Genomic DNA, 230686 nt, shown 5'->3' with positions numbered 1-230686 from the left:
GAGGATGCTATTGTAATCTCAGAAAAAGTGGTTAAGGATGACTGGTTTACTTCGCTTCATGTGTTTGAATTTGAAGTAGAAGTGAGAGATACCAAAAGAGGCGAGGAAGAGTTGACCAACGATATTCCTAATGTGAGCGAAGAAGCCACCAAAAACCTTGATGAAAATGGTTTAATCAGAATTGGTGCAGAAGTGAAAGAGGGAGATATTTTGATTGGTAAAATCACACCCAAAGGAGAGTCAGAACCTAGCCCAGAAGAAAAATTGCTCAGAGCTATCTTTGGAGACAAAGCTGGTGATGTAAAAGATGCTTCATTGAAAGCACCACCTTCAACCAATGGTTATGTAATTAACAAACAGCTTTTTGTACGCTCTAAAAAAGCAAAAGGTATCAAAACTGAAGAGAAAACCAGAATTACGAAATTGGAAACTGATTATGAAAGAAATGTATCAAAAATCAGAGAACAATTAATTCAAAAACTCTTTAAAATAGTGAATGGTAAAACCTCACAAGGAATTAAGAGTTCATTGAATGAATATGTGATTCCTAAAGGAACTAAGTTTTCTCAAAAAGCCTTAGCTTCTATTGACTATGATACCGTTAACTTTGATGGTTGGACTACTGATGCTGAAAAGAATGACCTTGTCAGAAAAATATTAGTTAACTACAAAAACGCCAAGAATGAATTCTATGCAGAATACAGAAGAGAATATTTTGCAATTACTGTTGGAGATGAACTCCCAACCGGAATTCTGAAGATGGCTAAGGTTTATGTCGCTACCAAAAGAAAACTCAAAGTAGGGGATAAAATGGCAGGTCGTCACGGAAATAAAGGTATTGTTGCGAAAATTGTTCCTGAAGAAGATATGCCTTTCTTGGAAGACGGGACACCGGTTGATATAGTTCTTAATCCATTAGGTGTGCCTTCAAGGATGAATCTCGGACAAATTTATGAAACCATCTTAGGATGGGCAGGTATTGAATTAGGCGTAAAATTTGCTACCCCGATTTTTGACGGTGCCTCAGAAGAAGAAGTACAAGAGTATATCCAAAAAGCAGGACTGCCGGAATATGGTTCGGTTAACTTATACAACGGTTTGACCGGAGAATTGTTTGACCAAAAAACGACTGTAGGCGTAATATATATGCTCAAATTGGGTCACATGATTGACGATAAAATGCACGCGCGTTCTATTGGACCATACTCACTTATTACACAACAACCTCTGGGCGGTAAAGCACAGTTTGGAGGTCAGCGATTTGGTGAGATGGAAGTTTGGGCACTTGAAGCTTTCGGGGCGTCTAACATCTTGCGTGAAATTCTTACCATCAAATCTGATGACATTGTGGGAAGAGCCAAAGCTTACGAATCTATTGTCAAAGGAGATCCTATTGTGATGAATGGAATTCCTGAATCATTCAATGTGTTGTTACATGAGTTAAGAGGCTTAGGACTTGAGATGTCATTTGAGTAATTATCCAAATTTAATTAGAAAAGAAATCAATGCAAACAAATAAAAAAACACCAAAACTAAATGCTAACTTTAGTAAAATAAGAATCAGTTTGGCTTCTCCCGAAATGATACTACAAAGATCATTTGGTGAAGTAACTAAGCCGGAAACCATAAACTATCGCTCATTTAAGCCTGAGATGGGTGGTTTATTTTGTGAGAAAATTTTCGGACCCGTTAAAGACTATGAATGTCATTGCGGTAAATACAAGCGTATTCGCTACAAAGGAATTGTGTGTGACAGATGTGGTGTTGAAGTTACCGAAAAGAAAGTAAGACGTGAAAGAATGGGACATATCGAATTGATTGTTCCCGTTGCTCATATTTGGTATTTCAAATCACTACCGAACAAAATAGGTTATTTATTAGGGTTATCTTCTAAAAAATTAGATATGCTGGTTTACTATGAAAGATATGTAGTAATCCAACCCGGTATCAAAGAAGATATCAATAAGTTAGATTTCCTTACTGAAGAGGAATACAATGATATCATTGAAGCTCTTCCTAAAGAAAACCAGTATCTTGACGATTCAGACCCTAATAAGTTTATTGCAAAAATGGGAGCTGAAGCACTTGAGGAATTATTGAAAGGACTTAAGTTAGATGAACTTTCTTATGAATTAAGACATCAGGCTGCCAATGAAACCAGTCAGCAAAGAAAAACCGAAGCACTTAAAAGATTGAAAGTAATCGAATCGTTCAGAGCATCTCAAAAAACAGGTGAGAATGAACCTGAATGGATGATTTTACGCAATCTTCCTGTTATTCCTCCAGAGCTGAGACCTTTGGTTCCTTTGGAAGGTGGAAGATTTGCTACTTCTGACTTGAATGACCTTTACAGAAGAGTAATTATTAGAAATAATAGGTTAAAACGTCTTGTAGATATCAAAGCTCCTGATGTAATCTTACGAAATGAAAAGAGGATGTTGCAAGAAGCAGTTGACTCTTTGCTTGATAATACAAGAAGAGCTAATGCTGTGAAAACTGCCGGAAACAGACCACTTAAGTCCTTGAGTGATATGCTTAAAGGAAAACAAGGTCGTTTCAGACAAAATCTTTTGGGTAAGAGGGTTGACTATTCAGGTCGTTCTGTTATTGTGGTTGGACCTAAACTCAAACTCAATGAATGTGGTATTCCTAAAGGTATGGCTGCGGAGTTGTTTAAGCCTTTTATTATTCGCAAACTCATTGAAAGAGGTATTGTTAAAACAGTTAAATCTGCAAAGAAGATTGTGGATAGAAAAGAATCGGTTATATGGGAGATTCTTGAAAACATATTGAAAGGTCATCCTGTATTGCTTAACCGTGCTCCTACACTGCATAGATTGGGAATTCAGGCTTTCCAACCTAAACTTGTGGAAGGAAAGGCAATTCAACTTCACCCGTTAACGTGTACAGGATATAACGCTGACTTTGACGGTGACCAAATGGCTGTCCATGTCCCACTAGGTAATGCTGCTATTTTAGAAGCACAAATGCTAATGTTAGCTCCTAATAATATCTTAAATCCGGCCAATGGTGCGCCAATCGCTGTACCTTCTCAAGATATGATTCTGGGACTTTATTATATTTCTAAAGGTAAAAAATCAATTGCCGGTTCACCCGTTAAAGGTGAAGGATTGACTTTTTATTCACCTGAAGAAGTAATCATCGCTTTTAATGAAAAACGTGCAGACCTAAACGCTTGGATTAAAATCAAAGCAAATGTGAAGGAAAACGATGTTTTTGAAAATAAGTATATTGAAACTACCATTGGACGTGTACTTTTCAACCAAGTTGTACCAAAGGAGATGGGTTTCATTAACCAAACACTGACCAAGAAATCCTTAAGAAATATTATTGGAGAAATGGTGCAAACATGCGGTATCAAAGTTACTGCTGATTTTCTAGATAATATCAAAGATATGGGATTCTATTATGCATTTAGAGGTGGTCTATCTTTTAGTATTTCAGATGTTAAAATTCCGGATTTGAAAAAGACTCTTGTTGAGGAAGCGCGTCAACAAGTAGAGGAAGTAACCATGAACTACGCAAATGGATTTATTACTAATAATGAGCGTTATAATCAGGTTATCGATATTTGGACTAAAGTAAATTCAAAGGTGTCTGATATCTTATTGAAACAATTAAGTGAGGACAGACAAGGATTTAACCCTATTTATATGATGCTTGACTCAGGTGCCAGAGGTTCAAAAGAACAAATTAGACAGCTGGGTGGAATGAGAGGATTGATGGCAAAGCCTCGCAAACACGTTGGTGGTGGCGGAGGAGAGATTATCGAAAACCCAATTCTTGCAAATTTTAAAGAAGGACTTTCCGTATTGGAATACTTCATCTCAACGCACGGAGCACGTAAAGGTTTGGCAGATACCGCACTTAAAACAGCTGATGCAGGTTATTTGACAAGACGTTTGCATGATGTTGCACAAGATGTTATTATCACAGAAAGTGATTGTGGAACTCTACGTGGAATAACCATGGTTGCGCTTAAAGATAATGATGAAGTTATTGAATCTTTATCAGAAAGAATTTTAGGTAGAACAGGATTACACGATATTTATAATCCGAAAACTAATAAACTTATTATTGCTGCCGGTGAAGAAATTGATGAAAATGCTGCCAAGAAAATTACAGAAGCCAATATTGAAGAGGTTGAGATAAGGTCAGTAATGACATGCGAATCTCATTCCGGAGTTTGTGCAAAATGTTATGGGCGTAATTTGGCAACCAATAGAATGGTTCAAAAAGGAGAAGCTGTCGGTGTAATTGCCGCTCAATCTATCGGAGAACCGGGTACTCAGCTTACATTGAGAACTTTCCACGTGGGAGGTACTGCATCCAATATTGCAGCAGAATCCGAAATCAAAACTAAATATGAAGGGATTGCTTTATTTGATGAAATTAAAACAATTAAAACTGAAAGGGTTGAAGATGAAACAGGTAAGTCCGAAACCGTTGAAATTGTGATTAGTCGTTCGGGTGACATCAGAATCCATGACCCTAAATCAAATGCTTTGATTACAACATATCATATCCCCTATAGTTCAACTTTGTTTATTAAAAACAATCAAAAAGTCTCTAAAAACGATTTGATATGCTCTTGGGACCCATACAATGCCATCATTTTGTCTGACTTGGATGGACTTGTTGAGTTCTTTGGTCTTGAGTCCGGGGTTTCTTTCAAAGAAGAAGTGGACGATCAAACAGGATTTAAAGAAAAGGTAATTGTTGACAGTAAGGACAAAACAATTATTCCAATTATTCGTATCAACGATAAGAAAGGCAATCTATTAAAGGAAATTAACGTTCCGGTTGGTGCGAGGTTGTCTGTTGAGGATGGTCAGAAGATTAAAGCAGGAGATATTATTGCTAAAATCCCAAGAAGTGGCAGCAAAACAAGCGATATTACCGGAGGTTTGCCTCGTATCACTGAGTTGTTTGAAGCAAGAAACCCTTCTAATCCCGCTGTTGTGTCAGAAATTGATGGTGTTGTTACCTATGGTGGTATCAAACGAAGCAATAGAGAGATTGTAGTCGAGTCCAGAGAAGGTGATGTAAAACGCTACTTAGTACCTTTGTCTAAACATATTTATGTACAAGATGGTGATTTTATAAAAGCAGGTAATCCTCTTTCAGATGGCGCAATTACACCTCAAGATATTCTGAGAGTTCAGGGTCCTACTGCGGTTCAGGAATATATTCTCAATGGAATCCAAGAAGTGTATAGATTACAAGGTGTAAAAATCAATAATAAACACATTGAAATTATTATTCGCCAAATGATGCAAAAGGTTGAAATTGTTGAGTCCGGAGACACTATCTTATTGGAAGGTGAATCGGTTGAAAAGTGGGAGTTTAATCAAGAAAACGATGCAATTTTTGATAAGAAAGTTGTATTAGATGCAGGTGATTCAACTACTATGAAACCAGGTCAGGTCGTTTCATTGAGAGAATTACGTGAAGAAAACTCGAAATTGAAGAGACAGGATATGAAGCAAATAGAGGTAAGAGATGCTGTAGCAGCAACCATGACACCTTTACTTCAAGGTATTACTAAAGCATCGTTGGGAACTCAAAGCTTCTTGTCTGCTGCATCGTTCCAAGAAACAACGAAAGTGTTAAATGAAGCTTCTATTTCTGGTAAAGTTGATGACTTACGAGGATTGAAAGAGAACGTAATAGTAGGGCATCTCATACCTGCCGGAACAGGATTAAGAGAATATGATGATATTGTGGTTGGTTCAAAAGAAGAATATGAAATGTTGTTAGCTTCTAAAAATGACTCATATAGTACAGATAGTCATGATAGGGAAGAAACAGTGTCATCTGCTTCACACTAATATCTCAATAATAAATTGATTTTTTGAAACCCACCTCAAAGGTGGGTTTCTTTGTCTAAATAAAATTACTCATAAATATGGAAAAAAAGGAAAATAACAACGCTCAAAATCAACTTGATATTGAGCTTTCAGAAGAAGTAGCAGAGGGCATTTATTCAAATCTGGCTATTATTACACATTCAAATTCGGAATTCGTTATTGATTTTGTGAAAATTCTGCCCGGGATTCCTAAAGGCAAAGTGAAGTCCAGAATTATTCTAACACCACAACATGCAAAAAGGTTGTTGGGAGCTTTGACAGACAATATGAAACGATTTGAAGATAACTTTGGTGAAGTAGAAAGTAACAACAATCCTCCAGGATTTCCTATAAATTTTGGTGGTATGACAGGGCAGGCATAAAATATATTTTATTGTTTGTTCGTTCTTAATATCTTGTAAAATATAGGCATGTTTATTAGGTGTTCATATAATGTGAATAATGGAAATGCTTGTGTAATAGACATGCTCGTCAGTTTTTTAAGTAAAATGGTATTATTATTTTTGTTTTATAATTTTACAAACTACTTTTGCAACTGGCTAATTGTAATTTAGTTGATTGTCAATAATGACAAAACAAAATAGAATGAGAAATAGATTTCGTAGTTTTATATTTTTTAGCACTACCCTTTTGTGTACCCTATTCTGTACACAAAATTCCTTTGCTCAATTTGAAATTGTTGCGGCTGCAGGCACAAGTCACTTTTTGGGTGATTTGGGTGGGAAACCCTTAAGAGGTACGAATGACATATCGGATTTAAACTTAATTACTACAAGATATTCTTTACTTGGAGGGTTTAGAGTTTTTTTGGGAGATAAAGTTGCGTTTAGAACCAATATTGCATACGCTAGAGTGGCAGGAGATGACAAGTACACTGACAATATCGAAAGACAAGGCAGAAACGCTAATTTTTTTAGCCCCATTGTAGAAGGAAGTGCAGTCTTTGAGTTGCATTTTGGTCATAATGGAAGAAGCCGCTATGACAAATCCGGTAGTTTTTACATATATGGAGGAATTGGATATTTTTACTTTGAACCCAAAGGAAGATTGAATGGTGAAGTGCTCAAACTTCGCCCCCTCGGTACTGAGGGACAAAATTATAGAGATGACCTCAAACCCTATAAAAACACATCTGTGAATGTGCCATTTGGCTTAGGTTATAGATTTAGAGTGGGAGACGGATATCTGGGTTTTGAAATTAACTCAAGAGCTAACTTTACTGATTTTATTGATGATGTTAGCACGGTTTTCCCGGATAGAAATAAATTATTTAACTCTAGTGGAGCACAAGCTGTTGAATGGGTTAATAACACAAAGAGCACTATACCTGGATTCGAAGCTCCGGGCGCAATTAGAGGCGACCCTAAGGATATGGATAATTTCTTTTTTATCCTTGTTAAATTTGATTACCCTCTTAGAAGCGTAATGGATTTAGGGTTTGGTTCCGGCTCTAAGGGACGTGGTGGCTTTAGATTTAAGAAAGGACACTGTTGGGAGTTCTAAAAATATCTTGCAGTATCATAACTGTAGATAGTTAATTGTTGTAGTAATATTAGTATGTGAGCGTTCTAACAAGTCATTAACTTGTATTACTTAATTTCTCCTTTAGGAATATAACTACACTCTGACTTTCTCATCTCTTCGCAGTAAATCAAGAATTTTTTCTGCACTAGCTGCATTACTGAACTTGTTTTCCAAGAGTAGTTTTCTCTCCTTTTTCTCTCCTTCACTAAACGGTTTCTCCCAAAGATTAAAAATTATCTCAGCTAATTCAAAAGGATTATTGGCAATATGACATAAAGATTCTGTGCCGGTGTTTTCAACCATTGGATTATTTACCACAACATGTCGCCCTATGAAAAGTGAATTCAAGAGCTTAAGCTTGATTCCTGTGGCTTGAAACGTAACCAAAACATTTATTTGTGCATCTTTGATATGCTCCATTATTTCTTCATTACTTAGATTATCTTTCAATGTTACATGAGATAATCTACGGATAGATTTCCTTAATTCAGATGAAGGATTGCTTCCGGCAATGATTACAGGCAGATTAATGAGTTTGAAAACTTCTTTGACTAAATATAATGCAGCATGATTATTCTCCGGAACACCCAAATTGCCGTGATAAAAAATGAAAGCACCTATTCCGGATTTAATATCAACAAAATCATTAGGATGAAATGCAGATACCCACCGGGCATTTATTCCTTTACTTTTCAGATAGCTTGTGTCCTGTTGCGAGATTGCTAATACATAATTTGCATTGATGAGATTGACTTCGTAATTTTTTAGACGTACGGCCTCTTTCCTAAAGAATTTCTTTTTGAAGTAATTTTTTTCCACCTCAGCAAGATTTGAATAATATTCGTGTTCAATATTGTGATTGCGAATAATTTTTAATCTGTCTTTTAAATCAGGATGATTGAGATAGAACGTGGTATGGATTCCTTCAAAAATAATGGGGTAATTATCTTTACATAGATTGTCTAATAGTTCTGTGTTTTCTCTGGAGGTTACAATATAGGGTAATGTGCCTCTCATAGGATTGAATATACGTTTGCGAGGGTAATAATATACTTTTTCGCAATATTTATTTAGTTCGCTTTGTTGTGCACGCCCGTATTGGAAGCAATGAAGTATTATCTTCATATTGCAATCTGATAGGGTTCGAATCTTGTGAAATACATCCATTACTCCGCCATAATCTGCGGGATAGGGTACGTCAAAACTCACAATATGAACATAGTGGTCTTCAAAGGTTATCATATAATTGGATTAGTTTTTTTTTTTCGTTTTCCCAATTCCAAAGCATTGCAGCTTTTTGGCAATTGGATTTTAGTGTTAAATAAAATTGATTATTGTCAAGAATAGAGCGTATGTTAGCAACCAAGTTGTCAACGCTTGATTCAGTATATATTCCAACTTCACATTCTGAATTAAGCTGTTCATATTCGGGGAATTTGTTGAGTAGAGACGGTAGAAGGGCATGCACGTAGTCAAAGAATTTATTATTGAGCGAATAGAAATAGCTAAGTCCCTTATTTTCGGATACATTCAGCCCCAAATAGGCTTTGCGAGAATATTCTCTTAAATCTGACGGAGGCATATATCCAAAGAATAACACTTTGTCTTCCAAATGATTATCTATTACAAGTTTTCTTAAAGTATCACTCAAATCACCTTCGCCAACAATGTGAAATGCAATGTCTAATTGTTGCATGGCTAAAATCATGTTTTCGATACCCCGTGATTGGTTTAGTGCACCTTGATATAGGATAAATTTCTTCTCCGGAATCGATAATTCAGCTTGTAATGTTTCCGGGGCTAATTCAGGGACATTTTTGATTACATGAAATTTACAATGCAGGCGTGACGAAAAATTCTCTGCAAGTTTCTCGCCTACTGTATAGCATAGGTCAGACATAGGGACAAATGTTTTCTCTATCCATGCCCATATCTTTTGAACCCTTTTTCTTGCAATTACTTCCGGAACTTGTGTAAAATACTCATGTGCATCAAAAACAAGTTTTTTCCTTTTTATTTTCGCTATGATAGCACATGAAGAAATTGTGTCTAAATCAACGGATGATACTATGTCAAAGGGGTGGAATAACAAAAAGAAACTCAAACGGATATTGTATTCTAAATAAAATAGAAAACCTTTATTGAATATACATTTAAGCCTTTGGTGTTCAAATGGGAGTGAGGGTAAAGGCTTTGAATGGGATAGTTTTCTGCCTACCAATAATACGCTATATCCTGCGTCTGTCAAGGAAGTGCATATTTTATGCATTCTTTGATCATAGCTTAGATCATTGGTAACAGTGAATATTATCTTCTTCTGTTTTTCCATTCCAATAATCCTTTCTTGTTTATGTCAATCCAATTATTGCTCAACATCCAGTTATATGCAGTCATAAATTCACGTAACTCGGAGTCTTTTATCCCTTGTCTAAGACTCTGAAAGTTTTGTTTTTCCAGTGTGAGTTTTTCCTTGATATACACTCGATAGTGTTCAAATTGTTGTTCGCTCAGGGGTTGTCTTGTATTCTCTATGCAGACATCGCATTTGCCACATTTGTATTTAATATTTTCTCCAAAGTATTTGGCAATAAAGAGATTGCGACAGATTTTTTCGTTATGAATATAGGAATTCATACTTTCAAATCTATCTATAGCCTTTGTCTGAAGTTTATTGATAAACTTGCGATCAGGATTTATCTTATCAAATCTTGGCGCAAGCAAGCTAAGTTGTGGTGTGGCTGTCTTAGCTTGATAATCAATATATTCCTCTTGATGCAGAGCGAGCAGTAGTTCAGATACCTTATGGGGCGTAATGTTGAGCAACAGTGCAATTTTCAGTTCATTAACCGGAGTGTGAAAGTCGAAGTATCCACCGTCTGTGCGTAATAGAGCCAAAAATAGACGGTTGTACTCTTCGTTTGCTACTTGTAGTTTATAGAGTTCCTGAGGGGAAAGTAATATCTTAAGTGTACTAGTAATGATGCCATTTTCTTTGATTTCCAGATATTCCAATTTTTGCAATAAACTAATCGCAAAGTGCGTACTGCGTATGGGGATACGGTATTCATGACACAGTGCATTGATGTCAAAATCATAGCGGATTCCTTGCCCGCTGCCTACCATGATTTTTAGATAATTACATACATTCTGATAGGTTTTATTGAGTGTTTTATCATCAGGGAATTGTTCGGTTATTTTCTTTTTTTCATCTTCTGTATCCGAATCAAAATAACATAGGATACAATAGGCTTTAAGCCCATCCCTGCCTGCTCTGCCGGCTTCTTGATAGTACGATTCAATGCAGTCCGGTGGTTCGTAGTGTATAACAAATCGTACATCCGGTTTGTCTATGCCCATACCAAATGCGTTTGTACAAACAATGATGCGTGTTTTATTCTTAATCCAGTCTTCTTGTCTTTGGCTGCGTTCTTCGGTGCTGAGACCGGCATGATAAAAATCGCAACTGATTTGGTTCTGTTTGAGATATAGAGCAAGTTCTTCTGTCCTGCGCCTATTGCGTGTATATATGATTCCCGTGCCTGCTATTTTGTTACATATTTCAAGAATTTTGTAATTCTTGTTTTCAATTTTTCTAACCAAATAAACCAGATTTTCTCTGATAAAACTTCTTCTATAAACAACTTCACCCTGTCTGAATTTTAGTGATTTGATGATATCCTTTATCGCTGCCGGAGTGGCGGAAGCAGTAAGCGCCAAAACAGGCACTTCCGGAAATTGTTCTCTAATCTCGCCAATTTGTAAATATTCGGGTCTGAAATCGTAGCCCCATTGGTTGATACAATGGGCTTCGTCCACCACAAGTAGGCTCAAATCCATATTGCGAAGCCAGCCTCTAAAATCTTCTGAGGATAGGCGTTCGGGTGAGATATAAAGAAAGGTTAATTGTTGGTTGACAGCTTGTTCTAAAATTGCATTTTGCTCCTTGAGTGATTGGCCTGAAAAGAGTGTCTGCGCCTTGATACCTCTGGATTGCAAGTTTTCTACTTGGTCTTTCATCAGGGCTATCAAGGGGGAGATTACAAGACAAAGTTTGTCTTGCAACAATGCCGGCACCTGAAAACAGATAGATTTTCCACCACCGGTAGGGAGCAAAGCCAGTGTGTCTATCCCTGTTAGGACAGAACGGATAATTTCTTCTTGTTGAGGTCTGAAACTGTCGTAACCCCAATATTGGTAGAGTATATCTTTTGGATTCAAACTCAGCGTATCTTATATTTATGTTCAGTCAAAAATAGAAGATACACGTAGTGGCTTTGTTAAGAGTAATCCTCATTTTGGGCGCAAGTGTCCTCAGAATCAGAATTTTATTGATTTATGGACAAATAAGGAAGTAGCCCCTCGTGCATCAGACATATTGAATCATTACTAATAGCCCCTTTTATGAAGTATATTTCTGATACAGTATTATGATGATACCAAGGAAAGTACATACAACTATCACCCATTTAATTTTGTAGAGCCATTTTGTAATCGTCTCAGTAACCCCAAAGCTTGTGTTTAATCTTTTTGCGTGTGATGTCCCAATATAAAAAGCAGCAAGTCCAACAACCATAAGTGCCAATAAATAATAGGAAATATGAATTTGAATTAATTTGATTTTGATCTGCATGGGAATGAATAAGTACACTATTTGATATGCTGTGAAGAGGAGAAGAGAAAGCCAAGATAATACTCTTGTAATTCTTAATACCATCTTTGTTTCTTTCATAACAGCAAAAATAAGATTAGTGATGTTGAATAATATGAAAGTGAATAATATTCAAGGTAAATAGGTTGTTGCTAATAAGCAATTTGCAAGTATATGAGGGACAAAATAGAGGTCATCTCGTTTTGTTCTGAAATATACTAAATAGCCAATATTTGCAATGCCAAGTATTAATGCAACTATTGTTGCAGTATTGTTTCTGCCTACAAGATGAAGTACATAAGAAAGTGTAAGGGTAAAGCAGAGAACTATTGATGGCAATAATATCTCTAATGTTATCTTGTTTTTGAAGATAAGGAATTTGGCAGGAAAGAAATACAATGAAGCTAATAAAACATAAATCAGATAAAATAGGAAACTTAGATTAAAGGCAGCTATCGTTATATAAAAAACAATAGCAAATACAAAAAGCAATGATTCTATTTTGAGTGCTTTTGTCATAAAAGCATTATTCTGCTTGCAAATATACGTTATATATCTATGCCGGTTTAAGCCCAGGGATAGCTGAATACTACCAAGATTTGTGCTAACAGGTGTAGCACAAAATGCTTGTCATCTCTTTTGATTCTGAAATATACCACAAAGACAATGTTCAGCAGCATGTATATACCAGCTGTTATTTTCATGGATTCTCTTGCATTGCCACTCACCAGATAAAACAAATACGAAAGTTACCGTATGACAGAGCAACAAGAATGATAGCACCATGTCGATTTTCATTTTTTCTTTGGTTAGGAGTAGTTTGCCCGGAAAGAAGAAAAGTCCGGCAAGTAGCACATAAGCAATATACAACAATGAACTCATGTGAAATACAGACATGGAAACATAAAGTACGATGGCGAGAGCCAAAATACCTGCTTCTGTTTTAATTGATTGTGTCATGGTGCTTAGTATTTATTCAAGAGATGCAAATATCCCTCAGTAACGGATTGCACAAATTTAACTAATTATCGTCATCTTCATCCTCATCATCGCCCACATCTTCTGAGTTGTCATAGTCATCTTCCTCCTCATCGTCTTCCAATTCTTCATCGGGTATGACCCCTTTTGGTATGTTGTTTTTGGCTAATGTTGTACTTACGTCTTTTTCATCATTGTCATAGTCTTCTTCGTCATACTCTTCCATCATCTCTTGGATTTGTTTGTTTACTTTGACCAAATAAATAGTAGTGTCGGTTTCTACTCTGACAGCATACACAAACTCTCCTTTTGCATTTGGAAATCGAATAACATCGTTCTCAAATCCATCGGGATAGAGTTCTTCCATTTTTGCTAAGATGTCCTTAGGTAACACACTATAGTCAATGATAACGCGCTTTTTCTCCATTTCTCTAATTCCTGTTTGCTAACAGAGTTCAAATAACTATTCAAAATTATTACGAAGATTCGCTGTTTTTTTCTTATGGATTAACTATCGATATTTTCCGACAAACGACTTTCTACCAGCCAACTATTGCCCTCATTTCGGATGAATTTTACTTCTGCCCCTTTGGATATAAATCCGTATATAGAATGTGCAGGCACAATTTTGTCTTGCATGATCGCTTTACCTTGCGGTTTGATATCTGTAAAAGCAATGCCGATATCGCCTGCCTTAATACTATCCTCTTCAATTATGCTCTCTTGTTTGGATTGAGCCAAATCTGATTCCAAACTTACCATCTTTAATATGGGAGAGTTGTGCAATGACACACCGGAATATATCAATATGCTGATTAAAATAGCAATAGCTACACTGACTGTTAAGAAAGCATTTCCTATCTGAGAGGGGCTTTGAATAGTAAAATCAAAGCCATCATTGGGAACAAGGCTTAACACCAAACTTGAAAGTATTGCCACAATACCCAATATCCCAATAATCCCAAAACCCGGAATGGCAAATAGCTCTATGAGTAAAAGAATAACACCTGCTATAAATAATAGAATCTCCCAATTTTCTGCCAACCCGTCTATATAGTTAGGTGCAAAATACAATAAAGCCGAAATAGCAGATACGACAATGGGGAATCCAATACCCGGAGTGCGCAATTCATAATATATGCCTCCGATGATTAGCAGCACCAATACCCCGCTTACGGCAGGATTTTTTAAGAATCCAAAAATGATGTCAATCGTGCTTTTTTCTACTTTTATAATAGAATAGTGACTGATTCCTTCGGCTTGGATAACCTCATCTATGCTTCCTTTTATCCCTTCGCAAAATCCATATTGCATAGCTTCCTCCGGTGTAAAAGTTATGACTTTGCCTTTGGCTGAGACACCCGGCACTTCAATATCCTGATCTACCATAGCTTCTGCTATGGTTGGGTTACGTTTCCATATAGTATCCCCTACAGAATTTACTGTTTTCCCATGTGCTTCAGCGGTTGAACGCATAATACTTCTCATATAACTCTGGTATTTGTCAGGTGCTGCAGCGCCCTCTTGGGTTACGACCGTTGCGGCTCCAATACTGGCTCCTTTGGACATATAGATGTGTTTGCAAGCAATGGATATCAGTGCTCCCGCAGAGGCAGCGTTAGGGTTAATATAAACTACAACCGGAATTTTTGAATTTAGAATTGCATAGCGAATGGAATCAGCATCATCTACTAAGCCGCCATAAGTATCCATATTGATTACAATCAAATCGGCATGGGTTTTTCGTGCCATCTGAAGTGCTTTGCTTACAAGTCGGGTTGCGGATGGTGCTATTTCTTCTTTGATATCAAATACAACTACTTTGGCTTTGGATGTGTCTGTGGCATTAACAGCAGGAACGTATAATAGGTTTATGGCAACTATGAGTTGTAATAAGATTTTGCGATACATAGTTACAAAGATAAAAGGTTTGACGCTACAAACAGGTCATTTCTTCATTGAGGCTGTCATTTTTTGAACTATTTTTAATTCAGGAAAAAACTCGCGCACAATTACTCTGATGATTGTATAAACAGGAATCGCAACAATCATTCCCACAATTCCGAACAAAGTGCCTGCAATCATTACTAAGAGAAAAATTTCGAGTGGATGTGCTTTCACGCTCTTTGAAAAAATAATAGGTTGGGTGATAATATTGTCAATAGTAAGTGTTACAAGGTAAACTGCCAATATTTTTAAGGTAAATATTCCGAAATTTACATCCGAATGAAGTGCCAAAGCTGAGGTTAAACCTAACAAAACTCCCAAGATAATACTCAGCAAAGGACCAATATAGGGAATCAGGTTGAGAAGTCCGGTGATGATTCCTAAAACTAATGCATTGTCAACTCCAATCATGGCAAGCCCAGCCCAAACCATCAATGAAATAACGCTCATCTGTATGAGTAAACCTATAAAATACCTCGACAACAATTCTTTGATATTGATGATTGCATTTTTCATTTTGTCAATATGTTTGTCGGGAGTCAAAGCATAAATGACCTCACTCATGAGTGTGGCATCTTTTAATAAAAAGAAAGCAATAAAAAACATCGCAAATAAGGTAATAAAGATACTGGATGAAATATTGATAGCAGAACCAAAATACCCTCCGATTTCCTTGGCAGAAAATAACCCTACCACTTGATTAATCATGCTGCTCCAATCTTGCGAGTCGGGCCAGAGATTAACTGCATGCAGTTTGGCTATCAAACCGGTAGTTTGGGACTGCAAACTTGCCAGCAAAGCCGTATAATCAAGAGTAGAGAAAAAAGCAATTTGTTTTGAAACTAAGGGAATAAAAAGTAATGCAAGCGCAATGATCAATATGCCAAAAACTGCAAGACATAGGAAGGAAGCAAGTGTACGAGGGATTTTGATACCGGCAATACCTTTCTCTGAAAGAAAAAAAACTAAAGGTCTGCCAATAAAAGCAAGGATGCATCCCATTGATACATACATTATAACATCGGACAGATAGGCAAAACTGAAGTATATGAGAATTATGGCAACTACCCAAAGAATCCATTTGTTGTTTTTTAACATATCAGAGATTGTGTTTAGATGCTTCAAACTTAAATAATTGTTTTTTGTGTTAGGCATAAACTTTGGCTTTTCTATAAACCGATTAACTATTTTTGCACCTCATGCAGACAAAAGAAAAAAACTACTTTGCCCATGAAACCTCTGTTGTGGATGAAGGTTGTGAGATTGGTGAAGGAACTAAAATATGGCATTTTACCCATATCATGTCAAACTGTAAAATTGGCAAAAACTGTAATTTTGGACAAAATGTGGTGGTTTCGCCAGAAGTTGTACTTGGCAATAATGTAAAAGTGCAAAACAATGTTTCTATCTATACAGGAGTTGTCTGCGATGATGATGTTTTTCTTGGACCTTCTATGGTTTTTACCAATGTTATCAACCCTCGAAGTGCGGTCAATAGGAGAAGTCAATATGCAAAGACCCATGTAGGGCAAGGAGCGAGCATTGGAGCCAATGCCACGATTGTATGTGGACATGATATTGGAAAATTTGCATTTATAGGAGCGGGTGCTGTAGTAACCAAACATGTCCCGGACTTTGCACTTGTTGTAGGCAATCCGGCACGACAAACAGGATGGATGAGTGAATATGGACACAAACTTAAATTTGACAACAACGGTTTGGCTTCGTGTCCTGAAAGCGGTCAGCAATATGAATTAAAAAACGGAAAAGTTCACAGAATCAAATGAGTAAAGAGATTTTAGTTACGGGAGGGTTGGGTTTTATTGGTTCGCATACGGTGGTGGAATTGTGTGCCAAAGGTTATGTGCCTGTGATTGTTGACAATTTGAGCAATACGTCCGTGGATGTGTTGAAAGGAATCGAAAAAATAACAAATCAAAAAGTCATTTATTATCAGCTTGATGTGAATGATAAACAGGCTTTAGAAACTGTTTTTGCAAAACATCAGATACAGTCCGTTATTCATTTTGCAGCATTTAAAGCTGTGGGAGAAAGTGTACAAAAGCCTTTACTCTATTACAGAAATAATGTGGGTGGCTTAATTTCACTAATGGAAGTGATGCACAAATTTAATTGTAATCAAATTGTTTTTTCATCTTCTTGTACTGTGTATGGTCAACCAAAACAACTACCTGTAGCAGAAGATTCACCCGTAGCAATTCCAACTTCGCCTTATGGAAATACAAAAAAAATTTGTGAGGAAATCCTCAAGGATGATAAGTCATTCCAAGTAGTATCTCTGCGGTATTTTAACCCTATTGGTGCACATCCAAGTGCTGAAATTGGCGAGTTGCCTTTGGGAGTTCCCAATAATTTAGTGCCTTATATTACTCAAACTGCTGCCGGACTCAGACAAGAACTTACCATTCACGGCAAAGACTATGACACACCGGACGGAACTTGTGTCAGAGATTATTTGCATGTGTGCGACTTGGCAGATGCACATATTTTAGCTATTGAACGCTTGAGCAAGCCTGATTTTGGGGCAACAGATGGACATTTTGAAGTGTATAATCTGGGAACCGGAATAGGTAATTCGGTTACAGAAGTAGTCGAAACATTTGAAAAATCAACCGGGCAGAAACTGAATTATATCTATGGACCTCGAAGAGAAGGAGACGTGGAGCAAGTTTGGGCTAATCCCGCAAAGGCAAATAAAATACTGGGTTGGAAAACCAAACGAAACTTAGCTGAAATGTTGATATCCGCATGGAGATGGCAACAAAAATTAGGGAAAGGATTTGAACTCTAAACCCATAGAGCAACTAAATACCTATATTCTCTTATCTTTTCAATATTAATGCTCACGCCAGCCGGCTAAAAATTCTTCGGATTTCATCCTTCTTTTGCCTTCTTGCTGTATTTCTTTGACAATTACATTATGGTCCTGCGTACCAATATAAAGTTGATTTTTCTCTACTTTCCATTCACCCGGTTGTAGTTTGTTCATAGATGAATCCGTTGCAACTTGGATATCAAAAATTTTATAAAGTTTGTTGTTGTAACTAGTCTTTGCGGTTGGATAAGGTGATAGTCCACGCACGAAGTTTCTAAGTTCAGAAGCGGGTTTGTTCCAATCTATCATACAATCCTGCGAAAAAATCTTGGGTGCCGGTTTGAGCGATGTGATTTCAGTGCTTTGAGTGTGTGTGATGACTTGTCCTTTTTGGAGTGCATACAAGGTCTGAATAACCAAGTCGGCTCCCGCCCGCATGAGTTTGTCATGCAGTGTGCCGGCATTATCCTCCGGAGAGATAGCAACTTTGGTTTGCAAAATAATTTTACCGGTATCTATCTCCTTTTCGATAAAGAAAGTAGTAACTCCGGTTTCAGTTTCTCCATTGATGATAGCATGGTTGATAGGAGCAGCACCTCGGTACTGAGGCAACAGCGAGGCGTGCAGATTAAAAGTGCCGTGAGGTGCAAACGCCCACACTGATTCAGGTAACATACGAAATGCAATCACTACCTGTACATCCGGCTTGAGTCTGGAAAGCTCTTGTTGAAATTCATCAGATTTGAGATTAGTGGGTTGCAAGACTTCAATTCCAAGTGATTCTGCGGTTTTCTTTACTTCCGAACTATGCATTGCCAAACCTCGTCCTGATTGTTTGTCGGGTGCGGTAACTACACCCACAAGGTTGAATCCTGCTGCATGAATTTGGCGGAGTGAATGAGCAGCAAATTCAGGAGTGCCATAAAAGATTATACGTAAAGGAGATTCCATTGTAGTTTATAAACAACTTTCGGGCTGCGAATTTCATCTAAAATGTATTAGCCAAACATCAAATCACCTATTTTTGTTCTTTCATGCAGAATGTAGTACGCATATTTACCCTTTTTCTTATCATTCTTGCAAACTTGTATTGCAATACTGCAAGGGCTCAAGAAGGTTTTGTGCGAAATGAAGGGCAATGGGACGGTGATTTTGAAATGAAAGCTGTCATCAAAAGCGGTTTTCTCTTTCTTGAAAAACAAGGCATGACTTGGATTTTGTATAACTCAGATTCGCTACACAAGGTTCAACACGACAGACATGCAAGGACTATTTTGCCCGTGCAAGTCATCAAGTCCAAGTTGTTGAACTCCAATCCAAACCCTGTGATAGAAACCACAGAAGCGAGTGAAGCCTATTTTAATTACTACCTAAGCAACAATCGCAACCAATGGCGGAGTGGCTTAAGGGCATATAAACAAGTGCTTTACAAAGAAGTATATCCTCATATTGACTTGCAGATTTTGCACAATGACTTTGGGATTAAATATAATTTTATTGTTAAAACCGGAGGCAATCCGGAACAAATTAGAATACAATACGAAGGTGCGGATAAACTCGAACTAACCGAAAATGGATTTGAAATCAAAACCGGTCTGGGTAATATGACCGAGTTTCCACCGTATGTTTATCAGGAAATTAATGCCGAGAAAGTGAGTGTTCCTGCTGAGTTTACGTTGGATGGCAATGTGTTGGGATTTAAGTTTGGCAAGCGTTTCAACCGCAGACACAAGCTGATTATTGACCCTATTCTTGTGTTTTCAACCTATTCGGGTTCTGATGCAGACAATTTTGGGTTTACTGCCACTTATGACTTAGCCGGTAATGGTTATGCCGGAGGTACAGTTTATAACTTTAATTTTACAAATGATAAAGGTTTCCCTGTGAGTGCAGGTGCTTATCAACTTGTCTATAATGGCGGAGTAGATGAAAATCCGGGAGGAAATGGTAGCTTTGCTTATCCGGCAAGGGATTGCGGTATTCATAAATATTCAAAGGATGGTTCGCAACTGTTATTTGGAACTTTTTTAGGTGGAAGTAGCAATGAACAACCCCACAGTATGATTGTGAACAGCATGGATCAGTTAATTGTCTTAGGTTCAACACGCTCTCGTGATTTTCCGATGACGCAAAATTTGCTTTCCTACGACCCGCTTGTTAATCCCGTTACTACCTATAACATTTTTGTTACCATTTTTAACCCTAATGGTACCGCATTGATAGCTTCAGCCTTGGTGGGCGGTATTGGAGATGATGGCATCAATGGGGATTTGACACATAATGCAGTCGGTGATTTGCCTTTGTTGGCAAACTATGCAGACGATTTTAGGGGAGAAGTTATTGTGGATGAAACTGACAATGTCTATATAGCATCTTCTACGACCTCTATTGATTTTCCTCTGGTAAAACCTTTTATATCCAGTTATTACAACCCGCAAAGCGGAGTTGCCATCAAACTTAATCCTACTCTTTCTACAATCTTGTGGAGCAGTTATGTTGGTACGGGAAAAATAGGTCAATTCAACAATTTTGATGCTGCCTTTGGAATAGCATTGGGAACAGATAATGATGTCTTTATTACGGGCGGAACTAACAATGGTGCTTTTCTGAATGGGCTTGGTGGATATCGCTCTTCTATGCCGAACGACAAACCGGATGGCTATCTTATTCGTGTTAATCGGACCTCGGGCGCATTAATTGCGGGGACACTGATCGGTACTGACGAGTATGACCAAAGTTATATGGTGAAAACCGACAAAGAGGGCTATCCTTATGTATTTGGTCAAACTATGGGCAAGTTTCCCGTTACGGGCAATGTGTTCCGGAATGATGGTGCAAGTCAGTTTGTAGTAAAATTTGAAAAAGACCTCAAAAGTATCATCTTCTCTACTACCATTGGTTCAGGTAGAAGCAATAGGGACATTGCACCAACTGCATTTCTAATTGATGATTGCGGAAAAATATATGTTTCCGGCTGGGGAGGAAAGGTTAACTCCCTCTATGGTTTTGGAACAGGAAACACAAGCCTGATGCCGGTTAGCAATGATGCATTTCAGAAAGCAACTGACGGTTCGGATTTTTGGCTTGCAGTTTTTTCTAAGGATATGAAAGAATTGATTTACGGGACTTATATAGGTGGAAAATCATCACCGATGGTAAATGCTTATGAACACGTGGATGGCGGAACAAGTCGTTTTGATGCACGTGGAGTGATTTATCATTCGGTGTGTGCAGGTTGCGGTGGTAATAGTATGTTTCCAACAACTACAGGAGCTTTTAGCGAGGTAAATAAGAGTTCAAATTGTAACAACGCTCTTTTTAAGTTTGACATGGATGCACGCAATAAAAAACCGCTTGTGAAAGATACTTTCTTTACGGTTATGGTTGCTCAAACTCTTACATTCTCTTACTTTGGCACAGACCCGGATAATGAAGATATATTGAATCTTAGTTTTGAATCGGATTTTATCAATGGCAGTGCGCCTTTCCCGCATATTCAGGTATCAAGCAAACCCTCTACTGATACAGTTTGGGCTGATTTTACATGGCAACCCGATTGTGCGCATTTGACCGGAGATACCATTTATATTAAGGTTAAAATCGAAGATGGTGGCTGTCCGCATAGTGATTCTGCGTTTGCTATTATTAAAATTCTGGTAACAGCTCCGCCTTTGGCTCCCGGACCGGAAGTGCTTTGTTTAGATTTCTTGGTGAAAAATGAAACCAAAGTTGAATGGCAGAGCTTTGAAACAGGAACATACTTCTCTAAAGCATATTTGATTTGCAGATATCCAGATGGAACACTCCATTTAATAAAAACAATTACGGACGGCAAAGGTGGCTTTGTGATGGACAACAGTAATCTCGATTTGAAAAGTCAGAACTACTGCTATTTTATAGTTACTGAAAATATTTGCGGAATGACAGATACCCTTGATTTTAGGATTTGTTCCAAAGATGAGTTTGAATCGCCCATTGTTGGAAGTCAGTTAATTACCGTTACAGTTTCTGATGACAATAAAAGCGTTCAGGTGGTTTGGTCAAAAAGTGTAGAGGATGATTTCCGCAGCTACAAACTATACAGAGGACACAATGTGCAAGGTGCAATTGCATGGAAAGAAATTGCAGAAGTTGCCAATGTCAATGATACAATTTATACAGATAACCGGCTGGATGTCAGTAAGGAATCTTATTGTTATTGTTTACAGATAACGGATAAGTGCGGGCATATCAGTGACACATCAAACATGGGTTGTAATATTGTGTTGCAAGGTGTTTCCGAACGATGGTATTTTGATTTGAATTGGAATCCTTATCGCAAATGGAATTCAGGTGTGAAAGAATATGTGTTGAATCGCAGTGTAGATACCGGGACTCTTAGACCTATTGTGAGTTTAAATCAGAACAAGCTGAATTATCGAGATTTGGACTTGGATTATTGGTGGGGTGGATATTATTTCCGTGTGGATGCATATCAACAACGCGATACTAATGAGAGATTCAATGCTGTCAGTGCGTCCAATACTATTTATTTGGTTCAACCTCCTTTGCTGCACGTGCCCAATGCTTTCAGTCCCAATCATGATGGTATTAATGAACTCTGGGGATTTGTGCCGGTTTTTGTCAAAGAGTTTAACATCAGAGTATATAACCGTTGGGGCGAAAAGGTTTTCGATACCCATGATAAAGGCAAACAGTGGGATGGTAATTATCTGGGAGATGAACCTTTTGATAACGTATTTATTTGGATTGCTACATATACAGGTTGGGATGACAGCTATCACATGCAGAAAGGCACGGTTACGGTGCTTAAATAAAAATGACAATCCTTGTTTTTCAAACCTTCTAAAATTTCTACATTCGCAGAGGGTTTATCATGAAGAATCTGTTTACAATATCCAAATCTGATTTGCTGAAAATAACTTCTGTCAGAGAAGGTGAAACTAAGTTGGGAGAGTGTTTTGATATCATTCCTGAACACCTTGCTGTTGAAGATTATCTTAAAACTTCTTCTGCGAGGTTTGTACTTTTAGGGGTGCCGGAGGATGTGGGAGTGAAAGCTAACTTTGGAAGAATCGGGGCAGCTTCTGCTTGGGATAATGCTTTGAGAAACCTTGTCAATACTCAATCCAATCATCTGATTAAAGGTTCTGAAATTTTAGTGTTAGGAAGTCTTGATGTGGAAGAACAAATGCAAAAAGCACAATCCTTAAACCCACAAAATCCAGATGAACTCATGCAATTGCGCAATTTGGTGGCAGAAATTGACCGAAAACTCACGCCCATTATTCAAGCTGTTGTATCAGCAGGCAAAATCCCGATTGTGATTGGTGGCGGACACAATAATTCTTATGGCAATATAAAAGGTACTTCGTTAGGGAAGGGAGTACCGTTGAATGTTGTCAATTTTGACGCTCACACCGATTTTAGAGCTTTGGAGGGAAGGCATTCAGGCAACGGCTTTTCTTATGCTTATGAGGAAGGTTTTTTGCACCGATACTTCATTTTTGGATTACATGAAAATTATACCTCATCAAATATTTTTCAGACACTTTTTGATAAAAAGGAGCGCATACAATTTTCCTCTTATGAACAGATGACTGTGAGATGCGAAAAAACATTTGAGTCCGCCATGATAGATGCTTCTGCTTTTATAGATTCGAAGCCATTTGGAATAGAGTTAGATTTAGATTCACTGGCTTTTGTTCCCAGTAGTGCTATGACAGCCAGCGGGTTTGATATTGAAATTATCAGGCGTTTTGTGCATTTTTTTGCTTCTAAGCCCAATGTTTCTTATGTTCATATGTGCGAATCTGCTCCTTTGCTCGGGGATGATAAAAATCCAAATTTGGTGGGAAAGTTGATTAGTTATCTGATTACAGATTTTGTAAAAGCAGCAATGAGTTCCAAAAGTTGATTGGACTATTGTAAGAGGTTCGATAATAATTTAGTATATAAAAAAAAAGCTGCCCGCAGGGGACAGCTCTGTATATCTTTTCAATTTATTGATTAAGCCATTTCTTCGTTTTGCATCTGTTGACGGTAACGGGCTTTAATCATTTGCTTTCTCTTTTTGATTGAAGGCTTAATGAAAGCTTGTCTTTCTCTAAGTTCTTTTACAACTCCGGTTCTTTCAAATTTCTTTTTGAATTTCTTTAAAGCTCTGTCTAATGACTCGTTTTCTTTGATGTTAACTATTAGCATTTATCCACTTCCTTTTTTTGGGATTGCAAATATAATGTTAATTCTTATTCTGCCAAAAAATGATTTTAATTTTCATTATTTCAATACAGCCCTTGCTATTACGAGCTTTTGAATCTCCGAAGTGCCTTCGCCTATGGTGCAAAGTTTAGAATCTCTGTAATATTTTTCTGCCGGAAAGTCCTTGGTGTATCCGTAACCGCCAAAAATTTGTATTCCTTCGGTGGCGCATTTAACCGCCACTTCAGATGCATAGTATTTTGCAAATGCAGATTCTTTGTTTACGCTCAACCCTTTGTTTTTCAGGTCAGCAGCTTGTTGAGTAAGTAATGTTGCGGCTTCGATTTGAGTCTTCATATCAGCCAGTTTAAAAGAAATGGCTTGAAAGTCGGAAATAGGTTTCCCGAATTGATGTCTTTCTTTTGAGTATTTCAGTGCTGCCTCATACGCACCAATTGCAATGCCTAAGGAGAGAGAAGCAATAGAAATGCGTCCTCCATCCAGAATTTTCATTGCCTGAATAAACCCTTTGCCTACTTCACCTAAGATATTTTCTTTTGGGATTCTGCAATTTTCAAAAATCATTTCGGCAGTTTCGGAAGCTCGCATCCCGAGCTTATTTTCTTTTTTCCCGGCTTTGAAACCCGGAGTGCCTCTCTCTACCACAAAAGCAGTAATCCCATGCGAGTCTAATAATTCACCTGTCCTTGCCAACACTACAGCCACATTGCCTGTTTTGCCATGTGTTATCCAGTTTTTAGAGCCGTTGATAACCCAGTCATTGCCGTCTTGTTTGGCAACACATTGCATGCGCATGGCATCAGAGCCGGTATTGGCTTCTGTCAACCCCCACGCACCGATCCATTCTCCTGTGGCAAGTTTGGGCAACCATTGGGCTTTTTGCTCTTCATTGCCAAACTGCAAAATATGCCCTGTGCAAAGGGAATTATGGGCTGCCATTGACAATCCGATGGAACCGCAAACTTTGGAAATTTCTATGATGGCATCCATGTATTCGAAGTACCCAAGTCCAGAACCGTTGTATTTCTCCGGAACTATTACGCCCATTAATCCGTATTCTCCCATTTTGTGAAATAATTCTAACGGAAACTCTTGAGATTCATCCCATTTCATAAAATCAGGACGAATATATTTTTCAGCAAAATCTCGGCAAGTTGCGCGAATCATTTGTTGGCTTTCAGAAATTTCGAAGTTCATTTTTTCGTAGGTTTATTTTTAAATAAGTGTGCGAAAATAAGGGTTTAAATTTCTGTGTGCAAATTTGAATCAAATGGAGGGCATAAGTGACAATAAAGAATTGCGCACAAAATCAGAATAATTGGTAGAAGTGCAAGATGTTGGCAAATAAACTTAACCTCTATCTGTTACTCAAATATCAAATAGGGTTCAATTTTGTCAATGAATTCTTTCGACAATGCTTTAATTTTCTTTACATCATTAATAGATTGGTAATTGCCGTGTTGTAATCGGTAATTTATAATCAGAGAAGCTTCTCTGCCTTGAATATAAGGATGTTTGTTTAATGTTTTCCAATCGGCAGTATTGATGGAAATATGTTGTATGTGTGAAGTGTCAATGGTAAACAATTCTTCATTTTGTATAATGATAGATGAGTCAATACCCCATACTTCAAGCAGTTGCCATTGGTTGAGAAAGCCGCCCAGATTTTCACGATAGGTAACAATGCGTTTACTCAGCTTTACTCCAATACCTTTCATCAACATGAACTCTTCGGCTTGTGCTGTGTTCAATTCAATCTTGATGCTCTCTTTTTTTATAGTGGAAGCAGGGATTTTTGTAGTGATTATAGGGGTTTCGATAGCTTTTTCAAAAATCATAAAAGATGCCAGTTCATCCACAAAATCATCGTTGATTCCATAAAGTTTTTTGAGATCATCGGGTTTTTTGAACGGTGCTTTTGTTCTGTATTTGATAAGTCTGGCAGCAAGTTTAGGATAGAATCCAAGTGATACTAATGTGGAACTATCTGCTGTGTTAGGATTGAAATAAAAAGGCTGGGCAGTTTCGGTTTGTTTTTTCTCATTTCGGTTGCTAATCAATTTTTGCAAAGAGTCAGTAAGTGCTTTGTTGTTAGTAAGAGGAGTGTGTGAATCAAAGTGTTTGCGATTGACATAGAACATGGTTCCTGACAATACAATCAAAAGGGTAATAAAAATCCAGACTATTATTTTCTCGTAATGATTAAAAGAAAAATAGGCTTTAAGTTTTAGTTTCCAAATCGGTTTCATCAGGCACGCAATTTATAGACTTTGCCTGGCAGTGAAACTATAATACCTTTAAATTCAAGGTCTAACAGCAACATAGATAAATTACTAAGCCCCATACCTGCTTCTGCAGATAAGTTGTCAATATGCTTTTCGCCTGAACGCATCAAGTTGAATATTTTTCTTTCAAGTTCACTCAGGTTTTGTTCTATATTGACCGGTAATTTTTTTGCTTGTCCTTGTTGATTCCACCCTAAGTATTCAACCAGTTTTTCGGCATTTTCAATGCTCATGGCTTTGTTAGTGCTTATGAGCCTATTGCATCCCAATGAATGCACATCATTGATTCTACCCGGCAGTGCGTAGATTTCACGGTCATATCCCCATGCAAGTTCGGCTGTAATCATAGAACCGCCTCTGATTCCGCTCTCTACAATGATTAGCCCGTCACACATGCCTGCTACTATGCGGTTTCGTTGCGGAAAATTTTCAGGATTGGGTGGTTCTTCAGATAAGAATTCTGTTATAAGTGCCCCCTCTGAGTCTAATATTTCTTTAGCAAGGTTGCGATTGCGCGGAGGTGAAATAGTCTTGAGTCCGTGTCCCAATACAGCAACCGTAGGTAAATGAGCTTTCAGTGCTTCTTTGTGTGCATGGGTGTCGATTCCAAATGCAAGTCCGCTCACAATCAAACAACCTGTGCCATTCAGCGCTTGTCCTAAGGAATAACAGAAATCCTTACCGTATTGAGTGGCGTTTCTGGTGCCTACAACTGCCAAAACTTTTTGAGCATTGAGATTGGTGTTTCCTTTGACAAAAATAAAAAGGGGCGAATCGTTGCAGTCTTTGAGCCTTTGAGGATATTCTTTGTCAAAATAGAAATAGATGTTGATGTCCTTGCTTTGCGCAAATTCAATTTCTTGTGTGATTTTGTCAAATTCGCGATATCCGGCAATGGATTCCGCTGATTTGATACCGATATCCGGTATTTTGAGCAGGGTACTTTTTTTTGATTTGAAAACTGCTTCGGCAGAACCACAATAGGCAATTAAATTTTTTGCAGACTTATCGCCAATGTTGGGAACATTTTTGAGTGCCATCCCATACATGAGTTCTTCCTGTGTCATTGGCTTGCTTGCTGTTCTTTAAATATTTGTTTTATGCGTTCTATTACAAGACCAAGTTCTTCTGCAGTATTGTACTTGCCAAACGAAAAGCGAATATAGTTTCTTTTCGGATTAGCACCAATCGCTTCTAATACATGCGAGCCTTTGTTTGCGCCCGATGCGCATGCGCTGCCTGCAGACACCGAAATGCCGTGCAAATCCAATTGGAATAAAAATAAATCTGCAGTCAAAATAGGCGGAAATGACGTGTTTAGGACGGTGTATAGAGAATTGTGGTTGTCACCTACAAAGCTAATTTCAGAAAAATTTTGAACCAGCATTTTTTTGAAAGTATTTTTCAAACCTTCGATTCTGACTCGGTCAGAATAGAGTTCAGCCAATGCTACTTCCAGTGCCTTAGCCATTCCTGCGATACCGGCTATGTTTTCGGTGCCTGCTCTATATCCTCGTTCTTGGTTGCCACCGGTAATGAAGGGAGAGATTTTGTGCTTTTTTGCAACATACAAAAATCCTACGCCCTTGGGTCCGTTAAATTTATGTGCAGAACCTGCTGCAAAATCTATGTTGAGTGCGCCTAAGTCAATAGGGTAATGACCTATCGTTTGAACAGTGTCTGAATGGAAAAGGGCGTTATTTTGCTTGCAAATATTGCCGATTTCTACAAGGTCATTCATGGTTCCGATTTCGTTGTTCCCATGCATCAAACTGACCAAGCAGTGGGTGTTTTGTGACAATTTTTGTTGCAGCTCTATTGTGTCTATTTTGCCTTGACTATCTACTTTGAGCCAATGAATTTTAATTTTCGCATCTTGTTCAAGTTCTTCAAGTGTATGCAAGACAGCATGATGTTCAATTGGGGAGGTGATAATATTTTTTACTCCTAATGACTTTACTGCCATGCGGAGTGCGGTGTTGTCTGCCTCAGTTCCACCGGATGTGAAAATAATTTCGGAAGTAGATACATTCAGCAATTTAGCCATGCATTTGCGTGCTTGTTCAAGTACGGTCTTGGCTTTTCTGCCTTCTGCATGAATGGATGAAGGATTTCCAAAATTATGAGCCAAAAGAGCCTGCATGGTCTCGATAACCCTACTGTCCATCGGTGTGGTGGCAGCATTGTCAAAGTAAACCCTATTGTCTGCCGGTTTCATAGCAGATTAGATTTTGTTGTAAAAAGACAAATAGGAAATGAATTTATAAAGCAATTTGGCACAGTTGAACTGAGTGAGGATTTCACCTTCTTTAGGTGCAATTTCAACAATGTCAAAACCTACTACATTACATTTTTCGGCTACTTTTTTTAATAACTGAGTTCCCTGATGCCAGCTCAATCCGTTTGGTTCAGCTGTGCCAACTGCAGGCATTACAGCCGGGTCGAACCCGTCTGCATCAATGGTTATATAAACAGGCGCACCTTGGAGTGTATCCACAACTCTATCTATCCAATTAGGAGTGCTGTGTACCATGTGTGCATACCATGTATGGATTTTGTCGGGATTATTCTTTATGAGTTGAGATTCTTCAATGCACTGAGCCCTGATACCCACTTGTGTGAGCGGAACTCCCAAATCAAAGACTCTTGCCAGCGCACTTGCATGCGAGTATGGGTTGTCTTGATATGCTTGTCTTAAATCGGAGTGTGCATCAATCTGTAAACATTTAAGATTCGGATATTTATCTTGGTAAGCCTTTACCATAGAAACAGCTATAGAATGTTCTGCCCCAAGGGTTACTACAAATTTACCGTTTCCAATATGAACTTTGGTTTGTTGATACAAAAAATCAATGGCTTCTTTATTTACTCTGCCTCCGATTTCATAAGGGACTAAGGTACAGATACCTGTTTTTCGGAATGCTTCGTGGTCAGTCTCTTCATCATAAAATTCAACATAGTGCGAAGCCTTCAAGATCTCTTCAGGTCCAATGTTTGAGCCTTGCAAATAGGATGAAGTATGCTCATAAGGGAAAGACTGAATGAGTACCTTGCTGGAGTCATATTGATACAAACTCGGGTCTTCTATCCCAAGAAAATTATCTTCTGTGCCTAATACTTTCATTGTGAAAATGAATTACTTAACCCTTTCAACGTATTGACCTGTGCGGGTATCTATTTTTACTTTTTGACCTTCATCGCAGAAAAGTGGAACCATTACTTGTGCACCGGTTTCGAGTGTTGCCGGTTTTAAAGTGTTGGTAGCAGTGTCGCCTTTAATGCCCGGTTCGGTATAAGTAATAACCAATTCCACGTGGTTCGGTCCGGTTGCGGAGATAACTCTATCACCTTCAAAAGAAGCAAGTACTTTCATCTCTTCTTTCATGAATGAAGCAGTGTCGCCAAACATGGTTTCAGGAATGTAGATTTGCTCGAAAGTTTCGTTGTCCATGCACACAAGACTGTTGCCATCTTTGTATAAGTATTGCAATTCACGCACTTCTACTCTCACCATTTCAACAGCTTCATCTGTGCCAAAACGATATTCTGCTGATTTGCCTGAAAGCAGGTTTTTCATTTTTGCTTGATAGAATGCACGCAGGTTGCCGGGCGTTCTGTGAATAAATTCAGTAATCTGGTACAGTTCGCCATTGAAACGGATGATGGCTCCGTTAGATAAGTCTGATGCTTTTGCCATAATAGGTTCTGGTTAAAAATTGGAGTGCAAAAATATGAAAAAATTAATCAAATACTCTGTGCCAAGTTGCAATTTCCAAGCAATTATTTGGAATCTGTCGAAGCTATTTTTGTACTTTTTTATATAATATCCAGGCAATACCTAAATATAATATGTTGGGAATGGAGACTGCAAGCGGGGCACTAAGCAAGCCTGTTGCGCCATAACTGTTAAAAAATTGCACGATAAACAAAAAACTGAAACTCAAACCTATTCCAATCCCAAGGCTGACACCGATTCCTCCACGTGTTTTTTTGGATGAAACACAAACTCCGATGATGGTCAGAATAAAAGTAGAAAAGGGAGATGCCATGCGTCTGTACTTTTCTGTTGTATATAAATATACATTCTCTGAGCCTCTTTCTTGTTCAGCGTGAATAATCTTGGTGAGTTCGTTGTTGTCAAAAGTTTGTAAATCTTCTACCCTTAAGAAAAAGTCTGAGGGATCAAATTGAATAGCAGTATCTAAGGTGTTGTAGCTGTGAATGGTCTGACTGCCGTCTTTGTTATATTCACGTGAAAAAACATCTTGTAATTGCCATTTCTCCGCACCATAATTAAAACTCATTCTGCGTGCATACGTTTTGGAAATCAGTTGCCCGTTTTTATATTGTTCTAAGGTAACATTTGTGCCGGAGCTGTCGTATTGGCTGAACCAGTCAATGGACAAAAAAACATCAGGCTTGATTTGGCGGTGAATGCCGGAACGAGAATGGAATTTATTGCGAGTGTATGTGTTTTCAAATGCTGCTCGCTTTTTGTCTGCATGAGGAATAATCCAGCCGTTGAGAAAGTATGAGAGTACACCCAATATCAAGGCAGTGTATATATAAGGTCTTAAAAATCTTTTGTATGAAACACCGGATGCAAGAATGGCAACAATTTCAGTGCGTTGTGCCATTTTGGAAGTGAAAAAGATGACCGAAACAAACACAAATATGGGACTAAACATATTCATGATTTGCGGAATAAAGTTGAAATAATAATTAACAATAATCTCTTTTACAGGTGCTTTATTGGTAATAAAATCATCCAGTTTTTCTCCTATATCAAATACAATAATAATGATGCTGAATAGCCCCAAGGTTACCAAGAATGTGGTAAGAAAAGTTTTGATGATGTACTTGTCAATCCTTTTAAGCATTTGGCTATAATTTTCTTGTCAGTTTGGGTAAAATTTGTCTTTTCCAACTCTCAAAAGTACCATCTTTTATTTTTTCTCTGGCATTTTCCATAAGCCACATATAGAGTCTGAGGTTTTGCATACTTGCCACCATCGCAAAGAGCATTTCTTGCGCCATGCAAAGATGTTTGATATAAGCTTTGCTGTATTCCGGTGTTAATATGGGGTCTAACGCAGAAAAATCATCTTTCCATTTTGTGTTTTTTAGGTTGATAATCCCTTCGCTTGTAAAAACAGTACCGTTTCTGCCGTTGCGTGTAGGCATTACACAGTCAAACATATCAACACCCATAGAGATACCTTCCAAAATATTTTCGGGTTTGCCAACTCCCATCAAATAACGAGGTTTGTCTTTAGGCAGAATAGCACAAACAGTTTCGGTAATTTCATACATTAATTCTGTTGGCTCGCCAACTGATACACCCCCAATTGCATTGCCGGGTCTGTCGCACGAAGCAATGAATTCGGCTGAACGTTTTCTCAAATCAGGATAGGTGCTGCCTTGTACTATGGGGAAAAGCGTTTGATTATATCCGTAAAGAGGTTCAGTGTTATCAAAACGCGTAATGCACCTTTTGAGCCAACGATGGGTGAGTTCCATGCTCTTTTCTGCATAGTCATAGTCGCAAGGATAGGGTGCACATTCGTCAAAAGCCATTATAATATCAGCTCCTATGGCTCTCTGAATATCCATCACATTTTCAGGAGTGAAAAAGTGTTTTGAGCCGTCAATATGTGACTTGAAATCAGCTCCTTCTTCTTTGAGTTTTCTATTTGCTGAAAGTGAATACACCTGAAATCCTCCACTGTCTGTGAGCATTGCATTCTCCCATCCGATAAACCGATGAAGTCCACCTGCTTGTTTGATGATTTCTATTCCGGGTCTGAGATAAATATGGTAGGTGTTTCCAAGTATAATTTTGGCTTTTAAATCATCGCTTAGCTGTTCTCTGTAAATACCTTTGACAGTAGCTTGTGTACCCACCGGCATAAAAACAGGAGTGTTGATAATTCCATGTGCCGTTTCGATAGTGCCGGCTCTGGCATGGCTGTCAGACAAGGAATGGGTAAGCGTAAATTTCATTTATTCAAAGTGAAAGGAAATCTGAAATAATCGGGTTTGAAGAAAATTGATAGAGCCATTATAGATATACGAATCTTTGGAAATCACATTGGTAATAGAATTACTCATTTTGATTTCGGGAGAAAATTTGAAATATGTGGTGTAAATATCAAAACCAAACCCGAATTCATAGGAAATGGATTGTTTTCTGAGTGCAACCTGCTTGATAAGCGGTCCGCGCTGTTTGTCTTGTTTTGCAGAAAAATCATGCGAAGGACGCACGCCTCCAATCACATACATATTGTAGTTATTGTGTCGAGTTCCTTGGTATTTGATTAACACAGGAATGTCAAATGTAATACTCTCAACTTCAATCATGTCAGTTCTGTCTCTAAATTCAAAAAAAACATTGCGTTGATTGAAATTCAGTTGAGGCAGTGCACGTATATGCCAATGTTTGCTCAAACGCAAGTTCATAATTCCACCAAATCCAATACCCGGGAAGCCTTGGGTACGAATGCTAAGCAAAGAATCTTGACTGAGCAAACTTTCTACCGGTACAATCTTGAATTTGCCATAATCTCCGACAATGGAAAAGCCCATGTGAAAAGGAGCTCTTTCATAACGCAAAGGGTCAATTTCTCCTCCTAAGGTACGTTTAAACCATTGTGCATGTGCATTGTATACCGGCAACAGCAGCAGGCAACAGAAGATTATTTTATAGCGGTGTATAGACTGCAAATCCCAAAAGTTAATTTTTTCTGTTTAGATTGTTTAAATCCTAAGTTTGTAAGAATATCCAAAAACCTTTGTCCGTCTGGAAAAGCCAAAACCGATGCAGGTAAATATGAATATGCTCTATTGTTCCCTGAAACTAAACGTCCCCAAGTTGGTAAAATTGTTTTAAAATAAAAGTTATAACATTGTTTGACAATGATTGTGGTGGGTTGTGAGAACTCCAAAACCGCCACCATGCCACCGGGTTTAATCACCCTGAATATTTCCGCAAGTCCTGCTTGCATATTTTCGAAATTGCGTACTCCAAATCCAACCGTTACAGCATCAAAAGCATTGTCGGCAAATGATAATTTAGTTGAGTCTTCTATTTGAAGAGAAATAATATCCGTAAGCCCGGCTTTTGTAATTTTTTCTTTACCAATATTCAACATTTCGGGAGAAATGTCCACTCCGGTAATGGATTCAGGCTTTGCATATTTGGTGGCAGCTATGGCAAGATCGGCTGTGCCGGTAGCAACATCTAATATTTTTTTGGGATTAATAGGCAAAATGCTTTGGATAGCTTTTCTCCTCCATGATTGGTCAATACCCAAAGAAAGAAAACGATTTAGGAAATCATATCTCTTAGATATCGAATCAAACATTTCTACAACTTGGTCTTTCTTGCCAAGCTCTGAAGACATGTCCGGCTTTACTGTATTTTGTGCTTCTTGCATTAATTAAATTATATTTGCACGAATAATTTTGGAGGGGCAAATATAGTCTTTATATCGCCCTTTTTACGAACGAATATGAGTGATAAATTAGTGCAAACCGCTTTGTTTAAGGCATCTTATCCTAACTATGAGATTATGCCGGATTTTCATAAACCCGAATTTGCTTTTATCGGCAGATCAAATGTGGGCAAATCTTCACTCATCAATATGTTGACCGGCAGAAAAGAACTTGCGCTAACATCCTCAAAACCCGGTAAAACAAAACAAATTGTGTGTTTTGAGATAGATACAAACTGGATGTTGGTGGACCTGCCCGGATTTGGATACGCCAAAACTTCAATGGTTAATAGGATGGAAATGAGCGGTCTGGTTAAAAATTATTTGAAAAAAAGACAGCAATTGTTTGGGGTCTTTTTGTTGATTGATATTAGACACAAACCTCAAGCAATTGACTTGGATTTTATGGAATGGTGTGCATACAACAAGGTGCCGTTTATGATGGCTTTTACTAAATCAGATAAATTAAAACCCAAAGAAATCGAAGTTACGGTGAGACTATATAATGAAGCTCTGCAAGAAGATTGGGAGGAATTGCCACAGCAATTCATTTGTTCATCGCTTACGGGCGAAGGCAGGGAAGATATTCTTAAGTTTATTAAAAGTTTTACGAGATAAATTCCCTGTTCTGATTCATGCTTAATTGTTAGTTTTTGTTATTTTTTTGTGCTTACGTCTATAGCGTTTGTAAATGAATATTGTTCCACCAATTAAAATCATAAATGGCCACAAATTGATTAATCCAATCAAAAACCACAACAGATTTGACCAGCCGTTGACTATGCCGCTAACAACCTTGGAACCAAAGCCGAACTCCGGAATTTTTTTCTCATAAAAAGTTACATTAAGGGTACTATATGCAACTCTGTCTGTGAGATATTTCAATCTGCCTTCCATTGCGTCTATGTCACTTCTTAATGTGTTGATTTCCTTTTCTATGGATAGTATCTCATCAACACCCCTTGCTTGCTTTATTAATTCTTTATATCGATTTTCTAATTCCTTTTTGTTTCTCAGACGTGCCTCTATATCAATAAACTCTTCGGTTGCATCAAGTGTATTTATGTTTTTGCTGTCAATTTTTTTTGCATTTTGAGAAATCCTGTCTAATAAGGAGTCAAACATATTGGCGGGAATGCGAATGGTTACAGCATATTCTGTCTTGTCTTCATAATCGTAAATATTATCATCGGCATAATAACCGTGTAACTCAGAGAGAGTTTTGGAAATCAATGACTTGGTAGCTTTTACATCAGAAGATTCGAAACTGATACTGCCTTCTTTGATGATTTTTCGTTCTATGCTTTTGTTGGGGTTGTCTTCCGATGGGTTTATATTATTTTCTGTAAAAGATTTCTCTAAAGCAGCATCAGATGACTGAGGGTTTTCTTGATGGGTATTGCAGCCCAAGAATATGGTAATAGCTACCAATGCAAAGATTTTAAGTGTACTGTTCATAATGATGTTTAATTGCATTAAACGCAAAAAAGGTAAATTTATGTTTTTGTGATATCTATACTAAAAAATCAATCCATCATTTTTTTCTATGGTTCGAAATGTAGAACAGGACAAGAAAGTTAATTGACTTATGTTTTAACTACACTAAGCGCATAGGATATAGTAGAGGGGCAAGGCAGAACACTATGTATGATTCGAGTAATAAAACCTTATTTTTGCGCCAATTCAAACAAAGAGTCTATGATAATGAGGAGAAAAATTGTTGCCGGAAATTGGAAAATGAACAAAGACCTTAATGAATCTTTAGGGTTAGTAACTGAAATCAAAGGGATTGTCAAAGATGAAATCCGCAATGATGCTGAAATTATCTTGTTTCCACCCTATATTAGCCTTGCATCCATTGCAAAGAATATAGAAAAACACAATATCCAAATAGGCGCACAAAATGTGCATCAAGAAAATTCGGGAGCATATACCGGAGAAATTTCTGTTGAGATGCTCAAAAGTGTGGGCTGTACACATGTGATTATTGGTCACTCAGAACGCAGACACTATTTTTCAGAGGAAAATGAATTGTTGAATCAAAAAATCAGAAAAGTAATAGGCGCTGGTTTGACACCTATTTATTGCATAGGTGAGACACTTGACGAAAGAGAAAATGGTGATTTGTGGGATGTGATAAAAACACAGTTGTGGGAAGGGATGGAAGGTGTTGATAATGATATTCAGCCGTCCAAGCTCATCATTGCTTATGAGCCCGTGTGGGCAATCGGCACGGGCAAGACTGCCACAACCGAGCAAGCACAGGATGTTCATTCCTATATCAGAGAAGAATTAGCCGAAATATTTTCTCCTGAAATTGCTGCCGGTATCCGCATCATTTACGGAGGTAGTGTAAAACCGGATAATGCAAAGGAGTTGTTTTCAGCGCCAGATATTGATGGAGGTTTGGTTGGCGGGGCTTCTCTTAAATCCAGAGATTTTTGTGAAATTATTAAAGCAGCAGGTTGAAATTCTGTGGAATGATTTTTGAAATCGGAACAAATATACCGGTACTCTTGTCGTTAGTAAAAAGTTCATCGAACGGTATATGAATAAAATTAAAATCCTACTATCTATTATCTTACTTTTTTCTTGCACATTGCTCAATGCGCAACAGAAAAGTTTTTCGTCCGAGCCTGAGGTTTTTATCAATGAGTTGGTAAAACACATGATGGATAATGGGCAAGAACACGTAGCCAAAGAGGCACAAAAGTTTAAAGCAGCCTGGGATGCAGGAAAGTTTGATGAAAAAGAAAAAATGGCAATTAGAGATATCTGCGAAGATATGTTGTTTAGGAAGCTCACTGTGCAGCCATATTTCGAACTTTTTGTCAGTACCATCAACTATTATTTTGCGAATAATATTGACAAAAAAGTACTCACGCAATGGCAGAATATCAGTGGTAAACTGTTGGCAAAGAATGCAAAGGAATACCTAGCGTTCCTACAAACAGCCAATAAACTTTTTGCAGAAAACATACTCTATAGTACCGATCAGTTAAAATGGTATGCGGATAATAATAAGTTTGAACTTATTTATGATGGTAGAGTAGCAATCAAGTTTAAATACCTCAACCTGACCGGAGAAGCATTTTTGGATAAGATGCAAATCTATGATACAGAAGGTGTTTTTTATCCTGACAAAGTAACATGGGTGGGCAAAAATGGAAAGATAAACTGGTCAAGGGTAGGTATGGCAGAAGAAGAAGCATCATGCCGATTGACAACATACAAAATTGACCTTGCCGGCAGTACCTACACTGCTGATAGTGCCTATTTGCGCTATCCTAAATATTTCAAAGGAGATGTTTTAGGCAGAGTTACCGATCAGGTTTCATTTTCTACCAGCCAAGATCAGCTTGCAAACGGAAATTACCCAAAGTTTTCAAGCTATAAAGGTAATGTAAAAATTGACGGCTTGGTGGGCGATATGGCAACATACAGTGGAGGTTTTTCGCTTATTGGCAAAGTCATTACCGGAGATAATGTGAACTCCGACCCGGTAACTATCACATTATTACAAGATAAGAAACCGCGCGTGATTCTTCAATCTCAGTCCTTTAAGATTGACGAAGGTGTAGTATTGAGTTTGAATTCCTCTTTTACGGTTTTATTAGATTCCAACAAAACCATTTACCATCCGGCAGTAGAAATACGGTATGATTTCAATAAAAAAGAACTTATCATCAACAAAGGAGATAAAGGATTGATGCAAATGACTTTTCAGGATAATTTTCATGGGGTGGATATTGATGCGGAACGAATTGTTTGGAAACAAAATACACCTTATGTGGAATTTAGGAATATGTCGCCCGAAAAGCCCGTTGCAATTGAGTCTAACGACTTTTTCAAGGAATTCAGATATGAAAAGGTTCAAGGTATTTTGGCATATAATCCTCTTTACCGAATGCGGGATTACTCGCTAAAAACTCGTCAAAGAAAATTCCATTTGGATGATTATTGCGCATTTTATAACAGCAAAAAGGAAAATATCCAAGAGCAAATCATCAACCTTGCCGATGATGGCTATATTTTTTATGACATGAAAACGGACTCAATCGAAGTGAGAGACAGGCTCTTTAACTATGTAAATAATTATATGAAAGTTCGTGATTATGATGTCGTACGAATGCTTTCAGTTATTTCCGCCAGACCAAATGTTACACTGAGTTTGAACAACATGAATCTGCAAGTGGAAGGGGTTCGTAAGTTTACCTTTAGCGATAGCCAAAACTGTATTGCAGTGCCTAATGAGCAGCAGGTACTCATCAAAAAAGACCGCAATATGACTTTTGGCGGGATTGTTAGGGCAGGGAAAGTCGATTTTTACTCTAAAGCTTTTAATTTTGATTATAATGCTTTCATGATTCGAGATACTTACTACGATTCCATGGTGTTGTATTATCCGGACGAAACAACACAGGCTTTGCGCAAAGTGCAATCTGTATTGTCTGATTTATATGGAACCATTGAATTTGACTATCCCAAGAATAAGTCCGGACTCAAAAAGAAGGATTATCCCGATTACCCCATTTTTACTTCTGAAAAAGGTTCAAAAGTGCATTATGAATATGAGCAGACACATAACTTTAGTTATAAAAAAGAAAGCTTCTATTTTGGAGTAGATCCTTTTCGCATTACTAATCTCAATGATTTTACTGCTGCTAATTTGAAACTACCGGGTACTTTTATTTCGGCAGATATTTTTCCTGATTTCAGATATGAACTCACCATCCAACCCGATTATTCTTTGGGTTTTGTAAAAGATATAGATTTGCCTATGTACAAAAGCAAGGGTAATGGGAAAATGAATATTTCTTTAAGTAACAAAGGATTATATGGCAATGGAGAGATTACATACCAGACCTCATCTACCAAAAGTGATGACTTTTTGATTTTACCCAAGGAAACCCAAGCTAATAGCAAAACATTTGATTTGCCGGAATCTTCCAAATATCCGCTGGTTTCAGGTGTGGATGTAACAACCCGTTGGTTGCCCTACGAAGACAAGATGTTGGTTACACACAACGAAACCAAATTTAATGTGTTTCAAACTCATTATAAATTTGGAGGTACTTTAGCCCTTTCACCAACTGCATTAGCCGGAAACGGACAATTAGAATGGAACGAAGCAGAGTTCTACTCAAAGAACATGATCTATGGTAAAAACAAAGTAGATGCGGATACTTCCGGTATTCGAATCTTCTCCATTGATCCGCAGGTATTTGCCTTCCAAACATCTAATGTTGAGTCTCATATAGATTTTGATAAACGTAAAGGTAATTTTATTGCCAATTCTCCCGACAATATGACCTATTTGCCGGCCAATCAATATGGTACAATCCTTAGTGATTATACTTGGAAAATGGATGACAAAAGAATGGAAATGCGTCCCAATACTAAGTTCCCTGCGGTTAAACCTTTCTTTGTCTCCACAAAGCCGGACCAAGATTCACTCAAGTTTGAATGCTCTTATGCGGATTTTGATATGAAGGAAAATGTGGTATATATGGAGAAAATCCCTTTCATAGATGTTGCAGATTCGAGAGTCTATCCTTTTGCAAACAAAGCAATTGTACGAAAAGATGCGGACATCGACAGGCTTGACAGCTCTCTGATTGAAGCCAATAGAGTAGATAAATACCACAAAATATATAATGCACATACAAAAATTTACGGGAAGAATAATATTCGTGCAAGTGGATTATATGACTTCAAAACCAAGCTTGGAGAACAGCATGTGATCAATATGGACTCCATTAAAATTGATGAGCAAAAACACTTAGTGGGAGTTGGTAATATCACGGATTCACAGAGCTTTTATCTGGATGTTGAGATTGGGTATAAAGGTTGGGCAAAAATTATCAGCACAGACAAACCAATTACTTATACAGGTTTTGTAAAACCTATTCATTCCATGGATTATGTGAGCGGACAATGGTTGCGTTTTAAGGGAGAAATGGATGCTTTGGATGTAGTGATTGATGTGAACAATGCACGCAATGTGGACAACCGACCTTTGCTGACGGGACTCTTTGTGGCTGGGGATAGCGTAAGGGTATATCCAATGTTGTTTGGGATGAAACAAGCTTACTCCAATCCCGAAGTAACCTTAGATTCGGGAGTTCTATATTATGACCATAACACCGGTGATATTGTTGTGGGAGATAAAAGAAAGTTGTTCGAAAAAGAGGAGAAAGGTAATGTTATCAGGGTAAATGATAAAAATCGTACCATCAAAACTGAAGGAAGTTATGGTATGAGTCTGAATGTGAAATCCGGTATAAAAAGTGGATTTGCGGGCACTTCTGAATGGAAAGAAAGTGATACTACTTTTAATTTTGATTGGTCTTTCTATTTTGATTTTCCATTACCCAAAGAAGCTGTTACAAGAATGGTTGAACTTGTTAAAAATGAGAATTATGGTTCTTCGGTGAGTGTAAAAACTAGCACATTTGCCGCTAATCTGCCTGAGTTTTATGCTACATCTGCTGCCTCTAAATCGGTTGTCAGCCGTGTGAAAAACAGTGGTAATTTGAACTCGGAAAATGTTGTTGCAACAAGCCAATTCTTTAAATCTGTAGGCAAAGCAACAGATAAAGTAAAAGAGATATTCGACACGGATTTGTATATAAAAGAAGTGAATGAGAGAGCGCCTGAAAAAGCAATGTTCTTTGTGGCTGCATCCAATTGGTATTTTAATAACAGAACAAACTCCTTTATTTGCAATGGTTCCATTGATTTGGCATCTATTAATGGGGTGAATATTAACAAACGTTTTGGGGCCATCATCGTGGTGGATAAAAAAAGAAGCGGAGATGACATTCATATTTATATCGAATTAAATCCCAATGAGTTTATCTATTTGAATTATGTCAGAGGAGTGATGTATGCCTATTCTACCGATGAAAAATTCAACCAAATTATTCTTGACAAAGGAGAAAAAATTTCCAATGATGACTATAGTCTCCGTAGGGGAACACCGCGTTCTATAGATAAGCTGTTGAGACGATTTGAATAATGATGAAAATTAATATATCTTTGCGCCCTTAAACTTTTGAAACTTTAACTAAAATTGACAGAGAATCTAATTATACTCGGGTTGACGGTTTTAGCTTACTTGCTTGGTTCCATTCCAAGTAGTGTATGGGTTGGAGAAGCTCTCTACGAAAAAGACATCAGAGAATATGGTAGTGGTAACGCTGGTGCCACAAACACGTTCCGTGTATTAGGCACCAAAGCCGGAATATTTGTGCTGATGATGGATATTTCTAAAGGCTTAATTGCTGCTTCTTTACCTTGGTTATTGGGATTTGTAGATATTTATTCGGCTCGATTCGTAAATCTTCAACTTCTTTGTGGCTTGATGGCTGTGGTAGGACATGTGCTACCGGTATTTGCAAATTTTAAAGGCGGAAAAGGAATTGCTACGCTTTTGGGAATGGTTATAGGAATACACTATGTTCCTGCCTTGATATGCATGGCTTTGTTTCTTGTTGTGTTGTTTTCAACCAAATATGTTTCATTGAGTTCTATACTTGCTACAATTTCTTTCCCTTTGTTATTGCTCTTTATTTTTAAACCGGATGAACCTTTTTTTATGGCATTCGGTATCTCGGCTGCAATTATGGTTGTACTAACACACCAAAAAAACATTAAACGCCTTGTGGCAGGTAACGAGAGTAAAGCCAATATTAAAATTCGTAAACGAAATAGGGGAGAAGCGTAATGCTTCGTCCTTGTTATTTAATTACACCTAAAAGTTTCCCCACTTTTGTAAACGCAGCAATCGCTTTGTCTAAGTGTTCTCTTGTGTGAGCAGCGGATAACTGTACACGAATTCTGGCTTGCCCTTTGGCTACAACAGGATAGAAAAATCCAATTACATAAATACCCTCTTTGAGCAGTTCGTTCGCCATATCTTGACTGAGTTTTGCGTCATAGAGCATGATGGGAACAATAGCCGCATCACCATCTTTAAAATCAAAACCAGATTGTTTGATGCCTGCTTTAAAGTATTTTACATTTTCTTCAAGTCTATCCCTGAGTTCTGTAGTATGAGAAAGTAAATCAAATACTGCAATACTTGCATTTACAATGCTTGGGGCTAATGAATTGGAGAATAAATAAGGGCGTGAACGTTGTCTCAACATTTCAATAATTTCTTTTCGACCGGTTGTATATCCGCCCATTGCGCCTCCTAATGCTTTGCCTAATGTTCCGGTAATAATATCTACCCTTCCCATGACTCCGCACAGTTCAGGCACGCCACGACCTGTTTTGCCAATGAAACCGGCACTATGACATTCGTCTGTCATTACCAATGCATCATATTTGTCAGCCAAGTCACATACTTTGTCAAGTTGAGCTACGTAACCGTCCATACTGAACACCCCGTCAGTAACAATGAGTTTGAAGCGCATGCCTGCTTCGTTGGCTTTTTGTAATTGCAACTCCAAATCTGCCATATCATTATTTTTATAGCGATATCTTTGGGCTTTGCAAAGTCGCACTCCGTCAATAATTGAAGCATGATTTAATTCGTCTGAAATTATACAATCAAGTTCGTTGAATAAAGGTTCAAATACGCCACCGTTTGCATCAAAAGCCGCTGCATAAAGTATGGTGTCTTCGGTATGATAGAACTCGGCTATCTTGCTTTCTAATTCTTTGTGAATATCCTGAGTCCCACAAATGAACCGTACAGATGACATCCCGTAGCCATGGGTATCAAGACCCTTTTTTGCAGCTTCAATAACCTTTGGATGTGATGACAATCCTAAGTAATTGTTTGCACAAAAGTTAAGTACAGTTTGACCATTTGAGAGTTTTATCTCTGCCCCTTGTGCCGATGTAATAATTCTCTCGTTTTTGAAAAGTCCTGCTTCTTTGATTTTATTTAGTTCTTCGCTGAGATATTGTTGAATTTGTCCGTACATAATGTTTAATTTTTTTTGACTATCTGAATGACCTTGCAATTATAGTATAAATGTCTTGTTTGCCCGAAAATAAAAAGCCATGACAATTAAATTCTTACAAAGTTATACCTTTGCACACTTATTCGCGCAAATACGAATGGAACTAAATAAGAAAGATAACCCTAATAACGATTTTAAAGGGAATAAACCGGGAGAATCGGGTCAGAAGAAGCCGGGACAACCGAAATTTAATGCATATTGGATATATGCTCTTTTACTGATTGGGGTGTTGATTATGCAAATAATACCTCGCGATAGCGGAGTGCAGTCTTCATGGGAGGAACTCAAAAAAATGGTTGAAGCTAAAGATGTTAAAAAGGTTCAGATTGTCAATAACTCCCTTGTCAAAGTATATCTTACCAAAGAAGCATTGGAAAATGATAAATACAGCAAACTCAAAAAGACACGTAATTTTATAGATACCGAAACACCTCAATATTATTTTGAAACTAATGTTGATTACTTTCAGACCCAATGGGAAAATCTCAGAAAAGAACATCCTGATGAGGTAAATGCAGTTACAGTTGATTTCAAAACCGAACATGATTTTCTGGGTCCTATACTTCAATGGGTCATCATGATAGCCCTTTTCATAGGATTGTGGATGTTTATTATGCGCAGAATGTCGGGCGGAGGAGCCGGTGGTCCCGGACAGATTTTCTCTATCGGCAAATCGCGTGCACAATTGTTTGATAAGAATACCAAAGTAAATATCACTTTTAAAGATGTTGCAGGGTTAGATGAAGCCAAAGTGGAGGTTATGGAAATTGTTGATTTCCTTAAAAACCCCAAGAAATATACTAACCTTGGAGGGAAAATCCCCAAAGGAGCGTTGTTGGTAGGTCCTCCCGGAACCGGTAAAACGCTTATGGCAAAAGCTGTTGCAGGAGAAGCAGGAGTGCCATTTTTCTCATTGTCAGGTTCTGATTTTGTAGAAATGTTTGTTGGAGTGGGTGCAAGCCGTGTCCGAGATTTGTTTAAGCAAGCAAAAGAAAAAGCCCCTTGTATTATCTTTATTGATGAGATTGATGCTATTGGCAGAGCCAGAGGCAAAAACCTTATGAGCGGAGGCAATGACGAAAGAGAGAATACGCTGAACCAACTTTTGACAGAAATGGATGGTTTTGGTACCGACAGCGGTGTCATTATACTTGCGGCTACCAATAGACCCGATATCTTGGACTCTGCTTTATTAAGACCGGGACGTTTTGACAGACAAATTTCTATTGACAAACCTGATTTAATAGGAAGAGAACAGATTTTTAGAGTTCATCTGAAACCGGTAAAGCAAGCAAGCGATGTTGACCCCAAAAAACTTGCAGCCCAAACGCCCGGTTTTGCTGGAGCCGAAATTGCAAACGTATGTAATGAAGCTGCTTTGATTGCCGCCAGAAAGAACAAACCCGCAGTAGATATGCAAGATTTTCAGGATGCAATTGACAGGGTTATAGGTGGATTAGAAAAGAAAAACAAATTGATTAGTCCCGAAGAAAAGAAAATTGTGGCTTATCATGAAGCAGGGCATGCCGTGGCAGGGTGGTTCTTAGAACACGCAGACCCACTTGTAAAAGTATCAATTGTACCTCGTGGTATTGCTGCTTTGGGTTATGCTCAATATCTGCCCAAAGAACAATTCTTATACAGAACCAATCAATTGCTCGATTCTATGTGTATGGCATTGGGTGGACGTGCTTCTGAGGATATTAATTTTGGTGAAATATCTACCGGTGCTCAAAATGACCTTGAACGTGTTACTAAAATGGCTTACAACATGGTAACAATTTATGGCATGAGCGAAAAAGTAGGACAAGTGTCTTTCTATGACCCAACAGGTGAGTTTGCATACCAAAAACCTTATTCAGAGACTACGGCAGAGATAATTGACGAAGAAGTTCGTAGGATAATAGACCATGCTTATATGAAAGTGAAAAAGCTTTTGACCGAGAAAAAGCATGAAATTGAAATACTGGCTGAGGAGTTACTTCGCAAAGAGATTCTATTCCAATCCGACTTGGAAACATTGATTGGCAAAAGACCTTTTGATACAAAAACAACTTATGAAAGTTATATGGAGAGTGAGTCCGATGCTAATAATAGTAACGAAACTAATAATTTGAACCCTCCTCAAAATAATCAGCAAAATCCTGAAGAAACACAAACGGTAGAAAATCCATTAACTACCGAAGAAGACCAGCCATGAAATTGAAGCCGAATCCTACGGTACTCAGAAGCCTGCTTGTTGCTTGTGCTTTATTTGGACTGGCAGGTTTGGGTTTTGGACATAATTTAGGAGATAGCCTAAAAACCGTTGTGAAAACGCGCTATGGCGGCAAGGTGAAAATTATTAAGTCATATAATACGACCACCAACAAGTTAGTATCTAAAGAGAAGTTCAAAAATGGCAAAAGGATTTACTTCATTGAGTTTAACGAAAAGGGTAAAATCCTCCGACACATCAATAAAAAGGGTGAGGAGAAAGTACATACACCGGGTTGTAAATGTTAATTTTGTAAATATCTGGCTTTATTGAGAATCTACATATTAATAGGCGTTGTTTGGATAGGTATAACCCATGTACAGGCTCAAAAAGTCCAAATTATCAATGCGGATGAACTTCGCTATGATGCATCAACCCAGTCGAAATACTGTAAAGGGAATATTAAAGTACTGCACGAAGGTGTTTTTATTGAGTGTGATTCGGCAATTATCAATGATAAATACAATACAATTGACGGGGTAGGACAAGTTAGAATTTATCAGCCCGATACTTTTAATATGAGCGGAAAAAGAGTTTTTTATGACGGGAAAACTAAGATGGCAAGGGTTTCCGGTGATGTTATTTTAACCGACCGCAAAATGATATTGACTACTCCCTACATAGATTATGACACCCGCATCAAAAGCGGTTCGTATGGTGCCGGGGGTAAGATTATCAATGAAAATGATGTGCTGACAAGTGATAAAGGATATTATAATTCGAGAAACAGTACAGCGTCTTTCAAAGGAAATGTAGTTTTGGTTAATCCTGACTATACCATGAAAGGCGACACCTTGCAATATATTACTACTGCAAGAACTGCTTATTTCTATGGACCTACTGTGATTAACAGTGAACAAAACAGGATTGAATGTACATGGGGATACTATAACACTGCCTCTAATCTGGCTTCATTCAGCAAAAGAGCCACCATTTTTGGCGAGTCATCAGACATCACTGCTGACAGTTTTTTCTACAACAGAAACACAGGTGATGGTCAAGCTTTTGGCAATATTGTTTTGAATGACACTTCCGAAGGGGTTAAAGTCTATGGTCAAAAGGGATTGTATATGGAGAAAAGAAAGGAAACCGTTATCAATGGACTGCCCATGAGCGAGCGTTTGCTGAATGAAGATACCATGCTGTTGATGGCAGATACTTTCTATTATTTCTCTGACACTGCAATCAAAAAACTAATTGCTTTCAAAAATGCTCAAATATTTTCGCCCGATATAGCTGGCATCTGCGATACTTTGATATATTTTATGAAAGATTCTGTTATACTCATGTTGCATAAACCCATCTTGTGGAATGAGAATAATCAGATTACAGGAGATTCTATCAGTGTTTACATGAAAGACGACAAACTGGATTATATGTTTGTTCGCAATGAGGGGTTTGTAGCCTCTTGGCTGGAGGAGGATAGGTTTAATCAGATGGCAGGCAATGAAATTTATAACTATTTTGATGACGGCAAACTCCGCAGAGTGAATCTCATTGGACAAGGACAGTCTGTGTATTATGTACGCGATGATGAATCAGATACAAGTCCCTACAGTGGGGTAAATAAGATTGTAAGTGGTCAGATAACTATCTATATGGATAGTACAGGTATTAATAATATCCGTTTTTATCCAAATCCGGAACCCTCCGGAACACTCTATCCTCCGGCTGACATACCCGAAAAAGAAAAAACCTTAGAAGGTTTAAATTGGCAAATTCAACTTAAGCCACAAGAGCAAGAATTCTATAAACGCAAAAAAATTAACTTGAAGGTTTAATAACTTAATAAATGGTATAGCCTTCAGAACTTATTACTATATTTTGATTTTGCTTAATCTCCCTTACATACATATACATGATGTTCTTCTTTTTCTTGTCCTCCACAACGGTCTCTAAGGGCATGCCATTTTTGCCTATTTCCATTCCCCGTATATTTGAATTGGGTATTGAAGTGTAACCGTTTTTGATATAGGCATCCCATATCTTAGTGTCTTTCTCTGACACCCACTGAGTCATTTTAGTTTCCTCATTCTCAGCTATGTATTCATAGCACAGGTGTCCTAGTATAGTCTTGGTTTTGCCGGTTTTTGTAAATTTAAGATCCGAATATTCTTTGTCTTTCTTTTGGTATTGTTGGATATTTTTAAAGGACATGCTCATGCCCATTTTATTGCCATCATTAATCATGAATGTAACATAGCAACTATCTTTAAGATTCATGACTGTTTTCATTTCGTCCATATCTGTCTGATTGCTCATTTTGTGCATGATAGTGCCAATATATTGAGCGTTTTTTTCAAATAACATTGAATAGTTCAGGCTAAAACTATCGTTACTTTTCTTTTTGCCTGAAGCATCGAAGGAGTACACATCCATGACAACCTCTGTCTGAAATGTATAGGTAGGCTCGACTTTGCATTTGCTTTTTCCGCCCATACCCGGAAAATTGAACGTGGGTATGCTCGAATCAGCATCATTCTGATTGGTGGTGTTGTTTTGTGTATGATTATTTTGAGTGCCGGATTCGTTGGAATTAATGTTAATATTCACATTGATTTTATTGTTAATTCTGTCAAGAATTCCTTGAGAATAAAGCACTTGGCTCCCCGCAAACAACATCATAAGGGTAAAAGTTATTTTTTTCATAATCTTCATGAATTAAGAAACAAATGTAAATAAAAATTCAAACCACCAAGTATTTAGATGTTCTCTTATGATGTTTTGTTATGAATTATTTCAATTGTTCAAGTATGCTACTTGGTACCAAGTCCTTAACACTCATGCCCTTATTGAGCCTTTGGCGAATCTCGGTAGCTGAAATATCAATGAATGGAGTATGGTGCAGATGAATATTCGGATGAAAAGTTTCTGTTTTGTCTGTTCCACTGCGTTGAAAAATCTCAAAATCAGTAGTTTCTAAAATCAAATCAATATTTTTCCAATCTTTCAGCCTTGCAAGATTATCAGAACCCATGATGATAGAAAAATGTGTGTCAGGATAGAGTGTATTAAGTTTTTGCAGAGTGTTGTATGTATAAGAAGGCTTGGGTAATGAAAATTCAATATCTGAAGCCTCAAAACGAGGGTTATATTGAGTGGCATTTTGAACCCATTTTAGACGTTTTTCCTCAGAATACAAATCAGCGGAAGATTTGAAAGGATTTTGGGGTGAGACAATAAACAAGATTTTATCAAATTTTAGCTTTTCAAGCATAAACTCCGCTATAGCCAAATGCCCCAGATGAATCGGATTGAAAGAACCAAAGAAAAGTCCAAGTCTTTTCATATTTAATTTGCCTTGAATGCTTCTGTTTTCAAAAGATTACAGATTTTGTAGCGCTCGTCCATAGTGTCGTCAAAAACTGCCTTGAGCAAATGGTAAACATTTTGAGATCCAATTTTATCAGCCCATTCGAAAGGTCCCATAGGATAAGCAGTTCCTAATTTCATTCCTAAATCAATATCACTTTTGTTGGCAGTTCCTTCTTGTAGGGTGTAATATGCTTCGTTAATAATCATGCAAATTACACGTGGAGTAACCATCCCCACCCGATCGTCAACTTTTATTGCTTCAAAATAATTTAATGCTTTGACAATGTTTTGTGGTAGTTCCAAGCCGATGGGCGAACTGTATTCCAGAGTGTTTCTTCCGAGTAATGTTGGCATGTTGCAAATACCAAAAACTTTTTCTTTTTGGTTCGCAAAATTTACAAAGCCAAGTTGTGTGAGACAAGCACCCAGCAAAAAATATTGAGTTTTTATTTTAGAAATTGCGTTCCAATGAGAGTCCGGAGCCTTGTCAAAATCAAGGTCTATCAATACGTCAAAACTTTCATCATTCGGGATTTTATCAATTTCAAATATTCTACTATTATTGCCTTGTGAAATAACTGGCAGCAATTCTTTGCAAAGTGTTTCATTTCCTACGATTGCAATATTCATACGGGTTGACATGAAAAATATGAGGGCAAAAGTAGGGCTAAAAACCAAGAAAACTAAATACCAAATAGAATATGACACACAAAGTAATTACCTCACCCCAAGCACCGGCACCTATTGGACCATACAGCCACGCAAGAGAATTCAACGGACTTGTTTTTATTTCAGGTCAAATTCCCATCAATCCTGCAACAGGCAAAATGATTCAAGACAGTATCGCTGCTGAAACACACCAAGTGCTTGACAATATGAAAGCAATTCTGACCGAAGCCGGACTTACATTTTCAGATATTATCAAAACCACCATTTTTATTACTAATATGGGTGATTTTCAAGAGGTAAATAATGTATATGCAAGCTATTTTACCGATGTATTTCCTGCAAGAGAAACGGTACAAGTTACAGCTTTGCCGGCTGGTGCAAGAGTTGAAATAAGCTGTATTGCAGGAAAATAAGTGTGAGAATATCCCAATTTATTAAGGGACATTTTGTGTTAATTCAACACCCAAGGAGTGTTGAGCGCAAAAGAAGGAATTTCGACTTCAAACTCTTCATATTCAGAAAAATTAAAGAAAGTATAAAATCCCGACATCTCTCCGTTGGTTGAACTGAGTCTGCAGAATGAAGTGTAGGAATATGATTCGTCCGGTTCCAGCACAGGTAGTTCGCCCACTACGCCTTCGCCTTCAACAACTCTTTCAATTGGTATAACGGATGTATAATCAAGAATAAACCACTTTCGTCTAAGCAGTTGCACTCGATAAGGAGATTTATTTTCGATTTTAATCAAATAGGAAAAAATATATTCCGGTTGATCAGGCGCAGACATGTGGGGTTCATATTGTGCGATGACCTTTACACGTATATCATGGGTTGTTTTTTCTGTCATTTCCATTTAAAAGTTGTGATTATATGGTAAATATCATCCTGAATGAATTGATATACCGGGGCAATCGAATCAGGTTCGGTCTTGGAATTAAAGTATAAAGCACCTCTGAAATAGCGGTGACTATTATCCGTAAGGAAAAAATTGAGATTAGTGGCAGTATTGCCGCGCAACTGAAAAATAAGCCCGCTAAGGCTGTCACTTTTAGAACCAATCTCAATTTCTTCTATGTCATCTGCTCTGATAATATGTTTGTACACTAATTTATGCGTATCTTCATATAAAGAGTCATATTCTTCCGGAGTTTGATATTCATGATAACTGATATGTAAGGTAGCATCAAAGGGTATAAAATTTAGGTTATACCAACAAGGCTGATTCTCGGTATAGGCGGGGTCTGTTTGCATTTTAGCATATACCGGTTTGGAAAACGTATAACCGCATTGCGCTGAATCAAAGACATCATATACTTTTTCAGGAAAATATATCCTGGGATATCCTTTTGGACGTGGACTAAGGGCTGTTTCACATGAAGTTAAAAAAAACATCCCAGATAAAACAAATAAAGCTATGAAACTCGGTTTTATATAATCTTTCATCTTAGTTTCTCTTGCCTACTCCTCATTGTCAAAGTCCTCTGTGCCCATTATATTGTCAATCGGTTCAATGTCTTCATTCATTTCATCACATTTGGCTTCACCTTCTAACTGTGATTTGGTGTTGTTTCCATTAAAATTCAGCACTTGAAACAAACTTGCCCTGATTTTAGTTCGGTACTGTTTATTGCCATCTGAATCTGTTGATACGTCACACTTTATCCTGCCTTCAATATATACAACTCTACCTTTTTTGAGGATTTTGGCAGCATTTTCCGCATTCTTGTCCCACATCTCTATATTATGCCATTCCACTTGTTCAAGCCGCTCGCCCGTCTTTCTGTTTACTGAGAATTCATGAGTTGCAAATGGGAAATTAACCACAAACCTAATCTGGGTTCCTCTGTTGAGTGTGCGCAGCTCAAGATCTTTGCCAACCCTTCCGACTAAGATAACTTTGTTAATCATGGTGAACTGTTTTTTAAAGTGAATTTATATATTTTTTCATTAGTTGATGAATGGGGTAATTCTCAATCTCATCCAAATGAATTTCAAAAGTATGAAAATTTCCATTCAAAGGTAATTTCTGCACCTTTATTTCCCAAAAAATCGCAAAAATTGTTTTATGCGTGAGTTGGTGTTTTAGAGAAAGTCTCTTTTCTATACTTTTAATTTCAAGTCCTTTTAGTTGCATCTGCGCATCGGCTTTGTTGAAGTGTTTGTTACTTTCTACCGAAGGGAATTCATATAGATTTTGCCAAATGCCTTTGTTGCGTTTATATATAAGTGTTTTGCCATGTACATCGTTGAAATGAAAGTAAGAGAGGTATAGTGACTGAGGTTTCTTCTTCTCGATTTTAATAGGAAAAAGGTTTTGTTGCTTGTTTTGATATGCAAAGCAGTAGATTTGAAGAGGGCATAGCTCACATTTAGGGTTTTGTGGTAAGCAAACCAATGCCCCCAACTCCATGAGTGCTTGGTTAAAGATAGAAGGTTTGAAGTGTTCAACGGAAGTTTGTAACAGAGATGTAATCATTTTACGTGCCCTTTCACTGGGAATTGGGTCTGTAATTCCCCAAAGGCGCGTTGTAACTCTATATACGTTTCCGTCCACCACCGGGATGGGATAATCATAAGTCAAGGATGCAATGGCATTGGCTGTATAGTGTCCAATTCCACGCACTTTCATTAATATTTCAGGAGCGTGATTAAAGTCTGAATTAAGATTTTCTACGATTTGTTTGGCACCTTGGTGTAAATTTCTTGCCCTTGAATAGTAACCTAAACCCTGCCAAAGCAATAGAACCTCTTGTTCATCTGCGTTTGCCAAATCTTTTACGGTAGGAAATCTCTCAATAAACCTTAAAAAATACGGAATTCCTTGTGCAACACGGGTTTGTTGCAAAATAACTTCGGATATCCATGTGAGATATCCATTCGCTTCTTTTCGCCACGGAAGTTCCCTGTGATTTACTTTATACCAATTCATTAGCTCATTTTCCCATCCCATAGAGTGTCCGTTCAATGATAAAAACAAAGATACTTCGTTGTTTGTTTAATTCGAATAACTAATTTTGCCTCACTAATCTTAAATACACACAGTTATGACTAAAGCAGAAGTAGTAGCAAAAATTGCTGAAAAGACCGGTGCCGAAAAGGCAGTGGTGCTTGAAACAGTGGACACCTTCTTTGATGTAGTAAAAGACTCCATGCACAAAGGTGAAAACATTTTTTTTAGAGGTTTTGGAAGTTTTACATTGAAGAAAAGAGCTAAGAAAATTGCGAGAAACATTACCAAAAACACCGCAATGGTCGTTGAAGCTCATTATATCCCAAAATTCAAACCTGCAAAAACATTTGCTGACAAAATTAAAAAAATTAAAGTTAAGTAATGTTTTCTAAGTCTTTGTTTTCATACGCTATCGTTACTTTAACTATAGCGATTGGGATTTTACTTATTACTTTAAATTGGAAAAAATCTACGGCAACTATTGCCAAAAGTGAAGGTATTCACAATTCGCTTCCTGAGTTTTCAGAAAGTGCTTATCATCTTGCTGTATCGGAAGAAATTACAGAAATGGGTTTTACTATAGATAAAGACTTCCCCATAAACTCCGAATTAAAACAAGATTCACTCACAACACTCGTAGAACACTCTATTAACGCGGGCTTAGCTTCTGCTGCTGCTTTATACAATGAAAAATTGGCTGACTTAAAACAAGTTGACAGCCTCTACCTTCAATCCGCACGTTATTTAGTTGTTGCCGGCATGTCTGCTAAGGTTGAATCCAGAGGAATGGTTTTCCTTCAGAAAGCTCAATTATTGCTTGACAAAATTTTGACACATAACCCCAAAAATTTGGATGCCAAAACACTTAAAGGATATGTGTTGGTGCGAACCCAACCTGCTCCAATGCAAGGTATTGCCGTACTTCAAGAAGTGTTACAAGAAGACCCTAATAATCTGGATGCACTATACATTTTGGGTGATTTTTCGATAGAGTCAGGTCAATTTGAAAAAGCATTAGAACGTTTCAAAAAATTACTATCTTTGCAGCCCTTTAATTCTGACTACAACTTTAAAGTCAGTGAAGTTTTCAGCCGTCTCAATATGAAAGACAGTGCTGATTTCTACCTGAAACGAGGAACTGAGTTTAGAACAAAGGAAACGATAACAAGACAGTAAAATTTAATTTTTAAGATATATGCCAAGCGGTAAAAAGAGAAAAAGACATAAAATTTCCACTCACAAAAGGAAGAAGCGTTTAAGAAAAAATCGTCATAAGAAGAAATAATCTTCTTTAACTTAAATTCTTACAAAGTTTGGTCAACGAATTATTCATAGAAAGAGTTGCCGGACAAACAAAAATTGCCTTACTATCTGATAAGAAGCTCGTTGAATACCACAACGAAAGCGGAAATGAATCCTTTAAAATAGGAGATATCTATCTTGGCAAGGTAAAACGTGTTGTACCGGGAATAAATGCTGCATTTATTGATATTGGAGATAGCAGAGATGCATTCTTGCATCTGCATGACCTTGGTGTGCATTTTCTTACCTATAATAAATATACCCAAGCGGCACATGAAGGCGGTGTGAAAAGCACCAAGCTTGATAAAATTGAATTTCAACCCGAAACCATCAAGAATGCCCCCATTGGTAATTATGTCAAAAAAGGGCAGATACTCATGGTGCAAGTCCTCAAAGAACCTATACACAACAAAGGAGCAAGGGTAGGTTGCGATATCTCTTTTGCAGGCAGATATTTAGTGCTTATGCCTTTTTCTCAGCAACTTTCTGTTTCACGCAAAATCGGCAACCCGGACAAGAAAAGAGAAATCAAAAATTTGTTTAGAGATTTCAGACCGCAAAACTTCGGAATCATTGTTCGAACAGTAGCGGAAGACGCAACCATTGATGAAATTAAAAATGACCTAAATGAGCAGCTAGGAAAATGGAAAGATATCATCAAAGGCATTGCAAAAGCAAGTCCTCGTACGCGATTATTGAGCGAAGGTGCAAAAATTGAAGTAATTCTACGCGACCTGCTTAATGACAGTTTTGAGAATATATGGGTAAACGAAATGCCATTAATGGATGAAATCCGGCAGATTGTGAACCGTATTTCGCATGGAAAATCAAATTTAGTTAAGTTATATAAAGGAAAAGCAAGCCTTTTTGAGAATTTTGATATAGACCGACAAATCAAAACTTCTTTTGGCAAGCAAGTGCCTTTTTCTGCAGGCTCCTATCTCATTATTGAACACACTGAAGCACTACACGTAGTCGATGTTAACAGTGGTAGGCAACTCAATGCAGGAGAAAGTCAACAAGAAATTTCGCTGAGAGTAAATCTGGAAGCAGCCCAAGAAATAGCCCGTCAATTACGACTACGGGATATGGGAGGCATCATTGTAATTGACTTTATTGACCTGAAATCTCCGGTACATAAAAAACAGCTCAACGACAAATTAGCGGAGTGTATGAAAGCGGATAAGGCGCGTCACAGTATCCTTCCTATGAGCAAGTTTGGGTTGATACAAATCACCAGAGAAAGACTCAGACCGGAAACCGTTATTGTTACTGCAGAAGTTTGCCCGGCTTGCAATGGTTCTGGGAAAGTTGAATCTGCCAATTTGCTGGAAGATAGAATTGAAGAGGCATTGGCGTATTTATATATGAACCAAAATATGCAAAAGCTTACGTTGGTTTGCAACCCCATCTTAAAAGCCTATTTTACGAATGGATTTCTTTCCATCAGGACAAAATGGTTTTTGAAATACGGTAAATGGCTTAAAATTAAAGAAGATAAACAAATTTCTTTGGGCGTTTTTATGTTTGAAAATCAAGCAGGAGAGGAAATCGTGCTCTAATAATGATTAGCAGTTTGCTGCTATTGTCTTTTTATAAATCTCGCAATATCTTTCTATTGTCTTATCTATCGAAAACTGTTTTGCATGCTCGCGTGCATTCTGACTGAATTGTTTCAATCTTTCATCTGAAGAAAGGATGAATACAGCTTTATCTGCCATACCTTGAATGTCTCCAACAGGGAGCAAAAAGCCGGAAAATCCGTCCTTGTTCACTTCGGGAATACCGCCTGCATTAGTAGAAATTACGGGTGTTCCGCAAGCCATTGATTCCAATGCTGCAAGTCCAAAGCTCTCTGTCTCGGACGTCAATAAAAATAAATCACAGTTAGCCAATATCTCGTAAACTGCCTCTTGTCTGCCAAGGAAAATAACGTTGTTGCCAAGTTGTAACTTTTGACATAATGCTTCTATAGAATCCCGCTCCGGACCATCGCCTATGATAATGAGTTTAGATGGGAGTTGTTTTTTTACTTCATTGAACACTTTGATTACATCCTCAATTCTTTTTACTTTTCTGAAATTTGAACTATGTACCAAAATTCGCTCCCCATTAGGGGCAATAGAGTTTCTAAAATCGTGATCAATGAGATTGGTGGAAGCCTCAACATGTACAAAATTGTAAATAACCTCAATCCGGTTTTGAATGTTAAAAATGGATAAAGTATCCGATTTTAAACTTTCAGAAACTGCTGTAACCGCTTCGGAGTTGTTGATAGAATATTCCACAACAGGCTTGTATGTTGGGTTGCGTCCTACCAATGTGATATCTGTACCATGTAACGTTGTAACCAGCGGAATATTAATTCCCTTTTCTTTGAGTATCAGCTTTGCCATAATAGCGGCAGATGCATGTGGAATAGCATAGTGGGCGTGTAATATGTCAAGGTTCTGACGCAAAACAATATCTACAATTTTGCTTGCTAATATGGTTTCGTATGGTACATAATCAAATAAAGGATATGATTTCACGGAAACTTCATGGAAAAAGATGTTACCGTGAAAATGGGTTAGACGTGCGGGTATGTTATACGAAATGAAATGAACCTCAAACCCTCTTTGAGCAAGAGCTTTTCCAAGTTCTGTAGCCATGACACCACTCCCGCCAAAGGTGGGATAGAGTAAAATCCCGATTTTCATCAGAAGTGCAAATAAAAACAATATTTAATAGGGGAGAAGGATTAGTAAATTGTTTATATAGAAATAAAAGCTAATTTTGACATTAAACTCAACCTAATGAAATTATGAAAATACGCATTTTTTACCCACTATTATTCATTGGAATTCTTGTTCTCGGTTGTGATGACAATCAGAAGGATATTCACAAAGGTTATATCCCTATATATACAGATGAGTTGCAAGGAAATTTTGACATTGTAGCTGCCCCAACTGCACTCAAGCATCCCGGTAAAATATATATCTATAACAATATTTTGCTCATCAACGAAGTAGCAGAAGGCATACATGTGTATGACAATACCAATAAGAAGTCACCTATTAATTTAGCATTTTATAAAATTCCGGGTTGTATTGATATGGCTGTTAGAAATTCAATCTTGTATGCCAATTTTGGAAATGGTTTAGTAAGTTTTAATATCTCCGACCCACAAAACCCTGTATTTAAAGATTACATAAAATCTGAATTTAACAATTTGCAAACACCGGATCCGGGTAGTTCTGTCAGAAACAAAGACGGATATATTATTTTTAAATGCCCCGACCCGAAAAGAGGGGAAGTGTTTGGGTGGAAAATGGGAGAAATCGAAGGTCAATATTGTTCAATTAGATAATAATTTATAAGCCATGAAAAAACTATCATATATATTCATTCTGCTTCTTTCTGCATTTGTAATATTGGTGTATTCTTGTAGTTCTGACTCTAAAGCTCCTGGTAACATGGGTGGTTCCGGTTCTTCAGGCGGTTCTACCGGGAAAGGTGGTTCTTATGCACGGTTTGCTATTGTTGCGAATTATCTCTATGTTTTGACTAATAATTCTGTTGTTGTTTATGATATTTCGAATCCTGATTCAATGATTATTAAGAGTACGACAGCAATAGCAGGTACGAATTCAAGTCTTAATGCAGAAACAATATTTGTGTATGAAGACTATCTATTATTTGGAACCCAATTTGGCATGATTGTATATTCGCTTCAAAATCCCGAGTCTCCTTCCTATGAAGGTCGATATAATCATATTATAGGTTGTGATCCGGTAGTTGCAGAAGATGGTTTTGCTTATCTCACTCTGAATGGTGCAACAGGTTGCAGAGGTACAATGAACAGTCTTGATATCCTCAGTTTATATATTCCAACTAATCCCAAACTTATCAAGTCAGTTAGTATGGTTTCACCGAGAGGATTGGGAATTGATAATAGAATTCTCTTCGTATGTGATGCAAACAAAGTCAAGGTAATTAATGTTAAAACTCCATCAGCCCCTTTTGAAATAAGCGATATTAATGTGCAGGGTCCTTATGATGTAATTCCTTATAACAAAAACCTGATTATTAGTGCTACTGAGGGGATATTTCAATATGACTATTCTGACTCTGCGGACTTAAAACTCAATAGTAAAATACCGGTAGTCAAATAACTATAACCCACCGTTATACCGGTATTTAAGTATCAGTTCCTGTTATCCAGTTGAGCAGTTCTATTCTTTTTTCTTTGCTCACTGAAATTTCATCTGCAAATGGGATGTTTAAAAAAACTATGGTTTTACGTGACAGTGTTTGTCCCACTTCCTTGATTGCATTTCGGTTAATGATGCATTGCCTGTTTGCACGAAAGAAATCCTTACCGCTTAATTGTTGTATCTCATCCAATGGTTTATCAATATGAAAGGTTTTTTGCTCGAAGGTGATGAGATATGTGATTTCATTCTTTATGTAAAATAATGCAACATCCTTAAATCGAATTGGGATTGCCCTGTCTTGCTTATATACCAAGAGGGAATTATCGTTCCGGATTTTCAACGTTTCTATAACTTTGGCAAAGTTTTCTTCTTTAGTATTGAAGGATGATTTTAACTCTTTAAACTTCAGCAATGATTCAGCAATTTTTCGTTCGTCAAATGGTTTTAAAATATAATGTATTCCATTAGTTTCAAACGCTTTAAGGGCGTATTCATCATAGGCAGTACAGAAAATAATAGGAGCATGAAACTTAACTTGTTTAAATATCTCAAAACTGAGTCCATCGCCTAATTGTATATCGCTGAAGATTAAATCAATTTGTTTATTCTCTTTTAGAAAATTTACTGACTCTTCCACTGAATTCAGTATGCGTATTGTATTCGTATCAGGAGATATGTCTAAAATTATATCTCTCAAATCCTCTGCGGTTAATTGTTCGTCTTCAATTATTAGGATATTCAATGTCCAGAATTTTTAATGAAACAGAGAATGAATTTTCATCTTTCCTAATGACAGGACTGGATTCGTTCAGAATGTGATATCGTTCCTGCAACATACTCAGACCTTTTCCTGAAGAGTTTTCAATTTCTGTTTTCTCCTGCAAGTTATTACTTATTGTAATGAAGTCTGAATCTGTTGTAATCGTGATGAATAGGGGATTGGTTTCTGTTAATTTGTTATGCTTAATAGCGTTTTCTAAGATGGGTTGCAAAGAGAAAAACGGTAATTTTTTATTTCTAAAGTTTTGGTCGTCAGGCAGGTGTACACTGTACTGCAAAGCATCTCCGAATCGAATTCGTTGCATTTCCATATAGTCATTGCATATTTTAAGTTCATCTGCTACAGTTGAAATACCGGTGGAATTTTGAGAAATTGAAATCCTCAAGAAGTCCGACAGATGTAGCAAATAGTTCTCTGCCATTTTAGGTTCTCTTTTGATGAGAGATTTGAGAATATTCAATGCATTAAACAGAAAATGCGGTTGTATCTGTTGGCGCAACAGTTGGTTCATTGTATCTGCATTTGAAGATTTTAATTGTAATAGTTCCATTTGAATTCTGTTCGATTCATATTGTGTGAGCACTGAGCTTTGAATTAAGAAAATAAAGGAATAAATAAAAGTTGAAGCACCGATAACAAAAGCATAATACCTAATGCCAACAACTGAATTCATGTCAACGTTGTGCGGATGTTGATACAATCCTTTCTTTTCTAACCAAAGAATGATGGAAAGATGCAGTATAAAATAGAGGAGGCTCACAACATATCCTATGACATAAGTTTTTCTCCAAATACGCTCCAGATTATTTTTTCTCCTCTTATCAAAATAATGGAATAAGAATGAGTTCAAAGCAAAAATAACCATAAATAAGGAGCCTAAAGAAAGTGTTCTTTGAATAAAACCTTTAAAACTTAAGTCCTGTAATGATGTGATTAACAGAGCTCCCAGCAAAAACAATAAAAATAGTTTTCCGCTGTATAATGTCAAGACTTTAAGGGGGACTCTATATGACTGTTTCTCACTCATATTACTTATTCAATCAAACTCTTTGTTGCAATAAAATGCGCTATTTCAATGCAATCAATGTTGCTTCTACACTTGAATCCAAAGATACTGATATTAATTGGGATTGGATTTCTTTTCTTGTTCGGCTTCTTCTATGCTATGTTGGAGAATCTTTGCATAGTTGGTCTTCTCGTTGCCGTCTCTCATACGCAAACCAATACTGTCAAAAATAGAATATACCACCGGTACTACCACAAGTGTCAAAAACAATGAAGATAAAAGCCCTCCTATAATCACCATTGCCAGTCCGCGATTGATATCAGCTCCATCTCCTTGCGCAATTGCAATCGGTAACATTCCTATAGCCATTGCAATAGTGGTCATAATAATGGGTCTAAAACGCGTATGATTGGCAGCCATAAGCGCATCATGTGTAGAGGCTCCATTTGCTTTGGAATGGTTGGCAAAATCTACCAACAAAATGGCATTTTTTGCTACCAAGCCAATCAACATGATAATACCTAAAATAGTGAAAATGTTGAGGGATTGATTGAAAATGGCAAGGAATAATAGCGCACCAATGAAAGAAAGCGGAATTGAGAATAGTACAACCAGAGGTGTGACAAAATTGTCATACAAAGCCACCATCACCAAATATACCAATATAATGGAAGCAATTAATGCAATTCCTAATGAACCGAAACCTTCTTTTTGATTTTCCATATTTCCACCCCACATATAATCAATGCCGGGCTTTTTCTCAAGTTTTGAAAATTGGTTTTCCCATTCGGTCGCCACAGTGCCCGAAGGCGCACCTACTACTTGTGCTTCAACCGACACTGCCGGAGATTTGTCTCTGCGCTCCAACAAAGTAGGTCCGGTTCCGTAGCTTACATTCGCAAATTGTTCCAGCTTGATAGCTTGTCCATATACATTGATGAATTCCAGATTTTTGACATTATTGATATCTGCACGTCCTGTTTCATCATAGCGAATATTAATATCATATTCTCTGTCTCCGGCTCTAAATTTCGTTTTTGTATTACCGGCAAAAGCTGTTTGCATAGCCATACCCACGGTTGCGACATTCAAACCGAGGGAGGACATTTTGTCCCTATCTACTTTAACATCAATTTCGGGATTTCCGCCTTCAGAGGTGAGTTTTACTCCTGTTGCACCCGGTACTTTCTTTAAAAGCTCGGCTGCCTGAGAGGCAAATTCTTCTGCATCTTCCATTGTAGGACCTACAACTGTCAGCTTGATTGGGGCTTGTTCTGCACCCATCAACCCCAGATTAACACTCTTGAGTTTTACACCAATAAGTTCATCTTCCATGCTGTTAATCAACTTGGTTGCAAACATTTTGGTAGATTCTTTCTTGTAATGGTCTTTTTCCAAAAAAATCTGAATCTCGGCTTTGTTTTTGGTTCCGGTTGTAGAAATCATCCCGTCCGAAGATTGACCTACTGTTGTGATTATTTTGGTTATTTCAGGTATTTGTAGCAAATGAGCTTCAGCGAGTTGTGTAGCTTGATTGGTTTGTTCTATAGTAGCATCTTTCTTTAATTCTAATTGTAACAAGAACTCACCCTTGTCGTTAGCGGGGAAAAAGTCTGTGCCTATATAGCCCTTGCCTACTAACACAAATGAACTGATAAATAGCGCAAAAGCGGTTAATAGTGTAATGACTTTGTGACTTCTCTTGGCTAATGACCATTCCAATAAATTACCTATTCCATTGCTCATTCTTTTGAGTGTTGCTTCAAATCTGGCAATTAATTTTCCCACAAATGTTTCGGGTCTAATCACATCCAGTTTCCCAAATCGGGAATATAGCCATGGAACAAGCGTGAAAGAAACTAATAATGAAAAGAGCGTAGAGGTCATAACCGTTACAGTAAACTGACGTAGAATGTTGGATACCATTCCTGTGGAGACAGAAATTGGGAAGAATACAACCACAATTACCAATGTAATGGATGAGACGGTAAATCCTATTTCTTTTACACCTTCGTAAGCTGCACGTACTTTGTTTTTGCCCATCTCCATGTGTCTGTGAATGTTTTCAATTACTACAATCGCATCATCAACCAATATCCCAACCACCAGCGACAGCCCTAACAGAGTCATCAAATTCAGTGTATATCCCAATAAACTCAATACAATAAAAGTTGAAACCAAAGAGAAAGGAATAGCAATCATGGTAATCACGGCATTGCGAATACTGTGCAGGAAAAATAACATGATAGCGCCCACTAAAAGCACAGCTAACAGTAAGTCATGGGTTACATTGCTAGCCGCACGCAAAGTATAATCTGTGGAGTTGCTGGCGATGTCCACTACTATATTGTTGACTTTGTAATCCTTTTGTACTTCTGCAATCTCCTTGATTACCTCTGCCGAAACCGTAACTGCGTTGGCATCCGACTGTTTGTAAACTTGTAACAGAATAGTATTGTTACCATTGATACGTGCTATTTTTTCTATATCTTTTATTCCATCTTGGACATCTGCCACATCACTCAATCGAATATTGACACCGGAAGGCGTTGGTAGCAACATGTTTCGCATTTCTTCTATTGAAAGAAATTTACCTGCCAAACGGATAGTCATTTGATTCTCACGCGATTTTATACTTCCGGTAGGGAAGTCCATGTTAGAAGCTGCAATAAGTTGTTGAATTTGGGTGATAGTCAGCCCATATCCTTTGGCTTTTTCGGGGTTCACACTTACTTGAATCTCTCTCACTTCTCCGCCTATCATGCCTACCTTGGCAACACCATCCAATCTGGCAAATGCCGGTTGGATTTTTTTGTCTAAAAGGTCATACAATTCTTTTTCTGAAAGGCTTGAAGAAGTTACCGAAAGATTCATGATTGGAATGTCGTCAAATGAGAATTTTGCCAGTGTGGGTACTTTGGCATCTTCGGGCAAGTCGTTTACGATTGCATTGATTTTGCGTTGCGCATCATTGAGTAGAAAAGTTACATCTGCACCACTGTTCAGCCTAATGATTACAACGGAAACACTTTCCAAAGATTTAGACTCTATGCTTTTTACATTCTCTAAGGTAGAAACAGCATCCTCAATCTTTTTGGTAACTGAATTCTCAACCTCAGAGGGCGAAGCACCCGGATATATAGTCTGAATGGAAATAACATTTACCTCAAATTTAGGGACTAATTCATAGCCCATTTGCATATAAGAAAGTAATCCGCCCAGCGTAAGCGCAATGAACAGTACGATAATAATACTGGGACGTTTTATGGATATTTCGGCAATTTTCATCTTGTTGTCAGTCTGAAAGTTATTGGATGATTCGGACAGGTGTTTGGTCTATTAAATTGATTTGGCCCGAAGTGATGACTTTGTCGCCTCTCTGAATCCCTGATAATATTTCTACAAAAGTGCCAAAGTCTCTACCCGTTGTTACGGTCTTTAAAACGGCTTTGCCGTCTTGCACAATGAAAATCCTATTTGAACTGATATTTCCAACAAAAGCGGTTTGCGGAACTACCAATGTCTTGACACTTTGATCTTTTCCAAAGACTGCTGTTCCATACATTCCCGCTCTCAGATTGCCTGCTTCATTATCTTGGATTTCTAATTCAACCGGAAAATTCAAACCGGCATCTGCCTTTGGGGCAATAAATGTTACTTTTCCTTTCCATTGGTTGGTAGGGATAGCAGAACATTGAATGAAAACATTTTCACCCGTAAGAATACTGCCCACAGTTTTCTCATCTACATTGACCCTGAGTTTGAGTGAGGATATATTTACTATCTCAAACAATTGTTGTCCGGGGCTTACAAAAGCACCGGGTTCTATGTTTCTTTTGTTGACAATACCTGCAAATGAGGCTGTGATATTCACATCTCCAGCATTTATCTTGGCACTTTGAAGATTGTTCTTGGCATTTTCTAATTGTAGTTTTACTTGGTCTAACTGTTGTTTTGTTACGCCACCGCTTGAATATGCGTTTTCAAAACGAACTGACTCACTTAAAGCATTGTTATATACGGCTTGAGCATTGGCAAGGGCTACTTCCTGTTTGTCGCTCTTGATGACCGCCAGCACTTGTCCTGCTGATACCTTAGTGCCCTCTTGTACAAGAACATCCACCACTTTGCCGGGGACTTCAGTTGAGATATATACTGCTTGTTTGGGTGCAAATATTCCGTTGGCAATGTATTCCATATTCAGAACTTGTGAATCCGCGTCTGTTGCACGCACCGCAACACCATTGCTTTTTTCAATTGCAATATCTGTCTGGGCTTTGTTTTTTGCTTTGTTTTTATTTAAGACATAAATCAAGCCTACCAGTAACAAGACAATGATTCCAATGGTTATAATCGTTTTTTTCATTTTTGCTATTATTCTTTTTTATCAGTTTTTAATTTCTAAATATGTTTTTAGTTCTCCTTTTGCTTTTTTGAGTTGTACTTCGGCTATTTTGTAGTCGAAGAATGCAGCGGTATAGTTGTTCTGGGCGTTTGCGTATGCATTTTGTGCGTCAATGACATCGGTTAATGAAGCCAATCCATTGCGATAGTTGTTTTCTATATCGTGTAATACTTGTTCTGCTAATTTCATATTGGCTTCTTGTTCATTAAGGGTAATGAGTGCATTTTTGATTTGGGTGTATGCGTTTTCTGCTGCAATGCTCAAAGCCAATTTGGTATCTAATAAATCTGCTTCGAATTTTTGAATGGCTATTTCTGCTTGCATGGTTTTGGAGTGTAGATTAAACCCGGTGAAAATCGGGATTCTAAGGTTTAGGCTGACAGATGCAAAGTCGGAACGGTTGATTCCATTTGAATTTGTGAAATAAGGAAATTCGTCACCCATGCTCAGATAGCCGTAATTGGCACCCAAACCCAAGGTGGGATAGCGTCCTGCATTGATAGAACTTTTATTGAGTCTGAGTAAGTCGCCCTGCTTTTGCATGAGTTGGATTTCAGTGCGATTGTTAATATTGATTTCTTCTTTGGGCAATAGTTTGGGTTGTTCATTGAAGAGGTCGTCCGGCAACGTGATGGGGGTTGACAAATCCATACCTATCAGATATTTCAATCCGTTTTCTTGTAAAGTAAGTGCATTCTCTAATTGTGTTTTTGAGCTTTTGAGATTGTTTAAGCTAACATTGATGCGGTCTAAATCAATTTTCTTGGCAATGCCGTTATTGACTAATCCCATAATTACGCCCTGCACCTTTGTAGTATTTTCTATAGTTTTTTCAATAGTTTTGATTTGAGATTTTGTCTTAAAAATTTCAAAATATGCGTTGGCTACTTTTTCAATGATTTGTTCTTCAGTCAGGGAAGCATTTACTTGGTAAAACTCCTTAGTAGTTCTAGCGGCCTTCAAGCCCTGAAATACCGATAAATTAAATAATTGTTGGTCTAATTGCACAACCGCATTTGACTGCCAAGGAACTCCCATACGAATGATTTGGGTTTGCCCGCCAAAATCCAATGCCATTTGCTGCAGTTTTAAATTGTTGGTTATTCCAACAGAACCGTTAATCTGAGGGTAAACATTGGCGCGTACTTCCTGAATTTTGTAATTCGCATTGGTAATATCCAAGTGCGCTTTGACAGCATCTGATTTGTTTTTCAATGCATAGCTTACTGCTTCTTGCAATGTGAGTACAGTTTGAGCCTTAACTCCATAACTCATTGACAGGATAAAGGCTGCAAGAAAAAAGTTTTTTACTTTTTGGGTTAGTTTCATTTTGTATGACTTAGCAATATGAACCTATATTTTATTTGCAAATGCTTGCAATAAAATCCGGTTCAAATTCGGGGCGCAAAAGTATTAAACCGGAAGCTATGTAAATGTGTAATTTAGCCGAAACGGACAAAATAGGCAGTGAAAAAATTGATGTTTAGAAAATGTCTTTAAAGCATTTATGTGAAAGATAGCTAAATCATTGAACAACACCGGTGAAAAACTGCATATATTTATTGAATGCAATTTATCTTTTCTCACTAAGTTTTTCGATGATGTCTCTCATCACCTTTAGTTGTTCAGTAAGTATATCAAGACTTTTTTGTTGTGCGGCAATCAGGTCTTCGTTGTGTTGGTTGTAGATTGTATGCACCACTTGACTGCTGTCGTAGGTATTAAAGTTGGAGATGCCAAAATTTTCGCCTGTTTTCAGAAGTTCATTTATATCTGTTTGGAGTTCGTGGCATATCAAAAGTACTTTTTCTATACTGATACTTACCTCTTCTCTTTCAATACGTCCAAACCCGCTTACGCTCAATCCTAACGCATGTGCTAAGGCTTTGCGGGGAATGTTTTTTTGTTCTCTGACAATTTTGATTTTTCTCCCGATTTTGAGTTCTATATTTTGTTGATTTTCACTCATAGTGTTTTTCAGACTCCAAAAGTAGTAAAAAAACATCCTTATGCACAATTTGCAACAGTTGGTTGTTTTTTTTTAGTGCCTAAGAACCTTACTTTGAGATGCTAAATCAAATATTGTTATGAAAAAGACATTACTAACCTTATCGATTTCGTTTGTTTTTATTTGGAACGCAAACGCACAAAAAACCAATTGGCTGATGCCTCAAACGGACAATAATGGGAACGTTATTTCAAGGCATGTTGATTTTAATTCGGGAGTGCCTGTCTTAAGAAATGCTCATGAGATTCCTTATACATTAGATGCTTGGGATAACTCTCAGCCTATAACATCTTATAATAGTATGAATGCAGCTTATGATGAAAATGGGAATATGTTGTTCTATGTTGTCAATACAGACAAATATACTTACATTTTTGATGAGAGTAATAATAATCTGTATTATAGTTCGGGTTATGATTATGAATCAGGACCTTCCGACAAAATTACAATAATAGATTTGGGTTGTGGCAAATATCATATTATCAGTGGGGCAAAAATCTACAAATTTGACTACTACTCTAATAGTAAATATATTACCACGCTCAAAACAGACTTGGAGAGTTATAGAATTACTTCCGGAGGCACTCAAGCCGTTGAAGTGTATAACCATATCACAAGATTGGTGTTTGACAATAATCAGAAGCTATTGGGATACAGAGTATATACAATAGGAGGTAATCCGATTGGATATACTCGCAGAGTGATGACTTATTATCAATATAATGTTTCTGACCAGACTTATGAATCTTATGATTATACATACGACAATGATTTATTAGTTAAGATTCAAGAAGATAGTAATGCCTACGGTTGGTTATATAATTTCAGGGGTGGAATTATGCATTTAACTGAAATGGCTTTTAATCACAATGGTACTCAATTAGCCATCGTAGGTTTAGATTCGATTTTTATTTTCAATATTGCTGCTGACGGGAAATTTGCCAAGACAAAAGCATTTAATTATTTAGATACAATCAATTATAGGAGAGCAGTGGGGTTGGAGTTTATAAATGATACCTTGTTAGCATACTCAGTAAGCTCTTATCACGAAGATAATACATATCCTTATTCTCCCGACTATGTTGCCATTTTGAACCTGAACCAGATGACATCTGCCCAAGTGGCAAGTTCGGCAAATTATGCGCGTTCCCATATTGAAACCGGTACAGATAGCAAAATTTACGTGTGTGCGTCTGACGGACTGTATGAATTTCAATGGAATCACACGCCATCTCCGTCTTTTAATAAGATTGTTACATATAGTCCGTTGATGAATCAAAATCAGTTAGTCTGGCAAGGCAGTAATGCGGTTTCATCCTTATTTACATTGCCCGGTCAGTTTTTGGGACAACCCAATGAAAACTACACGGAGTATCACCCGGCAAATATTCTGACAAGCCTTACACTTACGGCTTCGCACAATTATGATGATGCTACACACGGATTGACCGGCAAGGGCAATGGTCCTATTCTTATCACGGAGAAGTTGTTGATTAAACCCGGGGCGGGCAACAGCCAGACCACCATCAATTTTACAGATATGACTTTTGCCTTTGCCGAAAATGCGGTAGTAGAAGTGTATAGAGGCGCTCAGGTTAATTTTACGGGTACCATATTGAAAGCAGGAGCCTGTGGCGAAAAAATGTGGACAGGCGTGAGACTTATGCCCGATCAAGGGAGTACAAACCCGTCACATGTGGCAGAAGCTAATTTTAAAGCTTCGCAGACTAAGAGTGCTGTGGTGCGCGATGCTTTTGTGGGGCTTAAAATAAACGGACATGAAACCAAAGCAGAAATTGACGGGGCAACTTTTGCAGCCAACGGAAAAAGCATTTATCTGGACGGGATTAATGCACTGGGACTTAATATTAAACGCGCCTGGTTTGACGGCACCATTCCGTTGCTGGATAAAGATGCAGCTTGTAATTATTTTGGGGCGCAATATCCGCAATTCAAAGTTAATAATGACTGTGGCAATGTGCCGGACAAAACATGGGTGCATATTCAGGCAAACGGATGTTGGAATTTCTATGTTGGTAGCAATAGTGCCATGAATGGAAGCGCGTATCCAATTGTCTTGGAGGGAGCGGAAATAGGTATTTATCTCAGACGAGGCTCTATGGATATAAGAAATACGGAGATAACCAAAACCAAAAGGTTTGCGGTGGATGCGGCTGCACAGGACTGGGGGAGAGTGAGCAACAGTGATTTCAGAATGAATAACTGCTATATTCATAACAATCTGTACGGAGATTTGCCCGACTCGCGCGGAGTCAATATCAAAGACTACTACCAAACTATTTCCATTCAGAACTCACAATTTAAAGATTTGCTCTATTTTGGCGTGAATGTACAAAACAACAAGGGCGCTGATATTCTGGTCAGAAATAACGTGTTTGATAATGTGAACAGCGTAGGATTAAACCTACAGGAGAACATGAGTTTCCAATACTTAAATACTAATCTTCTTGATTCGACTAAGATAATAGTGGATTCTAATACTTTTAAAAATAGAACTTATGGCATAGGAGTCAATGTGTATGAGCCGTCCAAACCGATGAGATCTTCTTACAGTCTGTTTATGATTTACAAAAACACTTTTACCAACATACCGAGAGGGGTGAATATAGAGAATGTGATCGGGGGTAATGCACCAAAACCATTGGCAACCTTGTTCACAAATGAGAATACAACAGTGAACGGAGTTACTGTATTTGATTTTTACAATAAGAACTTTATCGTATCCAATAATAATCTTTCAATTAGAGAAGATGTCATCAATCAGTCACCTTCACATTACGGAATAAGGTCTAGGAACAGCAGCGGACTCAATTATATTTACAATAAGATTATGTCGCATGACGGAAAGGTTTATTCTGCCATGTATGGAATTACAATGTATAATTCCCCAAACTCATTGGTCAACAAAGATACAGTTGCTTATATGGATATTGGAATGTATCAACTCAATGACATGACACATAGTAATTATACATGCAACTCGTTTGACCATACAAAATACGGTTATTTCCTACGTGAGCATAAATTAAGAAATGCATACCCGGGTAGTACATTAGCCTACAGAATAAGACGCACACATGGAATACCGAATTTTGTGAATTCAAATAGCGAAGGGAATCGCATGGATTCTTATAATTCAGTCAATACTCAAATACATCTACACAAAAGTAACGTAGATAATAACTACTGGAGTTTTAATAATATAATATTTAATAATCATAATCAAATACGCATCGGCTATTATCAGACCACAGGTGGGAATACTATTATACAGGAATACAGTTATGACAGGTGCCATGTGGACGATCAGATTGCTATTGTGCTGAACGATTCTACATCTGAAGACTATGACAGCATAAACTACGTCAATTATACTCCGCTCGAATTGTGGACATTTATGGATTATATAAACAGAGAATATTACGCAGGCAGAACTTCTACGTTTTTCAATGATTACGATATCAATACAGTCCATTTAGCGGAAAGGTTGATATCAGAAGAAAAATACGACAGCGCATCCGTTGTTTTGAGCGGATTTACTCCCGTTACCTCCATTGCACATGATTATAAACAGATATACAGCGCATGGGTAAATACGAGGTTGAACGATGTTTATGAAATCACCGATACTGCCGTTTACCTGACCGACAGAAGTCGAATGGACAGTTCATATATCACTATATTAACTCAGATAGCCCAAAAAAATATTTTAACCGAGTCGCCCTATGCCACAACAGCTCGCATGATGCTATGGATGGAATTCGGTATTGAGTTGGAAGAACCCGAAGATCAGCCTGTTACTCTGCCTGCCATTGCGGGTGTGGTAGCCGATTATTGCAATTTGCAGGCTAATACATGGAATCTATGGCTTGAAAAAGAAAATATAGGACCTGTGGGTATTCAGGTGCAGAGTGATTCTTCCGGTAATTTTTGGATAGGAGGTTATGATGTATTTACGCAATTAGACACAAACGTAAACGTCAAGTACAGGCTTGTGGCAACGAATACTGTGGATTCTCTGACACAGGTGTTTACGGACTACATGTCATTGTGGGAATTGGCAAGTACCGGCTTGCAGTTACAGCCTGTTTGTGCAGGAAATAACCACCCAGACCTGATAGGGTGGATAAACATAGGTTGTGCGGAAATGAACGGTGCTTGGAATGTGCAAATAGAAAACAACCAAACAGGTTTGACAAGTATTGCTACTTACACTGACCAAGCAGGAAATTTTTATTTCAACGGGGATTATATTTTTGCGGTGTTGGACTCATCAAACAATTATTTATATCGCATAGTGGCTACGGCACCTGATCTAAGCACCAATTTGACTTCGGGTTATTACACACCGGGTCAACTGATTGTGCACACGCATATACTTGATTGTATGCAATCTGTGACAGGAGTTGGCAACATCAAAAGCTCCGCCTCCCGACCGATTATGACCTCTATGAGCCAAGGAGAATTACATATAGTCAAGGGCGAGTATCCTTGCCGGCTTAGGATTACCGACCTTTCCGGTCGTGTGTTGGTAACTGAAAAATTGTCTTTGGGGAGTCAACATTTTATATTACCTTTGAATATGCTTTCCAACGGAGTGTATCTGTTGCAAATAGAAAACTTACATACCCATGAAATATACATGCAGAAGTTGGTTAAAACTGACTAAGATTGCGTTGCTGAGTTTTTTGGCTTTCAGTTCCCTCAATAGTGTTGCACAGCAAGCAACACAGACACTCTCGTTTGAATCGGAAAAAATATACTCCTATACTATGTTAGGTGATGGAGACCTGATGGATGTAACCGAATCCTCGGATGGAGGCTTTTATCTGCAACATTTTTGGTATTTGTATAAAATAAATAGGTATGGCAAATTGGAATGGAGCTTTTCTATTGGTGATATAGAGGCAGTAACAGCCGTTGACAGCATATATGACAATGTTAATGTTGGAGCTTTTACACAATTTTTACGGATAGTAGAAGATAAAGATGGAGTGTATCTGTTTGGCTTTTTTTATCCATCTGGGGGTGCGCAACCCTATTACGCCCACTTGAGTCTTGATGGGAAGTTGCTCTTTGATACCTGCTATTGTTCCTATCATCAGCTTATGGATACTGTAGCCCCTATATGGGGGGCGATGTCCAATGTGGTTGTTGACAGGGAGTTTATTTATTATGCTAATAATGTGCTAGTACATCCACGTTGGTCAAGTGATTCTGGTTTATTGTCGGAGAACAGTCGTTACAGTTTTCATATTTTTAATAAATTTACGGGTGAGGCAATCCATAGGTATTATGATGGTTTTTCAGACTCTTCAATACAGATTTATGGTTTATTTAAGATTGATTCAGTAGAAAAACGTTTTATAGCCCCCGGTATTATACGCAAGCATAATACATCCCTTAGTATCAAAAATTATTATTTTTTTTTATTGGATTCATTAGGCAGAATAAATGAAATCAAGCCAATGTTTTCTGAAGACAAGTTTCAATCCTCGGGTGTCGGCATAGGGCAACCCACAGTCAGCGCAATCCCCAAAGGTAAAAGTCCTGCACCTTGGTTGTCTAAGGCTGACGCAGAAAGATTGCTTGTAATAGTGCCGTCTGGCTATAAAAGACCATTCTATGCTGTATATGATAAAAATGGTAATGTGGGACTAGTAGATACGCTAGGTTTCTTTGACGCATATCACAAAAGATATATTTCAGACTTAAGTCTTTTACTACCAATAGGTATTGGACAGCAAGGTGTTAATTTTATTAATAACATTGATAAACCTTCATCTGTACAGCCTGTATGTTTTTTACTTAATATACACAATGATACTGTATGGAAGCAAAATATAATTGATGTAACTAATGGTATTAATGTCTTTGCCTTGCCGGGTTGGCTAACACTTGCACGTTTTGGTGATGGCTCGTTTCGGTATTTCAAGACAGACAAGGGTGGCTTGGTATTTATTACCAAAACACCTATGGAACCTGATTCGATAACGGGTTATGATGCTTACTACCAAATTTACCACATCAACCACTTGGGTTGGGCATTCGGTTATAATCCTTATGCCTATGATTCGTCTGCTCCACCAGCAACAGCTTGGTTTAACGGGGTGGGTGATTTGGTAGTGCAGGAAGAAATGCAGCAGTGGCATATCCGTCTCACAGACATGACCGGCAGAGAACTATATTACGGCAGCCCTTCGCGCAACGGCTTCATTCACTTTGACATCCCTTTGTCAGGCGGGGTCTATGTAGTTTCGTTCTTTGAGCCGGAATCAGGCAAGGTTTGGCACGAAAAAATAATCAAAGAAGGCTATCATTAACATGAATATCCGTTTACATACAAGTTGGATATTGGGAATGTTGGGGCTGATTGTGCTTGTTCAGTCATGCAAAAAAATGCAATACGGTTGTACCGCCCCAGATTCCGCCAACTATTGTGCTGATTGCGATGAAGATGACGGAACGTGTACATATAAAGGCAAAGTGGACTTTTGGTTTAACCAAGCTACGATGGATTCCATGTATAAGAACTGGGGCGGTTTAGAAATGGTGTTCTTTTATATAGGGAAAAAACGCATACCTTATTTCTTTGATTTGGCATATCCTCCCGATCCTATGGAATCAGCCCCTGATTGCAAATCGGTTGGTATTGTGAGTGTCTCAGTTGATTTAGGGAAAGAAAAGAGTCTGCCTGTTACATTCATTTTACGCACGGGTTGGGGAATCCTTGTATGGGAATATCCCATTGAAGTCAAAGCCAATGCGTGTATTCAACAACAATTAGTTTGGCGCGGAGAAGGCTTTAAGTTCAAGGCGTTTAAGTGAGGGGCGATAGAACTTTTTATCTGATTGAAAGAAGCCGTATGGACAGTTCATATATTGTTCCTCGTATTGGCGTTTCGTTCTTTTGCTCTTAGAGTTGTAGGGTCAGTTTTAAATGTGAGATAGATATTTCGGCTCGGGGCTTAGCGTTCGGGCAGGAAATCTCCGCAGGAGATTTCCTGCCCGAACGCTAAGCCCGTCTGACGCCAAACCGTGTTGTGCGTTCGTTCCGTTATGTAGACATCGGATGTATTCGTATTTGCCCACCGATTGCTTTTAAAACTTTCATAATAGTTGAAAATTGTGGTTTTGAACCGTCCGATAATGCTTTGTACAAACTTGGTCTGCTCATTCCTGTTTCTTCGGCTATTTTAGTCATACCAATTGCTTTAGCAATGTGTCCGATTGCGGTTACAATTTGTGTGTCATTTCCTTCTTCCAAAACGGTATTTAGATATTCAGTAATCATTTCATTACTGTCTAAATAGTCTGCTATGTCAAATTTTGATGTTTCCATTTTTTATTTTTTTGTTTTTTTATGGTGTTCGTGATACGCTTTGCTTAATTCTTTTGCTTTTTCAATGTCTTTCTGTTGGTTTGATTTGTCGCCACCAATTAGGAGAATGATAATTTTCCCGTCAGTTTCTTTGAAATAAATTCTGTAACCTTTTGCATAATTTATTTTCAATTCACTAATTCCGTTTCCGACAGGTTTGCAGTCTCCAAAATGTTCTTCATTTTCTAATTTTTGAAGTCGTAACAAAATCTTCGCTTTGGCTCGCAAGTCATTCAACTTTCTGAACCACTTGTCAAATTCTATCGTTTTTTCAATAAAGTACATTTTTCGTTACTGTATCTACTCGGATACAAAATTATGAAAAACATTTTAATTTTGCAAATCCAATTGTGGAAGTATCGTGTCAGTAAAATTACGCACAATAGGACGTTTGTTGTATCAAACCACCGTTTCCGAAAAAAATGCTATAGAAATGCACCGATATTCACAAGGAATATATATCTTGCGCTTTGAAAACCTACATACCCATGAAATATACATGCAAAAATTGGTTAAAACTGACTAAGATTGCGGTTTTGAGTTTTTTGGTTTTCAGCTCACTCGTGAGTGTTGCGCAACAGGCGACACAGACACTCTCGTTTGAGTCGGACAGTATGGATAATTTCTTGGGTGCCACTTGCATGGACTTGATTGAATCACAGGATGGGGGTTTTTATTTTCTAACGAATTATTACCTATATAAAATTGACCGTTTTGGAAAATTGCAATGGCAATATAGCATATTTGAAATAGAAGCGATTACGCATATAGACAGCATATATGACAATGTGAATGTTGCCATTTACACTAGATTTATTCAAGTGTTTGAAGACAAAGATGGGGTGTATCTGTTTGGTTTTTATTATCCTAATGGAGAACAACCCTATTATGCACATTTGAGTCTTGACGGAACGTTGTTATTTGACACATGTTATTGTGCTTCAGAACAATTATATAACACAGATGCGCCAATATGGGGTACAATGAACCGTGTAGTTATTGATAACGCAAATATCTATTATGCGACACACGTTCCCCTGCATCCTCGATATTCTATGGATTCGGGAGCGTTGGCAGATAATTACTATTACAGTTTTCAGGTATTTAATAAGTTTACAGGCAAGCGCGTTTATAGTTACTACGACCGCGACTATACCGATTCGGCTATTATCATACGCGGTGTGTTTCAAACAGATTCTGTGAATCATAAGTTCTTGGCTTATGGATTGGTTTACAAGCCAAATACACAAGTAACATCAGCCAATTATTATTTTTTCTTGTTGGATTCTCTGGGCAAGATAGTGGAACGCAAACCTCTGTTGCCCTCACTGAATGAATTTACAAACAAGGGTTTTTACCCTCAAGAATTTGAATTTCCTGATTTTACTGCTATCCCCAAGGGCAAAACCCCTGCCCCTTGGCTTTCCAAAGGTGCTGCCGACAGATTGTTAGCTACCGTAGAAACAAACAGCCCGAAAAGGTTTTATTACATGATTTATGATAAAGCCGGTAATTTTGAGAGCTTAGACAGTTTGTCGTTCTCAGAATATGGCTATTATTATGATGATTTGTTTATGATAATACCAAATAGTCTTGGTCAAACAGGTATAGTGAACGAGGGTTATGAGAAACCTTATGATAAAAATAAGGACAAGTATGTTTACTTAGATAGCGTAGGAAATAGAATATGGGAAAAATCATTTCACTTTTTTTTTAAAGATTTAACAGCAACAGTGCCAGCTGTGTCTATCTACCGTTTTTGTCGCGATATTTTTTACTACAAAAACAAGTTTAGATATTTTAAGACCCGCGAGGGCGGTTTAGTTTATTTGGTGAGGCTATATGTTGCTAATGACACCCAAAGCTATTACTATTATCGTTTATACCACATCAACCACTTGGGTTGGGCATTTGGTTATAATCCTTATGCATACACTGCATCTGATCCGCCCGCAAGCGCATGGTTTGACGGTGAGGGTGATTTGGTGGTGCAGGAAGAGATGCAGCAATGGCATATCCGTCTCACAGATATGACCGGCAGAGAACTGTACTACGGCAGCCCTTCGCGTAGTGGCTTCATCCACTTTGACATACCCTTGTCAGGCGGGGTCTATGTGGTTTCGTTCTATGAGCCGGAGACGGGCGAAGTTTGGCACCAAAAAATCATCAAAGAAGGCTATAACTAAAATGAATATCGGTATGCACGCAAGTTAGATGTCGGGAGTGTATCAAGCAACCGTTTTCGAAAAAAATGCTATAGACATGCACACATATTCACAAGGAATATATATCTTGCGCTTTGAAAACCTGCATACCCATGATGTACAGATACGGAAGATTATTAAGTCTGAATAACCTTGCCTGCAATCTTACTGCAATAATGTTGATTATATGTAAGAATATGAAAGTGTGTGTGTGCTTGCTCATGATTCTTCCGGTATGGTTACAGGCACAAGCACCCAAGCAGACACTCTCTTTCATTACCGACAAACTCTATGATGAAGGGGGAGGGATATTTTTAGATATGATTGAAACTGAAGATGGAGGTTTTTTATTACTGACAAGTTATCATCTGTTTAAAATAGACAACGAAGGACACATGGAATGGAAGTTGAACGCTGGTGAGACTGACATAACCATTGATGGTAGCGCGGTAATCACAGTCTTCGCGCAAGTATTTGAAGATAACGATGGGATATATATATATGGACAAGGACCTTATTTTACTCCTTATTATGCCCGCTTAAACCAAAAGGGCGAAATGTTGTTTGATACCTTGTATTGGGATAGTTACTTTGATACATTAGAGCCTCTCAATTATATAAACAGCATTCTTTTGGAAGGGAATACATTCATTGCGTCAGGTCCTAATTTACGAAACCCCCATCGCGATTCAACCGGTCAATGGAAATGGGACGGAGGTTATTATGGCTTCTATAAGTTTGACAAACAGACGGGCAAGCGACTTTGGAGTCATTATGATTTTTTTACTGAATCAAACTTAACTGTTCGGAAATTAGTAAAACTAAGAGGTGAAGAAAAGGGTTATCTATTATATCTTATTCAGTTTGAGGCAGGAGCTATGTCAGATAGCAAATCAAATCATGTCTTAGTGCGTTTAGACTCTTTGGGTAGAATCCTTTCCCTGAATGATATGTTTCCCAAGGAGCAGTTTGAAGACAAAGGCTATGTGATGTCGAAGTGGTTCATAGCTAATGACAATAATCCTTTTGTGGGCATACCCTCCGGAGAGCCTCCGCGCATGGCGATAGGTATTAAAGAAGCCGACAAGGTTTGGACTAAAGCAGCATTTGTAAGTAAAAAAGACAGTACTTCTCAAATGACGACAGACTTTTATATCACTTATGACAACGAGGGCAAATTTTCAGAGATTATTCCTGCTCCCTTTGGATATGGTGTAGGTATGCGAACCTACTATATAGGGGGCAGGGAAAAATCAGAGATATTCTATATAGACAAAAAGGGCGATACCTTATGGAAATACCCTGAGGAACAGTTTCCCGCACTTCCTTATGTTACTCGCTCGCCAGAAGAAATTCTGCCGGGAGATTTTACTTATTTTCACACATCCGCAGGGGGGCTTCTTCAAGTGGGAGCTGGGGTTGATTCTGCCCTTACCTCTTTTAAAGTAGTGCGCCACATCAACCATTTGGGTTGGGCATTCGGTTATAATCCTTATGCTTATGCTGAATCAGATCCGCCCGCAAGCGCATGGTTTGATGGGTCGGGTGATTTGGTGGTGCAGGCAGAAATGCAGCAGTGGCATATCCGTCTCACGGACATGACCGGCAGAGAACTATACTACGGCAGCCCTTCGCGCAACGGCTTCATCCACTTTGACATACCCTTGTCAGGCGGGGTCTATGTGGTTTCATTCTATGAGCCGGAGACAGGCAAGGTTTGGCATCAAAAAATCATTAAAGAAGGCTATAACTAATATGAATATCGGTATGCACACAAGATGGATGTTGGGAATGTTGGGATTGTTCTTTATAGTTCAATCCTGCAAAAAACCACAATATGGTTGTACCGACCCTGATTCCGCCAACTATTGCGCTGATTGCGATGAAGATGACGGAACGTGTATATACAAAGGCAAAGTGGACTTTTGGTTTAACCAAGCTACGATGGATTCCATTAACAAACACATGGAGCCAATGGATCTACTGAGTTTTTATGTCAATAAAAAAATCGTTACACAAAACATTGATTTAGAAATGCCTATATCTACAATGGAACAAGCCCCTGATTGCAAAGGTGATGGTATAGTCAGTATCACGATTGATTTAGGCACAACTAAAAGTAAGATGGTTACTTTTAGCATCCGTCAGTTTATAGGACAATTAGTATGGGAATATCCCATCGAAGTCAAAGCCAATGCTTGTATTCAACAACAATTAGTTTGGCGCGGAGAAGGCTTTAAGTTCAAGGCGTTTAAGTGAGGGGCGATAGAACTTTTTATCTGATTGAAAGCAGCCGTATGGACAGTTCATATCGTTCCGTGTATTGGCAGTTAGTTTTTTTTCTTTTAGAGTTTCAAGGTCAATTTTAAATGTCCGCCAAAACCTGTCCTGATGATTTTCATAAGGGTTGATAACCTTATATCACTCGCATTGTTTTCAATGCGTGAAATGTAGGATTTGTTTGTTCCGCACTTTGCAGCAAGTTCTTCTTGGGTCATGCCAAGTTTAACTCTTGCTTCTTCAAGTAAAACGCCAAGTTGGAACGCCTCAAACTCTTGTTCCCATTGCTCTCTTTTTGTTGCGCCTCTTTTGCCGTATTTGCTGTCAAGGATTTCGTCAAGAGTTGTTATGTTACTTTCTTTCTTTTTCATATTCTGCTTTTATTTTTAATGCTTTTTCAATTTCGTTTTTTGGTGTTTTTTGAGTTTTCTTCTGAAAGCCGTTTCCCAAAACAATCAAATTTCCTTTGTCGAAAAAGGCAAAAATTCTATAAATATTACTGCCCAATTCTACACGAATTTCGAAAAGTCCGTCCGTTCCTGTTATGTGCTCAAAAAACTTTTTAGGAACTCTGTCAATTATTCTCAAAAGGTTCAAAGTCCATTCTATTTTTCGTTGCACTTCGTCCGTTTGGTCTTCATAAAAGTCCAAAAAGTAACTCTTATATGCGATAACTTGTCTAATAAGTTTCACGCAACAAAGTTAACTATTTAGACAACAAATTCCAAATGATATTTCTTCTTTCATTTGCTTTTAAAAGTTAGATTATTATTTCAGGACGTTTGTATAATTTCAGCCGTGCTTGGTGTTGTCGCCAACCACTCCAAATATCTTCCAACAAATATCTATTTGAGTACTTTGAAAATTACTTAATAACTCTGGTTTTGTAATCGGAATATTAAACTTGACTTTCTGTGCGGTGTATTAAAGAAAATCCCTCTTTGCCATTAATTTGTGTGGTTGGTGACAACACCAACCACGGCTATAAAGTTTGCTCATCCCTTAATTTATTCAATGGAACAAGGATAATAACAGTTTCGTTATGCTGAAACTGTTGACTGTTTTTATTTCTCAAATCTTTTTTGAAATATGACACATAACGTTTTTGCAGCTTGGCAAGGGAGCGGACTATTGTCACATATTTCCTTGCGAGGACTGCACTTCAAATATTCTAAAATATTTCAAACGGAGAAACTCCTCCGCTCTCTTGCCAAACTGCCCGTTAGCAGAAGGCAGAATTATGTGATTATTAGATTACAGATTAATTTTATCATTAATTCTTTTTCATTCGGGTTACTTTGAGCAACTAAAAGAGCTAGTGCAATAAGAGCATTGTCATTAATTTTATTTTCTCCATTGTTGTTCAGATGGTGTTTGTTTTTTTCAAGAAACCACACGAAAATAAATGCACCAATTCTTTTATTACCATCTGAAAATGGGTGATCTTTAATGATGAAATAGAGTAAGTTTGCCGCTTGTTCTTCAATCGTTGGGTAGAGATAATTGCCATCAAAGGTTTGGGTGACAGATTTTAGAATTCCTTCAAAACTTTGATCTTTTTGATTCCCAAATAGTTCTGTTGCTTCCTTTTGTTGAATTAATTGTTTTTTCAGTTCGTTAATTGAAATGACGGCTTCGTTATAATCAATCTCGTATGTTATATTTTCTTCAAGATTTCTCAACTCGATTGCATTGCTGTCGAATTGATTGAGTAAGATAAAACTTTTTGCATATTTTGTCAGGATATTGAAAAGCCCTTTTGTTTCCGAGATTTGATTCGTATTATTTTCGGATTGAGCAATAATTTGAACAATTTGATTGAGTTCTTGCAACCTTTTTTGGTTGACTGAATATCCTTTAATTAAGTATTCCTTTAATCGATTTGTTGCCCAAATTCTGAATTGAGTTCCTTGTTTTGAGTTTACGCGATAGCCAACAGAGATGATTGCATCTAAATTATAATAATCTATTTCTCTGGTTATATTTCTTTTTCCTTCGGTCTGAACTGTTGCATTTTTTGCAACAGTTGAACTATAATCAAGCTCAGATTCCTTGTAAATATTTTTTAAGTGTCTAGAAATTACTGATTTATCACGACCAAAAAGTTCAGCGATTTGGTTTAACGATAACCAAACAGTTTCATTTTCAAACCGAACTTCGATTTGAGTTTCACCATTAGAAGATTTATAGAGTTCAATTGCATTCACTTTTCAAATATAGTGAAATTAAAATGTAGTGTGGAGAACTGCTCTCTGCCAACGGCAGTCCGTCTTATAACTTTATTTTCTCATTGATTCTTTCGCAAGACTACGCAAATAACTCTAATTACAGACACTTAAAAAAAGATTTATTTTAGAAGATGAATTCCATTTTTGGGAAAAGAAAGTGTTGTAAAACGCTTTAAAATAGCTTTTCGAAACCCAAAAATAAAGGACAAGTTCTTTGAGGAACTTGTTGAGCAGGATATTGAAGCTTTCAGCCGCGGTTGGTGTTGTTACCAACCACTCCAATAATCTTCCAACAAATATCTATTTGAGTGCTTTGAAAATTTCTTAATAACTCTTGTTTTGTAATCGGAATATTAAACTTGACTTTCTGTGCGGTGTATTTAAGAAAAATCCCTCTTTGCCATTAATTTGTGTGGTTGGTAACAACACCAACCACGGCTATAAAAAGGCGAATATCCTTGCCGACTTAGGATTACCGACCTTTCCGGTCGTGTGTTGGCAAGCGAAAAATTGCCTTTGGGGAGTCAACATATTACGCTACCTTTGAACATGCTTGCCAACGGAGTATATCTGTTGCAAATAGAAAACTTACATACCCATGAAATATACATGCAGAAGTTGGTTAAAACTGACTAAGATTGCGGTGCTGAGTTTTTTGACTTTCAGTTCCCTCGATAGTGTTGCGCAGCAGGCGACACAGACACTCTCGTTTGAGTCGGACAGTATGGATGATTTCTTGGGTGCCACTTGCATGGACTTGATTGAATCTCAGGATGGGGGTTTTTATTTTCTAACGAATTATTACCTATATAAAATTGACCGTTTTGGAAAATTGCAATGGCAATATAGCATATTTGAAATAGAAGCGATTACGCACATAGACAGCATATATGACAATGTGAATGTTGCCATTTACACCAGATTTATTCAAGTGTTTGAAGACAAAGATGGAGTGTATCTGTTTGGCTTTTATTATCCTAATGGAGAACAACCCTATTATGCACATTTGAGTCTTGACGGAACGTTGTTATTTGACACATGTTATTGTGCTTCAGAACAATTATATAACACAGATGCGCCCATATGGGGTACTATGAACCGTGTAATTATAGATAACGCAAATATCTATTATGCGACACACGTTCCCCTGAATCCCCGATATTCTATGGATTCTGGAGCGTTGGCAGATAACTACTATTACAGTTTTCAGGTCTTTAATAAGTTTACAGGCGAGCGCGTTTATAGTTACTATGACAGAGCCTATACCGATTCTACTATTCTCATCCGCGGTTTGTTTCAAACGAATTCTGTACATCATAAGTTCTTGGCTTATGGATTGGTTTACAAGCCAAATACACAAGTAACATCAGCCAATTATTATTTTTTCTTGTTGGATTCTCTGGGCAGGATAGTGGAACGCAAACCTCTGTTGCCCTCACTGAATGAATTTGCCAACAAGGGTTTTTACCCTCAAGAATTTGAATTTCCTGATTTTACTGCTATCCCCAAGGGCAAAACCCCTGCCCCTTGGCTGTCCAAAGGTGCTGCCGACAGATTGTTAGCTACGGTAGAAACAAACAGCCCGAAAAGATTTTATTACATAATTTATGATAAATCCGGTAATTTTGAGAAGTTAGACAGTTTGTCGTTCTTAGAATATGGCTATTATTATGATGATTTGTTTATGATAATACCAAATAATCTTGGTCAAACAGGTGTAGTTTTCGAAGGTTATGAGAAACCTTATGATAAAAATAAGGTCAAGTATGTTTACTTAGATAGCGTAGGAAATAAAGTATGGGAAAAATCATTTCATTTTTTTTTTTAAGATGTAACAGCAACAGTGCCAGCTGTGTCAATCTACCGTTTTTGTCGCGATATTTTTTACTACAAAAACAAGTTTAGATATTTTAAGACCCGAGAGGGCGGTTTGGTTTATTTGATAAGGCTAGAGGTTTTTAACGATTCACAATTTTATTACTATTATCGTTTATACCACATCAACCACTGGGGTTGGGCATTCGGTTATAATCCTTATGCATACACTGCATCTGATCCGCCCGCAAGCGCATGGTTTGACGGGTCGGGTGATTTGGTGGTGCAGGAAGAGATGCAGCAATGGCATATCCGTCTCACAGATATGACCGGCAGAGAACTGTACTACGGCAGCCCTTCGCGTAGTGGCTTCATCCACTTTGACATACCCTTGTCAGGCGGGGTCTATGTAGTTTCATTCTATGAGCCGGAGACGGGCGAAGTTTGGCACCAAAAAATCATCAAAGAAGGCTATAACTAACATGAATATCAGTATGTACACAAGATGGATGTTGGGAATGTTGGGATTGTTCTTTATAGTTCAATCCTGCAAAAAACCACAATATGGTTGTGCCGACCCTGATTCCGCGAACTATTGCGCTGATTGCGATGAAGATGACGGAACGTGTATATACAAAGGCAAAGTGGACTTTTGGTTTAATCAAGCTACGATGGATTCTATGTATAAGAACTGGGGTGGTTTAGAAATGGTGTTCTTTTATATAGGGAAAAAACGCATACCTTATTTCTTTGATTTGGCATTTCCACCCAGTCCTATGGAGTCTGCCCCTGATTGCAAATCTGCCGGTATTGTGAGTGTTTCAGTTGATTTAGGGAAAGAAAAAAGCCAAACCATGACATTTGTTTTACGCACGGGTTTGGGAATCCTTGTATGGGAATATCCCATCGAAGTCAAAGCCAATGCGTGTATTCAACAACAATTAGTTTGGCGCGGAGAAGGCTTTAAATTCAAGGCGTTTAAGTGAGGGGCGATAGAACAGTAATGCTTGTTTTGCCGGTTATCTTCGGACAGAAGTCTGTGTACCCTTTGTTGTACTTAGTGTCGGATGTATTTGTGTCAAAATTACCTTCTGCTTATTTAAAATCATAATAAATAATGTACATTTGCACCGATGGCAACAGCGTTGTGCAATTTAAGAAAAGGTGAAAAAGCAATCTTGAAATGTGTGAATAATCCCGCGCTTGAGCTTAAAATGCTTGAGTATGGTTTTGTTGAGGGCACCACTCTTACAGTATGTGGCTGTGCGCCATTTGGTGGTCCTGCGATTATTGAGTGCAGTTGCACTAAGCTGATACTCCGCAAGAGTGAAACTTCGCAAATTATGGTTGAACCTCAAATTTAGTTTGCTTGACTTTGGAAGTGGATATCCCAAGCATATTACTGGCAGGCAACCCCAACTGTGGTAAGACGTCCATATTTAATATTCTTGCTGGACTCAACCAAAAAGTAACTAATATTCCCGGAACTACGGTAGAAAAGGTTTCGGGTAAAATCAAGGTTCATAACAAAGAATATACGCTGGTGGATTTGCCAGGCTCATATAGCCTCATTCCCAAATCAGAGGATGAGCTTGTGGCAGCAACTGAAATTCTTAACGCAAAAAATTCCATGATTGTGTTTGTAGCAGATGCTACAAGGCTTGAAAGCAATCTCTTTTATTTTTCACAAATTGCCGACCTTGGACTGCCTACTATGCTGGCGCTCAATATGGAGGATCTTGCCAAAAGCAAAGGCATTGAAATAGATATAAATGCATTGTCTGAAAAATTGGGAGTGCTTGTTGTGCCCATTAGTGCATTGAGGTCAGAAGGGATTGATACACTCAAAAACACTTTTCACAAAGTTGTATATCCAAATCAAAATCTGTTTTACCCTCACTATGACAAGTCCGGGATGGCGTATAAAGACTTTGTTCAGCACCAGATTCAGCTCAGCAATTCGGGAGAAACTGTGGACACGAATCGTATGTTAGATGCGAGTGCGAGACAAAAGATGATAGCGGAGATTGTCAAAGAAACGCTAACCCGTATGCCTTACCCAAAGCAGTTGGTTGAAAAACTGGATCATTTGCTCGTACATCCGGTATGGGGTATTGTCTTCATGCTTGCTATTATGACTGTGATTTTTCAGTCAGTATTCATGCTGGCAGAAGTGCCCATGCAGGGCATAGAATGGATTTTTGTTAAAGTTGGTGGTTTTGTTAAGGATGCTTTGCCTTCAGGGTTCTTCAATGATTTAGTCGTTGAAGGATTGATTGCCGGGCTGGCAGGTGTTGTTGTGTTTGTGCCACAGATTGTGATACTTTTCTTTTTTATAGGATTGTTAGAAGAAACAGGCTACATCACCAGAATCAGCTTCATTTCTGATCGATTTATGCGAAAATTCGGGTTGAGCGGCAAATCAGTGATTCCATTGACAGGTGGTCTTGCTTGTGCTATTCCATCCATCATGGCTGCCCGAACAATTGAAAATAAAGCGGAAAGGCTTGCTACTATTTTTATCATACCACTAATGACTTGTTCTGCACGCCTGCCGGTTTATACTTTGTTGATTTCTATGCTTGTGCCGGAGAATAGTTATGTGGGATTGTTTAATACACGAGGATTAGTGCTGATGGGGATGTATTTGTTGGGTTTTGTGTCTGCATTGTTGTTTGCCTTGATTTTCAGATTGTTTATTAAAGCCAAAACAAAAAATCTTTTTGTGTTAGAAATGCCCGAATTGCGCCCTCCTCGTTGGAAACCCTTGTTGTATATGCTCTACAAAAAATGTATGATGTTTCTTATTGGAGCCGGTAAGGTGATTTTGATTGTTTCCTTGATTCTTTTCTTTCTAAAGAGCTTTGGTCCGGGAGATGATATGCAACAAATTAAAGACCGCTATGCTGCGGAGTATGGTTCCATTCTCAGCACATCTGTTGAACAGCAACAGAATGCAGAGTTGTTGGAGGCATCGTGGATAGGAAGAATTGGTAGAGTTATTGAACCTGCTATTAAACCATTAGGTTATGATTGGAAAATAGGAATTGCCCTCACTACATCTTTTGCTGCACGTGAAGTATTTGTTGGCACTATGTCAGCTATCTATGGACTTGGTGATGATGAAGGAGAAGGTGGCTTGCGCGATATGCTCCAAAAGCAGAAAGACCCATTAACAGGGTTGCCTATCTACACATTTCCTGTATTAATTTCACTATTGCTTTTTTATGCCATCGCACTACAATGTGCAAGTACGGTTGCAGTTGTTTATAAGGAAACCAAAAGTCTGAAATATACGGCTATGCAATTAGTCAGTATGTATGGAGCAGCGTATATTATATGTGCGCTTGTATTTAATATTTTGAGTTGAAATGTTGCCTACATGGTATGATTTGTATGAAAAGGCTTGCCGGCAATTAAGAGGGCTTGAAGATGCACAACCTATTGCCAAACGCTTGATTGAAGAATTAGCTTGCGAAACGCTGGTTAAACTTCGTTTTGCCAATATTCAGCCTGACATGCAGCAGAGTCAGCATTTTGAAAAGTGTCTGGAAAGACTATCCAATTCCGAACCTTTGCAATACGTGTTGGGATATACATATTTCATGAATATGAAACTCAGTGTTAATGCTTCAGTATTAATTCCACGACCGGAAACAGAGGAGTTAGTTTTGTTAGCACAAAGTCTTTTTGTTAATGAGCAAGCTATCAAAGTCATTGATTTTTGTACAGGTAGTGCATGCATCGCTTTGGGGGTTAAGAAATTATTTCCTAATGCAGAAATTTGGGCAACAGATATCAGCATGGATGCCTTGCATACCGCTGAAAGCAATGCTGTTGATATTTTTGGCAAATCGCATGGAATTCATTTTCTTCAACATGACTTGTTGCAAACCGCAACACTGCAGGACAATCCTCAGTTTGATTTGATTCTATCTAATCCGCCCTATATAACCCGACAAGAAGCCGGAGAGATGTCGCCATCCGTGTTAGACTTTGAACCCCATATCGCTCTTTTTGCCGAAGGTGAAGACGCATTGATTTTTTATAAAGCACTTTTGACTATGGCAAAACAGTATCTAAAGCCACAGGGTGTTATGCTTTGTGAAATTAACCCTCTCTATGCACAACAAAACAAAGTAATGGGGATACAAGCCGGTTTTGTGTCTGAGATTATCAAAGACATGAGTGCTAAGGAAAGGTTTTGGAAGATTGCTAAGCAATAATCAAAGAACACAAAAAAATCCTGTCCGAAATTCACGAACAGGATTTGAAAAAATTAATTATGGTATGCATTAGTCAACTAAGACTCCGACAACTTCTGTTTCTCCTTTTGTGTTTTTACCCTCTATCAATATTCCGCCTTTTTTGTTTTGTAATAATGCAATTGCATTGTTCACGGAGTAAACTTTGGCTTTGTCAATAGATGTGATAATAAAGCCTTTTTGTAATTTGCCTGCAAAAGCACCTTTTTTTACGTCAACAACCCTTACACCGTTGGTCAGGTTGAGTTTTTCCAGGTCTTTTTTATTAATATTTTCAAGCACTAAACCAAAGGCTTCATTTTGATTTTGAGCTTCATATACTTGGGGTTTGCTGTTTCCGTCTTTGTTGAGTAGTGTTGCTGTAACAGTTTTAGTTTCGCCATTTCTGTTGATAAGCAATTCGATTTTATCACCCGGGCGGTATTTGCCAACCTCTTCCTGCAAAGCAGAACTTGAATTTACGTCCTTATTGTTGATTTTAAGTATAATGTCACCCACTTTAATGCCGGCTTTTTTGGCAGCACTTTGATCCATTACATCATGTACATAAACTCCTTTGAGTCCTCTGATATGTTCTTTTTCGGCAAGTTCGCTTGTAATATCCTGAATCGAAACACCAAGCAAACCTCTTTGCACTCCGCCAAACTCCTTAATGTCATCCAATACTTTTTTTGCCAAATTGATGGGAATGGCGAATCCATATCCAATAAAACTACCTGTCTGAGAAGCAATAGCCGTATTGATTCCGATGAGTTCACCCTTTGTGTTTACTAAGGCTCCACCGCTATTTCCGGGGTTAATGGCTGCATCGGTTTGGATGAAGTTTTCGATGGCGTATTGATTGTTGTTTGTACGAAGTAGATTCAAACTTCTTCCTTTTGCGGAAATAATTCCGGCAGTAACGGTTGAGCTCAGGTTCATAGGATTTCCAACGGCAATTACCCATTCGCCTACTTTCATAGAATCAGAATTGCCGGTAGGCATGAAAGGCAACTCTTTTTCATTGATTTTTAAAAGGGCTAAATCTGTTGTAGGGTCTGTGCCGACAAGGTCTGCTACATAAGTTCTTTTGTCGTTCAAAGTTACTTCTATTTTGTCGGCATCTTGAACTACGTGATTGTTTGTGGCTATATAGCCATCTGCGGTGATGATGACGCCCGACCCGCTTGCACCCTGAGGTCCTTGTGGAACATCAAATTTGAACCCGTGTTCACCAAAGAAATCAAAAAAGTCAGGGAATGGAGCATTGCCATCCTGATTGTTTCGGCTATTGGCTTGGCGAGGTTCTATGGTTGTTTTGATGTAAACCACACTGGGGGTGGACAGTTCGGCAGCCTGAACAAAGTCAAATCCCGATCCTGTTTGGGTATTTTGAAGTGCCGCAAACGCCAATGCACGTTGTTCATTGTCTAATACGGAAGAATTAATTTGGGAAGGTTTTTCAAAAAAATTGTAAACCCCTAAGGCTACTAAACCTCCGATGATTCCTGCTGCAAGAAAGCTAAGTATCTTTTTCATTGTATAATTGATTGTTGTTTTCTAACGGACTAAATTAGTCAAAAATTATTCCTTTCTTAAAGCGTTCATGGATAAAATTTGTACTTTCAAAATAATTAATCCTATTGTTGCCATGAAAGTTTCCTTGTTTACCTTTGTCGGTCAATACGAATTAAAAGCAAGTCACAATGCCTCTTGAGAAAAGATTAAGTGAACAAAACCTGTTTGAAGAACTCAGAATGGGGAATGACAAGGCATTGGTGCAATTATATAAAGACAACTATTCAATGGTACGCAACTATATCATGCGAAATAATGGTAAGGCAGAAGATGCCGAAGATGTTTTGCAAGAAGCAGTTGTTGTGGTGTGGGAAAAGGTCAGAGAAACGAATTTTGAGCTTACATCCCGCTTGTCAACCTATTTGATGGCTATTGTCAAAAATATGTGGTTGAAAAAATTGAATAAAAATAACCGTATTGACTTTGATAATGAAAAGGTAACGGCTCTAAGAATAGGCTATCATCAGGATTTTGGAAACGAAAAACTTAAAATAGTAGGACAAATGATGGATAGATTGGATGACGGATGCAAACAGATTCTTACCCTATTTTATTTTAAAGATTTAGAAACCAAAAAAATTGCTGAAATCATGCAGTTTGCAAATGCAGATGTGGTCAAAAGTAAGAAATACCAATGTTTTAAGAAGTTGCAATCTTTGTTTGAAGAAAATTATAACAGTTCGGATTTTTTTGAATAAGAAATGAATTTTACCGAAAAAGACATATCGTTATTTGATGAATATCTGAAGGGCAATTTATCCGAACAAGAAAAAACTGCCTTTGAACAAAAGCTTGCTACAGATGAAGAATTCAAAAGAGATTTTGAGATGTATTCAACTTTGGTGGATGGCATTAGGACGCATGCAAGAGAGGAGTTGAAAAGAAAGATTGCAAAGGAAGGCGAGGTCAAATATATTCAAAATATTTGGGGCAAGAAAGGCACCATGGCTGCTGCTGCAGTGCTTATTTTCTTTTTGGGTTTGTATTTTGTGTTTGAAAGTAATCTGGGTAAGAAACTACTTCCTTCCCAAGACTCACAGCCCGCGATTGCGATGGAGGATAGCCCTCGCGCGGAGCCTCAAGCCAAGCAAAAGAAGTCAACTCCCAAAAGCTCAAATACAGAAGTAACGGACGATTCGCTCAATCAACTTATGGCTGCCAATGAAGATGATAGCTTGCGAGAAGATAGTCTCACTGAAGAGCAAATCGAAGAAAATACGATTGCGGCAACGCAGGACTTGAATGATTCAATTTCTGCTGATATTGCAAGTGGAGGCACTCTTTCTAAAAGTGCAGGATTTGCAGCGCCTGTTCCGGCAAAAGCCGACCAAGGGGAAGAAAATGTAGTAACCGGTCAGTTGTTACTTGATTCTGTTTATAATGCTTTGAAAATTACAAACGAATCACTCGAAGACAATGATAAAAAAGGTGAAGAAGAATATATACACGTTAATATGCAAATTTGGAAATCACCGCTTAACTCTAAAGTTGGAAAGTTTGTTATTACAGGTAATTCAGCTACAGCAGAGATTTATGGGTTAATACCAAGCGAAATCAGAGCGGTGTTTGTGAATGAACAAAGAGAGTTGATTGTTTTGGGGAATAAACAAGCCTATATTATTAAACCTGCCAGAGATTATCAACCATACAAAACATCCAGAGAGACAAGTTTTATTAACGAGCTGATTCATCTAAATGAAAATTGATTTTTATAAATATCAGGGGACGGGAAATGATTTTGTGATTATAGACAACCGTTTTAAGCAAATAAACAAACTCCCTGTTAAACAAATATGTGACAGACGCTTTGGAATCGGAGCAGATGGGCTTATGCTGCTTGAACAACTCACAGGGTATGACTTCAAAATGGTCTATTACAACTCAGACGGAAATGAAAGCACAATGTGTGGTAACGGTGGACGTTGTCTGGCTGCTTTTGCTCATAAAATGGGTTTGGGTAAAAATGAAGTATTGAATTTCCTTGCTATTGATGGAGAACATCAAGCGTTGATTATGCCTCAGGGCATTGTTTCACTACAAATGAATGATGTCAATAATGTTTTAACTCATGAATCAGATTTGGTTTTAGACACGGGTTCTCCGCATTATGTCCGCTTTGTTGAAGATGTTCATTCTGTCAATCTTGTTACAGAAGCTCACAAAGTGCGATATGCGCCTGAGTATAAAGACAAAGGTATAAATGTGAATTTTGTTCATATTTTGAATGATAATGAAATTGCAGTACGCACTTATGAACGAGGGGTAGAAGATGAGACATTGAGTTGTGGAACCGGTGTAACTGCTTGTGCTCTGGCACAATCTGAGAATGCAAAATTTGGCTTAGGACAACACGAGGTTTCTATTCATACGCCAGGTGGCAAACTCAGTGTGTCTTTCAATAAAACAAGTAAAGGTTACGACAATATTCGATTGATAGGACCGGCAGTAGAAGTGTTTTCAGGAGTGTATCACTACTAATAAGGAAATTGCGGGTCTTTGGACTTCGATATTACCTGCAATTATAAATTATATCTCATCTTGATTCCAAACTCTGTCAAAGCAGTAGGGAAGGCTTGGGATGTCTTAGGTTTATTTCTGCTATGAGTAAGATACAAGCTTAAGTTAATATGGTCGTTCACCATATAATCCAGTGTAGGTCTGATTGACAAAGTGTTGCTTCCTTGTGTAGGTTCAGAAAGTGGTGTAGTCAGGTCTCTTCTAATCATAACATTATCCATCAAAGAAATATCCAGCATGAAATTTAGGTCATTCTTGAGAAACATTCTCCGTCCACGCCAACGTATGGGTAATACCACTTCTTTAGCTCTAAAACCTGCACCAAAACTCAGCTCAGTTCTTCTGTTTTCAGTTAATTGTTGGTTTGCAACCAATAAAGAAACGGCTCTGGTTTTTCGGTATTCAAATCTGAAATTCCAGTTGTTTTTCATGGCAATATTGATACCCGCCAAAGGCGCAAAATTTTCAGTAATAGTAACACTTCCAATCTGATATTGTGAAACAAAATCTTTGCCTATTTCAGGTTGAGCCTCTTTGCTGTATCTAAGTTCACTGGTGTAATTTGAAAAAGAATAAGTTCCGTTGTATGCGTGTGTGATACTGATACTTGAGAAATATTTCTTAAATAGTTCAATTTTGCTTAGCCCGTTGTAGCTCAAACGCCAATTTGGGAGAGGCATCTTCTTGAAAATGTCCAGACCTACTTTACTATTGTTTTTGCCGGTATAAGCTGAATAGAACGAGTTAATTAAAACATCAGGGCTGATTTGGGAATAACCCACAGGGTATTTGGTTGTGCTGTCCATCCAGCCGTGTTGAACACGGTTGTCTTGGTTCTGTAATCTTTGGGCTATCACATATCGGTCATTTTTGAATTGAGTGAAGACTTTCGATTCTTTATTATCATCTAATTGATCAAACGCTGTTCTCCAGAATATGCCACTTCTCGTAAATTGACCTACTTCTCTGAGTCCGATATCTCTGAATGTGCCGGTGGAGTCAGCGTCAAATCTGAAATTGGATTGAATATTACGAGATTCGGTCAGGTTGAAATCAAAATCGATTCTCATATCCTTGATAGGTTCTACGGTTATCTTACTCTGTATAGTGTTTGAGGTCAGTTGTGTATAGAAATTAGCCTGTAGCGGATCATTTGACAAGAATCCTTGTTGAGCCAAGCGGTAGCGAATAGAGGGGTCTTGTCCTCCCAAAATAAAATCCCAACCGGGTGTGTTGGTTTTAAAGTCATTGCCGAAATAATCGGGAGCCTGGTTGAATCCGGGAAGTGCTATACCGTTATTAGAAGTATAGTTAAAAGTGATTTGTTTGAACATTGTCACAAATCGTAGAATATTCTTAGTGGCACCGGACATCTCCTTGGGCTGATCTTTGTCATTTTTATCTTCAGTTTTTGAATTTGCTGGAGGATTTTGACGGGTGTTTCTTGCCGGAGGCGCATTGAGTTTCTTGAAAATTTTGAATTTATTATAAAATGTACTAAGGTTTAATGTGGCGTTACCATTGATTGTACGAGAGTTTTGGATGGTGCTTCCCAATCCGGGCGCTGCAGGCGGAGGTTGCAACCATTCAAAGTTAGCGCTGTATCGGGTATTAACTTGAATCCAATCTAAAAATTTGATTTTATTGATAGGAACAGTATAGGTAATATTAGCGGTTTGATTAAATCCCGAAAGTGTTCCCATATTAAAGAATTCTTGTCTTACCGAATCGCGCTTAGCTTCAGTGTCTAATCTACCAATAGGCTCGCCAATTCTGCCGTTTGCGGTTGATTGGTAATCAAACTTTAGGTTTCTGCTGATTTGCCAACCAAGTGTGTAGAATCGGTTGATTGTGAAATTTTTGTCGAATAGTCGGGGAGTAGGGTTTTTATACAAATCATTGCTTCTGTTTTGTAATTCAGAATAATATCGGTCTATATCCAAGCGAATATTAGCAGACTGAGGGTACAAATACAGATTAAAATCTTTGATAAAGGGCAAATGTTTAGTCTTTATTTTTTTAAATGGTTCCCAAGGTTTGGGCTGTAATGACACTATATACCCGATGCTTCCTTTGTAGGAATTTTGGATTTGTTCTTCTATCTGTTGATTCCTCCTATATAGTTTTTGGACAGAGTATGAGACATTGAAATTCTCAAGATCCCAAGGTTTTTGTTTTGCGTTTCCTACGCGGTTCTTCCGAACATTGATAAAATTAAGGCTATATCGGGAGGTGAAATCTTCTGCCGCTTGTTTTACTCTGTCTTTCTCGGCTGCATCGTGTATGGTGCTAAGCGTTGTGCTCAGCTCAATATCAGGATTGAGAGGGTTGAATTTGGGGCGTATGATATTTTCATTATAGCCAATAAACATTGGAATGGTGATTCCCAGTTTTTGAGGAAAGAATTTGCCGAGTTCAACATTAGAATTCACATCATACTGATATTGATTAGTTAGGCTTCTTTGGTTCAACCTTTGGTCAATAGCACCAAAACCAATAGTTTTAATGTTGCCTGAAAGATTTACAGTCGAAAAATCGGATAATTGTGCCACGATTCTTCCTGTTGCTGCCCAGCCTCCACTATTTGCAATGTCGGTTACACGGAGTTCATTAAACCAAACTTCTCCGCATTGTTCTCTGTTGGAGCGGTTGCGAATACCAATCATAATAACCCTGACATTGCTCAAATCCGGAAGTCCAATTAATGTAATTCTGGCACCGCCATCTATGTTTCTCACAAAAGGTTTTGACATCGGTGAACCTGAGTTTGCACGTTCTTGCTTGGTTCGGTATAGTTCGTCAAGAGCAAAATCTAAATTATTGGCAAGTGGCCAAATATTATTTGAAGCAAAGTTGAAAGGTTCGCTCACTTTCAAAGGAATTTCATATTCATAATAATTGCCGACTACATCAGTACCCAAACGAATAAAAGCAGTCATCTCATTGTCTTTCAAGTCCGTTCCTTCTGCATGGACAAACATTTTTAAATTTTTGTAATTTCTGATGTCAAGATTCATGGTCTTGAAAGCACCGCGTGCATCGTCAGGTGCCAAATTGCAGTAGTTAAGTGCAATAGATTGTTCGTTTCTCTTGACTGCACCGGGTGTGATTGGGTCAATCTCGCGAGGAGTGTTAGGGGGAGTAGTATAAGGGAATGGTCGTTTGTTTCCGTTTGCTTCTATATTGACCGTTGAAACAGAAAATATGGTTCTGTCATTTGGGTCAGCCGGCAGAGATACTCCCGGATTTTTGAGTGAGGTAAGGTTACGCCTCCAATCAGAGCGTATTAATTGAAGTTGTGCAATACGCAAAATAACAGAATCTTCAAACCCTTTCATAAACATTCTCATGAAACGAATGGATTTAAAATCTGAAATATTCCCTACTACTTTGTTATACTCTTTAATTGGAATTTTGAATTGATACCATGTAATGTCGTCTTTTTGACCGTTTTTGAGCACAACTTCAGTAACAATAGAATCTGTAATAAAGTTTTTTCCGATTCTCATGGATGAGGGTGAGAGGTCAATACTGTATTGGAAATAATCCTCGTTTTGATTCATGGTGAAGTCATTGTTGATGTCCTCACAGTCGGGCGTAGTTGTGGATGATTTAGGGCTTCCGTCAGGTAATAACTCTAATGTTGAATTGCCTTGATGGTTATTGTATTTTTTGTATCGGTCTATGATATTTGTTTTATTGTCATCGTAAAGCGGGTCGCGGTTGTGCATGTAATTATCGCCCGAAGGATCCGCTGATGCAATTTTATAGATGATAGAATTTGTTCCGAAATGACTTGCAAGAGAGTCTAAGAATTTGTCTTTATAAAACTTTCTCTCTTCTTCATCAGTTAGCCCGTCTAATCCTATGTCCTGAAAGGGTCTTGATTCTGTATTGTTGTCAAAAGCAAAGTTAATTTGAGGCAAAAGAGGCACATAACCAAAAGTGGATGGGTCTATGGTACCTCTGTCTGTTCCGTTCTTTGGGAAACCATTCTCATAGGTCTTTCTTCTGTCGGGCAGAATATCTTCGGAAATATTGCCTAAATTTATGTAGAGTTTGCCGTGGTTAGATGTGTTTGGGTCATATTTGAAAGGATCCATCATCCAGATTTCAATATAATCAATATTGGCAGCTTCAAAATCATTGGTTTCAATCTTGCGCATTATGCCTCCCCAGGTTTGTGAAGGATTATTGAATGTACCATTAGGGTTTAAATCAAATGTTTTGGAATTGTAGTTGTAAGGTCCTCTTGTATTGGGGAAGAATGCAATATCAAGCGTAGGCAATATATTAGGTACTCCTTGTTGAAGTTCTTTGTTTTGAAAAACTTCTTTTACAGTTATCTCACGCATATAATGGTTGGATTGCATCTCTATATCATCTTTGATATGCTGAGGTGTATTCTTGTCGTTTCTATAAAAAGTGGGATCCACGGAATACCATGCAATCAAGCCGCGATAATTAAGCCAAGAGGATTTGTCTGTCAATGAATTATCCCATTCAGGAAACAAATCAGGTTGTTTTTGGGGAATACTTGCCAGCTTCCAATTCATAGGCTGTCGTAATTCAAAGGGGACTTCGGCTGCTTCAAAATCATCTATGTAGGAAATTCCACGCTCTCCTTTCTTCTCAATGGAGCGGGGCTTGCCCGGAATGAGTCTTGCATATTCTGCCTGAATGAGTATGCTTGACTCTTCTTTGGTTTCTATAAAAGGAATTTTATCTACTAATTTGGTAAGAAAGCGTGATTTTGAGTTGTAAATCCCGTCAAATCCAAAAATAGTATTCATAAGAGGATCTTCGCCAATAGATGTTTTAGGCGTAAGTGGTCTTTCATACATGTGCATGATTGTTCCGCCCAAGTTTAATTTTTTATTTACGGCATAATCAAACCTTGACCCAATGAGGGTTTTTTGTTGTGTGTTAAACATGGTTTGGTTTTCCGATGACACAGTAATGTTGGCACCGCTCGACAAAATACCTTGATTAATGATGGTTACTTTGCCGACATTGTAATCCACAATATAATCCGAACCTTCTTTGAGTTTGTTTCCGTTTGCAAACACCTGAACCGATCCGGGTGGAACGTTCATTGCATTCAGCATTATTTCTGCGCTCGAGCTTCCTTTATATTTTCCTTTTAGGAAGAATTTATTCTTTAAAACATCTTGGGTAGCGAGCGAACGGGTTGAGTCATAGAGTGCATCAAAAGTGTATTTTTCAGCCAAAAGACTGTCTTTTCCAAATTTGCTTTTGAGGAAACTGCCAAAAGGTTCAGCTACGGGGAAAATTACCTGCCCTCTTTGTCTATTGATAGTAATTCCATCTATTGCATCAAAAACACCATCAGGTTTGGCTTCTTGTTGACGATTAATTCTGTCCAAATTGAATAATCTCAATAGAGGTACACCACCGCTAATGCCGGGGATATTCTCTACCGGAAGATAGTTGAGATCAGCACCGGAAGGGTCGTCTGCATAAACTACATCAAAGTAAAATTCTTCAAGATTGAGATTGTTTGTATTCAACGAATAGATGTTTTTCATCATCAGATGCCACATAGGAATCTTAGTTCTTACAGTAGTGCTTTTCAGCATCTTAAGAAATAATACTCTACTGTCCACATCTTGTGCTACTTCGGATGAAAATTCACCCACTTTGTACACTTGCCCGTTGTATGTATATTCAAATGCCACACCCAATACTTCATCATTGTTTAAGGATTGGTTTAACGAAATATATCCCAATCGTGTGTTTAGTGTGTATTCATTTTCATTGAGTTTGCGTGCACCATTCACAAATTCATAATCAAAACCGGGTTCAAAACTTGGAATTGCAGCAGTAATCCCGTCTATTGAGGTACTTGCCCTACGTGCCTGATTGGATGAAGCCAGCGTTGGATAAACTGAGTTGAATTCATTGGATGGATAAGGAATCGAATTATTTGTACTTACATTGTTGTTGTATGGTTTACTCTCTGCCAAGTCCATGAAAGCAACCACGTCTCTTGTGTTTTCAAACATGCCGCCTTTGTTGGTAACCCACACTTCCACTCTGTTGATTACAACACCGGAGTTAATAATGGGTAAATTAGCAAGTGCATTGTCATAGTTATCAAAAAAATACTGACTCAAAAAGAAGTGACGGTTTTGTTCATACATATCTGCCTGAATGTTGAACGTTGTAGTCTGAGCGCCATTAGAAACTGACTGCTCTGTTCTTTGACCTTTGTTTTGAGAGAATAAGGCAGACCAAGTAAGTCGCCCAAATTGCATTTCTGTTCTAATACCAAACAAGCTGCTTCCTCCTTGGATTAAGCTGCTGTTTAATGGCATGCTGATATTTCCGAGTTCTATTTTTTTGAGTATGTCATCCTCTTTTCCTACCCAATTTAAGTTGGTTTGATTTTCGAAGTCAAAAGTTGCTTTGGTATCGTATTTAATTCCGATTTTAATTCTGTCGCCAATATTACCTGTAACCCCCAATTGTAAGTTTTGGTCAAAAATTAATTGTGGTGGAGGTTTTTGCATTCGCACAGAAAAGTTAGGGTTTTTAACCCTATTGATATTCATCCCTAACGTGAGTTCAGCAGTTCCGGTAGGTTGAATTTCAATTAAGCCATTCCCCATAAACTTGGTTAAGTTAGGCAAAATTCCTAATCCGGGGCTTTTACTACTACCCCCTCTTGCAAAGTTTTGTGCACGTCCTTGACTTTGAAAATAGTCGCGATTAATCTTTTTGGAATACTCTTCCATGTATTCTTGCCTCGTGAGTTCGCGCACACCCGGCAAATAACGGTCGCCTACTTTTCTGCGTATCTCATATTTGCCCGTGGCTGAGTTAAAATTGACCTCTTCTTTTATATTCTCAGGATTGGGCAAGTCAATACCGCTCCCTTTTCCGTTTTTACTGATAGGGAAACGCAGGTTGTTTGAGTCGTTGGACGTACTATCTCCGGCAAATCCGAAAGATTTAGTAATAAATAAAAAAAAGAAACAAATAAAGAAAGTACAAAGTCTGATATAAGAAGAAAGCGCTTTTGAATTTCCCTTGGAAGCAATTTGTGGGAGTAGTACTTTCAATAATTGTCTTTTCACCTTCAGTCCTTGTCTTGATTATTCCGGTAGATTGGTTTTTATAAAACGCGTAATGCATTTTTGATAAGATTTTCGACTGAAATGTTGGGATTGTCACTAAGGATTTTTCCGATAGCTTTGGCTGCCAAGTTCTTGTTAAAACCCAAGGATTCAAGTGCCAGTAGCGCCTCTTGGTTAAGAGAAATAGCCATATCTGCTGATGGGTGTAAGGTATCGGTATTGTTCATTTTTCCTAATTTGTCCTGTAATTCAACTACAATTCTCTGGGCTGTTTTGGGACCTATGCCCTTAATAGAATTTAATAACGAAATATTACCTTTAACTATTGCATTAATTATCTCATTTGTCGATTGAGATGATAAAATCATGCGAGCCGTTGATGGACCAACTCCGCTAACACTGATGAGTGATCTGAAAAGTACTCTTTCATCTTCTTTGGCAAATCCATATAAAGTTTGTGCATTTTCATTAACGGCAAAATGCACATATACCTTTCCTTCCTTCTTATCTTTCAGCGCCTCAAAGGTCGTTAAAGAGATGTTTACATAATATCCAACTCCCGCACAATCAACAACGAGATATGTGGGTGTAATCATTGCAAAATTTCCGCGCAAGTATTCATACATAGGTGCGCGAAAATAGTAAATAAAACACAAGAAACCACATGCGTTTGCGTACCTGATTTTTATATGGTTTCTAACTTTTCAGTGATTCTTTTTATCCATACATTTAGTTGAATAAAGTTGGAAGCTCAAAATTTATTTTAGTAGAAATAATTACATTTGCGCTATAAATCAAGATTATGAAAAAGAATATTGGAAGTATTGTCATTGGTCTGTCTGTAATCATTGCAGCTTTTGCTTTTGCAAATGCTTACCAAAACCGAAATAAAGGGAATAATACAATCTCGGTCACGGGATTGGGTAGCAAGGATTTTGTTTCTGATTTGATTGTATGGGACGGTTCTTTTTCATCTAAAAATATGAATCTTAAAGATGCTTATGCGGATCTTGATACTAAACGAGAAACAATTAAATCGTATTTAGCTGCGCAGGGGATTCAACCGTCAGAAATTATTTTTTCGGCTATTTCTGTTAATGAGGAATTTGATAATGAATATGATAAAGATGGGTGGAAAGTAATTAAGGCCACCTTTACAGGTTATAGATTACAACAAGATGTACAAATTGAGTCGAATAATGTTGACAAGGTAGAAAAAGTTTCAAGAGAAATTTCTGAGTTAATCAAAATGGGAGTTTCACTTAATTCAGAGTTGCCGCGATATTATTATACCAAACTTGCTGAATTGAAAATACAGATGATTGAAGAAGCTACCAAAGATGCCAATATGAGAGCAAGAAAAATTGCCGAAAGTGCAGGGAGTGGAGTGGGCAGATTGAAGAGTGCGGGTTTGGGGGTATTTCAGATAATTGCTCAAAATTCTGCCGATGATTATTCTTGGGGCGGTTCATTTAATACTTCTTCTAAAAGAAAGACCGCTACAATTACCGTCAGACTCGAATACGAGGTAAGGTAAATCTTTAGTACCTTAAGTCAAGCTTTTTTACCCATTCCGCAAAGTCGGGATAGGTCTTAAGTATATCTTGCAATTTGTCTTCTTTGGTATAAGGAATATCCGATTTGAATTGTGTGTCAAACTCGGTAAATTCGATGTCGAACTCTATCTCAGAAAGTTTAAGTGAAAGGAATTGTTTGATAGATAGTTTTTCTTCATTTAATGCATCATTATTCATTCCCTTAGGGATGAATATTGTCAGTGTCCTACCTAACAATTCTGCTTTACAGTTTGAAAGGATGGTAGCAAGATAATTTTTATTTTCAGTTGTGTATTTGCTGCTCATCTCGTTCATTAAATTTCCCAAATAAATAGCATCATATTCCTGTTTGGCAGGTTCATTTGTTGATTCCTGTGCATTATCGCCCAATACTGATGTTTCAGTCATTTCTGTATCGAGCATAGAAACTTTAGTAGTTGTGTCGGTCTCTATACTGTGAGATTCTTTATCAGTTTGATTTTCAAACGACTCTGTTTCAGATTCAGTTACTATGAGATTGTTTGGAGTGATGGTGTTGTTTTTATTATCAACGTTATCCTCCTTTGGTATGGGATTGAGTCCCGAAGATGTTTTTTGAATTTTAATTGCAGGAAGTTCAATATCAGGAGCTTCCTTAATGTTAATAGTATTTGCAAGTTGGCTGCTAATATGCAGTTCGGTTGGGTTGGAAGTCCCCGATTCGCTAATTATCTCATCACTTTTTTTTTTATTTCATCTAAAGTGGCTCCCACTTCAATCATACTTTGAAGATGACATAGTTTCAGAAATGCTAACTCGGTGTAAAAGGCTGGATTATAGCTGGATTTAATATTAGTTTCAAAGTTGTAACAGATGTTTAATCCATTAAGCAGGAATCCGGCAGATATTTTCTTAGCTTGCTCTTCGTACATCTTAATGTGCTTTTCACTCAACTCCATCAATTTAAGTGTGGATGGTTCCTTTGCTACAAGCAGATTTCTGAAATGCGCAGCCAGTCCACTGAGAATTGACTGTGTGTCAAATCCTTTGTCTAATATTTCATTGAGAAGTAATAATGTGGAAGATATATCCCCGTTGAAAAAGTAATCAGTCAGTTTAAAGAAGAAATCTTTGTCTAGAATATTAAGATTTTCTGCAGCCTCTTTGTATGTTATATTTCCAATACAAAAGCTGGACATCATATCAAAAAGCGATAAGGCATCACGCATGCCGCCATCTGCTTTCTCTGCAATCAAATGTAGTGCTTCCGGTTCATATTTGACCTGTTCGTTGTCCGCAACCTTGATAAGTTGGTTTACAATGTCAAATAGTGAGATTCTTTTGAAATTGAAAACCTGACAGCGGGATAAAATCGTGGGGAGTATTTTATGTTTTTCGGTAGTTGCCAGAATAAAAATGGCATATTTGGGAGGTTCCTCAAGTGTCTTCAAAAAGGCATTAAATGCAGCTTGTGACAACATGTGAACCTCATCAATAATATATACTTTGTATCTTCCTGTCTGGGGTGGAATTCTGACCTGCTCAATTAATGCTCTAATATCATCTACGGAGTTATTAGAAGCGGCATCAAGCTCAAAAATGTTAAATGAATAATCTTTATTTGGGTCGTCTTTGCCTGAAGAATTAATTACCTTGGCAAGGATGCGCGCACAGGTGGTCTTGCCGACACCTCTTGGACCGGTAAACAAGAATGCTTGGGCTAATTTGTCAAGGCGAATTTCATTCTCAAGCGTATCAGTAATATGCTTTTGTCCAACCACTTCATCAAAGTTCATTGGGCGGTACTTGCGTGCTGAAACTATATAGTTTTCCATTACTGAATTAGGGATGGCAAATTAAACAACTTCTATATTGAAATAAAAGGATATGTGGAAAGAAATGAGAATATTTTATAAGTCCTCGCAAGTAAAATAATTTGTATCTCAAAGGTATTCAAATAGAAAATGCTATATATTTGCACCCCATTATTATAACAAATAAAAAAATGAAAAAAGTATTTAACCTATCATTTATGATTGCTGCCTTAGCTGCAACAACATTATTTACATCTTGCTCTAAAGAGGAAGAAAACCCTGACAAGCCCATGCCCACTCTTTCTGTTGAGGTACTCAATATTGCAGGTTCCGAAATAACAGTTGGAAAGGCAGAACAACTTCATTTCAGATGGAATGCAATCAAAGCAGGTGGTGGATCTGATCTTAAAACATTGACCATTTCTCAACAAGGAATTAATGTAACTGACTTACTACCTTCTACTGCTAAAGGAAATGCATTTACCAATAATGTGCTTTCTCTTTCAGGTTCTGACAAGACTCAGTATGTTGATACTATAACTCTTGAGTCAGGTGATAACGAAGGCACAACTTCATACACCTTTAAAATTGAAGATAAAGATGGAAATATAGTAACTAAAGTAATCAAAGTAACTGTAAAAGCAAATGCAAATGAAACCCCTCTTGCAACTATTAAAGATGGAGCTTTTTGGCATATTCAAGGTACAAAAGAAGGAGCCTATAATTTAGTAGATGACGCAGCTGTAGCTGCAGGATCTCCTGTTGCAAACAAAGATATGTTGAATACTGATAAAAGCGGAGATGCGTTTACCGGTAGCTTCAAAGCTGGAAATGATACAAGGTTTGTAAAAGCTAATTCTTATGATTATGCTAATGCAACTGTTGAGTCAGCTACTACTGCTTATACTGCAGGTACTGCAACTGATGCAATTACAAATCCCGCTGCCAATGACATTTACATTGCTAAATTAAGAAGCGGTGATGATTACGTTGTGATTAAGATTACTGCTGTTGATGCTGCTAATAATGATTGCGGATGCGGAAACACAGGTAAAATCACCTTCGAATACAAAAAGAAATAATTGATTCTCAAATAAACATAAAAAAGCCTTCCCTGTCGGAAGGTTTTTTTTATGTTTAAATTTTAGGAGTAATATTCAATTCAAATATTGTGGTAGTGAATTTTAATTCCTAACATTGCAGTATTGCTATATGGAGAGTAATAACGTAATATCAATACATGGCGCAGATTTTTTTAACGAAAACAATCTGGTTATGAATCAGGTTGATTTAGAATTAAAAAAAGGAGAGTTTGCCTATTTGATTGGAAAGACCGGAGGCGGAAAATCTACTTTCTTGAAAACACTTTATGGTGAAATTAAACTTCAAGAAGGAAGTGGAGAAGTTGCCGGATTTGATCTCAGAAAATTAACCAGAAGACAAATACCTAAATTAAGAAGAAAGTTGGGTATTGTTTTTCAGGATTTTCAGTTGCTTACAGACAGAAATGTTATGGATAACCTTTTGTTTGTCTTGCAAGCAACCGGCTGGAAAGATTCTTTGAAAATGAAAAATAGAGCTAGAGAAGTACTTGACTTAGTCGGATTGTCAACCAAAGACTACAAAATGCCTCATCAACTTTCGGGAGGTGAACAGCAGAGATTAGTTATTGCGAGAGCAATACTTAATTCACCGGAGCTAATCCTTGCGGACGAACCAACCGGTAACCTCGATCCGGATTTGAGTGAAGACATTGTTAAACTTTTAATGGATATATCAACTGAGGAGAATGCATCTGTTCTAATGGCAACTCATGATTTTGTGTTGTTGGAGAAATTTCCATCAAAGGTGTTTAAGATTAATGCAGGTAAGATTGAAACTTTAGAAGATTCGCGTGGTGCCAGACTGTAAGTATTTATATTATGAACATAAAGCTGCTTTTTCTACTCGGAACGGTGTTCTGTGTATCAAAGCTCAACGCTTGGGAAGGTGGCTATATGCTCGGTGCACGATCGGTTGCGCTTGGTAATTGTGGATTATCAACAAAAGATTTATGGGCAGTAAGCAATAATCCGGCTTTGCTGCCATTCCAGAATAAAAATAGTGTTGGAATCACAGTCCAAAATAGATTTGGAGTGTCCAATCTTAATGCCGGAGCCATAGCTGCTAATTTTGTTAATGACTATGGAGCTATGGGATTTTATACTTATTCATTCGGTAACTCGGCTTATTATGAATACAGTAGTGGACTTTCATTTGCCAAATTGCTTACACGTGATTTCGCTGCTGGTATCACGCTTTATTATACAGGACTTGTTGTGAGAGAATATGGTAACTTTGGTGCACCTGCTTTTAATCTCGGATTTAGTTTCCCTTTTAATGAGAAGTTCTCGGGTGCATTTAAAATAAATAACCCCACGCGCAGCAAAATTGCTGGGATAGAAAATGAAAGAACGCAATCAAGTGCGGCTTTGGGCATCAATCATCAAGTGGCAACCCATACTACTTTATATGTGGAAGGCGAGGTTTATCAAAAATATCCAATGGATTTTAGATGTGGATTTGAATATAGTCCTCAAAAAGATGTAGCTGTCAGAGCCGGATTCTCAACTCATAGACGTTCGGTATCTTTTGGATTCAGTTATGAAAAGAGTTTTAAGTTCGTTGTGGGGTTGAGTTATCACAGCAGATTGGGGTTTTCATCAACTTTTGATTCACAATTTTATTTTGGAAAAACTACGGAGAAATAATCATGCATTGTTATTTTGTCTTATCATACTGCCTGTAGTTTCATTTGCACAGACAGAAGATGATTTTGAACGTGATGTAGAGACTTGGGTAAACAAGGAGGAAAATGCAATTGATTTTCAGGATTTGTATGAACAGACTACACAATTCCAAAACAAAAAATTAAACTTAAACAAAGCCACTTATGAAGATTTGAGTCGTTTTTCGTTTCTATCGTCTTCACAAATCTTTGCTATTCTTAATCACCGTATGAGATTTGGAGATTTGTTATCAATTTATGAACTGCAAGTGATTGAAGAATTGGATGAACCCACAATTATCAAAATGATTCCTTATGTGATGGTTAACGATAACCCTTATGTTTTTTTCAATAGCAAACCTAGATTAGAACGCTCATTTCGTCATGAACTTGTTTTACTTTATGCTGAGCGATTGGAAAGGGCAGGAGGTTATTTTGCATCTAATGATTCGTCCAATACACCTTTTGCGGGGAGCCCACAGAGGATAGTTATGCGATATAAAGGTGAATATAATCAGAAGATACGATTTGGATTTGTAAGTGAAAAGGATGCAGGCGAAGATTTTTTTACCGGAAGTAACCCTCAAGGCTTTGACTTTAACTCTGTTTATATTACTTATAAGAATGATAGGGGAATTGTAAGAAATATTGTGTTAGGTGACTTCCAAGCTACTTTTGGACAGGGGCTGACTTTTGGTTCTGGTTTGTTTTTTGGCAAGTCTTCTCAGATAACCAATATCAAATGCAATCAGAATGGATTTAGACCTAATCGTTCACTCAATGAGAATGATTTTCTGAGAGGTGGCGGGATAACAATAGGTTATGGTACGGTTGAACTGTCAAGTTTTATTGCGCGCAACAGAATGGATGGTACGTTGTCTGATTCAGATACATCTGAGAGTTTTATTTTTTCCTCGTTTGCCTCTACCGGATTGCACAGAACACAAACAGAAATCACTAAAAAAAATTCTGTCGGCAGAACTATGTTGGGAGGTAATTTGAATTGGAAATTGCAAAGGCTATCTGTCGGCTATACCTCAGTCTTTGTGGCTTATGACTATCCTTTTGTCCCTCAAAACGTATTATATAACCAATTCCGATTTAGTGGCGGAAGCAATTTTAACCAAGGTGTGAACTATTCTTATTTGGCAAGCAATTGGGTGCTTTTTGGTGAAGTTTCATCTTCTGCATTCTTACAAGGAATATCCTATTTGCAGGGGGGATTACTCAGTTTGGGCAAAAAGCTTGACTTTGCATTTTTACATAGAGATATTGCAAAAGATTACACCTTTGTTTATTCTAGCGCGTTTACGGAATCCTCTACTATCTCTAATGAAAAAGGTACTTATATGGGTTTTGTTTGGCGACCCTCCTATAAATGGACGGTCAATTTGTATCATGATATTTTTGCTCATGAATGGTTGAAATACAGAGTGGATGCTCCCTCTGATGGTTCGGATTTTATGTCTGAAATACAATTTTCAGAGAGGAAGAAATTCATTGTTTATGCCCGATTTCAACTTAGACATAAGTCAATAAATACCAGTGTTTTTGGTTCTAATTTGAATGTTTTAGCACATACCCGAAAATGTCAGGTACGATTCAATGCTCAATATTTTCTTTCTCCTGAATTAACACTAAAAGCAAGAGCAGAATGGGTACAGTTTGAAAAGCAATTGAATATTGGTGCACCGGAGCATGGAAGTCTTGCATATATTGATATCACAAAACAATTTTCAAAAATCAAAACGCGTATAAGTTGTAGATACTCAATGTTCAATACGGATAGTTACGATTCCAGAATTTATACTTTTGAAAGCGATGTAATGTATTCTTACTCCATTCCTGCATATCAACATTCAGGGTCAATGGTATATTTATTAATTAAGTCACGGCTCTATAAAGGCATTGACCTTTGGATTAGATACTCAAGAACCATATACTCTAATATTAATACGATTGGAAGTGGAGTAGATAAGATAGAGGGTAATAAATTGACTGATTTAAAGATTCAACTGAGTGTGAAGTTCTAATAAAAAAAAGAGCCACTCGTTTAAGTGGCTCTTTTTGAAATGCTTGTGAAATTATCTCAACAGTGTAACTGTTCCTTTGTATTCATAGTCTTTACCGTCAAAACCTGTTACTTTGACCAAGTAAGTATAGACATCCTGTTTGCAATCCACGCCATTGAACTTACCATCCCAACCTTCGTTCAGGTCGTTAGATTCATAGAGTTTTTCACCCCATCTGTTAAAGAGTTTCACGTCAAAGGCGATAATACCCTGTGCAATAACGAAGAATCTGTTGTTGAGGTGTGGTCCTGAACCATTGGGACTGAACGCGTTGGGGATATATACAGTAACGTCCGGTCCAATTTTCACCCATTGCTCGGTAGAATCCTTACAGCCTTTGTCGGAAGTAACCCATAGTTTGATTAGATAGCTTGCAGTATCTTGTGGATAGAAGAATTCCGGATTTGTTTTGGTAGAAGTATCCTCGTTATTGCCCACTCCGAAGTCCCAGACATAATTCATAGAGCCAAACTCAATAGCACTAAGGTTTTTCATTCTGAAACGAGGGATAGCGACCGTAGTAAAATAAGAAGGAGTGGTTTTGAAAGCAGCCTTTGGATTAGGATATACATTTACATAATCCAATCTGATAGAATCAGATTCACAGCCTGCTTTATTATTTTTCACTACTAATTTTACATTATAATCACCGGCATCCTTATAGACAATTCCGCTAGGGTTGGGGTCTGTAGAAGTTCTGATTTGCGAATCCAGTTCCCAGAAATAAGTAACATCGCCATCTTTAGGTTTGAGCAGTGTAGATTGAAAATCCACGGTCAGCGGTTGACAACCTTGCAGAGGCGTACCGGAGAAATCGAACTGCGGGTAAGGTCTAATCAGGAGCAATATGCTGTCTCTGACCTGTGGACACACCCCAACCGCATCGGTTTCGACCCTTACAAATACTTGCCCGGTTGTTGTGTCTGTAGTTCCGTGCGTATAAATAGGTTCAAGCGCTTTGTTATCATTGAAAGATCCATCCCCGTCATGTGTCCAAGTGATAGAGTTGGCAAATTTCATGACACTCTTCAACTCAAACGGGATGAATTCGCACTGTTCGAATGGTTTAGGATTTGAGATATTGAGTTCCGGTTGCGATTGCACTCTAACCTTAAAGGTATCAGCATTAGCACATCCGGTAATAGGGTGTGTATATTTGAAAGAGAGTTCATAAGGACCTTCATACTGCTTTGTAGCAGGTGATTCAGCCGGGTCAAAATAATAGTCATTTCCGGAATTTTTCACGCCAAACCCAAACCACTTGCCATCAGCACCGGGGTTAGCCGGGATGATGCTCTTGAGCGGTCTATTACCGGCAGTATTACAAATTAAACTGAATGTATCCAATCTTACCACAGGCAATGAGCTTACGTTGATGGTAGTGCTGTCAGCCACATAACAACCGCTTGCAGTGTGAACGAATTTGAGGTCAAAGAAGCCGGGACCTTTAAAAGGCAAGAACTTAGAGGAGTCAGCGACCCATTGCTGATAGTTAGGCGGTCCTGATTTTGTAAACCATCGTCCGTTTTTCAGGTTTACATAGTTGTTCAGGTTAAGTGTGTCAAAGTTAACGCACTGATTAGGAATAGTAGTAAACTCGATATGAGGTAATTCCACGATTTCGATAAAAGTGGTGTCACAAGATTGGCAGTTTGTGAGCATGTTTGTAGCACATAACTCTACTTTATACCATCCGAGTTTGTTTTTATTTCCAACAGGACCTGCATCCAAAGCTCTGTTGTCCGGATTTGACCCGAAAGGCACGAGCAGGTTGTCATAATTTGCAGGGGAAATCAGAGGGGGAGCATCCAGTATTCTCCAAACGGGCTTAGCTCCTGAGGATAATTGTTTAATGACCCCGTTTTCTCTCATCAAAGGAATAATAGAAACCAAACTTCCTTTGGGCGCAGAGGGTACCCAATCACCAAAGTCAGCATTCTGACAGAACATTCCGCTGTCGAGAGCAATCTTAGGGTTGGGGTTAATTACCACCTTGAATGAGTCGATATTATAGCAGCCGAAGACATCTTGTCCGTCCGCTCTTACCCATTCAAAAGGTTTTGTACCGTCAGGGAAGCTGTCTGTTTCAAAGAAGAGACCACTGTTTACAATTCCCGGTTTTTTATGTGAGAATTTCACCCAATCCGGTTTGGCATCAGGACCTGCAGGGCTTTTTAGATTAATTCTGCCATAATCAAAACATTTGGGGTCCATAGGTTTAAAGGTAATGATAGGCAGTGGCAATATTCTGATATTAATTGTATCAGCATTGACACAAGTTACATCGGATTGAGTAACAGTAACATACAGTTCGTAGAAGATACTATCCACACTTGGATAAGATTGCGAAAAGACGCTGTCGGATGATATGGTAGCATTTCCTAAATCGGAGAGTTTGCTCCAGCGGAAACTACCGGGATATTTAGTAGGTGTTCTTCCGGCAACAAACTTGAGTGTGTCGTTGTTGATAGGATAATTGCTTCTGATACAGATAAACTTATCGCCACCGGCATCAGCAATGACTTTTTCATTGACAAAAAGCTCCATAGTGTCAGTGCCCCAACATCCCAAGGTGTCAATCACATTATGCACGATTTTTCCGGGCGTATTCAGCCAAATATCATGCAGCGAATCCCCATTAATCTGCGACCTGCTCCAATAGAATTTATAGTTTCCGTCATCTTTATAGTTAGAGCTTAAAAACAATGTATCGTAACTGCATATCCGTTGGTCAGGACCCAAGTCAGGTCGTGGGTTAGGTACGGCAAGAATAAAAGTAGTATCAGAAGATAAGCAACCCTTTGCATCCGTAACATTGGCAGAAACATTTCTGTCCGTATTCGTGCCCACCCGCAAGAACATCAGACTGTCTTTAGGGTTTTTAGTTTTGAGCGGATTGTCCCATTGCACTTTAAAGGGACCTGTTCCATACATTATTTTCAAAGGAATCTGAACTGTATCGCCTTCACAAACAAAGGTGTCAGCGGGTACAATAGCCCGTAATAGTTCAGGTACGATAATCGTGTCTGAATATTCGGATGGGCAATTCAAAGGCGGGTTATTAATGGTGTATGTAATAATGTATTTTCCGCCTTGTACAAATTGTAAACTGTCTTTCTGTTTGAGCGAACGGAAAATAGGCACACCGGAGTTAGTAGAGTCTCTAATTTCCCATTGGTGTTGATAAACGCCTTTGTACCAGAATGTGTCTTCGGGAACACTTTCTAATTGCCATTTTCCGCAATCACCTTCCGTTAATTTTCTCTCAGCATAAGCACGCCTTTTGACCTTGACCGAGTAACCTCGGGAACTCAGTGCATTTCGTGGGCACGCCTTGTCACGTGCTGTAACAGTAAATAAGTACGGTGCCTCCCTTCCATCCCCGACTTTTGTTTGCCAACAAATTTCAACATCGCGAACAGCTGTGGTAACACCATTTTGGAATGTAAAATAAGGAACTCCAACTTTAAAAGTAGCACCGGGCAAGCCATTGTTCCACGACAAATCAATGGTATCCTTCCATGGCTGAGAACCACTACTTCCGGAGAATTCTTCATCCTCGGCTGTTATGGTCATACAGATTTTATCTCCTTCACAAACTGTGGGGTTTGTAATATCTTTGAGCATAGGCGGATTATTGTTTCCACAAGTTACAACACGAAGTTGTAAATCTCTCTTTGTGTAACCGATATAGAGCCACTTGTCAGCGTTTGCATCCATTCTAAATTGATCAATTTTAATACAGAGAATTCCGCATTCGTCACAATCTACAGGGTTAAAAGAAAGGTCGCCTGTCTCAGGGTCGAAACAAATACCTTCTGTTGTTCTGGTTTTGCTTCCGGGTCTGCAACTACAAGGAGTAGTTTTTCTGCAATAACCGGTCATAGGCCAAGTAGGAGTAAAGGGGCTTTTGTATGATACACTAGTCCCAGAACTTGCTTGAGACATAACTAATGAAAAAGACAAAGAATCCCCGTCAACGTCAACAACACCATTGTTGAAATAGAATTCTTGATTGCAACACAAATATCCAATAGGAGGGTTCCTTAAATCCGGGCTATCATCGCAATCTTTTTTCCAAGAGTTTTTAATATTGCAAATATCAATTTCAGCGTCAGTTGTATAGTCTCCGGGAATAATTGTAGTAATATATCCATTGCGGCAACATTCACCAAAGGACATTTTAAATCTGCAACAACCTTCACTAATCATTTTTGCCAAATTGCCGGTGCTAAAATCAATAACACCGGTGTACAAGTGTTCTTCAGTACCATCGCCACTTGTTGTGTTGGGCGGGTTACAAGGATTCTTTACATCTGCACAACTTGGCGTAATGTCCCTCATTGATACATTAGGCAGTGTAATGCTATAAGAAGTGCTTGCACTCCCTCTTGTACAACTGAATTGTATTGTTTTACTGCCCGCAAAAGGAATACCCCGGCAATCTCTGTAGAAAGCAAGAGTAACTTCAAATTTTAATGGACCTATACATTTCCATGTTATATCCGATCCCATAACGTGTGAAGCTTTTGCATCCTTAGTTGGGAATGCAATAATAACGAGTATCGCAATGATGATACTCAATGATTGGAATAATCTAAGTGGGTTGTAATTAGTAAAGATTTTGCTCATAGCGATTGAATTGAATGTTTAATAGACACAGTTTTTATATGAAATGTTGCCTCGCATTGTATTTTTTTTTACGTGAATAATTTTCGATTATTGTTTTATGCAATTACCATTTGTTTTTCCACATCATACTTTCAACGGGGCGGATGCTCTTTTCATTGTATTTAGCTCCTTTTTTGCTGTGATAAGGATTGATAATGTCTCCTTGAACTGCGAAATAGATTAATTGTCCAATAGGCATGCCTGCGTAAACCCTGACAGGAATAGCAGTAGTGATTTCTAATGTCCATTTGTTACAGAATCCAACATCTCCTTTGCCGGCAGTCGCATGTATATTAATGCCTAATCTTCCGGTACTTGATTTCCCTTCTAAGAAGGGGACGTGTTTGTGTGTTTCGGTATATTCATCAATTACTCCGAGATATAATGTATTGGGTTGTAACACAAATCCTTCTTCTGGAATATCGAAGTGTTGGATTTCGTTGTGCATACGGGCATCAATGATTGTGTCTTTGTAGGTTGCGAGATGCTTTCCTAAATGAACATCATAGCTGTTGCTTCCTAAACACTCACTTTTAAATGGCTCAATAAGTATGTTCCCTCTTTCAATTTCGGCTAAAATTTCCCCGTCACTTAGTATCATGTTGTATTCGTTCTATACACGGACAAATTAAGTGATTTTGTAACAAATAAAAAAATAGATTTTTATGTGAATCTATTTTATGACGATATCAAGCAGTTTTTTATCTGAAATATATCCTGTCAGGCGGTCGCCTTTTTTGATTTTATCTACGCCTGCAGGAGTTCCCGTATATATAATATCGCCTATCTTAAGTGTGTAGAATTGAGAAATATATGCAATGATTTCATCTACACAAAAAATCATGTCTGCGGTATTTCCTGTTTGAACTCTTGTGTCATTTATGTTTAGACTAAAATCGACATTTCGAATATTGAAATCGGTTAAGTCTATCCAATCACCAAGCCCGGCAGAATTGTCAAAGCCCTTTGATATCTCCCATGGCAGCCCCTTTTCTTTTAGTTTTTGTTGAATATCACGTGCAGTAAAGTCAATTCCTATGGTTATTTGCTTATAATACCTTTGAGCAAATTTTACATTTATCCCCTTGCCTAATCTACATATCCTCACGACTATCTCTGCTTCGTAATGAATGTCATTGGAGAATGCTGGAATATAAAATGGCTGTCCTTTGCGCAACAAGGCGGTCTCCGGTTTCAAAAAAATAACAGGAGATTCAGGGATTGTGTTTCCTAATTCATTTGCATGTAATGCATAGTTACGTCCTACACAAAATATTTTCAATGCAATGGATTGTGTTATACTTAAAAGAACTTATATCTTTGGTCTTGGATGTTCGCCAGTGCCTTTAAGGAATTTACTATTTTGGATTCAAGTACTTGAGTTGTTGAAGAATAAACCATTCCTTTTCTATTGGCTAAATCTTCAGGAATTTCAGGGTTAGACTCTTCTGTTATTGATACCAAAAAACAACCATTTTCACCTCTGATAGGTTTGCTGATTGTGTTGAGTTTTAGTCCCAAGGCAACTCCTTGTACCTTGAATTCGTCTCTGCCTGCATCAAAAGAGTTGGTCTTAAAGGTTAGATTAGAAAAATCATGTGCAACAGTGGCTACTTCGATAGCAGTTTGAACCATGTTGGATTTGCCTTCTTTTGCTTTTGCAAGTTTGGCTTCTAAGAATTCATATTTCTTTTCTTTGATAACATCTTCAATCACTTTTTCTTTCACTTCATCAAAGGAACCAATGCCTTTCTTTGTTATTTTAGCAATATTTACAACTATCTGACGATTGTCAATCGAAAATATTTCGGAAACATCATTGACTTTTCTGTCATCGTCAAAAGCCCATTTTATAATATCTTTAGGATTGTCAATACCAGGTATGGTTCCACCCGAAGGCAGGACATCTTTGGCAATACGTTTAGCATAGCCGGATTCTTCGATTGCATTGTTAAATGCATCTTTCCCTCCGTCACCTACTTTTGAACGAAATGTGTTAGCTTTGGCATAAACGTCATTAATAGTATTCATTGAGGGTTCAAATTCTTTGAAAATTTCATATACCAGAAGGTTGTCACTATTTGGATTGTCATCGATTTTGACAAGTAGAATACCATTCACACTGCCTCTGATGAAATAATCACCTTTCTTCCCTTTTTTTATATCCTCAATGATGGCGGGATCTATTGTTTCGGCATAATTCCAAGGAATATATCCGTCTTTGTCTCCTTGCACTAAAAAGCCTTTTTCTTTGGCAGCTTTTATAACTTCAGGGTAGGGTGTTACTTTCATGAATTCCAAAAATGCTTTGGCTTCGGCAACAGTTTTTAAAGAATCTTCTCTTGTAGCCCAATTGCGAGAAATAGTAATAGAGCTATATAGATATTTTGTTCTTGTTCCCTCTTTTCTATCACTCACTTTAGCAATCAAATAGGCATTGTCGGTAACAAAAGGTCCTAAAACATCGCCCACTTTTGCATTAACAATTTCTTTATCCAATGCATTAATAAAATGGCCTAATTCTTTGTAGTTTCCGTTCACTTCTTTGTCGGAGTTGGCAGCGGCAAATGCGGAGTCGTCATCACTTTCTGCAAAACCAGTCTTAAGATTTGTAATTTCATCTTTAACATCGGCTGAATCAAATGAAGAAGGCGCAATAGACCATGAAACATATTCTAAGTCTCGGCTCTCTGTCTGTTTATACTTATCTTTATTTTTATTGTAATAAGAACGCAGGTCGTCCTCGTTGTAGGAAATCTGATCGTCTGTAACGCTTGTTAATTGTAAACCTAAGACACTTCCTGAAGTGGTTTTAGATTGTTGCATAAAATCTTGCAGCGCATCAAAGTTGGTTACATTAATTCCTTTCATGATCATATCGCTGTATTTATCACCTTGAATGGCAGATACAACCGCATCTTTCAAACTATTAAAGAATAATTGTGCCTCAGGATTTGTTTTATAGACCTGATTATACCAATTTCTAACATTGGCAGATGAAAATTCACCCTTCTCATTGGTGAAATATTGTCTAATGTATTGGTTGGGATTATCTCCAAACAGTTGTTCTTTCAATTCTTCAATGCTTGCTTCTATTCCAAGCTTTTCGTATTCTGTATTAACAACATATTTTCTGAACATATCGTCCCATGCACTGGTGGCAGCCTGATCTCTGTCCTCGTCTGTGAGCCCTTGTCCTTGCTTGTTTTGCGACAAGTTTTGCTCTCTGAGTTTGAGGTCCTGTTCATATTCTGAATAATGTATTTCAACACCATTTATTTCACCTACAACAGGGTCTTGAACTCCGCCACTTCCGCGTTGAAAGGAACTAATAAAATCACTCAATACGAATAATGCCAAAGCTGCTAATATTACTACGAACACCCAGCCCGATTTTCTCAACTTATTAATGATAGCCATACGTTATTTTTAAGGAGTCGCAAAATAATTCTTTTTGTACTGAAAAAACAAAACAAAATTTATTGTTCATATTTCTTTAGACTCTTTAAATGAAATACAATTTAGATTTAATTTTGCGGTAGTGTTTGCAACCCTATGCACGATTTAGAACCTTTTTACAACTGGCATCATTTGTACCAAGCTCAGGAGGACGAAAATTCACCTTTTTTCAAAAAGGAGTATAGTGAGTTGTATTTTACGCATGCGGTTTATGATCATTTTATACATCCTCAATGGGATGATTTTGGATCCACTACACTTTATCTTAAAATCCTTTATGCTGACTACGATACAGGTTTTTGTATTATAGAAATGATAGGAGAGTGGAATGATTGCCTTTACAATGATGTTATGACTTTGAAACGCGAAATCATTGACGTGTTCTGTGATTGTGGGGTTGACAAGTTTATTGTAATTGGCGAAAATGTATTGAATTTTCATTCTTCGGATGATTCCTATTATGAAGAATGGTATCAGGATGCAGAAGATGGGTGGATTGTTTTTTTAAATTTTCGTGAACATGTATTGAATGAACTTAAATCTGTCCGAATTGACTATTTTGTGAATTTTGGTGGAGACTTGGATGCATTAGATTGGCGTAAGTACACTCCAACAACTTTATATCACAAAATTAGTGAGATAATCTCTCACAGATTAGGATAATTTAGTCTTACTTTCGCAGTCCTCATGAAACTTGATTATGATGAAAGTTCGCAAGTGTTTTATGCAGAAGTTATCGTGCCTTTGCCTATCGCAGGAACTTTTACTTATCGATTAAGTCATGAAATGGTATCGGATGCAAAGGCTGGTGCAAGAGTGATTGTACCTTTTGGCAGAGGCAAACTTTATACAGGCATTATATTCTCAATTCATAACAAGCCTCCAAGTGCTGCTTTCAATATACAATACATACAGGAAATCATTGACAAAGATGAAATTTTGATTACTCCTGCTCAAATCCTGAGTTGGCAATGGATTGCCGATTACTATATGTCGCCTCTGGGCGAAGTAATGAATGTAGCTATGCCGGCAGGCTTGAATTTTCATAGCTTAACTTTTGTTGAAATTAACCCCGAAATTTATTGGCAAGATGAAGAGTTAAGCAAAGAAGAAGAGCAGTTAATGACTTTTTTGGAGACTCGTAAGAAAATTACAGTCAAGGAGTTAGAAAAGGCTGTTCGTTCTAAAGGCTCTTTAATTAAGCGAGTGCGCAGTCTTTATATGCGGGATTTGATTCTGCTTTCGGATGAAATCAGACAGAAATACAAACCCAAAACCGAAACCATTGTGAAAGCTGCCGAAAGTCTGAAGAATGAAGATTTTGCTCGCACTCAAATTGATATTCTATACAAAAAAGCAAAAAAACAGTATGAATTATTACTTACGTTGATTGGTCAGCCCAAACGCGAAGCAAACAAAGTTTTTTTGGAAAATGAAAAAGGTTTTACTTCTTCTCTCATCAAAAGTTTGGAAGCTAAAAATTTAGTGGTAATTGAAAAGAGAAAGGTCAGCAGAATTGATATTGGGCAAATGCCCCATTCTTCATTACCTGCTTTGACTGATTTTCAACAAAATGCACTTAAAGAGATTGAAGATTCTTGGAAAGCAAAATCGGTTGTTCTTCTAAAAGCACCTACTTCCGGGGGAAAGACGCTTATTTATTCACATCTGATTAAAAAAGAATTGGATAAAGGCAAACAAGTTCTGCTACTCATACCGGAGATTGCTTTAACACAACAATTGGTACAAAGACTCAAAGATTTCTTTGTGAACAAATTACACGTAACCCATTCAAAATACGACACAAATGCACGAACCGAAGTTTGGATGAAAGTGCGTTCAGGCGAGCCTATGTTGGTACTTGGTCCTCGTTCTGCAAGTTTATTGCCCTTCCAAAATTTGGGACTTGTGATTGTGGATGAAGAACACGAAAATACATTCAAACAATTTGATAAAATGCCTCGTTTTCATGGACGGGATTTGGCAATAAAATTGGCGATTGATGCCAAAGCCAGGGTGTTGCTTGGTTCGGCTACACCTACGGTTGAATCTGCATATATGGCTAAACAAGGTAAGTGGGGCTGGGTGAGCTATGAACAGAAATTTGACAATGTGGAACCGGTCAAAATTGAACTTGCGAACTTGTCTTCAAGCGTTAAACAACAAGGTAAGAAAAATTTTATCACAACACAACTTGACAAAAAAATCAGAGAAACCATTGAGACTCATAAACAGGTGTTATTGTTTCAAAACCGCAAAGGATACGTGCCTTTGATAGAGTGCGGAAACTGTGGGTGGACACCGCGATGCGTGTCTTGCGATATTTCTTTAACATATCATAAATATAGCGATGAGTTGCGTTGTCATTATTGCGGATATACCCAAAAACCTGTTGTCAAATGCGAAGCCTGTGGCAGTAGTGATATGAGAATCTGGGGATATGGCACAGAGAGAATTGAAGAAGAAACTGCTTTGCATTTTCCGGGTTTGAAGGTGAAACGATTTGATCAAGATTCGGCAAAAGGAAAAGACGCACATGAAAAAATACTGAGCCAATTCGAAAAAGGCGAAATCGATGTTTTGGTAGGAACTCAGTTGATAGTAAAGGGAATTGATTTTGCAAATGTTGGATTGAGTGCAGTAGTGAGCGCAGATCAACTACTAAATTTTCCTGATTTTAGAGCCGGAGAAAGAACCTTTCAGATGTTAGTTCAATTAGCAGGAAGAGTGGGAAGGAGAGATGGTCAAGGCACTATGTTGATTCAGACCGGGCAACCTCTCAATCCCATTCTGAAATTCATTCAACAGTATGATTTTGAAGAATTGTATCAGTATGAAATTGAAATGCGCAAAAACCTTTACTATCCACCCTTTGCCCGTCTTATTCGTATTACAATTCAACACAAAGAAGCGGATGTGGTAAGCCATGCTGCGGGTTATTTTACTCAAATGCTCAAAACCCATTTGGGCAAAAGAGTGTTAGGTCCGGAGCAGCCCATTGTTTCAAAGATTAGGAATCTTTATTTGCGCAATATTCTGATTAAATTAGACCCGCAAAATGACCCCATAGCTAATATCAAAAAATGGATGACCGAACTGTCTCATCAACTCTCTGATATTGACGTTTATAAAGCTGTAAGAGTGATTTTTGATGTTGATCCGCAATAGGATTATCTCAAAGCTTGCTGCAAATCTGCAATCAAATCATCCACATTTTCAATTCCGATGCTAAGTCGTATAAGTGAATCTCTCAATCCTGCTTTTTCTCGTTCTTCTTTAGGAATAGAAGCATGAGTCATTGTTGCAGGGTGGCCGGCTAAGGATTCTACACCACCAAGTGATTCCGCCAAAGCAAATATTTTAAGTGAACTCAAGAACTTATGTGCCGCTGGAATGGAATCATCTTTTAATTCAAAGGAAAGCATGCCGCCAAAACCACGCATCTGTTTTTTTGCAATTTCGTGTCCCGCATGGCTGTTTAATCCCGGATAATATACTTTGGCAATTTTAGGATGATGAAGCAGAAACTCGGTTACTACAGCTGCATTTTGGCAATGTCTATCCATTCTTACATGCAGGGTCTTGATGCCTCGGATAGCCAGAAAGCAGTCCATCGGACCGGGTACTGCACCGCAGGCATTTTGAATAAAACTCAATTTTTCAAATAATTCAGGACTATTGCCGCAAATCGCTCCCATAACCACATCACTATGTCCGCCAATGTATTTTGTGGCTGAATGTACAACAAGGTCTGCACTCAAATTTAAGGGTGTCTGTAAATAAGGCGAAGCAAATGTATTGTCCACAGCCAGTAAAACTTTGTTTGATTTTGCAATTTCTGCGACCGCTTTTAAATCTACAATTTTCAGTAAAGGATTTGTGGGTGTTTCTGCCCAAATGAGTTTTGTATTTGGGTTAATCTTGGCTTGGATATTGGCAATGTCGGACATATCTACAAAGTGAAATTTGATACCATAATCTTGAAAAACTTTTGTGAAAATCCTATATGTACCTCCATATAAATCATTTGAAGCAATAACTTCATCATTGGGTTTGAGCAGTTTAGTTACTGTGTCTGTAGCCGCCATGCCCGATGCAAATACTAATCCCCATTGTGCGCTTTCCAATGCAGCCAAATTTTCTTGCAATGCGGTTCGGGTAGGATTATGGGTTCGGGAATATTCATACCCTTTATGTACACCGGGTGCGGATTGAGCATAAGTTGAAGTCTGATAAATAGGTGTCATTATTGCCCCGGTTGTGGGGTCTGCATGCATCCCTGCATGGATGGTTTTAGTCTCAAATTTCATGGGCGCAAAGATATATTGACAATCGATACCTTGACAAATCTCTTTCTATACAAAGAGTTGATAATAAGTTGTGCTCTCTTTTGTCAAATATTTTGAACAACCGGAAAGACAGCCAATAAGTGATTACTTTTTTAACTTTACTTTGCAAAAAAAAATAATAACCCATGGACTACGGAAAAGAATTTAAAAAATATGCTACCAAGCATTTAGGGATGAGCACTCTTAAAGTTGAAAGTGCAATTGAAAACATGACACCCTATATTATTGAAGAACGCCAATTAAATATGAGCCAGATGGATATTTTCTCTCGTTTGATGATGGATAGAATTATCTTTCTTGGTACAGGGATCAACGATGAAGTAGCCAATATCATTATTGGACAACTGTTGTTTTTGGACTCTACTAATCCGGGGAGAGATATTCAGATATACATTAACAGTCCCGGTGGTGGTGTTTATGCCGGACTTGCTATTTATGACACCATGCAATATGTAAGCTCTGATGTGGCAACAATTTGTACCGGTATGGCAGCTTCTATGGGTGCAGTTTTAATGTGTGCCGGAGTAAAAGGCAAAAGAACTGCTTTGAAACATTCAAGGGTGATGATACACCAACCTTTGGGTGGTGCGCAAGGGCAGGCTAGCGATATGGAAATTACATTGAAAGAAATCCTGAAACTCAAAAAAGAGCTTTATGAAATTATTGCTCACCATTCAGGGCAACCTTTCAAAACTGTAGAAAAGGACAGCGACCGCGACCATTGGATGACTGCTGAAGAAGCTAAGGCTTATGGTATGGTGGATGAAGTACTCATTAAAAAGAAAGACTAAGACTCTTTAAATCATGAAAGAGAAAGACCTTAGATGTTCCTTTTGTGGAAAAGACAAGAACCACACAGCTATGCTTGTTAGTGGTGCTGAAGGGCATATTTGTGAGTCTTGTGTTGTACAAGCTTTTGACATAGTGGATGAAGCCATTGGTATTGATAATATTCAATCCAAGACCAAAACTCAGAAGAAAAAATCTTTTGCGCTTGAACTCAACACTCCGGCTAAACTCAAAGCCCATCTCGATCAATATGTCATAGGACAAGAAAAAGCCAAAAAAGTATTATCAGTAGCGGTGTATAATCATTACAAACGCCTGATGTCTTTGACAACAAATAATGATGTTGAGATTGAAAAATCCAATGTTTTATTACTGGGCAGAACAGGCACGGGCAAAACGCTCCTTGCACGGACTCTGGCAAAAACGCTCAATGTCCCTTTCTGTATTGCAGATGCTACTGTTCTGACAGAAGCCGGTTATGTAGGCGAAGATGTAGAGAGCATTATTTCACGTCTGCTCCAAGCAGCAAACTATGATGTAGAAGCAGCACAAAGAGGTATTGTATATGTGGATGAAATTGACAAGATTTCACGTAAATCTGCTAATCCGTCCATTACACGTGATGTTTCCGGTGAAGGTGTGCAGCAGGGACTGTTAAAATTATTGGAAGGAACGGTTGCTAATATTGCTCCTAAGGGTGGGCGCAAACATCCGGACCAAGACTATGTAAAAGTAGATACTTCGAATATCCTTTTCATCTGTGGCGGGGCATTTGAGGGGATAGAAACTATTATAAAACGCAGGGTGAACGCACAATCACTTGGATTCAAAATGTCCAAAAAGAAACAAATATTAGAAAGCAATATCTTACATTATGTTTCACCTGAGGATTTGCGAAACTTTGGATTGATTCCTGAGATTCTTGGCAGGCTGCCGGTAGTTGCCACTTTGGACGATTTAGACGAAGATGCTCTATATCAGATTTTGACAGAACCAAAGAATGCAATTGTGAAGCAATACAAAAAACTTTTTGAAATGGAAGGAGTAGCACTTGATATTCAGGATGATGTGCTTAGGTATGTTGTCAAAAAAGCGATTGAACACAAACTGGGCGCAAGAGGATTGCGTGCTATTTGCGAACAAATCATGTTGGATTATATGTATGAAATGCCCGATAAACCTTCAAAAGGCAAGAAACTCACCATTAAATTAGCTGACATTCGAGAGAAAATTATCGGTTATTTGAATGAAGCAGCTTAATAATATTAGTTGCCCGTCTCTAAGATAGTAAATTCCACTCGTCTATTGAGGGCGTTATTTTCCGGACTGTTATTTTCAACCACAGGTTTGGATTCTCCATAGCCCTTGGCAACAATGCGGTCTGCATTAATTCCTTTTGAAATTAAATAATCTTTGACCGCATTTGCCCTGCGCTCGGAAAGTTTTTGGTTATAACTGTCAGAACCTATATTGTCGGTGTGTCCTCCAATTTCGATTTTGATTTTGATGTTTTGATTTAACATTACAATCAACTTGTCTAACTCTGTAAAAGAGGCGGGCAATAATTCGGATTTGTCTGTTTCAAAGAAAATATTGTTCAATCGTACGGTAGCATTCTTCTCAATAGGTGTGAGTGCAAAATCTTGTCTTATTTTACCGAAATCTTTAAGTTCTGTTGTGTTGAGACTATGGCTTTCCCCTATGAAATTAGGAGCATTTGCATCAAAAGCATAATAGATTCCTTTGCGCAGAATGATAGAGTATTCACCGGTTGCCGCGTTAGAAATAGCATTTCCAATCACTTGACCGTTATAGATATCGTAATATTTAATTTCAGCTTGAATGACTTCGTTGGTTTTTTTATTGGTAGTAACACCGTTGACTATAATTACAGGTTCTGGCATTATTTGCTCTTCTAATACCGGCTCTGGTACCGGAGGTGGTACAACTTGAGTGAGGGTTACAGTGTCTTGTTGAGGAATGGAGTCGGTGCTCGGAATTTCTAAAGGAGGTAACTCCACCGGTTTGGGAGGCTCAATATAAAGTTCTGATGTGTATATATTGGTATGTTCATCGTCTTCCCATCTAATAAAGTACATACGCCCTGATTGTCCGTCCAAAACAAAACTGTTTTCATGCTCACCGGAATTAATGGAATTGCCCAAATTCAATGGCTCGCTCCAATTAGTCCAAGTGTCGTCAAGTCTTTTTGTTACATATATATCACCTTGTCCAAAGCCTATTCTGCCGGATGATGAAAAGTAAAGAGTTTTGTTGTCGGGAGCCAGATAACAAGGAGTCTCAGTACCTAAGGAGTTAATGTCGAATCCCATGTGTTTGAATGGAGTCCAATTGCCGCGTTCATCTTTTATTGAAACATATAAATCTTCTTTGTATCTGTCGCCTAAATCGCTTTTTTCTTTATAACCCAAAATCACTACGTTGCCGTCATAGCTCATTACATAATCAAGAAAAATTCCTCCGTTATTGTATTTTTTAATCTTTTCTTTTTCATATTTCCATTTTGGATTGCCAAAGATTGATTTCCCTACATAGGTTTTATAAAATTCAAATCGGGAGAGCTTCATGTCGGACACATACCCAATATTGTTGTCCTGACTAATACCAATGAGTCCGCAGGTTTTGGATTTGCTTCGGGGTAAATTAAAATCACTCGGGATAACTTTTACAATTTGATTTTCATCATTTAGCTCTGCACGATAGATTTGCTCTCGATTTTTCTCCATGTGAGAAAAATACAAGTACTTATTGTCAGCGGACAATATTAATCCTGATGGGTTTTTCTCCCCATTGATGTCATCATTCAATTTTTTGACATTTTCTGCAAATATTTTGCTCTTTGGAACATTGACCTTCGGATAATAATTTTTAGAAGAGTTGGATAAACACACTCCTCCATATTGGTTTACCCCTTCTATAGCTGCATAATCTACATATACCCAAACATCTGTGACATTGGGGGTCATGTCAAAGTGAAAGTATTTAACGGTATATTTTTGTGGAGTGGCTTGTGCCGCACCTTCCCAAACTGTTTTTTTGACGGTTTTCCCTTTGCCTTTTGGTTTGTATCCAATTATGACTTTAGTAATCGCACCTGGGTTATATGTCTCTGTTACAACTACTTGACAGGCTTCAAATTTTTCATATTGAAAATGCAAGACTGTGGGTTTTTTGCCCGGCTTTATTGTCTTGCCTTCTTTTCTGTCTTTATACGGGGTAATGGCATTGCTGTTATAGCCATAGCTCCAAACCTTGGGTACGCCTCTGCCGTTGTCACTACCTTCGACCATGTAGGGCCAGCGGGTTTTTTGAGCAAATAAGCCATCACTGTACATCAATATGAAGCATAAGAGGGTAATGAAATGTAAAAATTTGATTCGCATAATTATTATATGATATGTTGTCACGGTGTAAAAATAGATTATTTGTTATCGTTCGGATATATTTTTTGTGACAAATTTTAAACAAATTGAACGCAAGATATGTTTTTGGTCTTTATGAGATTGTCGTCAGCTCTGCCGGATGTTATGTATTTGTCGGGGCTTAGCGCTTGTAATTCAATAGGAGTGAACCGGAAAATTGTTTTGCTAAAATAAAAAGCATTAAACCATGCTATAATTTTCTATCCCACTGTATTTAGTGACAATTTGTTCGAGTATTTCCTTGATTTCATTGACATTGTGGGAAGATACAAGTAAGGTTCGAAAAGGTTTAAAATCCGGTAATCCTTTAAAATATCCGGCATAATGTCTTCGCATTTCAAAAATACCAATATGCTCACCCTTCCATTCAATATTTTTTTCAAAATGAATTTTGCAGGTTGTTACACGTTCTTCTAAAGTAGGCGGGGGAAGTGTTTCTCCCGTTTTTAAATAATGTTTGATTTCTCTGAAAATCCACGGATAGCCAATGGCCGCTCTGCCAATCATGATTCCGTCAACGCCAAACACTTGTTTCATTTCAAGTGCTTTTTGAGGGGAGTCGATATCTCCATTGCCAAATATGGGTATGTGTATGCGAGGATTTTCTTTGATTTTTCCGATAAGAGTCCAGTCAGCACTGCCTTTATATAATTGCACCCGTGTTCTTCCGTGAATTGTGAGTGCTTTGATACCCACATCTTGCAACTGTTCGGCTACGGATTCAATATTTTTTGTACAGTCGTCCCAGCCCAGTCTGGTTTTTACTGTAACAGGTAGGTGAGTAGCCTTTACCATAGCATCCGTAATTGCTTTCATTTTGGGAATATTGGTCAAAATGCCGGCTCCTGCGCCTTTGCACACTACTTTCTTTACCGGACAGCCGTAGTTAATATCTATTAAATCAGGGTGGGCTTGGGTGGCAATTTCGCACGCTTCTTTCATGCTGTCAATTTCGCCTCCAAAGAGTTGTATTCCAATAGGACGCTCGTATTCAAACACATCTAATTTTTGTGTGCTTTTGGCAGCATCGCGAATCAAACCTTCGGAGGATATAAATTCTGTGTACATCAGGTCTGCTCCGTTGATTTTGCACACATAGCGAAAAGGAGGGTCGCTCACATCTTCCATAGGTGCCAACAGCAAAGGAAAATCAGGTAGTTGTATATCGGCTATTTTTACCAAATTTGCACAGAGTTTTTTACCTCCGCAAAAGTAAGTATTTATGCAATCTTTGTCCGACACTACCCACAGAGTTCAGTATTCTTCTCGCTTTCTTGTGTTGGTGGGAATTTTCATTCTTTGTAACTTAATGATTTTCCCACTTCTGGGATTTGTGTTAGTTACCAGAATGTATGATGTTACGTTTGAAGATATACCTCTGATTCTCAGTGCTCCTTCTCAATATGATAATGGCATACAAATTATGCTTTGGTTGCAAATTATCACCTCTTTTGGTGGTTTTTTTGTTACTGCGTTCGTCTTTCTAAAGTCTTATAGATACAAGGCTTTTGACTATTTGAAGCTAAATTATTTACCTGCTCCTAAGGCTTTATTACTTTGCCTCATTGTTATTTTGTCAAATATTGCTGTTGTCAATATGTTGGGAGCATTAAATCATCGTATTCCTGTTCCTGAACTTGGCGGTTTTAAGGAAATGACGGAGGCGATGAATGAAAAAATGTCTGCATTGACTGACTCACTTTTGGTGATGAATAATATGTGGGATTTGATTGTAAGACTTTTTGTGATGGCTCTTTTACCTGCGTTTGTAGAAGAAGTCTTTTTCAGAGGTTTGTTGCAACGCTTTGTGTCGGAGTGGTTTGGTTCTGTGCTTGTGGGTGTAGTGGTGAGCGCATTGGTTTTTTCTTTGTTTCATTTCAGATTTCAGCAAATTATTCCTATTTTTTATGTGGGATTATTGTTTGGATATATCTATTACAGAACGGGGAGCCTCTTTTATACAATCTTGATGCATTTTGTCCATAATGGATTTATTGTGGCGCTTACGTACTTTATGGAAGACGTTGATACAAAAGAGTTTATGCAAGACGACTATATGCCGGGAGTAACTTGGTTTATTCCTTCTTTAATTGGCTTATGTGCCGGGCTGTATTTTTTATTTAAAATGTTTCCTAAGAAACCGGCTATCAGTGAAGAACAGCTTAAAACAGGAGGTGAGGATGAGTAATTTTATGCAAAGAGCCTTAACGGGTATTGTATTTGTGGTTGTTGTTTTGGGAGCAGTATTGTGGCGAGTGGAAAGCATTCGAGTGCTCATCACACTTATAAGTGCCATGAGTTTGTTTGAGTTTTTACGGCTATACCAAAAGAAAGAATATAGTGTCAATCCATATTTTGGGGCAATAACCGCTGCGTTGATTTTGCTTGTTTATGCTGTTTTTATTTGGGAATATGATATTCCGGTAACAGGCAGTTTAATAGCTGTTTCATTAGGCTTATTAGTCTATAATTTGTTTTCAATCAAGAATGATGTTTTCATGCCCCCTGGCTTATTATTAATAGGTTTCGTTTATTTTGTACTTCCTTTTGCTTTTTTGATACCTCTGATAGATACACAAGATGGCAGCTATAATTATCAACTCTTTATTTACCTTTTAGTCATAGTTTGGAGCAACGACACTTTTGCTTATTTAGGAGGGAAAACCTTTGGTAAACATAAACTAATGCCCAAAATTTCTCCTAATAAGACCATCGAAGGATTTGTTTCGGGAATGTTGTTTGCCGGCTTAGCTTCGTTTTTGATGTTCAGATTTGGTCTTTTTTCAACCCAAATCTCATGGTATGCTCATGTAGTTGCGGGCGTTCTCTTTGGGACAGCGGCTACAGTAGGAGACCTCATTCAGTCTGCGGTAAAGCGTATGGCAGGTGCAAAAGATAGCGGCAACCTATTGCCGGGGCATGGTGGAGTTTGGGACAGATTCGATGGATTGATTGCTGTTGTCTGGATTTATGTTTTGTTCAGCAACTTGTTCAATTGAGCCGATTTTATTTGCTACTCAGATTGGAATTAGAACTTTTTATCTTATTCTTTATTAAAGATATTCTATTCGGAAGTTTACAGGAGCTGACTTACCCAACATGGCACTTACGCCACAGTATTTAGACATAGACAGATTTACTGCTTTCTCCATTTTATCCCTATCCGCGTTATCAATTCTAATTTTGTAAACAAGGTCATATTTGAGATAGGTTTTGGGGTGTTCTTCACCTAAAGGTGCTTCAATAACAATCGAAAAATCGGTATAATGAACCCGCATTTTTTCCAAAAGACTTGTGATATCCATTGCGGTACAACCCGTAATGGCTGCCAGCAACAATTTTTTGGGCGATATTCCTGCAGGCTTGTCATTGGTGAGAGTTGCGCCATTGAGTATAAGCGGGAACCCGTTGATTTCGGTTGAGAATTCCATGCCTGTATGGTGGTTAAGTGTGAGATTGTGGATAGTCATAAGATTTATAATAAGTTTTGTTGCGAAGTTACAAAAATTCCTCAATCTTTGCGTTCTTAACGATAGTAGCAAATGCTGTTGATGCCATTTTTTAAAGGATTGATTGAGGGAATACTAATCTCTCTTCTACTCTTTGGGCCTGCTTTCTTTAAGCTGCTGAATGTGAGTATGCAGTCCGGAAAATTCAAAGGGATGTGGTTGGCTACCGGTGTGGTGTTGAGTGATTTAGTCGTGGTGTTATTGTTGATTTACGGGCTGTCAGGTCTGTTTGAGAATGTACATTTCAAACAGTTTTATAGTCTGGCGGCAGGAGCTGCCATGATAGTTTTAGGGTTAAAATATGTTAAAAGTTCCTACAGGCTTTTTCTCCAATCATACCGAGAAAGAACCAAAGGAGGCAAGAGTTTGCTGAGTGGTTTTGGATTAAACTTAATCAACCCGTTTACTTTTGTGTTATGGTTTAATGTTTTGGGCGCAATCAGTCTGAAATATAGTTCGGGCGAACATTACAGAATGAACCTGGTACTAAATCTTTTGGGTATCCTTGCTACCCTTTATATGATGGATGTTCTAAAGGTTGTTATGGCTGATTTTATTGGTCGTAAAATAGGTCATAGAACTTTTTATCACCTCAACCGATATTTCGGAGGTGTTTTTATTATTATAGGATTGGTCTTTATCTTTTCTTTTTTTAGATTAATATTTGCCTAATTTGTAAAGTAAAATATGTTTACAAGCACAGTCAATATTGATACTCTGGTAAATGTTACTTTGGCACTGATTACGTTCAGTCTGGGTTTAACTCTGACTAAACAAAATTTTGCAAACCTGTTGACAAACCCCAAATCTCTCACGATTGGTCTATTCTCACAAATTATATTGCTTCCTATGGCGGCTGTTCTCATCATGTATTTTACTGATATTAGTCCGGTTCTAAAAGTGGGATTTTTTATTATTACTATTTGTCCTTCCGGTATTAGTTCAAATTTATTAAGTTTTTTGATGAATGGGAACACTGCATTGTCTATTTCAATGACTGTTTTTAATGCTATCATTACGCTGATAACTGTACCTGTTTTTACCAATTTGGCATTGGACTTTTTTCTGCACGAACACGCGGTTGCATTTATACTTCAATTTTGGGATACTTTTTTAATTATCTTTTTTGTAACCGTTTTGCCAACAATTATTGGTGTTATGGTGAGAGCTAAATTTAAAACCATTGCCAAACGAGCCAAACCTATTTTGAGGTATATTCTTCCTATCTTATTGCTATTTATTTTTTCTGTCAAGATATTAGCAGACAAAGAATCAGGGGGAACTAAAATCAGTAGCGAAGAATTTCTATTAATGTTGTTGCCTGGTCTTTTGATAAATTTTGTCGGTATGCTTTTTGGGTTTATTGTCGGTACTTTAGTCAATGTTAATTTTCGCAATCGCTTGACTATACTGATAGAAGTCGGATTGCAAAACACCGCAATGGCTTTGTTGATAGCAGGCACTTTAATTAATAATACAGATATGGAAAAGCCGGCTTTAGTCTATGCCTCTTTTAGTTTTTTCTCCACTTTTGTCTTTGCATGGTTGTTTAAGTATATGTATTACAGTTGGAAAAAGTGGATGAAACGAATTAGACATCAAGCATGATAATGCGTGCCGATTGGGGCGCTCTCACATTTCATGATAATTCTGAATGTGGTCTTTTCATTCGGAATAGATTCTTTAACAAAAATACTTCCTCTGTGATATTCGGTTATAATACGCCTCACAAGAGATAGCCCTAGGCCCCAGCCACGCTTCTTGGTTGTATATCCCGGTTTGAAAATGGTTTTGAACTTATTTGATGGGATTCCTTTGCCATTATCAGAAATATCAATATAAACCTTTTGTTTGAGTAAGAAAATACTAATCGTGATTTTGCCGCTGCCACTCATGGCATCAATAGCATTTTTACAGAGGTTTTCTATTACCCATTCCAACAACGATTTATTTAATCTGACCAATAAATCTTTGTGCCTTTCAACAAATACATACTCAATCTTGTCTGAAGTTCGTGTTTTCATATAAACGATTGATTCTGCCAACACATTGTTAATGTTTTGTACCAGTAATTCGGGTTCAGAACCAATCTTTGAGAATCGTTCGGTAATAACAATCAGACGTTGTATGTCCCGTTTCATTTCCTGCATGGATTGAGGAGTGGCTTGTTCAGGATCAATTTCAAGCAAATCTGCCCAAGCCAGAAGTGACGAAATGGGAGTCCCGAGTTGATGAGCTGTTTCTTTTGCCAGCCCCACCCAGACCTTGTTTTGCTCGGATTTACGAGCAACAGAGAAAGCAAAGTAGGAGACAAAAATAAACAACGAAACTATGCCTAATTGATAAATGGGATAATTGCGCAACTGTTTCAAAATATAAGAGTCGCTGTAATACAAATGCCCTACCTCGTCATCCATTATTTTAATCGTAATGGGCGGGTAGCCATTTTTCATTTCTTCTAATTTTGCTCGTACATATTCCGGATTTTTGGCTTTGCTTGTATCTAAATTTCTATAAATTAATTGACCCTCCGGTGTTTCGAGAATAACAGGGATGGTTTTATTTTCTTCTACAATACTGTAAAAAAAGCTTAGCTCTGCTCCATCTTCGGCTTGTGCAAGTCGTTCTTGTGCCTTTGCCCAGATTTCAATTTTTTTCTGTTCTTCTATACGTAATTTCTTGACCAAGTTGTTGGTGTATATAAGAGAAAAGGTGCCAATGAATAGAGCGCCAATAAATAAGGCTATCTTGATTATGCGTTTTGTGTAAAAAATATTCACCACGCCAAAATTATCCCAAAATCAGCATTATTTTCGCAACGACATGCCGACTTTTTCTATAAATACCCAAAATCAGAAGTTGGTTGCTCCTCTTGTTCATATTACCAAGCGATTCTGACCTATGCGACTATTACACAATTTGCCGGAAAAAATACTTTTTGCTTCCAATGCGCTGCTCTCTGCATGTGTCAATATGTTGGGTGAAAGACCTGTTAATCCTAATGAAATTCTGGTAGTTAAGATTGATGAAATTGGAGATATGGTGTCCGCAACCCCGGTTTTTAAGCTATTAAAAAACAAATTTCCTAATGCAAAAATCAGTTTGTTATGCAAGCCAATATGCAAAACCTTCATGCAATATAATCCGCATGTTGATGAAATTTTAACTTCGGAGAAGGAATGGCAGAGACGATTTGACCTTGTTGTAGAATTGCGAGGAACAAAAAAAACTTTGTTAAAGTCAATCAGATGGTGGCCGTCATTTCGCTTGGATAGAGGAACTGTGCGTTTCAGGCATAGACCTGAATCCGGCACTCAGAGCGACAGAGAAACAAATTTTTTGATAGTTAAATCCATTTTAGGTGAAGTCGAAATGCCCCTGCCGGAATTCTTTACGGCACCCGAGGACAAGGGTTTTATTGAAAATTTTATTCAGGAAAAGAATCTGCAAAAATTTGCCATTATTCATGCAACATCAAACCTACCAATCAAAGAGTGGGCGAAGGAACGATTTGCTCATCTGGCTGATATAATCATTGAAAGATATGGTTTTAACATTGTGTTTATTGGTGCACAGTCAGAATCGGAACGGATACAAGCATTGATTAACATGATGCAAAATAAGGCAGAGAATTTTGTAGGTTTGTTTACGCTTACTCAACTTTTTGAATTTTGTAAAAAAGCTTCTCTTTATGTGGGCAATGATAGTGGACCTTTGCACATTGCTAATGTAGCCGGTACACCATTGGTTGGGTTATATGGACCTGTGCCGCGTGGGGTGTTTTATCCATTTGGCAACAAAGCAAAAGTGATTCATCCGGATTACCTCTATAAATCTGGCGAAATCCCTATGAGCACTATTAGTGTAGATGATGTTTTGGCTGAAATTAAAAACCTTATTGGCTAATGGAAAGACAGTTTAGTCGTCAGAAATTTGAAGCCGGATGCGATGAAGCCGGTCGCGGTTGTTTGGCAGGACCCGTCTTTGCTGCTGCTGTGATTATACCAAAGGGGGTTAGCATTTTGGGGCTAAACGATTCCAAGCAGTTGTCGGAGAAACAACGAGATTTATTGAGAACTGAAATTGAAGAAAAAGCCATTTGGTCTGTGGCGCAATGTTCGCCTGAGGAAATTGACACACTCAACATACTCTGGGCATCGGTTGCCGCTATGCATAAAGCATTGGATGGCTTGTCAATAGTGCCGGGGTTTGTATCTGTGGATGGAAATAGATTTAAACCTTGGAGAGATATTGCTTTTGCTACACATATTAAAGGAGACGGACGTTTTATGAATATTGCAGCAGCGTCTATTCTTGCCAAAACTCATAGAGATGAATTTATGCAGCAAGTTCATCAACAATTTCCGCATTACGGTTGGGACAGCAACAAAGGCTATCCTACAGCCCAACACCGACAAGCAATTGCAGTACATGGAGCTTGTGGTGAACACAGAAAGTCTTTTACATTATTGCCATCTCAGACTAAACTCAATTTTTGACGCAGACATAGGTTTGAAATGAAAAGCCTATAACAAAAAAAAGACAGATTTTTTTCTGTCTTTTTCCTAATGAGATGAGTTGCAAATTAGTATTGTGCATTGGCACTTATAGTCATGCCCCAGTGATGGATATCAGCATAGGCAAAATCCAACTTGTATTTATCGGGAATATTGCCTTCAGCCATTGAGCCAACTTTGATTGAAGGGAAAATCTCTTCATAGGTCAGCATTTCGTTGAGAGAAATACGTCTGTATATATGAGAGCGTGTAATATTTTTTGCCTCATCCAGTCCGGACGCTCCTAATATTTCTACAAAAGCTTTGATTACTTCCTCATGGTAATTCGCCATACGAATTTTTTTGTCTGCTACATCCAATCCTGCTGTTAATTGTGGATCATGAGTTGTAATTCCGGTAGGACATGTATTTGTGTTGCAAAGAAGTGATTGGATACATCCTATGGCAATCATCATTCCTCTGGCTGAGTTACACATGTCTGCACCCAATGCCATTGCTCTCGCAATATGAAATCCAGTGGTAATTTTACCTGATGCAACCAACTTAATGTGCTTGCGAATTCCTAATCCTGTAAGGATGTTGTGTACAAAATCGAGCCCGTCAATGAGTGGTGCTCCTATATAATTTGAAAATTCCTGTGGAGCAGCACCGGTGCCACCTTCTCCTCCATCTACTGTAATAAAATCAGGGTAGATATCAAGTTCAATCATGGCTTTGCAGATAGCAATAAACTCGTTTTTGTGTCCTATACAAATCTTGAATCCAATCGGTTTGCCTTCTGCTAATTCTCTTAATTTTCCAATAAATTGAACCATTTCGTAAGGGGTGTTAAATGCGGAATGGAAAGGTGGAGAAGCAATTTTGGTATGAGGTTTTACATGGCGAATTGCCGCTATTTCTTCTGTGTTTTTGATTGCGGGCAGAATGCCGCCATGACCCGGTTTTGCACCCTGAGAGAGTTTAAGCTCAATCATTTTAACCTGAGGAAGTTTTGCTTTCTCTGCAAAAAGTTCAGGGTTGAAATTGCCTTGTTGATCTCTGCAACCGAAATACCCTGTCCCTACTTGCCAAATCAAATCTCCTCCTTGTTTAAGATGATAAGGACTTATGCCTCCTTCACCGGTGTTTTGTGCAAACCTTCCTAATTTAGCACCTCCATTCATGGCTTCAACTGCTTTGGCACTTAATGCTCCATAACTCATGGCGGAAACGTTTAAAATACTCGCGGAGTAAGGCTGTTTGCAGTCTTTGTTGCCTATCATTACGCGGGGGTCATGATTCAATGTTTCAAAAGCTTTGGGTGCTATGGAATGACACATCCATTCATATCCCTCCGCATACACATCTAATTGAGTCCCAAAAGGAATGGTTTGAAGCGTTTTTTTAGAACGTTGGTAAATTGTTGACCTGTCCACTCTGTGAAATGGATGACCGTTAATGTCTGACTCTATAAAGTATTGGTAGAGTTTTGGACGCAAGTCTTCCATCAAATAACGCAATCTCCCTAACAACGGAAAATTCCTGCGGATGGCGTGTTTGGTTTGAATCATATCCTGATAGCCCATGATGGTGAAAATCAATAAAATAGCAAATAATACATACCAATTATGGCTTAAATACCATGATAATCCAAAGGTGATGATTAATGTGGCTGTGGAAATATATACAAATTTTTTTCGCATTACTTTAAGATGATTTTAATTTTTGTTGATTTAAGAAGTGAATAGAGAGGTTGTGGTTTCTTTGATGTGTTTCAATACCAAGTGTATATCTGTTTGATTTTGATTTACGATTAAAAACATGATGTCTAATTCAGGTTTTTCCTTCTATACGGTGGCAAATGTACAAGGATTTTAGATAATTCAAACAGCAATAATCCACCGTTTGTATTGTATTTGTGGGTATTTGAAAAATTAATTTCTTATGAGCAATCTATAGAGTTTGTTTTTTGTGTTAAACAAAAGGAGAATTGATGGTTGAAAAAGGCTCTTTCCTCAATTATATATTGTGTAGTAGGATTAAAATCACTTTTTTATTGTTGTTTCGCATCTTCATTTTATGATAGGTAAATTTATACTCAAGCACCTTGTTCTTTTCTCATTTGTTTTTATTGCACACGCGGTATTCGGACAAGAAAAAGGTGAAGTCAAAGGAGTAGTACGGGACGGGGCTAAAGGTGATGCCATTATTTCGGCAAATATTTATTTGGTTGAGGAGGGCAGAGGCGCTGCATCTGATTTTGATGGCTTTTATACTATTAATGATTTGAAAGCCGGAACCTATACGATGGTTTGTACTTATGTTGGTTATGATTCTGCAATATACACCGTGCAGATTAAACCCGGTCAGACCACCATGCATAATATATTTCTTACTTCAAAATCTGAAACACTTAATACGGCAGAGGTCAAAGGAAAGAAGAATGATCGAAGTATAGACCCGACAGTATCCAAAGTTACCATTGATGCCAAAGATATTAAGCGTTTGCCATCCATGGGAGGAGCACCTGACATTGCACAATATCTTCAAATCCTGCCGGGAGTTATTTTTACGGGAGATCAAGGTGGACAACTCTATATTAGGGGAGGTTCTCCGGTGATGAACAAAGTTTTGCTGGACGGAATGACAATATACAATCCTTTTCATTCTATCGGACTTTTTTCTGTGTTTGATGCAGATATGATTCAGACAGCAGATGTTTATTCTGCTGGTTTTGGAGCGGAATACGGGGATAGAATCTCTGCTATCGTTGATATAAAAACCAGAGATGGAAGCAAAACACGCCATGGAGGCAGTGTGAACTTGGGACCTTTTCTTTCTAAACTTTCTTTTGAAGGTCCGCTCAAACCTTTTGAACAAGGTTCCGGAAGCAGTTCTTATATGATATCTATCAAGAAATCATATTTGGAACAGAGTGCTCCGATTTTCTATTCCTATGCCAATCCGGATAAATTACCTTACAACTTCACAGATATATACGCCAAAACATCTTTCCACTCGCCCAATGGCAGTAGTCTCAAATTGTTTGGGTTTCGCTTTGATGACAAGGTAAATTTTCCCCAAAGTACCAATTATCACTGGGTCTCAAACGGGTTTGGAAGCAGGTTCGTATTTATACCCGAATCAAGCAAAACTAAGATTGATGGTTTTGTGGCATATTCCGACTATATGATGAAACAAGAAGAGTTTGATGGTAAACCACGTCAGAGCGGAATAAGCGGATTTAATCTGGGAGTCAATTTTACGTCTTATATTAAACGTGATGAGTTTAGATATGGATTAGAGGTAAACGGTTTTAATACAGACTTTGAACTTTATAACACGAATGGTAGGAAAATTACACAAGAGAATATCAATACCGAAATTGCAGGTTTTGTACTTTATAAGTATATAAGATATAGGTTTTTGTTGGATGCCGGCTTGCGTTTTCAGGAGTATGCTTCTTTGGGTAATCGTACTATCGAACCTCGGGTGTCTGCTAAGTATAATATTTCACGCAAAGTCAGATTCAAGGGGGCTGCAGGCATGTATTCGCAAAATCTTATGAGTGCAATTTCAGATAGGGATGTAGTCAATCTGTTCTATGGTTTTTTGTCCGGTCCTAACAATCTGCCGTCTGAGTTCAATGGTCAACCTGTAACATCTCGCTTGCAAAAATCATGGCATGTCGTGTCAGGATTTGAGTTTGAATTGTCTGATAAGGTTGAATTAAACATAGAGGGTTTTTATAAAGGATTTCCGCAATTAACCAATATTAACAGAGATAAACTTTTTGATGATATACCTTCTTATGCGGATAAGCCGGATCGTGAGAAAAAAGATTTTATCATCGAATCAGGCAACGCTTATGGTGGTGATTTTACGTTCAAATACGAAGATAAAAAAGTTTATGTCTGGGCGGTGTATTCGCTTACTTGGGTGAACAGATTTGACGGCATTATCTCTTATCCAACACACTGGGACAGAAGGCACAATGTAAATACTTTAGTAGCCTATACTCCCGATAAGAAAAAAACTTGGAATATTAACTTGCGATGGAGCTTAGGCTCAGGCTTTCCTTTTACACAATCAACAGGTTATTATGAAAAACTGGATTTTCAGTCTCAAGGAATCGGCTCAGATTATTTGACCGACAATGGTTCTTTAGGTATTCTATACGGTCCTTTGAATGGCGGAAGACTCCCGTATTATCACAGATTAGACTTTTCTGCCGAGAAGATTTTGCTTAAAACTAAAAATGCAAAAGTATGGACTGTATTTTCACTTACTAATGTTTACAATAGAAGTAATGTATTCTATTTTGACAGAACCAATTTTACCAGGGTGGATCAACTCCCCATTCTGCCTTCTCTCAGCATCAATGCTCAGTTTTAGCTAAATAGACTTGAGGCAATTACAAAGTCAATAGAGATGTTGAATCGCTTATAACTCGTGTTATTTCATCAAATACAAGGCAGCACTTTCAGTTAGATTTCGGAATTCAGTTTTGAACTTGTACGAATAAGAAACCTGCACTATATACATCCCGATTTCACAAGGGGTGCCCATATAGGTTCCATCCCAACCTTTGTCATTCTGATTGCCGTCATACACCATTTGCCCCCAACGATTAAAAATCTGAATATGATATTGTTCGACATCGTAGGTGATTGGGTTATAGTAGTCGTTTAGCCCGTCTCTGTTCGGACTGAAAGCAGTGGGCAGGTACATTCGACAGTTGTATTCTCCGTATTCTATATAGATTGAGTCTGTGGCAGAACCACAGAAATTGCTGACTGTAACTTTATACAATCCGGGACGTTTGACTTGATATTTAGCTTCTTTATTCCTGTCTTGCCATTCATAAGTGCTGTTCCAGAAACTTACATCAAATTCCAAAGATTCATATTTGCAAAGCATGGTGTCTGAACCAAGAAAAACACTTGGTGCAGGGTAAACCTGTGTGATTTGTAAACTTGAATCAAGGCAGCCATCTACTGTAACTTTGTATTCTACTGTGTCTCGCCATAGGATTTGCGGATAATAAAGATTGGTTTCTATGTTTTTGCCGTAAAATGTGCCGCCAGGTGTGGTGGGTGTGAATGAAAACGGACCTTGGTTGTTGCAATAATAAATATTGAGTTTCTCAAAACTTGGATCAGGCATGGGTTTAACAAATACCTCTCTGATGGCGGTATCTGCACATCCCAATTCAGAAATCACCCTGTATTCAATTGGGTGAAATCCTATTTTATTGAACTTAAATGAGGTATTGAGCGAATTAGCATATCCGACCCTATCAATTAGCCAGCGGTAATCAATGAGATTGAGTGTGTCCGTTGACTTGCCGGTAAATTCAAAGTGATTGCTGTACAAACATTGTGAAGTGTCATTGATGTCAAAGGCGGCTTTGGGTTTGGGATACACATCAACAAAATGAATAACGGAGTCCAAACAACCGCTGTCAGAGTATGAAATAAGACTTATTCTGAACCTGCCGCTGCTTTCAAAATATTGTGAAGGATTCTGTAGAATACTGAAATTGTTATTGCCGAAATTCCAAGTTTGAGATGTTATTGTGCCTTGATTGATTTGGGATTGGTTGATAAATGCAAAGTTTTGAGTGTTGATACACTGTGCAGCATTGTTGGCTGCAAAAGCACTTTTTGGATTAGCCCAAACCCTGATTTCTTTTGTGCTCGAGTCAATGCAACCAAAATTGGAAGTAGAAATCATTTTGACGGTGAAGGGTCCAAAGTTGCTGTATTTGTGATAAGTCGTGTCACCATTGTCAATAGCCCCATCGCCAAAGAGCCACTGATAACTGAGCGAACCGTAAGCAATATTTGACAAGGTTGAGAATTTGTATTGATTCTCATTAAGGCATTGCTTGTCCTGATTGACGGCAAAGTCAGGTGTAGGCTTGGGATACACTTTGACTAAACGCGATAGGGTATCAATACATCCGAAATTGGAAGTCGATTTGAGCAGTATTTTATAGCTGCCATAAGCAGGATAGCTGATTTGAGTGTCTTTCTGAGTAGAAGTTTCTCCATTGCCCAAATCCCAAAAATAGGTGAGAGAGCCGTATGAAATAGAACTCAAATTGCTCAACTCATATAAATTCCCTGTCAGACATTGCCCTGAATCATTGATGCTGAAATCTACGAACGGTTTTGGATATACAATCACGGGAGTTCCTGTGGTATCTTTACATCCGTTACCCGATGTTGCAATCAGCTTGACAAAAAATGTGTCGGGGCTGCTGTAATTATGAGTCGGGTGAATTGCGGTTGAGCCTTTGCCATCTCCAAATGTCCATTGATAGCTCAGCGCGCCATAAGGGATGGAGGACGCATTATTGAATGCAAATAACTGATTGTTTACACATTGGGTAGAATCATTGATAGAAAATAATGCTTCTGGTTTTGGATATACCTCCACCTGCGTTTGCACTGAATCTGCACAACCGAAATTAGTGGTTGCATAAAGATTTATGTTAAATATGCCATGAGTTGGGAATGAAAACGAAAACGTATCATTTGCTTGCAAACTGTTTACAGATTGTGCCGGAATATTCCACTCATAGGAAACAAAACTGCCTTCGTTGCTTTTGCTCTTACTGTTGAACACAAATAGGTTCGGGTTGACACATTGTTGTGCTTTGTTAACTGCAATGGCAGCAGAAGGTTTTGCCCGCAGTGTAACCGAATGAGAAACAGAATCCACACAGCCAAGGGTTGACGTTGTAATAAGCTTAATGTTGGGTTTACCGGCAATTGTATAGATATGTTTGGGATTTGTCAGGATGCTGCTATTTCCGTCTCCAAAACTCCACTTATAGTTCAGAGAGCCTTTGGCAACCGCACTTTGATTGGTAAATACAAAAAGGTTGTTCAACTGACATTGTTCATCATCATTGATTGTGAATTCAGGATTAGGCTTTGGGTAAACCTCCACCTTGTAGGTGCTTGTGTCCGCGCAACCCTTGCTTGACATCACTTTTAACGTTACCAGGTAAAATCCTGCTGTATCATAGCTTGTGGTGGGGTTGGAAAGAACATCGGTCTTGCCGTTCCCAAAATCCCATACTGTTGTCCAAGTTGGGTATTTTGCAAGTGTTGTAAGGTCAGTAAAAGAGAAATTTTGATTGTTTACACACTGAGCAGGAATGTTCACGCCAATTTTAGCAATGGGCATAGGCAGGACTTCTACTGTGCGATATGTGGTGTCGGTGCACGTGTTGGCAGAAAATGCAACCATGCGGATTGTATGTAAGCCCGTATCTGTATAGCTATATTGAAAAGTACTGTCTGTGTATGTAGTTCCTTTGATGAGCCATGCACGGGCAAGTGTACCCGTTGTGATATCCGAAAAGGTAAATTTGTTACCAAGCAAACATTGTTGTATATTGTCTATGCTGAAACTTGCCAGAGGATTCGCTTGAACCGTAACACTTTTGGAAATCGTATCTGCACAGCCAAATCCGGATGTTGTGATTAACTTTACATTAAAAATTCCTGTATCTGCATAAGTATGCGAGGGCGAGGTGGTACTACCGGTTTTGCCGTCACCAAATGCCCAAAAAGAAGAAAATGAACCGGTGGGAATGGATGTTGTGTTGCTATAAATAAATTGTTGTTCTGCAAAACATTGGGTTGCCTTGTTAATATTAAAATTTGCTACCGGAGTGGGGTTAATCGTAATATTTTTGGAAATTGAGTCTGTACAACCAAATCCGCTCACAGCTTTCAGTTTGATATTATATGTTCCGTTCGATGGATAGGTTTTGAGAGGATTAATATTGGTGGCAAAAGAGCCATCGGCAAAACTCCATTGATATGTCAGGTTTGTGTCGGGTACACTGCTGAGGTTGCTGATAACCAAGTCCTGACGTGAGCACGTATGAGCAACAGTATAATTGACTGTGGGTTTGTAGTGTACAGTTAGCATTTTTGATATCGAGTCAGAGCAGCCTGCCATATTGGTAACTACTAACTTGACATTGTATGTGCCGCCTGTTTTATAACTTTTGCTGATAATATCTGCACTGCCAAAAGTGCTGTCTCCAAAACTCCATTTCCATTTGACCACAACATCATTAAAGGCTTTGGTGGTATCCTTAAATTTGATGGCAACCCCTGCACATTCATTTGTGAAAATAAAGTCAGGAATAGGGGTGGGCGAAATAACAATCATCCGTTGAAGTGTGTCTGAACAGCCATTGGCTGAAAATGCAATCAGCGTAACATTAAATCTGCCCGTATCGTTGTACTGATGAATTGGGTCATTGTCTTTCGAACTGTTTCCATCGCCAAAATCCCATTTGACAGAAGACAAAGTAGAGGTTCCTATATATGTCTTATTGGTAAATTGAGTCGTTTTAGTAAAGCAATTTGTAACATTTTGGAAATCTGGTTTGGGAATTTCTAATACTGTTATCTCTCGGAACGGGATGGGCATGGAATCAGGGAAGACACTCGAGCAAGTGATAGTTGCGCCATTCTTGACATAAGTCCCTTGGGCTGTCAGGTATGGATAATATTTTCCAAATTGTGGGTATGTAAAGTTGATGTCCGCTAATGAGCCGGTATTAAGAACATTTCCACTACTGTCCCTATATCGCCATATATAGTTACTTGCACCGGTACTTTTATTTTTGAAAGTCATCACCAAAGGTTGACAGCCAATGGAGTCGGACATGAATTCATATTCGGCTTTAGGTCCAATCACAACAATATCTTTGCTTACACTGTCTTTACACCCAATGTCATTGGTGGCGCTAAGCTTTATTTTGTACATGCCTTCTTTCAACATCACAAGCGGATTGGGAAGCGCATTGTTGGAGATGCCGTTCCCAAATTCCCATTTATATACAATATTGCCGAGAGTGTCTTGCGGAAATGGGCTTGTACTGTCATATTTTGAAATAAGAGAATTAAATTGAATGGCTTGAGCACATACAAAACTGTCTAAATTGGTTTCTATCTTAGTTTGAATATGTTTGATTGTAACAGCATTAACCTTTGTAATTGTGTCTAAGCACCCGGCACTGTCTTCTACAGCAATTGAAACGTTGTAGATGCCGCCTTTGGAATAGGAATATGAAAAAGGTGGCAACCCTAAATCCTGATATCCCTGTCCATCACCCATATTCCATCGAATTTTTTCTTTGCCGGATTTTATCCTGCTTGAGTCATTCCACGGGTAATTGAAACCATTGATGTATTGGATTTCGGGTATAAGCTGAATGGGGTCGTTTTTGCAAAATGCACCACCATTGTTTGGGTCAATCAAAGAGAAATCGGTGTAATAGCCCACTTTGATACGCTTGGTGTGTGTGGCTACACAGCCTGAATCTGTCCATACCGTAACGGTGATATTATACCATTTTGACGATTTGAACTTGTGCTTAATAGGTGCTGTCAAGTTCCCCGAAGTCAATAAGTCCACAGTGCCATCATCCCAATCCCACCTAACTTGCGAAAGCGAATTTTGAATGGTGTCTTTAAGTCGAAAAGTAAACTCTGTTCCTTTGCAATACTGAACCGTTGAGTCATAATCGGAATCAAAGTCAGGGTCGAACATTTCAAATTGCAAGAAATCATGATACCAAGCAGTATCCCTACACACATTATTGTTTGAATCTCTCCCGTTTTCAATAATTAAACCAATGGTTACAAATCCATTTGGATCTGCTGGTTTGTTTGCAAAGGTGTAGTAGTGCGAGTCTGCGTAAGACTCCCAATGTGAATCAAAACTTCCGGATTGTCTTGCACCCAGAGAATCCCACATTACCCACCACCTTTGCCGTGTACAAGCGGGTTGAGTTTGATTTAAGTTTAACACCAATACATTGATTTTGTCGTCATCTTCACTCAAGCATGAGCGACTATGGTTGAGTGACATACCTGCTCTTGGTGGCAAAATACTCAGATCAATATCCGCTTTCGGTGGCATCAGAGGAAGAGCAATATAGGTCGAATCTGCGCAACCCAACACTGTATCGCTCACCACAAGTTTAGTATAGTAGCATTGTTCTTTGCCGGGCGTATAAAAATGTTTTGTCAGTACGCTGTCTGTACTGTATCGACAATTCAGTCCGACATTGATGCCTTGAGCCAAGTTGCTTGTACATGCAGGAGCATAAGAATCGCCAAAGTCCCAAAATGTTGAACGGCTTTTGTTAAAATCATATAAGCTGGAGTTAGTAAAGTAGATGGTGTCTTTGATTTGGCACTGATATCGGTTGATAATATTGCTTGCCAATGCTCTGGGACCGACAATCGTAATCGTGTCAAAAACGGTGTCTTTGACACAGCCATAAACAGAAATATGCACTCTTGGATAATAGGTGCCCGGATTGTAATAGTGTTTACTTACACTCCAAGTGTATGAGGTGTCGGCATCCGTCCAAAACCAGTTGATACTACCACCTGTAATTGGAGTTTGTTTGTAAAACAGTTTGTTGTCACTTCTGCAAAAACTTACTACGCTATCCAAATACGCGTCCACATTGTAATTTACATTTTGGATAATGTTGTTATAGGTTGTAGAAACTTGGCAACCTTTGTCGTCTTCTACTTGCAGCGAAACCGAGAATATGCCATTATCGGTATAGGTATGCCCGGGAGACCAAGCTGTTGAATCATAAGTACTATCTCCAAAATCCCATTTGAATTTTGTGATACGCGGTGGAGTTGTGTTGCTGGTATTAGTAAATGAAACCGCAGTGCTAAAACAACCAAATGTGTTGTTATGGTAAAACCCAAGTCGTATTTTTGGGTGCAACTCAATCATACTGTCAATGGTGGTGGTGTTGGAGCATCCATTTGAATCTATGGCTTCATAAGTTACGGAATATATTCCTCCGGTTGTGTCGTTGTATGAGTAACATAGAGTTGTGTCTGTCAATGAGAAGACATTGTTTTGATTGCCATCACCAAAAATGACAGAACGATAGCTCAAATTTTTTTCTCTGCCCACAAACTCAAAACAGAACTGATTACCTTGAAAACATTGGATACTATCCGTCAATAGTTTAAAGTTAGTATTAGGTTTGTTTGAGATTGTCAGACTGTCTCCACCGGTCAAGCAAGTGCTACTATCAGCGTATGTCATCAAAAGTGTAACAGAATAAATTCCACCTTTTGTGTATTGATATTTGGGGGCAGCTTGGCTGCTGATGGAGCCATCCCCAAAATTCCATTTGTATTTGACAGAAGGAACAAGCCCTGCTTTGAGACTGAAATTGAGGTCTTGTTCTATACAAGACGAACTTTTATCTGACTGTATTTCGGGAGTAGGATAAACAGTAATTGTTTTTTCAAAACTATCCGAACATCCCTCAACTGTAACAATGTGAGCGCTTATCTTGACTTGACCCGTGTCTGTAAATGAATGAGAAATAAAAGCGCCCGAATCCATTAAAGAGTTATTGGCAAACCAATAGATTTGTTTGGCGGAATCTGCTGTGTCTATAGACGTATAAGCATTGAAGTCGGTGATGAGGTTTTTGCAATTATTGAGAAATGAAAATGAAACCATCGGTTTTTCTAATACTCTAACCTGCTTGATAAGAGTGTCAGAACACGCAGAGTCGGACACGATTAACCTCACATTATATACTCCGAAGCTTGTAAATAGATGTTTAGGGTTTTTTAGCGTGTCGGTGTTCCTAATACCTGAAGCGGGGTTGTCAAAATCCCAATCGAAATGCTTGCCACTACCTGTAAAACCAAAACTTACGGTGTCTTTGTCGCATACTTTGGGAGTTACACTAAAAGCCGCTATACATTGCCCAAAAGAACTTTGCGCAAACATCATCAAGATTGTTGATACACAAAGAGAAAGTATGGATTTGGTAGGGCGCATTTATAAAGGATTGCAAAATTAAGCCAAATTGGGGTTGTGAATAGTGAAAATTGTTAATATTTCATGCACAATTAGATGGGTGTACAACTTGATGCAACTGCTGTTTTAGAAAAACAATTTGGCAGATATTACGTTGTAAATTAAGGATGTTATTTTTTACCAACCTGTATTTATTGTACACCAATCATTATTGTAAATTCATCCTTTCTTATTGCCTTTACATTAATTTCGCCACGTTAAATTGTTATAAATGAAAAAAATACTTGTTCTGTTCTCTGTAACAGTACTCTGTTTAAGTTTTAGTGAAAACATTCTTGTTGCTCAAACACCCACAAAAAAATATCAGTCTTTGTTGTGGGAAGTAACTTCTCCTCAAAATCCGGACAAGAAGTCCTATTTGTATGGCACTATGCATGTGAGTAGCAAACTTGCCTTCAATCTCAGTGATACTTTTTTTCTTGGACTTAAAAACGCTGATATCATAGCATTGGAATCCAACCCTACAGATTGGTTAGATGAAATTCTGAATTTGAAATATGCACCTGAATACTTTGGGAGTTATCCCGCCAACACATATACTGACAAAGGTTTTTATCAAAGAATTTTCCCGATTGACCCACCTACCAATAGCTTCATAGGTTCTAATATCGCCAGTAGGGATATGATGCTGAATTCTTTGCAATTCAGGAGCGATCCTTATATGTCGGATTTTGAGGAAGATACTTATTTGGATATGTTTATTTATATGGCAGGTGCCAAAACCGGAAGAAAGGTAGTAGGACTTGAAAACATTAAACATACCAATGACTTGCTTAGAATTGCCCAAACCGAAAGAAAAAACAGAAAAGACGAGAAGCCTATTCCGCTTTGGCTTGAAGAACGGATGAAAACGCAGGATATAAGCGAAATTTTTGAAGATGCTTATCGTCAACAAGACTTGGATTTGGTGCTGGAACTGCAAGATTTATTTTCTACTCCACATTATATTCAATGGTTTTTGAACGAACGCAACCGATTGATGGCAGACAGCATGTTTGTGTTAATGAAAAATCATTCTGTTTTTACTGGCGTGGGAGCTGCACATTTGGGCGGAGATTATGGCGTAATTGAATATTTACGAAAAAAAGGATGTGTTGTAAGACCGGTTTCATTTATCAAAACGGATTTTGCGACTGATACAAAGAAATACTATGACTCTCTGAAAACCGATTTGATTTTGACTCCGCAGGTTTCCCCCGACAAGCAATTTACTATTAATCTCCCTGCAAAATTGTATGAGCTACCTTATAGTGGAACTAATTTTCTTTGTTCTGAGATGACCAATGGTTCATTCTTTTCCGTCAATAAAATTGCTACGTTTGGGATAGTTTCCGAAATTTCTGCAGATAATTACTTGGACAAAATTGACAGTCTGCTGTTTGAAAATATACCGGGTAAAATATTATCTAAACGAAGGATTAAGAATGGGGACTACACAGGGATAGAAGTAAAAAATAGAACCAAGACCGGTAATTTGCAACATTATCAAATTTATGTAACCCCTTTTGAAATTATTATCTTCAAAATGGGTGGAAACGGTGATTTTATTTCTCAATGGTCAGATTCGGTTTTTGCGAGTTTGAAGTTTGTTGAGGATAACAGGAAAGCCAAATGGGGGCGAATCAAGTTTATATATGGCGGTTTTTCGGTAGAAATGCCAGCAATGCATGTTTTGGATTCGGATTTGCCCATTTCAGCTGTTTATACTAATCCTGTATTTCAAGGTTATGATAGCAAGACAAAAAGCCTGTTTTTCTTGACACGTAACTCGTTGATGGACTTTAACTATATTGAAGAAGATCAATTTGAGTTAGAACGAACTGCTCAAAAATTAGCCAAGAAGCATGAAAAAGAACTGGGTGAAAAATCTTTAAGCCGTTGGCAAGGCTTGCCTTGTCTTGATTTTGCGCTTATACCTAAAAAAGGAGAAAAAGGCGAAACAACTTATTTTAGAATGGTTATTTCCGGAGGTTATTATTATCTGCTTGCGGCTAAGACACATAAAAACAAAAAGTTAGCAAAAAGATTTTTTGACTCTTTTACAATCGAACCACTTTCCAACCTCAAACCATTTGAAAAGTTTACGGATACTTTGTTATATTTTTCTACCCTAACTTCCAAAGACATCAACGAAAGCAGTAAACGAAATCTCGGTTATTATGATTACAGAAAGGATTATGAAGAATATTCCAATGTTAATATTTATCTATCTGAAGCAGGGGAGAGGGTGCGCGTGTTTTTTGAGAAATTTCACGAATACACCTTTTATCCTGATGCAGACTCTTTATTCAATGAAACTGTTAGAAACATAAACTCTGAAGATGCTTTTACTGTCTTTTCGCAAAAACGCTATGAAAAAGACGGGCAACATATCATGGACTTGTATTTGTCCGACACGGGAAGTTGCAGGCTTATTAAAATGAGAGCTATTATAAAAAAAGGCGGAGACGCTATCTATATACTACGCACATTGGTGGATTCTGTAAACCAAGGCTCACCCTTTATCAATGCATTTTATGACAATTTTACACCCATTGATTCTTCTTTTGGTTTCTCGGTCTTTGAGGAAAAAGGTAACTTATTTTTGGATGACTTACTTTCCACAGACAGTACACGATTCAAAAAAGCCATTTCATCTTTGGACTATGTTACACTGAGCAAAAGTAATATTGACAGAGTGATTGAGGTTGTTAATACTTATCCATTTAAAGCTAAGGAGCAGGAGTTTGTTCAACAAATCTTGTTGAACAAACTCTCTGAACTCGAAGATGATAAGCTGATAGATTTTGCAAAAAAGCTCTATTTAGAACATCCAAATAATTATCCTATTCAAATCAGTGCGCTACAAGTGTTGTGTGCCCAAAAATCAATGAAAACTATTGAGGCACTCAAAGAAATTATGAAAGAAGACCTGCCTTATGTGATGGATGCTGACAGGGTGGTTCTCGCGCCTCTTCGCATTGACAGCATGAGCTTGTGGAGCCATTTGTATCCATTATTGTTTGACTATGAGCATATTCAAGAGTATAAGACTATGATTTTTGGTGATCTTTCCAATATGCTCGATAGCGGAATAGTGGATGGCAAATTTTATCAATCATTTTTACCCAAACTTATTGCTGAATCTGAATTTGTATTAAAAAAATATCTGGCTGCAGAGCAGAAGAACAACATAGCTAAAGCTAAAAATGAAGCAATGGATGAGAGTACAAACAATACTTCTACAACTTCTTATAATTTTAGCCTGATTCAAAAATATAAATTACTGCTTCCACAAATACAACATAAAGAAGTCGCGGAATTATTAAAAAGTTATGATACCAGTATTACATCAGAAGTGAATCAAATCATGATGATTCGTTACAGATTAGCTAATAAGTTGGAAGTGAATCAGGGGTTGATTGATAAAATAGCTGCTAAGCCTACATTTTTATTGAGATTATATACGAATTTGGAGGATATAAATAGACTGGATTTAATTCCCGCAAAATATATGGATGAGGAATTATTGGCAAGAATAACATTAGGTGGGTCGTCTTATGTAATATCTAAGTTTGATTTGGAGAAAGATACTTTTAAATTATTGTCTTCTGAAAATGCAACAATCAGAGGGAAACAATACCGAATTTTCTATTATGAAATTAACCGTTATATCAGTGCTAAGCAAACAGAATCTCGCAATTTTGACCCCAAAGATTTCAAGAATCTGGCTTTGGTAGCAGTTGAACTCAAGAATGGGAAGATATGTCCGACAGGCAGCACATTTAATACGAGTGTAGTTATTGATAACCCTGAAAGACGTGCTAAGTATCTTGAAGAACTAAGCGAAGAATTTCAGGTTAAAGATAGGCAGCGGGCTTCGGCAACAGACGATAACAGTTTTTCTTACTATTGGTAAAAATTGTTGCTTTGGAACTGATTAATCTTCAAGCTCTTTGAGGATTTTGTTGACATCTTCCTCTGTTGTTGTCAGTTTGGTTTTGCAGATTTTGATGAGTTGCGAAGCTCTTTTTACTTTTGTCGAAAGTTCATCTACTGAAATTTCGCCTCGTTCAATCTCTGTTACGATATTTTGAAGTTCTTCAAATGCTTTTGTATAGGTTATTTCTGTGCTCATAATTTTGATTTTTTTGATGTAGATTGAATAATACTTGTAGCAGTACCCTCGTACAAAACAATATCAACCGAATCTCCAACATTGACTTGTTTGTACGTTTGAATAGGTTTGCCATTATGGAGTGCAATGCTGTAACCACGTTTGAGAACATTGACAGGACTCATGTTTTCAATGTTTTTAGTAATATTTCTAATTTCCGTTTGTTGGTTATTTATCATGGATATGCTTTCCAACTTGATTCTTTGGGCGAGTTGTGCAAGGGTGTTGTTGCTGCTCCCCAACTTAAAAACAATATCTTTTTGAATGCCGAAAGATGTTTGAGCAAGAAATTGTTTCTCAGTATTCAATAATCCTGCTGCTTTTTGTGTTATGCTCCGGCTCATATTTGATAATATGCCTTTGCCACGCAATAAGGAGCCTTGCGTAACAGACCTGAATAGCTTGCCTGTATTGAATAGCTCTAATTTGTTTGTATCTAACAACAATCTTGACTTTTGCACGATTGTTTTTTCTGCTTCTTGCACAGGGTCAGAAAAATTATGAAACTGTTGAATCAACATTTCAGCAAGTTTAGTAGGAGTAATTGCATCCCTTAATGCAACCATTTCTGCAACAGTTTCGTTGGTGGAATGACCGATTCCTGTAATAACCGGAAGAGGGAAAGTGGCTATGGCTTGGGCAAGTTCGTAATGGTTGTAACAAGATAATCCAACATCCCCGCCACCACCGCGCACAATGACCACCACGTCAAAGTGATGAATTACTTTGCGAATGAGTGACAGTTGTTCGATGATTGTGCGAACCGCTCCATCTCCTTGCAGTAACGAAGGGAAGAGCATTCGGAAAAAGTGGTATCCCCAAGTGTGCTTGGCTTCTTCCAAAACTCTCACAAAATCTGCATATCCCTTACTCGTTTCAACCGAAATGACTGCAATTCTTTGGGGGAGCAAAGGTATCTTCAAAGACTTGTTTTGATTGAAAATGCCTTCTGCTTTGAGTTTATTGATAGTCTCTTGTTTTTCCTTTTCTAAATCACCGAGCGTGAAACTCGCATCTATATCCTGAATGTTAAGCGAAATTCCATGTTCACTTGAAAAAGAAATACGTGCCAGAATAAGCACTTTGATACCTTCTTTGAGTGGTTCTTTTAATATCCTCTCAAACTCATTGTTAATGCGTAAAAAATCGTGTCTCCACATTGTGGAGCGCATTTGTGCAACAACCTTTCCGTCCTGTTTGTCCACCAAATCCGGGTAGCAGTGTCCGCTGTGTTTATAAAAATTGAGTTTGATTATTTCGGCTTTTATCCAATAAGAATTTCCATATCGTTCTGAAATAGTTTTTTGAATACTTTTTGTAACTTCAAAAAGGGTGAAAATCTGTCTGCCGTTTATGGTTTCGGACATGGTGAAAGATGGATTGACGGAAGCAAATATATCTCTTTAATTGAATGAAAACGGGTATTCTTCTTTGCCGTTTCACAAGGGTGGGCTATAATAGGGATGAAGTTATTTTGCTTGTGATATATAAATCAAACTAATAGCAAACCTCTAAAGCCTCTCGCGGCATAGTATGATTCAGCTCCATTATGATAGGTGAAAACTCTGCCAAAACGGTAATCGCAAAATATAGCACCTCCTAATTTTCTGATATCATCCGGGGTGAGAACCCAACTGGAAGTCTTGTTATCAAATTGCACAATCTTATGGAAGTGTTTGTACTGTTCTTCTGTCAGCATGGTTACTCCTATTTCAGTTGCCAAGTCAAATGCACTATTGATTGGTTTATTGGCTTTTCTTGAGTCTAATGCTGCTCGGTCATAACATAGGCTTCTGCGCCCAATTGGACTTTCTTGCGAACAGTCTATAAAGGTGTATTCGTCTTTTTTTACGTCATAGCTAACCACATCGGGTTCGCCTCCTGACAGTTCCATCCGGTTCAAAACCATTAATTTTTCGGGGTTAGCTTCCAATTTTTTTGATATCGCTGACCAGTCCATGCCGGTATGTCGGGACATATTTTTATTAAACCTTTCTTTGAGTGTTTTGAGAATCTCTGTTTGGGTTTGCATAGTGAGTGGGTGTTTTATTTCTTAAAATTTGTTAGTTTAGAGCTGAAACAAATATAGCTTGTCAACTATCTACTTGCGTATTTTCTCTTTCTCACAAAAGCATTAATCAGTCCGAATAGTATCATCAAGATAACAGGTAAACCCAAGTTGAAAAACTGCCAATAAGTGCGTTGTTCTTTTACTTTTTCTTTGTCCAAAAGACGCAGTATGATTTCTTTGGAACGAATTTCAATCAAACCAGAGTCGTCTAACAAGTAGTCAAAGCAATTAAGCAGGAATTTTTTATTTCCGAAAAATCTACCCGTAATATGGTCTTTGCCAAGTTCTAAATACCCGCCCTGACTGCTGACATGGTTTCGGGCAATGTCTCCATCTGCAATCACAATAATGCTTCCTTTGCCACTCTCTTTGAAAGGTAAATCAGAGCGCACATTTCTGCGTGCAAAAGCGGATTTGAACGTGCCCTCAAGTAGCACGCCCGCAACTTGAGGACCTGCATTAAAAGTTGATATGAAGTTCTTGTCATTAGAGCGAATTTTGTCAATAATACTAAACTCAACCAAAGCGGGGGCATTGGAAATCTTGCTTCTTTCAGAACTTATCAATAAAGGGGTGGACTTAACTCCTTCCTTACTTAATATTTTGAGAGTGCCTCCAAAGCGCGACCATACCCCTTCTATATTGCGGTTAATGGGATGTTTGGATAGAGTAGGGTGCGCTGTAAAAACCGGGAAGTAAACCCATGGGAAATTGCGATAACTGTTGGCAGAGTATGGGTCTCTGAGCGCTATGTCATTACAGCGAAAATCTTGCAATAAATCTACATTTACCCTCACTCCATAATGAAAAAGCAGCTCGCGGAGATTTTCCAAAGGATAATCCACTGAAACCATCCTGCCTGTGTTGCTCAAAGAGTCCATTTCTGCCTGAAGCGCATCAATAAACCAAAGGGTTTTGCCGCCTTGCATCATATATTGGTCTATCAAAAAAGATTCTTCACGTGTCAAATCTGTACGAGGTTTGGCGATTACAACTGCGCTGTATTGATTGATACGGCTTTGTAAACCACTTAGGATAATTTTGGCATTTTCTTCATCATTATTGGTAAATTTGTCTGCATAGAGAGCGATTGCGGCAGAATCGCGCAAATCAATATTCAGATTGTCAAGACGATAGAAGCTCCCAAGCTCTTTTTTGAGGTCATATAACTGCAATTCGTTCAATTCTCCGTGCCCTGTCAGAAAACCTATGCGTTTGCTCTGGTCTGCTTTGCATTTTCGAATGGCATGGGCAATTTCATATTCAAGGTTTTCAATAGATTGATTGATGTTCTCTTCATTGGCTTGACCTAATTCTGTTTTGAGCAAGTTTATTACAAAACTTTTCCCTGTACCATAAAAAACCTCTGCTCCCGGAATAATTAAATTGCGTTTTTGAGATTCTATTTCTTCATCTTCTACATCATCATAAGGAGGAAGTCCTTTTTGTTCGAAATCTTGCAGTAATTGCTGTTTCTCTTTATTGTCTTTGCCGGCAAAAGGGTCAACAAATTCATACTCAATTTGATTGCCGGAGGCTTCACGAAAGTTGGACAGCATGTCCAAAGTAGCGTTTTTAAGCTGTTTAAACTTGGAACTTAGCTCTCCATTCAGATATACCTTGATATAGATGTAATCATTTACACTCTTGGCAAGATTGCGCGAAGTCTCACTTAAGGTATAGCGTTTTTCTTTGGTCAGGTCAAATTTTGTGTAGTATTGTGTGGAAAGCAGATTGGCGATTACTACAAAGGCAATAACAACTGATAAATCAACAAAACCCTTCAATTTATTTGTTCTTTTCTTACTCATAAACTCTACCACTTACGGCTTCCGAAAATAAATTTAGTTAAACCTAAAAATAACAAGGTCAGCGAAATGAAGTACACCAAATCTCTGGTGTCGGCAACACCCTTGCTGATTGATTTGTAATGATAATTAATACCTATCCACTCTGTGGTGAATTCGGAGTCTTTGAGAAATGAGATGTCAGAGAGGAAGTCAAAGGCAATGAAAAAGAAGAAGCAGACAAACATAGACAACAAAAAGGCTATAATTTGATTGTCGCTAATCGCTGATGCAAAAGTCCCTATGGCAACATATACGGCTCCTAATAATAAAAGTCCTATGTAAGAACCCAGCGTGGCACCTGTGTCAATGCCGGTTTGCGCGGGGTTGATGGATAGTTTATTTACAGAATAATAATACAATAGCGTGGGCAATATTGAAAACACTACAAGGGTCAGTCCTGCAAAGTATTTGCCCATGATTATGGCAAAGTCCGAAACCGGTCGGGTGGTAAGGGTCTCTATTGTGCCACTCTTGCGCTCTTCTGAAAAACTGCGCATGGTAATAGCCGAAACCAAAAAAATGAAAATTATGGGTGCTATTGAAAATAAAGGGTCAAGATTTGCATAACCGCTGTCGAGTACGCTCGTGTCTTTGAACAACCATGTAAACATGCCTGTTACTATCAAAAAGACTGCTATCACTACATACGCAATGAGAGAGCTTAAAAAGCTCCGGATTTCTTTTTTATAAATCGTCCACATTTTGAGTTAGTTTTTGGAAAATATCCTCTAAAGTCTGTTTCTCTTCTTTTTGTTCTAAAATATAACCTTCCGCATTGGCAATAATTCGGTTGAGTGCTATTTTGCAAGCTTGTGGTTCGACAGTGCTAATATGCCAAGAATGAGGCTGTGTCCCTTTGGACACTTTTTTGATTTCTTTGATGGAGCGCAATTCTGAATCTGCAATGTCTTTGGAAAACTCTACATAAATAACCGTATCACTTTCGAGTTTTTTGCCTAATTCTGATGTGGGTGCATCTGCTACAATTTTTCCTCTGTTGATGATGATTGTGCGTTGACAAAGTGCCTCAACCTCTTGCATGATATGTGTGGATAGTAATATGGTTTTCTCGGAACCTATGTCCAAAATCAATTTTCTGATTTCGCCAATCTGATTTGGGTCTAACCCTGAAGTAGGCTCATCCAGAATCAATACGTCCGGGTTGTGAATCAACGCTTGGGCTAAACCAACCCGCTGACGATATCCTTTGGAAAGTTGCCCAATTTTTTTCTTGCGCTCAATGGTAAGCCCTGTCAGTTCAATGAGTTCTTCGGTTCGTTTGGACGGATTTTTTACACCATTAATTTCCGCCATAAATCGCAGATATTCGCGGATGTACATGTCTAAATACAATGGATTGTGTTCGGGTAAATATCCAATTTTGGAGCGTGTGAGCAGCGGTTTTTCTTCTATATCAATGTTGTCAATATAAGCTTTGCCGGAAGTAGAAGGAATAAAACCCGTAAGGATTTTCATGGTAGTACTTTTTCCTGCACCGTTAGGACCCAAAAAGCCCACTATCTGCCCTCTGGGAATATCAAAAGAGATGGAGTCCACCGCCTTTTGTACCCCATATATTTTGGTGATATTTTCTACTCTAATTGCCATTTAACAGTTTGCGAATATAGAGCTTTGTACAAAGCATGGTGATTTTTTCCTCCTACACTTGATAGAGAAATTTAGACACTCGATTGGAGTGTAAATTTGAAGAAGAAACTTGCCTCTATTACCCATCTTCTCATGTAGTAATACCGCCATTTTGCCCAAAGACATATTTGTTATTTATCGCTTATTAAGCGTGAAAATAAAAATTCAAAAAAATAGATTTTGCCTCATTAATATTATTGGTAAATAACCTTAAACTATTACTGCGGCAAGGATTACAGAGTCTCTCACATTTTTGAAATATTTAACATTCTGTTTAGAGCAGCAATACTGTTCAGGTTTGAATTCGGGGCAGACCACAACTTACCACCAATACAACTCACGACCGCGAGTATGAGATTTCTCCTTAGCACTCATTGAATTGAGGTTATAGACAAAAGAAAGCATAAAATAGCGTACAACGGTATTGCTTTGCGATTCTCCAATATAATTTGCTGAAACCACTCGAGAGATATTTGTATTCTGTTTTAACAAGTCAAATACAGACAATTTAATGATTCCTCTATCCTCTTTCAGCACACGTTTATTGATGGAAATGCTAAGCAGGTTATAGGCATTTTCTATTCCACTACTGATAAAAGGTTGATAATTCATTTTGTAATCATACTCCATACTAAATCCTTTGGGCAATTGCCACCAAAGAGTGGAGCTCACTGTGTGAAAAACGTTTGTGCTTGTTCTTTGGGTCAATTTTGCTTCATTTTTACTCCAGCTTTTACCATAGCTCACGCTTAGTTCAAAGACATCTTTTTTGCTAAGTCGGACTGTTGGACTTCCACTTAAGCTTTGATTAAATATAGAATTTAGTTCTCCGTACAATAATTGATAATTGCGTCCTACACCACCATAGACGCTAAAAGATACAGGTAATTCCCATTTTTCTGAAAGTTTGATTTTTTTAGAAATTGAAAAATTGTTATATCCACTCAACCCGTTACTGCCTTTGAGGTTTTGGAAAGTATTGATTTCTCGTCCGATTTCATCATAGAAAGTATTTCTCATTATGGGATTCTGTGTGAGGCTACTATTAGCATAATAATAAAAAAACAACTTAATTTTCTCTAGCGACCACATACAATATATTGATAAACCTGTAGTGTAAACCGGTTCTAATTGATAATTCCCTGTGCTTACTTTCATTGGGTCAAGATTGCTCAAAATAGGAAGTAATTCAGAAAAAGAAGGAAGACGCAGGTTTTGGTCTAAACTAATTGAAAGATTATTTCTTCTCGCATTTCCGCTTCGTCTATATTCAATGCTTCCCGTAGGACGATGATATAAGCTGTTTCTATAAAAACTTCTGTCGTCCTCTTTTGCCATTAAATCATAGAGTTCGTATCCAAGTTCAAACGATAGTGAGGACTTCAAATCTTTACCAAATTTATATCTAAGGTTTTTTTTAACCTGATGACTTTGATAGTTATATTTAAACAAACCGGATAAGGGCGCATTTTTCATATATTCGCTGCTTGACGCTCCTTTTTGCTCTGATTCAACCTTCGTACTGTTATTATGAATATTAAAATTATACACAAGCTGTGAAGCAAGTTTAGGGTTCCAATCATAATAAAAATTGGTGCTAATTTGATGGTCAAAAAGAGAACTCCCTTCTAATGATATTTGATTAAAACTTTGGTCTTCAAAGAGAATGTTGTCAATTAAACTGAGTTGGTCATAATTGTCATTTGAGTTCCCGTTTGATATGTCATGTTCATAGTAAACACTCAAAGAAAACTTATCTGAGAACATTTTATCATAATACAACTCTCCATTAAGTTTGAGGTTGTTAGCTCTCCCAAGCAGTTTGTTCTTGATATTGGAAGAGTCAAAATAGTTTCGCGTATTAAGAATTTCTTGTATGCTATTCTCTCTTTGCCAACTAAATGCTCCCGATTCGGAAACATAAATACTCGAAGTTGAATCAATAATATAATCTAAACCAAGATTGAATGAATGGCTATTTCCTCGCGAAAACTTACTATTTGTTGTATGACTCTGAAAAATAGAATCCGTAAAAAGAAAGTCTTTCACATTTGTATTCAAATAGGTTGTGTTGAAGGCTCCATAAAAATAAGAGGCATTCACTTTCAATTTTTTAAAAAGAATATGATTAAGATTTACTCCTCCACCATAGCTTTCTGTCAGACCATTTCCACCACCAAAAGAAGTATTACCAATGCTTAGCGCATTATCAGAATAAGTAATAGAATTATAACCGGTTCTGTTAAACCCTCCAAGTTGATAAAGGTCCGAAAAAGAAAAACCTGATTTGCTCAAATTATTTCCATATCCGATGAAACTTACCTGAAGCGTGTCCCTAAACACGTTCCACATAGTTCCCACTTCGTATTTATTAGTTGTTCCATAACCTGCAAAAGCTTTTCCAAAACTTCCTTTTTTAGCCTCCGGTTTTAACGTAACATTGATAGTAACCGCACCGGAGTTTGTAGCTCTTCCAAATTTGTCTTTTTCCTCTGTTACCTGCACTTTATCCACCATCATAGAAGGGATATTTTTGAGCAGCATCGTAGGGTCAGAGCCAAAAAACTCTTTGCCATCCAACAAGATTTTGTTCACACTTTGTCCATTCATGGTAATACCATTGTCATTAAACTCAATGCCGGGTATGCGTTTTAGCAAGTCTTCTACTACCGTTCCCGGTCGGTTGAGAAATGCATCTGCCTGAAAAGAAATCGTATCTCCTTGAATCAATATTGGTGGCTTTTCCCAATTTATTTCCACTGCTTCTATCTCAAAAATTTTAAACGCAAAAAGCAAAGAGTCAAAATCCTTTTCATAAGGATCTTCTGGCAACATAAAATCAATGCGTTTTGCAGTGTAATTTATATGAGAAATCAATAAGCGCAAAGGGATATTGACCGGCAAATCCTTTATTACAAAACTTCCATTATTTTCTGAGAAAGTAAAGTTCATAATACTTGAGTCAGAAAGTTTAAACACCGTTACTGTGGCAGCGCTAATCGGTTGATAGGTTAATGTATCCCAAAGTATTCCCGTTACTTTTCCTTTTTGAGCAGATACCGTAAATGAAGTGAGTAAGGCAAATAGCAGGAAGAATAGTTTTTTATCCATAGTGTCCTTAATTTTTATAAGGAGGAATAGTTAAAAAGCTCTAAATACCTATGAAGTTGCGCAAAAAAACAATTCCTCAGATGGCAAATGTAACCTTGTTTTCTAAAATTGCACACAATCTGAGCGTTAACATTCCTAAAAAGCAGTGAAAGAGCGAAATACAGACAAGTATCAAAAAGGCTATGACAGATGGATGTATATAGTGGAGATGCTTTTTTTGTTAGTTTGAAAAATCCAATCTTTAACTTACATTATCAATGGTCATCGTTCTGTCACAGATAATCGAATCATCTTGATATACAAAGAGTCCCCGCCCGTAGAGTATCAGCAATCTGAACAAACAAAGAAATTGAGAATTCTTTTGGGATTTCTATTATTTTTTGTTTCAAAGATTGAGGACAGGATTGGCGAGTTATCAATGAAAAAATGTAACTTTACCTGTATGGACATCATACATGCCTCCAATGATTGCAATTTCGCCTTTTTGACATAAGTCGTTAAGAATTTCACTTTGCGATAATACCGCTTCAACAGATAATTCTACATTTACTTTTGCCACCTCATCAACTTGAGAAGGTAATATTTTATCTCCTTTGGTCATGGTCAAAGTTTTGTCAATAGCAGGCTGCAACTTGTCGAGTAATTCCGTAAGATTTCCCATCTTTACTTCATCACAAGCCCCTTTGACAGCACCACACTTAGTATGTCCAATTATTACAATTACTTTAGATTTTGCTATTTTACAAGCAAACTCCATACTCCCTAACACATCTTTATTAATAACATTTCCCGCAATTCTTACACTGAATAAATCTCCAATATTTGTATCAAACATTCTCTCTGCGGTAGTTCGTGAATCAATACAACTAACCACAATTGCCATAGGATGTTGACCTTTTGAGGTTGCTTTTACTTGATTGGGGAAGAATTTTCGTGATAGTGTTCCATTTACAAATCTCTCATTCCCATCTTTTAATAATTCAATAACTTCTTTTGGAGTTAAGTATTCTTGTTGTTTTTGATCGATTACATTTTCAAATTGCAGATAATCAGCCACATTGGTGTCCTCATTACCGCCAATAATATTTAATTGGATTTGTCTTTCTTTGGCAACGGTTGTCTTAAAATCATCCAGTAACTCTCTTATATCATGGTCTATAAACACCGCACGTGACGCATCTATTATTACCTTTGATTTTTCAGGTATCTGCCACAAAGCATTCTTCATTGTTGCTTTACTAAGGAAGGTTGTTTGGGAGGGTAGTTCTATGCGAACTGTTTCGCCATAGGATACTTTCTCTCTTTGTAATAAAAAAGGATTCAAATAGTTATATTTTAACAAATAGAATGCACTTGTAGAAAGACCAATAATTACACCAATTAATAAATCAGTAAATATAATAGCAATTACGGTTGCCATAAATGGGATAAATTGGTTTAATCCTTTTTTATACATCTGTTTGAATAATGATACCTTGGCAAGTTTATATCCCGTAACAATAAGTATGGCCGCTAAACTTGATAATGGAATTAAATTGAGAAGTGGGCTAAGAACAAAAACACTTCCCATTAATAAAATCCCATGCAAAATCGTTGAAGTCTTGGACTGTGCATTTGCATTGATATTGACTGAACTGCGAACGATAACAGAAGTTATAGGCAACCCTCCCAAAAAGCCTGAAAATATATTGCCAATACCTTGGGCTACCAATTCTCTATTGGGAGGAGAATGCCGTCTGTGTGGGTCTAAATTATCGACAGCTTCAATATTAAGTAATGTTTCTAGTGATGCAACAATAGCTATTGTAATCGCAATAATCCAAAAATCGCTATTCACCAATACTGACAACTGGGGAATTTTAAAAGATGAAAACAATGCTAATCCATCAACTTTTGGAATATTTACAAGATGAGCATCTGATAATGCCAGTTGAGGAAAGTTGGTAATAAACAATTTATTGATTGCAACTGCCAATAGAACTACGAAGAGAGAAGCAGGGAAAAAACGAATTTTTTTCATTGGAGTTTTATCCCATACAACTAAGACAAGAATTGTTATTCCCGCAACTAAAACTGCCCCAAGATGCAAATGATTGAAGATTTCACTCAGAAAAGAAAAGGTTCCTTTCCCATCTTCATCTAGAAACAAAATATCGCCTTTCTCTGACACATCAAATCCAACAGCATGAGGGATTTGTTTTAAGATTAATAATATGCCGATGGCCCCAAGTAAGCCTTTAATAACATTAGAAGGAAAAGCATCGGAAATGTATCCTGCTTTTAATAACCCGGCTATTAACTGTATAATCCCTGCAATGACAACCGCGGCCAGAAATAATTCAAAACTGCCTAATTGTTCAATTGAAGAAAGTACAATCGCAGCCAGCCCTGCGGCAGGTCCACTAACACTTGTGCTTGAACCACTTATCATACCTACTACTATCCCTCCAATAATTCCAGACACTAAACCCGATATGAGAGGCGCACCTGATGCGAGCGCTACGCCAAGACACAATGGGAGTGCAACCAAGAATGTCACCATACCTGACGGTAAATCATATTTCAGATTTGCAATAATTTTACTTTTCATGATGTCTTTATGAATGATTTTCCCACTTATATCCAAACTTTGTATTCTAAGTCCCTAAGTTCTTTAGAGCTTCCTAAGTAAATTTGGAAAACGTCAACTTGATAAGTTGTCCATTGATATGTGTATTCAACAGTTGATTTTGTATATCTATTCATGTTGCAAACTTATTGATTTTTTTGAATCTTTTCAAGATAAGTATTGTATCGCCTACACAAAATAAATATCAATAACAAGGAAGTGTTATAGTTTTCCGGAAGGTTTAATTTTTTGAAAAGCGCCCATTTGTAACAGCCTTTAATTCAACTTTTGCTGTTAAGCATAAGATGGTGTATTTACATCAACCTTGTAAATCAACACAAGGTGTAGTTTTTATTACCTGCCTTTTAATATTATTGTAGTTCTCATTTCTACATAAATTTTAGGAGTAATGAATTTTGAATGTCTTTATGAATATAGATTTTGATGTCAATAATTTGAGTGGTTGGTAACAACACCAGTCACTGCTGGAAAATACTTTTCGTTAACTTGGAATTTCCTATATCAGTATTGTTGATTTAGTCGGACAACTTTGGCATGGTTTTTTTGCATCTTTGCAGCGGTTTGGAATGTTATTATGAAAAATAAAATCAACCCTATCTCTTTATTTTTTAAATTGTCGTTGATACTGTTGGTAGTAATCAATTGCCATATAAGTTTTGCGCAACAAGATACTTCCATACACTATACTTTTAAGCCTTCATGGCAAAATGGAATGGAAATGGTGTACTTGCACAAAACTACCCATTTGAATACCAATGAGCGAGATGCCCCTATTTATATGACGATAGATTCACTCTATTCCGTTATGAACATTACCCATACAGATTCTAATACTTGGATAGTTCAAATTACGCATTATACGAAATATGATAAAGTCAGCAAAACAGCTTTTCTGGAAACCGTTGAATCAATGAAAAATGCTCCCCTCTTGCTGGAATTCGACAATGCTTTTAATTATTTAGGGTTGCAAAACTGGGAACAATGGAGAGATACACTCTATAAAAACCTCAGAAAGGAATTTGAAAATAAGAAGATAAGTTTGAAGACGTACGGAGATTATAGAAAAATATATGAGCAACAAGAAGAAGTAGAAGCCGTAGTGGTCAATTACTACCTGAATATGTTCTCCATCATGGGGCGCAACGTTAATCTATGGTATAAGGCTCCCGTTGTTTGCGATATCATCAACCCATTTAAAGACCGTGAACCCATCAGCAAAGCAGGAGATGAATTATTCTACATCACAACGGATAAGCCCAATGAAATTAAACATGTTTTTAATGCTAAAACGGATGAAGGCGATTTTCAGACTCTTGCCGAAGACTATTTGAACTATCTTCGTTCCACTTCCAACAGTGACGTAACCATACCCCCGCCTCGCATCATTATCGCACAGGACGAATATCAGGCGTTTGACAAGGTCAAAAATAATTTGACTGAGTTTAGATTAGAAACGTCTGTGAAAATCAATGGTGCAGGAACATTTTTAGAATATCACCTGAAACTCTTGAATATCAGAGAGCCCAAATAACCCCGGCTAATTCTGATTCTTTGTTGCCTATTGTGATTTCAATAGAGCCGATTCAGTCATAATTCTAAAAAAAAATACAAACTAACTATTATACGTTTGTTATTTTAGTAGATTTGAAATCTAATTTTAATTCGCATAATATCAATTTGTTACAGCCATTATTTAGAGTGTTTTTAAATTACTGTTGAATTGTTAAAAACATTATTGACATATTGAAACTGCTCTATATTTGCCCCGAATTTCTGAAGCAATATAGCTTCGGATTTGATCTTATAAAATATTACCACTACTAATGATAAGACTATCAGACATAATCAGAAATGCGGTGAGGGTGTTTAGCTTGACTGCCCTATTATTTACTTATGGTGCATTTTCAGCCAAGGCACAGAACGAGCCCTCTGCTGCAAAAGGAAAAGAGTTATTTGAACAGCAAGCTTGTATGGCTTGTCACGCTATCGACCGTGTTGTAATCGGACCTGCGCTCAAAGACATCACCAAACAAAAGAGCGAAGAATGGTTGATCAAGTGGATTAGAAATAACGTGAAGTTGCGTGAATCCGGGGATAAAGATGCTAAAGCCATTTATGATGAATACAATGGCATGGCAATGAATGTTTATGAAAACCTAACGGATAATGACATCAAGTCCATTTTGATGTGGATAGACGAAGAGAGCGCTCCCAAGGCTGCTCCCGTTGCCGGTGGTGCACCAAGCCCGCTTGTTCAAAAAGGTAAAGAATTGTTTGAGCAACAAGCATGTATGGCTTGTCACGCGATTGATAGAGTGTTGGTAGGTCCTGCATTGAAGGATGTTAGCAAACGCAGAAGCAAAGATTGGTTGCATAGTTGGATTCACAACAACGTGAAGTTGAGAGAGTCCGGAGATGCAGATGCTATTGCAATTTACAAAGAGTACAATAGTGCTGCCATGAATGTGTACGAAAATCTATCTACAGAGGATATAGATGCAATCTTGGCATGGATTGATTTTGAAAGTGCACCTAAGGTTGCAGACAATACCGGAGCAGCCGATAAAGGACAGAGCGGAAAGCCTGAAACTGAAGGCAGTTTCTATAATAAAACCACACTTTATGTAGTGATGGTGATTGCTATTGTGCTGCTAATCGTAGCTATTATCTTGTATAGAATCAGAAGAAAACTAAACAATGTAATCCATGAATTTGAATCAGGTGATAAGAAAGAAAAAACTGTAACAGAGTTCTTAAAGAACAGATACAATACTTCGCGTAGAACGATTAATACCATTTTAATTATTGTAAGTGTGGGTCTGGTACTTGGTATTTATGGTTTCTACTTTGGTGTGACCGAAGTAGGTGTTCAAAAAGGATATGCACCTACACAGCCAATAGCATATTCCCATGCGTTACATGCCGGAGAGTTAAATATTGATTGTCGTTATTGTCACAGCACGGCTGATTATAGCAAAGCTGCCAGCATCCCTTCTCTTAATACATGTATGAACTGTCACGTGGGAGTTCAGTTAAGAGATAAATACAATGGAGAAGTTTCTCCGGAAATTCAAAAAATTTATACTGCATTAGATTACAATCCTGATGCAAAGCCGGGAGAAAGATTTGGAAACAATCCCAAAAACATTAAATGGGTGCGAGTTCATAATTTACCTGATTTGTCATATTTCAACCACTCTCAACACGCAAATGTTGCTGGATTAGAATGTCAAAAATGTCACGGTCCGGTTCAAGAAATGGAAGTGATTCAGCAATATTCAACCCTGCAAATGGGATGGTGTATTGACTGTCACAGAAACACAGGAGTCGATGTAGAAAATAATGATTACTACGAAAAATTACATGCTCTTGCTAAGAAGGACATTGACAAAAACGGAAATAAAAGCAAATATCTGAAAGATGGTAAAATCAACATTACCATTGCTAATATAGGTGGTTTAGAATGTTCTAAATGTCATTATTAATTAATTTCAACTAATCAATTTCAAAAAATCTAAATGTCTAATAAAACGCAATATTGGAAAGGTGAGGAAGAGTTACTCAACACACCCGAATTTCAGGCAGATCTGAAAAAGGAATTTAGTGAAGACCTCCCTCTTGACGAAGTACTTTCGGAGAACAATTTTGAACTGTCTTCCAACAGAAGAGATTTCTTAAAATTCTTCGGTTTTAGTATTACTGCGGTTGCTTTGGCAGCTTGTAACAAAGCTCCAATCAGAAAGGCAATTCCGTATTTAGTGAAACCGGAAGATGTTACACCCGGTGTGGCAAATTATTATAACTCCACACTTGGAGCAACCTCAGAAGGATATGGTGTTCAAGTTAAAGTCCGCGAAGGGCGCCCTATTAAAGTTGATGGTAATCCAAACTCTTTTTCAGGAAGTGGTCTTTCTGCTTTGGGACAAGCAAGCATTTTGTCGCTCTATGATACTGCCAGACTGACAAGTCCGATGAAAGGTGGAAAAGCAACTGATTGGGCAACTGTTGATGGAGAAATCGGAAAAGCATTGTCAGCAAGCAAAAAGATTGCTATTGTTTCAGGTACTATTCATAGCCCATCTTCCCTTTCTGTTATTAAAAAATTTAGTGAAAAATATGGTACAGACCATATTACATACGATGCGATTTCATACAGTGGAATATTGAAAGCTAACGCTGATGGATTTGGAAAAGCTGTAATACCATCTTATGATTTTGCTAAATCTAAAATCATTGTAAGTTTTGCGGCTGACTTTCTTGGAACATGGATTTCTCCGGTTGAATTCACAGGTTCATATACTCGTGGTAGAAAACCAGGGTCTATGTCAAGACATTATCAATTTGAATCTAATTTGTCTTTGTCAGGTACCAATGCAGATATCAGATTCCCGATGAAACAATCCAGTGAAGCTCTTTATATTGCTACACTTTACAATAAAATTGCTGACAAAAAAGGAACTGCAAAAATTCCGATTACAAGAAACTTAAACCTTGCAGGTAATGTTTTGGATAATGTTGCTAAGGACTTGTTAGAAAATCAAGGTGCTTCTATCATCATATCAGGCTCTAATGACCCTTATGTTCAACAGATGATAAACGGATTGAATTTCTTACTTGGAAACTATGGAAACACAATTGATTTAAACAATTATTCAAATCAATATAAAGGACTTGACAACGATTTCGATCAGTTCTTATCAAATGCATCTAATGGCGCTTATGATGCAGTTATCTTCTGGGATGCAAATCCTGCTTATAACTATCATAAAGCGGACAATGTAAAAAATGCTCTTGCTAAAATTAAAACCAAGATTTCTTTCTCAAGTTATATGGATGAGACTTCCGAAATGGTTGATTATGTGTGCCCTGACAACCACTACTTAGAGTCATGGGGAGATGCAGAACCAAAGAAGGGCAAGTTGCAAATGATTCAACCTACCATTTCACCGGTTTTCAATACTCGTCAAGCCGAAATTTCATTGTTAACTTGGAGTGGTTTGGGTGAAAAACCCGCCAAGGATCCTTTTGCAGGAAAAGAGGTCATGGCACAGAAGTTTGATACTTCAATCTATTACACATACCTTAAAAATTATTGGATAGCAAATGTTGCCGGAGTTTCCAACGAGGAAGCATTTAATAAAGTTCTTCATGATGGAGTCTATAATCTTCCTGCAGTTGAGAATACACCGGTAAGCTATGCTGCCGAGTTCAGTTCTTATGGACCGATTATAACAAAATTAGCTCCTGAAGACAACAATGCGGTTGATTTGATTTTGTATCAAAAAGTAGGAATCAGAGATGGGAAGTTCTGTGGTAACCCATGGGTTCAAGAATTGCCGGACCCGGTTTCAAAAGTAACTTGGGATAATTATGTTTGTTTACCAAAAGCATTGGCGGAGAAGAAAAAAATAGCAGACGGTGATTTGGTAAAAGTTACTTTTAATGGTGTTACTATTGACAAATTCCCTGTTTACATTCAGCCAGGACAGGCTAATAACACAATTTCTATTGCGCTTGGTTATGGAAGAAAAGGAAAAGCTGCCGAAAAAGGTTCTTATGAAATTATAGGTAAGAATGCCTATCCATTTGCAGCATTCTTAAACGGCACAAGACAATGGACAGTTTCCGGTGTACAGATAGAAAAAGTTTCCGGACATTATGTATTGGCACAAACACAAACTCATAATACAATTGAAGGACGTGATTTGTTGAGAGAAGCAACACAAACCGAATTCAATAAAAATCCTTATGCAGGCAATGATATGCAAAGACCTCATCTCTATGAGCTTTGGTCTAGACAAGAGTATAAGAGAGATGATAATCCGGGACATTACTGGGCTATGGCTATTGACTTGAATGCTTGTACCGGTTGCGGTGCTTGTGTGGTTGCTTGTAGCATCGAAAATAATGTACCTGTAGTTGGTCGTGACGAGGTTAGAAGAAGACGTGAAATGCATTGGATCAGAATTGACAGATATTTTGCGTTTAAGAATGTTGATCATACTGATTATTCAAATGATTTATTCCTAAAAAGAGACTATCAACCGGATGTTGTTACCAAAGAGAAAGGAATTGAAGCGCTTGACAGAGCTGAAGCTAAAAAGAAAGACGGTGAATACAATTACTACGAAAATGTATCTGTAATGCACCAACCTATTATGTGTCAGCATTGTGATAACGCACCTTGCGAAACCGTTTGTCCTGTATTGGCTACTACTCACAGTACTGAAGGTTTGAACCAAATGACATATAACCGTTGTATTGGAACTAAATATTGCGCCAATAACTGTCCGTTCAAAGTTAGAAGGTTCAATTGGTTTAGATACAATGACAATGATAAGTTCGACTTCTTCTTTAATAATGATTTGGGCAAAATGGTTATCAACCCGGATGTTACGGTTAGAACGAGAGGGGTTATGGAAAAATGCTCAATGTGTGTGCAAAGAATCCAAGACGGCAAACTCAAAGCTAAACGCGAAAGAAGAGAGCTTATGGATCAAGAGATTCAAACTGCTTGTCAAAGATCATGTCCGGCCAATGCTATTGTATTTGGAGATTTGAATGATACAAACAGTGAGGTTTCAAAAGTTTACAGAAATGAACGTTCATATCACTTGCTTGAAGAACTGAATCTACAGCAAGGGGTTAAATACTTAACCAAAATCAGAAATATTTAATTTTATAGATAAATCCATTTAAGAAACAATGAGTCATAATTTAACAACAATACGCCCGCGATTATTAGCAAAGGATAAGTCACTTGCTGAAGTGAGCAATGAAATTTGCCGACCAATTGAGAATAAACCTTCTACAACGTGGAAAGTAGGATTTACACTTGCTGTTATTTTCTTCGGGTTATTAGCATTTACACTTGCGCTCACTACCATGGTCGGAATAGGTACATGGGGATTGAATAAATCTGTGCAATGGGGATGGGATATCACCAATTTCGTTTGGTGGATTGGTATCGGACATGCCGGAACATTAATTTCTGCGATTCTGCTTCTGTTCAGACAGAAGTGGAGGATGTCTATCAATCGCTCTGCTGAAGCGATGACCATCTTTGCCGTTTTATGTGCAGCTTTATTCCCGCTTTTTCACATGGGACGTATTTGGGTAGGTATGTATTGGGTATTTCCTTTGCCTAATGCTTTTGGTTCTTTGTGGGTAAACTTTAACTCACCTCTTTTGTGGGACGTGTTTGCGGTTAGTACATATTTCTCTGTGTCACTTATTTTCTGGTATTTGGGACTTATTCCGGATATTGCTACAATTAGAGACAGAGCTACAACAAAAGGTCGCAAATTCTGGTACAATTTCTTCTCAATGGGTTGGACTGGTTCTACCAGAACATGGAATAGATATGAAGTTGTTTCTTTGATTTTAGCAGGAATTTCTACACCTCTTGTGTTGTCAGTGCATACCATTGTATCCTTTGACTTTGCTACATCGGTCGTTCCGGGTTGGCATACAACGATCTTCCCTCCTTATTTTGTTGCCGGTGCTATTTTCTCCGGGTTCGGTATGGTGGCAACCTTGTTGATTATAGCAAGAAAAGTTTTAAATTATGAAGACTATATCACAATCGGACACCTCGAGGCTATGGCTAAAATCATTATGCTGACAGGTAGTTTAGTGGGTATAGCATATATTACCGAGTTTTTTGTTGCTGCATATTCAGGTGTTGAATATGAACAATACGCTTTTATTAACAGAGCAACTGGTCCATATTGGTGGGCATATTGGAGTATGATGACTTGTAATGTGATTTCTCCACAGTTCTTTTGGTTTAAATGGGCAAGAACAACACCATGGTTTATATTCTTCCTTTCTATTATTGTAAACGTAGGAATGTGGTTTGAAAGATTTGTGATTATTGTAACATCACTTCACAGAGAATATTTACCATCCGGTTGGGCTTTATATTCACCCAGTTGGGTAGAAATAGGAATTTATCTTGGAACCTTTGGAATGTTCTTTACATTCTTCTTCTTGTTTGCCAAGTTTCTTCCTGTAATTAATATAGCTGAGATTAAAACAATTTTGAAAGATAGCGAATAATTCACAAACTAAAATTGATTAGAAATAAATGATTGACAAGAAATTAAGTTTACGAAACAGCAAAAATCTTCTATTCGGAATTTTCGAAGATGGTGATGCTGCTTTAGATGCAACTCGAACTGTATATGGCAAAGGCGTGAATATCATTGACTGTTATTCACCCTATCCAATACATGGAATGGAAAAAGCCATGGGGCTTAAACGTTCCAGATTGCCTATTGGAGCCTTTATTGCCGCTATGACCGGATTGTCACTTGCTATTATCTTGCAAGCCGGAATTATGTTTTTTGACTGGCCTATGATTATTGGTGGTAAACCTTATGCAGGGATTCCTTCTTGGGTGCCTGTGATGTTTGAACTTTCAATCTTGTGTACTGCATTTGGTATTGTAATTCTATTCTTTATCAGAAGTGCCATGATTCATGGTAAAATTCCCAACGAAGTCATTGACCCCAGACAAACTAATGACAGAATCATACTTGCTCTGTCATTGGACGAAGAAGGAATTAACAAAGATGAATTAGTTAAGCTCCTATACGAACGTGGTGCAGTAACTATCAAAGAAAGGATGAATTTGGACAATAATGAGTTTGAGGATAAAGTGATTAATAACGGATAACAACAGAGAACATGAACAAGTATTTTTTTATATTAATTTCATTCATTGGATTTTCTTTTCTTTTGACTTCTTGTGCAAAAAGCAGAGGGAATAATCCCGGAGTTGAATATGCCCCTGATATGTATTATGACAAAGGATATGAACCCTTTAAGGAAAAGGATTCCAATACATTGAACAAATATGGTTCAAATATGAGAGAACCCGTAAAAGGTAGTATTGCAGTGGGTAAGTTGGATTATGCCTACCCCTTGGATAATAATGGTGAAGGATATGAAGCATCCGCTACACAAATTCACTATCCTGATAACTTTGTCTTTGATAAAGCCCGAGGAGAGAGACTTTATAATATCTATTGCGCACCTTGTCACGGTATTGAAGGTCATAATGATGGCAATGTATTTAAAAGAGTTGCCTCTATTAAACCCCCTTGGAAGGGTTATGATGATGATTATATCAAAAATCTTCCTGCCGGCAAGATGTACCATGTAATTACTTATGGTAAAAATAATATGGGTAGTCATGCCTCTGTTCTCACACCGGAAGAAAGATGGCAAGTAGTGGCTCATGTGCAAGAATTAAGTGGAGTAGGTTATCAAAAAACTCCCGTTGTTGTGCAAGAACAAACTAATAATGAAGATAAAACTAAGAAATAATTTTAAACCAAATAACTGTTATTCAAATGGCGCACGGACATAAAATAGAAATAAAACCAGAGTTCTTCGCAGGTAATAAGAAAGCTACTAAATTCAGTTTGATTCTTATTGTACTTGGACTTTTGCTCACAATAATTGGAGTTGTTACAACACCCAAAACACAGCCTGCAAAAGAAGAAGCGGCTACACATCAACATGATGCAAACCATGATGTTGCTGATGCTGCACCACATCTTAACTATTATGGCGACCATCAGGTGAATCACCCATTGCCTCCTCCCACTCCGGAAGATGCGGGTGCACACAAACCATGGTATGCAAGAGTGTATGCTAATATTTTTGCAAATTCTTATTTCTTCTTGTTAATCAGTTCATTATCATTATTTTTCTTGGCACTGCAATACGTTGCAAATGCAGGTTGGACAACTGTTTTTAAAAGAGTGATTGAAGCTGCTACTAAATTCTTGCCTATTGCTGCCGGTGTGTTTATTTTGATTTTGATAATCGGCAAAACGGATCTTTTCCATTGGGCGCATTATGAGCATGAAGGTTTAAAACCCGGTGATGCAGGATATGACAAAATTTTGGATGGTAAATCTTGGTTCTTAAACTCTTCTTTCTTCATTGGTGGCATTGTACTTATCCCGCTTATCTGGTATTTAATGGGTAATAAATTAAATTCTTTGTCCAAAAAAGAAGATGCAGAAGGAGGACTTACACCATTTAAAAAATCTATCAGATGGTCTGCCGGTTTTACTGTTTTCTTCGCATTTTCTATTAGCGTATTGAGTTGGTTGGCTATCATGAGTATCGATGCACATTGGTATTCGACTATTTTCTCTGTATATAATTTTGCTACCGGATTTGTAGCAGCATTGTGTGTGATAACTTTGTTTGTACTCTATCTGAAGTCTATCGGTCACCTACAGTTGGTTACAGATGAACATATACACGATTTAGGTAAATTCATTTTTGCATTCTCTATTTTCTGGGGATACATTTGGATTGCACAGCTTCTCTTGATTTGGTATGCACATATTCCAGAAGAGGTTTATTATTACCAAGTTAGATTGATGGATCAATGGAAACCCTATTTCTATATTAATCTTGCCTTAAATTTTGTTCTGCCTTTCTTCGCTTTGATGACAAGAGATGCAAAAAGAAATCCTCGAATTTTAGCCACTGTTGCATTACTGGTATTATTAGGTCATTGGATTGATGTGTATTTAATGGTAATGCCCGGTTCTATTGGCTCTTTAGCTAATTTAGGATTTTTAGAAGTAGGAATGTTATTGCTTTTCTCAGGCGCATTTATTTATTTGACATTGATTGCACTCACCAAACGTGCTCTTGTTGCCATGAATCACCCTTACCTTGAAGAATCAGCTCACCACGATGTAGGTGTATAATCATTGAATATTGATATGTCATAGGGCTGTAGCAATACAGCCCTTTTTTATGAATATTGATTTTAAATCTTTTAATCACTTTTAGCTGATGTTTAAAATAATTCTAAATAGGCTTTAATTTTAGTAACTTTGCCGCGCCAAACACAAGTGAGATGACGATAGTAGAAAAGGAGCTTAATTCGGTAGTAATAAAATTTGTTGGAGATTCCGGTGACGGGATGCAAGTTTCAGGTAATTTATTTACTTCCACCTCTGCATTAGCCGGTAATGACATTGCTACTTTCCCTGATTTTCCTGCTGAAATTCGCGCCCCCATTGGCACTGTGGCAGGGGTTTCAGGATTCCAAATACAGTTTGGGAATGAACGTGTTTATTCACCGGGAGATAGTTGTGATGTATTGGTGGCAATGAATGCTGCAGCACTCAAAAGCAACCTGAATACACTGAAGTCGGACGGAATTGTGATTGCAAATTCGCTCGGTTTTGATGCAAAAAATCTTAAACTTGCCGGATATCCTGCAGATGCAGATCCGCTCGGAGAGGTTCAAACCAAAGGGTATAAGCTTATCAATGTGGACTTGACTAAGGTTGCCAAAGAAACACTCTCTGACAAAGGTCTCGGAAATAAAGAAATTGAAAGAGGTAAGAACATGGTGGCTCTGGGTCTTGTGTGTTGGATGTATCAAAGACCACTAGATAAGGTTTTTGCGTTGACAGAAAGACGTTTTGGCAAGAAGGGTGAGTGGGCAGAGTGGAACAAAATGTTGATTCAGTCCGGATGGAATTTTGGAGAAACTATCGAGGTTTTCAATGAACGATATGTAGTGAAGCCGGCACCCTTGCAACCCGGAAAATACAGAGGAATTGCCGGCAATGAAGCGTTGGCACTCGGCTTTGTGGCTGCTGCACATAAGGCTAAATTAAGGTTGTTTTTAGGTGCTTATCCTATTACCCCTGCCTCTGATGTCCTACATGAACTAGCTAAACATAAGAAACGAGGTGTTGATTCTTTTATGGCAGAAGATGAGATTGCCGCAATTTGTGCCGCCATTGGAGCTTCTTATGGAGGAAGTCTTGGACTAACGGTAAGTTCAGGTCCCGGAATGGCTTTGAAAGCCGAGGCAATTGGACTTGCTGTTTCTTTGGAAATACCTTTGGTGATTTGTAATGTGCAAAGAGGTGGTCCTTCTACAGGTTTGCCTACAAAGACAGAGCAAGCAGATTTGTTTCAGGCATTGTTTGGACGAAATGGAGAGTGTCCTATGATTGTACTGGCTGCAGGCAGCCCTAAAGAGTGTTTTGAAATGGCTTTTCAAGCTGCCAAATTATCTTTGGAACATGTAACCCCCGTCATTTTACTTAGTGACGGATATATCGCAAATGGAGCAGAGCCATGGCGCTTCCCTTCTCTTAAAGATTTGCCTGAAATTAAAACAAAATTTGCTCATGCTGAAACAGATTACCAGCCTTATGCACGTGATGAAAATTATGTGCGTCAGTGGGCTGTACCGGGCATGAAAGGAATTCAGCACAGAATCGGTGGATTAGAAAAGGAAGATATTACGGGAAATGTCTCTTATGACCCGGATAATCATCAGAAAATGACTGAGTTGAGGCAGAAAAAGGTGGATAAAGTAGTGGACTTTATTCCGGAACTTAGCATTATGAATGGACCTGATACCGGAAAATTATTGGTATTGGGTTGGGGCTCAACTCTTGGAGCAATTACTACCGCTGTGTTAGATGCACATAAATCAGGAATTAATGTTAGTCAAGCACATTTGAGATATTTAAACCCATTTCCCAAAAACCTTGAAAAAGTACTGGCTAATTTTGATAAGATTTTGGTTCCGGAACTTAATATGGGACAACTGTCTTTTATCTTGAAAAGTAAGTTTAACGCTGAAATTATTCAATTAAATAAAGTGAAAGGAAAACCATTCCTTGCACGTGAGATTTTAGAAAAAATAATAGAGATTAATCATGGAAGTTGATTCATCAATGACACAGGTTGAGCAACCTGTAGTATATACAGCTAAGGATTTTGAAAGTGACCAAGATATTCGCTGGTGTCCTGGTTGTGGAGATTATGCGGTGTTGAATGCTGTCAAAAAGGTATTACCACAACTTAGCAAAAGAAAAGAAGATACTGTTTTTATTTCCGGTATTGGTTGCTCTTCGCGTTTTCCTTATTACGTGGATACATACGGAATGCATTCCATTCATGGACGTGCCTTCGCGATTGCTACAGGGTTGAAAATAACCCGCCCTGAGTTGGATGTATGGATTATTACAGGAGATGGAGACAGTTTGTCTATTGGTGGAAATCATCTGATTCATTTGTGCAGGCGAAATCCCAACGTAAATGTACTCTTGTTTAATAATGAAATTTATGGATTAACTAAAGGACAACATTCACCCACTTCACATTCCGGGCTTGTTACTAAATCATCACCATACGGGGTAATAGACACACCATTCAACCCACCTGCATTAACTTTGGGTGCCGGTGCTTCGTTTGTGGCTAGAACTATTGACAGGTTTTCGGCTCATTTGCAGGCTACTATCTTGGAAGCTGCTCAGTTTCAGGGGACTTCTTTTGTGGAAATTTATCAAAACTGTAACATATTCAATGACGGTACCTTTGAGAGTTTTACAGATAAAGAATTAAAAGATGACAACACAATCATCTTAGAGAGAGGAAAACAACTCACTTTTGGTAAAGAAAGAAATAAAGCCATTGTATTAAATGGTCATCAACCTGAAATAGTGGGGTTAAGTGATGTAAATTCAAAGAATGAATGGATACACGACCCCGAGGATTATTTTAAAGCTACTATGCTGGCACAGTTCACAGTTATGCCTGATTTCCCAAGACCATTTGGAGTTTTCTACGCAAAAAATAGATTGACTTATGATGAACAGTTCTGTGTTAAATCTGAGCAGGTAAGTGATAACGATATAGATAAAATTATTGCTGGAAAATTTACTTGGAATGTAGATTGAAACTTTAATTAAAACACAATGTCAAGAATTAGTATCAACGTAAAAGAAGGCACGCTCAAGAAGCCTGAGTATATAGTGGGAATTGACCTTGGGACTACCAATAGTCTTGTATCTGTATGTAATACCGAAAACGGAGCGCCTAAAGCATTGTCTGACAATCAGCATACTATTGTTCCTTCGGTGGTTTATTTTGACGAAAATAATCATGCTGTGGTGGGCGATAAGGCAAAAGAAATGCTGGAGCTATTTCCGGAACGCACTATATATTCTGTCAAAAGATTGCTGGGACGCTCATACAAAGATGTTGAATCCAAATCTGACTTTTTTCATTACAGAATTATTGATGAAGAAAACGATGAATTGGTCAAAATTAATATTGGAGATAAATTTTACAATCCGATTGAATTGTCTGCCTTGATTTTGAAGGAATTGAAAGACAGAGCATCACAAGTATTGAAAGGAGAAGTAAACAAAGCTGTTATCACGGTTCCGGCTTATTTTAATGATGCACAAAGACAAGCAACTCGCGATGCCGGCAAAATGGCCGGATTGGATGTATTGCGCATCATCAATGAACCTACGGCAGCCAGTCTTGCTTATGGGATTGGTTTGGACAAAGAACACAATAAAACCATAGCAGTATATGATTTGGGAGGAGGAACTTTTGATATATCAATACTGAGAATTGAAAATGGAGTTTTTGAAGTACTTGCCACCAATGGTAACACTTTTCTTGGTGGAGATGATTTTGATCATGCTATCGTAAATCATTGGATTGCACAAACTGGACTTAGTCTTGATTTACTTAAAACAGACAAAAAGAGTGCACAGAAGTTCAGGATAACTGCTGAACAAGCAAAAGTTGCGCTATCAACTCAAGACAGTTGGACAACTGAAATTGCTTGTAAAGTTTTTTCCGGTGTTTTGTCTTTGACCAAAACCGAATTGAATCAGCTTATTCAACCATTTATTGACCATACCATAGAATCATGCAAACAAGCTTTATCAGATGCCTCGATAACAAAAGCAGGTATTGATGAAGTGGTTATGGTGGGAGGCTCTACGAGAGTGCCGGCTGTTTGCGAAGCTGTTAAAATATTTTTTGAAAAAGAAACACTCAATGATAAGCTCAATCCTGATGAAGTGGTATCGTTGGGGGCTGCTGTGGAAGCAGATGTGCTTGCCGGAAATAGGAAAGATGTCTTATTGTTGGATGTTACTCCCTTGTCATTGGGAATAGAAACATTGGGCGGGTTAATGGATTTTTTAATCAGTAGAAATTCTAAAATCCCTTGCAAAGCCGGTCGCCAATACACCACCTCCAGAGACGGACAGACCGGTATCATCATCAATGTGTATCAAGGAGAAAGGGAGTTGGTGGAAGACAATAGAAAACTTGGACAATTTGAACTCAAAGGGATTCCACCCATGCAGGCAGGGTTGCCCAAAGTCGAGATTACTTTTTTGTTGGATGCTGACGGTATTCTCACAGTGGATGCCGCTGAATTGCGATCAGGAGTAAAACAAGAAATAAAAATTAAACCTGCATACGGACTGACAGATGAACAAGTAGAGACGATGTTATTGGACTCTATCAAACATGCAAAGAGCGACATGGAAGCGCGAATGGTGCAAGAGGCTATCACCGATTCACAACAATTAATTGTAACCACAGAGCGTTTTATAGACAAAAATAAAGATTGGTTGACGGTGCAAGAGGTCGAAGGAACACGAATGCGTATTGAACAATTAAGGAAAGCCTTGCAGGAGAAAAATAAAGATACTATACTTGCATATAAAGACGCCCTTAATGAGTTTTCTAAACCTTATGCAGAAAGACTTATGGACAAAGCTGTACAGAAATCTTTGAGAGGAAATAAAATTGTTTAAAAGAGTTTACATATTATTTGTTCTGATGCTTGGCTCAAACTTCATGTTTGCGCAAGAAGAAGATTATTTTTATGTCAATCCTGATGAGAAAGAATCCCTAGACCTTGGTATTCGGATGGGGTATGCCATCAATGGTTTTTATGGAGATATGTACCGAAAACCCTTGCCACTATTTGCTTTTACAGGAGGTGTTTATAATAGACTGCCTCTTAACAAATCAAAGAGTCTTACCTTATATAGCGAAGTAAGCTTTAGTTTTAAAGGAGCTAAGTTTAATGAGAGTGCCGACAGTGCAATCGAACGTATTGCCCTGATTTACTTTGATTTTCCGATAGGTTTGGAGTATAAGTTTAAGGAAGTCAAAATTTCAGAAAAGGAAAGTGTCAAATATCGTGTGTTCTTGGGAGTACAACCCTCCATATTAGCGCGTTCGTCCATGTTCAGAAATATGGATAAAGAAAGTATTGCTATGATATATGGGCTGCCCCTGCATGTTATGGATTATGCTGCGGTTGCAGGAATGCCGGTGGAGTTTCCCGTAGGATATGGCAAAATGGGTTTTTCATTGTATGTGAAATATGGATTGCGAAACATTAACCGAGACATGGAAAAATACGGAAATCTTGGTAACTTTGCGTCAGGACATAAATTTAGTAATTGGCAAGTTGCACTAAATATCACCTTTTAATAGCAATCGGATTATGAAACTCCAAAAAAACAATGTACCTTTATTGGTTACGCTGGCTGTCTTTAACAATAGCACCGAAGCCTATTTGGTTAAATCAACACTCGAAACTCAAGGTATTCGCTGTTTCTTGGAGAATGAATCCATAAACATGCTTTATGCTAATGCATTGGGCGGTGTGGTGTTAAAGGTTGCTAATACTGATTTTGATGATGCTTATGTACTCCTGCAGGAATTGAATAGGAGCAAAAGCCAACGTACAGACTTAGGTCTTCATGAAATTAATTCCATGTTTGTTTGTCCTGCTTGTGGTCAGCTCAACGAGAATAATAAGAGCATTATACAAAAGAAATCATTTTGGCAAAAAATGCTTATAGGACTGGGACTCAAATCGCATAAAATCATTTGCGACTACTGCCTTGCAAGTTTTGACAAATCAGAACTCATTAAAAAGTAGAAAATAAATTTTGCATTGCAGGGTTAAGCCGCAACCTAACCCTTGCCCAAGGTCAATCACTATTTTACAATAGTCATTTCAGATACAATATGAGGGGCGCCACCCAAGATGTCAATACACCACAACACATAGCGAATATCAACCGCAATGGTGCGCTTGTAGGTGGCATCAAAATAGATGTCCCCGCTCATCGCTTCCCAATTTCCGTCAAAAGCAAGTCCTATCAATTCTCCATTTGCGTTCATCATAGGAGAGCCTGAATTTCCTCCGGTAATGTCATTGTCGGTAAGGAAGTTTATTTTCAGTTTACCGTTTTTGTCGGCATATTGTCCATAGTTTTTCTCTCTTGCGAGCTTTAAGAAGGTAGGGCTTAAATCGAATTCAATATCACCCGGAACGTATTTTTCTAATACACCTTCCATATTGGTAGTATAATCATAATAAACAGCATCTTTTGGCACGTAACCTTTGACTGTTCCATAAGTGAGTCTGATAGATGAGTTTGCGTCAGGATATAATTCTTTTTTGGTGAATGTCTCCATTGCTTTCATAGACTCATAGGTGTCTCCGGTAATAAGGGTTGCTTTGCCGTTTTCGTTCGTAATTACAGGTTGCATGGTTTGCATCTCCATCAGACCTTTGATATAAGTTCTGCCATTTTCATTCAAAGAGCCCAAGTATATTCTGTACTTAGGTAAAATAGTATTATTAAATAGCTCTGCAAACGTATTAAAGAACTCAAATGAGTTATCCTTAGCTAATTGCTTCTGGCTTAATTTAGCTGCAAATTTCTCTGCTTTTTCTTTTGTGCTTAGATGACTTTTCTTGTAAAAATCTTGCGCAAACTTATAGGCTCCTGCTTCTCCATCCTTGTCAAATTTGTATTTCTTGGCAATTTTGGACATCAACTCCGGTTGCTGGTCTTTGGCGATGTCAGTATAATATTTGTAAACGATTCTGGCGAATATCCGTTGATCTGCCTCCCACAACAAAGGGTTCCAATCCCTATTTTGAATGGCAGTTTTGAACGCATTGATATTTTTATCAAGACTTGTCTGGTCTTGTTCTTTATAGCTATTGTTGATGGCATAAATATAACGCGCCATTGCCATAATTTCCGGTGTGAAGACGCCTTCGGCAATGTAGTACAAATGCTTGGCGTAAGGGCGATACGCATCCACAGAGCTTTGTATATGGCTCAAAATGTCTTTGTACTCAGTTTTGTTATTAGCCCAACTTTGGAAGAGATTTTCTTCTGATTTCTTTTCGTCATACACTTTCAGCTTTTTCAATTGTTCTGTCTGCCCGATATAGTATTTCCAATAATTGGCAACACTTGCATAACGGGAAGAAAGTTTCAGGCGGGTAGCTACATCCTTGTCCATTACTTTTCGCCATTCTGTTAAACGGATATTTCTCATATCCACAATGCTCATATTAGATTGGTCAAGTGATAGTTTTACGGCTTCTGCAAACTCATATCTGTTGGTCCTGCCCGGGAAACCTATAATCATAGCAAAATCTCCTTCAGAAACACCTTTAAGAGAAACCGGCAAATAATGCTTGGGTTTATACGGCACATTGTCGGGGCTATAATTGGCAGGTTTGTTTTCTTTGTTGGCATAAATCCTAAAAATAGAAAAATCACCGGTGTGTCTGGGCCACATCCAATTGTCAGAATCGCCTCCGTATTTGCCTACGTTCTGAGGAGGAGTACCTACAAATCTTACATCGGTAAATTTTTCATATACAAAAACAAAATACTGATTGCCTTTGAACATTTCATACAATCTTACATCCAAAAATGGGTCGTCTTTTCCGTATTCTAGTTTGTATTTTTTGCTTAACTCATCAATTTTGGCTGCACGAGCACTCTCGTCTTTGATATCTTTTAGTTCTGCCAATACAGCAGCAGTTACATCTTCAATCTTTTGAAGGATAGAAACCGAAAGAGCAGATTTTGGTTTTTTCTCATCAGCTTTGGTTTTGGCATAATAGCCGTTGTCAAGAATATTGTCTTCGGGTGTACTAAGTCCAGCAATCACATCATAACCACAATGGTGATTAGTAAGAAGAAGCCCTTCATTTGAAACAATTTCACCGGTACAACCGCCATTGAACCAAACAATAGCATCTTTCACAGAAGATTTGTTTACATTGTAAATGTCATCGACACTCAACTTCAATCCTTTGGCTTTCATGGCTGCCTCTTGCTTGTTCAGCAAAGACAAAATCCACATTCCTTCGTCTGCAGATACAGTGAAAAACTGCAAAACAATTGTCAATAAAAAAATTAACTTCCTCATTATCTATATTTTATGTTTCTTGATTATAGTGTTGCAATTACTTGGTTTTTCTTCATTTTATTGCAACCCAATAGGATTACTTTATACTTTGTTCGATGAGTGCCCGTGTTCGTTCTTTTAAGGCAATAAAATGGATTTCTGTGTCGGATTCGATACGCATTATTTTAATTCAAATGTCGCTCTTTCTTTTCAGGATAAATATCAGCGATGGTAACAATGATACCGGTTTCTTCCACACCTCCGAAGTCAGGGTTGAGCGCAGTGCCAAAAGATTTCATGGTTGGAGACAAATGCATGTAAACATTCATTAATGGAGGAATGTTTTCACCCTTTTCACGAACAAAAGTATTGAGAACTTTATAGCCTTCATTAAAATCCAAGCCATCCAATAATTTCATAAACTTGTTTGTGTCATTTTGGTGTGTAATGGGATATTTGGACGTAACTAAATTGTCAGTGTCCGGAAAGTATTTTTTAATAAAATAGAGTAAGAAATCTCTGGATTCTCTGTCAAAATCCGGATACATAGTAACTTTGCCAAAAAAATACTTGATGTTCGGATTGGCAATCACCAGGTGCCCCAATCCGTCCCATATATTATCTAATGAAAAAATGCCTTTGCGCGGGTTGACAGAAGGTTGATACTGTGGTTGCACCCAGCTTCTGCCTAACTCAATTGTATATGGAAGGTATTCATCAATAAATTTTTGGGAATAGCTGAAATAATGTGAAGTGGACATCGGGATAAAGGCTCCTTTATCCTGTGGAATAATATCCTTGCAAATCATAAATCTCATTCCACCTACAATCTCCTCATCTTCAGGCGACCAAACAATAAGTTGATGATAACAATGTTCGATTTTGTCGTATTCGTCAATATCAACAGACTTGCCGGTTCCTCCGCCAGAGTGTCTGAAAGATAATTCGCGCAATCTGCCAATCTCGAGCATGATATTGGGTGAATTGTGTTGGTTAATAATGTAAATCTCATTATTTCCTTTGCGTGTCTTTTTCCCGAATCTTTCGGGCGTTAATTCACTTTTGATTAAACTCCTGTCAATAGGAGCTATGATGGCTTCTTTCGTAGGCATTATAAATCTTTTAGTTGATACACTTTGTTTTTAATTTCTTGCGCCCATTCCAAGTGGCTTTTGGATTTGTCAAAACTACCGGCATGTATAGGCTCGCCAAATTTAATTTTTATTTTTTCACTGTCTTGTTTGTACATCTCATTCACTAAATACAGCATCTCAATATTGGCTTTGATGCCAAGTTTCTTGCGTATGTTGGAAAGATTGTAAAAGAAGTTACTCAATTTGCCATCAATGTAGGCAGGGACAATGAGTTTGTCATATTTGATGGATCGGGTGATAAAAGTCTTTTTCCATTCCAAGTCTTTGATTTCACCACTGATTTTTCTGCTTACCAAGCCTGCCGGAAAAATTCCCAATAGGTTTTCACCTGCAAAGGTTTCTTCAACTGACTTTAGTGAACCGCTTCCGGTTTTATCAAATTTATTTACCCCAACAAAGATGGGTGCCAAATTGTCCAAATGCATCAGTACATCATTTACAATAAATTTGATATCGGGTCTTTTCTCGCGTAAAACGGAAACCAAAGCCATCGCATCCATTCCACCCCACGGGTGATTCATGGTAATAATTGCTCCGCCTTTATCCGGAACATGTTCCAAACCTTCGTATTCTAATTGAATATTGAATTTGTCCATGACAGCTATGCTAAACTCAATGGGATTTTTATCTTTGTTTTCCAAAAGAAATTGATTGATATCATCCTCGTGAAGAATCTTCTTAAGATAATTGATAACAAACGAAGGCATCACTTTCAAGAGTGTTGGATTCTTCTCTTGAATCAATTTGTCAACGTCTATTATTTTGCAGGTTGGGGTCATGCGATAATTTTACGAAACTAACATGATATTATAAATGAAATAATATGACAAATCCTCAACCTGTCGAACAGTTTGAAATGAAGTCGGCAGATGCCTTTGATGATTGTTTGATGGGTGTGCAATGCTCAATCCCAATATTATTTCTTGGGACAAATATAGATATTCTGAGAATAATCTACCGGAGAGAAATTAATTAAAAATATATTGAAAATCTGATACTTACTTGTAAATGAACATTGTAAGTTGATGAAAGTATTAATGTACGATTAAAATAAATTCTATTTACATAAAACCAAATGATAGGGCTGATTTTACTTAGATTTTGCCCGAAGAATTGTCTTTAATACGCTTTTTTAATTTTCTACGCACATTCCATGCTGAAAAGGAGGCGCCCCATGCTCCAACTCCAATAGATATATGTACCCAATCATCTACTTTAAGAGGTTTTTTAGAAATGAAAAATGAATCTACAGCAAAAAATGAAGCAAATAACATAGCAACAGATGCCGTAACAAAAAACCAAGTAGAGCCAATAAATGTGTTTTTTCGATCTTGTTCTTTGAGAAATTCAATGCTGTCTTCTGTTTCTTCGCCTTCAACATAGCCCTGCTCAAATTGTGTGTGAAAAGTTAACGTGTTTTTTTCTTTATAGTCATTCAGTAAATCGCAAAGCATAGAAGCAAACCTATTGTATTTTTGAAGAAGCGCTTTTTCAGAAGGAACGGCTATTTCTTCCTTCATGGTAAACTTGTTGTTTCTCCATAAAAGAGTCATTTCTTTAATAGCAACTTTAAAGTTAGAATTTGCATTAGGGCTTTCAATTTCGATAGCTTTAAATGAGGTGATTTCGAAAAAAGGAATAATGATTTCTTTTTTTGCCTTGTGCTTAGTTATGATTATTGAGTCGTCACTGACTTGTAAAGTTAATTCTGTGATGTCAATTTTCCCGGCAACTATAAATAGTGCAAGAGTTATTGCTATAAAAATGCTAATCAGCAAGCTGCCTGACGTTTCTGTTGTAAAATAAACTATAACACAAACTAATGCAACCAATAGGATGCTAATGATAGTTAAATTAGTAGTAGAATATTTTTTTGTGTAATACAATTCTGTCATTTTAGATTCTTTTTACAGGAGCAAAAGTATTTAGTTAAGTATTTAAAAAAAGTGTTTGATGGCATAAAAATGCTCAACTACTATTTCTGCTTTTGCTTTTCTTTTTTGACTCATTTTTTGTGCGAAATAAAGTTAACAATTCTGTCAACCTATTTCAGGACAAGTCACTTTCTGCAATATCTACCATCGTGGAGAAGGCTATTGCTTTTAACTCGGCATCTTTCAATTGCTTTTCTAATTCAGCTATTCGTTTCTTTAGTTGCAGGTTCTCAAAAGATTCTTCATCATTGTTAACCGGCTTATCTGGCTTTGTTTTCTTCTGTGCCATCGGATATAAATTTGACACAATGTTAGGTATTCTGGTTTTAATTCCGGTGTTGTAGCCTAATTGCCGCATCCAGCGAAGCAGCTGTCCATGCTCTTCTTCTTCGCCTGTGTACTTTTCCCAAATTTCAACTTTGGTACATTGGGTTGCAATTAACTCCTGAATGATTTTGTGTTTCTCCTCTACGGTAAAATATTTACCTGCTTTTTGAATGATTTTATTGTCCATGTTTTACACTTTTTTGTGTAAACCTATTTTAGGACAAGACATTCCGGCATTTACCGATTAGCATTTCGCCAACCGGTAATTTGTTTGCCTATGCTATCCATTAATCCCGATAGCTCGGCTTGCTTTTTTATTGCCAATATTTTCATATCCACGCTAAGGCGTATCTCGAATTTTAGTAATTCAAAATCGTCTAAAAATGCTTCGAGATACACCTGTTTTTCTTTTGCTTTATTGGCTCTGTAAATACTCCTTACAAGTTGTATGGCATCACGCTTCATGTCTTGCCCGAGGGTATGTTTATACTCTCGCGGAAAATCTTTGGTATATTCAAAAACCTTCAATACAAGTTTATATACATCCTTAAAAACCGGTAAATCGTAGTAAAGTGCCAAAGTCAAAAATTTTTTCGACCGCCAAAGGCGGTATTTATTAATAGTTTAATAGATAAATTGTTAAAAAGCCCGAACGGCACGCACACTATAAGTATCTGCCTTATTGAGGCCACCTGCGCGGCCGTAGTAGAAGGTGAAGTAGAATGCGTAGGTTGCAACGTCCTCCGTACTACTCCAATAGTAGGCAGTATTTGAAAGCAGGGTTGCACCTACGTCATTTAAACCTTTATTGGCGTGAAAACGATTGTACCATAATAAGCTTAACTCGTCAATTGAAGGTAAATACCAGTCTGTAAAGCCACCATCAGTCAATCCATTTACATAATTAGCAGCAGGGCTTGCTGTCATTAATCCAGTGTTATAAACACCGTCCCAACTGCGTGTAGCATTAGTAGTAGTAGAACTACTTTGCCATTGTGCTGTGCTTTCATTTTTATTAACAATAAGCCCGTGTTGGTTGCCATCGCTACCTATATAAATGTAAAATACAATACCTCCTAGAGTATCTTGTCCTAGGTGAAAATTGTTTGTAGAGCCCCCACCTGTGGCACTTATGGTATTACCAACTATGGTAATGTTAGTGCCCGCAACTAATTGGTCTTGTTTGTTGTTCCAATAAGTAGTGTCAGTTCCAGTAATGCCACTTGCTACTGATGCACCAAAAATAGGGTCAGTTTCGGTTATTGTACCTGTTATTGTTTCAGCCGTTTTTGCATGCAAAGCATACGGTACACTAAGCAGTTGGCTGGTGCCGGTAATGGTGTAATTTGTACCGCCTGTTGGATCTGTTTCAGTTTTAATAAAATAAGGTCCATTTGCCCAATTGATAGTGGTAAAGTCTCCACTTACAACTGTTCCTGAACCAATTTCTAAACTTACTAAACCATTAATGTTGGAAGTAGGTGTTTGGGTTTCTACATAAACTGCTGTTCCACTTGAAGAACCTTGTAGTATGCTTATCTGCATTCCTACGGCAGTAGAGGTAACTAGTGCATTATTTCCGTCACGCACAACGGCTTGGTAGCTCATTTTTTCGGGGCTCTGTGCCCATAAACTTGCAGTCATTAATAATACTGCACATATTGTAATTATCTTTTTCATTGTTTTTAGTTTTTAATAATTTTAAATGATTGAACTTTTTTATTTTCTTGGTTTACAACGTTTATAAAGTAAGTAGCTGTTGGCAAACTATTCATGTTTATTTGAGTTTGCTGTGCTACTATTTGTCCGTTGCTTAACTGTTTCCCTTGTATATCAAATAGCTGGTAAGACAATTTCTCGTTGTTGTAATCGCTTATTTGCAAGGTTAAATTATCCGTTGTCGGGTTTGGAAAAACGGAAAGCGAGATATTCAATTCAGTTTCTTTAATTCCTACCGTAAAAATTTCGTAGGCATGTTGCACGCCCTGTGCTACACTTCCATTACTTCCAGTGTTGGTTGTGTAAACTACCTGTCCGATACTGTAAGCAACAGTTCCTCCGCTTCCCGTGGCATCACCACCAGATGAATTGGCAGACTCTTGAGCTTGTGCAAAGCCTGCCCATAGCAGTCCTGCCATTAACATAGCTACGGGTCTTGATTTGTTTTTTGTCATATTGTTTTGTTTTTTAATTATTCCTACTCGTTTGGCTTTTCGGAAACCGCCCCGTCAGAAGTATGATTTTGCTGTTAACTCGTCACACCAATGAACGCTAACTCCTAAACATGCGCAATACTAAACCATTCTTCCCTTTCACGCAAGTGAATTTATTTTTTGACATAAAACCGTATTCTGTTTCATTGTTATTGATTATATATTGCAGATAATTTTACTGCAAATAAAATTTAGATATTTAATAGAGTAAAGAATATGGATATTAAGAATTCGAAGATTGATTTGATAAACCCAAATAGAATTGGATTTGTTTTTGATGCCGGTAAAAACAAAGGACAAAATCTAATTTGGATTCAATTTGGAAAAGACTTGATTTGTCGGCTAAATTAAAAGAAACAGCCTGTGATGTACTAAAAATACCCACCGTGGAAGCAATGGTTGTTTTTCTGTTGTCAATTACGCTTGTCTGATTAACTTGAGTGTTTTTAAAAAAAAATTAATAGGTTATTCTTGCAACGACATGAAAAACATTTATGTTTGTTGCTGTAAAAACAAAATTTATAGATTATGAAAAGAATTAAAAGAACAATGATTTATGCAGTAGCATTCATTGCAATGATTTCAATCTCTGCCACAGCGTTTGCGCAGAATCCTCCTAAAACTAAAATTGATTTACATCAAACAAAAGTTACTCCAACGCGTGGTTCTAATCCCAACATTAAAGTTGATCGTCCAACCACTGATAATGCTACTACATCACGTGGTTATGGATCTTCTACTTGTCGTATCTACTTATCAAATTATACCGATTTTAATATTGATATTTATGTTGACGGAGTTTGGAAAGGAACTTTGGGTGCATGGGATGAAGCTTATGTAAACACAGGCTCCGGTTACACTACTATGTACGGTATTTCTACCGGTAAAACAACAGAATGGAAGTTCGAAGGTGCTAACTGTCAAAGCAGTACAACCTACAATTTTTATTAAGCGTGTAGTTTTAAACTAAACTATTGAAAGCGTATCCGATTGGGTGCGCTTTTTTTGTTTAAGTCATTGCAAAAAAAAGAGGTTTGGATAATTCCAAACCTCTTTTTATGTTATTCTCAGATTAATTATTTGATTTCGATTGTGCGTTTACCGGGTGTTTGAATAGATTGTTTTTTCAATACATCGATCTCCAAAATTCCATTTTGATAGGCAGCATTTACATTGCTTTCATCTGCATTTTCGGGTAAAGAAAAACTTCTGCTGAATGAAGAATAACTGAACTCTCTTCGGGTTACTTTCTCTCCATCTTTCTCTTCCTTCTCTTGTTTGCTTTCAGATGAGATTGTCAAAATCCCATTTTCTACATGGATGCTAAAATCATCTTTTTTGAGTCCCGGGATTGCTACTTCGAGTTTATAACTCTTGTCTGTTTCTTTAACATTGATTGCGGGCATTGTAGTGCCTAATTTTAAACCTTTGTCAAAGATGTCTTCATTGAAGAAATTGTCCCATACATCGCGATTAAATGTTGGGAATAAATCGTGATTGTTAAATTTAATAAGTGCCATAACTTTAAATATTAATTTGTTCTTTAATAACAACATTGTCGAATCTTGTTCCAAAGTGAAAAAGAGGACAAAGTGTCTTGCAGTAAGGGGTTAGAAAGACAAAAAGTCTTAATTTGATGATTGAATTCCTGTTTTTGCAGCTTCTATCCAGAAATTTGGAAAGGATTTGCTGACAACCTCCGGCTGATTGATTTGAATATGTGCAAACAAAGCAAAATAACTCAGAGCCATAGCTATTCTGTGGTCTTCGTAGGTGTCAAATTCAATCACCTGAGGAATGTGGATGTCTTTTGTTTCTAATCGCCAATTTTTCCCGTCTTGATAAAATCGTATTCCGGATTTTTTCAATTCTTTTTGCAGTGCTGAACTGCGGTTGCTCTCTTTGAGTGCCAATGATTCCAAGCCTGAGAATATACAATCATGTTGCAATAATGCCAGCACCACAATAAAATTCATACTTAAATCAGGAGAGTCAGCAAAATCTAAGTGTGATAAGTGTGTGATTTGTTTATTATTAAAAAATCTGATTCCCTTTTGGGCTGGTTTGAAGCCCAAGCCGAGAGCGTTCGCATATTTGATAATAAAAGCGCTATCTCCTTGTATGCTGTTGACGGATAGTCCGTTAATCGTAATATTCAAGTCGCGAATCAATAAAGGTAGCAAAATGAAAAAAGATGCAGCGCTCCAATCGCGTTCAGTTTCATACTCAATTATACTTGTATTTTTTTCAAAATGAGGAAAGAAAAATTGTAATTCATCTTGCCGGGTAAAGGGTATGCGAAGCTGCTCCATACATTTGAGCGTCATGTCCCAATATGGTTTTGAACCCAAGTTCTCAGGCAAAACAAGGGTAAGACCTTTGGAGAAAGCGGGGGCAATCATTGCCATTGCAGAATAAAATTGACTGCTTTGCTTATTTTCTGTTTTTAGAGTAATACCTCCTGTCAAAGGTTTTCCATTGATTCTCAACGGTGGAAATCCGTGCGTTTCTTCATAAGTTATTTGTGCGCCTATGTTTTGTAACATCTCAACCAAACCTGCAATAGGTCGCTCTTTCATTCTGGAAGTGCCGGTTAACAAACAATTTGATGGAGAAATTGCTAACAATGCAGTTAAAAATCTGAAGACCGTTCCGGCATCTTGAGCTTCAAGTGTTGTATTATTAAAAGATTGAGTCAGAAGATTCTCTAACAATATACTGTCATTGGAGTCGGATTTGTTCAGTAAAACAAGATTTGGGAAATAGAGTTTTTTGAGAATAAGAAGACGGTTATAGATACTTTTTGATAGCGGCACATTAATTTCAAAATCCTTGGAAAGGCTTTTGTGATATTTCAGGATAGCGTTGCTCATAGATTGTTGAAGTGTTTGAGTGTATGCTTTACAATATCAAGGGGAACTTCTACATTGATGACAAATAATCCCGGTTCTTTTAGCAAAGTCATTTGAATTTTTTCGTCTTTGTTTTTTTTATCGTTGCGCAAACTTTCAATAATCTTATCAATCTTGTTGATTTGTGTAGGAAGTGGGAATATTTGAGATAAAGTAGAATTAATATTTACCGCCCATTCGCTCGACATTATACCCATCTGATTGGCTACTAAATTTTCTAATTGTATGCCCCAAAATATTGCCTCACCATGCAGCAGTGTATCTGATTTTTCATTGTACACGGCTTCAATAGCATGCCCTATGCTGTGTCCGTAGTTAAGTGATTTGCGTATTCCTTTTTCAAATGGGTCTTGTTGTACGATTTTTCCTTTTGCAGCCAAGGCAGCTTTGATGTAGCCGGATAGGAGAGGATTGTCAGCAGCAGGAATGGCGGGGTGTTGTGCAATTTTGTTCCACTCTTTGCAATCAAATAGCAGGAGCATTTTTATTATTTCGGCAAAACCTGATATGTGTTCTCTTTGGGGTAAAGTTTTAATAAAATCTGTTGCAATGCATACACTATTGGCATGATGGAAAGTTCCCAAAGCATTCTTAACCAAGCCTAAGTTGATTCCGGTTTTGCCTCCTAATGCTGCATCTGCCATTGCAAGCGTGGTTGTTGGGATATTGATAAATCGGATACCTCTTTTGAAAATCGAAGCGGTCATTCCACCAAGGTCGCAAACCATGCCGCCCCCAAGATTAATGAGCAGCGCATCTCTGTCAGCGTGTAGTTTGAGTAATTCTTCACAAACAAAGAATAATTGTTGCGGGTTTTTGTTGTGGTCACCCGGTGCAATAGTGATGACCGAATATGTGTTACTGTTAAAATAGGGTAGGAAGCAATATTGGTAGGTGTTTGAATCGCACAGAAAATTGATTTGTGAGCTATTCTGCTTCTGTATAAATAGGTTTAAATCTGATACAGAATCAAAAAAATAAACAGATTCCAAACCGTTGATATCCGTCATGACTGCCTGATTTTGTCATATTCTCCGGCATTGGCTACATCCATCTTTTTGAGCATGTCAATAATTCTGTTCTTTTCTGCAACTGTAGCCTGCTTATAAATTTCAATGATTTCGTTGTGTTTAACCAAGAAGAAATTACGTATCATCATTGAATTGGGTTGGCTTCTGCACAAATCCTGAATATTTTTGAGAGATTCTTCAATCTCCTTACGTCCGGCTTCCACATCCTTATACATGATGTCAAGCCCTTTCCTATGGTATTGATAAATGGTCAGTCGCAAAGGTTTGAAACGATCATTAAGCAAGTTGTCCAACAAATAATATCTGTTCTTGTCTCGTACTCCGTCATTCGGACGCCAACCTTGAATACTTTGAGAAGCATCCAGAATGCTCTTGGCTTGTTGGTAATAGGGGGTTCCCGCAAGTTCGCCAAAACTGTCATAGTCGATTCCCATAATAATATAGGCATAATAAGCCAATATCCCTGTCAGATTATAGACATTGCTATTCTCCTGAAAATCCATGGACTGAAAGGCTTGATATGTAAAAGAAACTCCTTCTTCTCGGAAGTTGGTTAACATGGATGTATAGCCTGATTTGTAAACAGGTCTGAGGCTTTGCAACTGAATGTTAGCTATCATCGAATTTGAGCCGGGATCATACGAGGTTACTTCAATAATCATATTGACCATGATACGCTCTTGTTGCAAAAAACGGTCTTTGCTCCATTTTCTGCCATTAAGGAACTGGATTACGGAATTTTGAAGACTTGTAAAAATACTTTTATCGCTGAGTTGAACTTGTGTGGATATGACATTGACATTAAAGTTCATGTCCTGTGCCTGTGAAACAAAGGATGTCCCCAAAAACAGAAGTAAAAATATGCGGTTTAAAATGCTTTTCATTGTGTAATTAATTCAACGAGTTGTCGTGCAATTTCATTTTTACTAGCCAATGGCAACTCTATTGTTTTTGATTTTTTATCTATAAGCGTAACTTTATTGGTGTCGGAGCCAAAGCCTGCGCCTTTGTCATTCATAGAGTTAAGCACAATAAAATCCAAATTTTTCTTCTTTATTTTTGCTTTTGCATTGGCAATTTCGTTTCTATCTTCCAGTGCAAAACCTACTAGAATCTGCTTTGTGGTCTTCTTTTTTCCCATTTCAAATAGAATGTCCTTGTTGGGAATCAGTTCAATGGTATCAAAATCAGACTTTTCTTTTTTGATTTTTATCTTTGCAATAGATTTAGGCTTGAAATCCGCCACTGCTGCAGACATCACAATGTAATCCGATTTGGATAAAAGTTTCATACACTTGTCAAACATTTCATCAGCCGACACAATGCTGTGCACCTTGATATTTGCGTGATTAGCTTTGATGCCGGTTGTGCCGCTGACTAAGTTGACGATTGCTCCTTTTTCTGCAAATGCTTGCGCAATAGCAAATCCCATTTTGCCACTGGAGAAGTTGCCAATAAAGCGTACAGGGTCAATCTTTTCATAAGTAGGTCCCGCAGTTACTAATATGTGCTTACCCTTTAAAGTAGGATTAAAATAATTTTGCAGGATATTAAGAATATCAGCCGGTTCAGCCATTCTGCCTTCTCCATACAAACCACTCGCAAGTTCACCGTTAACTGCCGGAATCAGATGATTGCCGTGGTTTATGAGTGTTTGGATATTGTCTTTGGTTGTAAGGTGTGCATACATGTCCAAATCCATTGCGGGGGCAAAGAATACGGGACATTTTGCAGATAGATAGGTTGCCAACAATAGGTTATCGCAAATTCCGGTTGCCATTTTAGCCAATGTATTGGCAGTAGCTGGAGCTATGAGCATAATGTCTGCCCACAAACCCAACTCGACATGATTTGTCCATTCACCATTTTCCGGTTTGAAGAAATCTATATAAACAGGTCTTTTGGATAAGGTTGATAAGGTTAGGGGTGTAACAAAGGCTGTTGCATCTTTGGTCATAATCACCTGCACTTCTGCATTTGATTTGACAAGCTCCCTAACGAGAAAAGCCGCTTTGTAGGCGGCTATGCTGGAAGTAATTCCAATGATGATTCGTTTTCCCTTAAAATCCATCCGAGTTGGTTTCGGGTGCTCTGTAGTAGATTTTGTCTTCTACAAATTCTTCCAAAGCCATCAAGGTAGGTTTTGGCAGTTTTTCGTAATAAGTAGAAATCTCAATCTGTTCTCTGTTTTCAAAAATCTCTTCCAAATTGTCGTGTTCTGCAGCAAAGGATTCTAACTTTTTGGTTAATTCTTCCTTAATCTGAACGGTCAGTTGATTAGATCTTTTAGATACAATCGCAAGCGTTTTGTAAATATTCTTTGTGTCTTTGTCAAGTTGGCGAATATCCCAGGCTTCTGCGGTTTCTCTTGATTTTTTTTGAATTTCTGATAAGCTCATTTTATACGGTTATTATTTGTTTAATTTATTAATGTTATCTGATATTTTATCTTTCAAATTAGCGGCTTCCTTAAAAAAGCTGCTTGTGCTGTTTGGATAGTTGGAAACATATTCTTCATAGTACTTCATGGCATCTGTGTAACGTTCTATTTGCTTCTCTCTGATGCTCAATGAGGCATATTTGTATGCACTCTTAAAAATCAAAAACTCAATTTCTTCTTTTTCTTCAATATCAGGATAGGTCTCCAGACATACTGTAAAAGTAACAATGGCAGCCTTGTAGTCTTCCATCTTATAATAAATCATGGCATTGTCAAAGGCTTTTTGCTTAAGTTTTCGTCTGAGATTGTCTATGTTTTGATTGGCTTCTTCTCGATATTTGCTTGTCGGAAATAAATTAAGAAAGAGTTGGAAGTTTTCTATGGCTCTTGTTGTCAAACTCTGGTCAAGGTACGGAGGGTCGGAGGCGTAGTATTGACACATGCAATACATGAAAAAACATTCCTCTGTCTTGCTGCTGTTATAAAAGGATTCTGTAAAGTTATAAAAATGGCTGGCAGCTGTTTCAAAATCTCCCATTCCATAAAAACAGTAGGCGATGTAATAATAAATTTCCTCTACTTTGTTGGACTCCCTGAATTTGCCCATCAATTCCTGAAAAATAGGGAGTGCTCGCTCATAAGAGCCTTTTTTATAGTAGATTTTAGCCAATTCATATTTTTCATCAGGAGTGCCCGATTTGGCTATTTTGCTATTGGATGAACAGCCCGCAATCACAATGGCTGACAACCCGAATATAAAAAGATAAAACTTATTTAAAATGAAGTGCAGAGGCATTTCTTGTAAAACGCGCAAATATAGATAAAATTACGATTGCTTTATTTGTTTTTAATCTGACTCGAGAACGTGCTATAACCATTGTTATAACTTAATTCATCAAATCTTCAATCTCTTCGACTTCAATTGGCATTTGAGCTTCATCCATGAGATCGGTGAATTTTTCTTTGCCAATCAAAATCTCATTTTCGATTCTCACTCCAATCCCTTCTTCTTTGATATAAATGCCGGGCTCGCAGCTAAAAGTCATCCCCGCTTGCATGGGTTCATAACGCATTCCTACATCATGCACATCAATGCCAAGGAAGTGAGAGGTTCCGTGCATAAAATATTTTTTATATGCAGGATTGTTAAGGTCTTGATTGTGAATGTCATTCATGGTTAACAGTCCCAAGTCAACCAGTTGTTTTTCCATCAAGACACCCACTTCTTTGTGATATTCCATAAGCATGGTGCCCGGTTTGAGCAATTCTCTTGCCTGACGCATCACGGTTAAAACTGCGTTGTAAACTTGCTTTTGTCTGGGGCTGAAACGACCGTTGATGGGCATACAACGTGTCATGTCACTGGCATAATTTGCATAATCACATCCGGTGTCAAGCAATAGTAAATGTCCATCTTCACATACTTTATTATTTTCAACATAATGTAACACACAAGCAGAGGGACCGCTTGCTACAATAGGTGAAAACGAGTGTCCATTGCCTCGGTTTCTAATAAACTCGTGAATTAACTCTGCCTCTATCTCCCATTCACCCACACCGGGCTTAACAAATTTTAATACCCTTAATAAAGCTTTTTTGTGTATGGCTACCGCTTGACGCATGATTGCCAACTCTTTTTCTGATTTGAGTGAACGCAAACGTTGAAGAATAGGTGCGGCACGTTCGTACTTGTGCAAGGGAAACATTCTTTTCAGGCTATAGGCAAAGTCCAATGGTTTGTAAGGCGAATTGAAAGTGTAGCGATCGTTTTCATTGATTGATAGATACACGTATTCTGCCATATTGATTACTGCACGCAGTTTTTCAGGGAAATTGTCATTCCAAAATACATTTTTAATTCCGGAAGTTTCGAAAGCTTCTTCTTGTGTATATTTATGTCCGTTCCAAGTGGCAATGGAAGCATTGGTCTCTACCAAAAAAAGAGCCTCTTTGTATTCAGTGATTGGGCAGTCCGGGAAAAGGACTAAAAATGAATCTTCTTGATCAATTCCTGTCAACCAAAATAAGTCTGAGTTTTGTTTGAATTTATGCGTAGCATCACCGTTCCAAGAGTATTCGTAGTTGGAGGTAATGATAGCAATGCTGCCGGGTTTGAGTTTTTCAGTAAATCTTTTTCTATTTTCAACAAATATTGAACTGTCAAGTTGTGTGTACTTCATGGATTCTAAATTTCAGGCAAAAGTAATAGATTATTAAAATGCAGGAAATAAATGTCGTCCAAATGCAACAAACTATGCTTTGATAGTATCACAAGCACTGACTCTTTTGAATTGTTCTCTAACAAGTTCAGTGAAAACTTCTACATCTACGCTATTGAGGTAGTTGGTCTGGAAATTAATCACACGGTTGCTGTTTCTCAATCTAAGATTAATCTCATAAATATGAAAACTTACTCTGTCAACGATATCCCATGCCAAAAAAGCCGGTTTGTTAAAAATATTGGTGCGAAACTCAATGCCTTTGTCATTCACTTTGATATAATACCTCCCGGCTAACTTGATTCGCAGCACAACAAAAGCAATTGACAAAATCACACCAAAAATGACTAAGAATGTGATACCGAAAGAAAGCAAAGAAATGAAGCCCAAAAAGGCGGCAATGATAAAGAGAGCATAAAATAACCCCTCTGCTTTGATAGTACTAACGGTAAATATTCGTTCTTGCATAGAGTGCACAAATGTAATGTCATATTTATTAGCTTTCTTGTTGTTTGGTTTTAAATGGCTTTATTCTCGTTATTTGTCTAATGCAAATACTTGTGCACATGTTAAACACTCACTGATTATGTGTAGGAAATAATCATAGTATTGCTGTTAGAAAATCGCAAATTACATAGATGACTATTTCGATTAGAAGGGCAGGAGTGAACGAACTCGACCTTCTGGAATCAATTGAAAAATCAGCATTCTCTGCTTTTCAGCAAAGCAATAGAAGGCAATTGCAATGGAGTCTGAAAAGCCCCTCTCAAGAAGTTTGGATTGCGGAAATAACTCAAAACGGAATTGTCAATTCTGTAGGTAGCATTATCCTTCATTTTCATAAGAATAGTATCAGGTTGTATTCTATTGGTATTCTGCTCCAATACCAAGGAATGGGGATAGGCGAGAAATTGTTAGACCATATTGTGAATATAGCCACATCCAAGCATGTGCAATATATTTCTCTTGAATTAGATGCCGAAAATGAGGAATTATTTCAATGGTATAAACGTCATGGTTATGAATTTGTGCGACAGATTCCTGATTACTACTCACAAGGAAGGCATGCATTCAAAATGGTGCGCAATCTCACCAATCACTTGCCCAATAACAAATTGACCAATGTAATTGTGGTGGACAACCCCAAGAAATGGAACTTGAATATTGAAGATGTTGAAATCATGTCCACTGCTGATTATATTAATAATATTGACGATGTGGCGGACAAAAAAGCCCGTATTTTCAACCTTTCCAATTCCTATCGATACCAAAGTTTGGGATATTATGTGTCTTTACTCGCAGCTGCTCGGGATCAGCGCGTTATTCCAACCGTTACAACCATACGTGATTTTAAGGATTTGCATTTGATTCGTTCAGTTGCAGATGATTTGGACGAGTTGATTCAGAAAGAACTTGCCAAATGCAAATCTCATATTCATACTTTTAATGTCTATTTTGGACAAACTCAGGATGAATGCTATAAACTTTTGTCGAAAAAACTCTATCAGATGTTTGAAATTCTCATGTTTCAAGTTCAGTTCACTTTTGCCAATGATAAATGGCAGATTAAAAAACTCAAACCTCTTACTCTCAAAGAGATAGAGCCAACTGATTTCGAAATTGTGCAGACTTATGCCAAAGAATATTTCAAAATCAAAAGATTTTCTATTGCTAAGCTCAAGAATTATACATACTGTCTTGCCATACTCATCAACCCGGATGAAGCTCATCCGCCATCTGACAGACTTGCACTGAAAAGACTCAAGAATGCCGCAGATGAATGTGATGTGTATGCTGAGTTTATTACAAGAGATGACTATAACCGCCTGAGCGAATTTGATGCATTATTCATAAGAGAAACAACCGATGTAAATAACCACACCTATCTTTTTTCGCGCAAAGCTTATGCAGAGGGATTGGTTGTAATGGACGACCCTTGGTCTATTCTGCGTTGTTCAAACAAGATATTTCTTTATGAAAGGTTGTTGCACAATCACATCGCTACACCCAAAACCATTGTACTCAACAAACATAGCAATCTTGACAAGGAACTAATCGGAATAGAATACCCAATGATACTCAAAAGCCCTGACGGGTCTTTTTCTATAGGAGTTTCCAAGGTCAAGAACCGTCAGGAATTAGAGAATAATCTAAAAAATCTTTTTGTCAAATCGGAATTGATATTAGTACAAGAGTATTTGCCCACCGAGTTTGATTGGAGAATAGGCGTGCTTGATAATCAGCCGCTTTATGCATGCAAATATTTTATGGCAAAAAATCATTGGCAAATTCTCAACTGGAATTCCAAATCAAAAGACAGAGAAGGAGCTTATGCAACAATGCCCATCTCAGAAGTTCCTGCAAAGGTGCTCAATAGTGCGCTCAAAGCGGCTGCACAGATGGGAGATAGTTTGTACGGAGTGGATTTAAAAGTAGTGGGTGATAAGGTGTATGTAATAGAAGTGAATGATAATCCCAATATTGACGGTGGAGTTGAAGATAAAATTCTGGGGGATGAACTCTATGAACGCATTGTAAAATCTTTTGTTACAAGAATTGAAATGTCCAGAAATATTGATCGCTTTGTGAGTGTTCATCCCAAACCCTAATGGACGCTCTTCAAAGCTGTTAATATGCTCGTTCCGCAATTACGAGACCCAAAACATAACAGCAATTATAACTTACTTTTGTGCACTATGCCAGATTTGATAAAAATTGAATATGCCAACCGAATAGCACGGGTGATTATGAATCGTCCTGATAAGCACAATGCCCTCAATGATGTGATGGTGAGTGAGTTGAAATCTGCTTTTGCACAAGTAGAAAATAATCAGTCATGCAAAGTAGTGATTTTGGAAGGTGCCGGTGAATCCTTTTGTGCCGGAGCCGATTTGGAATACTTACAAAAATTGCAAAACAACACCTATGACGAAAATCTCGCAGACTCAACCCACCTGATGCAATTATTTCAAACCATCTATACTTTTCCCAAGCCGGTAATAGCCAAAATAAAAGGGGCGGCCATAGCTGGAGGGTGCGGATTGGCTACTGTGTGTGATTTTAGCTTTGCAGAACCTCAAAGCACTTTTGCATATACAGAAGTTAAAATTGGTTTTGTTCCCGCCATTGTGATGGTTTTTTTGAGCAAAAAGATTGGCGAAGGGAAAGCCAAAGATATGCTCCTCTCCGGAAGAATGATTAAAGCCGAAGAAGCCATGAACATGGGATTAATTAATCAAGTTGTTGCCCTTGACAAAATAGATGATTTTGTGTTAGATTTTGCACATAAACTTGCTTCGCGCAACTCCGCAGATTCTATGAAGCTCATCAAAGAAATGTTTTATAAAATGCCGTCAGAATATGCCAATGCACTTGAATATGCAGCACAAACTAATGCCAAGGCTCGCGCCACTGAGGATTGTAAAAAAGGTATTGCTGCCTTTTTGAATAAAGAAAAGTTGGAATGGTAAAACTCATTGACACGCACTCCCACCTGTTTGTAACAGAATTTGATGCTGACCGTGGCGATATGATTGCAAGGGCGCAGGCAGCAGGCATTGAGAAAATTTTTCTGCCCAACATCGACCTTGATAGCATTGCGCCAATGAATGCTTTGGCTGCACAATATCCGGGACTTATGTATGCAATGCTCGCACTACATCCATGTGATGTGAAAGACAATTATGCAGAAGTGCTTGACAAAATTGAAAATGAACTTTTTGCAAACCGCAACCAATACTATGGCATTGGCGAAACAGGTATTGATTTGTATTGGGACAAAAGCACTTTTGACATTCAAGTGAAGTCTTTTGAAAGGCATGTAAAATGGAGCCAACAAACGAATTTGCCTATAATTATCCATGCCAGAGAATCTATAAACGAACTCATTGCCATTTTGAATAAGCCTCACAACAAAGGAATTTCAGGTGTTTTCCATTGTTTTACAGGCACTATCGAACAAGCAAAACAAATTCTTGATTTAGGACTGTATTTAGGGATTGGAGGTGTGTTGACATACAAAAAAGCCGGATTGGATGAAGTTCTTAAGCAGCTTGATTTAGACCGTATTGTATTAGAAACAGATTCACCCTATTTGGCACCCGTTCCTATGCGTGGCAAACGAAACGAAAGTGCCTTTATTTTACATGTTGCAGAGAAGTTGGCTGAGGTTAAGGGTATGACTCTCGAGGAGATTGCAGATATTACTCATAGAAATGCAAAGCAATTATTTAGAGTTTAAAGCTGTCAAGTGAGGCATAGTTTGATATAAGCAAAACGTGAATCTTCTTGATTGATGCTGCCTTGCGTGAATCTCATATTCTTGCACACAATCCTGCAAATACATTTCGCAGCTTCAACTATTTGATTATTTTTGCAACCCCGAAAAGGGAACAGGAGAGATGCCGGAGCGGTCGATCGGGCTTGCCTGGAAAGCAAGTGTACTTCACGGTACCCGGGGTTCGAATCCCCGTCTCTCCGCAAACAAAAAAAGCCCCGATTTCGGGGCTTTTTTCTTATAGGTTTGTTAACCTGATTTTAATATCTGTATTCATTGGATTTGAAAGGTCCGTTTTGCGAAACTCCAATGTATTCGGCTTGCTCAGGAGTGAGTTTTTCCAACTTAGCACCTACGTGTGCAAGGTGCAAGGATGCTACTTTTTCGTCTAAATGTTTTGGGAGTGTATAAACCCTGTTTTCGTATCTGTCCGCATGATTCCAAAGTTCAATCTGTGCCAGTGTTTGGTTGCTGAACGAATTACTCATCACAAACGATGGATGTCCCATGGCACAACCCAAATTGACCAGTCGCCCTTCGGCTAAGATGATAATATCTTTGCCGTCCACGTTATAGATATCAACTTGTGGCTTCACATTGATTTTAGTATGACCGTAATTTTTGTTCAGCCACGCCATATCAATCTCATTGTCAAAATGACCTATGTTGCACACCACAGCCTTATCTTTCATATTCTTGAAATGCTTGTCCACAATGATTTTCATGTTTCCGGTGGCGGTAACAAAAATATTGGCTCGTGTAACCGCTTCGTCCATAGTTACTACTTCATATCCATCCATGGCGGCTTGTAATGCACAAATAGGGTCTATTTCAGTAACTAACACTCTGCATCCTGCTCCATTCAAAGATTGTGCACTGCCTTTGCCCACATCTCCATATCCTGCAACAACTGCTACTTTGCCGGCAAGCATCAGGTCGGTGGCGCGTCTGATAGAGTCCACCAATGATTCTTTGCAACCGTATTTGTTGTCAAATTTTGATTTGGTTACAGAGTCATTCACGTTGATAGCGGGCACAAGCAAGGTGCCTTTTTGTTCTCTTTGGTGAAGACGCATCACTCCGGTTGTGGTTTCTTCGCTCAATCCTTTGATTTCCTTTGCTAATTGAGGGTATTTGTCAAAAACCATATTGGTTAAGTCGCCTCCATCATCTAAAATCATGTTTAGGGGTTTGCGCTCTTCGCCAAAGAACAAGGTTTGTTCAATGCACCAGTCAAACTCTTCTTCGTTCATTCCTTTCCATGCATATACGGGTATGCCTTTGGCGGCAATGGCTGCTGCTGCATGGTCTTGGGTTGAAAAAATATTGCAGGAAGACCATGTAACCTCTGCGCCAAGTTCTACAAGGGTTTCAATCAATACCGCAGTTTGAATGGTCATGTGCAGACAGCCTGCAATACGCGCTCCTTTGAGGGGCTTTTGTGCTCCGAATTCTTTGCGGATTGACATTAAGCCTGGCATTTCGGCTTCGGCAAGGTTGATTTCTTTTCTGCCCCATTCTGCCAGTGAAATGTCTTTCACTTTGTAGGGTGTGTATGTGCTTGTTGTTGTCATTGTTGCTTATGTTTTTTTGGAGGGGCAAATATAGCCTTATTCAGTTAAAAAACTTCTTATCTCACAGTAGATTTGGGTGTCAATAACACCACATTTTCTATGTGTGACGTGTGTGGGAACATATCTACTGCTTGGGATTTTTTGATTGTATATTTCTCTGACAACAAAGCCAAATCGCGTGCTTGGGTTGCCGGATTGCAACTCACATACACAATTCTTGCGGGTAGTGCATTCAGAATGGCTTGAATAACATCAGGGTGCATGCCGTCTCTGGGAGGGTCTGTGATGATAATATCCGGTTGTCCGTGTGTTGCAAAGAAATCTGCGTTGAGCAGGTCTTTCATATCTCCGGCTTGGAAGTATGTGTTGTTGAGTCCGTTGATATTCGCATTGTCTTTGGCATCTGCTATCGAGCTTTCAACATATTCCAAACCTATTACTTTTTTGGCAAGTTTGGCTACAAATAATGCAATCGTACCTGTGCCGGTATAAAGGTCATACACAATGTCATTGTCTGCAATCTGTGCCCACTCACGTGCAAGTTTATACAGGTTCAGTGCTTGGTTATAATTAGTTTGAAAGAATGAAAAAGGACGTATCTTGAATCGCAGGTCTTCCATTTGTTCTTCCATGAAGCCTTTGCCTTTGTAAACAATGGGTTCTAAGCCTGTCCAACTGTCATTCCTTTTGTCATTGACAGCATACATCCATGAATTTACTTGTGGAAACTCCTCGGATAGGGTATCAAAAAGTAGTTGAATCTGTTCGGGTTTGTGTTCTTTGACGGCTAAAATCACCATCAAATCGCCTTGTGAGGAGGTTCGCAAAAGCAGATTGCGCAGCCAGCCGGTCTGTTCGCGTGTATTCCAAAACTCAAATTGGAGGGTCATAGCTATTTCTTTGAGTCTGTTTTGGATTTGGTTCAAGAGTTCGGGAGCCAAATGACATTGGTGAATATCCAACACCTTGTCCCACCTGCCGGGGATGTGAAATCCAAGTCCTTTTAAGCCTTTGGGGTTCTCTTTGTCAAAATGTGCTTCCCAACATTTGTCTGAAAAGGTAAACTCGACCTTGTTTCTATACCCCTCTGTGGCGGGTGCAGGCATTGGCGGACAGATTTCTTCGATGTCTATTTTGCCTATTCTGTGGAGACAATCCAAAGCCCATTGATTTTTGATTTGCAGTTGGTCTGCATATTTCACATGTTGCCATTGACAGCCACCGCAAGTTCCGAAATGTTCGCAAATAGCTTGCTGGCGAACAGGGCTTTCGGTGATGAGGAGCTGGATTTCGGCTTCTATGTATTTGCCTTTTACGCGGGTAAGTCTCAGGTCGGCAATGTCGCCTGCGGCAGCATATTTCACAAAAGCCACTTTGCCGTCTATATGTGCTATTGATTTACCTTCGCCTCCGGCACGTTCTATCAAAATGGACGGAATAATGTCAAATTTCTTTTTTTTCACTGTTTTGGGCGCACAAAATTAACCTAATTAGGCAAAGACAAGACAGCCGCTTTGCAGTATAAAATGGCGAGCAGGGTGTTTACTTGGCAGAGGTGAGAAAGTACCGAATGCCGAGATTGACAAGGGCTGCTGTGTTGGTTACGGTTAGTCCGACATTGTTTTGAGCAACAGGAATGTCAATAAACTTAGTAAAATCGGGGTGGTATTGTCCTTCGGCAAAAAATCCCAAGTCTTGAATTCTGTAATCTATCCCCACCCCAATAACACCACCCCACACAGGACGTTTAAAATAATTTTTTATGGAGGTGTAATCCAAGTCTGAAGTGTAAGCTATGTTAAAATCCGCCCTCACCCCCCCAATATGTATGGAGTGATACTACGAACAGGATATTTGTATTTTACCATTGCATTGAAAAAGAGGAATGTAAAACGGCTGTCAAGGTAGCTGTAAGTACCATTTCCTTCAGGCATGTCAATCTGAGTATAAGGGATTTTTAACACACAGCCTTTAGATGTATAGCCGATATCGGTGCTCATATTAAAGTGTTTTGAATTAAAAATCTCTCCATTGATTGCGTATGAAAGCGAAAGGATGGGCAGTCGTTTATCTAAATTTTCGATCATTGATTTGAAATAATATTTTTGATTAGAAATGGAAATTCCACCCTTTAGCCCGATATTATTTAAAATTTGCGCTTGTGCGTTATAAGCACCTGCCAAAACGAGGCAAGCCGCTAAAATGTGTCTAATTGTTCTCATATTTTTATTTCTTTTGTGTTAAAATTCTATTAGATAATAAGCCGTGTCTGGGGGGGGGGGGGATAAGAACTTCAAATTTTTGAGTATTTAAAATATTATCGTTTACATCCCTTACAACATAAGTGATTTTTTGAACCTTATTGGGAGTATAAGCAATAATTTTAATTGTATCAGCACCTGAATAATGTCTCCCCAAATCCCCCCCCCCCCTGACATCGTCCATCCTCCTTTGTTCCCTTTTATATGAAGTTTTAAATACCCTTTAGGCATCAAAGTAATATCCTGCCTTCCTTTGCCTGTTTTGGTAAATTCTACCCAAGGAGGATTGTTGTCTTCAAAATATTTATTATTTTCTGTAGCAACAATTTCATAGGAGAAACCTTCCTCTTTGGCAGGAAAAGAAATAACAAACTCCCCTTTCTTATTGGCTGTTTGAGAGCCAACCAATTTGCCTGCATAGCCAACCATCCAGCCTCTTTCTCTTTCAATTATTCTCACATCTGCATAAGCAATGGGCTTGCCCGTCAGTTCGTCAAACACAGTTCCGCTAAGTTCAAACGTGCCATCAAAGGGTTCGTTTTTCTTGCATGAAAAAAGCAAAACCAATGCAAGGGAAATAAGCCATAAGTTCCTGTTTTTCAATAGTGTTTTCATAATATCTATGTTGTAGTGTTGTACAAATATACTAAAAGTTCTTCCCCTGTGCCAAAAGAAAGAAGAATCCATCATGCCTTTGTCCATGAACAGCCCTATAGTAATGTATTGGGACGAGTCTAAGGGAGCGAAATTTTGTTTGAATCGTACCGGTAAATCCCTATCGTTTCATGAGCCACTGTTCGGGGTTGAGTTTGTCCGTGTTTTTCCATATCTCAAAATGGAGTTCTGTTTTGCCGCTTTCGTCTGTAAAGATGGTTCCTAGCGATTCTTTGGTATTGACTTTCTGACCTTGTTTTACGAAAACTTCATCCAAACGTGCATAGACGGTATAGTATTCGCCATGGTTCACTAATACAGCTTTTCCCATTCCCGGCACCTGAAAAATAGTAACGACCTCGCCCTTGAACACGGCACGTGCCTTCGAACTATGCTGGGTTGCAATGTCAATCCCATTATTTTCAATATATATACCCGACAAAGTAGGGTGTGCGTTGTTGCCGAATTTCTGACTGACAAATCCCGTCTCGGTAGGCCAGGGTAGTTTGAGTTTATTGCCGGAAAACTCATTTGACAAAGCCAATGCCTCCGGGGTCAGTATAGTAACTCCTTCTTTGTTGTCATTGGGTTTGCCTTTTTTCTTGTTTTCTGCTTCTCGTTTCTTGCGTGCTTCTTCCATTTCTCGTTGAATGGCGAGTTTGATTTGTCGGTTGAGTTCGTTGAATGCAGCTTGTTGTTTCTGCAATTTGGATTTTAGCTCTTGTTCTTTGCCTGACAAGGTTTTCACCATTTCGTCTTTTTCTGTCTTGTTTATTTCCAGTTGATTTCTCTCGTCCATGCGCTGTGATAAAAGTGATTCCAGTTCTGTTTTGAGGGTTTCAAGCCGAACAATCGCATCATTTATCTGTATTTTTTTGTCTTGAATGGAGTGTACAAGTCTGTCTTGTTCTGTGCTGAATAACTTTAGATATTTAAGTCGGGTGAGTGCATTAAAGAAGCCGGTAGAAGAGAAAACAAAGGTGATTTCATTAAAAGTGCCCCGCGTTTTATAAGTATGAACAATCAGTTTAGCATAATTGGCTTTTTCGGATTCTAATCTTTTTTCGAGTACACCCAAATCACTTTTTTGATTGACAAGTTCTTGTTCTACTTCCGTGATTTGTTGTGAGAGTGTGTATATCAGTCTTTCTCGGACTTTAATTAGATTTTTGATTGCTAAGAGTGCGTGCAAATTGTCCTTTTTCTCTTTGCCGGTTTGTTCTAATATTTTTTTTGTTAAACTGATTTCTTTTTCCGCCTGTAATCTCTTTTTTTCCAAAGTTTTCCGGTCTTGTGTATGGGCATTCAGCTCCATTCCAATGACTACAACCAAAAGTGCAAAAGATTTAATGATGGCGTTGTTTATGTGCATGTCAAAAAGGGAATGTGAGATTAGTAGGAAATTCGGGAGAAAGTATTTCAATTTTAACCTGAATGGGGTCTGCTTGCGGAGCATCTTCGATTTTGATATTACAACCGGATGGGACGGGTTTGAGATTGCTCGGCTGTGTGCCGGTATAGGTTATGGTGGTTTTGTTGTAAACAGACAGGCTGCGAATAAGGACATCTAACGGAGCGATATCCTTGAAGTAATATCTTTGCGTAACTTCCAAAGAGTCTTTGCGCCCTTTCAGATAAAAAATACCTTCGTCAGGAGATTCGCTCCAACGATAACTTTTAGGGTCTAAAATCAAGTTGCCTAAGATTAGGTTTTGTAACTGTTGCAGCGTAACCGGAGTGCCTATGTAGTGGCTCAGGGCTTGAATGTTGTTTGCCATGACGGATTTTCGCGGCATTTTTTGCATTATGTAAAATGAGTCTTTGGTAATGAATGCCCGCACAGCTTCAAAACCCAACATCGACACAGATACCCAAACAAGACTGTCGCGTTTCATGCGCAACGAGGCATTGACAGCCATGCTGGAACCACCATCACTGTAGTCCACTTTGAGTTTACACGAAAATAAATCCCAGTCGGAGGCTTTGTCTTGAAAAATACGTGCAAAATTGTCGGCTGATATGGCGGTTGTGCTTGTATTAACAGGCTTCTTTCGACTTTTGCATGATTGAGTGCTTAGTGCAAAAAGTGCCCCCAATATTAGCATTATGTATGTGTTAATTGTTTTGCCCATTTGTTTTTGCAAGCATGTTTAATTTGCTCAACATCCGAATTATGCAAAGCAAATGGATTCGAGATAAGTGCGTACTTCTGATTCTTCAACTTTTCCACCATTTTTGACGGTTCATTTCTATTTATTAGCCACCCAAGAACCTGCGAAATGGGAGAGTTTAAGCAAACACAATCTGAGTGTGATATGCGTCTGTTCACAAGGGTTAGATATGTTGATTCTCCGCGATAAGCAGGTCAATACCCGTATTTTTTGCCCCAATTCTTTCGGAGCTTTTCTCTGAGTGTGTTTTCAGCCGGATTTTGACCGGGGTCGTAAAACACCGTACCACTGATTGCTTCGGGTAAAAATTCTTGGTTGACAAAATTCCCATCAAAATTATGTGCATATTGATAATCATTGCCATAGTTGAGATTCTTCATGAGTTTTGTTGGGGCATTGCGTAAGTGCAGAGGTACAGCAAGATTGTCGGAGTTGCGTACTAATTCTAATGCCTTGTCAATGGCAAGGTAAGAGGCATTACTCTTGGCGCAGGTAGCGAGGTAAATCGCGGTTTGAGAAAGAATGATCCTACATTCAGGATATCCGATGACTTCAACTGCTTGAAAGCAAGTATTGGCGAGCAAAAGCGCATTAGGATTAGCATTGCCGATATCTTCGGCAGCCAGAATCAATAATCTTCGGGCAATAAACTTAGGATCTTCGCCACCTTCTATCATCCTTGCAAGCCAATAGACAGCAGCATTCGGGTCACTGCCGCGAATGGACTTGATGAAGGCAGAAATAATATCATAGTGCTGCTCTCCGGTTTTGTCATACAACGCCATGTTTTGTTGTACCTGTTTGAGGACAAATTCGTTGGTGATTTCCAATGGTTCTGTACCCACAGCATTGGCAACTAATTCAAGTACATTGAGCAATCTGCGGGCATCCCCACCGGACAACCGCAACAATGCTTCGTGTTCTTTGATGATGATATTGCGCTTTTTCAGGTATTCGTCTTCTTGCAGAGACTTGTGTATAATATCCAGCAATTCATCTTCTTGCAAATGTTGCAACACATATACTTGACAACGGGAGAGCAATGCTGAGATGACCTCAAAAGAAGGGTTTTCTGTGGTAGCACCAATCAGTGTAACCAAGCCCCGCTCTACCGCACCCAACAAGGAGTCTTGCTGCGATTTAGAAAAACGGTGTATTTCGTCAATAAACAAGATGGGTTGTTCTTGTTGCCCTTTTTTAAGTGCGGCAGCCTTGTCAATCACATCGCGAATGTCTTTAACGCCTGAATTGATGGCGCTTAGATTGAAAAAAGGTCTGTTGAGTTCTTTGGCAATAATCAGAGCCAATGTGGTTTTGCCCACACCGGGCGGTCCCCACAAAATCATCGAAGGAATATTGCGATTTACTATGGCACTGTGCAGCACTGCACCTTTCCCTACAAGATGTTGTTGTCCAACATAATCATTGAGCGTGCCGGGTCTGAGCCGTTCGGCTAAAGGTATGAGTGTAGCCATGATTGCAGGTACAAATTTATATCATTATGAAGGAAAAGTGCTAAGCTACATGAGGAGTGTCAGCCATACAGAGATGTTTGTTTCTTATATTTTTGACCACAATTCTTTCCAAGCCATTTTTCCGTCTTTGTCCCATATCCTGATTATATATAACCCTTGAGCAAAAGTGGTTTGAATGGTTACTTCGTTTGAATTTACATTCATTTCGCCATGTTGTGATTGCACAATCTTGCCGGTATAGTCAATAATTTCTATTCGTTCTATGAGGTCAATCTTGCCGTTAATAGTTAGGGAAGAGTTGCCCGGATTGGGATAAAGCACAAAGTGTTTGGAGGCTGATTTACCATTCGGTTGGTTAGGGGTATCCGCAGACAAAGAAATATTAAGATTGCCATTACACCAATCATTGAGTAACAAAAGAGATTTGTATGTGTTGAGTCTGCCTCCACTTACAGAAATGTCTTTGAGTTGTGCAGTGGTGTCCACACCATGCATGATAAAATATTTAATCCACAATGCAGCTGAGTCAGGGTATTGTTGTGCATACTGCGCGAAAGAGTCGCAAGCAGCAGAATATAATAAGCCTATGACAGCTGCCACGTGAGGAGAGGCAATAGAAGTTCCATTTGAGTATTTATAGCGTTGTTCGATAAAAGAGCCGGTGGTTCTAATTCCGTTGCCCGGTGCGCCAATATCTACGTTAGATTTGCCATAACCGCCATGAACGCCATCTGCTCCGTCTGTGCTTGTAACTGTAATTAAGAAGTTACTTGGGCAAAGGGTAGGGAGGTCGCCTGCCAAATCCAGATCTTTTATTGTATTACTGACCGCACTTGCATTGAGAATTCCATATTTTCCCATGCTGTCATAGAGAGAGCACCATATTGGGGCATCGTTGGCAAACATTCCGCTTTGTCCCCATGATGAATTGACCGAAACTATATTGGCACCATGCTGTCCGGCTGTGGTGAGATATCTTTTTTTCTGTGTCAGAATGTAGCCATACGCTTTGATGGCATCGGCTTCATTACCACCACCTATAATGGGCAGAAATTTATTATTCCATCCTATTCCGGCAATGCCTATGTGATTGTTGCCTACGGCAGCAATAATTCCTGTTACACTCATTCCGTGCACAGCATATTCAATAGAGTCTATGATTGTTCCGTTGTTTGCATAGGTATTCCATCCGTGATAATCTCCTGCATAACCGTTGGAGTCATTGTCAATGGGACTACCGGGTATTTCGTCTTTATTTACCCAAAGATTATTGCCAAAATCTGGGTGAGTTGTATCAAATCCCGCATCCACAATGGCAATCACAATGTCTTCGCCTCTTGTATTTTTTCCGCCTTGTGAGATACTCCATGCTGAATCCATCTGGATAATACGCATATTCCATTGTTCGCTGTACAGTGAATCGTTGGGCGTAATCGCACGTCTTTCCAAAGTTCTGTTGGGTTGTGCAGAGATGACAAAAGATAAGCCCAAAAGGTCGTGGATGGCAGTTTCTACATGTCCGCTAATTTCTATTTTGTAAATATGATAGGGTAAATAGAGTGTTTCTGCTTTTGCAAACCAAGCATAATGGAGAGCTTCGAGCCTGTCTAAGCCTTTTTCATCATCAAATTGAACAATGATTGAGGAGGTTTCAACCGGTCTGGGAGCTATATAGTTTTCCGCCCGACTATACATAGCAGACACGATGAACAATAGGGTTACGAAAGTTTTTGACATTGCAAATACAAAGATACTTTATTCTTGATTACGATTTGTTTTGAATTTACAATCGGAATCAAAAGGGGAGGTCAATGCTGAGCGGGTCAATATATTCGTGGCTTTTTTCGGTTTCCAAATAACTTTTGGTTCCTTCCGGAAATCTGACAATGTCTTTAGCCTCAATTCCCCATGGTTTCCAATATTCAGCCAATACTGCAGCAAAGGTATTGTCGTCCCATTTTCCAAATTGGGCTTGTTCGTCTGCAATGGTGTCAATCACACTTCCATTTCCGTTGGTTTCAAGTCTGAATTTAGGTTTGTTTTTCAATAAGAAGTTGGAGTACAAAAACTTTCCGTAAAGTTCTTCAAACTGAACCGGGTGCATGGTTGTATCTTCAATTTGATTTAGAATATCTTGATAATAATTTTTTATCAATCCGTTGTCTTGAAGACAAACGATGATACCAAACCCTTTCATACCAAGCGAAAACATCAAATTGATGGTGTCATCATGATAATTAAAAAGGTCTTTGGCGTATTTGAGACTCACTACACTGATACTCCAAGGTTCTTTTTCTTTAAATTTCAAAGGGTGAATAATGGATTGCAACATCAAATGAAAAAAGCTGAGTCTTTCTTTGAGAGTATCAGATAGTTCAAGGTTTTTGTTGGTTGCATCCTGTTTTTTTTTCTCTGCCACCAAGTCAGTATATAGAGTACCGTAAACTATGCGCGCTGTCCACCAAAACAGTTTTTCCGAATCCAGCTTTTTTACCGCTTCATATCCTGCATCAAAAGTGGCTTTGATTTCATTGTCTAATTGTTCAAATTTTATTTTGACTTCTTTAGTGCAAGGGAGTTTCATTTCTTCGTATCTGATGGTAGTGTGGTTGTCCATCATTTTGAAAGTGCGACTCCACAACTCGAATCTATCCATCACCCACACCGGAAAAGTATGTATGTATTGAGCATTTGAATCAAGACTTGCGCCCGTCAGAAAACAAGTATTTTTGTCAAAATGAGCATTCGCAAAAGGATTAAAATATTGAACCTGAGGCATAAATAAAAAGATTGCTAAATATGTCGCAAAATTAGACTCTGCAAAACATCAATCCAAGTATTTTAAACAAAGCCAAATGCCTTTATATCAATACCCATTAAATCAGACTATATTTGCAATGTGTCCATAGTAAACGAGTTAAATCTACGCAAAGAAACCTCTGAGTTGCACAAAGCGCATCTCAATATTCTGTTTACTTCGGGAATTGTGCATAATAGAGTTGCCAATATTCTTAAGCCTTATGGTATTACTGTCGAGCAATTTAATGTGCTGCGCATCTTGCGAGGTGCTGTGGATGAGCGACTTTGTATTAAGGATATTGCTTCGCGTATGATTGACAGAAATTCAAATGTCAGTAGAATTGTTGACAAGTTGGAGACACACAAACAGATAGTCAGAAGTCAATCAGAAACAGACAAAAGAGCAAGTCATATTTTGCTGACCGATTTGGGATTGAAGTTAGTTACAGAAATAGCCAATGCTGTTCAGTCTGACTTAAATAATGTTTTAAATCTAACTGAAGATGAAGCTCAGTTGCTCAATAATTTGCTTGATAAAGCCAGACATTGCTGAAATAGAGAAACATGTATTCATCGATCAATTTTTTAAATACCGGAAATTACTTCCGTCAAAGAAGATTGGGTAATTGCTTACCTTATTGAGTGAAAAATGGTTTTAATATTAAAAAGGGAGAAGAATACTATCAAACATTAACCTTCCAATGCTGCAGCACCGCCCACAATTTCCGATATTTCATTGGTAATTGCAGCTTGTCGAGCTTGGTTGTATTGCAGTCTGAGAGCTTTAAGCAGTTCACCTGCATTGTCTGTAGCTTTGTCCATAGCAATCATGCGTGCACCATGTTCAGATGCGAATGAATCGAGTAAATAGCGATAGAATTTGGTTTTGAGTGAGCGCGGAATCAATTCTTGTAGAATTTCAATCTTGTTAGGTTCAAAAATGTAATCGTTATTTGATGTAGTTTCAGTAGAAACAGGAATAAGTACAGGCAGAAATCTGTCGTGAACCAAAATTTGTGTAGCAGCATTCTTAAACTGATTGTACACCACCTCAACAGTTGAATATTCATCTTTCAAATAAGATTGAAGTGCAAAATCAGTTGCCACATTTGCATTGATACTATTTAAGTCTTGAAACAGTCCAATGTAATTTGTGTTAAATATTAGGTTTGCATCTTTTTTTAACGCATCATATCCTTTTTTTCCAATGGGCATGATTTCCAGTTGTTTGTTTTCATACAATGCTTTGTGTGAGCCGGAAATCAGAGATTTTACTTTCTTGATAACATTGGCATTAAACGCACCGCAAAGTCCTCTGTCCGAAGTAACAACAATGAGTAGTGTTTTGTTTTTTTCTTTGTGTTTAAAGAATGCAGAAAGCCTTTCGTCATCAACGCTGTCGGAAAGGTTCTGTAGAATATTGCTCAAAGCCTTTTCATAAGGTCTCATTTGCATAATACCTGTTTGTGCTTTTCTCAACTTTGTAGCAGAAACCAGCTTCATCGCCTTAGTAATCTGCTGTGTTGAGATTGTGCTCGCAATCCGACCTCTTACTTCTTTTAAACTACCCATTTTTTAAGTTTACTTAAATCAAATAAAACCTTTAGAAACCTCTTCACCTACAGAAGCAAGAACAGCAGTGATGTTGTCATCAATTTTGCCTGCAGCCAGTTGGTTTAGAATATCTTTATGTTTATTTTCCAAAGTCTGAATATAGCTTTCTTCAAAAGATCTTACTTTGTTCACAGGAATTTTGTTCAACAAGCCGTTAGTACCCAGATAAATGATAGCAACCTGTTGCTCAACGCGGTATGGAGTATATTGTCCTTGTTTCAAAACTTCCACATTTCTTACACCCTTATCCAATACAGCCTTTGTAGCAGCATCAAGGTCAGAACCGAACTTAGCAAAAGCTTCCAATTCGCGGTATTGCGCTTGGTCAAGTTTCAATGTTCCTGCGACCTTTTTCATGGATTTAATCTGAGCGCTACCACCCACACGTGAAACGGAAATACCCACGTTAATAGCAGGTCTAACACCTGAGTTAAACAAATTGGACTCAAGGAAAATCTGTCCGTCAGTAATTGAGATTACGTTTGTAGGAATATAAGCAGAAACGTCACCTGCTTGTGTTTCGATAATTGGAAGTGCTGTGATAGAGCCACCACCTTTTACTAAACCTTTAAGAGTAGCCGGAAGGTCATTCATGTTAGATGTGATAGCATCAGAAGAGTTCAGTTTACAAGCTCTTTCAAGCAAGCGAGAGTGAAGATAGAAAACGTCACCGGGATAAGCTTCGCGTCCCGGGGGTCTTCTCAACAACAATGAAACCTCACGATATGCAACTGCTTGTTTAGATAAATCATCATAAACAATCAAAGCGGGACGACCGGTATCACGGAAATATTCAGCGATAGCACAACCTGCCATTGGAGCATAGAACTGCAATGGAGAAGGGGTGGAAGCAGCTGATGAAACTACAACTGTATAAGGCATAGCGCCTCTTTCTTCCAATGTCTTTACGATTTGTTTAACCGTGGATTCTTTTTGTCCTACAGCAACGTAAACACAAAATACTGGTTGCCCTTTCTCGTAAAATTCTTTTTGATTAATGATAGTGTCTATAGCCACAGCAGTCTTACCGGTCTGTCTGTCACCAATGATTAACTCTCTTTGACCTCTACCAATAGGAATCATAGCGTCAATAGCTTTGATACCCGTCTGCAAAGGTTGTTTAACAGGCTCGCGGAACAACACCCCAGGTGCTTTACGTTCTATTGGCATTTCGAAATAAGGACCTTCAATAGTGCCTTTGCCATCAATGGGTTCGCCCAGCGTATTTACAACACGTCCAAGCATCTTTTCAGATACATTGATAGATGCAATTTTTCCGGTTCTTTTCACTGTGTCACCTTCTTTTACTTGGGTGGAACTACCCAAAAGCACAGCTCCTACGTTATCTTCCTCAAGGTTAAGCACGATTGCTTTTACACCATTAGAGAACTCAATGATTTCACCGGATTGAACTTCTGATAAACCATGAATACGGGCAATGCCGTCACCCACTTGAAGAACAGTTCCTACTTCTTGTAATTCAACTTCTGAACGAAAGTTTGAAATTTGTTCTTTCAGAATTGCCGAAACCTCATCGGGTCTAATTGCTGTCGTCATACTATTATGCTATTTTAAATTCGTTTTTAATTTTGTTTAATTGGCTGCTTATGCTTGAATCTACAAGTGTATCTCCAAAGCGTACGACAAATCCGCCAAGGATAGACTTGTCGATGATATTTGTAAATTCAATTTCCTTTGCTCCGGTTTTTTCTTTCACCAGATTTGAAATCGAATTTTCTGTAGTTGAATCTAATGGAAGTGCAGAGGTAACAGATACTTTAACTCTTTTGTTATGAGTGTCATATATCTGATAAAACTCATTAATTACATTTTCAAGAATGTTTTCTCGTTTTTTTTCACAAAGTAGATGCAAAGTGTTTTGTATGATTTGTGAACTGTTTCCGAAAATCTTATTCAGAGCTAAAATTTTGGTTGAAGAATCAATAGACTTGTCTTTTAACAAGGTACTTAGCGCAGGGTTTTCTGAAGTTATTTTTTCTAAATTTTTTACTTCGTTGTATAGGTCAGCCTGTTTGCCTTCTTTGGCATTAAGAAACAATGCTGTTGCGTATCTCCTTGCTATTTTAATGTCTGACATGATTAGTTTTGACTTGCTGTTTGTTTTACTTCCAAATCTTTAATGTGATTGTCAATCAATCTCTTCTGTTCGTCAGTAGAGGCTAACTCTTTGTTCAGTAGTTTTTCAGTCAATTCAATTGAGAAGCCGGCAATTTGAGATTTGAGTTCTTCAATAGCTGCATTTTTGCTTTTCATGATTTCCTGATTAGCTCTTTCAATAAGTTTAGCACCTTCAATTTCGGCAGATTTTTTAGCTTCTGTAATGATTTGCTCTTTCATTTGCTTAGCTTCTTTGAGAATACTTTCTCTTTCTGTTCTTGCTTCATGCAACAATGCCTCATTGTCAGATTTCATTTGTGCCATCTGAGCCTTGGCTTCTTCGGCAGATTTAAGAGCAGAATCAATAGATTCTTCTCTGTCTTTGAGTGATTTCAGAATGGGTTTCCATGCAAATTTCCCCAAGATGAATACTAATGCACCAAAAGAAATGGTCATCCAAATCACCAAACTGAATTCCGGAGTTACTAAATCCATAGTCTCTTTTTTTAATAATTTTAAAAAATGCCGGTATTTAGGCTACCGGCTTTGCCTTATAGCGTTTATTAAAGGATGATAAGCAGACAAATTACAAGAGCAAAGAATACCGCACCTTCGATAAGCGCAGCAGAGATAATCATGTTAGCTCTGATGTCGCCCGAAGCTTCAGGTTGACGTGCGATAGACTCAAGTGCGCTTGCACCAATCTTTCCGATACCGATACCAACACCAATTGCGGCTAAACCTGCACCAACTGCAGCACCGAACTTAGGAAAACCGCTTTCTGCGGCAGCTTGTAAGATAATTTCTAAAATTGACATGTTATTTATTTTTTATATGTGTAATGAGTTTTGTTTTTATTAATGATGTTCTTCAGTTGCCATCCCGAAATAAATGGCGGAAAGAAGTGTAAATACATAGGCTTGAATAAAAGTAACCAACAAAGAAAGTAAGCCCATAAATACAGTAAATAGTACCGAAAATACTCCCACTCCTATACCTAATGTTTCGCTAGTCTCTCCAAAGATGAAAATCAAACTGAAGAATCCCAATGCAATGATGTGTTCTGCAAGAATATTTGCAAAAAGTCGCAGCATAAGCACAAAGGGTTTTAAGAATACGCCCATAATCTCAATTGGGATCAAAATCGGATACATCCAGACGGGGACGTCAGGGAGAAATATGTGTTTCCAATACAATTTATTTCCGGAGAAAGTGGTTATAACAAAGGTAAATATTGCTAATACAAAAGTAGTAGAAATGTTGCCGGTTACGTTCGCTCCTCCTGGAAAAAAAGGAATGATTCCAAATAAATTGTTTATCCATATAAAGAAAAATATGGTGAGAAGAAAAGGTAAAAATTTCTCGTATTTTTTGCCTGCCGAAGGTTTAGCTATTTCGTCCCTAACAAAAAGAATGATAGGTTCTATCAGTGATTGAAATCCTTTTGGTGCCATTCCATCTCTTCTTTTATATGCTTTGGCAACTGATGAGAAAAGTAAGATTATGAGAATAGTTACAATGACAACTGAAGCACTGTTTTTTGTTAATGAAAAATTATAGAAACTACTTCCATCTTCTGATTCTAATACATGTCTGAACTGTTCTGCCTTATAATTTAATTTATAACCATGATAAGGCTCATGTCCATGATGAAATTTTGAGGATAAAAACATGTCGAAACCTCTTTCCGGATGATAAACAATCACAGGTAATGGAATAGAAACGGCTTTGCCATTGATATCCATAATATGCCAATCATAGGCATCTTTTACGTGATTCATGATCATTTTGCCGGGTTGAAATTTTTCTTTTTGTCCGGTCTCGTTTTCTGCTTTTAAAGGTTTACCAGTAAATAAAAAGAGCGAAAAGATAACAAGTGATAATGAAAATTTCAAACCTGAAATTTGCGAAAGCCCTTTATTTATTAATATTCTCGACATTTTGCCCTTGTGCTGAATCGTGCCGCAAATTAAATGCTAAAAATTTAATTTCAAAAGCCATGTAGATAAAATATAAAAGAATGTTTGCAGTAATGAATTGAATCCTGTCTAAGTTATTTATAATCAACGCAATTGATATAAATGTAAGTGTGAATAGAAGTCTTAAAATTATGCTGACTCCCAATGTTTTGATGAAAATCTTGTGATTTTTGGATTTAAGTCCAATTTGCGAAATGATAAAGAGAAGAAGAGTTAGGAAGAAATAATATAAGTTACTTAGAAATATCCAGTCGTATGTTGTTTTATCAATGTGGATATATGTTTCTACTAACTTAACGATGCCTGAGAACGCAAAGAAAAGTAGGGTGAGTATGATGAAAAACTGCTTCATTTGATAGTTCTAATTAGCTGATAAATGCTCAAAGCTACGCCTGTCAATGAAAGAATGAGTGTAAAAATAGGAATTTTGAATGAGAAATGCTTGTCAATCCAATTACCTGCATAAGCGAAGATGAAAATAATAGCAATCATTTGAAAGGCAATTCCGGAGTATTTAATATAGTTTTTTCCGGAATCGTGATTGTCCTTCTTGTACGTCATATTGTTCACAGCCAATTTTACGGCTGACCAAGCATACTGTTTTGTTTGCTAAGAGGATCCGGAGTTGTATTTACAATATTCTTCTCGGTTTTATTGTCTTTCATGGTACAAGTCCCATTAAACTCAGCCCCGTTTTCTATATTTATTTTATTTGTCTTTATGTCTCCAATTATCTGTGCGGAATCTCTGAGAATAAGATTTTCTTTTATCTCAATATTACCTTGCACTTTCCCTGAAATATCAGCATTGGCGGAAATGATACTCCCTTGTACATAACCTGAATTTCCTATCACCAATTTTCCATCGACTCTGAGATTCCCATCAATCTGACCATCTAATCTAAAGTCTTTTTCGCAATGCATATCTCCGGTAATTTTAACACCTTTTCTGATTACGTTTAACTCTGCATCTCCACTATTGAGCGCTTTATCATTTCTCTTGTTTAACATTTTATTGATAGGTTATGGATTATGGTTGCAAATATCAGAATAATTTGCGACTTAACAAGTGGTGTAAGAACATGGTGGAAGAACTTTTGAGTGAATAAAAGAAAGCAAATGTTTTCTATGAATGGGGCAGAAATTGTTGAAGCGATATTGTTAATGCTTAGATCTTTTATTTGTGTTGAAATCTAAATCCCGTAAGATTAAATTAACCACATAAATACAATAGAAATACAAGCTATCATTCCCATTCGGATTAGTGGTTGATAAAGTAAAAATTTATTTCCACTTGGAGTTACGTAAGGGTTTTTATGTTTTTGTTAATAGTGATTTTTCCTATAGGTTCCACCGTATATAGTTACTGACCGGAGGGCGATTGGAGTGGGTGCGTTTTTGTTTGAGTTTGCCTATAAAGAAAAAACCTAAGCATTTGTCCTCTGTGGTTAATTCTAAGAAATGATGCATTTCAGGAGTATAAGTTCCATTACCTGTGCACCAATATCCACCCACATCTTCGAATTGCAATAATCCTATATAAATATTTTCGACCGCACATGCCACAGCACAGATTTCTTCAGTCTCCGGAATAGAATGTTCCGGGTTTCTTTTCATACAGATGGCTAAGATGTGAGACACCTCAGAAGGTATTTGGTTAATTTTTTCGGATTTGGAGCTTGTGTTCTCGTTTGGGTCAAGTTCGTTTATTTCAACTATTTTATTTGTGAGCTTTTGGAGTGACGTGCCTGAAAAAACCTGAAAATACCAAGGTAAAGTGTGCTTATGAGAAGGGGCTTGGTGTGCACATTCGAGCAAGTACTCAATGATTTCATCGGGAATTTTCTCTCCGGTAAATTCTTTTCTAAAATGCGATCTGCGCATTTTTAGCATCTCAAGAATATCATTTGGTATCATGCAAGGTCTAAGAGTTAAATTCTATAAATCTCTCGATATCGGTTTGTTTGCCTAAAATGATTAGTTCATCTCTCTCATATACAACTAAGTCGCGTTGGGGAACACCTAAAAGATGATATTCTGTTTCTAAGTGTCTGCCTTTTTCAATTTCAAAAGGACGTTTAATTGAAATTAAGTTCAGATTATAGTCTTCCGTAAATCTAATTTCTCCAACAGTTTTGTTATAAACGCCTTTTGGTGGCGATAATTCAACTATTTCAAAATTGTCGGGCAATTGCAGAAATGTTTTAACATTGGGATGGATCAGTCTCTCAGCAACTATTTGACCTACTTCCTCTTCGGGATTAAATATTTCTGTTATACCGATTTTTTGTAAAATTAAGGTTTGGTGTTTAGATGCAGTTCTTGAAATAATGCGGGTTACTTTAAGTTCTATAAGGTTAACAACAGAAAGCAACAAGGCTTCAAAATTCTCACCAATAGCCACAATGACAGCATCCATATCTTTTATTCTAAGCGATTCTAACGAACGCAGGTGGGTGGCGTCTGCTTGGACGGCATGGGCAACGTCATCTTTGAGGGCATCTACGCGCATGGCATCTTCATCAATGGCAATGACATCAGCACCGCGCAATGATAAATATCTGGCAATCTTGGAACCGAAGCGACCTAAACCGATAACGGCAAAACGACTATTCATTCAGCTGTCAAACTTAGTTCTTTTGCTCATAGGAAGAACATAATTAATGCCTAAATTATTTAAACTTACTTTAACTTTGAAGGGTAAAATTAGTGTTGTGCGTAAGGTAAAATTTTCGATATGGGTTGCTTTTATGTTTTCGTTTGTGATTTTGCTATGCTTTCTGTTGCAACACATGGATGGTATGATTGACATGCATACCTTTGCTATTGTACCCGGTGATTGGCATCAGTTTTATGGAATTTTCACAACGATATTGGTACACAACGATTTTCAACATTTTATTTTTAATATCGTTCCTCTGTTTGCGTTGATGAGTTTGCTCATATTCTTTTACACCAATATTTCTGCTTGGGTAGTATTATTTATAGTATTTTTTGGAGGGCTTGGAGTTTTTTTTGTGGGTGCGCCCGGATATCATATTGGTGCAAGCGGTTTAATTTTCGGACTGATAACATTCATGATTTTTAGTGGCTTTATTAGGCAAAACAGAGCATTGTTGACTGTTTCTTTTATGGTTTTAGTATTTTATGGAGGTTCATTATTCGGAGTACTTCCGCTTTCTCCTGAAGTGAGTTGGGAAGGGCATTTATTTGGTTCTTTGGCGGGGATAATTGCCGCATTTATATGGAGGAAAAAAGGTCCAAATAAAGATATGCACCTATTTCATATAAAACGAAAAAGTCAAGAGGATGACGAGTATGCTCATTTTTCCTCTTGACTTTATATATTCACTGAGAATGAGAAGTTCTATTTTATTTTGAACAACTCTATCTTATATGTGAGCGCTTTGTTAGGAGGCATTCCTCTTAATTGGGGATTTTTGCCAAAGCCTAATTCATAAGGTACATAAAATTCATAAATAGCTCCGGGTTTCATAAGTTGAAGACCTTCGACCATGCCCGGCCATGCACCAGAAATAGGTACTTCAATTGGGTCGGTCATGTCTTTTGTGTCTTCAAACACTTTACCATCAGGATATTCAACTCTTAAATGAATGACAACCGTGTCGGTCATTGAGGGATTAGGACCTTCGCCTTCTTTGATGGCTTTCCATAATAATCCGGTTTCTGATTTTTTGACTCCTTGTTCTTTAGATTTCTTTGCAATGAAATCGTTACTTTCTTTGATATTTTTTTCTGAAGATGCTTCAAGTACGTTGGATAAATGCTTTTGAACAATACCTTCATATAACTCAGGAGTAATTAACCATCCTGAATCTTTTTCAAACGCATCTCTCATGCCGGCAACTAATGCATCAAAATTGATGTCGGTTAGATCGCGTTCTTTTAATTGTAGTCCGTAGTTAAAACCGGCTGCGAAGCTGAATGAGTCCTTTAAATTGTTGAGTACTGCTCCGGAGGATTTGTTGCTTTTGTTGCCACAAGAAGTGATGGCAATTGAGAGAGCTAAGCCACACGCTATGCTCATAAATAATTTATTTTTCATATTTGACAAAATGAGTGGCAAAAGTAGAGTATTCCTATTAATTTGCTAAGACAATCACATAATTAAATTCGTAAAAAAAAAGCGGGTATAAATATACCCGCTTTTTTATATTCTATGAGTTCTATAAGTGCTTTACCGTTTCTTTTTGGAACCTGTAGAAGGTAAGTTTTTATTTGCTTTAGGATTGTTTCCTACCGGAGAACCTAAACGAATCATCGCACATCTGAATCCAAGTGTCGGAAGTGAAAGCTCTTCATCTAAGAACCTTCTTGTACCGGGTGCCATCCAATACGCTCTGTCGTGCCATGAACCACCTTTAAACACTCTAGCTTTGTTATTAACAAGAGAAGTAGTTCCGTATTCGTACATTTGTTCACCACCCATATATGTTTCCTCATCCTTGTATCCAATGTTATCAGCTTTTTTGTAGTTTCTACGTTTTACATTTTCTTCAATAGAAACCAATCTGTATTTTAATCTTCCAAGGGAGTCCTTTTCTTCAGGGTCTCCATAGCTGTCTAAGGATACTGTTTTAAATACATTACCTCTGAATGGATTAAAGTCATCAAAATCTTCCCAACTTAAAGGTCTATAAACATCCATTACCCATTCGGACACATTTCCTGCCATATTATAGAGTCCATAATCATTAGGCCAATAAGAATAAACGGGTGTTGGTACAAACCCCGCATCATTCAATTTACTTGCAATACCGCCATAGTCACCTCTACCTCTTTGGAAGTTAGCTAATATCTGACCTCTCTCTCTTTCAGTAGAACCTCTTGCCCAACGAACAGTTAAGTCATTCCAAGGATAAATTTTGTCTTGTTCAATATTCTCATTAACTGCATTTCCAATTAATGCTTTGGCTGCAAATTCCCACTCTGCTTCGGTCGGCAGTCTGTATTCAGGCAATAAAATACCATCTTCAACTCTCACTCTACGTGTTGCTTTCTTTTTAACGCTATAGTCCCTTGGTTGATATTTCTTTTTACCCAATTTAGGGATGTCATATAAACCAGACAAATAAGCCGCAGTATTAAAGTTATTTTCTTCTAATTCTTGCACAGGGTCATAAATCATAATGCCTTCTCTGTCCAGAATCATAGTGTTTACACGGTCTGTTCTCCAAGCTGCAAAATTTGTAGCTTGTTGCCAGTTAACACCCACAACAGGATAGTCTTTATAAGCAGGGTGGCGGAGATAATACTCTACATAAGGTTCATTGAACGCTAATTTACTTCTCCATACAAGTGTGTCAGGAAGAGCCTCTTTGTAAACATTATAGTCAGGAAATACCCTTAATAACCAATATAAATACTCGCGGTATTGCTTATTGCTAATCTCTGTTTGATCCATATAAAATGAATTAACAGTAACACGTCTTTCAAGATTATCGTACTTCCATTCAACGTCTTGCTCTTTAGTACCCATTAAGAATGTACCGCCTTCTACTAGAACCAAACCGGGTCCTGTTTCTTGTCCGTCATACTCGTGATCTTCAAATCCTCCCCAACGAGGATCATTGTAACCCCAACCTGTTGTTGAGGATCTCTTACTGCAAGAGGATAAGTAAATAACTGCGGAAAATAGAATAAGGGCAGAAATAAGTTTTGTTTTCATGCTTTTTTCTCTAATGTCTTATATAACTGATAGGGGGGCAAAAATATTGTATTTATATTAAAAAAATGCAAAATTAAAATTCAGGGCATCTGACAGGCTTAAATCTTTTGGGAACTTTAGGTATACACCATTCAAGAGTTGCGGTAACTTCGTGTGAAACAGGTACGGCACTCCTAGCAGAGGATACAGTAATATCAGTGCTGTAAGCAAATTTGAATCTGTCTTTTCTAAAACCGAATAGAATCATAAGTGCATCTGAGGTTTTATAATGTCCAAACGCCTGGCGAAACCACAAGCCGGTCACTAAGGGGCCTCTATTAATATAAAAACCGAGGTTTAACTGAGTAAAAGTACTCTGGTTCATAAATAGTATATTAGGTGAAAAAGTACTTTGGGTTACTTTTCTCTTATCTAGTGGTATAACAGCACCGGAATGAAAGGTCAGTCGTCTTGGGATTTTGGCATTCTCGGCATCACTGTCATAGAAAGATTCCTTGGGTTCTACAATATTATGAACGGCCAAACCCGCGTAAAATTTACTGGAATAACCTATCAGACCTGCAGCAAAATTTGGATATCTAACCATGTCTGTCGCATGTGTTTCTTGTGTTTTATATATAAAGCCTCGAATTGGGTCGATTTGGTCTGCCCATTTTAAACTTCCCCAATCTATACTTTTTTGAGTATAAGTGCCTTGAATGCCAGCTCTTAAATAAAAACCTCTACGGACATCTAAGGGTAATACATATGCATAAATAGCGCTCAATGAAACGGTTGTTAATTGTCCTGCACCTGCTCTGTCATACAACGCTAGAAAACCTAAACCACCATTGATTTCATCTACGTGTTGATCAAATGAAGCAACCATGGTTCTGTATGTGCCGGGAAGTCCTGGCCATTGATTTCGATAGCTGACAGAAAAACGTCCCGCTGCATTAAATGAACAAAATGCATTTCCAGCCATTGCTGGGTTGGTATAAACAGGTGACGCATAAAATTGAGTCAATTCAGGATCCTGAGCAAAAACAAACCCATTGAATAAGAATAGGAAACCAAAAACTAGTATATGTCTCTTCATATTTAATTTAACTACTGCAAAGATAGCCCACAAAACTACAAAATATAATTTTGTTTGCCAAACAGAGAGTGAGTGATATTTCTAACGAGGATTATTTATCGATATTGTATACTAATTAAATCTTAATACCGTTTCTTTGACAACTGTTAGTGTCTAATATCATTATGTTTTTGAGAAATGCTTTTTACACTCTTGTAGGATTTCTTTTTCTTGTTGCTAATCTTGATGCACAAGAATTTAAAAGAGAGTTGAAATGGGAAGAGTACTCTGCATTTAATGTTACTAATATCCCATTTTGTTCAACCTGCGATGTAAGTCAAAATAATGATGAACGGTACATTTCATTTTATTCTGAGAGATTTAAAGGGTTCTCTAATGAAAAGTTTGAAGCACACATGTCCGGTGAGATTTATTCAGTATTGAATATTGATAATAATGTCAAAGTTGTTTTGATGGAATCCCTCAGTAAGATTAATGACTCCTTATTTGCTGAAACTCAATATGAAGCAGATGTGTCCTATCTGTATGTCAGATATCCTGCACTCAGAGTCAGAGGTAATAATATTGAGCGTTTAGAATCGTTTTCGATTGAACTAACCCCCAGAATCGTACCACTTGCATCTCCTCCTATTATAAGACCGGGACGCAGAGGGAGTTGGCCTGCCACGAGTGTGCTTGCTTCGGGACAATGGTATAGAATTGCAGTCTCTCAAGAAGGGATATTTAAGATGGACAAATCTTTTCTTGAATCTTTGGGTATGAATCTCTCCGATATAGACCCGAAAACGATTAAAATATATAGCGGACACGGAACCATTCTGCCTGAATTTAACTCCGTTGAAAGACCTAAGGATTTAGTTCAAAATCCAATTTATGTGAAAGGAGAAGAAGACGGTCGTTTTGATGCAGCAGATTATATTTTGTTTTATGGTAACTCCCCAAGTAAGTTTCTATATGACTCTTCAAGTAATGATTTCGTTTATAGTAAAAACTATTATGCTAAAGAGACTGTTTATTTTCTTACATACGGAGGTTCAAATGGAATTCGTATAACATCTCAATCTGCTAATATTTCTCAACCCGCAGATATTGATGTGAGTGAGTTTGATGATATATATAGATATGAGAAGGATTTAGTCAACCTGATTAAAACGGGGAAAATATGGTATGGAGAACACTTTGACCGTACACTTTCGTACTCATTTTCAAAAGATTTTGCAAACAGAGTTGCCGGGAGTACAGTTAAAATTAGGACAGTTTTAGTTTCTCGTTCTTTGAAGCCTTCCACCTTTACTTTAAATTTAAATGGAAAAACATCCTCATTTCAGATTGCCGCTCTTGGCACCTTGGATTATGAGAGTAGCGTGATAGTTGCGCCTGTCCAAAGGGTATTTAACTTCTCAGACATTAACGGTTCATCACTTAATTTGAATGTTAGTTACGACAAACCGCTATCCAGCAGCGAGGGGTGGTGTGATTATATTGAGTTTGTTGTAAAAAGAAACCTAATCCACTCAGGTGCACAGACTATTTTTGCTAATTTGACTTCAACCCAAGTGGACTATTCAAAATTCAAGATTACCAGTGCGGAGAATATACAAGTCTGGGATATTACTGACCCGTTTAATGTTAAAATACAGAATACTGATTTTGTTAATAATGAACATCAATTTGTTGCAAATACACAAAATGTGTTACGTAGATATATTAGCACTTCTTCTTATCTTTCACCAAAAGCTTTATCCAAAGCCTCTAATCAAAATTTACACGAAATAAGAGATGTCGACTATATTATTGTTACTCATCCGGATTTGAAATCAGCTGCAGAAAATCTTGCACAGTTTCACAGAGAAAACAGTGGACTAACTGTACAAGTGGTTACAACAAATGAGATTTTTAACGAATTTTCTCACGGAATTCAGGATGTAAGCGCTATAAGAGATTTTATGAAAATGCTCTGGGATGAAGCTTCCTCACCTCAAAAACGTCCAAAATATTTGCTGCTTTTTGGCGATGCCAGCTATGATTTTTTGGATATTCTTGAAAACAATACCAACAGAGTCCCCACTTTTGAATCCATTGATTCGCATAATCCCATGGTATCTTTCTGCTCTGATGATTATTTTGTCCTTATGGATAATTCAGAGGGTAAAATGGATGGCGTTTCCAGTATTGGGATGTTAGATATTGCTGTTGGACGCATTGTCGCTAATTCATTAGCTGATGCAGACGCTGTTGTTAATAAAATTAAAAACTACTATGCTAAAGAATCTTTTGGCAATTGGCGTACAAATTTTACATTTCTGGCAGATGATATGGATAATAATTGGGAAAGTGAATTTGTTGTCTACAATGAACAATATACCAAAGAACTCGAAATACAATATCCGTATGGTCTTTATAATAAGCTATATTTAGATGCTTTTGAACAAAAATCAATGGGTGGTGGCGAACGCTATCCGGATGCAGTAGAAGCAATTAATAATAATATAGAGAAAGGAACGCTCTTGTGGTCATATAATGGTCATGGAGGTACATTTGGATTAGCTTCTGAAAGGGTAATAGTTATTCCGCAAATCAATGCTTGGCGAAATAATTATAAACTGCCACTCTTTGTAACCGCGACATGTGAATTTTCGCGCTTTGATGATCCTGCAATGGTTTCCGGAGGTGAAAATACGCTGTTAAATCCAAAAGGAGGTTCCATTGGCTTATTGACAACCGTAAGATTGGTGCTGGTTTCTACCAACAGAGCAATTCAGGATTATTTGTATAGTAATTCCTTTTATGTCAAAGATGATAATGGGCGCACCCCAATAGGGTTAATTTATAAAGAAACTAAAAACCGTCCTTTGCCGGGAAGCGGAGATAGGTTTTTTACTTTTTTGGGAGATCCTGCTGTTAGACTCGCTATTCCCAGATATAAGGCTGAATTAGATTCTCTCAACGGTGTTTCATTGAGTGATGCAGGAGTTGATACTTTAAAGGCATTGTCTAAAGTTACTTTTAAAGGACGAATTTTGAATGATGATAACTCAACCAAGTCAGATTTCAATGGAATTGTGTTTCCAACTGTTTTAGATAAATCATCCATTACACAGACTCGTGCAAATGGAGCCAATTCGGTAGTTCTGGATTATAAAGTTCAAAACAATATTCTGTTTAGAGGTCGCGTGCAAGCTAAAGATGGCAAATTTGAATTTACATTCATTGTTCCTAAAGATATAAATTACAGATATGACAGTGCGCGTATATCATTATATGCGGACAATCAAACAACGGATGCTGCCGGCTATGAGAAACGAATTATTGTTGGTGGTGCCGCTGACAGTGTTGGGACAGACAATGAAGGTCCTGTACTTGCCTTATTTTTGAATGATTTCTCTTTTGTTAATGGCGGATTGACAAATAATAGTCCGTTATTTATTGCAACACTTCATGATGAAAACGGCATAAACACAGCAGGTTCAGGCATTGGAAGAGAAATTATTGCCACGTTTGACAAAGGGACTAAGCAAGAGCGAAGTGTAGTGTTAAACGAGTTCTATCAAACAAATATGAACAGTTATCAGGATGGAGAACTACGATACCGTTTGTCAAATCTTGCACCGGGCAAACATACTATTACACTTAAGGCATGGGACGTGTACAACAATTCTTCTGAAACTACATTAGAGTTTGTAGTTGATGAAAATAAGGATTTGGTTTTGAAAAATCTGATGAACTACCCCAACCCGTTTAGTACACATACTACATTCCATTTTGACCATAACAAACCGGGTCAGAATCTCACCATTCAACTTCAAATTATGACTATAAGCGGAAAAGTTGTCAAAAACTTCTTTTCAGAAGTAACTTCATCAGATTCGCATTTAAGTTTGTTTGATTGGGATGCCAAAGACGAGTTTGGCGACAAGCTTGCCAAAGGAGTTTATATATACCGAATCAGAGCAAAATCAGGTGAAGGGAAGTGGGTTGAAAAATATGAAAAACTGATGCTCCTTAATTAATACTGATTATGAAATTATTTTAGATAAATTTGCCACCTCAAAAAATTTAACAGAAACAAATGTTAAACACATACAAGACCCATATTTTATTCATCGCTCTTATTGCGTTTCCTTTTTCTCAATCATTTGGACAATTAACAGTCAGTCAGTTAGCAGGGCAGCAAAATGTAATAACAACAGCAGTGCCTTTTTTAACCATCACTCCGGATAGTCGTTCTGCTGCTATGGGCGATGCAGGTGTAGCCATTACACCGGATGCAAATTCAATCCATTGGAATGCTTCCAAGTTGGCGTTTGTTAAAAAACCTGTTGGATTTGGTATTTCTTATGCACCATGGCTCAGACACATTGTGCCGGATGTTCAACTTTCCTACATTTCAGGTTATGCAAAAATTAGCGAGAACAGTACAGTAGGCGGTTCCTTTAGATACTTTTCATTAGGAAATATTAACTTTACCGATATTACCGGTAACCCCATGGGTAGTTTTGAACCAAATGAATTTGCAATGGATGGTTTTTATGCAACTAAACTCTCCGATAAAATGTCTTTGGCTGTATCCCTTAGATTTATCTATTCAAATCTTGTTGGAACAAGAACCGGTAGTGGTACTTCAGCAAGCCCCGGAATAGCAGGAGCCGGAGATATTTCTTGGTATTATAAAGATAAACTTAAAAAATCAAAGACCCCTACAGAATATGCTTTTGGGGTTGCAATTACAAACTTGGGTTCTAAAATTACATACACCAATGCCCAAGAAGCAGATTTTATCCCTATGAATCTGAGACTCGGCACAGCATGGACATTCAATATTGATGAATTTAACTCTTTTACTGCAACCTGTGATTTTAATAAATTGTTGGTGCCAACACCCGCCTATAAAAGTAAAACCAACCCCGATTCAATTATTTATGGAAGAGACCCAAGGGTTCCAATTTTGCAAGGTGCTTTTCAGTCATTCTATGATGCGCCCGGTGGATTTAAAGAAGAGATGAATGAAATTACTGTAAGTTTAGGTGCAGAATATTGGTATGCAAAAACATTTGCTTTGAGGGCAGGATATTTTCATGAATCAGATACAAAGGGTCAACGAAAATATTTGACTTTTGGAATCGGACTCAGATATAATGTCGTTGGTATTGATGCCGCATATTTGGCACCATTCCAACGCTCGCATCCGTTACAAAATCAAATGAGATTTTCTTTGTTGCTTGATTTGGACGCTTTTGCCAAAGGTGCAAATACGAAAAAATAAGATAGAAAAAAACGTCTAAATAATAGACATTTAAAAGAAAGAATTATATTTGCCCCACAAAAAATAAAATATGAAAAAGAGTATTTTCACCTTCATTTTGTCCGCTTTTGCATTAACCCTTGTATTTACAGGATGTAAATACGAAGATGGACCTTTTGTATCATTAAGACATAAAGCAGACAGATTCTCAGGTTCTTGGAAGTTTGCCAAAGTTACATTAGATGGTGCAGAAATTACCAATCAGTTTAATCGAGCTAATTTTAACATCTCATTTGAAGTATATAGAGATGGTGGTTTTGGATTTAATTTTAGAGATAATGACGGCAAAATATTAGATAGAACAGGAAAGAATTCAAAATATGAAGAAGCTCAAAAGGAAATTGGAGCAGAGAAAACAGCATTTGTATATCAAGGTTCAGGACATTGGACGTTTATCAATAATTTTAAATCAGTTCAGATGAAATATGAATTGTCATATAAAGATGAAAGTGAGGTGCCGGTATATGATATTAAGGAACTTCGTAACAAAAAAATGAAATTATCTGGCAAAGACCCAGACTCCGGTAAAGATATTGAGATTGAGTTTGAGTCACTTAATTAATAAATAAATAAACTTTAAAAGCCTCAGATTCCTGAGGCTTTTTTATTTTCGCAAATTATATGGAAAGAAATACAGCATTAGTTTATAACACCGAACGAAAGGATATGGTTATTTCTGAGTATGGACGCATTGTGCATGATTACGTAGAGTTGATTTGTGCTGAACCGGACAGAAATAAAAGAACACGTATGGCTCACGGACTTATCAGCATCATGGAAAACCTTAAGCCTCAAGTAAAAGAGCAAGAGGACTACAAACACAAACTTTGGGATCATTTATATATTATTTCAAACTTTAGGTTAGATGTGGATAGCCCTTTCCAAGCACCTAAGCCTGAAAATACCAGTATGCACCCCGAGCCAATCCCTTATCCTACTCAGCCTATAAAGTTTAGATTCTATGGTCGAAACCTTCAGTATATGGTTAATAAGGCTGCCGAAATTGATGATAAGGAGGTACAAAAAGACTTCTTGAGTATTTTAGCTTCTTTTATGAAAAACTCTTCTCGCAGCTGGAACAATGAAGACTTGACCAATGAGATGGTAACTAATCATTTGAAATCAATGTCAGGAGGCAAAATAAGTATAGATTTTGAAAGTCTTGATATTCGAACAGATGACACGTTCCAAAGAAAAACCAACGGGTTTAAACCCAATAAAAACAAAGGATTTTCAAAAAGACATAAAAATAATCGCAACAAAAACCGTTACAGATAATGAGTGTATTTAAAATTACCGGAGGAAAGAAGCTAACAGGAGAAATCATACCGCAAGGAGCTAAAAATGAAGCCCTGCAAATTCTTTGTGCTGTTTTACTTACAGAAGAAAAAGTGGTTATTGATAATATTCCCCAAATCAGAGATGTTCAGAAACTCATTGAACTGCTTGCTTTGTTGGGCGTTGAGGTAAAGCAATTATCGGAATTCAAATATTCTTTCAAAGCCCATAACGTGAATATTGATTTCCTTTCAAGTGCTGAGTTTAAGAAACTTGGCGCAGCCCTTAGAGGGTCAATTATGATTGTAGGTCCATTGTTAGGCAGATTCGGCAGAGGATATATTCCTGCGCCCGGAGGAGATAAAATTGGCAGAAGAAGGTTAGATACTCACTTCGTAGGTATGCAAGGTTTAGGTGGTAATTTTGAATACGATAAAGAAAATAATTTCTATAAGATTACATCCAAAGGCAGACTCAAAGGAACATATCTGCATTTAGACGAAGCTTCTGTTACCGGTACTGCCAATATTGTGATGGCGGCTGCTCTTGCCAAGGGCGAAACAACTATTTACAATGCTGCTTGCGAACCTTATGTCCAACAACTGTGTTCTCTTATAAATAATATGGGAGGAAAAATTTCAGGAATTGGCTCTAATAAATTGATTATTCATGGTGTTGAAAAACTAGGTGGAGCCAAACACACTATTCTGCCGGATATGATTGAAATAGGGAGTTTTATTGGTATGGCAGCCATGACTGAATCTGAGATTACAATCAAAGATTGCAGAATTGATCAGTTAGGAATTATTCCCGCAACATTTAATAGATTAGGTGTACGTACTGAATTCAGAGGTGATGATATTTTTATTCCCAGACAAAAGCATTACGAGATTGATACTTTCATTGATGGTTCCATTCTGACAGTTTCAGACGCAATTTGGCCCGGATTTACGCCCGACCTTATTTCTATTGCACTCGTTACGGCCATTCAGGCAAAAGGGAATGTGCTTATTCATCAAAAAATGTTTGAAAGTCGCTTGTTCTTTGTAGATAATCTAATTGACATGGGCGCGCAAATTATCCTTTGCGACCCGCACAGAGCAACTGTGATGGGGCTTGACAGAAGAGTTAAGTTGAGAGGTATTACAATGACTTCTCCCGACATTAGAGCGGGGGTGGCTTTATTGATTGCAGCTATGTCTGCTGATGGTGTCAGCCACATCAAGAATATAGAACAAATTGACCGTGGATATCAGTTTATTGACAGAAGGTTAAATGCCATTGGAGCCAAAATTGAAAGAATTGACTCATAATCTATTTGTTTTCTGTGTCATTATGTCAGCAATGTGTGAATGGCAGTAACTTTGATACAGCAATTCCAAATTCTTGTGTAATTAATAATCATGTCGAAAAAAGATAAGCACCCAAAAGAAGAAGTAAATTTGAACACCGGTGAAACTGTGGTTGAAAGTTTGGAAAATCCGCTTCAAGAGGAGTTAAACGCAGTCAAAAAACAGCTCAAAGAGCAGGAAGATAAGTATCTGCGGCTTTATGCAGAATTTGACAATTTCAGAAAACGCAATGCCAAAGAACGCTTGGAACTCATTCAAAACGCTGCCGAAGAAACACTCGCAGCCTTGCTACCGGTATTGGACGACTTTGAAAGATCGCTCAAAGCCGCCAATGAACAGATGGACGGATTAAAAGAAGGAGTAGAACTCGTTTTTCGAAAATTCAATACAACATTGGAATCCAAAGGGCTTAAAAAAATGGATTCATTAGGCAAGGAATTTGACCATGACTTTCAAGAAGCGGTTACGCAAATTGCCGTGGAAGACAAAAATAAAATGGGGAAAGTCGTAGATGTAATAGAAGAAGGTTACATGTTGAATGACAAAGTAATACGTTTTGCAAAAGTTGTTATAGGAGCATAATAGATGGCTACAAAAAGAGATTATTATGATGTGTTAGGGGTGGCTAAAACAGCAAATGCCGATGAGATTAAAAAAGCTTATCGCAAACTTGCTATTAAATACCATCCTGACAAGAATCCGGACAATAAAGAAGCCGAAGAGAAATTCAAGGAAGCAGCTGAGGCTTATGAAGTGCTTAGCGATTCGGAAAAGAAAAAGCGCTACGATCAATTTGGACATCAAGGAGTTGGTGGTGCAGGAGGTTTCTCCGGACAGGGTATGTCCATGGATGATATTTTTTCACAGTTTGGAGATATTTTTGGTGATTCCTTTGGCAGTTTTTTTGGTGGAAGCAACAGGGGGGGAGGTAGAACTCGCCATGTCAGTGGTTCAAATATTAGGATTAAACTCAAAGTTACGCTTGAAGAAATAAAAAAAGGAGTTGATAAAAAAATCAAATACAAACGTTGGACTGTTGCACCCGGATTGAACTTCAAACAATGTCATACTTGTCATGGCAGAGGTTCTGTTACAAGGGTTACAAACACATTCTTAGGACAGATGCAAACAAGTTCAACTTGTCCTACTTGTGGCGGAAGCGGTCAAGTAGTAGGAGAGGTGCCAAAGGGAGCAAACTCACAAGGGTTAATTCAAGAAAATACTGAAACAACTTTGCGCATTCCTCCGGGTGTAATGGATGGAATGCAACTTTCGGTGAATGGCAAAGGAAATGAAATTGCAGGAGGATATCCGGGTGATTTGATTATTGCAATTGAGGAAGTCCCACATGAATTTTTGGTAAGAGAAGAAAATAATGTTCTTTTTGAGTTGACAATAAGCATCCCTGAAGCGGTGCTTGGATGTACTGCAGAAGTTCCAACCATCGAAGGCAAAGCACGAATTAATATAGAACCGGGTACGCAAAGTGGTAAAACACTAAAACTTAAAGGTAAAGGGCTGCCGGATATCAATGGGTATAATACCGGAGATGAATTTGTAAGGGTGAATGTGTTTATTCCTTCAAAAATTAGCAAAGAAGAAGAAGGCTTGATGAAGAAACTCGCAGAATCTCAAAACTTTACTCCGGATATTAACGATAAAAAAAATAAGTCCTCTTTTTTTAATAGGATATTCAACTAATCCTATTTAGAGTCTGATAAATAAAAAATAAATCCTACACGGACAATAAAGGGGTTGAGAAACTTGGCATTAGCAGGTCTATTGGTGATGTACATAATTTCCAGCGTTGAACCAAAGTTGTAATAACCGGCTCCTACCATTGTCAATGTGGAATTGCTACGCGATGAAATCCCTTTTACCCCATACGACATATTATCTATTTCGGCCTGTAGAAACAGATTATTGATTGGAAAAAAGCGTGCCATCGCTCTGCCTCCGTAAATATTATCAGAATAGTCATAAGCGTAATCATGGAAATATGAATACATGGGTCCGGCAAGTACAGAAAATCGGTTAGTCAAGCGATACCCAACCACCGGTAATAACTCAATAAACATACTATTCCCCAAAGTAAGCCATCCCGAACCGCCTACAACAATCCGGTCTTTGGTTTTAGGTGCTTCCGGTAAGGGCACCTCAGGAGATTGAGAATATGTAGGTTGCGTTAGAGCAACCAGTGTGATTAGTAAACACAGGAAATAGACAGATTTTAGGTTCTTTGAGTGGTTGCTTTTAGTTTTCATAAAAAGTAACTTCACCGGTAGATACATCATACATCGCGCCACAAATCATGATTTTTCCTTGTTGTTCTAATTCGTTCAGAATGGGGCTGCGTCTTCGCACTTCTCTGATAACATGAAATACATTAAGTACAGATACCTTGTTTACAAAGTCAAGGTTGGAAGAGTTGCGGTTTTCTTGTATAGTCGTTTCTTGTGTTATGGCAGGTTTGATTTTGTTGACTAATCCGGTTAGGTTGCCTAATTCAACATTGTCGCAAGCACCTTTGATTCCTCCGCAATTGGTATGTCCCAATACAACAACCACTTTAGCATTGGCTAATTTTGCTCCAAACTCCATGCTGCCTAAGATGTCATCATTTACAACGTTACCCGCTATACGAATACTGAAAATATCTCCAAGACCTTGGTCGAAAATCAACTCGGCAGATGTGCGCGAATCAATACAGCTCAATATGCATGCAAATGGAAATTGCCCTTCTTTGGAAGCGTTGACTTGTTCTAATAAATCGTTATTAGTTTTCAGATTTCGCATGAAACGAAGGTTGCCTTCTTTAAGAATCTCAATGGCATCTTGGGGTGTCATTGTGTTTTGGTCTTTTGTGGAATGTAAACGCATATCAATTTATCTTTTTAAACACGGCAAAGTTATAGTTTACTATATTAAATATTATGGATTTTATTCAGCTCCTTTTGTTATCTTTTTTGCTTCAACATAACAATGGATAATCGTATGCGATTTTGACTCAAGTTCTTTTAATTTTCAAACTTTACAAAACCCCTTCATCCGCAAAACTATAATAACTGCCATGTCCTATAATAATATGGTCTAATAGGGTTAAATCAAGGTAGGAACATGCCTGTTTAATCTTGTTTGTAAGCGCAATATCCTGCGAACTTGGCTTCAAATTTCCCGATGGATGGTTATGACATAGTACTAATCCTGAGGCGTTGTCTTCCAATGCTTTTCGTAATATTTTTTTGGGATCTGCCACTGTTGCCGATACTCCGCCTTCGCCTACTTTGTATTCACTAATTACTTTATTTGCTCGATTGAGTGTGAGAATCCAAAATTCTTCATAGTTTTTGTCTTCAAGTCGATTTTTTAGATACTTATATATATCATTACTGACAGTAATTTTAGCTCTTTGCAGAATGTCCCATTTTTCTCTGCGACCGCCTAACTCTAAGGCAGCCAATATAGTAATTGCTTTAACAAGCCCAATACCATCAGCTTTTTGTAAATTTCTGACCGATAGTTTTGCCAGTTCATTCAGATTGTTGTTTGCTAATTTCAAAACTTGCTGTCCCACTTCAACTGCATTTGATTTTTGGGTGCCGGTTCTGATAAGTATAGCTATCAACTCTGCATTGCTAAGGGATTCTTTACTGCCCGACAAAAACCGTTCTCTGGGTTTGTCATCTTGTGCCAATTCATTTATGCTTGCCATTTTTCAAAAATAGTAAATATGTCGAATGTAAAAAGAGATTGATAAAGATAATCGTTCTTAAATGATTGTTCTTCATAACTTTGTCAGGTATAAATAAATAAATATTATGTCATTCGAATTAACAAAACTACCTTATGATTTCAGCGCCCTCGAACCTCACATCGATGCGCGTACAATGGAAATTCATCACGACAAGCACCATGCTGCTTATGTAAATAACCTCAATGCTGCTATTGCCGGCACTGATGCAGAGTCAAAATCAATCTTAGAAATTCTTGCCAATGTAAGCAAATATAGTGCTGCAGTTCGCAATAATGGCGGTGGACATTTTAATCATGATTTGTTTTGGAAAATTATGTCTCCCAATGGAGGTGGTCAGCCAAGCGGTAAACTTGCAGATGCTATAAACCACGAGTTGGGTGGATTTGATGCATTCAAGGATACATTCAGCAAAGCAGCCGCTACTCGTTTTGGCTCAGGATGGGCATGGCTTTGTGTTTCTAATGGTAAATTGTCAGTGTGCTCAACTCCCAACCAAGACAACCCTTTGATGGATATTGCAGAGTGTAAAGCCACCCCAATCCTCGGACTTGATGTTTGGGAACATGCTTATTACCTACACTATCAAAATCGCAGACCTGATTATGTAACAGCATTTTTCAATGTAATCAATTGGGCAGAGGTAGGCAAGAGATACGAAGCAGCCTTGTAACAAACAAA

Annotated in this window: 188 protein-coding genes and 1 tRNA gene (1 of these 189 only partly in view); 80 read left to right on the top strand and 109 right to left on the bottom strand. The window is 37.9% G+C overall.

Going from position 1 to position 230686, the window contains the following annotated elements:
- The 4 genes from rpoB to M9892_02350 form a co-directional block, all read left to right on the top strand.
- On the top strand, nucleotides 1-1476 hold the final stretch of the coding sequence (gene rpoB, locus M9892_02365; GenBank protein MCO5253197.1) for a DNA-directed RNA polymerase subunit beta. Its footprint begins 2337 nt before the window's first position; only the last 1476 of its 3813 coding nucleotides appear in the window; its start codon lies off the left edge, out of view; its stop codon occupies nucleotides 1474-1476.
- 29 nt (nucleotides 1477-1505) lie between these two features.
- Complete coding sequence (gene rpoC / locus M9892_02360; protein MCO5253196.1) at nucleotides 1506-5852, top strand: DNA-directed RNA polymerase subunit beta'; 4347 nt, start codon at nucleotides 1506-1508, stop codon at nucleotides 5850-5852.
- A gap of 77 nt (nucleotides 5853-5929) precedes the next feature.
- Nucleotides 5930-6253, top strand: a complete 324-nt coding sequence (locus tag M9892_02355; GenBank protein MCO5253195.1) for a DUF3467 domain-containing protein — start codon at nucleotides 5930-5932, stop codon at nucleotides 6251-6253.
- Between the two features lie 223 nt (nucleotides 6254-6476).
- Nucleotides 6477-7394 carry a DUF6089 family protein gene (locus tag M9892_02350; protein MCO5253194.1) on the top strand — a complete coding sequence of 306 codons (918 nt, stop codon included), beginning with the start codon at nucleotides 6477-6479 and terminating at the stop codon, nucleotides 7392-7394.
- A 114-nt stretch (nucleotides 7395-7508) separates the two neighbouring features.
- Here M9892_02350 and M9892_02345 read toward each other — a convergent pair whose 3' ends face one another.
- The 9 genes from M9892_02345 to M9892_02305 all read right to left on the bottom strand — a co-directional run bounded on the left by M9892_02345 (nucleotide 7509) and on the right by M9892_02305 (nucleotide 16086).
- Complete coding sequence (locus M9892_02345; GenBank protein MCO5253193.1) at nucleotides 7509-8657, bottom strand: glycosyltransferase; 1149 nt, start codon at nucleotides 8655-8657, stop codon at nucleotides 7509-7511.
- Entirely contained in the window at nucleotides 8644-9684 is a 1041-nt protein-coding gene (locus M9892_02340; protein MCO5253192.1) for a glycosyltransferase, read from the bottom strand. The genes M9892_02345 and M9892_02340 overlap by 14 nt, the downstream gene beginning before the upstream one ends.
- Nucleotides 9685-9722: 38 nt before the next feature.
- Nucleotides 9723-11633, bottom strand: a complete 1911-nt coding sequence (locus M9892_02335; GenBank protein ID MCO5253191.1) for a RecQ family ATP-dependent DNA helicase — start codon at nucleotides 11631-11633, stop codon at nucleotides 9723-9725.
- Between the two features lie 181 nt (nucleotides 11634-11814).
- Nucleotides 11815-12045, bottom strand: coding sequence for a hypothetical protein (locus M9892_02330; protein ID MCO5253190.1), 231 nt, complete (start codon nucleotides 12043-12045; stop codon nucleotides 11815-11817).
- A 150-nt stretch (nucleotides 12046-12195) separates the two neighbouring features.
- Entirely contained in the window at nucleotides 12196-12582 is a 387-nt protein-coding gene (locus M9892_02325; GenBank protein MCO5253189.1) for a hypothetical protein, read from the bottom strand.
- Between the two features lie 111 nt (nucleotides 12583-12693).
- Nucleotides 12694-13023 carry a hypothetical protein gene (locus tag M9892_02320; GenBank protein MCO5253188.1) on the bottom strand — a complete coding sequence of 110 codons (330 nt, stop codon included), beginning with the start codon at nucleotides 13021-13023 and terminating at the stop codon, nucleotides 12694-12696.
- 61 nt (nucleotides 13024-13084) lie between these two features.
- Nucleotides 13085-13468: a DNA primase gene (locus tag M9892_02315; GenBank protein ID MCO5253187.1), complete on the bottom strand. Its 384-nt coding sequence runs from the start codon at nucleotides 13466-13468 to the stop codon at nucleotides 13085-13087.
- A gap of 80 nt (nucleotides 13469-13548) precedes the next feature.
- A complete protein-coding gene (locus M9892_02310; protein MCO5253186.1) occupies nucleotides 13549-14952 on the bottom strand; it encodes a nodulation protein NfeD in 1404 nt (467 codons plus the stop codon).
- Nucleotides 14953-14988: 36 nt separating this feature from the next.
- The gene (locus tag M9892_02305) at nucleotides 14989-16086 is read right to left on the bottom strand and encodes an AI-2E family transporter (protein MCO5253185.1); all 1098 of its coding nucleotides are present in this window, start codon (nucleotides 16084-16086) and stop codon (nucleotides 14989-14991) included.
- 101 nt (nucleotides 16087-16187) lie between these two features.
- Between M9892_02305 and M9892_02300 the strand changes: the two genes are divergently transcribed.
- Nucleotides 16188-16775 (top strand): N-acetyltransferase, encoded by a 588-nt coding sequence (locus M9892_02300; protein MCO5253184.1) that lies wholly within the window; start codon nucleotides 16188-16190, stop codon nucleotides 16773-16775.
- On the top strand, nucleotides 16772-17800 hold the full coding sequence (galE, locus tag M9892_02295; GenBank protein ID MCO5253183.1) for a UDP-glucose 4-epimerase GalE: 1029 nt from the start codon (nucleotides 16772-16774) through the stop codon (nucleotides 17798-17800). Before M9892_02300 ends, galE begins: the two co-directional genes overlap by 4 nt.
- A 45-nt stretch (nucleotides 17801-17845) precedes the next feature.
- On the opposite strand, the gene fmt is transcribed toward galE, so the two are convergent.
- On the bottom strand, nucleotides 17846-18775 hold the full coding sequence (gene fmt / locus M9892_02290) for a methionyl-tRNA formyltransferase (protein ID MCO5253182.1): 930 nt from the start codon (nucleotides 18773-18775) through the stop codon (nucleotides 17846-17848).
- 83 nt (nucleotides 18776-18858) lie between these two features.
- On the opposite strand from fmt, the gene M9892_02285 reads away from it, so the two are divergent.
- Entirely contained in the window at nucleotides 18859-22641 is a 3783-nt protein-coding gene (locus tag M9892_02285; protein MCO5253181.1) for a gliding motility-associated C-terminal domain-containing protein, read from the top strand.
- A gap of 59 nt (nucleotides 22642-22700) precedes the next feature.
- Nucleotides 22701-23741: a formimidoylglutamase gene (locus tag M9892_02280; protein ID MCO5253180.1), complete on the top strand. Its 1041-nt coding sequence runs from the start codon at nucleotides 22701-22703 to the stop codon at nucleotides 23739-23741.
- A gap of 92 nt (nucleotides 23742-23833) precedes the next feature.
- Here M9892_02280 and rpsU read toward each other — a convergent pair whose 3' ends face one another.
- From rpsU to ubiE, 11 genes are all read right to left on the bottom strand, one after another.
- The gene (rpsU, locus tag M9892_02275) at nucleotides 23834-24028 is read right to left on the bottom strand and encodes a 30S ribosomal protein S21 (GenBank protein MCO5253179.1); all 195 of its coding nucleotides are present in this window, start codon (nucleotides 24026-24028) and stop codon (nucleotides 23834-23836) included.
- A 75-nt stretch (nucleotides 24029-24103) separates the two neighbouring features.
- The gene (locus M9892_02270) at nucleotides 24104-25243 is read right to left on the bottom strand and encodes an acyl-CoA dehydrogenase family protein (protein MCO5253178.1); all 1140 of its coding nucleotides are present in this window, start codon (nucleotides 25241-25243) and stop codon (nucleotides 24104-24106) included.
- A gap of 167 nt (nucleotides 25244-25410) precedes the next feature.
- Nucleotides 25411-26295 carry a helix-hairpin-helix domain-containing protein gene (locus tag M9892_02265; GenBank protein ID MCO5253177.1) on the bottom strand — a complete coding sequence of 295 codons (885 nt, stop codon included), beginning with the start codon at nucleotides 26293-26295 and terminating at the stop codon, nucleotides 25411-25413.
- A complete protein-coding gene (gene dprA / locus M9892_02260) occupies nucleotides 26295-27398 on the bottom strand; it encodes a DNA-processing protein DprA (protein MCO5253176.1) in 1104 nt (367 codons plus the stop codon). The genes M9892_02265 and dprA overlap by 1 nt, the downstream gene beginning before the upstream one ends.
- Nucleotides 27395-28549, bottom strand: a complete 1155-nt coding sequence (locus M9892_02255; GenBank protein ID MCO5253175.1) for a cysteine desulfurase — start codon at nucleotides 28547-28549, stop codon at nucleotides 27395-27397. Before M9892_02255 ends, dprA begins: the two co-directional genes overlap by 4 nt.
- Before the next feature lie 6 nt (nucleotides 28550-28555).
- Entirely contained in the window at nucleotides 28556-29455 is a 900-nt protein-coding gene (gene speB / locus M9892_02250) for an agmatinase (GenBank protein MCO5253174.1), read from the bottom strand.
- Between the two features lie 12 nt (nucleotides 29456-29467).
- Nucleotides 29468-30028 (bottom strand): elongation factor P, encoded by a 561-nt coding sequence (efp, locus tag M9892_02245; protein MCO5253173.1) that lies wholly within the window; start codon nucleotides 30026-30028, stop codon nucleotides 29468-29470.
- A 103-nt stretch (nucleotides 30029-30131) separates the two neighbouring features.
- A complete protein-coding gene (locus M9892_02240; protein ID MCO5253172.1) occupies nucleotides 30132-31211 on the bottom strand; it encodes an LptF/LptG family permease in 1080 nt (359 codons plus the stop codon).
- A gap of 4 nt (nucleotides 31212-31215) precedes the next feature.
- Nucleotides 31216-32334: a tRNA guanosine(34) transglycosylase Tgt gene (tgt, locus tag M9892_02235; GenBank protein MCO5253171.1), complete on the bottom strand. Its 1119-nt coding sequence runs from the start codon at nucleotides 32332-32334 to the stop codon at nucleotides 31216-31218.
- Nucleotides 32335-33054: a PorT family protein gene (locus tag M9892_02230; GenBank protein MCO5253170.1), complete on the bottom strand. Its 720-nt coding sequence runs from the start codon at nucleotides 33052-33054 to the stop codon at nucleotides 32335-32337.
- Entirely contained in the window at nucleotides 33027-33767 is a 741-nt protein-coding gene (gene ubiE / locus M9892_02225) for a bifunctional demethylmenaquinone methyltransferase/2-methoxy-6-polyprenyl-1,4-benzoquinol methylase UbiE (protein MCO5253169.1), read from the bottom strand. The genes M9892_02230 and ubiE overlap by 28 nt, the downstream gene beginning before the upstream one ends.
- A 75-nt stretch (nucleotides 33768-33842) precedes the next feature.
- Between ubiE and yihA the strand changes: the two genes are divergently transcribed.
- Nucleotides 33843-34442, top strand: coding sequence for a ribosome biogenesis GTP-binding protein YihA/YsxC (gene yihA / locus M9892_02220; GenBank protein ID MCO5253168.1), 600 nt, complete (start codon nucleotides 33843-33845; stop codon nucleotides 34440-34442).
- 21 nt (nucleotides 34443-34463) lie between these two features.
- On the opposite strand, the gene M9892_02215 is transcribed toward yihA, so the two are convergent.
- A complete protein-coding gene (locus tag M9892_02215) occupies nucleotides 34464-35282 on the bottom strand; it encodes a DUF4349 domain-containing protein (GenBank protein MCO5253167.1) in 819 nt (272 codons plus the stop codon).
- A 246-nt stretch (nucleotides 35283-35528) separates the two neighbouring features.
- On the opposite strand from M9892_02215, the gene tpiA reads away from it, so the two are divergent.
- The 3 genes from tpiA to plsY all read left to right on the top strand — a co-directional run bounded on the left by tpiA (nucleotide 35529) and on the right by plsY (nucleotide 41553).
- Nucleotides 35529-36293, top strand: coding sequence for a triose-phosphate isomerase (gene tpiA, locus M9892_02210; GenBank protein MCO5253166.1), 765 nt, complete (start codon nucleotides 35529-35531; stop codon nucleotides 36291-36293).
- A 79-nt stretch (nucleotides 36294-36372) separates the two neighbouring features.
- The gene (locus M9892_02205) at nucleotides 36373-40845 is read left to right on the top strand and encodes a hypothetical protein (protein MCO5253165.1); all 4473 of its coding nucleotides are present in this window, start codon (nucleotides 36373-36375) and stop codon (nucleotides 40843-40845) included.
- Between the two features lie 54 nt (nucleotides 40846-40899).
- Complete coding sequence (plsY, locus tag M9892_02200; GenBank protein ID MCO5253164.1) at nucleotides 40900-41553, top strand: glycerol-3-phosphate 1-O-acyltransferase PlsY; 654 nt, start codon at nucleotides 40900-40902, stop codon at nucleotides 41551-41553.
- A 13-nt stretch (nucleotides 41554-41566) separates the two neighbouring features.
- Here plsY and kbl read toward each other — a convergent pair whose 3' ends face one another.
- Nucleotides 41567-42763, bottom strand: a complete 1197-nt coding sequence (gene kbl / locus M9892_02195) for a glycine C-acetyltransferase (GenBank protein ID MCO5253163.1) — start codon at nucleotides 42761-42763, stop codon at nucleotides 41567-41569.
- A 136-nt stretch (nucleotides 42764-42899) separates the two neighbouring features.
- On the opposite strand from kbl, the gene ftsH reads away from it, so the two are divergent.
- The 3 genes from ftsH to M9892_02180 are packed head-to-tail and all read left to right on the top strand — an operon-like array spanning nucleotide 42900 to nucleotide 46840.
- Nucleotides 42900-45002, top strand: a complete 2103-nt coding sequence (ftsH, locus tag M9892_02190) for an ATP-dependent zinc metalloprotease FtsH (GenBank protein MCO5253162.1) — start codon at nucleotides 42900-42902, stop codon at nucleotides 45000-45002.
- Nucleotides 44999-45307 carry a hypothetical protein gene (locus M9892_02185; GenBank protein ID MCO5253161.1) on the top strand — a complete coding sequence of 103 codons (309 nt, stop codon included), beginning with the start codon at nucleotides 44999-45001 and terminating at the stop codon, nucleotides 45305-45307. Before ftsH ends, M9892_02185 begins: the two co-directional genes overlap by 4 nt.
- 21 nt (nucleotides 45308-45328) lie before the next feature.
- Nucleotides 45329-46840 (top strand): hypothetical protein, encoded by a 1512-nt coding sequence (locus M9892_02180; GenBank protein MCO5253160.1) that lies wholly within the window; start codon nucleotides 45329-45331, stop codon nucleotides 46838-46840.
- 4 nt (nucleotides 46841-46844) lie between these two features.
- Here M9892_02180 and M9892_02175 read toward each other — a convergent pair whose 3' ends face one another.
- The 3 genes from M9892_02175 to M9892_02165 form a co-directional block, all read right to left on the bottom strand.
- Nucleotides 46845-47708, bottom strand: a complete 864-nt coding sequence (locus tag M9892_02175; GenBank protein MCO5253159.1) for a DUF4412 domain-containing protein — start codon at nucleotides 47706-47708, stop codon at nucleotides 46845-46847.
- An 85-nt stretch (nucleotides 47709-47793) separates the two neighbouring features.
- Nucleotides 47794-48348 carry a nicotinate (nicotinamide) nucleotide adenylyltransferase gene (gene nadD, locus M9892_02170; GenBank protein MCO5253158.1) on the bottom strand — a complete coding sequence of 185 codons (555 nt, stop codon included), beginning with the start codon at nucleotides 48346-48348 and terminating at the stop codon, nucleotides 47794-47796.
- A 2-nt stretch (nucleotides 48349-48350) separates the two neighbouring features.
- A complete protein-coding gene (locus M9892_02165; protein MCO5253157.1) occupies nucleotides 48351-49016 on the bottom strand; it encodes a 3-hydroxyacyl-CoA dehydrogenase family protein in 666 nt (221 codons plus the stop codon).
- A gap of 59 nt (nucleotides 49017-49075) precedes the next feature.
- Between M9892_02165 and M9892_02160 the strand changes: the two genes are divergently transcribed.
- Nucleotides 49076-49456, top strand: coding sequence for a RidA family protein (locus M9892_02160; protein MCO5253156.1), 381 nt, complete (start codon nucleotides 49076-49078; stop codon nucleotides 49454-49456).
- Nucleotides 49457-49494: 38 nt separating this feature from the next.
- Here the strand turns inward: M9892_02160 and apaG are convergent, their stop codons facing one another.
- From apaG to mutY, 4 genes are read right to left on the bottom strand one after another with little or no spacing between them, the layout of a single operon-like run.
- Nucleotides 49495-49890 (bottom strand): Co2+/Mg2+ efflux protein ApaG, encoded by a 396-nt coding sequence (gene apaG / locus M9892_02155; GenBank protein ID MCO5253155.1) that lies wholly within the window; start codon nucleotides 49888-49890, stop codon nucleotides 49495-49497.
- Entirely contained in the window at nucleotides 49887-50486 is a 600-nt protein-coding gene (locus M9892_02150) for a gliding motility lipoprotein GldD (GenBank protein MCO5253154.1), read from the bottom strand. Before M9892_02150 ends, apaG begins: the two co-directional genes overlap by 4 nt.
- A 15-nt stretch (nucleotides 50487-50501) precedes the next feature.
- A complete protein-coding gene (gene ssb, locus M9892_02145) occupies nucleotides 50502-50951 on the bottom strand; it encodes a single-stranded DNA-binding protein (GenBank protein MCO5253153.1) in 450 nt (149 codons plus the stop codon).
- Between the two features lie 13 nt (nucleotides 50952-50964).
- Nucleotides 50965-52020 (bottom strand): A/G-specific adenine glycosylase, encoded by a 1056-nt coding sequence (gene mutY / locus M9892_02140; GenBank protein ID MCO5253152.1) that lies wholly within the window; start codon nucleotides 52018-52020, stop codon nucleotides 50965-50967.
- 67 nt (nucleotides 52021-52087) lie between these two features.
- Between mutY and M9892_02135 the strand changes: the two genes are divergently transcribed.
- From M9892_02135 to M9892_02125, 3 genes are all read left to right on the top strand, one after another.
- Nucleotides 52088-52375 carry an integration host factor subunit beta gene (locus M9892_02135; GenBank protein ID MCO5253151.1) on the top strand — a complete coding sequence of 96 codons (288 nt, stop codon included), beginning with the start codon at nucleotides 52088-52090 and terminating at the stop codon, nucleotides 52373-52375.
- Nucleotides 52375-53169 (top strand): tetratricopeptide repeat protein, encoded by a 795-nt coding sequence (locus M9892_02130; GenBank protein MCO5253150.1) that lies wholly within the window; start codon nucleotides 52375-52377, stop codon nucleotides 53167-53169. Before M9892_02135 ends, M9892_02130 begins: the two co-directional genes overlap by 1 nt.
- 137 nt (nucleotides 53170-53306) lie before the next feature.
- Entirely contained in the window at nucleotides 53307-54857 is a 1551-nt protein-coding gene (locus M9892_02125) for an Rne/Rng family ribonuclease (GenBank protein ID MCO5253149.1), read from the top strand.
- A 6-nt stretch (nucleotides 54858-54863) separates the two neighbouring features.
- Here M9892_02125 and bshA read toward each other — a convergent pair whose 3' ends face one another.
- A complete protein-coding gene (bshA, locus tag M9892_02120) occupies nucleotides 54864-55994 on the bottom strand; it encodes an N-acetyl-alpha-D-glucosaminyl L-malate synthase BshA (protein ID MCO5253148.1) in 1131 nt (376 codons plus the stop codon).
- Nucleotides 55995-56098: 104 nt separating this feature from the next.
- On the opposite strand from bshA, the gene M9892_02115 reads away from it, so the two are divergent.
- Both M9892_02115 and M9892_02110 read left to right on the top strand, forming a co-directional pair.
- The gene (locus tag M9892_02115) at nucleotides 56099-56644 is read left to right on the top strand and encodes a hypothetical protein (GenBank protein ID MCO5253147.1); all 546 of its coding nucleotides are present in this window, start codon (nucleotides 56099-56101) and stop codon (nucleotides 56642-56644) included.
- 13 nt (nucleotides 56645-56657) lie between these two features.
- Nucleotides 56658-57449, top strand: a complete 792-nt coding sequence (locus tag M9892_02110; protein MCO5253146.1) for a hypothetical protein — start codon at nucleotides 56658-56660, stop codon at nucleotides 57447-57449.
- Nucleotides 57450-57474: 25 nt separating this feature from the next.
- Here M9892_02110 and M9892_02105 read toward each other — a convergent pair whose 3' ends face one another.
- The 6 genes from M9892_02105 to M9892_02080 form a co-directional block, all read right to left on the bottom strand.
- Nucleotides 57475-58233, bottom strand: coding sequence for a LytTR family DNA-binding domain-containing protein (locus M9892_02105; protein ID MCO5253145.1), 759 nt, complete (start codon nucleotides 58231-58233; stop codon nucleotides 57475-57477).
- On the bottom strand, nucleotides 58214-59299 hold the full coding sequence (locus M9892_02100; protein ID MCO5253144.1) for a histidine kinase: 1086 nt from the start codon (nucleotides 59297-59299) through the stop codon (nucleotides 58214-58216). Before M9892_02100 ends, M9892_02105 begins: the two co-directional genes overlap by 20 nt.
- A gap of 93 nt (nucleotides 59300-59392) precedes the next feature.
- Complete coding sequence (locus tag M9892_02095) at nucleotides 59393-62566, bottom strand: efflux RND transporter permease subunit (GenBank protein ID MCO5253143.1); 3174 nt, start codon at nucleotides 62564-62566, stop codon at nucleotides 59393-59395.
- A gap of 19 nt (nucleotides 62567-62585) precedes the next feature.
- The gene (locus tag M9892_02090; GenBank protein ID MCO5253142.1) at nucleotides 62586-63644 is read right to left on the bottom strand and encodes an efflux RND transporter periplasmic adaptor subunit; all 1059 of its coding nucleotides are present in this window, start codon (nucleotides 63642-63644) and stop codon (nucleotides 62586-62588) included.
- A 21-nt stretch (nucleotides 63645-63665) separates the two neighbouring features.
- The gene (locus tag M9892_02085) at nucleotides 63666-65012 is read right to left on the bottom strand and encodes a TolC family protein (GenBank protein MCO5253141.1); all 1347 of its coding nucleotides are present in this window, start codon (nucleotides 65010-65012) and stop codon (nucleotides 63666-63668) included.
- Between the two features lie 244 nt (nucleotides 65013-65256).
- Nucleotides 65257-65652, bottom strand: coding sequence for a helix-turn-helix domain-containing protein (locus tag M9892_02080; protein ID MCO5253140.1), 396 nt, complete (start codon nucleotides 65650-65652; stop codon nucleotides 65257-65259).
- A 118-nt stretch (nucleotides 65653-65770) separates the two neighbouring features.
- Between M9892_02080 and M9892_02075 the strand changes: the two genes are divergently transcribed.
- The 3 genes from M9892_02075 to M9892_02065 are packed head-to-tail and all read left to right on the top strand — an operon-like array spanning nucleotide 65771 to nucleotide 72540.
- The gene (locus tag M9892_02075; protein MCO5253139.1) at nucleotides 65771-70381 is read left to right on the top strand and encodes a hypothetical protein; all 4611 of its coding nucleotides are present in this window, start codon (nucleotides 65771-65773) and stop codon (nucleotides 70379-70381) included.
- Nucleotides 70344-72035: a hypothetical protein gene (locus M9892_02070; GenBank protein ID MCO5253138.1), complete on the top strand. Its 1692-nt coding sequence runs from the start codon at nucleotides 70344-70346 to the stop codon at nucleotides 72033-72035. The genes M9892_02075 and M9892_02070 overlap by 38 nt, the downstream gene beginning before the upstream one ends.
- A 1-nt stretch (nucleotide 72036) precedes the next feature.
- Nucleotides 72037-72540, top strand: coding sequence for a hypothetical protein (locus tag M9892_02065; GenBank protein MCO5253137.1), 504 nt, complete (start codon nucleotides 72037-72039; stop codon nucleotides 72538-72540).
- A gap of 229 nt (nucleotides 72541-72769) precedes the next feature.
- Here M9892_02065 and M9892_02060 read toward each other — a convergent pair whose 3' ends face one another.
- A complete protein-coding gene (locus M9892_02060) occupies nucleotides 72770-73054 on the bottom strand; it encodes a putative addiction module antidote protein (protein MCO5253136.1) in 285 nt (94 codons plus the stop codon).
- Between the two features lie 3 nt (nucleotides 73055-73057).
- The gene (locus M9892_02055; GenBank protein MCO5253135.1) at nucleotides 73058-73378 is read right to left on the bottom strand and encodes a type II toxin-antitoxin system RelE/ParE family toxin; all 321 of its coding nucleotides are present in this window, start codon (nucleotides 73376-73378) and stop codon (nucleotides 73058-73060) included.
- Between the two features lie 203 nt (nucleotides 73379-73581).
- Between M9892_02055 and M9892_02050 the strand changes: the two genes are divergently transcribed.
- From M9892_02050 to M9892_02040, 3 genes are all read left to right on the top strand, one after another.
- Nucleotides 73582-75279, top strand: coding sequence for a hypothetical protein (locus M9892_02050; protein MCO5253134.1), 1698 nt, complete (start codon nucleotides 73582-73584; stop codon nucleotides 75277-75279).
- Between the two features lie 131 nt (nucleotides 75280-75410).
- Nucleotides 75411-77051 (top strand): hypothetical protein, encoded by a 1641-nt coding sequence (locus tag M9892_02045; GenBank protein MCO5253133.1) that lies wholly within the window; start codon nucleotides 75411-75413, stop codon nucleotides 77049-77051.
- 1 nt (nucleotide 77052) lies between these two features.
- Nucleotides 77053-77556: a hypothetical protein gene (locus M9892_02040; protein ID MCO5253132.1), complete on the top strand. Its 504-nt coding sequence runs from the start codon at nucleotides 77053-77055 to the stop codon at nucleotides 77554-77556.
- Between the two features lie 86 nt (nucleotides 77557-77642).
- Here the strand turns inward: M9892_02040 and M9892_02035 are convergent, their stop codons facing one another.
- The 3 genes from M9892_02035 to M9892_02025 form a co-directional block, all read right to left on the bottom strand.
- Entirely contained in the window at nucleotides 77643-77948 is a 306-nt protein-coding gene (locus M9892_02035) for a helix-turn-helix domain-containing protein (protein ID MCO5253131.1), read from the bottom strand.
- Nucleotides 77929-78270 carry a type II toxin-antitoxin system RelE/ParE family toxin gene (locus tag M9892_02030; GenBank protein MCO5253130.1) on the bottom strand — a complete coding sequence of 114 codons (342 nt, stop codon included), beginning with the start codon at nucleotides 78268-78270 and terminating at the stop codon, nucleotides 77929-77931. Before M9892_02030 ends, M9892_02035 begins: the two co-directional genes overlap by 20 nt.
- A gap of 545 nt (nucleotides 78271-78815) precedes the next feature.
- Entirely contained in the window at nucleotides 78816-79784 is a 969-nt protein-coding gene (locus tag M9892_02025) for a type II toxin-antitoxin system death-on-curing family toxin (GenBank protein MCO5253129.1), read from the bottom strand.
- 619 nt (nucleotides 79785-80403) lie between these two features.
- Between M9892_02025 and M9892_02020 the strand changes: the two genes are divergently transcribed.
- From M9892_02020 to prmC, 5 genes are all read left to right on the top strand, one after another.
- Nucleotides 80404-81633 carry a hypothetical protein gene (locus M9892_02020; GenBank protein ID MCO5253128.1) on the top strand — a complete coding sequence of 410 codons (1230 nt, stop codon included), beginning with the start codon at nucleotides 80404-80406 and terminating at the stop codon, nucleotides 81631-81633.
- A 24-nt stretch (nucleotides 81634-81657) separates the two neighbouring features.
- Nucleotides 81658-82101, top strand: a complete 444-nt coding sequence (locus M9892_02015; GenBank protein ID MCO5253127.1) for a T9SS type A sorting domain-containing protein — start codon at nucleotides 81658-81660, stop codon at nucleotides 82099-82101.
- Nucleotide 82102: 1 nt separating this feature from the next.
- Nucleotides 82103-82606 carry a hypothetical protein gene (locus tag M9892_02010; GenBank protein MCO5253126.1) on the top strand — a complete coding sequence of 168 codons (504 nt, stop codon included), beginning with the start codon at nucleotides 82103-82105 and terminating at the stop codon, nucleotides 82604-82606.
- Nucleotides 82607-83001: 395 nt separating this feature from the next.
- Nucleotides 83002-84990 carry a ferrous iron transport protein B gene (gene feoB / locus M9892_02005; GenBank protein ID MCO5253125.1) on the top strand — a complete coding sequence of 663 codons (1989 nt, stop codon included), beginning with the start codon at nucleotides 83002-83004 and terminating at the stop codon, nucleotides 84988-84990.
- A gap of 1 nt (nucleotide 84991) precedes the next feature.
- Entirely contained in the window at nucleotides 84992-85846 is an 855-nt protein-coding gene (gene prmC, locus M9892_02000) for a peptide chain release factor N(5)-glutamine methyltransferase (protein ID MCO5253124.1), read from the top strand.
- 69 nt (nucleotides 85847-85915) lie between these two features.
- On the opposite strand, the gene M9892_01995 is transcribed toward prmC, so the two are convergent.
- Nucleotides 85916-87403: a Do family serine endopeptidase gene (locus M9892_01995; GenBank protein MCO5253123.1), complete on the bottom strand. Its 1488-nt coding sequence runs from the start codon at nucleotides 87401-87403 to the stop codon at nucleotides 85916-85918.
- Nucleotides 87404-87570: 167 nt separating this feature from the next.
- Here M9892_01995 and M9892_01990 point away from each other — a divergent pair, with 167 nt between their 5' ends.
- From M9892_01990 to dapF, 3 genes are read left to right on the top strand one after another with little or no spacing between them, the layout of a single operon-like run.
- Nucleotides 87571-88140 carry a sigma-70 family RNA polymerase sigma factor gene (locus M9892_01990; GenBank protein ID MCO5253122.1) on the top strand — a complete coding sequence of 190 codons (570 nt, stop codon included), beginning with the start codon at nucleotides 87571-87573 and terminating at the stop codon, nucleotides 88138-88140.
- A gap of 3 nt (nucleotides 88141-88143) precedes the next feature.
- Complete coding sequence (locus M9892_01985) at nucleotides 88144-89148, top strand: hypothetical protein (GenBank protein ID MCO5253121.1); 1005 nt, start codon at nucleotides 88144-88146, stop codon at nucleotides 89146-89148.
- Nucleotides 89138-89920 (top strand): diaminopimelate epimerase, encoded by a 783-nt coding sequence (dapF, locus tag M9892_01980; GenBank protein ID MCO5253120.1) that lies wholly within the window; start codon nucleotides 89138-89140, stop codon nucleotides 89918-89920. Before M9892_01985 ends, dapF begins: the two co-directional genes overlap by 11 nt.
- A 41-nt stretch (nucleotides 89921-89961) precedes the next feature.
- Here dapF and sprA read toward each other — a convergent pair whose 3' ends face one another.
- Both sprA and ruvA read right to left on the bottom strand, forming a co-directional pair.
- Nucleotides 89962-97059 carry a cell surface protein SprA gene (sprA, locus tag M9892_01975; protein MCO5253119.1) on the bottom strand — a complete coding sequence of 2366 codons (7098 nt, stop codon included), beginning with the start codon at nucleotides 97057-97059 and terminating at the stop codon, nucleotides 89962-89964.
- A gap of 38 nt (nucleotides 97060-97097) precedes the next feature.
- A complete protein-coding gene (ruvA, locus tag M9892_01970; GenBank protein MCO5253118.1) occupies nucleotides 97098-97685 on the bottom strand; it encodes a Holliday junction branch migration protein RuvA in 588 nt (195 codons plus the stop codon).
- 176 nt (nucleotides 97686-97861) lie between these two features.
- Here ruvA and M9892_01965 point away from each other — a divergent pair, with 176 nt between their 5' ends.
- Nucleotides 97862-98596: an SIMPL domain-containing protein gene (locus M9892_01965; protein MCO5253117.1), complete on the top strand. Its 735-nt coding sequence runs from the start codon at nucleotides 97862-97864 to the stop codon at nucleotides 98594-98596.
- Between the two features lie 4 nt (nucleotides 98597-98600).
- Here the strand turns inward: M9892_01965 and M9892_01960 are convergent, their stop codons facing one another.
- Both M9892_01960 and dnaX read right to left on the bottom strand, forming a co-directional pair.
- Entirely contained in the window at nucleotides 98601-99038 is a 438-nt protein-coding gene (locus tag M9892_01960; protein MCO5253116.1) for a hypothetical protein, read from the bottom strand.
- A 284-nt stretch (nucleotides 99039-99322) separates the two neighbouring features.
- Nucleotides 99323-100429, bottom strand: a complete 1107-nt coding sequence (dnaX, locus tag M9892_01955) for a DNA polymerase III subunit gamma/tau (protein ID MCO5253115.1) — start codon at nucleotides 100427-100429, stop codon at nucleotides 99323-99325.
- Nucleotides 100430-100599: 170 nt separating this feature from the next.
- On the opposite strand from dnaX, the gene M9892_01950 reads away from it, so the two are divergent.
- From M9892_01950 to M9892_01935, 4 genes are all read left to right on the top strand, one after another.
- Nucleotides 100600-101490, top strand: a complete 891-nt coding sequence (locus tag M9892_01950; GenBank protein ID MCO5253114.1) for a hypothetical protein — start codon at nucleotides 100600-100602, stop codon at nucleotides 101488-101490.
- 130 nt (nucleotides 101491-101620) lie between these two features.
- Nucleotides 101621-102319: an ATP-binding cassette domain-containing protein gene (locus M9892_01945; protein ID MCO5253113.1), complete on the top strand. Its 699-nt coding sequence runs from the start codon at nucleotides 101621-101623 to the stop codon at nucleotides 102317-102319.
- Between the two features lie 11 nt (nucleotides 102320-102330).
- Nucleotides 102331-103158, top strand: a complete 828-nt coding sequence (locus M9892_01940; GenBank protein ID MCO5253112.1) for a hypothetical protein — start codon at nucleotides 102331-102333, stop codon at nucleotides 103156-103158.
- The gene (locus tag M9892_01935) at nucleotides 103136-105208 is read left to right on the top strand and encodes a helix-hairpin-helix domain-containing protein (GenBank protein MCO5253111.1); all 2073 of its coding nucleotides are present in this window, start codon (nucleotides 103136-103138) and stop codon (nucleotides 105206-105208) included. Before M9892_01940 ends, M9892_01935 begins: the two co-directional genes overlap by 23 nt.
- Nucleotides 105209-105259: 51 nt before the next feature.
- Here M9892_01935 and M9892_01930 read toward each other — a convergent pair whose 3' ends face one another.
- The 4 genes from M9892_01930 to M9892_01915 all read right to left on the bottom strand — a co-directional run bounded on the left by M9892_01930 (nucleotide 105260) and on the right by M9892_01915 (nucleotide 113338).
- Nucleotides 105260-109879, bottom strand: a complete 4620-nt coding sequence (locus M9892_01930; GenBank protein ID MCO5253110.1) for a gliding motility-associated C-terminal domain-containing protein — start codon at nucleotides 109877-109879, stop codon at nucleotides 105260-105262.
- Between the two features lie 103 nt (nucleotides 109880-109982).
- Nucleotides 109983-110519: a dCTP deaminase gene (gene dcd / locus M9892_01925; protein MCO5253109.1), complete on the bottom strand. Its 537-nt coding sequence runs from the start codon at nucleotides 110517-110519 to the stop codon at nucleotides 109983-109985.
- 72 nt (nucleotides 110520-110591) lie between these two features.
- A complete protein-coding gene (locus tag M9892_01920; GenBank protein ID MCO5253108.1) occupies nucleotides 110592-111200 on the bottom strand; it encodes a fumarylacetoacetate hydrolase family protein in 609 nt (202 codons plus the stop codon).
- A 20-nt stretch (nucleotides 111201-111220) separates the two neighbouring features.
- Nucleotides 111221-113338: a SurA N-terminal domain-containing protein gene (locus M9892_01915; protein ID MCO5253107.1), complete on the bottom strand. Its 2118-nt coding sequence runs from the start codon at nucleotides 113336-113338 to the stop codon at nucleotides 111221-111223.
- Nucleotides 113339-113473: 135 nt separating this feature from the next.
- Between M9892_01915 and M9892_01910 the strand changes: the two genes are divergently transcribed.
- Both M9892_01910 and priA read left to right on the top strand, forming a co-directional pair.
- Nucleotides 113474-114040, top strand: coding sequence for a hypothetical protein (locus M9892_01910; GenBank protein ID MCO5253106.1), 567 nt, complete (start codon nucleotides 113474-113476; stop codon nucleotides 114038-114040).
- 24 nt (nucleotides 114041-114064) lie between these two features.
- Complete coding sequence (priA, locus tag M9892_01905) at nucleotides 114065-116545, top strand: primosomal protein N' (GenBank protein MCO5253105.1); 2481 nt, start codon at nucleotides 114065-114067, stop codon at nucleotides 116543-116545.
- 2 nt (nucleotides 116546-116547) lie between these two features.
- Here the strand turns inward: priA and M9892_01900 are convergent, their stop codons facing one another.
- Nucleotides 116548-117687, bottom strand: coding sequence for a cystathionine gamma-synthase (locus M9892_01900; GenBank protein ID MCO5253104.1), 1140 nt, complete (start codon nucleotides 117685-117687; stop codon nucleotides 116548-116550).
- 164 nt (nucleotides 117688-117851) lie between these two features.
- Here M9892_01900 and clpP point away from each other — a divergent pair, with 164 nt between their 5' ends.
- Complete coding sequence (gene clpP / locus M9892_01895; GenBank protein ID MCO5253103.1) at nucleotides 117852-118517, top strand: ATP-dependent Clp endopeptidase proteolytic subunit ClpP; 666 nt, start codon at nucleotides 117852-117854, stop codon at nucleotides 118515-118517.
- A 13-nt stretch (nucleotides 118518-118530) separates the two neighbouring features.
- Nucleotides 118531-119775 (top strand): ATP-dependent Clp protease ATP-binding subunit ClpX, encoded by a 1245-nt coding sequence (clpX, locus tag M9892_01890; protein ID MCO5253102.1) that lies wholly within the window; start codon nucleotides 118531-118533, stop codon nucleotides 119773-119775.
- A gap of 5 nt (nucleotides 119776-119780) precedes the next feature.
- On the opposite strand, the gene M9892_01885 is transcribed toward clpX, so the two are convergent.
- Nucleotides 119781-121919 (bottom strand): OmpA family protein, encoded by a 2139-nt coding sequence (locus M9892_01885; GenBank protein MCO5253101.1) that lies wholly within the window; start codon nucleotides 121917-121919, stop codon nucleotides 119781-119783.
- 219 nt (nucleotides 121920-122138) lie between these two features.
- Nucleotides 122139-123140, bottom strand: coding sequence for a tRNA dihydrouridine synthase DusB (dusB, locus tag M9892_01880; GenBank protein MCO5253100.1), 1002 nt, complete (start codon nucleotides 123138-123140; stop codon nucleotides 122139-122141).
- Nucleotides 123141-123180: 40 nt separating this feature from the next.
- Here dusB and M9892_01875 point away from each other — a divergent pair, with 40 nt between their 5' ends.
- Complete coding sequence (locus tag M9892_01875; GenBank protein ID MCO5253099.1) at nucleotides 123181-124146, top strand: CPBP family intramembrane metalloprotease; 966 nt, start codon at nucleotides 123181-123183, stop codon at nucleotides 124144-124146.
- Complete coding sequence (locus tag M9892_01870; protein ID MCO5253098.1) at nucleotides 124139-124957, top strand: phosphatidate cytidylyltransferase; 819 nt, start codon at nucleotides 124139-124141, stop codon at nucleotides 124955-124957. The genes M9892_01875 and M9892_01870 overlap by 8 nt, the downstream gene beginning before the upstream one ends.
- Nucleotides 124958-125011: 54 nt before the next feature.
- Here M9892_01870 and M9892_01865 read toward each other — a convergent pair whose 3' ends face one another.
- Nucleotides 125012-125428 (bottom strand): OsmC family protein, encoded by a 417-nt coding sequence (locus M9892_01865; protein ID MCO5253097.1) that lies wholly within the window; start codon nucleotides 125426-125428, stop codon nucleotides 125012-125014.
- 81 nt (nucleotides 125429-125509) lie between these two features.
- On the opposite strand from M9892_01865, the gene M9892_01860 reads away from it, so the two are divergent.
- On the top strand, nucleotides 125510-126139 hold the full coding sequence (locus M9892_01860; GenBank protein ID MCO5253096.1) for a LysE family transporter: 630 nt from the start codon (nucleotides 125510-125512) through the stop codon (nucleotides 126137-126139).
- Between the two features lie 15 nt (nucleotides 126140-126154).
- A complete protein-coding gene (locus tag M9892_01855; GenBank protein ID MCO5253095.1) occupies nucleotides 126155-127075 on the top strand; it encodes a bile acid:sodium symporter family protein in 921 nt (306 codons plus the stop codon).
- Here M9892_01855 and M9892_01850 read toward each other — a convergent pair.
- Nucleotides 127066-128154 (bottom strand): HAMP domain-containing histidine kinase, encoded by a 1089-nt coding sequence (locus M9892_01850; protein ID MCO5253094.1) that lies wholly within the window; start codon nucleotides 128152-128154, stop codon nucleotides 127066-127068. The genes M9892_01855 and M9892_01850 overlap by 10 nt on opposite strands.
- A gap of 214 nt (nucleotides 128155-128368) precedes the next feature.
- On the opposite strand from M9892_01850, the gene M9892_01845 reads away from it, so the two are divergent.
- Both M9892_01845 and M9892_01840 read left to right on the top strand, forming a co-directional pair.
- Nucleotides 128369-129373, top strand: coding sequence for a glycosyltransferase family 9 protein (locus M9892_01845; protein ID MCO5253093.1), 1005 nt, complete (start codon nucleotides 128369-128371; stop codon nucleotides 129371-129373).
- The gene (locus M9892_01840; GenBank protein MCO5253092.1) at nucleotides 129373-129966 is read left to right on the top strand and encodes a ribonuclease HII; all 594 of its coding nucleotides are present in this window, start codon (nucleotides 129373-129375) and stop codon (nucleotides 129964-129966) included. Before M9892_01845 ends, M9892_01840 begins: the two co-directional genes overlap by 1 nt.
- An 86-nt stretch (nucleotides 129967-130052) precedes the next feature.
- Here the strand turns inward: M9892_01840 and M9892_01835 are convergent, their stop codons facing one another.
- Nucleotides 130053-131666 (bottom strand): FMN-binding glutamate synthase family protein, encoded by a 1614-nt coding sequence (locus M9892_01835; protein ID MCO5253091.1) that lies wholly within the window; start codon nucleotides 131664-131666, stop codon nucleotides 130053-130055.
- 376 nt (nucleotides 131667-132042) lie between these two features.
- Here M9892_01835 and M9892_01830 point away from each other — a divergent pair, with 376 nt between their 5' ends.
- Entirely contained in the window at nucleotides 132043-134358 is a 2316-nt protein-coding gene (locus M9892_01830; protein MCO5253090.1) for a TonB-dependent receptor, read from the top strand.
- A 60-nt stretch (nucleotides 134359-134418) separates the two neighbouring features.
- Here the strand turns inward: M9892_01830 and M9892_01825 are convergent, their stop codons facing one another.
- On the bottom strand, nucleotides 134419-141837 hold the full coding sequence (locus tag M9892_01825; protein ID MCO5253089.1) for a PKD domain-containing protein: 7419 nt from the start codon (nucleotides 141835-141837) through the stop codon (nucleotides 134419-134421).
- A 250-nt stretch (nucleotides 141838-142087) separates the two neighbouring features.
- Between M9892_01825 and M9892_01820 the strand changes: the two genes are divergently transcribed.
- On the top strand, nucleotides 142088-145774 hold the full coding sequence (locus M9892_01820) for a TraB/GumN family protein (GenBank protein MCO5253088.1): 3687 nt from the start codon (nucleotides 142088-142090) through the stop codon (nucleotides 145772-145774).
- Between the two features lie 21 nt (nucleotides 145775-145795).
- Here M9892_01820 and xseB read toward each other — a convergent pair whose 3' ends face one another.
- From xseB to M9892_01780, 8 genes are all read right to left on the bottom strand, one after another.
- Nucleotides 145796-145993, bottom strand: a complete 198-nt coding sequence (xseB, locus tag M9892_01815) for an exodeoxyribonuclease VII small subunit (protein MCO5253087.1) — start codon at nucleotides 145991-145993, stop codon at nucleotides 145796-145798.
- A complete protein-coding gene (gene xseA / locus M9892_01810; protein MCO5253086.1) occupies nucleotides 145990-147399 on the bottom strand; it encodes an exodeoxyribonuclease VII large subunit in 1410 nt (469 codons plus the stop codon). Before xseA ends, xseB begins: the two co-directional genes overlap by 4 nt.
- A 125-nt stretch (nucleotides 147400-147524) precedes the next feature.
- A complete protein-coding gene (locus tag M9892_01805) occupies nucleotides 147525-148064 on the bottom strand; it encodes a DUF4256 domain-containing protein (GenBank protein MCO5253085.1) in 540 nt (179 codons plus the stop codon).
- 65 nt (nucleotides 148065-148129) lie between these two features.
- The gene (gldG, locus tag M9892_01800; GenBank protein MCO5253084.1) at nucleotides 148130-149914 is read right to left on the bottom strand and encodes a gliding motility-associated ABC transporter substrate-binding protein GldG; all 1785 of its coding nucleotides are present in this window, start codon (nucleotides 149912-149914) and stop codon (nucleotides 148130-148132) included.
- A gap of 5 nt (nucleotides 149915-149919) precedes the next feature.
- Entirely contained in the window at nucleotides 149920-150654 is a 735-nt protein-coding gene (gene gldF, locus M9892_01795; protein MCO5253083.1) for a gliding motility-associated ABC transporter permease subunit GldF, read from the bottom strand.
- On the bottom strand, nucleotides 150638-151561 hold the full coding sequence (locus M9892_01790) for an ATP-binding cassette domain-containing protein (GenBank protein MCO5253082.1): 924 nt from the start codon (nucleotides 151559-151561) through the stop codon (nucleotides 150638-150640). Before M9892_01790 ends, gldF begins: the two co-directional genes overlap by 17 nt.
- Before the next feature lie 360 nt (nucleotides 151562-151921).
- Nucleotides 151922-154711, bottom strand: a complete 2790-nt coding sequence (locus M9892_01785) for an outer membrane beta-barrel protein (GenBank protein ID MCO5253081.1) — start codon at nucleotides 154709-154711, stop codon at nucleotides 151922-151924.
- Between the two features lie 415 nt (nucleotides 154712-155126).
- Nucleotides 155127-157301 (bottom strand): carbonic anhydrase family protein, encoded by a 2175-nt coding sequence (locus M9892_01780; protein ID MCO5253080.1) that lies wholly within the window; start codon nucleotides 157299-157301, stop codon nucleotides 155127-155129.
- A gap of 613 nt (nucleotides 157302-157914) precedes the next feature.
- On the opposite strand from M9892_01780, the gene M9892_01775 reads away from it, so the two are divergent.
- From M9892_01775 to M9892_01720, 12 genes are all read left to right on the top strand, one after another.
- Entirely contained in the window at nucleotides 157915-158871 is a 957-nt protein-coding gene (locus M9892_01775) for a hypothetical protein (GenBank protein ID MCO5253079.1), read from the top strand.
- Nucleotides 158872-159163: 292 nt separating this feature from the next.
- A complete protein-coding gene (locus M9892_01770; protein MCO5253078.1) occupies nucleotides 159164-160825 on the top strand; it encodes a c-type cytochrome in 1662 nt (553 codons plus the stop codon).
- A 33-nt stretch (nucleotides 160826-160858) separates the two neighbouring features.
- Nucleotides 160859-164017 (top strand): TAT-variant-translocated molybdopterin oxidoreductase, encoded by a 3159-nt coding sequence (locus M9892_01765; protein ID MCO5253077.1) that lies wholly within the window; start codon nucleotides 160859-160861, stop codon nucleotides 164015-164017.
- A gap of 28 nt (nucleotides 164018-164045) precedes the next feature.
- Nucleotides 164046-165401, top strand: coding sequence for a polysulfide reductase NrfD (gene nrfD, locus M9892_01760; protein ID MCO5253076.1), 1356 nt, complete (start codon nucleotides 164046-164048; stop codon nucleotides 165399-165401).
- A gap of 28 nt (nucleotides 165402-165429) precedes the next feature.
- Nucleotides 165430-166020 (top strand): DUF3341 domain-containing protein, encoded by a 591-nt coding sequence (locus tag M9892_01755; GenBank protein ID MCO5253075.1) that lies wholly within the window; start codon nucleotides 165430-165432, stop codon nucleotides 166018-166020.
- Nucleotides 166021-166031: 11 nt separating this feature from the next.
- Entirely contained in the window at nucleotides 166032-166673 is a 642-nt protein-coding gene (locus M9892_01750) for a cytochrome c (protein ID MCO5253074.1), read from the top strand.
- A gap of 26 nt (nucleotides 166674-166699) precedes the next feature.
- Nucleotides 166700-168082: a quinol:cytochrome C oxidoreductase gene (locus M9892_01745; protein ID MCO5253073.1), complete on the top strand. Its 1383-nt coding sequence runs from the start codon at nucleotides 166700-166702 to the stop codon at nucleotides 168080-168082.
- Between the two features lie 152 nt (nucleotides 168083-168234).
- Entirely contained in the window at nucleotides 168235-170076 is a 1842-nt protein-coding gene (locus M9892_01740; protein ID MCO5253072.1) for a 2-oxoacid:acceptor oxidoreductase subunit alpha, read from the top strand.
- The gene (locus tag M9892_01735; protein MCO5253071.1) at nucleotides 170066-171088 is read left to right on the top strand and encodes a 2-oxoacid:ferredoxin oxidoreductase subunit beta; all 1023 of its coding nucleotides are present in this window, start codon (nucleotides 170066-170068) and stop codon (nucleotides 171086-171088) included. The genes M9892_01740 and M9892_01735 overlap by 11 nt, the downstream gene beginning before the upstream one ends.
- Nucleotides 171089-171106: 18 nt before the next feature.
- Nucleotides 171107-172978: a Fe-S protein assembly chaperone HscA gene (gene hscA / locus M9892_01730; GenBank protein ID MCO5253070.1), complete on the top strand. Its 1872-nt coding sequence runs from the start codon at nucleotides 171107-171109 to the stop codon at nucleotides 172976-172978.
- Nucleotides 172971-173666 (top strand): PorT family protein, encoded by a 696-nt coding sequence (locus M9892_01725; protein MCO5253069.1) that lies wholly within the window; start codon nucleotides 172971-172973, stop codon nucleotides 173664-173666. Before hscA ends, M9892_01725 begins: the two co-directional genes overlap by 8 nt.
- Before the next feature lie 13 nt (nucleotides 173667-173679).
- Nucleotides 173680-174120 (top strand): DUF2007 domain-containing protein, encoded by a 441-nt coding sequence (locus M9892_01720; GenBank protein ID MCO5253068.1) that lies wholly within the window; start codon nucleotides 173680-173682, stop codon nucleotides 174118-174120.
- Nucleotides 174121-174179: 59 nt separating this feature from the next.
- On the opposite strand, the gene M9892_01715 is transcribed toward M9892_01720, so the two are convergent.
- The 3 genes from M9892_01715 to M9892_01705 form a co-directional block, all read right to left on the bottom strand.
- Nucleotides 174180-176426 carry a S46 family peptidase gene (locus M9892_01715; GenBank protein MCO5253067.1) on the bottom strand — a complete coding sequence of 749 codons (2247 nt, stop codon included), beginning with the start codon at nucleotides 176424-176426 and terminating at the stop codon, nucleotides 174180-174182.
- A gap of 164 nt (nucleotides 176427-176590) precedes the next feature.
- Nucleotides 176591-177517, bottom strand: coding sequence for a GNAT family N-acetyltransferase (locus M9892_01710; GenBank protein MCO5253066.1), 927 nt, complete (start codon nucleotides 177515-177517; stop codon nucleotides 176591-176593).
- Nucleotides 177517-178338, bottom strand: a complete 822-nt coding sequence (locus tag M9892_01705) for a 1-acyl-sn-glycerol-3-phosphate acyltransferase (protein ID MCO5253065.1) — start codon at nucleotides 178336-178338, stop codon at nucleotides 177517-177519. The genes M9892_01710 and M9892_01705 overlap by 1 nt, the downstream gene beginning before the upstream one ends.
- Before the next feature lie 44 nt (nucleotides 178339-178382).
- On the opposite strand from M9892_01705, the gene M9892_01700 reads away from it, so the two are divergent.
- Entirely contained in the window at nucleotides 178383-178535 is a 153-nt protein-coding gene (locus tag M9892_01700; protein ID MCO5253064.1) for a hypothetical protein, read from the top strand.
- Between the two features lie 118 nt (nucleotides 178536-178653).
- Here M9892_01700 and M9892_01695 read toward each other — a convergent pair whose 3' ends face one another.
- From M9892_01695 to M9892_01675, 5 genes are all read right to left on the bottom strand, one after another.
- Entirely contained in the window at nucleotides 178654-179454 is an 801-nt protein-coding gene (locus tag M9892_01695; protein ID MCO5253063.1) for a hypothetical protein, read from the bottom strand.
- A 154-nt stretch (nucleotides 179455-179608) separates the two neighbouring features.
- Entirely contained in the window at nucleotides 179609-180007 is a 399-nt protein-coding gene (locus M9892_01690) for a hypothetical protein (protein ID MCO5253062.1), read from the bottom strand.
- A gap of 50 nt (nucleotides 180008-180057) precedes the next feature.
- Nucleotides 180058-180399 carry a four helix bundle protein gene (locus M9892_01685; GenBank protein ID MCO5253061.1) on the bottom strand — a complete coding sequence of 114 codons (342 nt, stop codon included), beginning with the start codon at nucleotides 180397-180399 and terminating at the stop codon, nucleotides 180058-180060.
- 60 nt (nucleotides 180400-180459) lie between these two features.
- On the bottom strand, nucleotides 180460-181500 hold the full coding sequence (locus M9892_01680; protein MCO5253060.1) for a DUF1566 domain-containing protein: 1041 nt from the start codon (nucleotides 181498-181500) through the stop codon (nucleotides 180460-180462).
- A 5-nt stretch (nucleotides 181501-181505) separates the two neighbouring features.
- Nucleotides 181506-181994 (bottom strand): T9SS type A sorting domain-containing protein, encoded by a 489-nt coding sequence (locus tag M9892_01675; GenBank protein MCO5253059.1) that lies wholly within the window; start codon nucleotides 181992-181994, stop codon nucleotides 181506-181508.
- A gap of 567 nt (nucleotides 181995-182561) precedes the next feature.
- Between M9892_01675 and M9892_01670 the strand changes: the two genes are divergently transcribed.
- Complete coding sequence (locus tag M9892_01670) at nucleotides 182562-182984, top strand: hypothetical protein (protein ID MCO5253058.1); 423 nt, start codon at nucleotides 182562-182564, stop codon at nucleotides 182982-182984.
- 125 nt (nucleotides 182985-183109) lie between these two features.
- On the opposite strand, the gene M9892_01665 is transcribed toward M9892_01670, so the two are convergent.
- The 9 genes from M9892_01665 to M9892_01625 all read right to left on the bottom strand — a co-directional run bounded on the left by M9892_01665 (nucleotide 183110) and on the right by M9892_01625 (nucleotide 191103).
- Entirely contained in the window at nucleotides 183110-183553 is a 444-nt protein-coding gene (locus M9892_01665) for an Hsp20/alpha crystallin family protein (protein ID MCO5253057.1), read from the bottom strand.
- Between the two features lie 108 nt (nucleotides 183554-183661).
- Complete coding sequence (locus tag M9892_01660; GenBank protein MCO5253056.1) at nucleotides 183662-184906, bottom strand: 3-phosphoshikimate 1-carboxyvinyltransferase; 1245 nt, start codon at nucleotides 184904-184906, stop codon at nucleotides 183662-183664.
- Nucleotides 184903-185955: a 3-dehydroquinate synthase gene (locus tag M9892_01655; protein ID MCO5253055.1), complete on the bottom strand. Its 1053-nt coding sequence runs from the start codon at nucleotides 185953-185955 to the stop codon at nucleotides 184903-184905. The genes M9892_01660 and M9892_01655 overlap by 4 nt, the downstream gene beginning before the upstream one ends.
- Nucleotides 185952-186860: a DUF4835 family protein gene (locus M9892_01650; protein MCO5253054.1), complete on the bottom strand. Its 909-nt coding sequence runs from the start codon at nucleotides 186858-186860 to the stop codon at nucleotides 185952-185954. The genes M9892_01655 and M9892_01650 overlap by 4 nt, the downstream gene beginning before the upstream one ends.
- A complete protein-coding gene (gene coaBC, locus M9892_01645) occupies nucleotides 186857-188047 on the bottom strand; it encodes a bifunctional phosphopantothenoylcysteine decarboxylase/phosphopantothenate--cysteine ligase CoaBC (protein MCO5253053.1) in 1191 nt (396 codons plus the stop codon). Before coaBC ends, M9892_01650 begins: the two co-directional genes overlap by 4 nt.
- On the bottom strand, nucleotides 188037-188375 hold the full coding sequence (locus tag M9892_01640; GenBank protein MCO5253052.1) for a DNA-directed RNA polymerase subunit omega: 339 nt from the start codon (nucleotides 188373-188375) through the stop codon (nucleotides 188037-188039). The genes coaBC and M9892_01640 overlap by 11 nt, the downstream gene beginning before the upstream one ends.
- 12 nt (nucleotides 188376-188387) lie before the next feature.
- Complete coding sequence (bamD, locus tag M9892_01635; protein ID MCO5253051.1) at nucleotides 188388-189212, bottom strand: outer membrane protein assembly factor BamD; 825 nt, start codon at nucleotides 189210-189212, stop codon at nucleotides 188388-188390.
- Nucleotides 189213-189303: 91 nt separating this feature from the next.
- The gene (locus tag M9892_01630; GenBank protein ID MCO5253050.1) at nucleotides 189304-190596 is read right to left on the bottom strand and encodes an aminopeptidase P N-terminal domain-containing protein; all 1293 of its coding nucleotides are present in this window, start codon (nucleotides 190594-190596) and stop codon (nucleotides 189304-189306) included.
- A gap of 72 nt (nucleotides 190597-190668) precedes the next feature.
- The gene (locus M9892_01625) at nucleotides 190669-191103 is read right to left on the bottom strand and encodes a hypothetical protein (GenBank protein MCO5253049.1); all 435 of its coding nucleotides are present in this window, start codon (nucleotides 191101-191103) and stop codon (nucleotides 190669-190671) included.
- A gap of 170 nt (nucleotides 191104-191273) precedes the next feature.
- On the opposite strand from M9892_01625, the gene M9892_01620 reads away from it, so the two are divergent.
- The 4 genes from M9892_01620 (at nucleotide 191274) to M9892_01605 (ending at nucleotide 195114) form a co-directional block, all read left to right on the top strand.
- Nucleotides 191274-193244, top strand: coding sequence for a GNAT family N-acetyltransferase (locus M9892_01620; GenBank protein ID MCO5253048.1), 1971 nt, complete (start codon nucleotides 191274-191276; stop codon nucleotides 193242-193244).
- Nucleotides 193245-193331: 87 nt separating this feature from the next.
- Entirely contained in the window at nucleotides 193332-194105 is a 774-nt protein-coding gene (locus tag M9892_01615; protein MCO5253047.1) for an enoyl-CoA hydratase/isomerase family protein, read from the top strand.
- Nucleotides 194099-194875 (top strand): TatD family hydrolase, encoded by a 777-nt coding sequence (locus tag M9892_01610; GenBank protein MCO5253046.1) that lies wholly within the window; start codon nucleotides 194099-194101, stop codon nucleotides 194873-194875. Before M9892_01615 ends, M9892_01610 begins: the two co-directional genes overlap by 7 nt.
- A gap of 154 nt (nucleotides 194876-195029) precedes the next feature.
- Nucleotides 195030-195114: transfer RNA gene (locus tag M9892_01605), tRNA-Ser, on the top strand.
- 57 nt (nucleotides 195115-195171) lie between these two features.
- On the opposite strand, the gene ahcY is transcribed toward M9892_01605, so the two are convergent.
- From ahcY to M9892_01555, 10 genes are all read right to left on the bottom strand, one after another.
- The gene (gene ahcY / locus M9892_01600) at nucleotides 195172-196485 is read right to left on the bottom strand and encodes an adenosylhomocysteinase (protein MCO5253045.1); all 1314 of its coding nucleotides are present in this window, start codon (nucleotides 196483-196485) and stop codon (nucleotides 195172-195174) included.
- Between the two features lie 56 nt (nucleotides 196486-196541).
- Nucleotides 196542-197948: a 23S rRNA (uracil(1939)-C(5))-methyltransferase RlmD gene (gene rlmD / locus M9892_01595; protein MCO5253044.1), complete on the bottom strand. Its 1407-nt coding sequence runs from the start codon at nucleotides 197946-197948 to the stop codon at nucleotides 196542-196544.
- Nucleotides 197949-198027: 79 nt separating this feature from the next.
- The gene (locus M9892_01590; protein MCO5253043.1) at nucleotides 198028-198264 is read right to left on the bottom strand and encodes a hypothetical protein; all 237 of its coding nucleotides are present in this window, start codon (nucleotides 198262-198264) and stop codon (nucleotides 198028-198030) included.
- A gap of 32 nt (nucleotides 198265-198296) precedes the next feature.
- Nucleotides 198297-198707 carry a hypothetical protein gene (locus tag M9892_01585; GenBank protein ID MCO5253042.1) on the bottom strand — a complete coding sequence of 137 codons (411 nt, stop codon included), beginning with the start codon at nucleotides 198705-198707 and terminating at the stop codon, nucleotides 198297-198299.
- A 111-nt stretch (nucleotides 198708-198818) separates the two neighbouring features.
- Nucleotides 198819-199361: a carboxypeptidase-like regulatory domain-containing protein gene (locus M9892_01580; GenBank protein ID MCO5253041.1), complete on the bottom strand. Its 543-nt coding sequence runs from the start codon at nucleotides 199359-199361 to the stop codon at nucleotides 198819-198821.
- A gap of 160 nt (nucleotides 199362-199521) precedes the next feature.
- Complete coding sequence (locus tag M9892_01575; protein ID MCO5253040.1) at nucleotides 199522-200772, bottom strand: peptidoglycan DD-metalloendopeptidase family protein; 1251 nt, start codon at nucleotides 200770-200772, stop codon at nucleotides 199522-199524.
- Between the two features lies 1 nt (nucleotide 200773).
- Nucleotides 200774-201532: a DUF4292 domain-containing protein gene (locus M9892_01570; GenBank protein MCO5253039.1), complete on the bottom strand. Its 759-nt coding sequence runs from the start codon at nucleotides 201530-201532 to the stop codon at nucleotides 200774-200776.
- A gap of 233 nt (nucleotides 201533-201765) precedes the next feature.
- Nucleotides 201766-203046, bottom strand: a complete 1281-nt coding sequence (locus tag M9892_01565) for a replication-associated recombination protein A (GenBank protein ID MCO5253038.1) — start codon at nucleotides 203044-203046, stop codon at nucleotides 201766-201768.
- Nucleotides 203047-203130: 84 nt separating this feature from the next.
- On the bottom strand, nucleotides 203131-204783 hold the full coding sequence (locus tag M9892_01560; protein MCO5253037.1) for a S8 family peptidase: 1653 nt from the start codon (nucleotides 204781-204783) through the stop codon (nucleotides 203131-203133).
- 58 nt (nucleotides 204784-204841) lie between these two features.
- On the bottom strand, nucleotides 204842-205825 hold the full coding sequence (locus M9892_01555) for a hypothetical protein (GenBank protein MCO5253036.1): 984 nt from the start codon (nucleotides 205823-205825) through the stop codon (nucleotides 204842-204844).
- A 120-nt stretch (nucleotides 205826-205945) separates the two neighbouring features.
- Here M9892_01555 and M9892_01550 point away from each other — a divergent pair, with 120 nt between their 5' ends.
- Nucleotides 205946-206398, top strand: coding sequence for a MarR family transcriptional regulator (locus tag M9892_01550; protein ID MCO5253035.1), 453 nt, complete (start codon nucleotides 205946-205948; stop codon nucleotides 206396-206398).
- 137 nt (nucleotides 206399-206535) lie between these two features.
- On the opposite strand, the gene atpG is transcribed toward M9892_01550, so the two are convergent.
- The 10 genes from atpG to M9892_01500 form a co-directional block, all read right to left on the bottom strand.
- On the bottom strand, nucleotides 206536-207417 hold the full coding sequence (gene atpG, locus M9892_01545) for an ATP synthase F1 subunit gamma (protein ID MCO5253034.1): 882 nt from the start codon (nucleotides 207415-207417) through the stop codon (nucleotides 206536-206538).
- Nucleotides 207418-207435: 18 nt separating this feature from the next.
- The gene (gene atpA / locus M9892_01540; protein ID MCO5253033.1) at nucleotides 207436-209016 is read right to left on the bottom strand and encodes a F0F1 ATP synthase subunit alpha; all 1581 of its coding nucleotides are present in this window, start codon (nucleotides 209014-209016) and stop codon (nucleotides 207436-207438) included.
- Between the two features lie 4 nt (nucleotides 209017-209020).
- Nucleotides 209021-209557: an ATP synthase F1 subunit delta gene (atpH, locus tag M9892_01535; GenBank protein ID MCO5253032.1), complete on the bottom strand. Its 537-nt coding sequence runs from the start codon at nucleotides 209555-209557 to the stop codon at nucleotides 209021-209023.
- A 2-nt stretch (nucleotides 209558-209559) separates the two neighbouring features.
- Nucleotides 209560-210072: a F0F1 ATP synthase subunit B gene (gene atpF, locus M9892_01530; protein ID MCO5253031.1), complete on the bottom strand. Its 513-nt coding sequence runs from the start codon at nucleotides 210070-210072 to the stop codon at nucleotides 209560-209562.
- Nucleotides 210073-210140: 68 nt separating this feature from the next.
- Complete coding sequence (atpE, locus tag M9892_01525; protein ID MCO5253030.1) at nucleotides 210141-210395, bottom strand: ATP synthase F0 subunit C; 255 nt, start codon at nucleotides 210393-210395, stop codon at nucleotides 210141-210143.
- Nucleotides 210396-210434: 39 nt separating this feature from the next.
- Nucleotides 210435-211517: a F0F1 ATP synthase subunit A gene (gene atpB / locus M9892_01520; GenBank protein MCO5253029.1), complete on the bottom strand. Its 1083-nt coding sequence runs from the start codon at nucleotides 211515-211517 to the stop codon at nucleotides 210435-210437.
- A gap of 387 nt (nucleotides 211518-211904) precedes the next feature.
- On the bottom strand, nucleotides 211905-212117 hold the full coding sequence (locus M9892_01515; GenBank protein ID MCO5253028.1) for an AtpZ/AtpI family protein: 213 nt from the start codon (nucleotides 212115-212117) through the stop codon (nucleotides 211905-211907).
- Between the two features lie 17 nt (nucleotides 212118-212134).
- Nucleotides 212135-212566, bottom strand: coding sequence for a polymer-forming cytoskeletal protein (locus M9892_01510; GenBank protein MCO5253027.1), 432 nt, complete (start codon nucleotides 212564-212566; stop codon nucleotides 212135-212137).
- A gap of 330 nt (nucleotides 212567-212896) precedes the next feature.
- Nucleotides 212897-213472, bottom strand: a complete 576-nt coding sequence (locus M9892_01505) for a nitroreductase (protein ID MCO5253026.1) — start codon at nucleotides 213470-213472, stop codon at nucleotides 212897-212899.
- 7 nt (nucleotides 213473-213479) lie between these two features.
- Nucleotides 213480-214172, bottom strand: coding sequence for a TrkA family potassium uptake protein (locus M9892_01500; GenBank protein MCO5253025.1), 693 nt, complete (start codon nucleotides 214170-214172; stop codon nucleotides 213480-213482).
- A 46-nt stretch (nucleotides 214173-214218) separates the two neighbouring features.
- Between M9892_01500 and M9892_01495 the strand changes: the two genes are divergently transcribed.
- Nucleotides 214219-214893, top strand: a complete 675-nt coding sequence (locus tag M9892_01495) for a rhomboid family intramembrane serine protease (GenBank protein ID MCO5253024.1) — start codon at nucleotides 214219-214221, stop codon at nucleotides 214891-214893.
- A gap of 29 nt (nucleotides 214894-214922) precedes the next feature.
- Here M9892_01495 and M9892_01490 read toward each other — a convergent pair whose 3' ends face one another.
- The 3 genes from M9892_01490 to M9892_01480 form a co-directional block, all read right to left on the bottom strand.
- On the bottom strand, nucleotides 214923-215621 hold the full coding sequence (locus M9892_01490; protein MCO5253023.1) for an FKBP-type peptidyl-prolyl cis-trans isomerase: 699 nt from the start codon (nucleotides 215619-215621) through the stop codon (nucleotides 214923-214925).
- Between the two features lie 132 nt (nucleotides 215622-215753).
- Nucleotides 215754-217244: an SUMF1/EgtB/PvdO family nonheme iron enzyme gene (locus M9892_01485; protein MCO5253022.1), complete on the bottom strand. Its 1491-nt coding sequence runs from the start codon at nucleotides 217242-217244 to the stop codon at nucleotides 215754-215756.
- A gap of 73 nt (nucleotides 217245-217317) precedes the next feature.
- Nucleotides 217318-218322 (bottom strand): PorP/SprF family type IX secretion system membrane protein, encoded by a 1005-nt coding sequence (locus M9892_01480; GenBank protein ID MCO5253021.1) that lies wholly within the window; start codon nucleotides 218320-218322, stop codon nucleotides 217318-217320.
- Nucleotides 218323-218471: 149 nt separating this feature from the next.
- Here M9892_01480 and porU point away from each other — a divergent pair, with 149 nt between their 5' ends.
- The 7 genes from porU (at nucleotide 218472) to dnaJ (ending at nucleotide 227955) form a co-directional block, all read left to right on the top strand.
- Nucleotides 218472-222332, top strand: coding sequence for a type IX secretion system sortase PorU (porU, locus tag M9892_01475; GenBank protein MCO5253020.1), 3861 nt, complete (start codon nucleotides 218472-218474; stop codon nucleotides 222330-222332).
- A gap of 59 nt (nucleotides 222333-222391) precedes the next feature.
- Nucleotides 222392-223585 (top strand): type IX secretion system outer membrane channel protein PorV, encoded by a 1194-nt coding sequence (gene porV, locus M9892_01470; GenBank protein ID MCO5253019.1) that lies wholly within the window; start codon nucleotides 222392-222394, stop codon nucleotides 223583-223585.
- A gap of 70 nt (nucleotides 223586-223655) precedes the next feature.
- On the top strand, nucleotides 223656-224186 hold the full coding sequence (locus tag M9892_01465) for a hypothetical protein (protein ID MCO5253018.1): 531 nt from the start codon (nucleotides 223656-223658) through the stop codon (nucleotides 224184-224186).
- Nucleotides 224187-224245: 59 nt separating this feature from the next.
- On the top strand, nucleotides 224246-224902 hold the full coding sequence (locus M9892_01460) for a DUF4290 domain-containing protein (GenBank protein MCO5253017.1): 657 nt from the start codon (nucleotides 224246-224248) through the stop codon (nucleotides 224900-224902).
- Nucleotides 224902-226215, top strand: a complete 1314-nt coding sequence (gene murA / locus M9892_01455) for a UDP-N-acetylglucosamine 1-carboxyvinyltransferase (protein MCO5253016.1) — start codon at nucleotides 224902-224904, stop codon at nucleotides 226213-226215. The genes M9892_01460 and murA overlap by 1 nt, the downstream gene beginning before the upstream one ends.
- Before the next feature lie 90 nt (nucleotides 226216-226305).
- A complete protein-coding gene (locus M9892_01450) occupies nucleotides 226306-226836 on the top strand; it encodes a nucleotide exchange factor GrpE (GenBank protein ID MCO5253015.1) in 531 nt (176 codons plus the stop codon).
- A gap of 3 nt (nucleotides 226837-226839) precedes the next feature.
- Nucleotides 226840-227955, top strand: a complete 1116-nt coding sequence (dnaJ, locus tag M9892_01445; protein ID MCO5253014.1) for a molecular chaperone DnaJ — start codon at nucleotides 226840-226842, stop codon at nucleotides 227953-227955.
- 2 nt (nucleotides 227956-227957) lie between these two features.
- Here dnaJ and M9892_01440 read toward each other — a convergent pair whose 3' ends face one another.
- The 3 genes from M9892_01440 to radC form a co-directional block, all read right to left on the bottom strand.
- Nucleotides 227958-228518: a hypothetical protein gene (locus tag M9892_01440; protein ID MCO5253013.1), complete on the bottom strand. Its 561-nt coding sequence runs from the start codon at nucleotides 228516-228518 to the stop codon at nucleotides 227958-227960.
- Nucleotides 228508-229134 carry a carbonic anhydrase family protein gene (locus M9892_01435; protein MCO5253012.1) on the bottom strand — a complete coding sequence of 209 codons (627 nt, stop codon included), beginning with the start codon at nucleotides 229132-229134 and terminating at the stop codon, nucleotides 228508-228510. Before M9892_01435 ends, M9892_01440 begins: the two co-directional genes overlap by 11 nt.
- A gap of 151 nt (nucleotides 229135-229285) precedes the next feature.
- Nucleotides 229286-229966 (bottom strand): DNA repair protein RadC, encoded by a 681-nt coding sequence (gene radC, locus M9892_01430; GenBank protein ID MCO5253011.1) that lies wholly within the window; start codon nucleotides 229964-229966, stop codon nucleotides 229286-229288.
- 106 nt (nucleotides 229967-230072) lie between these two features.
- Here radC and M9892_01425 point away from each other — a divergent pair, with 106 nt between their 5' ends.
- Nucleotides 230073-230678: a superoxide dismutase gene (locus M9892_01425; GenBank protein MCO5253010.1), complete on the top strand. Its 606-nt coding sequence runs from the start codon at nucleotides 230073-230075 to the stop codon at nucleotides 230676-230678.
- The last annotated feature ends 8 nt before the right edge of the window (nucleotides 230679-230686 follow it).

The sequence above is a fragment of the Bacteroidota bacterium genome (assembly GCA_023957335.1).
Taxonomy (GTDB): domain Bacteria; phylum Bacteroidota; class Bacteroidia; order NS11-12g; family UBA955; genus JALOAG01.
Note: the sequence above shows the minus strand (reverse complement) of the source record. Positions and strands in the feature narration are given on the sequence as shown.

Coding starts and splice junctions, on each gene's coding strand:
- M9892_01560 (MCO5253037.1), bottom strand. CDS start 204,783: ATGTCAAAAACTTTCGTAACCCTATTGTTCATCGTGTCTGCTATGTAT.
- M9892_01440 (MCO5253013.1), bottom strand. CDS start 228,518: ATGAAAACTAAAAGCAACCACTCAAAGAACCTAAAATCTGTCTATTTC.
- clpP (MCO5253103.1), top strand. CDS start 117,852: ATGGACTACGGAAAAGAATTTAAAAAATATGCTACCAAGCATTTAGGG.
- rpsU (MCO5253179.1), bottom strand. CDS start 24,028: ATGCTAATAGTTAACATCAAAGAAAACGAGTCATTAGACAGAGCTTTA.
- M9892_02215 (MCO5253167.1), bottom strand. CDS start 35,282: ATGAACAGTACACTTAAAATCTTTGCATTGGTAGCTATTACCATATTC.
- M9892_01565 (MCO5253038.1), bottom strand. CDS start 203,046: ATGGCTACACTCATACCTTTAGCCGAACGGCTCAGACCCGGCACGCTC.
- M9892_02305 (MCO5253185.1), bottom strand. CDS start 16,086: ATGTTAAAAAACAACAAATGGATTCTTTGGGTAGTTGCCATAATTCTC.
- M9892_01575 (MCO5253040.1), bottom strand. CDS start 200,772: ATGCACATAAACAACGCCATCATTAAATCTTTTGCACTTTTGGTTGTA.
- M9892_01500 (MCO5253025.1), bottom strand. CDS start 214,172: ATGAATAGTCGTTTTGCCGTTATCGGTTTAGGTCGCTTCGGTTCCAAG.
- M9892_02130 (MCO5253150.1), top strand. CDS start 52,375: ATGTTTTCTAAGTCTTTGTTTTCATACGCTATCGTTACTTTAACTATA.
- M9892_02160 (MCO5253156.1), top strand. CDS start 49,076: ATGACACACAAAGTAATTACCTCACCCCAAGCACCGGCACCTATTGGA.
- M9892_02340 (MCO5253192.1), bottom strand. CDS start 9,684: ATGCATAAAATATGCACTTCCTTGACAGACGCAGGATATAGCGTATTA.
- bamD (MCO5253051.1), bottom strand. CDS start 189,212: ATGCCTCTGCACTTCATTTTAAATAAGTTTTATCTTTTTATATTCGGG.
- atpB (MCO5253029.1), bottom strand. CDS start 211,517: ATGTCGAGAATATTAATAAATAAAGGGCTTTCGCAAATTTCAGGTTTG.
- M9892_01425 (MCO5253010.1), top strand. CDS start 230,073: ATGTCATTCGAATTAACAAAACTACCTTATGATTTCAGCGCCCTCGAA.
- nadD (MCO5253158.1), bottom strand. CDS start 48,348: ATGAAAAGACTTGGACTTTTCTTTGGTTCTTTCAATCCGATTCATCTG.
- M9892_02175 (MCO5253159.1), bottom strand. CDS start 47,708: ATGAAAAAAATAACTTTTACCCTTATGATGTTGTTTGCGGGGAGCCAA.
- M9892_01485 (MCO5253022.1), bottom strand. CDS start 217,244: ATGAAAACAAAACTTATTTCTGCCCTTATTCTATTTTCCGCAGTTATT.
- M9892_01790 (MCO5253082.1), bottom strand. CDS start 151,561: ATGGCAATTAGAGTAGAAAATATCACCAAAATATATGGGGTACAAAAG.
- prmC (MCO5253124.1), top strand. CDS start 84,992: ATGTTGCCTACATGGTATGATTTGTATGAAAAGGCTTGCCGGCAATTA.
- M9892_01995 (MCO5253123.1), bottom strand. CDS start 87,403: ATGAAAAAGATACTTAGCTTTCTTGCAGCAGGAATCATCGGAGGTTTA.
- M9892_01835 (MCO5253091.1), bottom strand. CDS start 131,666: ATGCGAAAAAAATTTGTATATATTTCCACAGCCACATTAATCATCACC.
- bshA (MCO5253148.1), bottom strand. CDS start 55,994: ATGAAAATCGGGATTTTACTCTATCCCACCTTTGGCGGGAGTGGTGTC.
- M9892_01505 (MCO5253026.1), bottom strand. CDS start 213,472: ATGATACCAAATGATATTCTTGAGATGCTAAAAATGCGCAGATCGCAT.
- M9892_02255 (MCO5253175.1), bottom strand. CDS start 28,549: ATGAAACCGGCAGACAATAGGGTTTACTTTGACAATGCTGCCACCACA.
- M9892_02095 (MCO5253143.1), bottom strand. CDS start 62,566: ATGAAAATTGCCGAAATATCCATAAAACGTCCCAGTATTATTATCGTA.
- efp (MCO5253173.1), bottom strand. CDS start 30,028: ATGGCAAAAGCATCAGACTTATCTAACGGAGCCATCATCCGTTTCAAT.
- M9892_01765 (MCO5253077.1), top strand. CDS start 160,859: ATGTCTAATAAAACGCAATATTGGAAAGGTGAGGAAGAGTTACTCAAC.
- M9892_01710 (MCO5253066.1), bottom strand. CDS start 177,517: ATGCCTACGAAAGAAGCCATCATAGCTCCTATTGACAGGAGTTTAATC.
- M9892_01435 (MCO5253012.1), bottom strand. CDS start 229,134: ATGCGTTTACATTCCACAAAAGACCAAAACACAATGACACCCCAAGAT.
- M9892_01630 (MCO5253050.1), bottom strand. CDS start 190,596: ATGAAGTACACACAACTTGACAGTTCAATATTTGTTGAAAATAGAAAA.
- M9892_01855 (MCO5253095.1), top strand. CDS start 126,155: ATGTTTACAAGCACAGTCAATATTGATACTCTGGTAAATGTTACTTTG.
- M9892_01830 (MCO5253090.1), top strand. CDS start 132,043: ATGATAGGTAAATTTATACTCAAGCACCTTGTTCTTTTCTCATTTGTT.
- tpiA (MCO5253166.1), top strand. CDS start 35,529: ATGAGGAGAAAAATTGTTGCCGGAAATTGGAAAATGAACAAAGACCTT.
- M9892_01960 (MCO5253116.1), bottom strand. CDS start 99,038: ATGCTCGATACAGAAATGACTGAAACATCAGTATTGGGCGATAATGCA.
- yihA (MCO5253168.1), top strand. CDS start 33,843: ATGAGTGATAAATTAGTGCAAACCGCTTTGTTTAAGGCATCTTATCCT.
- M9892_01930 (MCO5253110.1), bottom strand. CDS start 109,879: ATGAGCAAAATCTTTACTAATTACAACCCACTTAGATTATTCCAATCA.
- M9892_01510 (MCO5253027.1), bottom strand. CDS start 212,566: ATGTTAAACAAGAGAAATGATAAAGCGCTCAATAGTGGAGATGCAGAG.
- M9892_01705 (MCO5253065.1), bottom strand. CDS start 178,338: ATGACCCCAACCTGCAAAATAATAGACGTTGACAAATTGATTCAAGAG.
- M9892_02355 (MCO5253195.1), top strand. CDS start 5,930: ATGGAAAAAAAGGAAAATAACAACGCTCAAAATCAACTTGATATTGAG.
- M9892_01640 (MCO5253052.1), bottom strand. CDS start 188,375: ATGAGCTTATCAGAAATTCAAAAAAAATCAAGAGAAACCGCAGAAGCC.
- atpA (MCO5253033.1), bottom strand. CDS start 209,016: ATGACGACAGCAATTAGACCCGATGAGGTTTCGGCAATTCTGAAAGAA.
- gldF (MCO5253083.1), bottom strand. CDS start 150,654: ATGTGGACGATTTATAAAAAAGAAATCCGGAGCTTTTTAAGCTCTCTC.
- galE (MCO5253183.1), top strand. CDS start 16,772: ATGAGTAAAGAGATTTTAGTTACGGGAGGGTTGGGTTTTATTGGTTCG.
- M9892_02280 (MCO5253180.1), top strand. CDS start 22,701: ATGAAGAATCTGTTTACAATATCCAAATCTGATTTGCTGAAAATAACT.
- M9892_02080 (MCO5253140.1), bottom strand. CDS start 65,652: ATGAGTGAAAATCAACAAAATATAGAACTCAAAATCGGGAGAAAAATC.
- ftsH (MCO5253162.1), top strand. CDS start 42,900: ATGGAACTAAATAAGAAAGATAACCCTAATAACGATTTTAAAGGGAAT.
- dapF (MCO5253120.1), top strand. CDS start 89,138: ATGAAAATTGATTTTTATAAATATCAGGGGACGGGAAATGATTTTGTG.
- porV (MCO5253019.1), top strand. CDS start 222,392: ATGTTAAACACATACAAGACCCATATTTTATTCATCGCTCTTATTGCG.
- M9892_02270 (MCO5253178.1), bottom strand. CDS start 25,243: ATGAACTTCGAAATTTCTGAAAGCCAACAAATGATTCGCGCAACTTGC.
- M9892_01805 (MCO5253085.1), bottom strand. CDS start 148,064: ATGCAAACCCAAACAGAGATTCTCAAAACACTCAAAGAAAGGTTTAAT.
- ahcY (MCO5253045.1), bottom strand. CDS start 196,485: ATGACAACAACAAGCACATACACACCCTACAAAGTGAAAGACATTTCA.
- M9892_02320 (MCO5253188.1), bottom strand. CDS start 13,023: ATGACACAATCAATTAAAACAGAAGCAGGTATTTTGGCTCTCGCCATC.
- M9892_01570 (MCO5253039.1), bottom strand. CDS start 201,532: ATGGGCAAAACAATTAACACATACATAATGCTAATATTGGGGGCACTT.
- dnaJ (MCO5253014.1), top strand. CDS start 226,840: ATGGCTACAAAAAGAGATTATTATGATGTGTTAGGGGTGGCTAAAACA.
- M9892_01900 (MCO5253104.1), bottom strand. CDS start 117,687: ATGAAATTTGAGACTAAAACCATCCATGCAGGGATGCATGCAGACCCC.
- M9892_01490 (MCO5253023.1), bottom strand. CDS start 215,621: ATGAAAAATAAATTATTTATGAGCATAGCGTGTGGCTTAGCTCTCTCA.
- M9892_01610 (MCO5253046.1), top strand. CDS start 194,099: ATGGTAAAACTCATTGACACGCACTCCCACCTGTTTGTAACAGAATTT.
- M9892_01755 (MCO5253075.1), top strand. CDS start 165,430: ATGATTGACAAGAAATTAAGTTTACGAAACAGCAAAAATCTTCTATTC.
- M9892_02100 (MCO5253144.1), bottom strand. CDS start 59,299: ATGAGTGAGAAACAGTCATATAGAGTCCCCCTTAAAGTCTTGACATTA.
- M9892_01700 (MCO5253064.1), top strand. CDS start 178,383: ATGACAAATCCTCAACCTGTCGAACAGTTTGAAATGAAGTCGGCAGAT.
- M9892_01715 (MCO5253067.1), bottom strand. CDS start 176,426: ATGAGGAAGTTAATTTTTTTATTGACAATTGTTTTGCAGTTTTTCACT.
- M9892_02315 (MCO5253187.1), bottom strand. CDS start 13,468: ATGGAGAAAAAGCGCGTTATCATTGACTATAGTGTGTTACCTAAGGAC.
- M9892_02045 (MCO5253133.1), top strand. CDS start 75,411: ATGATGTACAGATACGGAAGATTATTAAGTCTGAATAACCTTGCCTGC.
- M9892_01820 (MCO5253088.1), top strand. CDS start 142,088: ATGAAAAAAATACTTGTTCTGTTCTCTGTAACAGTACTCTGTTTAAGT.
- radC (MCO5253011.1), bottom strand. CDS start 229,966: ATGGCAAGCATAAATGAATTGGCACAAGATGACAAACCCAGAGAACGG.
- atpH (MCO5253032.1), bottom strand. CDS start 209,557: ATGTCAGACATTAAAATAGCAAGGAGATACGCAACAGCATTGTTTCTT.
- M9892_01965 (MCO5253117.1), top strand. CDS start 97,862: ATGAAAAAGAATATTGGAAGTATTGTCATTGGTCTGTCTGTAATCATT.
- dcd (MCO5253109.1), bottom strand. CDS start 110,519: ATGATACTAAGTGACGGGGAAATTTTAGCCGAAATTGAAAGAGGGAAC.
- rpoC (MCO5253196.1), top strand. CDS start 1,506: ATGCAAACAAATAAAAAAACACCAAAACTAAATGCTAACTTTAGTAAA.
- M9892_01780 (MCO5253080.1), bottom strand. CDS start 157,301: ATGAAAAGTAAAATTATTGCAAATCTGAAATATGATTTACCGTCAGGT.
- M9892_02040 (MCO5253132.1), top strand. CDS start 77,053: ATGAATATCGGTATGCACACAAGATGGATGTTGGGAATGTTGGGATTG.
- M9892_01875 (MCO5253099.1), top strand. CDS start 123,181: ATGCAATCTTTGTCCGACACTACCCACAGAGTTCAGTATTCTTCTCGC.
- tgt (MCO5253171.1), bottom strand. CDS start 32,334: ATGAAATTTACGCTTACCCATTCCTTGTCTGACAGCCATGCCAGAGCC.
- M9892_02240 (MCO5253172.1), bottom strand. CDS start 31,211: ATGCTTAAAAGGATTGACAAGTACATCATCAAAACTTTTCTTACCACA.
- M9892_01915 (MCO5253107.1), bottom strand. CDS start 113,338: ATGGCTATCATTAATAAGTTGAGAAAATCGGGCTGGGTGTTCGTAGTA.
- atpG (MCO5253034.1), bottom strand. CDS start 207,417: ATGGGTAGTTTAAAAGAAGTAAGAGGTCGGATTGCGAGCACAATCTCA.
- ssb (MCO5253153.1), bottom strand. CDS start 50,951: ATGATTAACAAAGTTATCTTAGTCGGAAGGGTTGGCAAAGATCTTGAG.
- M9892_01650 (MCO5253054.1), bottom strand. CDS start 186,860: ATGAAAAGCATTTTAAACCGCATATTTTTACTTCTGTTTTTGGGGACA.
- M9892_01465 (MCO5253018.1), top strand. CDS start 223,656: ATGAAAAAGAGTATTTTCACCTTCATTTTGTCCGCTTTTGCATTAACC.
- M9892_01690 (MCO5253062.1), bottom strand. CDS start 180,007: ATGGACAATAAAATCATTCAAAAAGCAGGTAAATATTTTACCGTAGAG.
- M9892_02300 (MCO5253184.1), top strand. CDS start 16,188: ATGCAGACAAAAGAAAAAAACTACTTTGCCCATGAAACCTCTGTTGTG.
- M9892_01990 (MCO5253122.1), top strand. CDS start 87,571: ATGCCTCTTGAGAAAAGATTAAGTGAACAAAACCTGTTTGAAGAACTC.
- M9892_02075 (MCO5253139.1), top strand. CDS start 65,771: ATGAAAAAGACATTACTAACCTTATCGATTTCGTTTGTTTTTATTTGG.
- M9892_01680 (MCO5253060.1), bottom strand. CDS start 181,500: ATGAAAAAGATAATTACAATATGTGCAGTATTATTAATGACTGCAAGT.
- M9892_01840 (MCO5253092.1), top strand. CDS start 129,373: ATGGAAAGACAGTTTAGTCGTCAGAAATTTGAAGCCGGATGCGATGAA.
- M9892_02285 (MCO5253181.1), top strand. CDS start 18,859: ATGCAGAATGTAGTACGCATATTTACCCTTTTTCTTATCATTCTTGCA.
- M9892_02115 (MCO5253147.1), top strand. CDS start 56,099: ATGAAAATACGCATTTTTTACCCACTATTATTCATTGGAATTCTTGTT.
- dprA (MCO5253176.1), bottom strand. CDS start 27,398: ATGACACAGGAAGAACTCATGTATGGGATGGCACTCAAAAATGTTCCC.
- M9892_01495 (MCO5253024.1), top strand. CDS start 214,219: ATGCCTAAATTATTTAAACTTACTTTAACTTTGAAGGGTAAAATTAGT.
- M9892_02150 (MCO5253154.1), bottom strand. CDS start 50,486: ATGAAAGATTATATAAAACCGAGTTTCATAGCTTTATTTGTTTTATCT.
- M9892_01870 (MCO5253098.1), top strand. CDS start 124,139: ATGAGTAATTTTATGCAAAGAGCCTTAACGGGTATTGTATTTGTGGTT.
- M9892_01860 (MCO5253096.1), top strand. CDS start 125,510: ATGCCATTTTTTAAAGGATTGATTGAGGGAATACTAATCTCTCTTCTA.
- ruvA (MCO5253118.1), bottom strand. CDS start 97,685: ATGTATGAATACTTGCGCGGAAATTTTGCAATGATTACACCCACATAT.
- apaG (MCO5253155.1), bottom strand. CDS start 49,890: ATGACAGAAAAAACAACCCATGATATACGTGTAAAGGTCATCGCACAA.
- M9892_01945 (MCO5253113.1), top strand. CDS start 101,621: ATGGAGAGTAATAACGTAATATCAATACATGGCGCAGATTTTTTTAAC.
- M9892_02050 (MCO5253134.1), top strand. CDS start 73,582: ATGAAATATACATGCAAAAATTGGTTAAAACTGACTAAGATTGCGGTT.
- M9892_01950 (MCO5253114.1), top strand. CDS start 100,600: ATGAAAAAAGTATTTAACCTATCATTTATGATTGCTGCCTTAGCTGCA.
- M9892_01585 (MCO5253042.1), bottom strand. CDS start 198,707: ATGAGAACAATTAGACACATTTTAGCGGCTTGCCTCGTTTTGGCAGGT.
- M9892_01940 (MCO5253112.1), top strand. CDS start 102,331: ATGAACATAAAGCTGCTTTTTCTACTCGGAACGGTGTTCTGTGTATCA.
- M9892_01775 (MCO5253079.1), top strand. CDS start 157,915: ATGAAAAATAAAATCAACCCTATCTCTTTATTTTTTAAATTGTCGTTG.
- M9892_01745 (MCO5253073.1), top strand. CDS start 166,700: ATGGCGCACGGACATAAAATAGAAATAAAACCAGAGTTCTTCGCAGGT.
- M9892_02020 (MCO5253128.1), top strand. CDS start 80,404: ATGAAATATACATGCAGAAGTTGGTTAAAACTGACTAAGATTGCGGTG.
- M9892_02060 (MCO5253136.1), bottom strand. CDS start 73,054: ATGGAAACATCAAAATTTGACATAGCAGACTATTTAGACAGTAATGAA.
- M9892_01750 (MCO5253074.1), top strand. CDS start 166,032: ATGAACAAGTATTTTTTTATATTAATTTCATTCATTGGATTTTCTTTT.
- clpX (MCO5253102.1), top strand. CDS start 118,531: ATGAAAGAGAAAGACCTTAGATGTTCCTTTTGTGGAAAAGACAAGAAC.
- M9892_01665 (MCO5253057.1), bottom strand. CDS start 183,553: ATGGCACTTATTAAATTTAACAATCACGATTTATTCCCAACATTTAAT.
- M9892_01625 (MCO5253049.1), bottom strand. CDS start 191,103: ATGCAAGAACGAATATTTACCGTTAGTACTATCAAAGCAGAGGGGTTA.
- M9892_01450 (MCO5253015.1), top strand. CDS start 226,306: ATGTCGAAAAAAGATAAGCACCCAAAAGAAGAAGTAAATTTGAACACC.
- M9892_01675 (MCO5253059.1), bottom strand. CDS start 181,994: ATGACAAAAAACAAATCAAGACCCGTAGCTATGTTAATGGCAGGACTG.
- M9892_01460 (MCO5253017.1), top strand. CDS start 224,246: ATGGAAAGAAATACAGCATTAGTTTATAACACCGAACGAAAGGATATG.
- M9892_01740 (MCO5253072.1), top strand. CDS start 168,235: ATGACGATAGTAGAAAAGGAGCTTAATTCGGTAGTAATAAAATTTGTT.
- M9892_02065 (MCO5253137.1), top strand. CDS start 72,037: ATGAATATCCGTTTACATACAAGTTGGATATTGGGAATGTTGGGGCTG.
- M9892_01985 (MCO5253121.1), top strand. CDS start 88,144: ATGAATTTTACCGAAAAAGACATATCGTTATTTGATGAATATCTGAAG.
- ubiE (MCO5253169.1), bottom strand. CDS start 33,767: ATGCAAGAAGCACAAAATACAGTAAAGCCGGACATGTCTTCAGAGCTT.
- M9892_02325 (MCO5253189.1), bottom strand. CDS start 12,582: ATGACAAAAGCACTCAAAATAGAATCATTGCTTTTTGTATTTGCTATT.
- M9892_01480 (MCO5253021.1), bottom strand. CDS start 218,322: ATGAAGAGACATATACTAGTTTTTGGTTTCCTATTCTTATTCAATGGG.
- atpF (MCO5253031.1), bottom strand. CDS start 210,072: ATGGATTTAGTAACTCCGGAATTCAGTTTGGTGATTTGGATGACCATT.
- M9892_02265 (MCO5253177.1), bottom strand. CDS start 26,295: ATGAAACCGATTTGGAAACTAAAACTTAAAGCCTATTTTTCTTTTAAT.
- M9892_01555 (MCO5253036.1), bottom strand. CDS start 205,825: ATGCCTCAGGTTCAATATTTTAATCCTTTTGCGAATGCTCATTTTGAC.
- speB (MCO5253174.1), bottom strand. CDS start 29,455: ATGAAAGTATTAGGCACAGAAGATAATTTTCTTGGGATAGAAGACCCG.
- M9892_01515 (MCO5253028.1), bottom strand. CDS start 212,117: ATGACGTACAAGAAGGACAATCACGATTCCGGAAAAAACTATATTAAA.
- M9892_01735 (MCO5253071.1), top strand. CDS start 170,066: ATGGAAGTTGATTCATCAATGACACAGGTTGAGCAACCTGTAGTATAT.
- M9892_01580 (MCO5253041.1), bottom strand. CDS start 199,361: ATGAAAACACTATTGAAAAACAGGAACTTATGGCTTATTTCCCTTGCA.
- M9892_02345 (MCO5253193.1), bottom strand. CDS start 8,657: ATGATAACCTTTGAAGACCACTATGTTCATATTGTGAGTTTTGACGTA.
- M9892_01720 (MCO5253068.1), top strand. CDS start 173,680: ATGAAACTCCAAAAAAACAATGTACCTTTATTGGTTACGCTGGCTGTC.
- M9892_02165 (MCO5253157.1), bottom strand. CDS start 49,016: ATGTCAACCCGTATGAATATTGCAATCGTAGGAAATGAAACACTTTGC.
- M9892_01620 (MCO5253048.1), top strand. CDS start 191,274: ATGACTATTTCGATTAGAAGGGCAGGAGTGAACGAACTCGACCTTCTG.
- nrfD (MCO5253076.1), top strand. CDS start 164,046: ATGAGTCATAATTTAACAACAATACGCCCGCGATTATTAGCAAAGGAT.
- gldG (MCO5253084.1), bottom strand. CDS start 149,914: ATGAGTAAGAAAAGAACAAATAAATTGAAGGGTTTTGTTGATTTATCA.
- fmt (MCO5253182.1), bottom strand. CDS start 18,775: ATGGAATCTCCTTTACGTATAATCTTTTATGGCACTCCTGAATTTGCT.
- dnaX (MCO5253115.1), bottom strand. CDS start 100,429: ATGGAAAACTATATAGTTTCAGCACGCAAGTACCGCCCAATGAACTTT.
- M9892_01825 (MCO5253089.1), bottom strand. CDS start 141,837: ATGCGCCCTACCAAATCCATACTTTCTCTTTGTGTATCAACAATCTTG.
- M9892_01910 (MCO5253106.1), top strand. CDS start 113,474: ATGCACGATTTAGAACCTTTTTACAACTGGCATCATTTGTACCAAGCT.
- xseA (MCO5253086.1), bottom strand. CDS start 147,399: ATGTCCGAAACCATAAACGGCAGACAGATTTTCACCCTTTTTGAAGTT.
- M9892_01670 (MCO5253058.1), top strand. CDS start 182,562: ATGAAAAGAATTAAAAGAACAATGATTTATGCAGTAGCATTCATTGCA.
- M9892_01615 (MCO5253047.1), top strand. CDS start 193,332: ATGCCAGATTTGATAAAAATTGAATATGCCAACCGAATAGCACGGGTG.
- M9892_02185 (MCO5253161.1), top strand. CDS start 44,999: ATGAAATTGAAGCCGAATCCTACGGTACTCAGAAGCCTGCTTGTTGCT.
- M9892_02110 (MCO5253146.1), top strand. CDS start 56,658: ATGAAAAAACTATCATATATATTCATTCTGCTTCTTTCTGCATTTGTA.
- M9892_02330 (MCO5253190.1), bottom strand. CDS start 12,045: ATGCAGATCAAAATCAAATTAATTCAAATTCATATTTCCTATTATTTA.
- coaBC (MCO5253053.1), bottom strand. CDS start 188,047: ATGGATTTTAAGGGAAAACGAATCATCATTGGAATTACTTCCAGCATA.
- M9892_02085 (MCO5253141.1), bottom strand. CDS start 65,012: ATGAAACTAACCCAAAAAGTAAAAAACTTTTTTCTTGCAGCCTTTATC.
- kbl (MCO5253163.1), bottom strand. CDS start 42,763: ATGTACGGACAAATTCAACAATATCTCAGCGAAGAACTAAATAAAATC.
- M9892_01845 (MCO5253093.1), top strand. CDS start 128,369: ATGCGACTATTACACAATTTGCCGGAAAAAATACTTTTTGCTTCCAAT.
- M9892_02055 (MCO5253135.1), bottom strand. CDS start 73,378: ATGTACTTTATTGAAAAAACGATAGAATTTGACAAGTGGTTCAGAAAG.
- M9892_02010 (MCO5253126.1), top strand. CDS start 82,103: ATGAATATCAGTATGTACACAAGATGGATGTTGGGAATGTTGGGATTG.
- M9892_02070 (MCO5253138.1), top strand. CDS start 70,344: ATGAAATATACATGCAGAAGTTGGTTAAAACTGACTAAGATTGCGTTG.
- M9892_02205 (MCO5253165.1), top strand. CDS start 36,373: ATGAATAAAATTAAAATCCTACTATCTATTATCTTACTTTTTTCTTGC.
- M9892_01865 (MCO5253097.1), bottom strand. CDS start 125,428: ATGACTATCCACAATCTCACACTTAACCACCATACAGGCATGGAATTC.
- M9892_01785 (MCO5253081.1), bottom strand. CDS start 154,711: ATGGATAAAAAACTATTCTTCCTGCTATTTGCCTTACTCACTTCATTT.
- M9892_01770 (MCO5253078.1), top strand. CDS start 159,164: ATGATAAGACTATCAGACATAATCAGAAATGCGGTGAGGGTGTTTAGC.
- M9892_02135 (MCO5253151.1), top strand. CDS start 52,088: ATGACTAAAGCAGAAGTAGTAGCAAAAATTGCTGAAAAGACCGGTGCC.
- M9892_01660 (MCO5253056.1), bottom strand. CDS start 184,906: ATGAGCAACGCTATCCTGAAATATCACAAAAGCCTTTCCAAGGATTTT.
- M9892_01655 (MCO5253055.1), bottom strand. CDS start 185,955: ATGACGGATATCAACGGTTTGGAATCTGTTTATTTTTTTGATTCTGTA.
- priA (MCO5253105.1), top strand. CDS start 114,065: ATGAAACTTGATTATGATGAAAGTTCGCAAGTGTTTTATGCAGAAGTT.
- murA (MCO5253016.1), top strand. CDS start 224,902: ATGAGTGTATTTAAAATTACCGGAGGAAAGAAGCTAACAGGAGAAATC.
- M9892_02350 (MCO5253194.1), top strand. CDS start 6,477: ATGAGAAATAGATTTCGTAGTTTTATATTTTTTAGCACTACCCTTTTG.
- M9892_02090 (MCO5253142.1), bottom strand. CDS start 63,644: ATGAAAAAAACGATTATAACCATTGGAATCATTGTCTTGTTACTGGTA.
- M9892_01695 (MCO5253063.1), bottom strand. CDS start 179,454: ATGACAGAATTGTATTACACAAAAAAATATTCTACTACTAATTTAACT.
- atpE (MCO5253030.1), bottom strand. CDS start 210,395: ATGTCAATTTTAGAAATTATCTTACAAGCTGCCGCAGAAAGCGGTTTT.
- hscA (MCO5253070.1), top strand. CDS start 171,107: ATGTCAAGAATTAGTATCAACGTAAAAGAAGGCACGCTCAAGAAGCCT.
- M9892_01885 (MCO5253101.1), bottom strand. CDS start 121,919: ATGCGAATCAAATTTTTACATTTCATTACCCTCTTATGCTTCATATTG.
- M9892_02035 (MCO5253131.1), bottom strand. CDS start 77,948: ATGAAAAAGAAAGAAAGTAACATAACAACTCTTGACGAAATCCTTGAC.
- xseB (MCO5253087.1), bottom strand. CDS start 145,993: ATGAGCACAGAAATAACCTATACAAAAGCATTTGAAGAACTTCAAAAT.
- M9892_02310 (MCO5253186.1), bottom strand. CDS start 14,952: ATGTATCGCAAAATCTTATTACAACTCATAGTTGCCATAAACCTATTA.